Consider the following 230,686-nt stretch of genomic DNA (forward strand, 5'->3'; position numbering starts at 1 on the left):
GTTCCCCGGGGACGAGCAGCGACTGGGCAGACATGTCAACGAGTGTAGCCAGCCCGGATGGGGCAACATGGCCGCTGTGGGCTTCCCGGGACCGGGGAGCCGGACGCCACCCGCCCGCCGCCGCGGACCCGAGGCGACGCGCGGGGGCACCCAGGACGCACAGGACGCAAAGGATTCGACATGGCGCTGTTCAAGAAGCGGGCGGCCGGCAAGCCGGGGGAGTGGTACTACTGCCTCGTCCATCAGAAGGTCGAGGAGGGCCCGGAGTGCCCGGCCAAGGACCGTTTCGGGCCGTACGCGAGCCGTGAGGAGGCCCAGCACGCGATGGACACCGCCCAGGAGCGCAACCAGGAGTGGGAGAACGACCCCCGCTGGCACGACGCGGCGGCGCGCGGCGAGGACGACGACCGCTGACCCCGGGCCGCCGGGCGGGAACGGGGCGGGGGCGGGGGTCCGTCCGGGACGGGGGAAGGCCGGTCGGGAACGGGGGTCAGGCCCCGGCCGACGGTGAGCCCTCGGGAGCCGCTTCGGGGGATTCCGCGGAGGACTCCTTCTCCGCCCGGCGGCGCCGCGCGTCGGGGTCGGTCTCCGCGTCGTAGGCGATCAGTTTCGGCAGGACCGCCGCCAGCAGCGCCACCGAGGCCACACAGGCGAGCCCGCCGGACCAGAACGCGGCCCGGGTGCCGGTCCAGCTCGCCATCGCGCCCGCCCGGACCTGGCCGAGCTGCGGACCCACGCTGTAGGAGAGCACCTCTATACCCGCGAGCCGCCCCCGCAGCCCCTCCGGGATCGTCTGGTTCCAGATGGTGCTCCGGCCCAGTCCGCTGATCATGTCGCCCGCCCCGGCGACCGCCAGACACGCCAGCACGGGCCACACCGAGTCGAACCAGCCCGCCGCCGCGATCGCCAGCCCCCACACGGTGGCGCCCGCGACCACCAGCAGTCCATGGCGCCGGGTCCGCGACAGCCAGCCGCTGGTCAGGCCGATCAGCAGCGAACCGACGGCGCCCGCCGCGTACATCAGCCCGAGCGACCACTCCGCGTCCAGCTCGTCCGCGAGGAACGGGAAGATCGCGTGCGGGAACGCGAAGAACATCGCCGCCAGGTCGATCGCGTACGTCCCGAGCAGCACCGGACGCGACCAGGCGTACCGCGCGCCCTCCGCGAGTCCCCGCAGCGACGGTTTGGGCGCGCCCTCGGACGGCGGCGCCGCTCCGAGTCCCCGGCACATCAGCACGGACACCGCGAACGTCACCACCGTGATCCCGTACGCGGGCGCGCTGCCCGCGAACGCCACCACGACCCCCGCCAGCGACGGGCCCGCGATCTCGCCGGCCTGCCAGCGCAGCGCGTTCAGCGCCGCCGCCGCGGGCAGTTGGTCGTGCGGGACGATCCGGGCCATCAGCGAGTCGAGGGCCGGGCGCTGGAGTCCGGTGAGCGCGGCGACCCCCGCCGCCACCAGGTACAGCGGCCACAACAGCGGTTCCGGCAGCAGCGCGTTGACCAGCAGCACCGCCGCGAGCACCCCGAGGCCCGCCTCCGTCGCGATGATCACCTTGCGCCGGTCCACGGCGTCGGCGAGCGCCCCGCCGTACAGCCCGAAGACGATCAGCGGCACCAGCTCGACGGCGCCCATCGCACCCACCGCGAGCGGCGACCCCGTCAGATCCTTGATCTGCAACGGCAGCGCGATCAGGGCCATCGCGGCCCCGATGTACGTGATCAGGCCCTGGGTCCACAGCAGCCGGAAGTCCCGGGAGGACCGCCAGGGGGAGAGGTCGGGCAGCAGACCGCGCGCTCCGGTGGCACGGGCCGGGGGAGCGGGCTCCCCCCGTTCGATGGGGTCAGCGGTCACGGAAGGGCATTTTCCAGCCGCCCGCACCCCGCTGCCAACCGGTTTTCCCGCTGCCGACCGGTCACCGGGAGGCGGGCCCGGTCGCGGCGGTGGCCGACCGGCTTCCCCGCTGCCCCCGCGCTGCCCACTCCCCACGGCCCGGCCCGGCGCTCTGCCCACCGCTCTGCCCGGCGGCCTGTCGGTGACCGGAGGCGTTCAGCCGTGGTGGCCGGGGCCCGTCACCAGCGGGTGGGCGGCGGGGTGGTGAGGCGGTCGGCGAGCCGGGACAGCCGGTCGCGCAGCCGGTGCGGTGCGCGCGGGGCGGGCAGACTCGCCTCCCCGGCCGCCGCGCTCACCAGATGCTGCACCGTGTCGAGCGACAGCTCCGGATCGGTGGGCGCCGTCAGCCACTCATGGGCCAGCGACGTCAGCTCCGTGTCCCCCGCCGACAGCGCGAGGACCGTCGCCCCGGCCCGCCGGGCCCCGTGCACCCGTTCCAGCAGGCCCTCACCGGGTGCCCCGGGCGCGACGACGAGCAGCGTCTCACCCCGCCGCACCGCCTCGATCCGGGCGAGGCCCACCGCGAGATGCGCCGCCGTGCCCCCGGGCGGTACCCGGTGACGCACCAGCGTCGGGGCCAGCTCCGGGGTCCCCGACCACGCCGCCTCGTCCACCAGGTGCGCCGCCAGATGCCACGGCTCGTACTCCTCCGTCCCCACCAGGAGGAGCCCGCCCCCGCGCGGCACCACGGAGGACCGCAGGGTGCCCGCGAACCGGCGGGTGGCACCCAGCCACTCGGTCCCGGCGAGCACGTCCCGCAACATCGCGACTCGTACGGCGTCCATGGCCTCGCATGATGCCCCAATCCGCCGTACCGGCGGCGGAGGTTCACCCCGATTCGCCGGGGGCGCACGGATGTTCGGGACCGCCCCGGACGCCCGCCCCACGCGCCCCGCCCTGCGCACAGGACCCGCCCGAACGCCACCACCACCCGGGGTGAGGGATGCCACGCCGCGCGAGTGGATCACCGGCGCATAAGGTCGGGGCATGACTTCTTCCGACAACGCGCAGCCCGGTCCGCCGCCCGCGAAGGCCCCCGCCAAGGACCCCTGGGAGCTGCCCGACGTGTCCGGCCTCGTCGTCGGCGTCCTCGGCGGCACGGGCGACCAGGGCCGTGGCCTCGCCTACCGGCTGGCCCGCGCGGGCCAGAAGGTGATCATCGGTTCCCGGGCCGCCGACCGCGCCGCGAGCGCCGCCGCCGAGCTGGGCCTCGGTGTCGAGGGCGCCGACAACGCCGAGTGCGCCCGCCGCAGCGACATCGTGATCATCGCCGTCCCCTGGGACGGCCACGCGGCGACCCTGGAGTCCCTGCGCGACGAACTGCGCGGCAAGATCGTGGTCGACTGCGTCAACCCGCTCGGCTTCGACAAGAAGGGCGCCTACGCCCTCAAGCCCGAGGAGGGCAGCGCCGCCGAGCAGGCCGCCGCGCTGCTCCCCGAGTCCCGCGTCACCGCCGCCTTCCACCATCTGTCGGCCGTGCTCCTCCAGGACGCGTCGATCGAGGAGATCGACACCGATGTGATGGTCCTCGGGGAGGCCCGCGCCGACACCGACACCGTGCAGGCGCTCGCCGCCCGCATCCCCGGGATGCGGGGCGTGTTCGCAGGCCGGCTGCGGGGCGCCCACCAGGTCGAGTCGCTCGTCGCCAACCTGATCTCCGTCAACCGCCGCTACAAGGCCCACGCGGGCCTGCGGGTCACGGACGTCTGAGCCGCAGGCCACGGAAGTCCGGCGCCCGGCGGCAGCGACGTCCGGCGCCGGAGGTCACAGAAGTCCGTTCAGGGGCGGGCCCGACGCGTCCGGCGGGCACCCGGGGCCCTGGAGCAGAGACTTCGGGGACCGCGGAACGGACCTGCCCGGAACCGGCCGGGCGGGCGCCGGGCGGCGGCGGCCATGGGGGACACTGGGACGACCGCGCAGTGTCCCCCGACAGGAGCCGACCCCATGTCCCGCCTCGCCCTCTTCGCCCTTGTGGTGTGCCTGCTGTCCGTCACCGCCGCGGTGGTGTCGTTCGCCAACGGAAGCTGGCTCGGTGTCGTCTGGGTCCTGCTCACGGGGCTGTCGTCCAACATGGCCTGGTACTACTTCCGGCGCGACCGGCTCCGGGCCCGCACCGCGGCGGGGCCCCAGGCCCGCTGACCCGGGACCGCCGCTCCCGGCGCTCCGGAGGACGTGTCACGGACGACGTGACCGGGGTGACGTGACCGGACGCCGGGTCCGGGACGCCGGGGCACCGGGCGCCGCACCCGGCCCGGCCCCGGTTCGCGGCCGGTTCGGGAACACCGTCGCGGCAGGCTCGCGCGCGGGCCGCACAGCCGTCCCGTGCCCAGGGTTCACGGCAGGCCCGGGCCGCCTCACCCGGCCTCGCAGACCGGGTTCGCCTCCCGCCAGAACCGGAACAGGTCGTACCCGCAGTAGCGCTCCAGGTCCCCGACCCCCAGTGAGCCCAGCAGCACGTCGACCATGTCGAAGAAGACGCGGTTCACCTCGGGAATCCACAGCACCGCGAAGACGAACAGCAGCCCGAACGGCGCGAACGGCTCCACCTGCCGCCGCACCTTGTACGACAGCCACGGCTCGATGACGCCGTACCCGTCGAGGCCCGGCACCGGCAGGAAGTTCAGGATCGCCGCGGTGACCTGGAGCAGCGCGAGGAAACCGAGCGCGTACCGGAAGACCGGCGGCACCCCGTCCAGCAGGCCCAGCCAGAACGGGGCCGTGCACACCACCGCGAACAGGACGTTGGTCAGCGGGCCCGCCGCCGAGATCAGACTGTGCTTCCAGCGGCCCTGGATGCGGCCCCGCTCGATGAAGACCGCGCCACCCGGCAGACCGATACCGCCCATGATCACGAAAAGCACCGGCAGCACGATGCTCAGCAGCGCGTGCGTGTACTTGAGCGGGTTCAGCGTCAGATAGCCCTTGGCCCCGACGGAGATGTCACCGCTGTGCAGCGCCGTCCGCGCGTGGGCGTACTCGTGCAGACACAGCGAGACGATCCACGCGCCCGTCACGAACAGGAACACGGCGAGACCCGGCTGCGCGGCGAAGTCCGTCCAGGTCGCCCATCCGGCGACCGCGGTCACGGCGACGATCCCGAGGAACACGGGACTGATCCGGCGGTCCCCGCGAGGAATGCTGGCGGTGGTCATCTCACATGGCTCCTGGGGACGGGGACAGTACGGTCACGACGACAGCGGGCCCGCGGCCCGGCCACCGGCCCGCGGCGCCACCCGCCACCAGCGGCCCGCCGACCGTACCCGCCCACCACGAAAACGTCTCGCGGCGGGGCGGGAGTTCCGGGACGCCGGGTCGTCTACGTCCGGGCCTGCCGCGCCCCCCGGCACACGAGCACCCCGGCCAGGCAAGTGACGCGGAACGCGCCCTCGGCCCGGATCGTCTCCTGGACCCGCTCACGGGCACGCCCCACGGTTTCCAGGAACGGGACGCCCATCCGGTCCGCCCAGGCCTCGTACGAGGCCAGGTGGGCCACCACCGGTTCGGCGTCGGTCACCGCGATCACCCCGGGCAGGAGGATCGTACGGATGTCGCCGAAGACCGCGCCGAGGACCGTCGGCGCGTCCTCCAGGGTGAACCGGGCGGACAGCCGCACCCGGTCCGGCCCTTCCGGAGTACCCAGCACATCACCGGCGGCCCGCTTCCACAGGCTCTCCAGTTCCCGTTTGTCGGTCACGCTGTTGGTGGAGACGATCGCCACGCCGCCGGGCGACAGGACCCGGCCCAGTTCGCGCACGGCCCGGGCCTGGTCGTCGGCGTGGTACAGCATGTGCGGCGCGAGGGCCGCGCCGAGGGCTCCACCGGCGAAGGGAAGCTGCTCGGCGTCCGCGACGACGGCTCCCGGAACGCCCGCGAGGATGCCCTGCGAGATGTCCACGGGAACCAGCGGCAGGTCGGGCCGCTCCTCCCGCACCCGTGCGGTGAACCTCCCGTTGCCGCAGCCCACGTCCGCGACAGGGCCTCCTACGCCGGCCAACTCGCGCACGACGATGCCCGGCAGGTCGTGGCGCGGGGTCTGCCACTGATAGAGGGACTGGCGAGCGGCCAGATGCCGGCCTGTGCCGTACGCCTTGGTGGACAGCAGGCCCCGGTCGGTGACCAGGGCGTCGTCGTTCGCGGGCTGGGTGGTCATCGCGGCTCCGTGGGACGGCTGACGGGAGCGGGACGGTCGGTCATCTCACGGACACGCTCACGAAGACCGATCACCGACCGGGTGTCACGGTACGGTCCGCTGCCCAGGAGCGTGGCCAGATTGCGAAGCCTGATGGTGATGCTGGCGGTGTACTCCTCGGCACCGAGCACCTCGGAGAGTTCCGCGTCGGCTCCTTCCACCTCACCGCTCGCGAGGTAGGCGGTGGCCAGATCCAGATGTGCGGCGTGCAGATCGCCGGAGGAGCGGTCTCCTTCCGGCCCTGCCTGGTACAGCTCCACCGCGCGGTTGGACGCGGTGATCGCCAGCTGAACCTGCTCGCGCCCCCCGACCGTCAGCAGGGTGGTTCCGGCGTAGGTCCATTGCTTCGCCTCGGGAAACGAGAAGACCCCGGCCAATTCATCCCGTTCCGCAGCGCTGCGCGCTTCATGGGCAAGCGCGAGCGAGCGCAACGCCTCGTGCCTGTCGCCCCGGGCCGCCAGGGCCCGTGCCTCCAGGCTCACTCAGTAGCCGGGCCTTGATCGTCCCTGTGCCTGGGCCCCGGCCCTTCTCCCGCCCTGCCCGGGCAAGATCTGCCGCCCTCCCGTGCTCTCCCGCCCAGTAGGCGGCCAGTGACTGGAACGATCGCGCCCAGGACCCCAGCGTCGAGTGTTCTGCGATCTCCGCGCACTGCACCACGGTACGAGCATGGGTGGAAGCCGAGGAGCGGTCGCCGAGATCGAGCGACACATGTGCCGCGAGGCCGCACAACCAGCCCGCGACCACATACAGATGCTGTGTCTGGCCGGGGCGCTGGCGTCCTTCGAGCAGCCGGAACACCTCCGTACGCACCGAGCGGATCTCCGGGATCAGCAAGGACAGCGGCCGACTGACAAAACCCTCTGAGAGTCGTGCCACGTCAGCGTCGAACTGTTCCAGCACAAGAGCGTTGACGTTGGTCTCCGCAGCGTATCGGGCAAGCCGGGAGGACAGCTCCGTGTCGGTGGAGAAACCGCGCACATCGTCTGTGCGCCCCGGTGCGGAAGGCGCGCCCCTCCGCCCGGCAGGCTCCTTTGGGCACAAGCCCAGCTCTACCTCGCCGGATACCTGAAACACCGCGCACAAGGCCGCCCTGTACTCACCGGAGGGCCAGGTGATCGCCCCGCGTTCGAGACGGGAGATCCAGTTCGCGTCAAGGTCCGGGTTCCGTCCCGTGGCTGTTTGGACCTGCGCACAGACGCGCTCCGCGACCTGTGCCTGAGTCCAACGCCGCTCGTGTCTGAGCCTTCGCAGGCTCTCGTTCGCCATCATCCCGCCGTCCGCTGGTCGAGTCGGGGCGCCGGAAAGCCTAGCGGGCATCGAGCCTTGCGAGTGCCTGCGATGTGCCTTGCGATATGCCCTGTTGGGCTTCTGCGCACCGGAGTTGACTGAGGTGCGTTCCCCGATCGGACAGTCCCGGTACCAGGCGGCCTTTGTATGGCGGACACGCTCAAGGCGCTGTCTGGAGGTTGTGGATCAACGCGCCTGGGAGATCGCACCATCACGGCGAGAACAGTGTCGCCCCGTGAGCGAGGAAGGAAAGGAGGTGAAGACGTTATGGCGGTAACCCCCCGGCTCGACACCGAGACGGACGACGAGATCGTGGTCCTGGAGGACGCGACGCTCCTGACAAGGGGCAACACCACCAACAGCGTGGAGAGCAAGCGTTCCCCGTACACCGGCTGACAGCACGGCGGCGGCACCCCACCCTTGAGATGCCGCCGCACCCTTCCCAGGCTCGAAAGCATGGAGATGATCACATGGGCTGGTTCGGTGGAGCTGTCGGCCCACCCGGTACGACCCGCACTCCCGTCGGTGCCCGGTTGATGTGGCCGGACTCCCAAGTCTGGACGGTCGCGACCTCGGTGCGTGCGTCAAGGACAGCGAACGGGCGACGGCTCGCGGTGTTCGGTCCGTGCGCCGCTGCGGACGCGGAACTGAACCGGCTGGTCGAGTCCGTCGGCATGAACGATCTTGACGCCGCGGCGACCGCGTGGCCTGGCGCGTACGCGCTGGTCCTGGATGATGGGAAGGGCACTCTGACCCTGTGGGCCGATCCGGCCGGCGCTTGCCCTCTCTATACCGCCCAGGTGAACGGGACAGCCATGTGGGCGTCCAGTTCGATGGCGCTCGCCTCACTGCTCGGCGGCAAGCCCGACACCGCTTGGCTAGCTGCCCACCTGGCGTCTCCGACCGAGTGGGTTCCCGGCCGCTCGGCCTGGTCCGGCGTCGAACAGGTCCCGCCCGGATGCAGGTGGACAGCAACCACCGAGGGCGTCTCCGCCAGTGCTCCGTACTGGCGGTCACGCACCTGCACCCGGTCCGAGGCTGTGGACCGGTTGCGCGAGGACATCGCGGGCGGTGTCCGCGTCCGAGTGGACGGACGGCCGACGTCCTCGGACCTGTCCGGCGGCCTGGACTCAAGTTCCCTCGCCGCTCATGCCGCCCGGCGCGGCACGGTCACCGGGATCACCTACCACCCGACCGGGAGGGACACCGGCGGCGACGCTGACCACGCCCGTATGGTGGCTCGCGCCTTCCCGTCCATCCGGCACCGTTTCATGCCCCTGGGCCGGGAGCACCTGCCCTTCACGGACCTTGACGCGCTCGTCCTCACGGACGAGCCCGCCCCCTCCACTATCACCATCGCCCAACTCTTTTCCCAATTCGTCATGTTGGTATCCGAGGGTGCCTCAGTTCATCTGACCGGAGACGGCGGTGACACCCTGTTCATGCCGCCCCCGGTCCACTTCGCGGATCTTGCCCGCTCAGGGCGCGTCCTCCGGCTGGCCAGAGACGCTCAGTCATGGGCCCGCCTCAACCGGGCGAGCCCCTGGCCGGCCCTGGCCGCAGCCTGGAGAACGCCCGGACGCCTGAGTGGCACCCTGCCGAAGCCATGGCTGAGCGGTCACACCACCGACATGGCCGAGGCTGTCATCGCGCCCCACCCCCTGCCGGTCCTGGGTCACGCTGACCGCTACCTCCTGGCCGAAGCCCGGTATGTGGGCCGCACAGCCGCGGCGGAGAGCCAGCTGGCCACCGCGTTCGGTATCGAGATGCACAACCCGTACACCGATGCCCGTCTTGTAGAGGGGGTGTTGGCCGCCCCCTCCCTGGACCGATGGTCGGCTCACCGGTACAAGCCTCTGCTGGCCGACGCCGTCAAGGACCTCTTGCCGGAGGAAGTGGTACAGCGTGGTGCCAAGGGCCTGTTCGCGGTGGATCACCACCATGGCCTCCGCGCCAACGAGGCGCGCGTCCTGGACCTCGCAGACGGCCACCTCGGAGATCTCGGGCTCGTCCGCCCTGCGGTCCTGCGTTCGCTCCTCCGCCGCGCCATGCTCGGCGTGGACATCCCGTGGGGATTGATCGAGCCCGTCCTGGGCGCTGAGCTGTGGCTCCGGATCTCTGGAACTGCCACCCGCCACGTTCGATGGGAGGAGACAGCGTGAGGAACCCGGCCCCGGATAAGCACACACGTACCGCGCTCACCGATGAGGCAGGAGTGATCGTCAACTACCGGACCGGCGAAACCGTCGTTCTCACCGGCGATACCCTGACCCGCTGGCTCGCCTCCCTGGAGAACAGCGCAGCACCCGTACCCATCGCCATTCGCGCCTCCGAGGTCTCCTGGGGCACCCATGAGTCACCCGCCCGACTGGAACCCTCACCTGGGTCGTCGTGGCCCTTCCGCGCGGCTGCGCTGGTGCTCCTGGTGATCACCCTCGCCGTCCGGCAGATCGGCCGCACGCGCACAAGGTTTGGCCGTTTGGTCCGCCTCGCTGAAGCAGGCCGGGAACTTCCCCTCCCCACCAGCAACCACGCCCGGCAGGCTGTCCGCTCGGTGCGCTGGGCAGCGCAGGCCCTTCCAGCCCGTATCGCGTGTCTGGAAGAGTCCACCGCCGCTTCGTTGCTGCTCATGCTCGGCGGTCGTGGAGGAGCCTGGCGGCACGGCCTTGCCACCGACCCGATACGCCTGCATGCCTGGATCTGTGACCTTCAAGGCCGTCCGATCGACGAACCCGTCCACACCGACCACTACACGCCCATCAACGCACCAGAGTCCGCATGGAAGAAGAACCGATGACCGCTCCGCATATCCTCCTGCCCGGACAGCGCGTCAGTCTGGCGATGCCCGACCGCGATCACCTGCCCGCCTACCACCGCTGGGAGAACGACCCCGGCACGATTCTCGGATTCGGCACCCAGGTCACTCAGTCGTGGGAGGTCCGGGCCGGAGGCTGGGAAGGCCAGCAGGCCAACCGCGACTATCCGCAGTTCGAGGTGATCACCACGGACGATCACAGGCCGGTCGGGATCACGACTCTTCAGATCGACGGGGCCGTGCGGACGGCGGAGTTCGTGATCCTGCTGGCCCCCGAAGCCCGGGGCCAAGGCCTGGCCCCGGAGGCCACCGCACTGACGCTTCGGTGGGCGTTCGAGTACGCCGCCCTGCGCATGGTCTGGCTTAAGGTCCTTGCGCCGAACGCATCAGGCATCGCGGCCTACCAGAAGGCAGGATTCCAGCCTGCGGGCCGCCTGCGGCAGTCCGGCTACTGGCTGGGCCGCCCCTGCGACGAGCTGCTGATGGACGCGATCGCCGACGACCACCTCGGCACCTCGTGAGTGCGCCCGATCGAGCGTCCTTCCCAGCACCGAACTAACAGATCGTGATCACTTCGTGACTCGACGCGCCGGGTGAGCCGCAATCGTCGGACCCCGCCGGGAATCCGCGAGGCGCGGGTTCCGCTTCGGCGCGCCCACCGCGAAAACGTCTCGCGGCGGGGCGGGAGTTCCGGGGAGGGTGGGGGTGTTGTGGGGTGGGAACCGCCCCGTTCCTCACCTCGTGCCTCAGGCACCGCGACAAGCGGAGACAATGGACCTCGTGCGCTACCGCATTCTCGGCACCACCCAGGCATCGCGCGCCGACGGAACCCCGCTGCCCGTCGGCGGCGCCCGGCTGCGCGCACTGCTGACCGTGCTCGCCCTGCGGGCCGGCCGTACCGTACCGGTGGCCGTGCTGGTGGACGAGGTGTGGGGCGACGAACCGCCCGCCGACGCCACCGCCGCCCTCCAGGCCCTCGTGGGACGGCTGCGACGGGCACTCGGCGCGGACGCCGTCGAGTCGGTGGAGCGCGGCTACCGGCTGCGCGCCGAGCCCGACGACATCGACCTGCACCGCTTCGAATGGCTCACCGGGGAAGGCGCCCGAGCCCTCGCCGACGGCGATCCCGCCAAGGCGGCGGTCGTCCTGAACGACGCCCTGGCCCTGTGGCGGGGCCCCGCCCTCGCCGACCTCCCCGGCCGCAACGGCGCCACCGCCCGGACGGACGCCCTGCGGCTGAGCGCCCGGCGGGACCGGCTCACCGCCGTCGTCGCCCTCGGGGACGCGGACCGCGCCCTGCCGGAGCTGACCGCCCTGTGCGAGGCCCACCCGCTGGACGAACCGCTCCAGGCACTGCGTATCCGCGCCCTGCGCGACACCGGCCGCCCGGCCCAGGCCCTCGCCGCGTACGGCACCGTCCGCGAGACGCTCGTCGAACGGCTCGGCACCGACCCCGGACCGGAACTGCGCGCCCTGCACGACGCACTGCTGCGCCCGCCCGGCGCCCGGACCGCACCCCCGGCCCCGCCCCGGGCCCCGGCAGCCCCGGCCCCGGTACCCCCGGCCCCGGTACCCCTGGGCTCCGCACCACCCGCTGCCGTATCCCCGTCCCCGGAGCCCGCGCCCCCCAGCCCCATACCTCCGGGCCCCACACCTCCGGGCCCCGAATCGCCGGACCCCGTCTCCCCGGACGCCGCGCCCCCGGACCTCATACCTTCGGATTCCGCGTCCCCGGACACCGTGCCCAGGCGCACCATCGCCACGGGCCGGGGCGCCGGCACGTACCTCACCGGACTCACCGGCCGCGCCACCGGCATCGCCCCGGCGGGCCCGCCCACCGCACCTGCCGGGCCGACGGCACCCCGGGACTCCGCCGACCAAGCGCCCACCGGCCCCTCGCCCACCGGCCCGCCCACCGCACCTGCCGGGCCGACCGCACCCCGGGACTGCGCCGCGGCCGGACGGCCGACGGCACCGGGACAACCCGCCGTACCCGCCGCGCCCGGGGACTCCGCCGCGCCCGCCGACTCCCTCGAACCCGCCGCACCCGCCGACTCCGCCGCACCCGGGGACCCCGCCGACTCCGCCGCACCCGGGCGGCCCGCCCCCGTCGGCCCCCCGGCCCAGGGGAATCTGCGGGCGCGGCTCACCTCCTTCGTCGGGCGGGAACGCGACCTCGTGGCGATCCGGGACGATCTCGGCCGGGCGCGGCTCATCACCCTGCTGGGGCCGGGGGGCGCGGGGAAGACGCGGTTGTCGCAGGAGGCCGGGGAGAGCGTCGCGGGCGATGTGCCCGACGGGGTCTGGATAGCCGAACTCGCGCCCGTCGACGACCCCGACGACGTACCGGACGCGGTGCTCACCGCGCTCGGTGCCCGGCAGACCGTGCTGCGCGGGGCCGGTGCCGAGGAGATCCGGGCCGTCACCGAACGGCACCCCGTCGAGCCGCTGGTCCGGCTCGCCGAGCACTGCGCGTCCCGCCGGATGCTGCTGATCCTCGACAACTGCGAGCACGTCGTCGGCGCCGCCGCCCACCTCGCCGAGTACCTGCTGGCCCGCTGTCCGGGGCTGACGGTCCTGGCCACCAGCCGGGAACCGCTCGGGGTGCCGGGGGAGTCGCTGCGGCCGGTGGAGCCCCTGCCGGAACCCTTCGCGATGCGGCTGTTCGCGGACCGGGGGGCCGCCGCGCGGCCCGGGTTCCGGATCGCGGACGACCCGGGCGCCGCCGCCGAGATCTGCCGCCGCCTCGACGGGCTGCCGCTCGCCATCGAACTCGCCGCCGCCCGGCTGCGGATGCTCACCCCCCGGCAGATCGCTGACCGGCTCGACGACCGCTTCCGGCTGCTGACCAGCGGCGCGCGGACCGTGCTGCCCCGGCAGCAGACGCTGCGCGCGGTCGTCGACTGGTCATGGGAACTGCTCGACGGCGACGAACGCACCGTGCTGCGGCGGCTGTCCGTCTTCGCGGGCGGCTGCGATCTGGCCGCCGCCGAGGACGTGTGCGGGCCCGCGGCCCTCGACGCGCTCGGTTCGCTGGTCGACAAGTCCCTCGTGGTCGCCGCGCCCGGACCCGACGGACCCATGCGGTACCGGCTCCTGGAGACCGTCGGGGAGTACGCCGCCGAACAACTCGACCTGGCCGACGACCGGGCCCCCACCGAACGCGCCCATCTCGTCCACTACCGCGAGGTCGCCCGTACCACCGACCCGCTGCTGCGGGGCGGCGGACAACCGGCGGCGATCCGGCTGCTCACCACCGAGTACGAGAACCTGCGGACCGCGCTGCGGCACGCCGTCGCCGCCCGGGACGAGCAGGAGTCGCTGTGCCTGGTGCTGTCCCTGGGCTGGTTCTGGCAGATCCGTGATCTGCGGACCGACGCCCGCAACTGGTCACGGGAGGCGGGCGCGCTCGGCCCCGACCCGTTCGCCCCGCCGGTGACCCCCGCGCTCCCGCTGTACGAGCCCGTCACCGCCGCCCCGCCGCCGATGCGGCCCGAGGTGCTCACCGAGGCCCGGCGCGGGGTCCACCTCATCCAACTGGCCTGCATGGACATGGATCTGGACGCCTGGCAGAACTCGGGGGCCCAGGACCGGCTGCGCAGGGTCGCCGCCACCTACCGGCCGGGGCTGCCGCAGACCTGCCGTACCCCCGGATACCTGTGGTTCTTCGCGGTGCTGCTCACCGGTGACCTGGACCAGCTGCACGAGGTCGTCGACGGGACGGTCCAGACCTGCCGGGACCTCGGCTACGCGTGGGAGCTGGGCCAGGCCCTCCAGATGCGGGCCAACATCCTCGCCAACCGCACCGAGTGGAACGGCGACGCCACCCGGGACGCCGACGAGGCCCTCGGGATCTTCCTGCGGCTCGGTGACGCCTGGGGCGCGGCGGAGTCGCTGTCGGCGCGCGGGGAGGCGTACGAGCGGCGGGGCGACCACGCGCGGGCCGCCGCCGACTTCGGGGCGGCCATCGAGCACTCGCGGAGCCTCGGCGCGCACGCGCAGGTCTCGGTGCTCAGCGCGCGGCTCGCGGGCGTCTGGCTGGAGATCGGGGGCGCGGACGCGCTGCGGGGCGAGGAACTGCTGCGCCAGGTGATCCACGACAACGCGGAGCAGGGCAACAACGGCGCGATGCCGACCTCGCGGCTGTTCCTCGCGATGTATCTGGGCCGGACCGGGCGCCGGGCCGAGGCGCGGGAGCATCTGCGGCTGCTGCGGGAGAAGTTCACCGCGGCCGGGTTCGTCGTCTTCGACGGGTTCATCACCGGGATCGAGGCATGGCTCGACATCCTCGACGGGGAGTTCGACGCGGGTCTCGCGAAGCTGCGGACCGCGCTGGTCGGGGCCGCCGACCCGATGTGCCGGATGATGGCACCGCACCTCGGGGCGCAGCATCTGCTGACCGGCGCCCTCGCGCTCGCCCGACGCGACGGCGGCGCGCGCGCCCGGGACGCGGCGCTGCTGCTGGGCGCGTCCCGGGCGCTGCTGCCCGCGCGGCACTGCGACACGGCCGCGGACCGTGAGACATGGGCCGCGGCCGAGAAGGCGACCCGCGCGGCGCTGGACCCGGAGGTGTTCGACGCGGCGTTCGCGGAGGGCGCCGGACTGACCCTGGAGACCGCGAGCGCGCTGGTGTGACCGGCCCCCCTCACCGGGTTTCCCGGGCTCGCGTTCCCGCCCGGCGGGAACGCGGGCCCGGGGGTACGGCCGTCAGGTCCGGGTGCGGTACTTGTGGATCGCGACCGGGGCCATGACCGCGGTGATCGCGCCCGACCACAGCAGGACCATCAGGACGTCGTGGGCCAGCGGGCCGCCGTTGATCAGGTTGCGGGCGGCGTCCGCGAGGGACGACAGCGGGTTGTAGCCGGTGAACGTCTGGAGCCAGCCGGGCATGGACTCCGTCGGCGCGAAGATGGACGAGCCGAACTGGAGCGGCATCAGGACCAGCATGGCCATGCCCTGGATGGCCTGCGCGTTCTTCATCATCACACCCATGGTGAGGAAGATCCACATCAGGGCGGAGCCGAACACCAGGGACAGTCCGACGGCGGCCAGCAGGCCCGGCACGCTGTCCACGGACAGTCCGATGGCGAAGCCGACGGCGAGCAGGATCGAGGTCGCGACGAGCATCCGGCCGATCTCGACGATGATCTTGGCGATCAGCACCGAGGAGCGGGCTATCGGCAGGGAGCGGAACCGGTCCATGACCCCCGTCTGGAAGTCCTGGTTGAATCCGGTGCCCACCCCCATCGCGATGTTCATGCCCATCATCGCCATCAGGCCCGGGACCACGTAGTTGACGTACGTCTCCTGGTCGCCCGCGATCGCGCCGCCGAAGACGAACACGAACAGCAGGGTCAGGACGATCGGCATCAGTACGACGTCGAACATCGACTCCGGGTCCTGTCTGATCCACAGCAGGTTCCGGCGGACCAGGGCGGTGGTGTGGCGGACATGGGCCCGCGGACCGATCCGGCTCTCGTCCTTGTGGACGGCCGGGGCGGCGGGTGCGTCGGTGGGCGGCTTCAGGGTCGTGGCGCTCATACGGCGGCCTCCTCCAGGGCGGGGGCGGGGGTGTCCTGCCCGGTGGTCGGCCGGTGGCCGGTGAGGGACAGGAACACCTCGTCCAGGCTGGGCAGTTCGGTGGTGATCGAGGCGAGGGTGGTGCCCCGGGAGGAGAGCAGCGTGACGACGGCGGTGAGCTGTTCGTCGCTGAGGATCGGGACGAGGACGGTGCCGGAGTCGGCGTCGACGGTGGCGAGGCCCAGGCCGGTGAGGCCGGAGTCGTCGAGCGCCCTGGCGGTGGGCCACAGCTCCTGCGGGTCGGTGGGGCGCACCCGCAGGGTCCGGCCGCCGACCTTGGCCTTCAGGTCGTGGACCTTGCCGCCCGCGATGACCTTGCCCCGGTCGATGACGGTGAGTTCCCCGGCGAGCTGTTCGGCCTCCTCCATGTACTGGGTGGTGAGCAGGACGGTGACCCCGTCCCCGACCATCCGCTTGACCTCGTCCCACACCTCGTTGCGGGTACGGGGGTCGAGTCCCGTCGTCGGCTCGTCCAGATAGAGGACGGCCGGGTCGCCGATCATGGACGCGGCGAGGTCGAGCCTGCGGCGCATCCCGCCGGAGTACGTCTTCGCGGGTCGCAGCGCGGCCTCCGTGAGGGAGAACCGCTCCAGGAGTTCATCGGCCCGCGTCCGGGCGCCCTTGCGGGTCAGGTCGAGGAGGCGGCCGATGAGGATCAGGTTCTCGCGGCCGGACAGCTTCTCGTCCACGGAGGCGTACTGGCCGGTCAGGCCGATCACCCGGCGCAGCGCGTACGGCTGGCGGACCACGTCGTACCCGGCGACGGTCGCGGTGCCCGAGTCCGGGGTGATCAGGGTGGACAGGCACCGTACGAGGGTGGTCTTGCCGGCGCCGTTGGGACCGAGGACCCCCATCACCGTGCCCTCCGCGACATCGAGGTCGACCCCGTCGAGGGCCTTCGTCGTGCCGTAGTGCTTGTGGAGTCCCCGGACGGATACGGCGATGCCCCCGGCGGAGTTTCGGGTGGTGCGGTCGGATCGGCTCATGCGTCGAGCGTGCCATCCGCCACCGACAGTCCGCCGACACGGAACGGGGTCCCGGCCCGGTCCGGGCGGCGGAGCACCGACAGATCGCCTACAGATCACCGACAGACCGTCCACAGGCCCGCCGAGAGCCCGCCGACAGGTCCGCCGACGGGTCCGCCGACGGGTCCGGGCAAGTTCGCCGACAGGTCCGCCGAGGGGCCGTCGTGGGCGGTTCGGGCGGGGTGCGCCGGTCCGGGTGCGCGCGGGCCCCGGCGCGGGCGGCCCGGGTGGGCGACGGGGAGCGCGGGGGCGGGGCGGACCGCGAGGTGACGGGGGGTGGTGGCTATGTGATAATCCCGTCCGATAGATCACGCAGCCCTCACGGATCGCCCAGGAACCCTCCGCTGCGGCGGGGCCCGCGTCCGGCTCGTGCTTCCCGAGGGAGAGGACCGGGTGTGATGGCCACCGCGAACGGACCGGAGCCTGAGCCGTCGGACGACGCGGACCGGGGGGCCCGGGGCGGCGGCACCGTACAGATCGTGGACCACGCGCTGCTGGTGCTCAAGGCCATCGCCGACGCCGACCGGCCGCGCGGGGTACGGGAGCTGAGCCGCGATCTGCTGATCAGCAAGAGCTCCACCCAGCGCATCCTCGCCTCGCTGGAACGGGTGGGCCTCGCGGTCGCCGACGAGAGCACCCGCAAGTACGTGATCGGCCCCGCCGCGCTCACCCTGGCGTGGAAGCACGCCGCCAACAGCGATCTGGTGGGCGCCGCCGCCGAGGTCACGGCCCGGATCGCGGCCGTGACGGGGGAGACGGCCTGTGTCTCCACCGTCGTGGACGGCCGGCGGGTCACGGTGCACGAGGTGGAGAGCTCCCAGCCGCTGCGTCTGATCACCGGTGTGGGCCGGCCGTACTCGCTGTTCGCGGGCGCCACCGGCCGGATGCTGCTGGCGATGCTGCCCAAGGAGCGGCTGGAGCACCTCGTACGCGAGCACACGGCGGCCGGTTCCGGCTCCGGCCCCGGTGACGACGGCGATGACGCCGCGACGCTGACCCGTCGCGTCGAGGAGACCCGCGCGCGCGGATACGCGTTCAGCCGGGGCGAGTGGATCAACGGCGGCTGCGGGGTCGCCGTACCGATCGGCACCCAGGGGACCGTCAGCGCCGCGCTGAGCATCTACGGGCCCGAGGCGCGGCTCACCGACGACCGGATGACCGAGCTGGTCCCCGTCCTGCGGTCGGCCGCCGCGCAGATCACGCTGCGCTGGCACCAGCCGGGCTGACCGTCCGGCCCGGCTGACCGTCCGGCCCCGCTACCGACCAGCCGGGGTGACCTGTCCGGCCCGGGTAGCTGTCCGGGCCTCGCACCCGCGCCGTACCGCCGCGCCCCGCCCGGCTCTGACCTCCCCGGCCCCGGTAGGCCGTCCCGGCCGTCCCGGCCGAGCACACCCCCGGCCCGTCCCCGTGGCCGTCGTCCCAGCGCCCCGCCCGTGAGGTCCCCTCACCGGCGGGGTCCTTCGTCGTGCCCCGGACCGCCCGTCGCGGTGGTACCCCGGACCGTCCGGCACGCCTTTCACCAGCAGGGCGGTATCCGGCCATCGGTTTCGTCCGATGATCGTCTCCGGTTGACCTCACTACACCCATTGACCTCGCTCGAACGGCGTAGGTACGTTGTCCCAAGCGATCTGGTCCACTGTCCCAGATCGAGGAGGGTGTCAGTTTCCGGCCGATCCCGGAAGGCGCCGGAGGGCATCCGCCCCGCACGGGCTCCACAAGGTTCCGGCCAGGAGCCGCAGGTCCCGCCCGGTACGCGGGGGGTCAGGGCGACCGCGAGAACCGCCCGCGCCGCCGAACGTCGCGTCGCTACGCGAAAACACTCGACAGTTCCGTAGATAACCCGAAAATCAGGAGAAGTGCCATATGCTGCTCGGCTGGCGTGCACGAATCGGACAGATCCGCCCCGCGACCGCGATCGAGGGAGCCGAGGAATGGCGCTCGGTGGCGCCCACCGGTGTCGCCTTCGCGGACGCCCGCACCATCGTTCCCCGGGTCGACGCGGAGGGGCTGCGGGTCATGATGGGCCAGGTGCTCGAAGCGTCCCGGCAGCTCGCCACCGCCAAGGTCGACCTGATCGTCCAGTGCGGCGCCCCCGGCACCTTCATCCCGGGAGTGGGCACCGACCAGAAGGTCACCGACGAGATCACCGCCGAGACCGGTGTCCCCGCGATCACCATGATGCAGGCCACGGTCGACGCCCTGCGCGCCGTCGGCGCCACCTCGGTCGCCGTCGGCAGCATCTACACGGACGAGGTCAACGAGGCCCTGCGGGTCTACCTCACGGCCCTCGGCTTCGAGGTCGCCGCCGTCGAGGGACTCCAGATGACCGACCCGTACGAGGCCAGCGTCCATGACGCCGACAGCGCGTACCGGCTCGGCCGGCGGCTGCACAAGGCCGCCCCCGACGCCGACGCCCTGCTGATCTCCTGCGGCACGTTCCGCACGTTCGAGGTGCTGCCGTACCTGGAGATGGACACCGGCCGTCCCGTCGTCACCAGCAACCAGGCGTCGCTGTGGGCCGCGCTGCGCCACCTCGGACTGCGCGACGAGATCCCCCAGCTCGGCCGCCTCGGCCGGACCGTCTGACCCGGTCCCGCCCCCGAACACCCGCCGCCCGGCCGAACAAAGGAAATGAACGTGCTCGTCGACGCATTGCAGTTCGTGAAGCCCGCCCGGGAACGCTTCGAGGAGTGGCACGCCGCGGGGATCACCGCGGTCCACGCGACCGTCGCGATCTGGGAGGACTCCACCGAGACCATGCGCGAGGTCGGCCGCTGGCAGCGGCTGCTCGCGGAGAACGCCGACCTGCTGTGCGAGGGCCGCTCCGCCGACGACATCCGCGCGGCCGGTGAGCAGGGCCGCACCGCCGTCGTCCTCGGCTTCCAGAACAGCAGCCCCTTCGAGGACGACCTCGACCTCGTCGGCGCCTTCCACCAGGCGGGCGTCCGGATCGCCCAGCTCACCTACAACACCCAGAACTCCGCGGGCGCGGGCTGCTGGGAGGGCGACGACGCGGGACTCTCCCGCACCTACGGCGTCAACCTGGTCCGGGAGATGAACCGGGTCGGCATGCTCATCGACATCTCCCACTGCAACGAGCGCACCTCCCTGGAAGCCCTGGAGACCTCCGAGCGGCCCGTCGCCGTCACCCACTCCAACCCGCGCGGATTCGTCGGCGAGGACGTGGAACTCGCGTTCCGCAACAAGTCCGACACCGTCCTCAAGAAGGCCGCGGAGTCCGGCGGTGTGGTCGGCCTCAGCATGTACCCCCGGATCGCCCCGAGCGGCGTCGACTGCACCGTCGCCCAGTTCTGCGACATGGTCGCCTACACCGTCGAACTCATCGGCGTCGACCATGTCGGCCTCGGCTCCGACTACTACGCCGGACAGGGCGACGAGGAACTCCACTGGTGGCGCCAGGGCCGCTGGAGCCGCAAGCCCATGGTGCCGATCTCCGGGCCCGTCGAGTTCCCCGACTGGTTCGCCGCCGGCCGCGGCTACGCCGACGTCCAGGCGGAACTCCTGCGCCGCGGCTTCACCGACAGCGAGGTGGCGCGGATATCCGGCGGCAACTGGCTGCGCATGTTCGAGTCCGGCTTCGTGGCCGGTCCGGCGAACTGACCCCCGGCCTAGGCCAGGGAAGGAGCCGACCGTCATGAACCGGTACGACGCCGTGATCGTCGGAGGCGGCCACAACGGGCTGGTGGCCGCCGCCTATCTGGGCCGCGCGGGACTGCGGGTCGCCGTCCTCGAAGCCAGGCCGCAGCTCGGCGGGCCCTGCGGCGGCTACGAGTTCCTGCCCGGCCGCAGGCTGTCCTTCACCAACTCGCCCGGCTCGCTCAACCCGGCCGTGGTCACCGAACTCGGGCTCGCCGGGCACGGTCTGCGCTTCGTCCGCGCCGACCCCACCGTCGTCCAGCAGTTCGGCGGACGCAGCTTCCTCGGCTGGCGCGACCCCGCCCGGGTCGACGCCCAGCTCGACGCGTTCGCCCCCGGCGAGGCCGACCGCTACCGGGCGCTGATCAGCGGCCTCGAACGGCTCGGCGCGAGCCTGCGGGTGTCCCTCGACGCGGCGCCGCCCACCCTGGACGTCCTGCGCGAGCGGCTCACCGACCCGGCCGACAAGGCCCTGTTCGCCGAGGTCTTCGACGGCAGCCTCACCGATCTGCTCGACGGACATCTGCGCTCCGACCAGGCCAAGACCCTGCTCGCGATGCTCGCCCTCAACGCGCACCTCGTCCCGCCCTCCGCCCCCGGCACCGCCGTCGGCCTGATGATGCGGCCCTTCGCACTGGCCGCCGCCGGCGCCGGACGGCCCGCCGACGCCGAACGCGTCGCGCTGCGCGGCTCGACCGGACTGCCCGTCGGCTCCATGAGCGCGATCATCGACGCGCTGGCGAGCAGCTGCCGCGCCCACGGCGTGGAGCTGCGGACCAGCGCGCCCGTGGACCGTGTCCTGCACGGACCGGACGGGGTGCGGGGCGTGGTCACCGTGTGCGGCGAGGAGTTCACCGCGCCCCGGGTGATCTCGGCGGTCAACCCCGTCCATCTCTTCCGGGACCTGCTCGACGACACGGCGATGGGCGCCACCGTCCGCGACGAGATCACCGCCACCCCGATGCGCGGCTCCGCGTTCAAGGTGGTCCTGGAGGTCGACTCGCTGCCCGGGTACGCCGGACTGCCCGACGGCACCGACCCCGACCGGGTACGAGCCTGCCAGTTCCGGGTGGGCGCCCCGCTCGACGGGATCGAGGAGTCGGTCACCGCCGCCCTCGCCGGACGGGTCGCGGGCCGCCCCCTGGTGTGGGGACTGGTCCCGACCCTCACCTCACCCGGGCTCACCCCCCGGGGCACCCACCTCATCAGCGTCAACGCCTGGCACGCCCCGCACACCCCGCACGACGGCCCCTGGGACACCACCCGCACCGAGGAGTTCGGCCGCGCCTGCGTCGACACGCTCGCCGCGCTCATGCCGGGCATCGCCGACCGGATCGTGGCCCACCGCTTCATGAACCCCGTCGAGATCGAGAACGAACTCGGCCTCCCCGGAAGCAACATCACCCACGGCGACATGCTGCCCGTGAATCTCTTCGGCGCCCGGCCGCACCCCGCCGTCGCGGGGTACCGCACCCCGCTCACCGGCTTCTACCTCAGCGGGTCGGGGACCTGGCCCGGCGGCTACGTCACCGGGACCCCGGGCCGCAACGCGGCCACCGCGGTCCTGACCGACCTCCACGACGAACAAAGGCGAACACCATGAGGCTTTCGCTCCGCCACGGGCCGCCCCGCCCGCGAAGACCACGCCCGCGAGGAGCACGCCTGCGTGCGGCCGTCGCCACCGCGGCCGTCACCGGGGTCCTCCTCACCGGATGCGGCGCCAACCCGTCCTTCGGACGCGACCCGCACACCCTCGTCATCGGCGCCGAGGGCGAGATACCCGCCCTCGACCCGCACCGCCTCTCGGGAACCGTCGGACTGCGGGTCACCGACGCCCTCTTCGACCCGCTCATCCGCGAGGAACTCGGCACCAGGACCGACCGCGCGCCCGCCCTGCGGCCCTCGCTCGCGAAGTCCTGGACGGTCGCCCCCGACGCCCTCACCGTCACCCTGGCACTGCGCGAAGGCGTCACCTTCACCGACGGGACGCCGTTCGACGCCGCCGCCGTCCGCACCAACTTCGACCGGATCATGGACGAGAAGTCCCCGGTCCACGACCCCACCGCCGCCGGGAACATGAAGTTCCTGACCCGCTGGATCGAACGCGTCGACGTCACCGGCACCCACACCGTCGCCCTCCGGCTCACCCGCCCCTACGCGGGACTGCCCCGGATGCTCACCGACCGCCGGATGTCGATCATCAGCCCCCGGGCGCTGCGCGCCCACCGGCCCGACGACATCGGCCTGCACCCCGTCGGCACCGGCGCCTTCACCCAGGACAAGGCCGACCACGGCAAACGCGTCACCCTCAAGCGCAACGACGACTACTGGGGCGGCGCACCCCGGACCCCCACCATCATCGTGGAGTCCGTCACCGACCCCACCACCCTCGCCATCGCCGCCCAGACCGGCGAGATCGACGCGATCCTCAGCGCCGGGGCCCAGCAGGTCCAGCAGCTCGCCGGACGCGGCACCATGACCGTCCAGTACCCCGAACCCGCCAACCAGTACTTCCTGCGCCTCAACACCCGCACCGCGCCCACCGACAACACCACCTTCCGCCGCGCCCTCAACCACGCCGTCGACCGCGAGGCCGTCGCCACCCTCACCGGCGGCCAGGTCGCCCCCTCCACCGGACCCCTGCCCCGCGGCAACGAGGCCTACCAGGAACCCTCCGCCGGCGCTGCCACCGCCTACGACCACGACCCCGAACTGGCCCGCCGCCTCATCCGGGAGAGCGGGGTGCCCACCCCCGTCCGCCTCAAGCTGCTCGCCCCCGACAGCGGCCCCGGCTTCTCCCAGGCCACCGAGATCATGTCGCTGATCCAGCAGGACCTCAAAGCCGTCGGCGTCCGCCTCGACGTCCAGTACATGGAGTTCGCGTCCCTGGTCGCCGTGGAGGGCAAGGGCTACGAGAACGGCACCCACGGCTCGTTCAACGGCTGGACCACCGGCGCCGACGCCGCCGACTTCCTGGAACGGATGTTCAGCGGCGCGCTCCACCCGCCCGACGGCGTCAACCGCGGCTGGTACCGCGACGCACGCGTCGACACCCTCCTCGACCGGGCCCGCGGCGAACCCGACGAGAACCGCCGGATGTCGCTCTACCGCCAGGCCGCCGACGGGATCGGCGCCGACGCCCCCTGGGTCTTCCTCTACCAGGACCGGCTGCCCCGGCTGCTGAGCCGCAAGATCGACGGAGTCGTCCCCGCCGCCTCCGTCTACGTCGACTACACCACCATCCGCCGCCGGTGAGGGAGAGCACAGCCATGAAGGCCACCGCGGCACCGGCCCCCGCCACCACCCGGGCCCCCGCCACCCGCCGGGCGCGCCTCCCGCGCGCGCTGACCGGCTCCCACGTCACCGCCCTCATCGGCGGCGCCATCCTCGCCGTCACCGTCCTGGTCGCGATCCTCGCCCCGTGGATCGCCCCCCATGACCCGCTCGGCACCAACCCGTCGTCCGTCGGCCTCGGCCCCTTCAGCGGCGGCCATCTCCTCGGCACCGACGAGGTCGGCCGCGACATCCTCAGCCGGCTGATGCACGGCACCCGGCTCGCCCTGCTCGTCGCCGTGCTGCCGACCCTGCTCGCCCTCGCCATCGGCGGCTGCCTCGGACTGCTGTCCGGCTACGTCGGCGGCTGGCTCGACAGCTTCCTGATGCGCGTCTTCGACGTGATGTTCTCCTTCCCCGGCATCCTGCTCGCCCTCGGCATCGGCGTCGCCCTCGGCCCCGGCGTCACCTCCATGGTCATCGCCATGGTCGTCGTCACCGTCCCCGAGTTCGGCCGGATCGTCCGCGGCAACGTCGTCTCGCTGCGCCAGGAGCAGTACGTCGAGGCCGCCGGAGCCCTCGGCTACAGCCATCTGCGGATCGCGTTCCGGCACATCGCGCCCAACCTGCTCGGCGGCCTCGTCGTCTTCGCCACCCTCCAGACCGGCCGCAACGTCATCCTCGGCTCCAGCCTCGCCTTCCTCGGGCTCGGCGCCCAGCCGCCCACCCCCGACTGGGGCCAGATGCTCAGCGGCGGCCGCGCCCTGCTGGTCACCGCCCCGCACGTCGCCACCATCCCCGGACTCGCGATCGTCGTGCTCGCCGTCGGCTTCAACCTGCTCGGCGACGGCGTACGGGACCGGCTCGACCCGCGCAGCCGCCGGTCCGGCAAGACCCGCGGAGCCCGCGCGCTCCTCACCCCCTGGACCCGCCGGAGCCGGACATGAACAGCCCAGGAGCCCCGTCATGCTGACCTTCACCCTGCGCCGCGCGCTCCAGATGATCCCCGTCGTCCTCGGGGTCACCATCGCCACCTTCGGCCTCGGCCAGATCATCCCCGGCGACCAGGCCAGCGCCCTGCTCGGCCCCAGCTCCTCCGAGGAGGACCGCCAGGCGCTGCGCGCCGACCTCGGCCTCGACGAACCCGCCGTCTCCCGCTACTTCACCTACCTCGGCAGCCTCTTCGACGGCGACCTCGGCCGCTCCCTGTCCTTCGGCCGGCCCGTCTCCGAAGTGCTCTCCGAACGGCTGCTGAACACCCTGCTGCTGTCCGGCACCGCGATCGTCGTCGCCGCCGTCGTCGGGGTCGCCATCGGCACCTGGGCCGCGCAGAAGCCCGGCTCCGCCCGCGACCGCGGACTCACCGTCGGGGTGCTGTTCTTCAACTCCGTCCCCTCGTTCTGGTTCGGCCTCGTCCTCATCGTCGTCTTCTCCCTGCAACTGCGGGTGCTCCCCGCGACCGGCATGACCTCCATCGGAGGCGGCGGATCCCTCGACGTCGCCGCGCACATGGTGCTGCCGGTGATCACCCTCGCCGCCTGGTCGCTGGCCGTGATCGCCCGGATGACCCGCTCCGCGGTACTGGAGGTCATCGGCAACGACTACGTCCGCACCGCCCGCTCCCGCGGCGTCGGCGAGTTCCGGGTCGTCGTCCGGCACGTGCTGCCCAACGCGATGCCGTCCGTGATCACCGTCGTCGGACTCCAGGCCGGCTTCCTGCTCAGCGGCGCCGTGCTCACCGAGACCGTCTTCTCCTGGCCCGGCATCGGACTCGCCCTCCACCAGGCCATCTCCACCCGCGACATCCCCCTCGTCCAGGGCGGCATCCTCGTCATCGCCGTCGCGTTCGTCCTGATCAACTTCCTGGTCGACATCCTCCAGGCGTACTTCAACCCCAAGATCAAGCTCGCGTAGGCGGAAGGGAACCACCGTGACCATTCTGGACGTGGAGCACCTCAAGGTCGCCTACCGGCGCCCGGACCAGGGCCACGGACCCGCCCTGGAGACCGTCCGCGACGTGTCGTTCAGCGTCGCCGCCGGTGAATCCCTCGGCGTCGTCGGCGAATCCGGGTGCGGCAAGAGCCAGACCATGCTCGCCGTACTGCGGATGCTCGGCCACGGCGGCGCGGAGATCAGCGGCCGGATCGGCTTCGACGGCCGCGACCTCACCACCCTCGGCCCCAAGGAGATGCGGCGGATACGCGGCTCCGGCATCGGACTCGTCTCCCAGGACGCCCTCTCCGCGCTCAACCCCGCCATGACCATCGGCGCCCAGATGGCCGAACCCCTCATCCACTACGACCGGATGAGCCGCCGCGCCGCCACCGCCCGCTGCGCCGAACTCCTCGACCTGGTCGGCATCCCCGGCGCCCGGGAACGCCTGCGCAGCTATCCGCACGAACTGTCCGGCGGAATGCGCCAGCGCGTCCTCATCGCCATGGCCATCAGCCGCGACCCCAAGGTCCTCATCGCCGACGAACCCACCACCGCCCTCGACGTCACCATCCAGTCCCAGGTGCTCCAGCTCATCGACCGGCTGCGCCGCGAACTGCGGATGGCCCTCGTCCTGATCACCCATGACCTCGGCGTCGTCGCCGGGATCACCGACCGGATCGCCGTGATGTACGCGGGCCGCATCGTCGAACTCGCGCCCACCACAGCCCTGTTCGACGCCCCCGGCCACCCGTACACCCGTGCCCTGATGAACTCCATCCCCCGGATGGACCGCGCCCGCGTCGACCGGCTGCCCGCCATCCCCGGCTTCCCGCCCGACCCCGCCGACCCGCCGCCGGGCTGCGCCTACCAGCCCCGCTGCGCGACGGCCCGCCCCGAGTGCGGCGACTCCGTGCCCCAGCTGCTCACCCTCACCACCGGCGCCCCCGGACACACCGTCCGCTGCCCCTTCACCGCCCCACCCGAGGCCCCGGCCACGGCCGACGCGACGGACCCCGCCGCACCCGAGGCCACCGCATCCGCCGCACCCGAGGCCCCGGACCCCGCGGACACCACCGCCCCGGCACCCCGAGGAGACCGCGCATGACCGCCGCCGCCGAACCCCGGACCCCGGGCGCCACCCGGACCGACGACAACGCCGTCACCGTCGAGGAACTCCGGGTCCACTTCCCCGTCCGCACCGGGGTACTGCGCCGGGTCACCGGCTCCGCGCACGCCGTCGACGGCGTCTCGTTCACCGTGCCCGCCCGCAGCATCGTCACCATCGTCGGGGAGAGCGGCAGCGGCAAGACCACCACCGGACGCGCCCTCGTCGGCCTCTCACCCGTCCACTCCGGAACGGTCACCGTCCACGGCCGCCCGCTGGACGAGATCCGCCGCGACCGCACCCTGCACCGGCTCGCCCAGATCGTCTACCAGGACCCGTACGCCAGCCTCAACCCCCGGATGACCATCAGGGCGATGATCCGCGAGGTCGTCACCGTGCACCGGACCGTCCCCCGCGAGGAGGCCGCCGACCGTGTCGCGGAACTCCTCGCCCAGGTCGGGCTGCGCCCCGAACTCGCCGACCGCTACCCGCACGAACTGTCCGGCGGCCAGCGCCAGCGCGCCGCCATCGCCCGCGCCCTCGCCGCCGAACCCCGCTTCATCGTCTGCGACGAGATCGTCTCCGCCCTGGACGTCAGCATCCAGGGCCAGATCGTCAACCTCCTCAAGGACCTGTGCCGGGACCGCGAGGTGAGCTTCCTGTTCATCTCCCACGACATGAGCGTCGTCCGGCACATCTCCGACCACGTCATCGTCATGTACGGCGGCCGGATCATGGAGAGCGGACCGTGCGACGAGATCTTCTCCGCGCCCCGCCATCCGTACACCCACGCCCTGCTCGGCGCCGTCCCTGTGCCCGACCCCCGCTCCCCGGGACTGCGCGGCGCCGTCCGCACCCGCGCCGAACCGCCCGACCCCACCGATCCGCTGCCGGGCTGCCGCTTCCAGCGCTCCTGCCCGTTCGCCACCGAGGAGTGCCGCGCGGGGGACCCGCCCCCCACCCTGTCCGTCGGCGCCGGCGGCCACACCGTCGCCTGCCATCACGCCGAGACCCCCGCCGTACGGGCCGCCCTCACCTCCGAGGCCCCCGTCCCCGAAAGGACCCCCGCACCATGACCCCCGACACGACCGGTACGACCGGGGAGTACACCTCCCACACCGCGGGCCGGCGGCGCGCCCCCGCGGGCACGGCGGTGCCGCTGACCGACCCCGCGACCGGCGCGGTCTGGGCCCACGCGTACCAGGACCCGGACGCCGTGGACGAGGCGGTGGCCGCCGCCCGCGCCGCGTTCACCGGCCCCGACTGGGCCGGACTCCCGGCGCACGCCCGCGCCGATCTGCTGTACCGGCTCGGTGACGTGCTCGTCGCGCACACCGACGAACTCGCCGCCCTGGAGACCCTCGCCAACGGCAAGCCGCTCGCCGCGACCCGGGGCGAGGTCGGGGCGCTCGCCCGCTGGTACCGCTACTTCGCGGCCGTCGCCGAGACCCTGGAGGACCGCTCCCGGCCGCTCGGCGCCACCGCGCACGCGCGGATCACCCAGGAACCGCTCGGGGTCGTCGCCGCGCTGACCCCCTTCAACGGCGCCCTGTCCCTGGGCTCCTGGAAGCTCGCCCCGGCCCTCGCCGCGGGCAACACCGTGATCCTCAAGCCGCCGCCGCAGGCCCCCGCCTCCTCCGTCCGGCTCGCCGAACTCGCCCTGGAGGCCGGTTTCCCGCCCGGGGTCGTCAGTGTCGTCATCGGCGGCGCCGACGAGGGCAGGCGCCTCACCGACCACCCCGATGTCGCGATGATCACCTTCACCGGCAGCACCGCCGTCGCCCGGACCCTCGGCGCCCGCGCCGCCGAGCGGATGAAGCGCTACGTCTGCGAGGCGGGCGGCAAGTCCGCGCACATCGTCTTCGCCGACGGCGACCTGGACGCCGCCGTGACCGCGGCCCGGCAGGGCGCGTTCTCCGCCGCGGGCCAGACCTGCGTCGCGGGCTCCCGTGTCCTGGTCCAGCGCGAGGTCCACGAGGAGTTCCTGCGCCGCTACGGCGACGCCGTCGGACGGCTGCGGGTGGGCGACCCCCGCGACCCGCGCACCCATGTCGGCCCGCTGGCCTCGGCCGCGGCACTCACCCGCGTAGAGGGCTACGTGGACGAGGCGCTCGCGGGCGGCGCCCGCGCGGTCACCGGCGGCAAGCGGGCGACGGTACCGGAGTCCCTCGACGGCGGCTACTGGTACGAGCCGACCGTCCTCACCGACGCGGGCCCCGACCTCGCGGTCTGCCGCGAGGAGGTGTTCGGCCCGGTCGTCACCGTCCACCCCTTCGACACCGAGGACGACGCGGTCGCCCTCGCCAACTCCGTCGAGTACGGGCTCGCCGCCGGGTTCTGGACCCGGGACGCGGCCCGCGCGCACCGGGTGGCCCGGCGCCTGGAAGCGGGCGTCGTCTGGGTCAACACCTACCGGCTGCTGCACTGGAGCGTGCCGTTCGGCGGCTACAAGCAGTCCGGACTCGGCCGTGAGAACGGTGCGGAGGCCGTCGCCGAGTTCCTCCAGACCAAGTCCGTCATCACCGAACACGGCACCCCCGCCGACCCCTTCGCCCACTGACCGCCCCGCACACCGCAAGGAACCCCATGGAATTCCTCGTCAACATCCAGATCAGCTGGCCGCACGGCATGGACCCCGAGCACAAGGAGTCCGTCTCGCAGGAGGAGCGCCGCAGGGCCGCGGAGCTGGCCGCCTCGGGTCATCTCGTCCGTATGTGGCGCGTGCCCGGCCGCACCGAGAACTGGGGCCTGTGGCAGGCCGCCGACCCCACCGAACTCCACACCATCATCTCGTCCCTCCCGGTCTGGCCCTGGATGACCGTAACGGTCCACTCCCTGGCCACCCACCCGGTCGACCCGACCCCCCGGTAGCCCCCGTACGGGTCGCCTTCGCTCGCGCTCCCGAGGTCTGTCCGGCTGGGCCCACTTGTCCCTGTGCGGGTCGTCCGTGGGTGCGCAGTTCCCCGCGCCCCTGGATGCTGCCCCCTTGCGGTCGCTTCTCGGGTGCGGGTCCGCCCTCGTTTGTGCGCAGTTCCCCGCGCCCCTTCGGGGGCGCCTCCTGGGGCTGTTCTCGGTGAATCCCGACCGGCCCCGACCCGAAGAACAAGTCGGATGCGCCCCAAAGGGGCGCGGGGAACTGCGCACCCCACGAACGACGGCACAGGAACGAAGTACGCCCAACACAAGAGACCCAGAGGCGCCCCCCCGGCAAGGGGTCAGGCGACGACGTTCACGACCGTGCCGACGGGCGCGAACTTCCACATCGCGGCCCCATCGGCAACCTTCTGCCGGACCGCCGCGGTCTGCACCCCGAGATCCGTCTCGGGCCGCGCCCCGTCCACCGCGTTGGAGAACGCCACGGTCAGCCCGGAACTCTTCGCGAAGTAGATGATGTTCGCGACCTTCACCCCGTCGGTCCCCGTCCCGGACGGCAACCGGGAGGACACCTTGTGCGCGCCGACAGGCGGATGCACGGACCCGGGCCACACGGCGAACGTCCGCGACACCTTGTCCCGCGCCTCCACGAGCCACACCCGCCGCTGCTCCAGCGAGTACACGACCCGGTGTCCCTCGCCGGAGGCGGCAGGCACCGCAGGCACCTTCGGCTTCGCGTCCTCGGGCCGCTGCTGAGGCTTCTTCGACGCGGACCCCGCGGGACCCGCGTCGGTCCGGCCCCCGGGCATCGGCTCGGCCCGTACGGCCAGCCCGACCACCACGACCAGCGCGGCGCAGAGCAGCCCGGTGACCCAGGCCCATGAGGGCAGTCGACGCGCAGACACCCGGGAAATCCTCCTCGAACCAGGCGGGGCGGCAGGCCACAGGCCTGAACGCAAGACACCCGCGGTCACGACGGACGGCGGGAGGATGATCCTACCGTCAGCGGGGGAGCTCCCCGCCGGGCACCCGGGAACGGCGACAGCCCGCCGACGGGGGAAGATCGACGGGCTGCCCTGGTGCCGCAGTGGTTCGGACGCGGCCCGGCGCGCGGCCGGGTCGCGGGTACGGCGGGTACCGCTAGTGCACGGAGTGCTCCTCCGCCGGGAAGACCCCGCCGACGACCTCGTCGGCGAACGTGCGCGCGGCGTCACCGATGACGGACCGCAGCTCGGCGTACTGCTTCACGAACCGCGGCATCCGCCCGCCCGTGAGGCCCAGCATGTCGGTCGCGACCAGCACCTGCGCGTCGGTCTCGACCCCCGCGCCGATCCCGACGGTCGGGATGTGCAGCGTCCGGGTCACCTCGGCGGCCAGCTCCGCGGGCACCAGCTCCAGCACGACCGAGAAGGCGCCCGCGTCCTGGACGGCCTTGGCGTCGCGCAGCAGCTGCTGCGCGGCCTCCTCACCGCGGCCCTGCACGCGGTAGCCCATGGTGTTCACGGACTGCGGGGTGAGCCCCACATGCGCCATCACCGGGATACCGGACTCCACGATCAGCTCGATCTGCCGGTGCGAACGCTCGCCGCCCTCCAGCTTCACGGCCCCCACACCCGCGTCCTTGACCAGCCGCATCGCGTTGCGCAGCGCCTGGGTCGGACCCTCCTGGTACGAGCCGAACGGCAGATCACCGACGATCAGGGCCCGCTTGGTGCCCCGGACGACGGCCGCGGACAGCATCGTCATCTCGTCCATGGTGACCGGCACGGTCGTCTCGTAGCCGAGGTGGACGTTGCCCATCGAGTCCCCGACGAGCAGGACGGGTATCCCGGCCTCGTCGAAGACGGACGCGGTCATCGCGTCGTACGCGGTGAGCATGGGCCACTTCTCGCCGCGCTCCTTGGCGACGGTGATGTCACGCACGGTGATGCGGCGGTTCCCCTTGCCGCCGTACAGCGTCTTCACGCTGTCGGACGGGGCGCCGGCCTCCTGGGCGGGCGTACGGGCAGCCGAGAGTTGCGTCATCGCAACGGCTCCTTCATGTCATCTCGAGGCGCCCTTACGGCGTCCCCGGACCGTCTCCATGGTGGCACTTCGTGCGGCCCGGCGAAAGTGCGGTACCGGTCCCGGGGGTCCGAGGGGCCCGGTGGGGGCCGGACACGGTGGTGGTTCCCGGTTCGCGCCCGGCCGACTCCCGGGACCCGGGTGCCGTACGTCACCCGGGTCCCGGCAGCCGCTCCCGTACCGCGCGGGCGCCGGGTCCGGCCCGCCCGGGCCGGAGCGGACCGTAAAGTTCTGGCCAGGAGAACGAGATACGAGACGGTCCCGTATCGGAACATCCCTACGCTCGGGCCATGACCACACCTGCCGACCTCGCGCCGCGGGTCCCTGAGGCCGTGCACCGCAGACGCTGGGCCGTCCTGGGCGTACTGATGCTCAGCCTGATGATCGTCGTCCTCGACAACTCGATCCTCAATGTCGCCGTCAGGACCATCTCCACCCCCGCGCCCACCGGCCTCGGCGCGACCCAGGGGGAGCTGGAATGGGCGATCAACTCCTACACCCTCGTCTTCGCGGGACTGCTCTTCTCCGCGGGGCTCCTCGGTGACCGGCTCGGCCGCCGCAAGGTCCTCGTCGCCGGGATGCTGGTGTTCGGCATCGCCTCGGCGCTCGCCGCGCAGTCGGGCTCACCGGCCGAGCTGATCGCGTTCCGCGCGGTGATGGGGCTCGGCGCCGCGTTCGTGATGCCCGCGACGCTCGCCATCCTGATGAACGTCTTCGAACGCGACGAACAGCCCAAGGCCATCGGTATCTGGGCGGGCGGGGTCGGCCTCGCGATAGCCATCGGCCCGATCACCGGCGGCGTCCTGCTCGACCACTTCTGGTGGGGCTCGGTGTTCCTCGTCAACGTGCCCATCGTGGTCGTCGCCATCGCCCTGCTGCTGTTCCTGGTCCCCGACTCCCGCGATCCGGCGCCCGGCCGGATCGACCCCTTCGGTGTGCTGCTCACCGTGGTCGGTCTGGTGCTGCTGGTGTACGGCATCATCGAGGGCGGCGAACGCGCGGACTTCACCGACCCCGGTGTCCTCGCGACCATCGGCGCGGGGGTCGCGGTGCTCGGCCTCTTCGTCTGGTACGAGATCCGCAGCGACCATCCGGCCATCGACATGCGGTACTTCCGCGACAAGGTGTTCTCGGCCGCGATCACCGCGATAGCGCTGGTCTTCTTCGCGCTGATGGGTGTCACCTTCTTCTCCGTCTTCTACACCCAGAGCGTGCGCGGCTACTCGCCGCTCCAGACCGGGCTGCTCATGCTGCCGCTCGCCCTCGCCCAGCTCTTCTTCGCGGCCCGCGCGCGGCATGTGGTCGACCGGTTCGGCTACCGGGCCGTGACCACGGGCGGGCTGCTGCTGATCGCGGCGACGCTGGCGGCGTTCCTGCTCTTCGACCACGACACCCCCGTCTGGGTGATGGAGGTCGTGTTCTTCCTGATGGGCGCGGGGATGGCCCATGTGATGACACCGACGAGCGTCGTCATCATGCAGACCCTGCCGAGGGAGAAGGCGGGTTCCGCGTCCGCGCTCAGCAATACGTTCCGGCAGGTCGGCGGGGCGCTGGGGATCGCGGTGCTCGGGTCCGTGCTGTCGACCGCGTACCGGTCGGGCATCGAGGACGAGCTCGCCTCCCTGCCGGAGGGTTCGCGGCACGCGGCGGGGTCGTCGATCGAGGCGACGCTGGCCGTCGCGGGGCGGATGGGGGCGGACGGGGGGTCGTCGCTCGCGGGGGCGGCGCGGGACGCGTTTCTGGACGCGATGCATGTCACTGCCGTGTGGGGGGCGGGGATCGCGGCCCTCGGCGCGGTGGTCACCCTCCTCTTCCTCCCCGGCCGCACCCCCACCCGGCGCTGACGCCCCTCGGGTTCCCTGTGCTGGGCGTACTTGTTCCCGCGCGGGTCGCCTTCGCTTGCGCTTGTGAGGTCTGTCCGGGTGGACGCACTTGTCCCGCGCCGTCGCTCGTGGGGTGCGCAGTTCCCCGCAGGTCGCCTTCGCTTGCGCTTCCGGGGTCTGTCCGGGTGGGCGCACCTTTCCTGTGCGGGTCGCTCGTGGGTGCGCAGTTCCCCGCGCCCCTTTGGGGCGCATCCGGTTTGTTCTTCGGGTCGGTGCCGGTCGGATTTCTCCGTCCTCGCTCCAACGCGCTCGGTACGACATCCCTCTTGCCCGACTGAAGAGCATCGGAGTCTGCGGGCAGAGATTCCCGCCCACCCCCTCCCGCAGCCATGCGACTGCACGAGGAGAGGAGTGCCCCTCCAGGGGCGCGGGGAACTGCGCGAAAACGAGGACCGGCCCGCACCCGACGAACAAGCCCGAAGGGGCAGCATCCAGGGGCGCGGGGAACTGCGCGAAAGGTGAGGGCGACCCGCACCGCAGAAGCGACCGCAGGGGGCAGCATCCAGGGGCGCGGGGAACTGCGCACCCACCGAGCGACGGCACAGGAACGGAGTACGCCCAGCCGGACAGACCTGGGAAGCGCAAGCGAAGGCGGCCCGCGGGGAACTGCGCACCCACGGACGTACCCGCACGGGAACAAGCCCGCCCAGCCGGACAGACCCCGGAAGCGCAAGCGAAGGCGACCCGCACGGGGACGGGTACGTTCAGGGCGGGGTACTCGGAGGCGCGAGCGAAGGCGGTGAGGCGAAGGTGGGACGGCCGCGCAGCGAGGCGGTCGAGCGGGCCATCCTGGACGGCGTGGTCGGACTGCTGGAGGAAGGCGTACCGCTCGCGGACATCAGCATCGAACGTGTCGCCCGCACCGCCCGCGTGGGCAAGGCCACGATCTACCGCCGCTGGCCCGGCAGGGAGGAACTCTTCGTCGAGGTCCTGCGCCGCGCCGAGCCCCCGGACCCGCCCCTCACCGGCGGGTCCGTCCGCGAGGACCTGATCACCCTGCTGGAGAGCCTGCGGCTGCGCGGTGTCGCGAACCGCTCGTCCACCCTGCTGTGCAACGTCCACGCCCAGATGAAGAGCCATCCGCGGCTGTGGAGCACGTACCACGCCCTGGTGATCGAACCCCGCCGCCGGATGTCCGTCGAGGTGCTGCGGCGGGGCCAGCGGACCGGTGAGATCCGTACCGATCTGGACCTGGACCTGATGCACGACCTGTTCGTCGGCCCGATGCTCGTCCGTACCGTCGTCCGTCCGGAGGGGGATCTGCCGGAGGAACTCGCCGCTCAGATCGTGGACGTGGTACTGGCGGGTCTGCGTCCGGCGCAGTAGTCTCGCCGCGCCCGGTACGTATGTGCGCGTTTTGTCACAGTGAGCGCATGCCACCCCCGTGCCGGAACTCCCGCCGGGTGCTTCTTCGTCATGGTGCCCGTACAGCCGTCAGGGAGCGGCGGGAACAGCAGCGTTCATCGCCTAGGGTCAATGGTGGCGGTAACGAAGTGCACGGCAGGCAGTGAGGCGACGGAATGGCGCAGCAGGCATACGCGACGGACACGGACAGCCGCGAAGGCGATGCGAGAACCGGCCGTCCTGTGTCCCGACTGCGCCGGCTGTTCTCCGGATGGCGCGGCGACCCCGGGATCTGGCGGCGCGGACTGGTCCTCACGGCGTTCGCCCTGCTGCTCGCGCTGGTGATGGTGCTGCACGCGCAGATCCCCAACTCGCTGGGCAACCTGGGCAGCCTGAACGAGACGTTCCTGCCCTGGGTGGGCGCCCTGCTGCCGCTGTTGATGCTGTGCGGGCTGCTGCGCAAGTCGGCGATCGCGATGATCGCGGTACTTGTTCCGGCCATCGTGTGGCTGAACCTGTTCGGCGGGCTGGTCACCGACAAGACCGGTACCGGCGGTGACCTCACCGTCGTCACGCACAACGTCAACGCGGGCAACCCCGACCCGGAGGGCACCGCGCGTGAGGTGGCCGCCTCGGGCGCGGACGTCGTCGCGCTGGAGGAACTCACCGCGCAGGCCGTCCCCGTGTACGAGCGGGCCCTCGCGAAGACCTTCCGCTACCACGAGGTCGAGGGCACGGTGGGGGTGTGGAGCAAGTACCCGCTGAGCGCGACCGCGCCCGTGGACATCAAGCTCGGCTGGACCCGCGCGATGCGGACCACGGTGGCCACCCCCGAAGGGCCCGTCGCCGTGTACGCCGCGCATCTCCCGTCGGTACGGGTGAAGGTGAACGCCGGTTTCACGGCGAGCCGTCGTGACCAGAGCGCCGACGCGCTCGGGGCGGCCATCGCCGTGGAGCGGGTGGAGCGGGTGATCCTGCTCGGGGACCTCAACGGCACCATGAACGACCGTGCCCTGAAGGCGATCACCGCGCAGATGCGTTCCACCCAGGGCGCGTCGGGCAGCGGGTTCGGGTTCAGCTGGCCCGCCGCGTTCCCGATGGCGCGTATCGACCAGATCCTGGTGAAGGACGTCGAGCCGGTGACGTCCTGGACGCTGCCGCGCACCGCGAGCGACCACCTGCCGGTGGCCGCCCGCGTCGGTCTGTAACGCGCCGTCCGTAAGGGCTTCGGTCCGGGAGGGCGAGGGGCCTACTCGGGTGCCTCGCCCGTCTCGCGCCAGCGGTTGGTGATCGGCAGCCGGCGGTCCTTGCCGAAGCCCTTCGCCGAGATCTTGGTGCCCGGCGGGTACTGCCGCCGCTTGTACTCGGCGGTGTCGGTCATCCGCAGGATGCGGGTCACCAGCTCCGCGTCGAAACCGGCCGCCACGATGCTGTCGGCGCCCTGGTCCCGGTCCACGTACCGCTCCAGCACGGCGTCCAGCACCGGGTAGTCCGGCAGGGAGTCCGTGTCGACCTGGTCCGGGCGCAGTTCCGCGCTCGGCGGCTTGGTGATCGAGTTCTCGGGGATCGGCGGGGTCTGACCGCGCTGCGCGGCGGCCCGGTTGCGCCACTCGGCGAGCCGGAACACCGTCGTCTTGTACACGTCCTTGATGGGCCCGTAAGCGCCCACCGAGTCGCCGTACAGCGTCGAGTACCCCACGGCCAGCTCGGACTTGTTGCCCGGCGCCAGCACGATGTGGCCCTCCTGGTTGGACACCGACATCAGCAGGGTGCCGCGCAGCCGGGACTGGAGGTTCTCCTCGGCGAGCCCGGTCAGCTCCAGCGACGCCATGTACGTGTCGAACATCGGCCCGATCGGCACCGTACGGAAGTTGAGGCCGGTGCGCCGGGCCAGTTCCGCCGCGTCGCCCCTGGAGTGCTCGGAGGAGTACTTCGACGGCATCGACACCCCGTACACGTTCTGCGCGCCGAGCGCGTCGCACGCGATCGCCGCGACCAGCGCCGAGTCGATACCGCCCGAGAGGCCGATGAGCACGGACCGGAAGCCGTTCTTCGCGACATACGCCCGCAGGCCCACCACGAGCGCCGAGTAGATCTCCTCGTCGTCGTCGAGGCGGTCCGCGTAGCCGCCGGTCAGCTCCGCCGGATACGCGGGCAGCGGCTCCTCGGACAGGACCAGCCGGTCGATCCGCAGTCCGTCGTCCACCACACCGGTGACGGGGTCAGCGGCCGCCGCGGGCAGCTCCAGGTCGAGGACGACACAGCCCTCCGCGAACTGCGGGGCCCGCGCGATGACCTCGCCGTCCTTGTCCACGACGATCGAGTCACCGTCGAAGACCAGCTCGTCCTGGCCGCCGATCATCGCCAGGTACGCGGTGGTGCACCCGGCTTCCTGTGCGCGCTTGCGGACCAGTTCGAGCCGGGTGTCGTCCTTGTCGCGCTCGTACGGCGACGCGTTGATCGACAGCAGCAGCCCCGCCCCGGCGGACCGGGTCGCGGGCACCCGGCCGCCGTCCTGCCACAGGTCCTCGCAGATTGCCAGCGCCACGTCCACGCCGTGCACCCGGACCACCGGCAGGGTGTCGCCCGGCACGAAGTACCGGAACTCGTCGAAGACCCCGTAGTTCGGCAGATGGTGCTTGGCGAACACCAGCGCCACCTCACCGCCGTGCAGCACGGCGGCGGCGTTGCGCGGGGCGCCCGCGGGCTGGCCGTACCTCGGCTGCGCCGTCTCGGAACGGTCCAGATAGCCGACGATCACCGGGATGGCGCCGAAGCCTTCCCCGGCGAGCCGCCGCGCGAGGTCCCGCAGCGCGGTACGGGAGGCGTCCACGAAGGACGAGCGCAGGGCCAGGTCCTCGACGGGATACCCCGTCAGGGCCATCTCCGGGAACGCGATGACATGCGCTCCCTGCTCGGCCGAGTGCCGGGTCCAGCGGAGGATCGCCTCCGCGTTCTCGGCGAGGGCACCGACGGTGGAGTCGATCTGGTTCAGGGCGAGACGAAGTTGAGGCACGGGCCCAGTGTAATCGTCACTCCGACGCGATGTGCTGGCCGGATGCCCGGAGCGTCCCCTTCCCCCGTCCGGCACCCGTCCCCACCCCCCGTCCGGCGGCCCTCCCCACCTCCGCCCGGAACCTGCCCCACCCCCGTCCGGCCGGGCCCCGCGCACGCCACGCGGGGGGCGCCGCCGACCGCGCGGGCGGACCCCCGGTACCCCAGGATGAATCCATGCCGATCCGCGCAGCGTCCCGCACCGGCCCCCGTACGACCGCCCTGCTGACCGCCGCCGGAACCCTCGCCTACAGCGCCTGGCTGCTGGAGGCCGTCCTGCCCACCGGGCTGCCGCGCGCCACGGCGTACGTCAGCGAGCTCGCCGCCGAGGGCGAGCCCTTTTCCGCGCTGTTCCGCGCCACGGACCTGCTCGCCGGGCTGCTGCTGCTCACCGCGGCGCTGCTGGGCCTGCTGCGCCCCTCGGCGCGGCTGCCCTGGGCGGAGGGCCGCCCCTGGACCCTCGTCGGCTGGTCGGCCCTCGCGCTGTTCGCCGCGGCGACCGTCGCGGACTCCCGGCTGCCCCTGAGCTGCACGCCCACCATGGACGCGGGCTGCGCGGAGCGCGAGCACAGCGGGCTGGTGCCGCTGACCCATTCGGCCCATCTGGTGACCAGCGCCACGGCGACGGCCGCCGCCCTGCTCACCGCCGTCGCCCTGACGGTGGCGGCCCGCCGCTACGGCATCGGGGGACCGGTGGCCCGCGCGGGCACGGTCCTGGTGGCCGCCCAGCTCGCCGCCACCGGGTGGACCCTGGGCGCGGTGTGGGCGTTCGGCGAGGGCCTCGGCAGCTGGGGCCTCGGCGTGGCCCAGCGGCTCCAGCTCGTCCTGCTGGCGCTGTGGCTCGTCGTGTTCGCCCGTACGCTCGCGCGTGGCCGGGACGAAGGGCGGCCCCGGTGGCCTTCGTGACGGTCGGGGGCACCGCCGTGCACACCGCGGTCGACGGCAGCGGTCCGGTGTGTGTGCTCGCCGCGGGGCTCGGGATGGCCTGGTTCGACTGGGACCCGGTGGTGGAGCTGCTGGCGCCGCACCGCACCGTCGTCCGCTTCGACCGGCCCGGCCTCGGACTGAGCGCCCCCGCGCCCGGCCCGCCGGACCCGGCCGCCGAGGCGGACCGCTTCGGCGGGGTCCTGGACGCGCTGGGCCTCACCGGCCCGGCGACCGTCGTGGGTCACTCGCTGGCGGGCTTCCACGCGGAGTCCTTCACCCGCCGCCACCCCGCGCGGGTGAACGCCCTGGTCCTGCTGGACACCAGCCTGGAGGAACGTCCGGTGCCTCGGCGGCCCTCACCGGTCCCGGACCTCGCCGTCCGCGCGGGTGTCACGGCGCTGTGCCGCGCGGGCGTCCCGTACGCGCTCGGGCCCGCGCTGCGGCGGCTGACGATCCGCGCGGGCCGCCTCGGCGGCGCCCCCGACCCGGCCCCGCCGGAGCTGGTCAGGGCCGTGTACCGGACGAGCCGGACCGCCCGCGCGATCGCCGCCGAGCACCTCACCTACCCCGAGGCGGCCCTGTACCTGGCCGCCCTGCGCCGCACCCACGCCCTGCCCGCCGGCCTCCCGGTGACGGTCCTCGCCGGCGCCCGCGCCACCGCCGGACCGGACCCGTGGCTCACCCGCCAGCGGGCCCTGGCGAAGGCCCTGGCGGCCCGCTTCCGGGTCGCGGCCCCCGCGGGCCACTTCCTGACGCTGGACCGCCCGGCGGACGTGGCCGACACGATCCGCGCCGCCACCGCCCGCTGACACCCGGCACCCGTGCCGTACGGAGCTGCTGACGCCCCGGCACCCGTGCCGTACGGGGCTACAGCACCGGCAGGTTCTTCCTCAGCTCGAACGCCGTCACCTCGGAGCGGTACTCCTCCCACTCCTGCTTCTTGTTGCGCAGGAAGAAGTCGTACACATGCTCGCCGAGCGTCTCGGCGACGAGTTCGCTGCGCTCCATCAGCCAGATCGCCTCGCCCAGGTTCTGCGGCAGCGGCTCGATGCCCATCGCGCGGCGCTCCGCGTCGGACAGCGCCCACACGTCGTCGTCGGCGCCCGGAGGCAGTTCGTAGCCCTCCTCGATGCCCCGCAGACCCGCGCCGAGCAGCACGGCGTACGCCAGGTACGGGTTGGCGCCGGAGTCCAGCGAACGGACCTCCACCCGCGCCGAACCGGTCTTCCCCGGCTTGTACATGGGCACCCGGATCAGCGCCGAACGGTTGTTGTGACCCCAGCAGATGTACGAGGGCGCCTCACCGCCCGCGCCCGCGGTGCGCTCCGAGCCGCCCCAGATCCGCTTGTACGAGTTGACCCACTGGTTGGTGACGGCGGAGATCTCCGCCGCGTGCCGCAGCAGCCCGGCGATGAAGGAACGGCCCACCTTGGACAGCTGGTACTCGGCGCCCGACTCGTAGAAGGCGTTGCGGTCGCCCTCGAACAGCGACAGATGGGTGTGCATCCCGGAACCGGGGTGCTCGGAGAACGGCTTCGGCATGAACGTGGCCTGCACGCCCTGCTCCAGCGCCACCTGCTTCATCACCAGCCGGAACGTCATGATGTTGTCGGCGGTCGACAGCGCGTCGGCGTACCGCAGATCGATCTCCTGCTGGCCGGGGGCGCCCTCGTGATGGCTGAACTCGACGGAGATGCCCATCGACTCCAGCATGGTGATGGCCTGCCGGCGGAAGTCCATACCGACGTTCTGCGGGGTGTGGTCGAAGTAGCCGGAGTTGTCGGCGGGCGTCGGCCGCGAGCCGTCCAGCGGCTTGTCCTTCAGCAGGAAGAACTCGATCTCCGGGTGCGTGTAGAACGTGAACCCGAGGTCGGACGCCTTCGCCAGCGCCCGCTTCAGCACGTACCGCGGGTCGGCGAACGACGGCGAGCCGTCCGGCATCAGGATGTCGCAGAACATCCGGGCCGTGCCCGGCGCCTCCGCGCGCCACGGCAGCACCTGGAACGTCCCCGGGTCCGGCTTGGCGATCATGTCCGACTCGTACACCCGGGCGAAGCCCTCGATGGCCGAGCCGTCGAAACCGATGCCCTCGTCGAACGCCTGCTCCAGCTCCGCGGGGGCGACCGCGACGGACTTCAGGAAGCCCAGCACATCCGTGAACCACAGGCGTACGAAACGGATGTCGCGCTCCTCCAGGGTCCGGAGCACGAATTCCTGCTGCTTGTCCATTGTCGACTTCCACCCATCCTTGCCGGTCAGGCCGCGTGCGCCGGGGCCGCGAGGGCGAGTCCGGGGCACGAGCATCCCACCACACGGTTTCCGGCACGTTGCGGACCTCCGTCGGACGCTCCGCGGCCGGGCCGTGTACCGCGGTCCTGTGCCCATACTGCCTGCTGATCCGGACGTCCGTAACGGCCGGGCCCACCGGCGGGTCCCTACCGGCCACCGCGTGGCCGCCACGCGCGGGTGATGTCCGGCCGATACGCCGACGGCGGACCCCGTCCGCACTACGATCAGCGGGCCCGTACGTCCCCGCAGGCCCCTAAGGACACCTCATGGGTTCCCCCACTCCTCCTCGCCCCGTCGACCCCCGGGCCCACATGGAGCAACTGCGCCGCGCCGAGCACGCCCGGCGGCGCCGCACCCGGGCCCTGCTGGCCGCGGGCGCCGCGGCCCTGGTCCTGACCCTCGGCGTGGGCGGCGCGCTGCTCGCGAACGCCACGGACAGCGGTGGCGGTGGCGACCGGGCCCCGGCGGCCCGCGACGGCGCCGCCCGGGAGGACTCCGGGGACGGGAAGAACCCCGGGGAGGCGCCGCACCCCGCGCACCCGGGCGAGGCGCACCCCGGGGAGACCACACCGGGAGAGGCCGCACCGGGCGGGACGGCGGCACCGGGGGAGGCGGCGAAGCCCCGGCCGCCCGCGGGTGTCCGCTCCTGGGACGCGTCGAAGCTCGGCCGCGACCATGTGAGCGGCAAGGTGTCCTACCCGATGACCCCGCCCGTCGGCGGCAACCACCACGACCGCTGGATGACCTGCGACGGCATCGTCTACGAGCGCCCCGTGCGCGACGAGAACGCGGTGCACTCCCTGGAGCACGGCGCCGTCTGGGTGACGTACTCCAAGAAGGCCCGCAAGGCCGACATCGCCGCGCTCGCCAACAAGGTCGGCAGGACCCCCTACACCCTGATGAGCCCGTACGACGGCCAGCGGGACCCGCTGACACTCACCGCCTGGGGCAAGCAGCTCAGCGTCGACAGCGGCAAGGACCCGGCCGTCGACCGGTTCCTCGCCGCGTACGTCCAGGGCCCGCAGACCCCCGAGAAGGGCGCCACCTGCTCGGGCGGGCTCACCCGGTGAGGCGCCCGGGGCCGTTCGTGTCGGCCGCCCTCGCCGCGGCGGCCGTACTGGCCGCGCTCACCGTGGCCACCGCCGCCTCCTCGGGCCCCGCCCCGGCGCCCGCGCCCGCCGCCACCGCCCCGGCCGACGGGTCCGCCGACGCGGGCTTCGCCCGGGACATGGCCGTCCACCACCAGCAGGCCGTCGAGATGGCGTACCTCGTCCGCGACCGCACCGACGACGAGGACATCCGCGTCCTCGCCTACGACATCGCCCAGACCCAGTCCACCCAGCGGGGCATGCTGCTGGGCTGGCTGGACCTGTGGGAGCTGCCGACGGTGTCCGCCCGGGAACCCATGGCGTGGATGGGCATGACCCCCGACCCGCGCGACGTACGGGACGGGGCGCTGATGCCCGGCATGGCCACCCGCGCCCAGCTCGACGAACTGCGCGCGGCCCGCGGGCGGACCGCCGAAGCGCTGTTCCTGCGGCTCATGACCGACCATCACCGCGGCGGGGTCCATATGGCCGAGGGCTGTGTCCGCTCCTGCGCGGTCCCCGTCGGGAAGCGGCTCGCGCGGGGCATGGTCGACGGCCAGCGGTCCGAGATCGCCCGGATGGACGAACTGCTGCGCGCCCGCGCCGGCGGCTGAACCGCACGGCGGCCCGGCGCGGTCCCGTCAGGCCGTGTCGCGCTGCCGGGCGAGCAGTTCGTGCAGCGGCTCGGCGATCCGGGCCCGGTACTCCTGCACGGCCCAGCCGTTCCCGTCGGGATCGGTGAAGTACAGGAACGTCGCGCCGTCGCTGTCGCCGTACCGCTCCGGCCCGGTGACCTCCAGGCCCCGCCCGGTCAGCTCCGCGCGCGCCGCCTCGATGTCCGTGACGACGAGCTGGAGCCCGTGGTACCCACCGGGCCGCGCCTGCCCGGTGGGGGACGGCACCCCGTCCGTCAGGGCGATGGAGCACCCCGAGCCGGGCGGGGTCAGCTGAACGACCCGTGCGCCCGGCATCACCTCCATGTCCAGATCGACATGGAAGCCGGCCTTGTCCCGGTAGAAGGCCAGCGACCGGTCCACGTCCGTGACGGGCACGGTGATCACTTCCAGCGTCCAGTCCATACCGAGATCCTCATCCTGTCGGGGCGGCCCCGGCGCCCAGGGATCAGCGCAGCCGCCAGCGGGTCTGGCCGGACGGGTCGCCCTTGGCGAAGGCGAAGACGGTACGGGGCGCCACCCCGAACACCCACGCGGCGCCGCCGTCCCCGCTGAACGCCCCGTCCCGTACGTCGAACTTCCAGAACGAACCGTACGTCGCCTCCCAGGCCCCCGCGAGAGCACGCAGCCGGTCCTCGTCGGTGATCCGCACGGCCGTCCCCTCGACCACCACGTCGCAGCCCTCGTCCCAGGCCGCGTCCCCGGTGGTCAGCACGACCTCCGCGTTCCGCGCCAGATTCAGCGCCTTGCGTTCGGCCGGGCCCGTCGCGAAGTGCAGCACGCCGTCGCGCCAGACGGCGATCAGCGGGGTGACATGCGGACGGCCGTCCGGACGCACGGTCGAGATCCAGAAGGTCCGGGGCGCGGACAGCAGTTCCTCCACCCTCGCCCACGAGGTGGGTTCGGCGTCGGGGCTGCTGAAGTCGGTGTTGAGTTCGGCGCGCGGCGCGTCGGCGTTCATGGTGCGGCTCCTCGGTGGGCCCGGGGACTTCGTCCGCCCGGGAGAACCCGGCGGCCCGTCGTGGTCGATGGGAGTCCCCGCACGGTGTGGACCGCGCGCACGGGCGGAACTCATCGGCCAGGACGTAGGCTCGGCGGTGACGACGCCGGACCGGGCCACGGTAACCACCGCGGACCCCGGCCGCGCCCGGAACAGGACACGGTGGCGGAATCACGCCGTGCCACGACCGGGAGCCGCACGGGCGGTGCCCGCGGCGGACGGGACACGAGAGAGGCGGCAGTTATGAGGGCCGGGGAGCCCGCGGGCACGGCGGTCAGGGGGCCGGGCGGATGACGGTGCCGCAAGGACGCCGGAGCAGCACCTTCACCCGGCTGCTGCGGCACGGCTTCACCGACCCCTCCACCGCCGAACGGCTGCTGGACGGCGAGGCGCTGGCCGCGGTACGAGCCGACCCGGTGCTGCTGGACGCGCTCGGCCGAGCCGCCGACCCGGACCTCGCGCTGCTGGGCCTCGTCCGGCTCGCCGAGGCCCAGCCCGACGCGCTCGCCCGCCGGGAACTGCTGGACACCCTGATCGCCGCGAAGCCCCTGCGGGACCGGCTGCTGGGGGTGCTCGGCGCGTCCGAGGCGCTCGCCGACCATCTGGCGCGCCACCCCCGCGACTGGCAGGCCCTCGTCACCTACGAGGCCCAGGACCTCCACCCCGGTGTCGAGGAGTTCACCCGGGGGCTCGCCGGAGCCACCGACCCGGTCTCCCTGCGGGTCGCCTACCGGCGCTGTCTGCTGTCGATCGCCGCCCGCGACGTGTGCGGGACCACCGACATCACCCAGACCGCCGCCGAACTCGCCGACCTCGCCACGGCCACCCTGCGCGCGGCCGTCGCCCTCGCCGCCGCCGCGGCCCCCGAGGACGCCGCCCTGTGCAGGCTCGCGGTCATCGCGATGGGCAAGTGCGGCGGCCATGAGCTGAACTACGTCTCCGACGTGGACGTCATCTTCGTCGCCGAACCCGCCGAACCGGCCGGGGACGACGGCGGAAACGGTCACGGCGACGGTCATGGCGGCGGCGGGGAGGCCGAGGCCCTGCGCGCCGCGACCCGGCTCGCCTCGCACATGATGCGGATCTGCTCCGAGACCACCGTCGAGGGCACCATCTGGCCCGTCGACGCCAACCTCCGCCCCGAGGGCCGCAACGGCCCCCTCGTCCGCACCCTCTCCAGCCATCTCGCCTACTACCAGCGCTGGGCCAAGACCTGGGAGTTCCAGGCCCTGCTGAAGGCCCGTCCGGTCGCCGGTGACCTGGAACTCGGCGCCCGGTACGTGGCCACCATCGCCCCCCTCGTCTGGCAGGCCGCCGAACGCGACAACTTCGTCGCCGACGTACAGAAGATGCGGCGCCGGGTGATCGAGAACATCCCGGCGGGCGAGGTCGACCGGGAACTGAAACTCGGCCCCGGCGGACTGCGCGACGTGGAGTTCGCCGTCCAGCTCCTCCAGCTCGTCCACGGCCGCGCCGACAGCTCCCTGCGCAGCGGCACCACCCTCGACGCGCTCGCCGCCCTCGCCCGCGGCGGCTACGTCGGCCGGGTCGACGCCACCCAGCTCGACGACGCCTACCGCTTCCTGCGCAGCCTCGAACACCGCATCCAGCTCTTCCGGCTGCGCCGCACCCATCTCGTCCCCGAGGACGACGCCGACCGGCGCCGCATCGGCCGCTCGCTGGGCATGCGCACCGAACCCCTCACCGACCTGGACCGGGCCTGGCGGCGCCACACCTCCGTCGTCCGCCGGCTGCACGAGAAGCTGTTCTACCGCCCGCTGCTCGACGCCGTCGCCCAGCTCGCCCCCGGTGAGACCCGGCTCAGCACCGGAGCCGCCCGCGAACGCCTGGTCGCCCTCGGCTACGCCGACCCCGCCGCCGCGCTGCGCCATCTGGAGGCCCTCGCCTCCGGAGTCAGCCGCAAGGCCGCCATCCAGCGCACCCTGCTGCCCGTGCTGCTCGGCTGGTTCGCGGACTCCGCCGACCCGGACGCCGGGCTGCTGAACTTCCGCAAGGTCTCCGACGCGCTCGGCAAGACACCCTGGTACCTGCGGCTGCTGCGCGACGAGGGCGCCGCCGCCGAGAACCTCGCCCGGGTGCTGTCCGCCGGACGGCTCGCCCCCGACCTGCTGATGCGGGCCCCCGAGGCGGTGGCCCTGCTCGGCGACCCGAGCGGGCTGCGCGTCCGGGACCGGGCCCCGCTGGAACAGGAGATGCTCGCCACCGTCCGCCGCGCCGACGGCGGCGAACAGGCCGTCCGCGCCGCCCGCGCCGTACGCCGCCGGGAGCTGTTCCGCACCACCGCCGCCGACATCGTCGCCTCCTACGGCACCGAGGACATGCCCGCCGTCGCCAACCAGGGCGCCCTCGTCGACCTCACCGGCGCCGCCGTGTCCGACCTCACCGCCGCGACCCTCGCGGGCACGCTGCGCGCGGTCGTCCAGGAGGGCTGGGGCGCGGAACTCCCCACCCGGTTCGCGATCATCGGGATGGGCCGTTTCGGCGGCCACGAACTGTCCTACGGGTCCGACGCCGACGTCCTGTTCGTCCACGCGCCCCGCGAGGGCGCGGACGAGCAGGAGGCCGCGAAGGCCGCGAGCGCCGTCGTCGCGGAGATGCGGCGGCTGCTCCAGCTCCCCAGCGCGGACCCGCCCCTGCTCATAGACGCGGACCTCCGTCCGGAGGGGAAGAACGGTCCGGTCGTACGGACCCTCAAGTCGTACGAGGCGTACTACCGCCGGTGGTCACTGGTCTGGGAGGCGCAGGCGCTGCTGCGCGCGGAACCCGTCGCCGGGGACGTGGAACTGGGCCGGGGCTTCATCGAACTCATCGACCCGCTGCGCTACCCCGAAGGGGGGCCCGGGCCGGACGCCGTACGGGAGATCCGGCGGCTCAAGGCCCGGATGGAGTCCGAGCGGATGCCGCGCGGGGCGGACCCCACGCTGCACACCAAGCTGGGGCGCGGCGGGCTGTCCGATGTCGAGTGGACCGTCCAGCTGATGCAGATGCGGCACGGGTGGGAGGTGCCGGCGCTGCGCACCACCCGGACCCGGGCGGGGCTCGCGGCGGCCCACGCGGCGGGGCTGCTGGCCGCGGAGGACGCGGAGGTGCTGGACGAGGCGTGGGTGCTGGCCTCGCGGGTGCGCAACGCGGTGATGCTGGTGCGGGGGCGGGCCGGGGACACGTTTCCGTCCGACGGGCGGGAGCTGGGGGCGGTGGGACGCTATCTCGGGTACGGGCCGGGGCAGGTGGGCGCGATGCTCGACGACTACCGCCGCGTGACCCGACGCGCCCGCGCCGTCGTCGACGCCCTCTTCTACGACTCGTAGAGGCTCGCCCCGCCGGGTTGCCTGTGCGGGGCGTACTTCGTTCCTGTGCCGTCGTTCGTGGGTTCGCGCAGTTCCCCGCGCCCCTTTGGGGCGCGTTCTGCCGGTTCTTCGGGTCGGTGCCGGTCGGGATTCTCCGTCCTCGATCCGACACGCTCGGTAACACGTCCAGTGACCCGACTGAAGAGCATCGGAGTCTGCGAGCAGAGATTCCCGCCCACCCCCTCCCGCAGCAGCGCGAGTGCGCGAGGAGGGTGCCGAAAAGCAACAGCAAGGGGCGGAGGCGCCCCCAAAGGGGCGCGGGGAACTGCGCAAAATCGAGGGCGGACCCGCACCCGAGAAGCGACCGTAAGGGGGCAGCACCTCAGGGGCGCGGGGAACTGCGCACCCCCGGACTACCTGTGCAGGGAAAAGTACGCCCAGCCGGACAGACCCAGGGCCCCCAGCCCGGGGAAACCGCGGGGGGTCAGCGGCGGGCCACCACGGAACCGCCGCCCGCCGGGAGCACCTCGCGGGGAAGGCGCGACGGCCACTCCCCGTACCACGCACGTGCCACCGCGTAGCCGAACGCGAGGCACACCATGCCGCCCACCGCGTCCAGCCAGAAGTGGTTCGCGGTCGCGACGATCACCACGAGCGTCACCACCGGGTACAGCAGCCCCAGCACCTTCGCCCACGGCACCTTCGCCAGGAAGAAGATCGTGAGCCCGCACCACAGCGACCACCCGATGTGCATGGACGGCATCGCGGCGTACTGGTTGGACATGTTCTTGAGGTCGCCGGAGGCCATGGAACCCCAGGTCTCATGGACCAGCACCGTGTCGATGAAGCCGCCCCCGGTCATCAGCCGGGGCGGCGCCAGGGGGTAGAGGTAGTACCCGAGCAGGGCCACCCCGGTCGTCGCGAACAGCACCGTGCGGGTCGCCGCGTACCGCCCGGGATGACTGCGGAACAGCCACACCAGCACACCGAGCGTCACGATGAAATGCAAGGTGGCGTAGTAGTAGTTCATGCCCACGATCAGCCACGTCACCGACTCCACCGCGTGGTTGACGGACTTCTCGAAGGCCAGCCCCATGCTCGCCTGTACGTCCCAGATCCACTCGGCGTTCGCCATGGCCTGGGCCTTCTGCTCCGGTACGGCGTTGCGTACCAGCGAGTAGGTCCAGTAGCTCACGGCGATCAGCAGGATCTCGAACCACAGCCGGGGCCTGCGTGGTGCCCGCATCCGGTCGAGCAGCGCCTGTCGCGAGAACCGTCCCGCCCGCCCGGACCCACCGGTCCGGTCGGATGCCGGGGACCCGTCCGTGAGGGGTGCGCCGCCGTCCCGGGGAACGGACTGCTGACCCCCGCTGGCGGCCCCCTGTCGGCCTTCCAGTTGTGTCACGGTCGTCTCACCCATGAGGGAAGAGTCTGCCAGATGATGTGTCACGTCTGATCATCCCCCGGACGGGTTCCCTCCGCATGCGCTCCCCCTCACGGACTACGACGCGCCCCCGACGCCGTCAGGGGGAATCCGCGCCACCGCCCCGGCGCGCCGACGCGGTGGAGCCCCGGACCACCAGCTCCGGCATGAAGACGTACTCGCCGTACGGCGCGGGCGTCCCCCCGATCTCCTCCAGCAGGGCCCGGACGGCCGCCTGGCCCATCGCGGTCACCGGCTTGCGGACCGTGGTCAGCGGGGGATCGGTGAACGCGATCAGCGGGGAGTCGTCGAACCCGACGACGGACACGTCGTCGGGGACCGCGAGACCGCGCTGCCGGGCGGCCCGCACCGCGCCGAGCGCCATCATGTCGCTGGCGCAGACGATCGCCGTGCAGTCCCGGTCCAGCAGCGCCCCGGCCGCCGCCTGCCCGCCCTCCAGGGTGTACAGGGAGTGCTGGACCAGCCGCGCGGTGATGTCGTCCTCGGCCGTCCCGAGCCGTTCGTGGAGCGCCTGGACGAACCCCTCGGTCTTCCGCTGCACCGGTACGTACCGCCGCGGGCCGAGGGCGAGCCCGATCCGGGTGTGGCCGAGGGCCACCAGATGGGTGACGGCCAGCCGGGTCGCCGCCCGGTCGTCGGGGGAGATGAAGGGCGCCCGCACCTTCGGCGAGAAGCCGTCCACCAGCACGAACGGCACCCCCTGGGCGCGCAGCCGCTCGTAGCGCGCCGGGTCGGCTGTGGTGTCCGCGTGCAGCCCCGAGACATAGATGATCCCGGCGACCCCCTGGTCGACCAGCATCGCGGTCAGCTCGTCCTCGGTGGAGCCGTCGGCGGTGCTGGTGACCAGGACCGGGGTGAGGCCCTGGCGGGTCAGGGCCTGGACGATCACCTGGGCCAGCGCCGGGAAGACCGGGTTGTCCAGCGCCGGGGTGACAAGTCCCACAAGTCCCGTACCGCGCCGGCGCAGCCTTACGGGGCGTTCGTAGCCGAGCACGTCGAGCGTCGCGAGCACGGACCGGCGGGTGGCCGCGGCGACCCCCGGCCGGTCGTTGAGCACCCGGCTGACGGTCGCCTCGCTGACCCCCGCCCGTGCCGCGATGTCGGCGAGCCGCGCGGTCACGGGCGGTGACGGCGCCGTCCGGGGGCGCGGGGGCCCGCCGGCCGGTCCGGGCGCGGGGGCGGCGGTACGCGGCGCGGGGGGCTGCTGGCTCATCGGGCTCCCTGGGAGGTGGGCGGTGCCGTCGCGGGCACGGTGGCCGGCCCGCCCGCCGTACCCGCTCAACGTATACGGGGCGGGCGGCAGTCGCCGCGCCCGGGACGGCAAGTCCTTGCGGATCGGCCAGAGTTCCTTGCGGATTCTTTCTGCAAGCACTTTCGTGGGTATGTCCTCGGGGTGACGCGCGTGTGTCCGGTGGCCCCGGCGGCCCGGTCTGCGGGGCTCCCCGCGGCCGGGGCGCCGACCGGGCCCGCGCGAGCCCCGACGAGCACCCACCTACGACGAGCCCTCGTCCCGACGGCTCCCCTCCACGGCCCGTACCCGCCCACGACGAGAACCCGGGTACGGGCGGACGCCCGCTCCCGGCACCGGCCGCCGGGCCGGACCCCCACCTCCGAGCAGTGAGGACACCATGAGCCAGCACACCGCAGACCAGCCGCGGACCGGTACGGCCGGGCCCGGCTGGTGGACGGAAGCGGTCATCTACCAGGTCTATCCCCGCAGTTTCGGCGACAGCGACGGCGACGGCATGGGCGATCTCGCGGGGGTGCGCGCCCGGCTGCCGTATCTGCGCGACCTCGGGGTCGACGCGGTGTGGCTGAGCCCCTTCTACGCCTCCCCGCAGGCCGACGCCGGGTACGACGTGGCCGACTACCGGGCCGTCGACCCCGTGTTCGGCACCCTCCAGGACGCGGACGAGCTGATCCGCGAGGCGCACGTCCAAGGGCTGCGGATCATCGTGGACCTGGTGCCCAACCACTCCTCCGACCGGCACGACTGGTTCGTCCGCGCACTCGCGGACGGCCCCGGCTCACCGCTGCGCGAGCGCTACCACTTCCGGCCCGGACGCGGCCGGGACAGTGAGCTGCCGCCCAACGACTGGGAGTCCGTGTTCGGCGGCCCCGCGTGGACCCGTACGGAGAATCCCGACGGCACCCCCGGCGACTGGTATCTGCATCTCTTCGCCCCCGAGCAGCCCGACTTCGACTGGGAGCACCCGGCCGTCGCCGACGAGTTCCGCTCCATCCTGCGCTTCTGGCTGGACCGGGGCGTCGACGGCTTCCGGGTCGATGTCGCCCATGGGCTGGTCAAGGCGCCGGGCCTGCCCGACCTCGGCGCGGGGGCCGGACGGGTGGGGCTGCTGGACGACGGTGTCCGGCCGTTCTTCGACCAGGAGGGTGTGCACGCCGTGTACCGCACCTGGCGGGCGCTGATCGAGGAGTACCCGGGCGAGCGGATCTTCGTCGCGGAGGCGTGGACCCCGACCGTGGAGCGCACCGCCCGCTACGTCCGTCCCGACGAGCTGCACCAGGCGTTCAACTTCCAGTACCTCACGACCCCGTGGGACGCGGTCGCGCTGCGGGAGGTCGTGGACCGGTCCCTCGACGCGATGCGGCCCGTCGGCGCCCCGGCCACCTGGGTGCTGTCCAACCACGATGTGACCCGGCACGCGACCCGCTTCGCCAACCCGCCCGGACTCGGCACCCAGCTCCGTACCGCCGGGGACCGCGCGCTCGGGCTGCGCCGGGCCCGCGCGGCGACCCTGCTGATGCTGGCGCTGCCCGGGTCCGCGTATGTCTACCAGGGCGAGGAACTGGGGCTGCCGGACGTGGTCGACCTGCCCGACGAGGTCCGCCAGGACCCGTCGTTCTTCCGGAGCGCCGGACAGGACGGCCTCCGTGACGGCTGCCGGGTGCCGATCCCCTGGACCACCGACGGCCCTTCCCACGGCTTCGGCCCGGCCGGTTCCTGGCTGCCGCAGCCGGGGGAGTGGGGCGCCCTGAGCGTCCAGGCGCAGACCGGGGTCACGGGCTCGACGCTGGAGCTGTACCGCGCGGCCCTCGCGGCCCGGCGCGCCCATCCGGCGCTCGGCGCGGGGGACCGGGTCGAGTGGCTGTCCGCCCCGGACGGTGTGCTGGCCTTCCGCCGGACGGCCGGGGACCGGGTGCTGACCTGCGCGGCCAACATCAGCGGCGCCGCCGTCCCCTACCCGGCCCCGGGCGAGGTGCTCCTGGCCAGCGCGGAACTCCCGGACCCGGGCACGCTGCCCCTCGACACCACGGTCTGGTGGTCGTCCGCGTCCTGACGCCGGGCCGCCCGTCCTGGGTCCCGGGGCGGGCGGACCCTCGTCCGGGTGGCTGGCGGAACGATTCTCCAGACCGGGTGTCCGTCGGACCCTCAGGGAGCCGCGGGCGGGGTGAGCGCGACCAGGCGGCCCACCAGTTCACCGAACGGGCCGTCGGCGGGCTCGTCGGCGAGGATGCGCACCAGGATGCCCGCCATCTCCGCGTCGTACGCGGAGCTGACGGCGGTGAGCGCCGCGAAGTCGTGGACGAGCTGCAACTCCAGCTCATGGCGCGGGATCTGCCGCTTGTCCAGCCAGATCAGCGCCGTCGACTCGGCCAGCGAGATCCATGACCGGATCACCAGCTCCAGCCGGGGCGGCGGGTCCGCCACGTCCATATGCGTGAGGATCTGCTCGTACGCGGCCTGCCGCACCGAGTCGATGAGCGCGTTCGTCGCCGAGAGGGTGTTCACCGGCACCGACTCGCCCATCGAGACGGCCGGTCCGCCGCGCATCAGCGCGGAGAAACCGGGCCCGTGCTCGTCCACGAAGTCGAAGAAGCGGCGCATCACCCGCAGCAACCGGACCCCGAGCGACCCTTCGTGGGGCTCCTGGAACCGGGCCGCGAGATCCTCGGCGGCCCGGGTCAGCGCCGCCTCGTAGAGGCTCAGCTTGCCCGGGAAGTAGTGGTACACCAGCGGGCGGGATATGCCCGCGGCGGCGGCTATCTCGTCGATGGAGACCTCGTCGGGCGAACGGCGGCTGAACAGTTCGAGGGCGACCCCGATCAGCTGCTGCCGCCGTTCCTCGACACCCATCCTGCGGCGCACCCCGGTTGTCATGGGAACACCCTAGCGGCAGCCCCCGGGCCGCCCCGGCCCAGGTGACGCACCATGGCCGGACCCCGCGCGTCCCCGTCGCACCCGCCGCCACAGAAGCCCTCCGGCGCCCCCGGCGCGCGGAGTTCCGCGCAGGTCACAGGTCCAGCGCGAGGCGACCGCCCCGGGCCCGGGAGACGCACAGCAGCATCGATCCGGCGCGTTCGGCGTCGGTGAGCAGGGTGTCCCGGTGGTCGACCCGGCCCTCCAGCACACGTTGCCGGCAGGTCCCGCAGAACCCCTGCTCGCAGGAGTACGGGGTGTCGGGGAGCACCGCGCGGACGGCCGCCAGCGCGGTGGAGTCCGCGGGGACCCGTACGGTCCGCCCGCTGCGCCGCAGCTCCACCTCGAACTCCGTGTCCTCGCCGCCGGGCTCGGCGGACGCGGTGAACCGCTCGCGGTGCGGCGCGCAGCCGGCGGGCAGCGCCCGCGCGACCGCGTCCATCAGCCCGGCCGGACCGCAGACCTGGACGGCGGTGCCCGGCGCGATGTCCCGGAACAGGGCTTCGAGCGGCGGCCGTCCGGGGCCGTCGGACACCGTGACCCGGCCCCGGCCCGCGTCCAGCCGCCCGATCTCGTCCAGGAACGGCATCGACGCCCGGCCGCGCCCCCGGTACAGCAGCCGCCAGGGGGTGCCCGCCGCGTCCAGCGCCCGCAGCATCGGCAGCAGCGGGGTGATCCCGATACCGCCCGCCACCAGGAGGTGTTCCGGGGCGTCGGCGAGCGGGAACCGGTTGCGCGGCCCGCGCACCTCCACCTCGCTGCCCGCGCGCAGCAGTTCATGCGCCTCGCGGGAACCGCCGCGCCCGTCGGCGACGAGCCGTACGGCGACGGTGTACGCGGTGCGGTCGGCGGGGTCCCCGCACAACGAGTACGAGCGGACCCGCCCGGACGGCAGCACCAGGTCCAGATGCGCGCCCGGCTCCCACCCGGGCAGCGCGGCCCCTTCGAGCCGCAGCAGCACCACCCCGTCCGCGATCCGCTCGTGCCGGGTGACCAGCAGCCGCAGCGCCCGGGAGCGGGGCCGCCCGGAGACCGGCTCCTCCAGCGCGGGCAGCGGCCACAGCGGCGAGGCCCCGATCCGGCGGCGCAGCGCGCGGCGGACCAGCAGCGCGGAGCCGGTGGCGGCGAGCGCGGCGAGCGGCAGCCGCGGGCCCGGCATCAGCCCGCGTCCTTTCCCATGGCCGCGTCGGCGGCGCGGGCGGCGGGGGAGGACGCGAGATAGGCGAGGGCCTGTGCGGTGCTGCACTCGTGCGAGGGGTGGTAGTCGCGGCGCAGATAGCCGGGCACCGAACGCAGCAGGGCCCCGGTGCCGGGCAGGAGACCCGCGCGCCCCCGGCGGTGGAAGTCCATGAGGGACGCCTTCGCGGTGCCGCCCGGACCGCGGTCCAGCGTCGGATCGTTGGCCAGGAAGAACCGTATGCCGCGCTGCCACAGGAACATCAGCGCCCCGAACGCCAGCGCCCAGGTGCGGGCCCGCCGCGCGTACGCCCCGTCGATGTGCGCGAACAGGTCGAAGGCGACCGACCGGTGCTCGACCTCCTCGGCGCCGTGCCAGCGCAGCAGGTCCAGCATGGTGGGGTCGGCGCCCGCGCGGTCGAGCGCGTCGGCGTTCAGCACCCAGTCGCCGAGGAACGCGGTGTAGTGCTCGATCGCCGCGATGAGCGCGACCCGCTCCCGCAGCCACCACCAGCGCGGACGGCCCGGCGGCAGGGTCCGGTCCCCGAGCAGCTTCTCGAACATCCAGTCCACCTGCGCGGTGTACGGGGTGGGGTCGAGCCCCTGCTCCCGCAGATGCGGCAGCACCTCGTCATGGGCCTGCGCGTGCATCGCCTCCTGCCCGATGAACCCGATGACGTCCGCCCGCAGCGCGTCGTCATGGATGTACGGCAGCACCTGTTTGTACACATGGACGAACCACCGCTCACCGGCGGGCAGCAGCAGATGCAGCACATTGACGGTATGGGTGGTGAACGGGTCCCCCGGAACCCAGTGCAGGGGGGTGTCCGCCCAGGAGAACGACACCCTGCGGGGCCTCGGCGGGGCGTGCCCGGACTCGACGGGCCCAGGGCGCCGGATCGGCTTGTTGGACATGGTGTCAATGTACTGACGGGTAAATGGGCGGCGCCAGACCCCCGGAGCCGGATTCTCGCCGGACCGCTCCGCGCACCCCCGCCCCATGATGAAGTACTCCCTGTCCCAGGACAGTTGTTCCCGGACAGCGCGTTCCCGGACGCGTCCGACCCCTCACCCCCACGTTCACCCCACCCCCCCACACCCTGGAGTGCGCGAGCAGTGAGCACCTTCCAACTCCATCTGCGCCGGGCGGCGGCCGACGCCGTCGCCCGGTTCCCCGCCACGAGCGTCCCCGAGATATACGTCGTCTCCTTCCATGTCCGCCGCCTCGGGCACGACCCCCGCCGCCCCTGCCTCACCATCGGCTGGAACACCGAGAGCAAGTACCGCGCCGAACTCGCCCGCCGCGGCCCCGAGGAGGCCCGCTGGAACCACGCCCACTGGCTCCAGGACGGCTTCGAGCGCTTCGGCAACACCCCCGACGACCCGGTCGGCGGCGCCCTGTTCGTCGACGAGGCGAAACGCCTCGGGCACTGGTACGAGGACGGTGAGGACATCACCGACGACGAGAAGGACGACTGCGCGGAGGAACTCTGCGGACAGTTCGCCACCGTGTGCGTCGATGTCGCCCGCCACCTCCACACCTCGGGCCTGCTGGCCGGGGTGCTGGGCCGCCCCGTCCCCGTCGCCCTCTACGACCCCGACCTGCCCGGCTGGGACATCGAGGCCACCCGCGCCGCCAACCCCCCGGCCCTGGCCGCCCCCTACCTCGACTCCGCCCCCTGAGCCGAGACCCGGCCGACAGCGTGAGGCGGGTGGGGAGCCCTCCGGCTCCCCACCCGCCTCATCCGTCCCGCCCTGCCGCTGCCCAGGTCAGTGCAGCGCGTCGATCTTCGTACCGTCCTCGCCCCGCCCGGTCAGCGCGGCCTGCGCACCCTCCTGGGCGGGGACCGCCAGCACGTTCCCCGGCGCCTGCCCGGTCACATCGCCGCGCGCCGACAGCTCCGTCACACCCTTGCTCCCGGCGGCCACCAGGTACCAGGACCCGGCCGTCGACTTCCACAGCACCCCGGCCAGCACCCGCGCCTGCCGCGGGGAACACGCGGGCGAGTCCACGGACTGCGCCGCCACCGCCGCGACCGGCTTGCCCGGCGCCAGCACCTGCGCCAGCACCCGGCTCCCGCCGCCCCGCCAGGTGTCGGCCCGGGTGCACAGCCACGACGCCTGGCCGTTGCCCTCCGGCAGCGGCTGACTCGCGTACGTCCAGGAGTTCACCGTACGCACCCCCTGCCCCCGCACCGCCGCCAGCGAACACGCCGCGGGCGCCCACTCGGCCAGCGCCTCGGCACCCGCCGCGTCCCGCGCCGCCCCCGGCCGCCCCGACGTCAGCCGGGCCGGCGTCAGCTCACCCAGATCGCTCATCAGCCGCTTCGGCCCGCCACCGGACACCTGGAGGACGTTCCACGAGGAGCACATCCCCGTCTTCGGGTCCGGCTGCCCGGGACCGGCCATCGGGTCCGTCACCCCGTCCGCCGACCGCCGCAACGCCACCGGTCCGGTACCGGGCGTCCGCAGATCCCGCACCGCCGTACCGCTCACCCAGGGCGCCGTCAGATACCGCACATTGCCGTCCGTGCGGCCGAGCACCAGCGCCACCGCCTCGGCCGCGCCCGCGCCGTCCACCCGGGCGAAGTCGAGCGCCGCCCCCTCCGAGCCCTCCACCGGCTCCGCGTACCGCACGATCCGCAGCCCGTCGTGCAGCAGCACCACCCGCGCGCCGTCCACCTCACCCGCGTACAGCAACTGCGCCGGACCGGGCGCCGCGCCCGATGCGGTACCCGGGGTCGCCGACACCCGCACCGACGTACCCGGCCGCGCCCACACCGCCAACGCCCTTCGCAACAGCGCCCGGTCACCGGTGAGCGCGCCCCGGGCGGGCCACACCGAGAAGTCCGTGCGCGGCGAGGTACGCCACGCGGCGGACCCCGCCTCGGTGAGCAGCGCCGGGTCCAGCGCCGCCTCACCCGCCGGGTTCTTCGCGTACGGAGGCGCCGCCGCGCCGTCCGGGCCCCAGCCCTCGCCGGGCATCCCGAGGAGCGCGCCGCACACCACGGTCGCCGCCGCGGCCACCGCCGCCGCCCGCAGATGCTGACGCCTGCGCACCAGGTCCGTGGGCCGCGCCTGGAGCACACACGGATCGAACTCCGGCGCCTCCAGCAGCGCGTACCGCCGCGCCACCTCGTCCGCCTCGTCCAGCGCGTCGTCCGGATCCTCCGCGCCCGCCGCCGACAGCAGGTTCCGGACCTCGTCGTCCGTCAGCCCCTCCAGACCCCGCAGCACGTACGCGGCCCGGCCCGGCGCGGTCAGCGCCGAAAGGTCCTGGTCCAGCGCGAGTTCGTCGGCGCCGCCGGAACGGGGGAACAGCCGCAGCCCCCACACCTGCGGCAGCCCGGGCCACAGCCGCGCCCGCTTGGGCAGCGCGAACCGCTTCAGCGGCAGATCCGCCTCCAGCGCCGCCCGCAGCACCCGCAGCCGTACGAACGCGTACCCCGGATCGGCGCCCCGGGCGTCACCGGAACGCCGGGCGGCCACCACCCCCGCCGTACCGCTCCCGCCCCGGCCCCGGGGCAGGCCGCGCTGCACCAGCGCGTGGGCCGTCAGTACCCGGCGGTGGCGGCCGAGACGCGGCGGCAGCACCAGATAGGCGAGGCGGGCGAGCCGGGGATAGTGCTCGACGAGCGCGGCTTCGGCCCGCTCCACGTCGGCGGCCGGTCCGGCCGGGCGGTCGGGGCGGGTGACGACATCCTGTGACTGCACGATCAGCGCAACGAACGAGACGGGGGATGGTCACCCGCCCGCCACGGACGGGGGACCGCCCCGCCGCCGGGATCAGGAAGCGGCCGGAGCGTTCAGCCCGCGCGCGTAGTGCCGCAACGACCGCTGATAGCGCGGCAGATGCGGGGCGAGCGCGCCGAGCGCCAGCGCCAGCGCCTCGCGCTCCCGGCCCGTGTCGGCGAGACACAGCCCGAGGAACGCCCGCACCGCGTCGTCCAACTCGTCCGGCTCGGCGTCCAGTTCCGGGGAGAGCAGGGCGACACCCTCCTCGGGGCGGCCCAGGTTCCGCAGCGAACTCGCGAGCTGGATCTTGGCACGGCGGCGCCGGACACCCTCCACCCCGCGCTCCAGCGCCAGCCGGTACAGCGGCACCGCCCGGTCGGGACGCCCCGTCGAGTCGAACGCCCCGGCCCGCTCGAACGCCGCCACCGCGCTGTCCGGCGGGAGTTCGGCGGCCAGCGCGTCGATCAGCGCCCGGAACTGCGGCGCGGGCAGCGCGTCCAGCCGCGACCAGGCGGCGGCCAGCCGCTGCTCCCAGGCGAGACCGGGCTCCTGGTCCGCCGTGCTCCGCCGCACGGTCCCCGTGGCCGCGCCGACGCCGTCCGCGGTGCCGCGGCCCGCGCTCCCGTTCCCGCTCATCGGTCCCCTTCCCTGGTCCACCAGGTCACCTTCGCACACCCGTACCCCGGGGACGTCCGGATTCGGCCCATGATCGTCGAGGCCCTTCCCACATCGGCGGGAGGTGTGTTGAGCACACGGGCGACGCGGTCCGTATCGGAGGTCGGACCCCCGGCCGGGACCGGCCAGGACCGGCGAGCGGTGGGCGGAGAGGCGGGCACGATGAGGCGGCCGACGCGGGACCCGGGGAACGGACGCGGCGGGGACGGTGGCGGGACGGCCGACCGGCCCCGGTGGCGGGCCCGGTCCGCCGCCGTGAGCGCGGTGGCCCTGCTCGCCGCGCTGACCGGCTGCGGCGACGACGGCCCCGGCATCCCCCGGACGGCCACCGGCACCCTGGAGGAGCTCGCCGCCGAGGTGGGCTGCGCGCCCGAGACCCGCGCCGCGACCGACGAACTGCGCCAGGCCGACTGCCGCACCGGCGACGGCCGGTTCGTCCTCGCGACCTTCACCACCGACCGGGGCCAGCGGGAGTGGCTGAACGGCGCCAAGGACTACGGCGGCACCTATCTGGTGGGCCGCCGCTGGGTCGCCGTCGCGGGGCCGGACATGGTCGGCGCGCTGCGCGCCGAACTGGGCGGCGACGTGGAGCGCTCCGCCCACGGCACGGACCCGCAGCACCCGGACCCCGGTGGCACCGGGGCTCCCGGGCACGGCGGGCATTAGACGGGGGCCGGGGGGAAGCCGGTTCGTGCGGCGGGTGGCCGGGGGGCCATCCGCCGTACGGACGGTTCGGCGGACGGCTCAGGAGCAGCGCCGGCCGCGGTTGACGCAGTCCGTCAGCCGGTTCATCAGCCGGTTGTCGAAGACGTTGATGAAGTCCCCGTGGTCGGTCACCGGCTTGTGGAGCTGCTCGGGGAACGAGTCCACGGCGAAGTTGCGTCGCGGCGGGACGTCGTAGACGACGCGCTGGACGAGCTGCGGGATCGCCTTGAAGCCGGACGGGCAGGCGCCCGAGCGCGGATCGGTGAACGCGACATGCGTCCGGTGGTTCGCGCTGTCCGTGTTGCGGCCGTCCCAGCAGCTCTGGAAGCGGAACGTCCGGACGACCTGGCTGCCCTGCGGGCACAGCGGATACTTGTCCCTGAGCTGGCGGTTCTCGAAGCCCGTGCAGCTCCAGGAGGCGTTGGCGTTCGCCGTGCCGTTGGTGAGGGCCTTGGCGTCGCCCGTGATGATCCGCAGGAAGCGCGGCATCGCGACGACCCGTGAGCGCGGGTTGCCCTCGAAGCGCAGGGTCACCTCGCTCGGCGTCCGGATCCGGCCGACGTTGCGGTCCAGGCCGCCGCCGTCCGCGTCCGCGTCCGCCTCGGCCCGCCCGTTCTGCACCCGCAGCACGGGCCAGAAGTACGACGACCTGTCTCCCTGGTCGCGGCAGCTGGTGCGACCGGCCGCGAGCGTCCGGTCATCGGCGAAGGCGTTGTTGGCCTGGTTGCCGACATAGTCGTGCATATGGTGGGCGCCGTTGCTCACCCCGGGTGCCACGATCACGTTGTCCGGATTGAACAACCGGTTCCGGTTGGTGCCGCAGCTCGTGGAGAACGTGCCCCGGGACGCGCCGCGCCCGGACCGGGGCACCTGGACGTTCGGCCGGACGGACCGGATGTCGGCGAAGTCGGCGGCGACGGGCCCGTTGCCCGCCTGCCCGTTGCCGCCGCCGCTTCCCTCGCCCTGGCCGCCGTTCTGCCCACCGCCGGACCGTCCGCCGCGCTGCCCGCCGTCGCGCTCCCGGTCACCGCCCTCGCGCTCGCCCTCACCGCCCCCGTCGCCGTCCGCGGTGGTCCGGTCGCCCTCGGGGGTGCGGCCCGTGCAGGCGGCCAGTGAGTCGAAGCGCCGGGGCGGGGTGCCGCCGTTGCCACGGATACGGGCCTGGATGCGTTCGAGGGCCGCGGCCCGGTCGTTCCCGAGCGGGGTGAGGATGCTGTCCCGTACGAAGCCCGGATCGCGTGCGGCGTCGTCCCGGGAGTCGGCGAGCCGCCGGTAGGACTCGGTGATCTGGCTGTCGAGGGCGGCGAGTTCACCGTCCACCTCCGCGCGGGCCCCGTCCGGTACCTCCGTGAGTTCGTTGCCCACGTCGGGGCAGTCGATGGTCGCGACCAGTTGCCGGAGCTCGCCCCCGTCCCGGGGGACGGTCCCCGACGCCGAGGCGTAGACATTGGCCACGACCAGTCCGCCCGCCCCCATGACCAGCGCGGCAGCCGCCGCCATGGCCCGCTGGGCCTTCGTCGTCCGGCGTTTGCGTGATGTGTGTCCCATGGAACTCCTCTGCTTCCTTGCCGCGCCGTGGTCGTTCGGCAGGGGTGAAGCGGCTCCGTTCCATACGGGGGTGCCGGTACGGATGTTCAGGCCCGGGGGGTGATTCGTAGGAGTCTCCGGGAGCGTTTCGCCCTCAACCGCCGCACAGGGCACGGCCGAGGGCGAACGCCACGGGTGACGCGTGGTCGCAGGTCAGCCGGTCGGTCCGGCCGTACCCGGCGTACCGGCCAGGACCAGGGCCTCCCGGTCCGGGTCCAGGCCCAGCCGGGGGCGGTCGGGACGCTGCGGGGCCCGGCCGTCCAGGGCGCTGAGCCAGGCCCAGGTGTCCGCCACCGTCTCGGCCACCGGCCGGCAGACCAGCCCCGCGCCGAGGGCGCGGGACACATCGATACGGTGCACCCCTTCGTGCTCCTCCGAGCCGGGCGGGGTCCAGATCGGCAGCTCCGTCCAGGGCGAGATCCCCGCGTCGAGGATCGCCCGCGGATCGGTCCAGCGGAACCGGGCGGCGGAGCCGGTCGCCTCGGCACAGGCGTCCAGCAGCTCGCCCATCGTGGTGTGACCCTGCGGACCCACCGTGTTGTACGGGCCGGTCAACCCGGCGGCGATCGCGTCGAGCGCCCAGGCGGCCAGGTCACGTGCGTCGATGTACTGAAGCCGGAGGTCCCGCGGCCCCGGGGCGAGGACATCGCCGCCCCGGGCGACCCGGCTCAGCCACCAGGGCAGCCGGCCGATGTTCTCGTACGGGCCGAGGATCAGACCGGCGCGCAGCAGCAGGCTCCGGTCCGCGCCGAACCCGTCCCGCAGGGCGAGTTCGGCGCCGCGCTTGTCCTGGGCGTAGTCGGTCGCCGCCGCGTCGGGCGAGCCGTCCACCACGGGATGGGACTCGTCATGGTCCGGGCCCGGCGGCCAGGTGTACACCGACGCGCTGGAGATGTACGTGTAGTGGGCGGCCCGGCCGGTCAGCAGCCGTGCGCTGTCCCGTACGGCGGTCGGTGCGGCGGACCAGGTGTCGACGACGGCGTCCCAGGTGCCGTCCGCCAGTGCGGCCAGTCCGTCGGGAGCGGTCCGGTCGCCGATGAGGGAGGTGACCCCGTCCGGGGCGCGGTGCCGGCCCCGGTGGAGGACGGTCACCTCTTCTCCCCGGCGGACCGCCTCCTCCGCGATGGCCCGTCCCACGAATTCGGTGCCGCCCAGAATCAGTAGTTTCATGGGTCGACTGTGCAAGGACCGGTTCCGGAACGGAATGGCGTTCCGCGCAGGGAGAAACGATTCAGCTGGTGGCGGACGCCCGCGGCCGGGCGAGGGACCCCGAACGCGCGGGCGTATACGGGCGGTTGGGGATCAGCCGGTCGGGGGCGCGTACTTGTAGCCGACCCGGCGGACCGTCTGGATCGCCTGACGGTGCTCCGCGCCGAGCTTGCGCCGCAGCCGGGCGATATGGACGTCCACGGTGCGCCCGTCACCGACATGCCCGTAGCCCCACACCGTGGTGACGAGCTGGTCGCGGGTGTGCACCCGGTGCGGATGCGCCACGAGATGCGCCAGCAGCTCGAACTCCAGGTACGTCAGGTCGAGATCACGGCCCCGCACCCGGGCGGTCCGCCGTACCGCGTCCACCTGGACGAGGGTGTCCCCGTCGAGCGGACCGGAGCGGGCCGGGCCGTCCTCGTCGTCCTCCACGGACGGGACGGGCAGCAGCCGCTGCTGATCGGCGGGCACCAGGACGAGGTACCCGATCATCGGCGGCTGGCCGGGCAGGGTGGGCAGGGCGTGCTGGGGCGCGGGCAGCCAGGTGGCGCCCGGCGGGAGGAAGTCCGTCACATCGACGACCTCGTCCCGGTCCACGGCGCGCAGCCCGCGCCGCGCGGCCGGCCCGGCGGTCCCGGGCCGGGGGGCGGGGCCGCCGAGGGGCTTGCCGTAGGACGCGGGGGCCGTGGCCGCGGCGGACGGGCCGGGGGCGCCGGAGGAGTACGCGGTGGCGGCCGGATAGGGGCCGCCCGGATAGGAGGGGGACGAGGGGTTCGCCGGGAAGGAACGGGTGTTCGCCATGAGGGGTCAGCTCTTTCGCGCGAGATGTCGTCGTGGGAGTTCGAGGACGGTGAGCGCGTGGCTCAGGTCGTCGAGGACGTACGTCGTGCGCGCTGGCCGAAGGCCGGGTGAACGGCTTTAGAGGGCCCGCGCGTTCCGTGCGCGGCGACACACCCGATCGAAGTCGTGGTGCTGTCGGGACGGCCAGAAGGGCTCCAGGGTGTACACGTCGGGTTGTCCCGTCGTCGCGTTCCGGTAGCTGGCCATGCCGCCATTGAACCAGACCCATGGGTCCGGCAGGAGCCTCCTCTCAAGGGTCGGACGCCTCCTTGGCGCGATTTTGTCGCTCCCGACCCTCAACCCACCAGGCGTTTACGCCAATCCAGGGGGCTGACCACCAGGGCGGTCCCCGCCGACCCGTCCCACTGGGTGGACAGCCCGGCGGCCGACAGCGCGGCGACCACCTCATGGCCCACCGCGGCCGCCGTCGCCGCGCTGCCGTCGAACCCGCCGTACAGCAGGAACAGCCCGCCGCCCGCCGCGGCGGCCTCCGTCTGCTGCTCATGGAAGAAGACGAACCCCCGCGCGCCGTCCGCCGCTTCGGCCCCGATCTCGGCCAGTCCGCAGCCGCGGCAGCACGTGAAGTCCTCCCGGGCGGTGATCCCCGCGCCCTCCAGCGCCGCGAACGCGCGGGTCAGCCGCTCCGGATCGGTGGTCCCCGTCCACCGCGCCGATTCCGCGACCCGCTCCAGCCACAGCCCGTCCACCAGGACACGGGCCTGCTCGGGGGAGACCGGGCGGTCGTCCTGCGCCGGACCCGCCCGCTCCGCCTCCTCGGAACCCACCAGCCACTCCTCGGCGGCCTCCGCCAGACCCTCCCGGTCGAGATAGCCGCAGCGCAGGAGCTCGCGTATCCGCTCCTCGACCGGCTCGCGCAGCTCGTCGGGGAGCGGGGGCACCTCCTCGGGCGGGTCCACGTCCACCGGTTTCCAGCGCAGGTCCCGGCCCCAGTCCTCGTCACCGCGCGCCCAGCCGAGGACCGCCTCCGCCACCTGCTCAACGCCCTGCGGGGCGATGACCGTACCGAAGAAACGGGAACGGCTCTCGCGGTGCTCCAGGCGGTACTCCCGGCCGGTGACGTGCCACACCTGGACGAACACATCGGGGAGGTCGGGCACCCGCTGGACGACCAGGAAGTGGTCGTCCTGCCCACCGATCCGCCCGACCAGCTCGCGCAGCTGCCCGGGCGACGGCGCCAGAGTCACCGAACCGTCCTCCGACTCGACCTTGACGGGCAGTCCCGCCGCGCCGCCGTCCTCGAACGTCCCGTCCGGCCGTTGCCTGGCCCCGGTCCAGCTTCCGTTCCCCATCGTCTCCCCCTGCCGCGCCCGGCCGCCCGGACCCTGGATCATCCGCCGCGCACCGTCCGCACGGCCGGGCCGGGGCAGCGCCCGACCCGGGTTCCACCCTCGCACGCGCCACTGACAACGCGGCGGCGCCCGTGGGCCACCCACCGGTCGGGGTGGATGCCCCACGGGCGCCGCCGCCGGGGCTCAGACCTGGCCGGCCTTCTCCAGCGCGGCACAGCAGGTGTCCACCATCAGCCGTGTCACCACGTACGGGTCGACGTTGGCGTTCGGGCGGCGGTCCTCGATGTAGCCCTCGCCGTCCTTCTCGACCTGCCACGGGATACGGACCGAGGCGCCGCGGTCCGAGACCCCGTAGGAGTACTCGTTCCAGGGGGCCGTCTCGTGCAGTCCGGTCAGCCGGTCGTCGATGCCCGCGCCGTAGTTCTTGACATGGTCCATCGGCTTGGAACCCTCGCCCAGCGACTCGCAGGCCGTGATGATCGCGTCGTACGCGCCCGCGCCCCCGCGCATGGCACGGGTGGAGAAGTTGGTGTGCGCGCCCGCGCCGTTCCAGTCGCCCTTCACCGGCTTCGGGTCCAGGGTCGCCGACACGTCGTGGTCCTCGGCCGTGCGGTACAGCAGCCAGCGGGCCACCCACAGCTGGTCGGACACCTCCAGCGGGGCCAGCGGGCCGACCTGGAACTCCCACTGACCGGGCATGACCTCGGCGTTGATGCCGGAGATGCCGAGGCCCGCCGTCAGGCAGTTCTCCAGATGCGCCTCGACGACGGGACGGCCGTGGATCTCGTCGGCGCCGACGCCGCAGTAGTAGCCGCCCTGCGGCGCGGGGAACCCGCCGACGGGGAAGCCGAGCGGACGCTCACCGGCGAAGAACGTGTACTCCTGCTCGATGCCGAAGACCGGCTCCTGACCGGCGAAACGCTCCTCGACCTCGGCGAGCAGCGCGCGCGTGTTGGACGAGTGCGGGGTCATGTCCGTGTTCAGCACCTCGCACAGCACCAGGATGTCGTCCCCGCCGCGGATCGGGTCCGGGCAGACGAAGACCGGCCGCAGGACCCGGTCCGACGCGTGCCCCTCGGCCTGGTTGGTGCTGGACCCGTCGAACCCCCACAGCGGCAGCTCCGCGAGACCCGCGGCGGCGCCGGGCAGGATCTTCGTCTTCGAGCGGAGCTTCGCGGTCGGCTCGGTACCGTCGATCCAGATGTACTCAGCCTTGAACGTCACGGGACACATCCTTAGGGGCGTCTGCGCACCGGCGGTGCGGTGGTGCTGCTACGACAGTGTCAAGGCGCGGTTTCCCGGTGATTGCCCGTCGATGAACCCCGTGTTACCCGTCGCTCACCCGCGCGGGGGTCAGGTGCGCTGCCGCACGGCCGCGCGGACGTCCTCCAGGAACTCGCGGAGCGCGGCGAGCTGATGCTCGTCGTACCCCTTCAGCAGTATCGCGGACCGCTCGGCCAGCGGCTCGTGGACGGATCTGCCGAACGGCACGGAGGTCTCCTCCAGGACGACCAGGACCCGGCGGCGGTCGTGCGCGTCGGGGACCCGGCGGACATGTCCGAGCCGCTCCAGCCGGTCGACCAGCGCGGTCGTCCCGGCCGAGTTCAGCCCGAGCCGGGCGCCGAGCCGTCCGGCGGTCAGCGGGACGCCCGTGTCGCGGGCGTCGAGCAGACACGACAGGGCTCGGATGTCGGTGGGGTGCGTGCCGTGGCGCGCGGCGAACCGTGCGGCCAGCGCGCCGAGTCCGTCCGCCACCTCGCGCAGCAGCCGGACGATCTCCTGTCCGGTGTCGTCGTGCCCGTCTCGCTCCATACCGTCCTCCGTCGTCCGGTCGTGTCGCACGGCGGGCCCGCCCCTCCCGCCTCCCGGTCCGCCGGGCCGGTGTGGTGACAGGTACGCACCAAACTCCCCCCCGACTCAACGCCCCGCCTTCGCTTGCGCTTCCGAGGTCCCCTGTGCTGGGCGCACCTGTCCCTGTGCGGGGCGTTCGTGGGTGCGCAGTTCCCCGCAGGTCGCCTTCGCTCGCGCTTCTGAGGTTTGCCCGGGTGGGCGCACTTGTTCCTGTGCCGTCGCTCGTCGGGTGCGCAGTTCCCCGCGCCCCTGGATGCTGCCCCGGTCGGTTGTTCGTCGGGTGCGGGTCGCCCTCGTTTTTTGCGCAGTTCCCCGCGCCCCTTGGGTCGCGCCTCTTGCGGTTCCCGTTCGGGTGCGGATGGTCCTTGGTTGCTCGCGCAGTTCCCCGCGCCCCTGGATGCTGCCCCCTTGCGGTCGCTCTTCGGGTGCGGGTCGCTCCTCGTTTTCGCGCAGTTCCCCGCGCCCCCTTGGGGGCGCCAACCCCGGCCGGGGTTCAAACCCCCCTCCTCGCGCAGTCGCCCGGCCTCCGAAGGGGGTGGGCGGGAATCTCTGCCCGCAGACTCCGATGCTCTTCAGTCGGGTAGGGGGGATGTCCGACCGAGCGCGTTGGAGCGAGGACGGAGAATCCCGACCGGCCCCGCCCCGAAGAATCAGCAGATGGCGCCCCGATAGGGGCGCGGGGAACTGCGCAAAACCACCGAGCGACGGCACAGGAAACAGGTGCGCCCACCCGGACAGACCTCAGAAGCGCAAGCGAAGGCGACCCGCGGGGAACTGCGCACCCCACGAGCGACGGCACAGGAACGGAGTGCGTCCCGCCGGACGGACCTCAGAAGCGCAAGCGAAGGCGATCTGTTCGATTTACTCAAAAGCCCCTGGCCAGGGGCTTTTGTCGGTGGGGGGCGGTAGAATGGGGGCAGTGTTCGAGGGTTCGCGAGGAGCCCCCGGCCACGACAGGAGGAAGCCCGTGCCCGCTGCCGCACTCATGGACCAGACCCTGCCGATCGCCCCGCCGAAGAAGCAGCCGCTGCCCGCCGGACGCCCGCGCGAGTGGTACGTCACGCACAACCGCCGGCTCAAGGCCATGCGCCTGGCCATCACGCTGCTCGACGCCGGCGTCTACCTGCCGAACCAGGCGCACAACCGCACCATCCGCTCCGCCGCCCAGCGCGTGGGCATCCACCCCCCGTCGGACATCACCTGCCATATGGTCCGGGCCTTCATGCGCTACAACCGCTGAGAGGCGGAGCAGCCCACGGCCGCCCGGGGTCCGCTCCAGGAACCCCGGGCGCCACCGGAAGCGTTCACCCGTTCGACGCAACCGGCGGTGCGCCGCGTCGGCCGGTCCCGTTCACTGGGGGGAACCACGCGGCGCACCCCGGAGGCTGCCCATGCCGAGGAACCTCTCGACCGCACCGGAGTCCGCCGGAGCCCGGGGCGCGGGGTGAACACGCCCGTGGGAAGGCCCGCGGACCGTACCCCCGCGGCCCGTGCCGAGCAGGGCCGCCGCGCCCGCAAGCTCGTACCGCGCAGTGCCCACGGCGCGTGGATACCCGCCGCAGGCCGCCCCGACCCGGTCGCCGTACTGGAGCGCCAGGACGCCGACCGGGTACGGCAGTTGCTGCCGATCCGGTACGGCAGGATGGCGCTGTCGCCGTTCGCGTTCCTGCGGGGCGGCGCCGCGGTCATGGCGGCCGATCTCGCCGCCCTGGACGGCAGCGGGCTCACCGTCCAGCTCTGCGGCGACGCCCATCTGCTGAACTTCGGGCTCTTCGCCTCGCCCGAACGCGCCCTCCTCTTCGACCTCAACGACTTCGACGAGACCTTCCCGGGCCCCTTCGAGTGGGACGTCAAACGGCTCGCCGCCAGCGCCACCGTCGCCGCCCGGGAGAACGGCCTGGGCCGTGGCCAGGCCCGTGCCGCCGCCCGGGAGAGCGTCAAGCGCTACCGGCTGACGATGCGCCGTCTCGCCGAGCGCGGCGAACTGGACGTCTGGTACACCCGGCTCGACACCGACGCGCTGCTGGAGCTGATCCGTCCCGGCGGCCGGGCCCAGGCGCGGGCCACCTTCGCGCGGGCCCGCCGCCGCACCAGCCTCCAGGCGCTCGGCAAGCTCACCGAGGTCATCGACGGCCGGCGCCGCATCCGGGACGATCCGCCGCTGGTGGAGCGGCTGGGCGCCCCCGACATGACCGAACTGCGCAAGATGTTCAACGACTACCGCTCGACGCTCTCCGAGGAACGAAGGCTGCTGCTGGACCGGTTCCGCTTCGTGGACGCCGCCCGCAAGGTTGTCGGCGTCGGCAGCGTCGGCACCCGCTGCTTCATCGTGCTGCTCGCCGGCCGGGACGGCGACGACCCGCTGTTCCTCCAGATCAAGGAGGCGGGCCCGTCCGTCCTGGAGGAGCATCTGCCGTCCGGGCCGTTCGATCACCCGGGGCACCGCGTGGTCGCCGGACAGCGGCTGCTCCAGGCGTCCGGCGACATCTTCCTCGGCTGGATGACCGGCCCCCAGGGCCGCGCCTTCTACTGGCGCCAGCTGCGCGACATGAAGGCGACGGCCGACCTCGCCGCGCTGGGCCCCGACCGGCTCGTCCGCTACGCGGGTCTGTGCGGCACGGCCCTGGCCCGCGCCCACGCCCGCTCCGGCGACCGTATCGCCCTCGCCGGATATCTGGGCCGCGGCGACACCTTCGACCGCTCGGTCGCCGACTTCGCCGTGCGCTACGCCGAGCAGAACGCCAAGGACCACACGGCCCTGACGGCGGCGATCGCCGCGGGAGTCGTCAGCGCCGAACCGGGCGTGTGACGCTCCCCGGTCCCGGGCCCCGAAGACCGCGGCCGGACGTGTCCCCTCCGCCCGCCCTCGCGTCCCGCCCGCTCACCCCGTACGGACCCGTTCGATCCGCGGGAGCGTGTACGAGCCGTCGAGGACCGGTTCCCGCGGCAGGTACAGCCGGATCATGGGGCGGAACGCGCCCTCGGGGGCGGGGAGCCAGTTGGCCTCGTCCGGCGGGGGGTCGTGCTGGATGCGGATCGTGAGCGAGCCGTCGGTGCCGCGCACCAGCCCCGGGGTGCGGTCGCCGATCGAGTAGCGGTCCACGGGGTTGGCCACCAGGTGGTACTCGGGGACGTCGTACATGGTCACCGACCAGAACGCGGCCACCGGCGGCGGGGAGTCGAACGTCAGGGTGTACCGGCGGTCGCCGGTGAGCGGTTCACCGTCCGCGTCGCGGAACGTGTACGCGTACACCGCCTCGTACCCGTGGTTGCCCCAGAGCCCGGCACGCGCCGCGACCGCCCGCCGGAGGTACGAAGCGGTACGGTCGGAGGCCTTCCAGCGTGCCTCGTCCAGGGTGCCCACACCGAAGTGGTCGAGGTTGTGGTCGAACAGATGCGGGTCCGACACCCAGGCACCCGGCTCCCCGCCGTCCGCCGCGGGGGCCGTGCTCGCCTCCTCGACCCGCCGCGCGCCCTCCGTCAGCCCCGCCTCCAGCGCCTCCGCGAGCTCCGGACGGGCGGACGCGTACGGCGACGGGCCCTCCTCCAGCAGCCCCAGCGGCTGGAACCGCTCCTGGTACGCCTGGTCCGGCGCGGCGGGCGGGAAGTCGGCCGACCACACCCGCATCCGCTCGAAGAACCGCAGCGCCCCGGGCACCGCCGGATCGGGGGTGGGCAGCCCGGTGGGATGCGGCTCGCCCAGCGGGGTCAGCGTCAGTTCCTGCTGGAGGGCGCGGACCCGGGGCAGATCCGCGGGGCCCGCGCACGCGTTGCGGCCGACGATCGTCACCACCGGGGTCGGCGCGTCGATCACCCCGCGCACCCCGGCCGGTTCGGTGCCGGACCAGCCCGGCGGGACGATCGCCCACGAGCCCTCGCCGGTACCGGTCGCCCGGCTGCCCAGATACGCGAAGTTGGCGCTCCACGCGTCCACGAACTGGAGGACGTGGTACGCGCCGCCGGTGTCCGGGGTGTGCAGCAGCAGCGGGCCGCCGGACAGGTCCAGCTGGGCGATCGAGTACACGGTGTCGTTGTTGACGGAGACGAACCGTGTGTCGGGAGCGGCGAGCCGGGTGGCGTGAGCGAACCGGTTGAACGGGGTCGGCGGCAGCACGCCCATTCCCACCCGGACGAAGCGGTCCATCATCGACAGACCGCTGACCAGCGGGAACCCATAGACGTACGCGTCGGCCGCCAGGGACTCCAACTCGTCGGACATGGCCGCTCCCTCCAGCTCACGGCACCGGGGCCCGTGCCGCCGGCCGCCGTGGGCGGTCCGCCCGGCGTACCGGGCGGACCCGCCGCGGAGCGTGCCGGACACCGCCCGGCCGCCCCGCGGACAACGGGGTGGACGCTAGAGCACCCGCTCCTCGCGGCCCGCCCCGCTGCACAGCGCCCAGATCACGAAGATGCCGATGGCGATGGAGATGAGCGCCCACAGCGGCAGGTACGGCAGCCACATGAAGTTGAGGACGACGCTCAGCGCGGCCAGTCCGACACCCGTGGCACGCGCCCAGTCGGCGCCCTTCAGGATGCCGTAGCCGACGATCGCGACGAGCACGCCCAGCACGATGTGGATCCAGCCCCAGCTGGTCAGGCTGAACCCGAAGACGTAGTCGCCGACCCGCGCGTACACATCGTCCTTGGCGAGCGCCGCGATGCCGTTGAGGACCGACAGCACACCGGAGACGATCATCAGTACCCCGGCGAAGACGGTTCCGCCGGTGATCCAGCTGTCGCGGCGGTGGTCGGGCCGGTCCGTCCGCGGGGTGCCCGCGGGCGGGGGTGTCGTGCTGCTCATGGGGTTCTCCCGTCGGAACGCGGTCCCTCGGTGCTGAGCGGCGGGCCTCGGACCGCCAAGGAACCGGTGCCCCGAGCGTGTGCCGTACGGAGCGCCACGGCGAACCGAGTACGGCCGAACGGGTGAAACTTAGGCTTGCCTAACCTAGGGTGTCCCGCGAGACGTCCGCAGCGACGAAGAGGTGAGCACCGTGCCCGACACGCACCCCGCCTCCCCCTCGGGGGAACCCAAGCACGTCCCGGAACTGGGCGAGATCCAGGAGACCCTGCTGATCCCCCTGTACGCCCGCGCGCTGGAGACGAGGAAACGCCACGGGATGCTCAGCGACCCCAAGGCGGTGGAGATGGTCGAGTCCCTCGACTACGACTTCTCCCGCTTCGACGGCGCCCGCAGCCTCGTCGGCTCCAATCTGCGCACCCTGCTCTTCGACCACTGGGTACGGGCGTTCCTCCAGGAACACCCCGGCGGGACGGTCGTGGAGCTGGGCACCGGCCTCAACACCCGCTTCGAACGCCTCGACACCGGGCACGTCCACTGGTTCGACCTGGACCTGCCCGATGTGACGGCCCTGCGCCGCCGCTACTTCACCGACACCGACCGCCGCCGCACCCTCGCCCTGTCGGTCACCGACCCGGCCTGGACCGACGCGGTGCGGGAGAGCCCCGGCCCGTACTTCCTGGCCGCCGAGGCCGTCCTGATCTATCTGCCCGAGGACCAGGTGCGGGACGTGTTCCGCATGATCGCCGAACGGCTCCCCGGCGCCAGGCTGGCCCTGGAGACCGCGTCCTCCCACATGATCGACGGCCAGGACCGGCACGACGTCCTCAGCAAGGTCGCCGCCCGGATGGTCTGGCGCTGCGACGACCCCGCCGCACCCGCCGCCTGGCACCCCTCGGTCACCCTGGAGGACACCCGCACCTTCGCCCGGCTGCCCGCCGAGGTCCGCCGCGCCGTGCCCCAGCCGACCCGCGCCCTGCTGTCCCTGCTGGCCCGGGTCCGCCGCGCGGACATCGAGGCGTACCGCTTCAACGTGTACGGGTTCGGCGACCGGACCGGGTGACCCCGCGGGACCGTCAGCCGGACGCCCCGCCCGAGTCCCCGCCCGACGGCCCGTCATCGGCCCCGTCGCTTCCGGTGGCTCCGGGTGCTCCAGCCGCCCCGGGCGTTCCGGCAGCCCCGTCGGCCCCGGTGCCCGCGCTGCCCCCGCCCCCGCCCCCGCCCCCGAACACATCGAGAATCCGCTCGGCCGCCAGTGTCGCCGTCAGCTCCCCGTCCCGTACCCGCCGCTCCAGGGAAGGGGCCAGGGCCCGGACCCCCGGATGGGTGCGCAGCCGGTCCAGCAGCTCGTCATGGACCATCGCCCAGGTCCACGACACCTGCTGGTCCCGGCGTCTGGCGGCCAGCCGGCCCGTCGCCTCAAGGCGCGCCCGGTGCTCCTCCACCCGCTCCCACACCGTGTCCAGCCCGGTGCCCTCCCGGGCACTGCAACTCAGCACCGGGGGAGTCCAGGCCGCGTCCGCCGCGTGCATCAGCCGCAGCGCGCCCGCCAGTTCACGGGCCGCCCCGCGGGCGTCCCGCTCATGGGGGCCGTCGGCCTTGTTGACCGCGATGACGTCCGCGAGCTCCAGGACGCCCTTCTTGATGCCCTGCAACTGGTCGCCGGTCCGCGCCAGCGACAGCAGCAGGAACGTGTCGACCATGCCCGCGACCGCCGTCTCCGACTGCCCGACCCCGACCGTCTCCACCAGCACCACGTCGTACCCCGCGGCCTCCATCACCACGATCGACTCCCGGGTGGCCTTGGCGACCCCGCCGAGCGTGCCCGCCGTGGGCGAGGGCCGCACGAACGCCGCCGGGTCCACCGCCAGCCGCTCCATCCGGGTCTTGTCCCCGAGGATCGAACCCCCGGTCCGTGTCGACGAGGGATCGACGGCCAGCACCGCGACCCGGTGCCCGAGCCCCGTCAGCATCGTCCCCAGCGCGTCGATGAACGTCGACTTGCCGACACCCGGCACCCCGCTGACGCCGACCCGCCGGGCGCGGCCCGAGTGCGGCAGCAGCTCGGTCAGCAGCCGCTGCGCCTGCTCCCGGTGGTCGGCGCGCGTGGACTCCACCAGGGTGACGGCCCGCGCGACGAACGCCCGCTTCCCGTCGAGCACGCCCTTCGTGTAGGCGTCGAGATCGATCGTCCTCGCCATGCCCGTCGGCTCACCGCTCCCCGGACTCGTGCCCGAGCCGGTCCGCGAGCCGCACCACCAGGTCGTACGCCGCGTCCGGGATGACCGTGCCGGGCGGGAACACCGCGGTCGCGCCCGCCTCGTGCAGCGCCGCCACGTCCTGCGGGGGGATCACCCCGCCGACCACGATCATGATGTCCTCCCGGCCCTCCTCCGCGAGCTGCTCCCGCAGCGCGGGGACGAGCGTGAGGTGCCCGGCCGCCAGCGACGACACACCCACGATGTGCACATCCGCCTCCACCGCCTGCCGCGCGACCTCCGCCGGGGTCTGGAACAACGGGCCCACGTCCACGTCGAAGCCGAGGTCCGCGAACGCCGTCGCGATCACCTTCTGCCCCCGGTCATGGCCGTCCTGGCCCATCTTCGCGACGAGTATGCGCGGACGGCGGCCCTCGTCCTGCTCGAAGGCGTCCACCAGCGCCCGGGTGCGCTCCACGGACGGCGACTCACCTGCTTCGGTGCGGTACACACCCGAGATCGTACGGATCTGACCCGCGTGCCGCCCGTAGACCTTCTCCAGGGCGTCCGAGATCTCCCCGACCGTCGCCTTGGCCCGGGCCGCGTCCACCGCCAGGGCCAGCAGATTGCCCTCCAGCCCCGGCCCGGGACCGTCCTCGGCGGCCCGGGTCAGCGCGCGCAGCGCGTCCTGGCACACCTGCTCGTCCCGCTCCGCGCGCAGCCGCCGCAGCTTGTCGAGCTGCCGCTCACGCACCGAGGAGTTGTCGACCTTCAGCACATCGATCTGCTCGTCGGTCTCGACCCGGTACTTGTTGATCCCGATCACCGGCTGGCGCCCCGAGTCGATCCGCGCCTGCGTCCGGGCCGCCGCCTCCTCGACCCGCAGCTTCGGGATGCCCGCGTCGATGGCCTGCGCCATCCCGCCCGCCGCCTCGACCTCCTGGATGTGCGCCCAGGCCCGCCGCGCCAGGTCGTACGTCAGCCGCTCCACGTACGCGCTGCCGCCCCATGGGTCGATGACCCGGGTCGTGCCCGACTCCTGCTGGATCAGGAGCTGGGTGTTGCGGGCGATCCGCGCCGAGAAGTCCGTCGGCAGGGCCAGCGCCTCGTCCAGCGCGTTGGTGTGCAGCGACTGGGTGTGCCCCTGCGTCGCCGCCATCGCCTCCACACAGGTCCGCGTCACATTGTTGAACACGTCCTGCGCGGTCAGCGACCAGCCCGAGGTCTGCGAATGCGTCCGCAGCGACAGCGACTTGGGGTTCCCGGGCCCGAACTCCTTGACCAGTCTCGCCCACAGCAGCCGCGCCGCCCGCAGCTTCGCGACCTCCATGAAGAAGTTCATGCCGATCGCCCAGAAGAACGACAGCCGTGGCGCGAACGCGTCCACGTCCAGCCCGGCACCCTGCCCCGCCCGCAGGTACTCCACCCCGTCGGCCAGGGTGTACGCCAGCTCCAGATCGGCCGTCGCCCCCGCCTCCTGGATGTGGTACCCGGAGATGGAGATCGAGTTGTAGCGGGGCATCCGCCGCGAGGTGAACGCGAAGATGTCGGAGATGATCCGCATCGACGGCTTCGGCGGATAGATGTACGTGTTGCGGACCATGAACTCCTTGAGGATGTCGTTCTGGATGGTCCCGGCCAGCTTCTCCGGCGGTACGCCCTGCTCCTCGGCGGCGACGATGTACAGCGCCAGCACCGGAAGCACCGCGCCGTTCATCGTCATCGACACACTCATCCGGTCCAGCGGGATGCCGTCGAACAGTTGCCGCATGTCGTAGATCGAGTCGATCGCGACACCCGCCATGCCCACATCGCCCGTCACCCGGGGATGGTCGCTGTCGTAGCCCCGGTGCGTCGGCAGGTCGAACGCGACCGACAGCCCCTTCTGCCCGGCCGCGAGATTGCGCCGGTAGAACGCGTTGGACTCCTCCGCCGTCGAGAACCCCGCGTACTGCCGGATGGTCCACGGCTGATTGACGTACATCGTCGGATACGGCCCGCGCAGATACGGCGCCACCCCGGGATACGTGTCCAGGAAGTCCAGGCCCTCCAGGTCCCGCCCGGTGTACAGCGGCTTGACGCGGATGCCCTCCGGGGTCTCCCACGACAGCTCGCCGTCGTCCTGGCCGGTGGACTCCTTCAGCGCCGAACGCCACTGCTCCTCGGAGCCCTGGCCGGGGCCGTCGCCCAGCTCCACACCGGTGAAATCGGGGATCGCCATCACGACACTCCCAGGGAGTCGAGTACGGAGGTGAGGGTGGCGACGGCGTCACAGCCCGCGAAGACGTACGTGTCCACGTCCGGGACCTCACCGGGCCTGCCCGCGAGCAGCACCCGTGCGGCGCCCGCCGCCCGCAGCGCGCCGGCCACCGCCGCGCCCTGCTCCGCGTACACGGGGTCGCTGGAGCACAGACACGCGAGCGTGGCACCGCTCGCGGTGAACGCGGCGGCGACCGTAGCGGCGTCCACCGACACCGGGTCATGGACGGTTTCGATCCCCCCGGCCTGGAACAGGTTCGCGGCGAACGAGGCCCGCGCGGTGTGCGCGGCGGCCGGACCGAGCGCCGCGAGGAACACCTTCGGCCGCTCACCCGTCCGCGCCAGATACGCGTCCGACCTGGCCCGCAGCACCTCGTACGCCTCGTCGCGGCGTACCCGGGGCAGTCCGCCGGAGACCGGGGCGGGCGCGGGCTCGCGCTCCACCGGCCGCTCCCCGAGGTTCGGGAACTCGCTGACGCCCGTGATGGGCTCCCGCCGGGTCGCCAGCCGCTTGCCGCGCGCCGCCCAGGTCGCCGCCAGCCGCTCCCCGGTGAACCCGGACCGCAGTGCCGCCGCCGCTCCGCCGGCCCGCTCCACCTCGCGGAAGAACTCCCAGCCCGCGTGGGCGAGCTCGTCGGTCAGCCGCTCCACGTACCAGGACCCGCCCGCCGGGTCCACGACCCGCGCCAGATGCGACTCCTCCACCAGGACCGCCGAGGTGTTCCGGGCGATCCGCCGCGCGAACGCGTCCGGCAGCCCGATCGCGTCGTCGAACGGCAGCACCGTGACCGCGTCGGCGCCGCCGACCCCGGCTCCCAGGGTCGCCAGGGTGGTCCGCAGCATGTTCACATACGGGTCGCGCCGGGTCATCATCACCGACGAGGTCACCGCGTGCTGGCGCTGCGCGCCCGCGCCGCCCCCCGACACCTCGACGACCCGCGCCCACAGCCGCCGGGCGGCCCGCAGTTTCGCGATCGTCAGGAACTGGTCGGCACTCGCCGCGTACCGGAAGTCCAGCTGTCCGACCGCCTCGTCCACGCTCAGCCCCGCGTCGGTGAGCAGCCGCAGGTACGCCACACCGGTGGCCAGGGAGAGCCCGAGCTCCTGCGCGGCCGATCCACCGGCCTCGTGGAACGGCAGCGCGTCCACGGTCAGCGCCCGGACCCCGGGCCATCGGCCGGTGGTGGTCCGCGCCAGGTCCACGGCGTCGGTCCAGTCCGTGGGGCCGGGCTCCCGTCCGGAGCGCGCCGCGTACCCGAGCGGATCGGCCCCGAGGTTGCCGCGCGCCTCGTCGGCCCGCACCCCGCGTTCGCCGTACAACTCCAGCAGCGCGCGTCCGGCGGCCCCGGAGGCGTCACCCGCGTCGAGGACGACCGCCACGAGGTCGAGGTACACGCCGTCCAGCGCCCGCCCGATCCCGTCGACGGGCACGGAGCCGGGACCCACGGTGAGCCACAGCGAGGTGACGCCGTTCTCCAGATCGGCGAGCACGGCCTCGTTGGTCCGCGCGGGATCGCTCCCGGCGTGCCGCTGGCGCACGTCCCAGCCGCCCGGTGTCGCTCCCTCGGGGCGTCCGCCCCGCACGAAGGGGGCGAAGCCGGGGAACCCGGTATCGGCCACCGCGTCCCGCGCGGTGTAAAGCGGCCGGGTGCTGAGCCCGTCCTCAAGCGTCGTGGACAGCGCTTCCTCGGCGTCGTCGCCCGAGACCTCCTTGCCCGACTTGCGCAGTACGCCTTCCACGAGGCGCTGCCACTGCGCATGGGTCGCATCAGGGAACTCGGCGGCCAGCGAAAGCCCGTCGTCAGGCAGGACCGTCATGCTCAGATGCTAGGCCCTCACGCTTGAGGCGCAGCAGAGCTACGCACTGTGACGTTCCACTCGAACGGAAGGTCTTGTATGCGGCGACCTGGGGCTTTCGCCCCCTTTTCCAGGCCGTACGGGTGGTCCGTGCCGCCGCTCAGGGCGCCTTGTCCGCCGACCAGAAGGGGGAACGGACATTGGGCCGGGGGATGGGATCGACATCCTCGTAGGACGGCCCGTTCGGCTCGGCCGTGGGCTCCGCTACCTCGGACTCCTCGACGCAGGGGGTCGATACCTCGAAGAACGCCTGTCCCTTGGCCCCGATGGTCAGGCTGACACCGAAGCCGTCCGCCGTCTTGGCGAACAGGGCCGGGAACTCCTTGTTCTTGTCGACATGGGTGATACGGACCTTCTCCTTCTCCCAGGCCCGCTCGACCACACCGAGGAAGCTGCCCCGCATCTGCTCGGAGATCACGGTCATCACCGTCCGGCGCCGCGACAGATCGCAGCTCCCGGTCGTGGTGTCGCCATGGGCCCACTGCACCGGCGGCCGGATGGCCTTGAACGTCAGGTCGAGCAGGGCGTCCGCCCGTTCCGCCGCCTCTTGCATGTTCATCTCGCTCCTCGCCCTCTCCGAACCGGAGGTCTTCGTCTCCGCGCACCCCGTGACGAGCGCGCAGAGCGCGACCGCCGTCACGGCGTACTTCCCTCGTGCCTTCACCGGTGCCGCTCCACAGAGATCGTCTCGGGCTGTCCAGCGACGATTTTCGCGATGTTGTTCGCCGACACGTGGTCCTTCTCCGGATTGAAGTAGTTCGAGTGCGCGGGGGTCGCGCCCTCCCCGTCGATGATCGGTCGGGGGCCGTCGTCCACCACGAAGCGCTGGGCCCCGAACGCCTCGCTCGCCGGGTCCTTGCCGAACCACAGATCGTCGTCGCCCAGATCGCTCACCTCCCGGAGGATGGCCCCTCCCGGGACGAACCCGCTGAGGGGATACGCGATCGCCTCCTCCTTGGACGGCAGCTTGGACACCGGGTCGTTCTCCGCGGCGCCGACGTACACATTCTCCTTGCCCACGCCCATGTCCTCGGCCCGGTCGACGCCCACCCCCGGGCTGCCGATCAGAATGATGTCGTCCGCGCCGGGAATGCCCCCGTCCAGCTGGGACGCCGCGCCGACCGTCCGTGAACCGTACGAGTGGCCGATCGCCGTGAGGTGCGGATCACCCTTCTCGTTGGTCGTCGCGAGCCCGCTCATGAAGCTGTTGTAGTCGGGAGCGCCCTTCTCGGCCCGCTCCGGACTCATCACGGCCCCGCTGTGCAGCAGATTGTCGTTGTCGGGAAGCTGAGGCGCGTCGTAACCGAGCCATACGATCGACGCACTGGACTCGTCGTACTTCTGCGCCCCGATCGCCGTGTCCCGGGCGCGCTTGAGGTCGTTCTTCGCGAAGTCGGAGTCCAGGGCCGTCCCCAGTCCCGGCACATACGCCGAGACGTTCTTCGACGTGTCCGGGTTGCCGTAGCTGACGATCGCGCGGCCGTTGCCCTCGTCGCCGATGCCGAGCAGCATCATCGGCGGACGGCTGCCCTCCTGGAGCTGACGGTCGATCTCCTTGAGCCCGCCGAGCTGGGACTGGGACTTCTCGTCGCCCTGGCCCTCCAGCTTGGCGATCAGGAGCTGGAGGTTCTCCCGGTTCGCCTCGTCCCGGACGACGGAGGGGATGCCGTCCAGATTGCCGATCACATCCGGGTACACCGCGAGGTACTCCTCGCGCTGCTCCTGGCTGAGCCCCGCCCACCAGCTCTCCCGGGCGGCGGCCGGCTTGTCCAGCGGGACCTCGTCCAGCAGATACGTCCGCGCGGCCGAGCGGACCGTGCCGGCGTCCGCGGCCATGTCCGCCCATGTCTTCGCGTCGACGGTCAGCCCCGGCGCGGCCTTCAGCTCGCCCAGGGCCTTCTGGTACCGGCCGTCGATCTCGCGGGCCTCGCGCAGGGCGTGGGCGATCGAGTCGGCGATCTCCTGCGCCCGCGCCTGGTGCGGGTTCGGTTCGTACACGCCCTTGATCGGCTGCCCGCCGCCGGGCGTCAGCGTGGGACCGCCGCCGAGCCCCGGCCCGTACGGCCCCTGGGTGCCGAGCCGCGGACCGGACAGCCCGCCGTTCGACGCCCCGGGAGGCGCGAGCATGCCGTTGTTGCCGAAGGCCGTCCCGCCGGGGTTCGGCCCACCGGTCATCGCGTTCTTGCCGCCGGAGGGATAGGCGACGCTGCCGTCCTCGTTGACCGTGTACGAGTTGGCCCCCGCGTCGTCCAGCGCCGCCCCGAGCCGCCGCTTGGGGGCGGCCAGCTCCTGGGACAGTCCGTTCACCGCCGAGCGGATCAGTCCGCACTCGGTGCGGAGGTAGTCGAAGTTGCCGCTCAGCCGCTTGAGACGGCCCACGGCCGACTTCGCCGACTCGCTCTCCTGGGACTTGGACAGCGTCCCGGCCATGTCCCCGTCGACCTGGGTGCCCGCGGCGTCCGCCCGGCGGGCGACCGCCGCCCAGCCGTCGGCCGCGTCGTCCAGCTCGGTCAGGGTGAGGTCGCGCAGCTGCTGCCACGTCAGTGCCGAGGTCACTTGGCGCCCTCCGGCGCCCGGACCGCGTCCGCCCGGCCGCCCGCGGCGACATCGGCCCCGGTGAGATCCTTCGCGACCTGCCGCAACTTCGGTTCCAGCGCGTCGCACTCGTCACGGACCGCGCCGATCCGCTTCTCCCAGGAGGCGAGCACCTCCGTGAGCGCGCCCAGACTCGCGAGCCCGGCGGCGCCCGAGGCGACCCCCGTATGCGCGTCGGTCAGTTCCTTCTTCGCGGCGCTCGTGCTCGTCCGCAGCTCACCCGCCGTGTCCGCGGCCTGGTTCCACGGCTTGCCCGCGTGCCGCAGCGTCCCGCCGCCCCCGGTGTCCGTGGCGCCGCCGGGAGCGCCCGGTTCCACAGGCACCTGATTGAGTTGCATCCCCGTGTGGCGCTCTGCCACTTGGGACTTGAGCTGGTCCCACTCGTCCCACCCCATGGCCGCGCCCTTCCCCGTGTCCGCCGGACGCCCCGTGTCCGCCCGGCCCAGCGATCACGTTAGCAACTTCCGCCGCGGGGACAACAACCACCCGGCGGGGCGGGACACGGGGCAACGCCGCTGGTCGGGGGCGTTGCCCGCACCGCCGCACACCCGTCACGACAACCACCCCCCGCGCCCACGAAACCCTCACCGCGTCCCGGCCGATTCGGGCGCCGCGCGGGTACCCGGAACCGCCGGGAACAACGTATGGACGAGGACCGCCCCGAGCACCATCACCCCCGCCGCCACGTACAGCGCGGACGCGTACCCGTCGAGGGCCGCCGCCCCGTGCCCGCCGCCCGGGTCCTGACGTACGGCCAGCGTCACCAGCCCGGCGATACCGATCGCGCCGCCCACCTGCTGCACCGACCCGAGCACCGCCGAGCCCACCCCCGCGTCGTCCTCCGTGGTGCCGCTGACCCCGCCGACCGCGAGGGCCGGGGCGCCGAGACCGGAACCGAGGGCCGCGAGCAGGACGCCGGGCAGCACCCCGACCACATACCCGTCACCCGGCGACACCTGCGCGAGCGTCAACAGGCCCACCGCGCCGACCAGGAACGCCGACACCAGGGTCCGGCGCACCCCGATCCGGACCACCGCCCGCGACGACAGCCACACCCCCGCGAGGATGGCGAGCCCGTACGGTACGAAGGCCAGCCCCGCGCGCAGCGGCCCGTACCCGAGCGCGGTCTGGAGCCGCAGCATCAGCAGGAACGACAGCGCGAAGAACACGGCGGTGAACAGCAGCCCCGTACCGTTGCTGACGGCCCGGACCCGGTCGGCCAGGAACCCCCGGGGGACCATCGGCGCCACCGCACGCCGCTCGACCACCACGAACACCCCCGCGAGCACGGCCGAGAGCAGCAGCGGAACGGTCACCGCCGTGGAGCCCCAGCCCGCGTCCCCGGCCCGGATCAGCCCGTACACCAGAGCGGTGACGGCCCCGGTACCGAGCACCGCGCCCGGGATGTCGAGCCGGGGCGCACGCGGCGCGCGGCTCTCGTCGACGAGCCGGGGCACCAGGAACAGGGTCACCAGGACGACCGGCAGATTCACCAGGAAGATCCACCGCCAGGACGCGAGCCCCGTCAGCGCCCCGGACACCACCAGCCCCGTGGTCCCACCGAGCGCGGCCAGCCCGCCCCACAGCCCGAGGGCCCGCGCCCGTTCCCCGTCCCCGGGGTAGAGCAGGGTCAGCAGGGCCAGGGCGCCAGGCCCGGCCAGCGCGGCGCCCGCGCCCTGCGCGAAGCGTCCGGCCACCAGCTGCCAGGGCTCCTGGGCGAGCCCGCACCCGAGGCTCGCCACCCCGAAGAGCGCCACACCGAGCAGGAACACCCGCCGCCGCCCGTACAGATCCCCGGCCCGCCCGGCGGGCATCAACAGCCCGCCGTACGCGAGGAGATACGCGTTCGCCACCCAGGTCAGCCCACCGGTCCCGAACCCGAGCTCCGCGCGGAGCGTGGGCAGCGCGACACTCACCACGGTGTCGTCGAGCACCAGCATGAAATGCACACCGCACAACACGAGCAGCGGCGCCCTGCGCCGCTTCACGGGGGCCGTCATCGGACGCCTCCGGAGGCGGAGGCGGAGCGGGTGGTGGGACGGCCGCAGTCGGCGGCGGAACGAACGGAATCGGCGGAACGTGCGGAACCGGCGGAACCGGCGGAACCGGCGGGGTCGGCGGAACGAGCCGAATCGGCGGAACTGGCGGAACCGGCGGAACGTGCCGTACCGGAAGGGCGGGCGGAGAAAGGCCCGGGAGCAGGTGGGATGAGCATGTGATCGACGCTAGGAGACGCGCGCTCCGGCCGCGATACGCTACGAGGACGGGTGATAGCGAGCTGAGGACAACCGAGGGCGAAGGACCACGTCATGGCCGGGAACGTGACACGAGCACGGCGGTACATACCCCCCGCAGGCGACGGACTGTGCCCCCCGCCCGCCGCGCCCGGCGCGATCGTGGTGGGCACGTTCCCGCTGGAGTCGGGGGAGTGGATCGCACCCCACGCGCACACCCACCACCAGCTCGCGTGGACCCGGGGCGGCGTCCTCGGTGTGGGTATCGGCGACGCGTACTGGGTGCTTCCGCCGACCCGCGCCCTGTGGATACCGGCGGGGACACGGCACAGCACCGGGGCCACCCGGGGCGCGCTGCTCCACGGCCTCTACTTCCCGCCGGAGCGCTGCGCGATCGACTGGCCGGACCCGACCCCGGTCGTGGTCGACGGCCTGCTGGCCCATCTGATCGCCCATCTGTCCCGCGACGACCTCCCCGAGGACGCCCGGCTGCGCGCCGAAGCGGTCGCCGTGGACCTGCTGCGCCCACTGCCGACCACCCCGATCGACGTCCCGTACCCGGTGGACGACCGGGTACGCGCGGTGGCCGACGCCCTGCTGGCCGACCCCGCCGACCCGCGCGGCCTGGAGGTCCACGCCCGCGCCATCGGGGTCAGCCGCCGTACCCTCACCCGGCTGTTCACCAGCGACACCGGTATGACGTTCGACCACTGGCGCACCCACGCCCGGCTGCGCGCGGCCCTCCCTCTCCTCGCCGAGGGCCACCCGGTCTCCCGCGTCGCGAGAACGGTCGGCTACGCCACCCCGAGCTCCTTCCTCGCCGCCTTCCGCCGCACGGTCGGCACGTCCCCGGGGCGGTACTTGGGGACAACGACGGAGGAGCCGGGGCCGGTGGCATAGGAAATGGACTGTCCCCGTGTATCGCTCATGTTCCTTATGCGGGGAAACCTCCGCCCTCGTGCTGTCCGGGCTTCTAGGCTGTTGCTTCCCGCGCGGTACGGGGCGTGCTGGACGGGCCGGCGCGCGGGAGTGATCCGCGGGGGACCGGCAGTCGGGGGAGCGACCCGGGAGAGCAGGCCGAGTGACGAACCCATCTCCGGACCCGACGCCCCCGGGCCCGGTCCCGCGACCCTCCGGACCCGACGCCCCGCCCGCCGAGCGGCGGACCCCGCCCGACCCGGCTCCCGCTGGGGGCCCTGACGGGGCGCGCGGTCCGACTCCCGCACCCGGCCCGCCTCCGCCCGAGACCCCGCCCACGCAGCCCTCCCCCGTCGCTCCGGCACCCGGCCGGTGGGCGCGAGGCCGGGCCCGCTGGGCGACACTGGGCACCGCCGAGCGGACCGCGATCGCCGTCCCGCTCCTGACGGCCCTGGTCGCGGGTGTGTTCGGTCTCGGCTCGGCGGCGCTGCCCGTGGTCTTCGCCAAGGGGGACAAGAAGGAGGGCGGGAGCGCCGAAGGCGGCAGCTCGGGGAAACCCGCCGACCGGGGCAAGGACAGTGGCCCGTCGCTTACCCCGCCCTTTCTGTCCCCGTCCCCCGAGGACGCCAGGCTGGCGATCGTCGACATCTCCGTGGGCGACCGGGGCAACCCGGCCGAGCTCGATGTGAAGGTGCGCAACAAGGGGCGGGCCGTCAGCTACGTCAAACGCGCGGAGATCAGGGTTCACCGGGCCCGTACCCTGCCGTTCTGCCCGCTGCCGTACGCGGTCCCGGTCTCGTACACCTACCAGGTCGAACTGCCCGCGACCGACACGGATCTCGCCTACTCGAAGCCGCTGGACCTCTCCCAGGCCGTCGAACCTGACAAGGTCGACCGCTTCGTCGTCGAACTCGGGACCAAGGGCCTGGGCAAGTACACACCGGGCGGAGCGCTCTACTACCTCACCGTGCGGCTGGACTACAACGAGGGGACGGCGGGCCGCGTCGAGAGCGAACCGCTCCTTGTGTACGTCGCCTATCCGGTCGAGGTCGCCGGCCTCACGGAGCCGGGGATATCGGAGCCGCGGTTCCGCGCCTGCTGGAAGAAGCGGATCGCGGCCGTCCGCGCGTTCAAGGATCTGGACGCGACCAGACCCGACCATGTTTCCGGCCTGGAGAAGACGACGGACCAGGCAGCCGAAGCGATCAACACCTGGGAGCGCGCGAACACGCCCTCCCCGGAATGACTTCGTGCGGGTGCCGCACAACGGCGTGGGCCGCCGCCCCTGTCCGGGGCGGCGGCCCACGCCGTGCCTGCTGTCGCGGTGGCCGCGAGGTCCGGTTGCCCGGTATCCCTCGGCGGCCCGGCCCGCCTAGAGGTCGAAGTACAGCTCGAACTCGTGGGGGTGCGGGCGGAGCTGGATCGGGGCGATCTCGTGGGTGCGCTTGTAGTCGATCCAGGTCTCGATCAGGTCGGACGTGAAGACGCCGCCGGCCTGGAGGTACTCGTTGTCGTTCTCCAGGGCCTCCAGCACGGCCGAGAGCGAGGTCGGGACCTGCGGGACGCCCGCGTGCTCCTCGGGAGCCAGCTCGTACAGGTCCTTGTCGATCGGCTCGGCCGGCTCGATCTTGTTCTTGACGCCGTCGAGGCCCGCGAGCAGCAGCGCCGAGAAGGCGAGGTACGGGTTCGAGGACGGGTCCGGGGCGCGGAACTCGACGCGCTTGGCCTTCGGGTTCGAGCCCGTGATCGGGATACGCATCGCGGCGGAACGGTTGCGCTGCGAGTAGACCAGGTTGACCGGGGCCTCGAAGCCGGGCACCAGACGGTGGTACGAGTTCACCGTCGGGTTGGTGAACGCCAGCAGCGACGGCGCGTGCTTCAGGATGCCGCCGATGTAGTAGCGGGCCATGTCGGACAGACCCGCGTAACCCTGCTCGTCGTAGAAGAGGGGGACGCCACCGCTCCACAGCGACTGGTGGACGTGCATGCCCGAACCGTTGTCACCGAAGATCGGCTTCGGCATGAACGTCGCGGTTTTGTTGTTGCGCCAGGCGACGTTCTTCACGATGTACTTGAAGAGCATCAGGTCGTCGGCCGCGGCGAGCAGCGTGTTGAACTTGTAGTTGATCTCGGCCTGACCGGCCGTGCCCACCTCGTGGTGCTGACGCTCGACCTGGAGGCCCTGCCGGTCCAGCTCCAGGGAGATCTCGGCACGCAGGTCGGCGAAGTGGTCCACCGGCGGGGCGGGGAAGTAGCCGCCCTTGTAACGGACCTTGTAACCGCGGTTGTTCTCGACCGCACCGGTGTTCCAGGCGCCGGCCTCAGAGTCGATGTGGTAGAAACCCTCGTTCGCCGAGGTGCTGAAGCGCACCGAGTCGAAGACGTAGAACTCCGCCTCCGGACCGAAGTACGCGGTGTCCGCGATACCGGTCGAGGCGAGGTACGCCTCCGCCTTCTTCGCGATGTTCCGCGGGTCACGGCTGTACTGCTCGCCGGTGATCGGGTCGTGGATGAAGAAGTTGATGTTGACGGTCTTGTCACGGCGGAAGGGGTCCAGCCGCGCGGTCGACAGGTCGGCGCGCAGCGCCATGTCGGACTCGTGGATGGCCTGGAAGCCGCGGATGGACGAACCGTCGAACGCGAGCTCCTCGGCCGGGTCGAACACCCTGGCCGGGATCGTGAAGTGCTGCATCACACCCGGCAGGTCGCAGAAGCGGACGTCGATGAACTTGACGTCCTCGTCGGCGATGTACTTCTTGGCCTCGTCGGCGTTCTTGAACATCCAACTCCTCCTACTCCCGACCCGGGAGGGGCGGGGTTGCAGCTCGTACGTGCGCCAGTGCGGTGGCACATGCTCGCCCTGACGATAGGGACGCGGGATTTCTCAAGCGTGACCCATTTGTTTCGCCGAAGTTAACCAGGGCGTCGGCGGTGGTGCCGTCCACCCGGATTCCCCGTGGCGCCACGGCCATGACCGGGAACGGCGGTGAGGAGCGTCACCCGCCCGTGCGCGCCCCGCGCGCACGCCCTCTCCCCGGCGCCCCCGCCCCGGGACCCCAGGAGCGGGACGGCCCGCGCACCCGGTTACCGTGGACGGGTGGACAAGAGGCAAGCAATCGGATCGTGGCTCTCGGGCCCCCGCGAAGCCGCGGAGCAGGCGGGCGTCGACTTCGGATACCGGGGTGAACAGCTCGGCCTGCCCGAGTCCGGGCCCGGCTCGATCGCCCGCCCGGGCCGCAGGTTCGGTGCCCTCGCGGTCGACTGGGGCCTGTGCATGCTGATCGCATACGGCCTTCTCACCGACGGCTACGGCCAGTCCACCGGCAACTGGGCGCTGCTCGTCTTCTTCGTGCTGAACGCCGTCACGGTGGGCACCGTCGGCTTCACCCCCGGCAGGCGGCTCTTCGGTCTGCGGGTGATCGCCGAGGACGGCGGCTACGCCCGCCCGCTGCGGGGCCTGGTACGCAGCGCGCTGCTGTGCCTCGCCGTCCCCGCCCTCGTCTGGGACCGTGACGGCCGCGGTCTCCACGACCGGCTGGCCCGCACGATCCAGGTCCGTATCTGACGTCGTCGCCTATGGTCCGGCCCCGTCGGACGCGGGACCCCGTGCACGGCATCCGTTCCGTCCCTGTACGGGGCACAGCTGCTTGATCCCGAACGGCGGGCGCCACGGACAGCGCAGGCCGACGCGTACCCGGCCCGGGTATGACGAAGGGGCGCCGGAACCCGTCCGGGTTCCGGCGCCCCTTCTCGCTTGGGTGTCGCGGGTCAGCGCGTCTTCGGGCCGCCCTTGGGCATCCGCATGCCCTTCGGCATGGGGCCCTTGGGCAGAGGCATGTTGCTCATCAGGTCGCCCATCGCGCGCAGCCGGTCGTTGGTCGCGGTGACCTGGGGGCCGCTGAGGACGCGCGGATACTTGAGCATCGTCGTGCGGACCTTCTTCAGCGGGACCTGTCCCTCGCCGGTGCCGACGATCAGGTCATGGACGGGGACGTCCGCCACGATCCTGGCCATCTTCCTCTTCTCGGCGGCGAGCAGGGACTTGAGCCGGTTCGGGTTGCCCTCCGCGACCAGGACGATGCCCGCCTTGCCGACCGCGCGGTGCACGACGTCCTGGCTGCGGTTCATCGCGATCGCCGGGGTGGTGGACCAGCCCCGGCCGATGTTGTCGAGGACTGCGGCGGCAGCGCCGGGCTGTCCCTCCATCTGGCCGAACGCGGCCCGCTCGGCCCGGCGCCCGAAGGTGATCGCCGTCGCGAGGAGCGCGATGAGCAGTCCGAGGATGCCCAGATAGACCGGATGCCCGATCCAGAAGCCGAACGCGAGGAAGACACCGAGGGTGCCGATCCCGACCCCCGCGAGCACGAGCCCGATCTTGGAGTCGGCCCTGCGGGTCATCTTGTACGTGAGGGCGATCTGCTTGAGCCGCCCCGGGTTCGCAGCGTCCGCTGCGGATTCCTTCCTCGCCATGTGTGAAGTCTACGTGCCCCGAGTGGCGCCCACGACGCCCGGTGGCCCCTGGATCGCGCGGGAACGGCCTGGGGAGGCGGGCGGCGGGCCCGGGAAGGGTTCCGCGGCGGTCCGGGGCCGGTCACATACGGTCCGCGACCGCCGGGCGGCGGCACCGCTCAGGAGACGCGGCGGAGCCGTTCGGGAGGCCCGGGCGGAGCCGTTCACGGGGGTGTGGGCCGGACGGTTCGGGAGACCCGGGTGGGGCCGTTCAGGGGGTACGGGCCGAATGGTTCAGGGGCCCGGGCGCAGCCGTCCGGGGGTGCGGGCCGGACGGTTCCGGGTCAGGAGGTGCGGGCGGTGTGGGGAGAGTCCTGGAGCGCGAGCTCGGCCTCGCTGCGGTCCTTGGCCCGGCGGCGGTCCTCCAGGACCGAGGTCCAGGCGTTGCGGCGGGCGGTGCGCTGGCCCCCGCTCATCAGCAGCGACTCGACGGCGCGCAGCGCGGTCGTGACGGACGGGCGGGCGGTGGCGCGGACGGGCGGCGCGGCCTGCATGGTGGTTCCCCCTTGGAGCGCGGCGGGCGGTGCGGTCCCGCACGGCGGCGCGGCGGGGCCGGGGGCCGGGCGCGACGGGTTGTGCGGTACTGGTTCGTGCTCCGGTGCCGTACGGCGGTGTACGCGGAGTGGAACCTGGGTCACGGTTCGGTGTTACCAGTGCGTGACCCACCGGTCAAACGGTGATGAACCCCTGACGCGGGTCCGCGCCGGACAGCGGCGCGGCCCCGGCGGTCGTCCCACCTGCGGGGACCGTCGGGGCCGCGTCGACCTGGCTCCTACCGGCGGGTAGGAGCCTGTGCGGAGAGTCACACGGGCCGCCAGGGTCCGCGTGAGGTGGTGCCTCAGACCGCCTGGGAGGCGACGTACGCGCCGCGCTTCTCCACGGCCATCTTGTACAGCCGTCCGGCGCGGTACGAGGACCGGACGAGCGGGCCCGACATCACACCGGAGAAGCCGATCTCCTCGGCCTCCGCCTTCAGCTCCACGAACTCGTGCGGCTTCACCCAGCGCTCGACCGGGTGGTGGCGGACCGTCGGCCGCAGGTACTGGGTGATGGTGATCAGCTCGCAGCCCGCGTCGTGCAGCTCGCGCAGCGCCTCGCTGATCTCCTCACGGGTCTCGCCCATGCCGAGGATCAGGTTCGACTTGGTGACCAGCCCGGCCGCGCGGGCCTCGGAGATCACCTTCAGGGAGCGCTCGTAGCGGAAACCGGGGCGGATGCGCTTGAAGATCCGCGGCACCGTCTCGACGTTGTGCGCGAGCACCTCGGTACGGGTGGAGAACACCTCGGCGAGCGCGTCCGGCTCGGCGTTGAAGTCCGGGATCAGCAGCTCGACCTTGGTGCGGCCCTCGGGGCGCTCCGCGGTCATGGCGTGGATCTGGCGGACGGTCTCCGCGTACAGCCAGGCGCCGCCGTCGGCCAGGTCGTCGCGGGCGACGCCGGTGATCGTGGCGTAGTTCAGGTCCATCGTGACGACGGACTCGCCGACGCGGCGCGGCTCGTCACGGTCGAGGGCCTGGGGCTTACCGGTGTCGATGTTGCAGAAGTCGCAACGCCGGGTGCACTGGTCGCCGCCGATGAGGAACGTCGCCTCGCGGTCCTCCCAGCATTCGTAGATGTTGGGACAACCGGCTTCCTGGCACACCGTGTGCAGTCCCTCGCTTTTGACGAGCTTCTGCATCTTCGTGTACTCGGGGCCCATTTTAGCCCGGGTCTTGATCCACTCGGGCTTGCGCTCGATGGGGGTCTGGCTGTTGCGGACCTCCAGGCGCAGCATCTTGCGTCCGTCGGGTGCGACTGCGGACACATCGGCTCCCTGTGCTTCGATTCATGGGCGTCCACCAGGGTACGCCCGTCAGGTGTACGGCCCTGATGTGAGTCCAACCTCAGATCATCGGGGCCCATTCCCCCGTCCGGGGAACAAGATGTCATCGGCACCGGGTGCCGTCGGCGCCCGGCGCCGCCGGGGTCAGGTCCCGGCGCCCGCGGTGTGCCGCGGCCCGGACGCGACGGCGGGCCGCAGTCCCGTGGCGGGCGCCTCCGGCACCTCGCGGGGCAGCAGCTCGGCGTTCTCCAGGACGTCCGCGAGATGGCGCTCCACGACCGGCAGCACGTCCGCGATGGTGAGAGCGCGCTCCAGCTCGCCCGCCAGCGACGCCACGCCCGCGTCACGGATGCCGCACGGCACGATCCGGTCGAACCAGGTGTTGTCCGGGTTCACGTTCAGCGAGAAGCCGTGCATGGTGACGCCCTTGGCGACCCGGATGCCGATCGCGGCGACCTTGCGGTCCTCGCGGCGCTGGCCCGCGTTCGACGGGGCGTACTCGGGGCCGTTCATCCGGGGGTCGAACTCGTCGTCGGCGAGCCGGGGGTCGAGGTCGAGGGAGAGCCCGCCGAGCGCCGGGCGGCGCTCCACCGGATCACCGAGCACCCACACCCCGCTGCGGCCCTCGATCCGGGTGGTCGTCAGGCCGAACTCCGCACAGGTGCGGATGAGCGCCTCCTCCAGCCTGCGCACATGGGCCACCACGTCCACCGGACGCGGCAGCTTCATGATCGGATAGCCGATGAGCTGCCCCGGGCCGTGCCAGGTGATCTTGCCGCCGCGGTCCACGTCGATCACCGGTGTGCCGTCCAGCGGGCGCTCGCTGTCCTGGGTGCGGCGGCCGGCGGTGTAGACCGGCGGATGCTCCAGGAGCAGGCAGGTGTCCGGCACCTCGTCGGCGAACCGGGCCGCGTGCACCCGGCGCTGCTCGTCCCACGCCGCCCGGTACTCCACCCTGTCCGCGCCGAATCCCAGCCGGACGAACCGAAGCTCACTCACGGCACGTGCCTCCCTGATGACTTTGGGGCGCATATATCCACCCCAGCCACTGTACGACCCGCCGAACTACGTCAGCCGTCGGGCCGATCCTCACACGATCGGATGAATGCGGGGCGAAGGTGGCGTTGCGGACGGCTTCTCCCGCTACATTCACGCCGTTCACAAGGCCATAAGGGCCGCTCAAGGTGTGGCCCGAAAGGCAGGAGACCGCACATCTGATGACGGAACGACCTCCGCAGCGCACACCCAACCGCCAGCTAGCCGCCCTCATCGCGGAGGCGGGGTTCTCCAACGCGGGGCTGGCCCGCCGGGTCGACCAGCTCGGTCTGGAGCATGGGCTCGATCTGCGGTACGACAAGACATCCGTGACCCGCTGGCTGCGCGGACAGCAGCCACGCGGCACCACCCCCGCGCTCATCGCGGAAGTGTTCACCCGCCGCCTCGGGCGCAGACTCACCGCCCAGGACCTCGGGCTCGACGCGTGCGCGCCCGTGTACGCGGGCCTGGAGTTCGCCGCGGGCCCCGAGGAGGCCGTCGACATCGTCAGCGGCCTGTGGCGCAAGGACTCCGGCAGCCACGCCGAACTACGCAAGATCGCCTTCACCCCGGCCGGGCTCGTCGTGCCCAGCCGTGACTGGCTCATCGGTCGCGCCGACGACAAGGTGAGCCGCGGCGACGAACGGGTCCCCGCCGACCGCCGTGACGAGCGCGCCGCGCTCGCCGCCGCACGCGCCGGGCAACTGCCCGAACGGGCCGTCCGGGGCCTGGAGCGGCCCGGCCGTCCCGAGGGTCCCGTCCGGGCCGCCGAACCGGGCGGGGCGCTCCGTATCCCCGCCCAGGGCCGCACGGTCCCGCAACAGAGACAGCGCGGCACCGAACGCGGCCCCGGCCACCGGGTCACCGCCGGGGACATCGCCGCCCTGCGGTCCGTCGCCGAACTCTTCCGCACCCTCGACAACGCCTACGGCGGCGGGCACGCCCGCCAGGCCCTCGTCCGGTACCTGGAGCACGAGGCCGAGCCGATGCTGCGCGGGGTCTACGGCGAGCAGACCGGACGGCGGCTCTTCGGCGCCGCCGCCGAGCTGACCCGGCTCGCGGGCTGGACCTCGTACGACATCGCCGCGCACGGGCTCGCCCAGCGGTACTTCGTCCAGGCCCTGCGGCTGTCGCAGGCCGCCGCGGACCGGGCCTACGGGTCGTACGTGCTGGTCACCATGAGCCGCCAGGCCGTCTACCTCGGCCACGGCCGGGAAGCCGTGCAGCTCGCCCGGGTCGCCCAGCAGGGCATCGGCTCGTCCGCGCCGCACACCGTCCAGTCGCTGCTGCACGCCGCGGAGGCCCGGGGCCACGGCGTGCTCGGTGAGGTACGGGCGTGTACGGCGTCCCTGGTACGGGCCGAGCGGGCACTCGACGCCGCCCGGCCCGGGGACGACGTACCGCACTGGGCCCGGTTCTTCGACCAGGCCCAGCTCGCCGACGAGTTCGGCCACTGCTACCGCGACCTCCAGCAGTACCGGGCCGCGGCGCAGCACGCCGAACGCTCCCTCCAGCTGCGGGCCCCCGGCTTCGCCCGGAGCCGGCTGTTCTGCCGGGTGGTGCTGGCCTGCGCCCGGCTCGGCCTCGGCGAGCTCGACCAGGCGTGCCAGCTGGGCGCCGAGGCCGCGCAGCAGGCGGCCGACATGCGGTCCGTACGGGCCCTGGAGTACGTCCGGGACTTCGAACGCAGACTGGAGCCCTACCGGGACACCGCGCCGGCCCGCGCGTACCGCGACAAGGTCGCGCTGATCTGACGCACCGGTCCGAGGCACCGGCCGGAGGTACTCGGAGTCATCACGTCCGAGGTACCGCGTCCGTGGCATCGCGGCCCGGCCCCGTACCGCCCCCCGGCAGGTACGGGGTCAGGCCGCGAGCCGCTCCGGGGGCCGGGAACGCTCCGGGGCGAGATCCGTGAGGATCGCCGTCGCGGCGCGGTGCCCGGACTGGATGGCGCCACCGAGGGTGCTCGTGTCCCGGTGGTCGCCGCAGACGTACAGCCCGGACAGCACCCGGACCGGCCGCCGTGGATCATGGGGCGCGGGCATCGCGGGCACCGCGTCCGGCACCTGGTGCACGGCCAGCAGCTCCCACCCCCGCGTCGAGGTGCCGTACAGCTCCGCGAGCTGCGCCAGGACCAGCCGTTCCAGACCGGGCGGCGGCGCCCCGAGCACCGTCGACGTGATCAGGGACCGCCCCGCCGGGGCGCGGCTCGGGTCGACCTGGCTGACCACCGCCGTGTGCGCCACCGGACCACGGCGTTCCGTCTCCAGCACCAGCGAGGGCTCGTCCAGCGGCGGCTCCCCGGCCGCGTGATGGATCACCGTCACCGGATGGAAGTCCGGCACCCGAAGCCCCGGCAGCAGTTCGGCGGCCGATCTGGCGTCCGTGGCCAGCAGCACCGCGCGGCAGCGGATCTCACCGTGCTCCTCGGTCCCCACCCGCGTCGTGGACACCGTCCGCGCCCGCACCCCGGTACGCACCGTCCCCGGCGGCAGCGAGGCCGCCAGCCGGTCCGGGAGGGCCTGTGCGCCCCCCTCGGGCAGACACAGCCGCCCCCGGGCGAACGCGTGCAGCGCGAGGTCCGCGCAGCGGCTGGACGTGGTGAGCTCCGGATCGCACAGCAGGGCGGACAGCAGTGGACGCAGGAACCCGTCGACGGTCCGGGGCGCGAACCCCCGTGCCGGGAGGGCCTCGGCGGTCGGCACCTCCGGCCGGGCCAGCAGCCGCTCCACCGGGGTGTCCGCGAGCCGGGCCAGCGCCGACGCGAGCCGCGCCTGGTCCAGCGGCCCCCCGATGGGGCCCGCGACCCGGGGCGACCAGCCCGCCCGGGGGCCCCTGGGGGTGTGCGCCAGGGCTCGCGCCGCCCGCAGCGCACCGCGTGCGCTCCGTGCGCCCCGCGCGCGCCGGACGTTTCTCGGTTCGCCGATCCGGTGGAACCTGTCCTCGCCCCGGATCAGCACCCCCGGCGCGAACGGCCGCAGGACCAGCCCCTCCAGGGCCGGTGTGCGACGGAGTTCGGGATACGCGGTGGACAGCGGGCGGGCGATCCGGTCCAGCCGGAAGCCGTCGACCTCCTCGGTGGACATCCGTCCACCGGGCCGGCCTGCGGCCTCCAGCACCACCGTGGCGATCCCCGCCCTGACCAGGTGCCGGGCGGCCGAGAGTCCGGCGACCCCCGCCCCTACGATGACGACGTCCGCGTTGCGTGCGTGCTCAGGCACGTGCTCCTCCCCGAGGTTGCGCGGCTGCTGCGGGCGTTCCTGCCCCCAACACGGCTCCGGAATACCCGAGTTCCGGTCGAGATTAGGAGACCCACGCGGTTCCGGGAGTCGCGCGTCGCCGTGGCACGGACGCACGGGTCGCCTTCGCTTGCGCCCCCGGGGTCTGTCCGGCTGGACGTACTTCGTTCCTGTGCCGTCGCTCGTGGGGTGCGCAGTTCCCCGCGCCCCTGGATGCTGCCTCCTGGTGTCGCCCTTCGGGTGCGGGCCTGTTCTCGTTTTTGCGCAGTTCCCCGCGCCCCTTTGGGGCGCGTCCGGCCGGTTGTTCGGGTCGGTGCCGGTCGGGATTCTCCGTCCTCGATCCGACGCGCTCGGTCGGACGTACCTGTGGCCCTACTGAAGAGCATCGGAGTCTGCGGGCAGAGATTCCCGCCCACCCCCTCCGGTGAGTCCGGCGACTGCGCGGGGAGGGTGGTCCCGCACCCGAAAGGCCGCCTGAAGGAGCGCCCCAAAGGGGCGCGGGGAACTGCGCACCCCCGGAGTACCCGCACGAGAACAGGTACGCCCAGGTGGGGAACCCCAGGGGCGCGGGGAACTGCGCGAAAGACGAGAACCGGCCCGCACCCGAAGAAGCGACCGTAACAGGGCAGCATCCAGGGGCGCGGGGAACTGCGCACCCCCGGAGTACCCGCACGAGAACAGGTACGCCCAGGTGGGGAACCCCAGGGGCGCGGGGAACTGCGCGAAACCCACGAGCGACGGCACAGGGACAAGTACGCCCAGCCGGACAGACCCAGAGGCGCAAGCGAGGACGACCCGCACCGGAGAACTCGAAGGCGCAAGCGAAGGCGGTCAGTGGAGGGCGGACCGCAGGGTCTCGTCGATGCCGGGGAACGCGAAGGCGAACCCCGAGTCCAGCAGCTTGCGGGGCACCGCCCGGGTGCTGGTCAGCACGTCCGTCGCCATCTCGCCGAGCAGCAACCGCACCGCGGGGGCCGGCGCGGTGAACACCGCCGGACGCCGCAGCACCCGCCCCATCGCCGCCGTGATCTCACGGTTCGTCAGCGGCTCGGGCGCCGTCAGGTTCACCGGGCCCGACAGCTCCTCGGTGTCCAGCAGATACCGCAACGCGGCCACCTCGTCGTGCAGCGAGATGAAGCTCCAGTAGTGCCGCCCGTCCCCGAGCCGCCCCCCGAGCCCCGCCTTGAACAGCGGGAACAACCGCTGCCAGGCCCCGCCCTGCCGGGCCACCACGAGCCCGGTACGGGCGAACACCGTCCGTACCCCCGCCTCCTCGGCGGGCGCCGCGGCCTCCTCCCACTCGATCCCCAGCGACGCGAGGAACCCGGAGCCGGGCGGCGCGCTCTCGTCGACCGCGCGGTCACCGGTGTCGCCGTAGAAACCGATCGCGCTGCCGTTCACGAACACCCGCGGCGGGACGTCCAGCGCCGCGACGGCCTCCGCGAGGGTGACCGTACCGAGCACCCGGCTGTCCCGGATCCGGCGTTTGTACGCCGCCGTCCAGCGGTGGTCGGCCACCCCCGCGCCCGCGAGGTTCACCACGGCGTCGCAGCCCGCGAGACCGGCCGCGTCGATCCGCTGGCGCAGCGGGTCCCAGCGGAGCTCGTCGGGTCCGCGCGGCGCGCGCCGCACCAGCCGGACCACCTGGTGTCCGTCGGCGCCCAGGGAACGTACGAGGGCGGAGCCGATCAGCCCGGAGGCTCCGGCGACCGCGATACGGGATGCCTGCATGACCCCATCCTGCCCATGGAACCCTCGCGCGTCCCCGGCGGGACGCGCTCACCAGCACCGGAAATTTCCCGGCACGCCGTCCCGCCTGCCCCTTAGGGTGACGGGTATGCCCGATCGTCCCGTACCGTCCGTACGTCCCGCGCGCGCCGGGGACGAGGACACGCTCGCCCGTATCGACCGTGACACCTGGTCGACCCTGCACGCGGTCTCCCCCGCGCCGGAGCCCCCGTACCAGCCGTTCTTCGACGAGCGGCACGCTGTCGACGACCATCTGGTGGCCGAACTGGCGGGCGCCGTCGTCGGCTATGTCCGGCTCGGCAGCCCCACCCCGCTCGCGTCCAACGCCCATGTCCGGCAGATCCAGGGCCTCGCCGTCACCGACGGCGCGCGCGGCACCGGGGCGGGCCGCGCCCTGGTGCGGGCCGCCGTCGCGGAGGCCGGGCGGCGGGGCGCGCGGCGGATCACCCTGCGCGTCCTCGGGCACAACGCCCCCGCCCGCGCGCTGTACGAGTCGGAGGGCTTCACCGTCGAGGGCGTCCAGCCGGAGGAGTTCCTCGTCGGCGGGCAGTACGTGGACGACGTGCTGATGGGCCGCTCCCTGTGACCGGCGGGCCCCGGGCGGCTCAGATGTCCGACTGGCCGAAGCGGTCCCACAGCCGGGGGTAGTAGCTCGCGAGGACGGCGTCGTCCTCGAAGTCCAGCGGACTGCCCTCCGGCTCCCGCGGCGGGGGCGGCAGCCCCAGGTCCGGCGCGGCCGAACCGGTCAGCTGCTCGTACGCCTCGTCCGCCGCGTACCCCAGCTCCTCCGCGTCGCCGTCCACCGCCGGGTCGAAGTCGTCCAGCAGCCCGGCCAGGTCGTCGGGGGAGTGCAGGGCGCCCTCGAAGACCTCCCGGCCCTGGCCGATCAGCCAGCAGCGGAAGAAGTCGAACGCGTCGTCGCTGACCCCGTCCAGCAGCACCCACGCGGCGCCCCACAGATCCCAGCGGTACGCCCGGTTGTAGCGGGCCTCGAAATGCCGGGAGAAGTCCAGGACGGACTCGGGGTCCAGCCCCAGCAGCCGCTCGACCAGCGCGTCGGCCTGGTCGTCGGGGTCCGGCCCGGCGGCCTCGCGGGTGCTGTCGATCAGCTCCCAGAACTCCGTCTCGTCCATCACGGGACCAGCATCGGCCTTCGGCCCCCGCGCCGCACGCCGAGTGCGCGTACGTGCACCCGTTGCGGCCGGTCCGGGGAGCCCCGCCGGAAAGGCGACAGAGGATGTCCGGATTGGACGGCACCATCGGGTCCATGACCGACCACACCACTCCGCTTCCCGCCACCGGCACCGCGACCACCCCGCCCGGCGGGCCCCTGACCGGCCGGATCGCCCTGGTCGCCGGGGCCACCCGGGGCGCCGGACGCGCCATCGCCGTGGAACTCGGCCGCGCCGGAGCCACCGTCTACGCCACCGGACGTACCACCCGCGCGCGGGTCAGCGAACTGGGACGCGCCACGGAGACCATCGAGGGCACGGCGGAACTCGTCGACGCGGCGGCGGCCGCCGCGCACTCCGGCGGCGCCGGGATCGCCGTCCCGACCGACCATCTGGAGGCCGACCGGGTACGCGCCCTGCTCGACCGGGTGGAACGCGACCACGGACGGCTCGACATCCTCGTCAACGACATGTGGGGCGGAAACCCGCTCCTCGACTTCGGCACCCGGATGTGGGACGTCGACCTCGACCGGGGCCTGCGGATGCTCGACCTCGGGGTCCGCAGCCACATCATCACCAGCAGTGTCGCGCTGCCCCTGCTGGTACGGCACTCTGGCGCCCTGCTCATCGAGGTCACCGACGGCACCGCCCGCACCAACCAGGTCTCCCGGGAGAACTTCTACTACGACCTCGCCAAGAACGCCCCCATCCGGATGGCCTTCCTGCTCGCCGGGGAACTGGAGGACGTCGGCGGCACCGCCGTCGCCGTCACCCCCGGCTTCCTGCGCTCCGAGGAGATGCTCGACGCCTTCGGCCTGACCGAGGAGACCTGGCGGGACGGCATCGGCGGGCAACAGCACTGGGAACTGTCCGAGTCACCGGCCTACCTCGCCCGGGGGATCGCCGCCCTCGCCGCCGACCCGGACCGGCACCGCTTCACCGGACGGTCCCTCGACAGCGGCGAACTCGCCCACGAGTACGGCGTCACCGACACGGACGGCAGCCGCCCGGACGTCTGGGGCTTCATCCTCAAGGAGCGGGCGGGCGAGCACCCCGATCCGGCGGCCCACCGCCGCTGACCCGCACCCGCGCGGGCCGTGTCTCCCGGCCCGGGGGAGACACGGCCGCCGCCGGTCCGTCAGCGGTAGTGGCGCGCCATCCGCTCCGTCGCGTCCGTGAACCGGCGCCGCAGCGCGGGCGGCGCGAGCACCTCCGCCTCCGGCCCCAGCATCAGCAGCTGGCTGTACGCCACCTCGTCCGACTCCACGGGCACCGTGACCGTCACCCGGCCCCGCGCGTCCGGCTCCCCGGGCTCCGCCAGCGCCTCCCCGGCCGCAGCCGCGCCCACCGCGTGCCGCAGCAGCCGCGCCCCCTCCGCCGACAGCCGGACGACCGCCGACGTACGCAGCAGGGCCCGCGCGAACTGCGCGCCCCGCTCGGCCCAGAACCCCGGCAGATCGAACTCCCCGTCCCGGTCGAACCGCTCCGCCCCGGCCGCCACCGCCGTGAACCGGTCGATCCGGTAGACCCGGTACGCCCCCGTGTCCGCCCGGGCGCACAGGTACCAGACACCCGCCTTCAGGACCAGCCCGTACGGCTCCAGCACCCGCTCCACCTCGGCGGGGCGCGCGTCCTCCCCCTCGCCGCTCCCCGGGGAGACGCCGCCGCCCTGGCGGTAGCGGGCGGTGATCCGGCGGTCGTCCCAGACGGCGTCCGCGACCGCGGGCAGCAGCGCCGGGGCCTTCGGCGCGTGGAACCAGCCCGGGGCGTCCAGATGGAACCGCTGCGCGGCCGTACGGGACGCGCCGCGCAACGACGGCATCAGCGCGGCCGACACCTTCAGCCGGGCCGCCGACGCCGCGTCCTCCAGCCCCATCTCCCGCAGGGCACCCGGCACCCCCGACAGGAACAGCGCCTCCGCCTCGCCCCGGTCCAGGCCCGTCAGCCGGGTGCGGTAGCCGCCCACGAGCCGGTAGCCGCCCACGCGCCCCCGGTCCGCGTACACCGGCACCCCGGCCTCGGAGAGGGCCTGTGCGTCCCGGGTGACGGTCCGCTCGGACACCTCCAGCTCCCGCGCCAGCTCGGCCGCCGTCATCGACGCCCGCGCCTGGAGCAGCAGCACCATCCTGATCAACCGCGCAGCCCGCATCCCCCCATGATGCCGCCCGCCACCCCTGCCCCCGGCCGGCCCGGGGAACGCCGAAGGGCGGGGGCGCGGACGGCCGTCACGGCCACCCGCACCCCCGCCCCTCGGACGGCTGCTCCCGGACCGCTACAGCCCGTAACGCTCGCGCGACTCCTTCACCGCGGCGGCGGGTACCTCACCGCGGCGCGCCAGCTGGGCCAGCGCGGCCACGACGACCGACTCGGCGTCGACACCGAAGTGGCGGCGCGCGGCGTCCCGGGTGTCGGAGAGCCCGAACCCGTCGGCCCCCAGCGAGGTCCAGTCCTGCTCGACCCACTGCGCGATCTGGTCCGGCACCTGCCGCATGTAGTCGCTGACGGCCAGCACGGGCCCCTCGGCCCCGGCGAGCGCCTTGCGCAGGAACGGCGTCCGGTCCTCACCGCGCAGCACCGCCGCGTCCGCCTCCAGCGCGTCGCGCCGCAGCTCGGTCCACGAGGTCGCCGACCATACGTCGGACCCGACGCCCCACTCCTCCGCCAGCATCCGCTGTGCCTTCAGCGCCCAGTGGATCGCCGTACCGGAGCCGAGCAGCTGGATACGCGGCGCGTTCACCGGCAGGGTGAGCCCGGCGGACTCCGCGGTGTTGAAGCGGTACAGCCCCTTGACGATGCCCTCGTCGATCCCGCCCGGCTTCGCGGGCTGCGGCATCGGCTCGTTGTAGACCGTGAGGTAGTAGAAGACGTCCTGGTCCTCACCGGCCACCGGCTCGCCGTACATCCGCCGCAGACCGTCCTTGACGATCGCGGCGACCTCGTACGCGAACGCCGGGTCGTACGACATCGCGGCCGGGTTGGTCGCGGCGATCACCGGCGAGTGCCCGTCGGCGTGCTGGAGGCCCTCACCGGTCAGCGTGGTCCGCCCGGCCGTCGCGCCCACCAGGAAGCCGCGCCCGAGCTGGTCGCCGAGCTGCCACATCTGGTCGGCGGTGCGCTGCCAGCCGAACATCGAGTAGAAGATGTAGAACGGGATCATCGTCTCGCCGTGCGTCGCGTACGACGTGCTCGCGGCGATGAAGTCCGCCATGGACCCGGCCTCGGTGATCCCCTCGTTGAGGATCTGGCCGTCCTGGGCCTCGCGGTAGTACATCAGCTGGTCACGGTCGACCGGCTCGTACGTCTGGCCCTTCGGCGAGTAGATCCCGAGCGACGGGAACAGCGACTCCATACCGAAGGTGCGGGCCTCGTCGGGGACGATCGGCACCCAGCGGCGGCCGGTCTCCTTGTCCCGGATGAGGTCCTTGACCAGCCGGACGAACGCCATCGTCGTGGCGACCGACTGGCTGCCGGAGCCCTTGTCGAACGACGCGAACGCCTTGTCCGCGGGCGCGGGCAGCGGCGCCACCGGGTGCACCCGGCGCGCGGGGGCGGGGCCGCCGAGGGCCGCGCGGCGCTCCTGGAGGTAGCGGACCTCGGGTGAGTCGGCGCCGGGGTGGCCGTAGGGCACCACACCGTCGACGAACGCGCTGTCCGCGATCGGCAGGTCCAGCAGGTCCCGCATGTCCTTGAACTCGTCCGTGGACAGCTTCTTCATCTGGTGGTTCGCGTTCTTCGACGCGAAGCCCCGACCCAGGGTGAAGCCCTTCACGGTCTGCGCGAGGATCACCGTCGGCGCGCCCTTGTGGGAGACCGCGGCACGGTAGGCGGCGTACACCTTGCGCGGCTCGTGGCCACCGCGCGACAGATGGAAGCACTCCAGGATCTTGTCGTCGCTGACGAGCTTCGAGAGCTCCGCCAGCGCCGGGTCCTTGCCGAAGAAGTCCGCGCGGATGTAGGCCGCGTCACGCGTCTGGTACGTCTGTACCTGCGCGTCGGGTACCTCACGCAGCCGCCGTACCAGGGCGCCGGTGGTGTCCAGCTGGAACAGCTCGTCCCAGGCGGTGCCCCACAGCGACTTCACGACATTCCAGCCGGCGCCCCGGAACTGGGCCTCCAGCTCCTGGACGATCTTGAAGTTGGCGCGGACCGGGCCGTCGAGACGCTGGAGGTTGCAGTTGATGACGAAGGTGAGGTTGTCCAGCTCCTCGCGGGCGGCGAGCGCGAGGGCCGCCGTCGACTCGGGCTCGTCCATCTCACCGTCACCGAGGAACGCCCACACATGCGAGGCGGACAGGTCCTTGATGCCGCGGTTGGTCAGATACCGGTTGAACCGGGCCTGGTAGATCGCCGACAGCGGGCCGAGACCCATGGAGACGGTCGGGAACTCCCAGAGCCAGGGCAGCCGCCGCGGGTGCGGGTAGGAGGGCAGTCCGTTGCCGCCCGCCTCCTGGCGGAAGTTGTCCAGGTGCGCCTCGGTGAGCCTGCCGTCGAGGAAGGCACGGGCGTAGATGCCGGGGGAGGCGTGGCCCTGGATGTAGAGCTGGTCGCCGGAGCCCGGCGCGTCCGCCGCCTCCTTGCCCCGGAAGAAGTGGTTGAAGCCGGTCTCGTACAGCCAGGCGGCCGAGGCGAACGTCGCGATATGGCCGCCGACGCCGTGTTTGCTGCCGCGGGTGACCATGGCCGCCGCGTTCCAGCGGTTCCAGCCGGCGATCCGCTGCTCCAGCGCCTCGTCACCCTCGGGCGCGGGCTCGGCGGAGGTCGGGATCGTGTTGACGTAGTCGGTCTCCAGCAGCTTGGGCAGCGCGAGACCGGCGCCCTCGGCGCGCTCCAGCGTGCGCCGCATCAGGTACGCGGCACGGTGGGGACCGGCGGCCTTGGTGACGGCGTCCAGGGAGGCCTGCCATTCGGCGGTCTCCTCGGGGTCACGGTCGGGGAGCTGGTCGAGCTGGCTGGGCTGGATCGCGGTGGGGTCGGTCATTTCGCCGCCTTCCGGTGTCGAAGGGGGTTCCCTCATCGGTAGGGGTCCGGGGGGTGCCCTTGTTCTTGGCAGGACAGGGCGAGGGCTCGGGTAGGAGCCCGACGGTGACTGTAACTCCCTGATCGATGATCGATCAAAGGGTTGATCGGTAAAACCTCTCCGAATCAAGAAAGTCGGCACGGAGTGCCTCTGCGGCAGGCATGGGGTGCCCTGGTTTTCGCAGGTGGGCGGGGGTGCTCCGCACGTTTGAGCGGTTCGCGTCTCCCTTGAACCCCGGGCCGCGGAGGGATGCCCGCCGACGCGGGTCCGGGTCCCCTGTGCGGGCCGCCTTCGCTTGCGCTTCCGAGGTCTGTCCGGCTGGACGTACGTGTTCCTGTGCCGTCACTCGTCGTTTTTGCGCAGTTCCCCGCGCCCCTGGGTGCTGCCCTCTGCGGGTTGTCCGTCGGGTGCGGGCCGGTCCTCGCCTTCGCGCAGTCGCGCCCCTGGGTTTCCTGTGCTGGGGGTACTTGTCCCTGTGCCGTCGCTCGTGGGGTGCGCAGTTCCCCGCGCCCCTTGGGTCGCGCCTCTTGCGGTTCCCGTTCGGGTGCGGGTGGTCCTTGGTTGCTCGCGCAGTTCCTCGCGCCCCTTTGGGGGCGCCCGGCTGGGGCTGTTCTCAGTCTGCGGGTGGCGTCAGGGTGCGGGCTGTCGGCAACCGGGGCCGGGGTTCAAACCCCCCTCCTCGCGGAGTCGCGCTGCTGCGGGAGGGGGTGGGCGGGAATCTCTGCCCGCAGACTCCGATGCTCTTCAGTCGGACCACGGAACGTATTACCGAGCGTGTCGGATCGAGGACGGAGAATCCCGACCGGCACCGACCCGAAGAACCGACAGGATGCGCCCCAAAGGGGCGCGGGGAACTGCGCGAAAACGACGAGCGACGGCACAGGAACGGAGTACGCCCAGCACAAGAAACCCAGGGGCGCGGGGAACTGCGCACCCACGAACGACCCGCACAGGAAAGGTGCGCCCACCCGGACAGACCTCGGAAGCGCAAGCGAAGGCGACCCGTGGGGAACTGCGCGAGAACGACGAGCGACGGCACAGGAACAAGCGCGTCCAGCCGGACAAAGGCGCCGGCGGGAGCTACACCGCTGCGTCGGGCCGCGGCGCGCAGCCGAGTACGTGGGCCTTGACCAGCTCGGCGATAGCCGGATCACGCCGCTTGAACGCCGCGACAAGCGCCTCGTGCTCCTCGGCATAGGACTGCTGAACCGTCCCCAGCCACCGGATGGAGAGCGAGGTGAAGACCTCGATCCCCAGCCCCTCCCACGTATGCAGCAGCACCGCGTTCCGCGCGGCCCGCACCATCTCCCGGTGGAACGCCACGGTATGCCGCACCTGCCCGGTCCCGTCGGCGACCCGGTCCGCCGCGTACAGCGCCTCCACATGCGGCTCCAGCGCCGAGCAGTCCGCCGCGAGCCGCTCCGCCGCGAGCTCCGCGGCGATCGCCTCAAGCCCCGCCCGCACGGGATAGCTCTCCTCCAGGTCCGCCGCGCTGAGGTTGCGCACCCGGACGCCCTTGTTCGGGGCCGACTCGATCAGCCGCAGCGACTCCAGCTCCCGCAGCGCCTCCCGCACGGGAGTCTGGCTGACCTCCAGCTCCGTGGCGATCCGCCGCTCGACGATCCGCTCACCCGGCTTCCAGCGCCCGCTCACGATCCCCTCCACGATGTGCTCGCGGATCTGTTCGCGCAGCGAGTGGACGACGGGCGCGGTCATGACGGGCTCCTTGCTGCCGGGCGTCGTGGGGACCCCCAAGGGCGTTGACCTTTAGACAATACGGCTGCGCCCCCGTCCGGAAGTCATCCGAACGGGGGCGTTGTCCCAGGTGTGGTGAGCCTTACAGGCCGTCCGCACCGTCGAACCGCGTGTCGCGGGCAACCCGGCCGTCACCCGTACGGGGGAACGTACACCTATCCCCGTACGGGCGGCCGGACCGGCTACAGACCGAGCTCGACCTCGAACTCGCCGGCCTCCAGGATCGCCTTGACGGCGCTGAGGTACCGGGCGGCGTCGGCGCCGTCGACCAGACGGTGGTCGTACGACAGCGACAGGTACGTCATGTCCCGGACGCCGATCACGGTGCCGTCGGGGGTCTCGATGACCGCCGGACGCTTGACCGTGGCGCCGATGCCCAGGATGGCGGCCTGGGTGGGCGGCACGATCACCGTGTCGAAGAGCGCGCCGCGCGAGCCGGTGTTGCTCACCGTGAAGGTCGCGCCCGCGAGGTCGTCGGGGCGGATCTTGTTGGTGCGCACGGCACCGGCCAGCTCGGCGGTCTTCTTGGCGATACCGGCGATGTTGAGGTCGCCCGCGCCCTTGATGACCGGGGTCATCAGCCCCTTCTCGGAGTCCACGGCGATGCCGATGTTCTCCGTGTCGAAGTAGGTGATGGTCCCCTCGTCCTCGTTGATCCGGGCGTTGACGATCGGGTGCGCCTTGAGCGCCTGGGCCGCCGCCTTCACGTAGAAGGGCATCGGGGACAGCTTGACGCCCTCACGGGCGGCGAAGGAGTCCTTGGCCTGGGCACGCAGCCGCATCAGCCGGGTCACGTCCACCTCGACGACCGAGGTGAGCTGCGCCTGGCTGTGCAGCGCCTTCATCATGTTGTCGCCGATGAGCTTGCGCATCCGGGTCATCTTGACCGTCTGACCGCGCAGCGGGGACACCTCAAGGGCCGGGGCCTTCTTGGCGGCCGGAGCGGCGGCCGGTGCGGCAGCGGCGGCGGGCGCCGGAGCCGCGGCGGCCTTGGCGGCCTCTCCCGCGGCGATGACGTCCTGCTTGCGGATACGGCCGCCGACACCGGTGCCCTTGACGGACGACAGCGCGACACCGTTCTCGGCGGCGAGCTTGCGCACCAGCGGGGTGACGTAGGCGCCCTCGTCCGTGTCCCGCGCGGCGGCGGGGGCGGGAGCGGAGGGAGCCTGCGGCGCCGCGGGAGCGGCCGGAGCCGGAGCGGCCGGGGCAGCGGCGGCGGGCGCCGGGGCCGGAGCGGCCGGTGCGGGCGCCGGAGCAGCCGGAGCCGCGGCCGGGGCGGGAGCGGCCGGGGCGGGGGCCTCGGCTGCCGGGGCCGGAGCCGCGGCGGGGGCCGGGGCCTCGGGGGCCGGGGCGGCGGCGGGAGCGGCACCCGGGGCACCGATCACCGCGAGCTTGGCGCCGACCTCCGCGGTCTCGTCCTCACCGACGGTGATCTCCAGGAGAACACCGGCGACGGGCGAGGGGATCTCGGTGTCGACCTTGTCGGTGGACACCTCCAGCAGCGGCTCGTCGGCGTCGACGGAGTCACCGACGGCCTTCAGCCAGCGGGTGACGGTGCCCTCGGTGACGCTCTCACCGAGCGCCGGAAGGACCACGTCGGTGCCCTCGGCGGCCCCGCCCGCCGGAGCGGCGGCAGGAGCCTCGGGGGCGGCGGGAGCCTCGGCGGCCGGGGCCTCGGCGACGGGCGCCGGGGTCTCGGCAGGCTGCTCGGCGGGCTGCTCGGGGGCCGGGGCGGGAGCCTCGGCGGCGGCCGGGGCCGGGTCGGCGGCGGGGGCACCGCTGCCGTCGTCGATGACGGCCAGCTCTGCGCCGACCTCCACCGTCTCGTCCTCGGCGACCTTGATGGACGCCAGAATGCCGGCGGCGGGCGAGGGGATCTCGGTGTCGACCTTGTCGGTCGACACCTCCAGCAGCGGCTCGTCGAGTTCGACGCGCTCGCCCTCGGCCTTCAGCCAGCGGGTGACAGTGCCCTCGGTGACGCTCTCACCGAGCGCCGGAAGGGATACGGAAACCGCCATGGTTTCGGTTGCTCCTTACGAAAGTGCGGAAGTCTGTGGTCGTCGCGCCCGGTGACCGGAATCAGTCGTGGGAGTGGAGGGGCTTGCCCGCCAGTGCGAGGTGGGCCTCGCCGAGCGCTTCGTTCTGGGTCGGGTGGGCGTGGATGAGCTGGGCGACCTCGGCCGGCAGCGCTTCCCAGTTGTAGATCAACTGGGCCTCGCCGACCTGCTCGCCCATCCGGTCGCCGACCATATGGACGCCGACCACGGCACCGTCCTTGACCTGGACGAGCTTGATCTCGCCCGCGGTCTTCAGGATCTTGCTCTTGCCGTTGCCCGCCAGGTTGTACTTCAGGGCGACGACCTTGTCCGCGCCGTAGATCTCCTTGGCCTTGGCCTCGGAGATGCCCACGGAGGCGACCTCGGGGTGGCAGTAGGTGACCCGGGGCACACCGTCGTAGTCGATCGGCACGGTCTTCAGACCGGCCAGCCGCTCCGCCACCAGGATGCCCTCCGCGAAGCCGACGTGCGCGAGCTGGAGGGTCGGGACCAGGTCACCGACGGCCGAGACCGTGGGCACATTGGTCTGCATGTACTCGTCGACGAGGACATAGCCGCGGTCCAGCGCGACACCCTGCTCCTCGTACCCGAGGCCCTGGGAGACCGGGCCGCGGCCGATGGCGACGAGCAGCACCTCCGCCTCGAAGACCTTGCCGTCGGCGAGGGTCACCCGGACGCCGTCCTGGGTGTACTCCGCCTTCTCGAAGAAGGTGCCGAGGTTGAACTTGATGCCCCGCTTGCGGAAGGCGCGCTCCAGCAGCTTGGAGCTGTTCTCGTCCTCGGCCGGCACCAGGTGCTTCAGGCCCTCGACGACGGTCACGTCGGTGCCGAAGGACTTCCACGCCGAGGCGAACTCGACGCCGATGACACCGCCGCCGAGGATGATCGCGGACTCGGGCACCCGGTCCAGGGTCAGCGCGTGGTCCGAGGAGATGACGCGGTTGCCGTCGATCTCCAGACCCGGCAGCGACTTCGGCACGGAGCCGGTCGCGAGCAGCACATGGCGGCCCTGCACGCGCTGCCCGTTCACGTCGACCGAGGTCGGCGACGACAGCCGGCCCTCGCCCTCGATGTACGTCACCTTGCGCGAGGCCACCAGGCCCTGGAGGCCCTTGTAGAGGCCCGCGATGACATCGTCCTTGTATTTGTGGACGGCCTTGATGTCGATGCCGTCGAAGGTCGCCCGGACACCGAACTGCTCGGCCTCGCGGGCCTGGTCGGCGATCTCGCCGGCGTGGAGCAGGGCCTTCGTCGGGATGCAGCCGTTGTGCAGGCAGGTACCGCCCAGCTTGTTCTTCTCGATCAGAGCGACGTCCAGACCCAGCTGGGCGCCACGCAGGGCCGCGGCGTAACCGCCGCTACCGCCGCCGAGGATCACTAGGTCGAAAACGGTGCTGGCGTCGTTCGCCACGTCACGTCCTCCATGCATTGCGCCGCGTGCCGGGCCCTGTTTCCGGAGGGTGTCCGGCCGGTCGGCTGGTGTGGCCGCTCTTTCTACGGCCCTGTGGTGGGGGCCCTGTCCTGCCGCTGCCCATCTTCGCACTAGTCGGGGGGTGGAGGGACGCCGGTCCCCTTGGTGGTATCGCTCACACACCGGTACGGCCCCGGGCGGGGAGCCCGGGGCCGTACCTGCGCGGCGCTCGTGCCGCGGTCGTGCGCGGGGGACGTCAGCCCAGGTCACCGGCGGCGGTGCGCTCGGCGAGCCGCACCAGGGTGCGCACGGCGGAGCCGGTGCCGCCCTTGGGGGTGTAGCCGAAGGGGCCGCCGTCGTTGTAGGCGGGGCCCGCGATGTCCAGGTGGGCCCAGGTGATGCCCTCGCCGACGAACTCGCGCAGGAACAGTCCGGCGACCAGCCCGCCGCCCATCCGCTCGCCCATGTTCGCGATGTCGGCGGTGGGGGAGTCCATGCCCTTGCGCAGGTGCTCGGGCAGCGGCATCGGCCACGCCGGCTCGCCGGACTCCTCGGCGGTCTCGTGGATCGCCGTACGGAACGCGTCGTCGTTGGAGAGGACACCGAAGGTGCGGTTGCCGAGCGCGACCATCATCGCGCCGGTCAGGGTCGCCACGTCGACGATGGCGTCCGGCTTCTCCTCGGACGCCTTGGCGAGCACGTCCGCGAGCACCAGACGGCCCTCGGCGTCGGTGTTCAGCACCTCGACCGTCTTGCCCGAGTACATCCGCAGCACGTCGCCGGGGCGGGTCGCGGAGCCCGAGGGCATGTTCTCGGCGAGCGCCAGCCAGCCGGTGACGTTGACGGCGAGCCCGAGCCGCGCGGCGGCGACGACCGCCGCGAACACGGCGGCGGCACCGGCCATGTCGCACTTCATCGTCTCGTTGTGCCCCGCGGGCTTCAGCGAGATGCCGCCCGAGTCGTACGTGATGCCCTTGCCGACGTACGCGAGGTGCTTCTCCGCGTCGGGGTGGGTGTACGTGAGCTTCACCAGCCGGGGGGCGGCGGCGGAACCGGCGCCGACCCCGAGGATGCCGCCGTACCCGCCCTTGGCGAGCGCCTTCTCGTCCAGCACCTGGATCTTGATGCCGTGTTCCTTGGCGGCGGCGGTGGCCACGGCCGCGAACGACTCCGGGTTGAGGTCGTTCGGCGGGGTGTTGACCAGGTCGCGGGCGCGGTTCAGCTCCTCGGTGACCGCGAGCGCGCGGGCGGTGGCCGCCTTGTACGCCTTGTCACGCGGCTTGCCGCCGAGGATCGCGATCTCGGCGAGGGGCGCCTTGCCGTTCTTGGCGTTCTTGCCGCCCCGGCCGTTCGCCTTGTAGGCGTCGAAGGCGTACGCGCCGAGCAGCGCGCCCTCCGCGACGGCACCGGCGGCCTCGGCGTCGGCGAGCGGCAGCGCGAACGCGGCCTTCTTCGCCCCGGCCAGCGCACGGGCGGCACTGCCCGCGGCGATGCGAAGCGTCTCGTCGGTGTAGTCGGCGGAGACGTCGGTGCTGTCGTCCTCGTCGGCCTCCGGGACCGGGCCGAGCCCGACCGCCAGCACCAGCGGCGCCTTGAGCGCGGCGGGGGAGGGGAGCTTGGTCACCTCGCCCTCGCCGCCCGAGGCCCCGAGGGTCTCCAGGGCGGCGGCGAGGGTGCCGTCGAACGCCTGGTCCACGGCCTCGGAGCCGGGTGCGAGCACAAGGCCCTTGGCGCCCTTGGCGACACCGACGACGATGGCGTCGGCGCGCAGTCCGGATGCCGCGGCGGTGCTGAGAGTCAGAGCAGTCACGGTGGTGAGATCTCGCTTCCTAGGAGTTCCATGGCCGAGAGGGGGTGGGCTCGACCGGCCTCGTACCCGTGGGTGGACCGGGCCGGAAGAGTGCCACGGAGAAGCCTACGCTCCGTGACACCGCCGCCGCCCACCGGTGCGGGCGCAAGGGAAGACGCGCGGGGAGCGGGGAACGTTCATCCACCCAGGGTGAGCACGACGAGGGCGCCGGTCGCCGCGGTCTCCGCGACCCCGCCGAACACATCGCCGGTGACCCCGCCGAAGCGCCGGACGCAGTGGCGCAGCAGCAGCTCGGCGGCGCCGCAGCCGACGAGCACCGCGGCGGCCGCGCGGACGGCGTCGGACGGTCCGAGGGCGAGCGCCGCACCGGCCGATGCGGCTGCGGTCGACGCGAGCAGGGCCGCCGCGGCGGGCAGTGGCACGGTCCCCGCGACGGCCGCGCCCAGACCGCCGGGCCGGGCGGGCGGCACCCCGGGGCGCGCGGTGAGCGTCAGCGCGAGGCGCGCGGTGACCGCGGCGACGAGCGCCGCGAGCGCGCCGTGCGCCCAGGAGCGCGCGTACAGCTCGCCGAGCGCCGCGGTCTGTGCGAGCAGCACCAGCAGCAGGGTGATCACCCCGAACGGGCCGATGTCCGACCGCTTCATGATCCGCAGCGCCTCGTCGGCGGGCTTGCCGCTGCCGAGGCCGTCGGCGGTGTCCGCGAGGCCGTCCAGATGCAGCCCCCGGGTCAGCGCCGCGCCCGTGGCCACGGTGGCGACCGCCGCGAGCAGGGGTCCCGCGCCGCCGAGCAGCAGCGCGCCGCCGAGGGCCGCGCCGCACGCCCCGACGACGAGTCCGGTGACGGGCGCCCAGAGCATTCCGGAACGGGCCGCGTCCCGGTCCCAGCGGGTCACCCGGACGGGCAGCGCGGTGAGCGTCCCGAACGCGAAGCGGGGCCCTGCGTGCCGGTCCGGCCCGGGGGTCCGGTGGTCCTCGGGTGTCATGCCGGGCAGGCTATCCGCAGGGGCCCGGGGCGGGCGGGTCCGGGTTCCCGCCGGTCGGCGCACGTGTTCCGGTACGGGTGTCGTGCGGGTGCGCGGTTCCCGTGCCGTCGTCCGGTGGGTGCGCAGTTCCCCGCAGGTCGCCTTCGCTTGCGCTTCCCAGGTCTGTCCGGCTGGACCCGCTTGTTCCCGTGCCGTCGCTCGGAGGGTGCGCAGTTCCCCGCGCCCCTGGGGTCGCGCCTCTTGCGGTTCCCGTTCGGGTGCGGGTGGCCCTTGGTTGCTCGCGCAGTTCCCCGCGCCCCTGGATGCTGCCCTCTTGCGGTCGCTCTTCGGGTGCGGGTCCGCCCTCGTCTTTTGCGCGGTTCCCCGCGCCCCTTGGGGGGCCCTCAGCCTGGTGTGGCTGCTGGGTGGGTGCGGGGTGGTCGTGGGGCGCGGGGTTGCCGGCGTCCGGTCGGGGGCCTTCGCGTGGTGTGGTGGTGAGGCGGGGTGGGCGGGGGTGGTCCGGGAGGCCGGGGACGGTGAGGAAGCCTTCCGCGCGGGCGGCGGCGAGGACGATCCGGGGCAGGTCCGCGCTCTTCTCGAAGAGCAGGAAGCGGGGCTCCCAGACGGGCCGGTACTTGGCGTTGGCCCGGTACAGCGACTCGATCTGCCACCAGCGGGAGAAGAAGCTCAGCAGCGCGCGCCACAGCCGCAGCACCGGTCCCGCGCCGAGCCGTGCGCCGCGTTCGAAGACGGAGCGGAACATCGCGAAGTTCAGCGAGACCTGGGTGATCCCCATCCCCGGTGCCCGCTGGAGCAGTTCGATGACCATGAACTCCATGAGGCCGTTCTCCGTGTCCCGGTCACGTCGCATCAGGTCCAGCGACAGCCCGCGCGGACCCCACGGCACGAACGACAGCAGTGCCCGCAACGTGCCCTCGGCGTCGGTGCATTCGAGCATCACGCACCGCCCGTCCGCCGGGTCGCCCAGTCGGCCGAGCGCCATCGAGAAGCCGCGTTCGGTGGCGCCGTCGCGCCAGTCGTCGGCGCGGGCGACCAGGGCGGCGATCTCGTCCCCGGGGATGTCGGCGTGCCGGCGGACCCGGACCTCGTACCCGGCGCGCCGCACCCGGTTGTACGCCTGGCGGACGGTCCGCATGGCGCGGCCGTCGAGGGTGAAGTCGGCGGTCTCCACGATCGCCTCGTCGCCCAGCTCCAGCGCGTCGAGGCCGTGCCGCGCGTACACCGTCCCGGCCTCCTCGCCCGCGCCCATCACCGCCGGGAGCCAGCCGTGCGCACGGGCCTGCGCGAGCCAGGGCGCGATCGCGCCGGGCCATGCCTCGGGGTCCCCGATCGGGTCGCCGGATGCCAGGGACACCCCGCTGACCAGCCGGAACGTCACGGCGGCCTTGCCGGTCGGGGACCACACCACGCTCTTCTCCCGGCGCAGCGCGAAGTACCCGAGGGAGTCGCGTCCGCCGTGCCGCGCCAGCAGCGCCCGCAGCCGTTCCTCGTCGTCCCCGGTGAGCGGGTCGACGGCCCGCCGGGAGCGGAAGGCGGCGTACAGCACGGCGAGGATCAGCAGGGTGCTGAGGATGTTGATGGTGACGTCGGTCCACCGGGGGGTGGTGATGCCGGGGAACCGCTCGTCGTCGGCGGCGACCGAGACCAGCCGCAGGGTCCCGTAGAGCCAGCGGTCCGGGAACGTCGAGCGGGGCGCGTCGGGGTCGGTGTTGGTACTGGTCACCAGGAACGCGGCGAGCAGGCTGGTGGCCAGCAGCCCGCCGCCCGCGACGAGGGCCGCGAGCCGGGGGTTGGCGCGGTCGCCCTTCGCGTAGAACGCCTCGCGGCCCACCAGGAGGGCCGTGAGGAACGCGGCGGACAGCGCGAAGGACACCCAGTTCTGCGGGTGGACCCGGATCTCCGGGAAGCACAGCGCGAACGCGAACAGCGGCAGGAACAGCCCGCACAGCACCAGGTTCAGGATCCAGGCGGCGCGTTTGCGGCGGCGCGTCGTGACCGCCAGGAACGCGGTGAACACCCCGGAGGCGAACCCGGCCGTCAGCAGGTACGGGGTGAACAGGTCCTCGGTGTTGTGGCGCCGCAGGTCCTGGCCCAGCGACACCCAGCCGGCGCTCAGCAGGTTCACGAACGTGACGGCCCGCAGATACCCCACGCACAGCCGCGCGGCCCGCTCGGCGCGGCGGCTCGGACCGCCCCCGCGCGTCGACCGGTCGTCAGCCATGGAACGGGACTATAGGCCGCGTTCCGTACGGTATCGCCGGTATCGCGGTGGAACGTGGCGGTACGGACCACCCGCCCACCCGTTCCGCCCCCAGGTGGGCGACCCGCCCGCCCCACCCGGTCGCGTACGGGCGGCTCAGTCGAGTACGGGCGGCTCGTCCCGTACCGGCGGCTCGTCCCGCTCGGACGCGTAGGCCCCGCTCAGCCGTATTCGGGCAGCTCAGTCGTGTACGGGCATGTCATCCCGTACCGGCGGCTCGTCCCGTACGGGCAGCTCCGCCGAGAGGGCCGCCGCCGCCTGCACCAGCGGCAGCGCGAGCAGCGCGCCGGTGCCCTCGCCGACCCGGACCCCCTGGGTCAGCAGCGGCTCGATCGCCATCCGGTCCAGCGCCTTGGCCTGCGCCGGTTCCCCCGAGTCGTGCCCGGCCAGCCACCAGTCCGGGGCCCGGAACGCGACCCGCTGCCCGACCAGGGCACAGGCGGCGGACACCACCCCGTCCAGGATCACCGGCGTCCGGCGCACCGCGCACTGCAACAGGAACCCGGTGACCGCCGCGAGATCCGCGCCGCCGACCGTCGCGAGCAGCCGCAACTGGTCCCCGAGCACCGGACGGGCCCGCCGCAGGGAGTCCCGGACCGCCGCGCACTTGCGCATCCACGCCAGGTCGTCGATCGGCCTCCCGCCCCGGCCCGTCACCACCGACGCGTCCGTCCCGCACAGCGCGGCGATCAGCGCCGCCGCCGCGGTGGTCCCCCCGACGCTGAGATCCCCGAGCACCATCAGGTCCGTGCCCGAGTCGACCTCCTGATCGGCCACCGTCATCCCGACCCGGAACGCGGCCTCCGCCTCGTCCGCCGTCAGCGCGTCCTCGATGTCGATCCGCCCGGACCCGCGCCGCACCCGGTGGCGCACCACCTCGTCGGGCAGGGTGTCCGGCTCGCAGTCCAGGGCCACGTCCACCACCCGGACGGGCACCCCGAGCCGCCGCGCGAGGACGGCCACCGGGCGGGAGCCGTCCAGCACGCCCCGGACCAGCGCGTCCGCGCTCCCGGCGGGCCGCGCGGACACCTCCAGTCCGGCCACCCCGTGATCACCCGCGAACAGCACCACCTTGGGCCGCTCGACGGTCCGCACCGGCACGGCCGACTGCGCCGCCGACAGCCAGCCGGCCAGCTCGTCGAGCCGGCCCAGCGCCTCGGGCGGCACGTCCTGCCGTTCCCTGCGTTCCTCGGCGTCGCCGCGCAGCCCGCCGTCGGGGCGCTCGATCAGGTCGCTGAAGTCGTCGAGAGTGAAGGAGCTCATTCGCGGAACAGTACCGGCACCGCCCGGCCCGTCCGCCCGGCACCCGCGCCCCCGCCGGACCCCGCGCGCGGACGCCCCCGCGCCCCGGCCCGGCGGCACGGGACGCACCGGCCGCGCACCGTCGTTGAACCCGCATCGTTGATCCCTTACGTTCCGTTTTGTGCCCCCCACGCAGCAGAGCGCCGCCGAGCCCGCCGACCCCACCGCCGCCGGACCGCGTCCCGGGACGACGGCCGCCCCCGCCGTCCGCCGCACCGACTGCCCCTGGTGCGGCTCCACCCGTCTGCGCACCCTCGTCCTCGACCGCTGCGACGACTGCGCCTACGTCTTCCGCAATCCCCGCCCGGCCCCGGGTGCCCGGCCGTCACCGCCCCCCGCCGACGCACCGGAACCGGCCGCCGCCCGTGACCGCCGCCACCGCGCCGCCGCCCGCGCGCTGCTCCCCTTCGGGGAACCCGAGAGCTGGCTCGACGTCGGGACCGGCGCCGCCCGCTTCCCCGTCACCGCCCGGACGGTCCACCCCTACACGGCGTTCGACGGCCTCGACACCGGGCCCGAGGTCGAACAGGCCCTCGCCGACGGCCGGATCGACGAAGGCCATCGCGGCACTCTCACGGACCTGGCCCCCCGGCTCACCGCCCGCTACGACGTCCTCAGCATGTTCCGCCACCTCGAACACGTCCCCGACCCCCGTGCCGAACTGCGTGCGGCGCACCAGGTGCTGCGTCCCGGCGGCCATCTCGTCGTCGAGGCCACGGAACCCCGCAGCCTCGCCGCCGCGGTGCTCGGCCGCTGGTGGGCCCCCTATCACCGGCCCCGGCTCCTCCAGCTCATCCCGCAGAGCGCCCTGTGCCGGGAGCTGCGCGCCCTCGGCTTCACCGTCGTCCTCATCGACCGCCGCGCCGCGCACCGGTCCGCGGGGCCCGGCGCCGCCGCCACCCTCGCCCTGGCCCGCCTCCTCGCCCGCCCGTCCGCCGCCGACAGCCCGGTGGCCCGCCTCGCCCGCACCGCCCTGTCCCGGTCCGCGGGCCCCCCGCTCGCCCTGGCCCGCGCCCTGGACCGCGCGCTGTCCCCCCTCACGTCCCGCACCCGCTGCGCCAACGCCTACCGCCTCATCGCCCGCCGCGACACCACCCCCGGGTGACCTACGGGTCCCCCTCCCGCTCGCGCTTCCGAGCTCCCCTGCGCTGGGCGCACTTGTCCCCGTACGGGTACGTCCGTGGGTGCGCAGTTCCCCGCGGGCCGCCTTCGCTTGCGCTTCCGGGGTCTGTCCGGGTGGGCGGGCTTGTTCCCTGTGCCGTCGCTCGTCGGGTGCGCAGTTCCCCGCGCCCCTGGATGCTGCCCCCTGCGGTCGCTTCTGCGGTGCGGGTCGCCCTCGCCTTTTGCGCAGTTCCCCGCGCCCCTTTGGGACGCCCACCTGGGGCTGTTCTCAGTCTGCGGGTGCCGTCAGAATGTGGGCTGTCAGCAACTGGGGCCGGGGTTCAAACCCCCCTCCCCGTGCAGTCGCATGGCTGCGGGAGGGGGTGGGCGGGAATCTCTGCCCGCAGACTCCGATGCTCTTCAGTAGGACCAGTGGGACGTCGTACCGAGCGCGTTGGAGCGAGGACGGAGAATCCCGACCGGCCCCGCCCCGAAGAACAAGCAGATGGCGCCCCGATAGGGGCGCGGGGAACTGCGCAAAACCCACCGAGCGACGGCACAGGAACGGAGTACGCCCAGCCCCGAGTACCCAGGGGCGCGGGGAACTGCGCACCCACGAACGACCCGCACAGGAACGAGTGCGCCCAGCCGGACAGACCAAGCGACGCCCTCCGGGGGGACTTCAGCCGCGCAGGACGAGGGGCTGGCCCGCCACCACCAGGAGAACCTGCTCGCACTCCAGGGCGAACGCCGCGTTCAACCGCCCCAGCTCATCCCGGTACCGCCGCCCCGACGCCGTGGCGGGGACGATCCCCGACCCCACCTCGTTGGACACGGCGACAACCGTCCGCCGGGTCGACCGCACCGCGTCCGTCAGCTCCCCGACCCGCCGCCGCAGCGCCCGCTCACCGCCCCCCGCCCACTCCGCGTCGTCCCACGCGTCCACCGCGTCCATCGCGTTAGTGAGCCACAGCGACAGGCAGTCGATCAGCAGCGGCGGCCCCGAAGCGGCCAGCAGCGGCACCAGGTCGCAGGTCTCCTCCGTCCGCCACGACCCCGGCCGCCGCTCCCGGTGCGCACCGACCCGCGCCGCCCACTCCCCGTCCTGCCCGTTCCCCCCGTACGCGGCGCCCGTCGCCACGTACACCACGTCCGGGAAGCTCTCCAGCCGCCGCTCGGCCTCCACCGACTTCCCCGACCGGGCCCCGCCCAGCACCAGCGTCCGGCGCGGTACGTCCGGTACGTCCTCGTAGGCGCCGACCGTGAGCGTCGTCCCGTCGGGGACCGCCCGCGCGCCCGCCGCCGCCAGTCTGCGCGTCAGCTCCCGGCCCGGCGGCACGTCATGGTCCAGGTGGACCGCGACCACGTCCGTCGTCGGCCCCACCGCCCCCGACGCCCGCAGCCGCGCCAGCGCGTCCGGGCGGCCCAGGACATCGGCCACCACCAGGTCGTAGCGGCCGTCGTGCGAACCGAGTCCCGCGGGCGCCGCGCCCGGCGGCAGGTACAGCAGCCGCTCGCCGTCCGGCCCGGTCACCGCGTACCCCGTACCGGGGGCGTCCATCGGCACGGCCCGCACCCGGTGCCCGGTGAGCAGCGCCAGTTCCCGCCCGTCCGGCACACGGCCCGGCTGCGGCAGCCCCGCGGGCACCTCCACCGGCGGACCGTCGTGCGGATGCGACAACAGCACCTGCCGTACGCCCCCCAGGGTGCGCCCGGCGCGCGCGGCGGCGAACACGGCGCCGGGGGTGAGGTCCAGCAGCAGCGTCCCATCCACCAGGGCGGCGGACGCGGCGCGCGCCCCGTCCACGAGGGCCAGGGCGCAGACGGCGCAGGGACAGCCGGGGCGGGGCAGCCCCTCGGGGGCGGCGGTGCCGAGCAGAGTGAGTTCCACGGGAAGATCCTCCCGCGCCGGTGTCCCGGCCGCCCGCCCGGATAGGCTTCACGCTGCACGCACGACCGTGATCGACCTTCGGGAGGCAGGCATGGCGGACTGGACGTGGCGGTTCGAGAAGGCCGACGGTACGGAGGTCGCCCCGGCGGTGGAACCCGAGGAGTTCACCACCCAGGGGGACGCCGAGAGCTGGATCGGCGAGCAGTGGAAGGAGCTTGTCGCGGGCGGCGCCGACCAGGTGTTCCTGCACGAGGACGGCACCCTGATCTACGGCCCGATGAGCCTGCACGCGGAAGAGGCCGAGCCCGAGCCCGTGGCCGAGCCGGTGGCGGAGGCGGACGCCTGAGCCACCGGCGTGTCCGGACGGGCCGGTGCCCCGCACCCGCCCGTCCGTACGGCCGCCGTCAGATCTCCCCGAGCGTCACCTTGGCGGTGTTCTCCGTCCCGTCCCGCTGATACGTGACGTCGATCTTGTCGCCCGGCTCGTCCCCGGCGAGGATCTCGGCGAGCGAGGTGATCGTGGTGACCCGCTGGTCACCCAGACGGGTGATGATGTCGCCGGCCCTGATGCCCGCGTCGTCCGCCGCACCGCCGTTGGACACCGACACCACGGCGACGCCCGCGGGCCGCTGGTCCTGATCCACCACCGTGCGGCCGGTGATCCCCAGTGCCGCCCGGCCCGAGTCGGTGACCCGGCCGTCCCTGATGATCTGGTCCGCCACCGTCCGCACCATCGAGGCGGGGATCGCGAACCCGATGCCCGGCGCCGCGCTGTCCCCGAAGTTCGGGTCCGTCGCGGCGAGCGTGGGAATCCCGATGACCTTGCTGTCCAGGTCCACGAGGGCGCCGCCGCTGTTGCCGGGGTTGATCGACGCGGAGGTCTGGATCATGTTCGCGAGGGTCGCGCCCGTGCCGCCGCCGTCCGCGCTCTCGCTGACGGTGCGGCCCGTGGCCGAGACGATCCCGTCGGTGACGCTGGACGAGAGCCCCAGCGGGGAGCCCATCGCGAGCACGAGCTGTCCCACCCGCACCTTGGTGCTGTCGCCGAACGACGCGGCCCGCAGTCCGTCGGGCACGGTGTCCAGTTTGACCACCGCGAGATCCTGCTCGGGGTACGAGTAGACGAGCTTCGCGGTGAGCGGCTGCTCGTTGTTCGCGGTGGTGACCTGGAAGGTGCGTTCCGTGCCGATCACATGGGCGTTGGTGACGATGTGGCCCTGGTCGTCGTAGACCACACCGGAGCCCAGGTCGTTCCTGCCGCGGATCTGCACGACCGACGGGAGGACATCGGCGATCACCTTCTCGAAGCCGCTCTGGAGGTCGTCCGCGGAGCGGGGGGCCGCGGCGGCCTGTTCGGTGACGGGGGTGGCCCGGGCGGTCCCCGGGGGCTTCCCGCCCGGCCCGGAGCACCCCCCGGCCAGGACGGCCGCACCTATCGCGACACCCACCACCCGGAACCCGGCCCTTCGGGATACGTTCATGCCCGAAGTCTTGCCCGGCCCGTCCGGGCGGGCCTGAGATGACCCCCCGAACGGGTCGCCTTCGCTTGCGCTTCCCAGGTCCGTCCGGCTGGGCGTACTTCGTTCCTGTGCCGTCGCTCGGTGGTTTCGCGCAGTTCCCCGCGCCCCTTTGGGGCGCGTTCTGCCGGTCCTTTGGGTCGGTGCCGGTCGGGATTCTCCGTCCTCGCTCCAACGCGCTCGGTACGACGTACCCGTACCCGACTGAAGAGCATCGGAGTCTGCGGGCAGAGATTCCCGCCCACCCCCTCCCGCAGCAGCGCGACTGCACGAGGAGGAGGGCGAAAAACAACCCCAGGTGGGCGCCCCTTCAGGGGCGCGGGGAACTGCGCAACCACCGGGCGACAGCACAGGAACAAGTGCGGCCAGCCGGACAGACCTAGGAAGCGGTAAGCGAAGGCGACCCGCACAGGGACAAGTACGTCCAGCCGGACAGACCTGGGAAGCGCAAGCGAAGGCGACCCGCAGGGGGAACTACCCCCGCGCCCCGCAAAGGTGAAGGAGGGAGCCGACACCCCGATAGGGGTCGGTACGCCCCGCACGGTCCTCCAGATCGAGGAACAACGCGAGATCCCCGGCGGAGCCGACCGCGTCGTCCCGCACCGCGTCCGCGAACACCCGCACCCCGTACCACGCCCGCAACGGCGCCCCGATCCCCGCGAGCGTCACGGTCAGCGCGGACAGCCGGTCCGCGCGGACCTCCACGCCCCGCCGGTCCCGCGCGCGGGCGGAGTCGAACGCGGCGAGCGCCCCACCCCAGTCCCCGGCCAGCGCGGGCCGCACGGCCAACGCGTCGGCGTTACGGACGAGCAAGGACAGCAGCCCCCCGGCGGCCAGCATCCGTCCGAGCCCCGCGACCAGCGGATCGGGCTCCGCCACATAGGGCAGGACCCCATGGCAGAGCACCACGTCGAACCCGCCGGGAAGGAAGTGCACCCCGGTGTCCCGGCCGTCACCCTCGATGAACCGGACGCGCCCCCGGATGCCCTCGGGCTCCGCGGCGAGCGACGCGCGGGCCGCCGCGATCAGCCCGGCGTCCCGTTCGAGCCCGGTCACCTCGTGCCCGGCCCGCGCCAGCCGCAGTGCCTGCGTACCGCGGCCGGTGCCCACGTCGAGCACCCGCAGCCGCTTGCCGACCCGGAACCGGGCGGCTATCTGCTCGTCGAGCTGTCTGGCGACCAGCTCCCGCCGGACGACATCCGGCAGACCTCCGGGTGAAGAGGAGGTGGTCAGGGCCGTTCCCCGCGCTTGACCTGGGGCTTGGGCAGCCGGAGCCGACGCATCTGGAGGGTCCGCATCAGGGCGTAGGCCACGGCGCCGCGCTTGGGCTCGTCCGCGAACCGCGTCCGCAGCTCCTTCTTGAGCCGGAACACGAGAACGATCGAGTCCACCACGATCATCACGATCACGAACAGCCACAGCAGCAGCGAGACGTTCTGGAGCGCCGGGACCCGGACCATGCTCAGGACGAGGATGACCACGGCCATCGGCAGGAAGAATTCCGCGATGTGGAAACGCGAGTCGACGTAGTTACGGGCGAACCGGCGGACCGGGCCCTTGTCGCGCGCGGGCAGATACCGCTCGTCACCGCTGGCGAGAGCCTGGCGCTGCCGCTCAAGGGCGGTACGCCGCTCCTCGCGGGAGCGCTTGCTGGCTTCCTTGCGCGTCGTCGGCGTATTGGCGACGCTGCGGCGCTGCGACTGCGCCACGCTGCGCTTCGGCGTCGGGCGGCCCTTGGGGGCCTGCGGGTCACGGGACTGGGGGGAGGAGGCGGTCACCGGCGTCTGGTCGGCGGCGGCCTTCTCTGTCTTGGCACGGCTACGGAACACAAAACCCAAGGGTACGGGGTGCCCGCGCATGGACCGCGGCCGGGCGGGGAACGATCCGGCAACACCGGTCGTCCCACATAGGGAACGGAAGAGGACATCCGGGAGCGGGCGCCCACCGGCCCGTACGGACCGCGGGCAGCGGGCCGATCCCGGGGACCACCTACTCCTTACGCCGGAGCGGAAGCGCACGCAGTCGTCCTTGGGGATGAGCGCATCCGGCGCCGAACAGTGCGGTAATAGAAGCAGGCCCCTTACTGTGGGACCTGTTGCAGAGCTTGAGCCGGAGTCCGTCAGAAGGGGGCGCGCGAAGCCCATGAGCGGTGTCATGAAGCGTATGGGGATGATCTTCCGCGCGAAGGCGAACAAGGCCCTTGACCGGGCCGAGGACCCGCGCGAGACCCTCGACTACTCGTACCAGAAGCAGCTCGAACTGCTGCAGAAGGTCCGCCGCGGGGTCGCCGACGTCGCGACGTCCCGCAAGCGCCTGGAGCTTCAGCTCAACCAGCTCCAGAGCCAGTCCAGCAAGCTGGAGGACCAGGGCCGCAAGGCCCTCGCGCTCGGCCGGGAGGACCTCGCCCGTGAGGCCCTGTCCCGTCGCGCCGCCCTTCAGCAGCAGGTCACCGACCTGGAGGCCCAGCACCGGACGCTCCAGGGCGAGGAGGAGAAGCTGACGCTGGCCTCGCAGCGCCTCCAGGCCAAGGTCGACGCCTTCCGTACCAAGAAGGAGACCATCAAGGCCACGTACACGGCCGCCCAGGCGCAGACCCGGATCGGCGAGGCGTTCACCGGCATCTCCGAGGAGATGGGCGACGTCGGCCTCGCGATCCAGCGCGCCGAGGACAAGACCGCGCAGCTCCAGGCCCGCGCGGGCGCGATCGACGAGCTGCTGGCCTCCGGCGCCCTCGACGACCCCACGGGCACCGCCAAGGACGACATCGCCGCCGAGCTGGACCGCATCTCCGGTGGTACTGATGTGGAGCTGGAACTCCAGCGGATGAAGGCCGAGCTGGCCGGGGGATCGTCCTCGCAGCAGGCCATCGAAGGCGGACAGAACGCCGCCGGGACCCAGCAGCCGCAGCGGGACACCCCGCGCTTCGACAAGCAGTAGGCCCCGGCCGAGGGCCGCGCCGAGGAGGGCGTCATGATCGTACGGATCATGGGGGAGGGCCAGGTGAAGCTGGCGGACAGCCACTTCACCGAGCTGAACGCGTTGGACGACGAGCTGCTCGCCGAGCTGGAGCGCGGGGACACCCCCGGGTTCCGGCGCACCCTCGGCGCGCTGCTCGACCGGGTCCGTGAGCTGGGCACCCCCCTGCCCGACGACTCGCTCGAACCGTCGGAGCTGATCCTGCCGTCCTCCGACGCCACCCTGGACCAGGTCCGCGACCTGCTGACGGACGACGGTCTGATCCCCGGCTGAGGCCACCGGCCGATCCGGGGGCCGTCCTTCTCCCGGCCGGGCCTCAGGGGCACCCCTAGGGGTCCCGTGACGGGCGTCCGGGCCCGGCGGGGCCATGGTTCCTCACGGGAGCGCACACCGCCCGGGAGTGTCACCCGTACGGGGCGCTACCGTTCACCGGGTGACCCCCCTGGAGCGCGTCAAGCGTCTGCGTGGCTGGCTGATCGCCCATCCCACCGCGACGGACAGTGCCCTCGCGGTGGCCGTCCTCGCGGCAATGCTCCTCGGCTCGGTGCTGGACCCGAACGGCCCAGCGGGCAAGCACGGACCCACCAGCTGGGACACCCGCACCCCGACCGTCCTCGGCCTGGTGCTGATGCCGCTCGCCGCGGGCACCCTGGCGCTGCGCCGCCGCGCGCCCCTCCCGGTCCTCTGCGTCACCACCGCGATATCCCTGCTGGAACTGATCCTCAGCGACCCGAGGGCCCCCGTCGCGATGAGCGCCGTCGTCGCGCTGTACACCGTCGCCGCGCACACCGACCGGCCCACGACCTGGCGCGTCGGACTGCTGACCATGACCGCCCTCACCGGCGCCGCCATGCTGTCCGGCCCCATGCCCTGGTACGCGCAGGAGAACCTCGGCGTCTTCGCGTGGACGGGGATGGCCGCCGCCGCGGGGGACGCGGTCCGCAGCCGCCGGGCCTTCGTGGACGCCATCCGGGAACGCGCCGAGCGGGCCGAACGCACCCGCGACGAGGAGGCCCGCCGCCGGGTCGCCGAGGAGCGGCTGCGGATCGCCCGGGATCTGCACGACGTGGTGGCGCACCACATCGCACTGGTCAACGTCCAGGCCGGGGTCGCCGCCCACCTCATGGACAAACGCCCCGACCAGGCGAAGGCCGCCCTGGCCCATGTCCGGGAGGCAAGCCGCTCCGCCCTCGGGGAACTGCGCGCCACGGTCGGACTGCTCCGGCAGACCGGCGACCCCGAGGCCCCCACCGAACCGGCACCGGGCCTGGACCGGCTGGAGGAACTCGCCGACACGTTCCGGCACGCCGGGCTGCCCGTCGAGGTGGCCCGCGGCGACCAGGGCAGCAAACTCCCCGCGGCCGTGGACCTCGCCTCGTACCGGATCATCCAGGAGGCGCTCACCAATGTGCAGAAGCACGCGGGGGAACGCGCCCGGGCCGAGGTCAGCGTCGTCCGGGTCGGACCCCATGTGGAGATCACCGTCCTGGACGACGGCTCCCGCGACAGCCGCCGTCCGCCCGCCGCGGACACCGCCCGGCCGCCCGCCGATCCCCCGCAGGCCGGTGGGCACGGACTGCTCGGGATGCGCGAGCGGGTCACCGCGCTCGGCGGCGCCCTCACCGCGGGCCCCCGCTACGGCGGCGGCTTCCGCGTCCATGCGATCCTGCCCGTCAAAGCACGTGCCGGGCGGAGCACGGCACAGACGGGGGACACGCCATGACGATCCGGGTACTGCTCGCCGACGACCAGGCACTGCTGCGCAGCGCCTTCCGGGTACTGGTCGACTCCGAGCCCGACATGGAGGTCGTCGGTGAGGCGTCCGACGGCGCCGAGGCCGTCCGCGTCACCGCCGAGACGATGCCCGACGTCGTCCTCATGGACATCCGGATGCCCGGCACCGACGGTCTCGCCGCCACCCGCCGGATCTGCGACGACCCCGCCCTGTCCGCCGTCCGCGTGGTGATGCTGACGACGTTCGAGGTGGACGAGTACGTCGTCCAGTCGCTGCGCGCCGGGGCGTCCGGCTTCCTCGGCAAGGGCTCCGAGCCGGAGGAACTCCTCGGCGCGATCCGGGTCGCCGCCGCGGGCGAGGCGCTGCTGTCCCCGGTGGCGACCAAGGGCCTCATCGCCCGGTTCCTCGCCCAGGGCGAGGGCCCCGGGATCGACGGCGCCCGGTCGACGCGTCTGGACGTGCTGACCGGCCGGGAACGCGAGGTGCTCGTCCTGGTCGGGGGCGGTCACTCCAACGACGAGATCGCGGACCGGCTCGATGTCTCCCCGCTCACCGTCAAGACCCATGTGAACCGGGCGATGGCCAAGCTCGGCGCCCGGGACCGCGCCCAACTCGTCGTCATCGCCTATGAGTCGGGACTGGTCCGGCCCCGCCCGCACTGACCCCGGGCACCCCGCCGCCGGCGGCCCGGGAAAGGACCCGGACTCACTCACAGGGACTACCGCGCCTACTACACCCGCAGTATGCGCGGCATAAGGAAAGCGACCTGCGAGCGAGGAATCCGGGCCCCCGGATGGGCCAAGGTGAGGACAGGGGGGTAAGACGTGCCTCCTCCTGCCGCGCCAAGCCACAGAAGAGAGACCGCCACCCATGTCCTGGCTGTCAAGATTCAGCCTTGCTCAGCGGGCCCTGATCGGGCTGATTTCGATCATCGCGCTGGTCTTCGGTGCCATCGCGATACCCCAGCTCAAGCAGCAGCTCCTGCCCTCCATCGAACTTCCGATGGTGTCCGTCCTGGCCCCCTACCCGGGCGCGTCCCCCGATGTCGTCGAGAAGCAGGTCGTCGAACCGCTTGAGGACAGCATCGAAGCGGTCGACGGCATCACCGGCGTCATCGCCACCGCCAGCGAGGGCAACGCCGTCCTCAGGGCCCAGTTCGACTACGGCGACGGCTCGAAGCAGATCATCGCGGACGTCCAGCAGGCCGTGAACCGGGCTCGCGCCCAGCTCCCCACCGAGGTCGACCCGCAGGTCATCGCCGGTTCCACCGACGACATCCCGACCGTGGTCCTCGCCGTCACCTCCGACAAGGACCAGCAGGCGCTCAAGGAGCAGCTCGACCGCACGGTCGTGCCCGAGCTGACGGACATCGACGGGGTCGCCCAGGTCACCGTCGACGGCGTCCGTGACCTCCAGGTCACCGTCACCCCCGACGACCGTAGGATGGCGGCGGCAGGCGTCACCCCGCCCGTGCTCGGCCAGGCCGTCCAGGCGGGCGGCGCGACCGTCCCGGCCGGTTCCTTCGAGGAGGACGGCAGCAACCGCACCGTCCAGGTCGGCGGCGGCTTCACCTCCCTGGAGCAGATCCAGGAACTGATGATCACGGGCCAGGGCGTCAAGAAGCCCGTCCGGCTCGCCGATGTCGCCTCCGTGAAGCAGGAGCCGGCCAAGGCGGACTCCCTCACCCGCACCAACGGCGAACCCAGCCTCGCGGTCCTCGTCACCATGGACCAGGACGGCAGCGCGGTCGCCATCTCCGAAGCGGTCGAGAAGGCCCTGCCCGGCCTGCGCACCGACCTCGGCTCCGGCGCCGAACTCACCGTCGTCAGCGACCAGGGCCCCGCCGTCTCCAAGGCGATCGCCGGTCTCACCACCGAGGGCGCCCTCGGACTGATCTTCGCGGTCCTCGTGATCCTGGTGTTCCTGGCGTCGATCCGCTCGACCCTGGTCACCGCGGTCTCCATCCCGCTCTCCGTCGTCCTCGCGCTGATCGTGCTGTGGACCCGGGACCTCTCGCTCAACATGCTCACCCTCGGCGCCCTGACCATCGCCATCGGCCGGGTCGTCGACGACTCGATCGTGGTCCTGGAGAACATCAAGCGCCACCTCGGCTACGGCGAGGAACGCAGTGAGGCCATCCTCACCGCCGTCAAGGAGGTCGCGGGCGCGGTCACCGCCTCGACGCTCACCACGGTGGCCGTGTTCCTGCCGGTCGGTCTGACCGGCGGCATGGTCGGCGCGCTGTTCGGTTCCTTCAGCCTCACCGTGACGGCCGCGCTGCTCGCGTCGCTGCTGGTGTCGCTCACCGTCGTCCCGGTCCTGTCGTTCTGGTTCCTGCGGCCCCCGAAGGCCGTCCGCGGCGTCGACCCGGAGGTGGCCCGCCGCCAGGCCGAGGAGAAGGAGGCCCGCAGCCGCCTCCAGCGCATGTACGTCCCCGTGCTGAGGTTCGCCACCCGCCGCCGGCTCGTCAGCCTCGGCATCGCGGCCGCCGTCCTGATCGGCACCTTCGGCATGGTGCCGCTGCTGAAGACCAACTTCTTCGACCAGGGCGAGCAGGAGATCCTCTCCATCAAGCAGGAGCTCAAGCCCGGCACCGGACTCTCCGCGACCGACGCCGCCTCCGCCAAGATCGAGAAGATGCTCGACGGCGTCGAAGGCGTCAAGGACCACCAGGTCACCATCGGCTCCTCCGGCTTCATGGCGGCGTTCGGCGGCGGCACCGACACCAACCAGGCGTCGTTCCAGGTCACCCTGGACGACGACGCGTCCTTCGAGGACACCCAGGACCGCATCGAGACCGGACTGGGCAAGCTGGACGGGATCGGCGAGACCACCCTCGCGGCCGGCGACGGCTTCGGCAGCCAGGACCTCAGCGTGGTCGTCAAGGCCGCCGACGCCGCGACCCTGCGCGAGGCGGCCGAGCGGGTACGTGACGAGGTCGCCGAACTGGACGACGTCACCGACGTCCAGAGCAACCTCTCCCAGTCGGTCCCGCGGATCTCCGTGAAGGCCACCGACAAGGCCGCCCGCGCCGGGTTCAGCGACGCCACCCTCGGCGCCGCCGTCACCCAGGCCGTACGCGGCACCACCACGGGCAAGGCCGTCCTCGACGACACCGAACGCGACATCGTGATCCGCTCGGCGAAGCCTGCCGGGACGATGGACGAACTGCGGGCGCTGCGCCTCGGCCCGGTGAAGCTCGGCGACATCGCCACGGTCGAACTGGTCGACGGCCCGGTCTCCATGACCCGGATCGACGGCCAGCGCTCCGCCAACGTCACCGCCCGCCCCACCGGCGACAACACCGGCGCGGTCAGCACCGAACTCCAGACGAAGGTCAACGCGCTGGACCTGCCCGAGGGGGCCACCGCCTCCATCGGCGGGGTCTCCGAGGACCAGGACGACGCGTTCGCCTCCCTCGGGCTCGCCATGCTCGCGGCCATCGCCATCGTGTTCATGCTGCTCGTCGCGGCCTTCAGGTCGCTCGTCCAGCCGCTGATCCTGCTGGTGTCCGTCCCGTTCGCGGCGACCGGCGCGATCGGCCTGCTGATCCTCACGGGCACCCCGATGGGCGTCCCCGCGATGATCGGCATGCTGATGCTCATCGGCATCGTGGTGACCAACGCGATCGTCCTGATCGACCTCATCAACCAGTACCGCGCCAAGGGGTACGGGGTCGTGGAAGCGGTCGTCGAGGGTGGCCGCCACCGGCTGCGCCCGATCCTGATGACGGCCCTCGCGACGATCTTCGCGCTGCTGCCGATGGCCCTCGGGGTCACCGGCGAGGGCGGTTTCATCGCCCAGCCCCTCGCGGTCGTCGTCATCGGCGGTCTGATCACCTCGACGCTGCTGACGCTGCTCCTGGTGCCGACCCTCTACGCGATGGTCGAGCTCCGCAAGGAGCGCAGGCGCGCCAAGCGCGAGGCGAAGAGGTCCGCCGCACCGGCCGGTACGGAGACCCCGGAGCTGGCCAAGACCTGACCTCCGGGCCCCGTGGCCGGGGCCCGGAACGCGGTACGCGGATGCCCGCACCCCCGAAGGACCTGGGGGTGCGGGCACCCGTGCGAACGCCTGCGAAGGGCCGGGCAGGGTGCGCTGCGGCAGGGCGCGCTGCGGCGGTGCGCGCTACGGCAGGGCGAGCATCTGCTCCAGGGCCAGCTTGGCGAAACGTTCCGTCTCGGGGTCGACCGTGATCTGGTTGACCAGCTTGCCGTCCGCGAGCGACTCCAGCGTCCACACCAGATGCGGCAGGTCGATCCGGTTCATCGTGGAGCAGAAGCACACCGTCCGGTCGAGGAAGGTGATCTCCTTGCCCTCCGGGGCGAAACGGTTCGCCAAGCGCTGCACCAGGTTCAGCTCCGTACCGATCGCCCACTTGGAACCGGCGGGCGCGGCCTCCAGCGTCCGGATGATGTACTCCGTCGACCCGACCTGGTCGGCCGCCGCCACCACCTCGTTCTTGCACTCGGGGTGCACCAGCACATTGACCCCGGGTATCCGGGCCCGTACGTCCTCCACGGACTCCAGCGAGAAGCGCCCGTGCACGGAGCAGTGCCCGCGCCACAGGATCATCTTCGCGGCCCGCAGCTCCTCGGTGGTCAGCCCGCCGCCGGGCTTGTGCGGGTTGTAGACGACGCAGTCGTCCAGGGACATCCCGAGGTCCCGGACCGCCGTGTTGCGCCCGAGATGCTGGTCGGGGAGGAAGAGCACCTGCTCGCCCTGCCCGAACGCCCACTCCAGCGCCCGCTCGGCGTTGGAGGAGGTGCAGATGGTGCCCCCGTGGCGGCCGGTGAACGCCTTGATGTCCGCCGACGAGTTCATGTACGAGACGGGCACGACCCGGTCGGCGATGCCCGCGTCGGTGAGCACGTCCCAGCACTCGGCGACCTGCTCGGCGGTGGCCATGTCGGCCATGGAGCACCCCGCCGCGAGGTCCGGCAGGACGACCTTCTGGGCATCGCCGGTGAGGATGTCCGCGGACTCCGCCATGAAGTGCACACCGCAGAAGACGATGTACTCGGCCGCGGGCCGCGCGGCGGCGTCCCGGGCCAGCTTGAACGAGTCGCCCGTGACATCCGCGAACTGGATGACCTCGTCGCGCTGGTAGTGGTGCCCGAGGACGAACACCTTGTCCCCGAGCCTCTCCTTGGCCGCACGCGCCCGCGCCACCAGGTCCGGGTCGGACGGGGAGGGCAGGTCTCCCGGACACTCCACCCCGCGCTCGCTGCGCGGGTCGGCCTCCCGGCCGAGCAGCAGCAGTGCCAGCGGGGTCGGGGTTACGTCCAGGGGCTGGGCGGTGGTCACGATCACGCACCCTTTCTCTCGGAGCTCTCGCCCCGGCGGCTCACGGGCGCTGTCGGACCTGGTCCCCAGGCGCCTTTTCGTCGTTCTGACGTTATCTATCATAACTGCTTCACGTCAGTTTGACGATGCCCATCGTGTCGATGTGACGCATACCCCGTGGGCCCCCAGCGGGCCCCGGACCAGGGCTTGTTCCCGGCCCCTTGGGACCCGTCCGGCTCGACCGTGTCGCCGCCCGGCCCCATGTGCGAGCATGGAAGCGCACGGCACGCAGACACGAAGGCACTGCCGAGGACGGACGCGGGCCCGGAATGAATCCGCCGCCCCGACGGTTGTCACGTCGGCAAGCAGTCTCCGTACAACCCGGGAGAGATGTAGATGTCCGTATCGGACGAGACCAAGACCGCCACCGACGGCATCATCCTGTCCGACGCCGCCGCGGCCAAGGTCAAGGGCCTGCTCGACCAGGAAGGCCGCGAGGACCTGGCCCTGCGGGTCGCCGTTCAGCCCGGCGGCTGCTCCGGCCTGCGCTACCAGCTCTTCTTCGACGAGCGCTCCCTCGACGGCGATGTCGTCAAGGACTTCGACGGGGTCAAGGTCGTCACCGACCGGATGAGCGCCCCCTACCTCGGTGGTGCCTCCATCGACTTCGTCGACACCATCGAGAAGCAGGGCTTCACCATCGACAACCCGAACGCCTCGGGCTCCTGCGCCTGCGGCGACTCCTTCAGCTAGTCGCGCCACCGGCCGCCCGCGCGGGCCGGTATCCGCACGACGGAGGCGGTACCCCGGACGGGGGTACCGCCTCCGCGCGTTCCGCCACCTCCCGTGACCGCCTGCCGAGCCACGGCTCCGACGCGTCCCGTACCGCCTACGGTGTGACGGCTCCGGTGCGTCCCGTACAGCCTGCCGCGCTCCCGTACCGCCTACCGCGTGACGGTTCCGCCGCCGCCCTTCACCGCTCCGTCGCCGTCCGGCCCGCCCTCCGGGAACGGCCAGTTCTTCGGCGCCCGGTCCGCTACGGGCCGCCCCTTCCCGTCCACCACCGCACGGTCCCCGAGCGGCTCGGCCAGCCGCGCGGTCAGCTCATGCCGCTTCAGCATGAGCACACACGCCTTCTTCTCGTTCACGCTCTCCGTCACCCGGACCACCACCGCGCCCGCGCGCGGCTCGGCACCGGCCGTGAGATCGCCGCACACCCCGGCGAGGACGTGCAGGACCAGTTCCCGGCCGTCCTTCCGGGTCTCGTACCACGCGACCTCCTTGTCCACCGTGGTCCTGGCACCGTCCGGCTTCTCCTCGCCGCCGCTCTTCCCCGGGTCCGCCAGATGCCTCGGGTCGACCGCCGGATACGTCACCGTGTACGGCTCCCCGGACCCCTTCGGCCGCACCTCGAACAGCCATGACGGGACGAGCGCGGGACGGCTGTCCGCGAGCCGCACCGCCAGCCCGAACTCCGCGCCCGTCACCGTCAGTGAGTCACGGGCCTTCGCCGCCCCGCCGTCCCCGCACGCCACCGACGGGTCGTCCTGGTGCGGCACGGGCTCCGCGCAGCCGCCGATACCGACCCGTCCGCCACCCTGCTGGTTCAGCAGTTCGAGCGCCTTCCGGGCGCTGATCACCGGGTAGCGGTCACCCGCGCGCGGCTCCCCGAGATGACCGCTCGCCCGGACGACCTCCCCCGTGGGGCCGACCTGGACCCCCGTGGACCAGCCGAACGTGGGCAGCCCGCCGACCCGGGGAGCCGCGTTCACCACCCGGGCCGAACCCATGACCTGGCGTGCGTCGAGCTTCGCGTCGTCCTGGCCGAGTGCCTTGAGGACCGGGGCGGCGGCGCTCTTCGCGGCCCGCTCACCGATCGGCGCGGTGTCCCCCGACATACGGTCCGCGCCGCCGTCCGCGCACTTGGCGGTGGCGCCGCAGCCGTCCGGCCCGGCCGCGTACCGCTGGAACGTCCAGGTGCCCCCGCCGTCCCGCGCCGCCTGGAGCGACGGACCCGAACCGTCCTTCGGGGTGCCCACCCGCCAGGTCTCCCCGCTGAGCCGGGGCGTGCCCGGCACCCCCAGCGCCTCGGCGAGCCGCCGTACCTCGCCCGCGGTCACCTCCGCGTCCGGCCGGTGCACCGCCGCCGTGCCCGGACCCCGCGGCAGCTCACCGCGCGCCCGGTACAGCGGTCCGCCCGGGTCGGGCTCACCCGGGGCGATCCCCGGGTCACCGCCCGGGTCGCCGCCCGGCCCGTCGAGCGCGAGCGGTGGGGGAGCGGCGTCGTCACCGGGGGCCGTGACCCCCTCCCCGCGGTCCCGCTGCGCGTCCCCGGACGCGGCCACCGCGAGATACGTGCCACCGCCCCCGGCCAGCAGCACCGCGGCCGTCACGGACACCACCACGGGTGAACGGCGCCACGCGCCCCGGGGCGCGGCGCCCCGGTCCGTGCCGCCGGGTCCGTCGGGGTCGACCGGATTGGTGGTCACCGCATCGCTCCTCAGTCCGCGCCGCGCCCGTGTCCCGGCCGCGGCGGTACGTCGTCCAACTCCCCCTCGCGGGGACAGCGGTGGGACGTGGGGAGGGCGCGTACGGTTCCCTCCGGGACGGTGTTCACCCGGGAGGGTGAGCGGAACGGGAAGGGGGCGGGCCCACGCCCGGGGTCAGTCCCCGTACTCCTGTGTCGCGTCCAGCAGCCGGGCCGATGCGGGCGGGACGACCACCCCGTGGATCAGCGACGGGGACACCGGCACGGCCCCGGCCCGCCGGTCCGCCGGCCAGTGCGGGATCATCCGGGCGCAGTCCCCGCGCAGCGCGGCGAGACCGCCTTCCCTGTCGTACGGAGCGGTGCGACCGATCTGGAGGTTGGTCATACCGGCACCGTAGACGCCCCGAGTCCGGTGAAAAAAGCCCTACTATCCGGTAGTTTCCACCCCTCCGTACAGTTCGGACCGTTGCGATGACCCGGTAGCGTGAAGTGTTCAGTCCTGCCGGGCTCCGGGGCGGCATGCCCTGTGCCAGGCCCACCCAGCCGCCCCCAGTTCCCACAGGAGCGCTTCGCCGTGCGTATCGCAGTCACCGGCTCCATCGCCACCGACCATCTGATGACCTTCCCCGGACGGTTCGCCGACCAGCTCGTCGCAGATCAACTGCACACGGTCTCCCTTTCCTTCCTTGTCGACACCCTCGACGTACGGCGCGGCGGGGTCGGGGCGAACATCGCCTTCGGCATGGGCCAGCTCGGCGCCACCCCTGTCCTGGTCGGCGCCGCCGGTTCGGACTTCGACGAGTACCGCGCGTGGCTCGACCGGCACGGGGTCGACACCGCCTCCGTACGGATCTCCGAGGTGCTGCACACCGCGCGGTTCGTCGTCACCACCGACGCCGACCACAACCAGATCGGCTCCTTCTACACGGGCGCGATGAGCGAGGCCCGGCTGATCGAGCTGAAGGCCGTCGCCGACCGGGTCGGGGGCCTCGACCTCGTCCTCATCGGCGCGGACGACCCCGAGGGGATGCTCCGGCACACCGAGGAGTGCCGCACCCGGGCTATCCCGTTCGCCGCGGACTTCTCCCAGCAGATCGCCCGGATGGACGGCGACGAGATCCGCATACTGCTGGACGGCGCCGCGTTCCTCTTCTCCAACGAGTACGAGAAGGGGCTCATCGAGGCGAAGACCGGCTGGACCGACGAGGAGATCCTCGCGCGGGTCGGGCACCGGGTCACCACGCTGGGCGCGCGGGGCGTGCGGATCGAGCGGGTCGGGCACGACCCCATCGAGGTCGGGGTGCCCGAGGAGAAGGCGAAGGTCGACCCGACGGGGGTCGGCGACGCGTTCCGGGCCGGGTTCCTGTCCGGGCTCGCCTGGGGGGTCGGGCTTGAGCGGGCCGCGCAGGTCGGCTGCATGCTCGCGACGCTGGTCATCGAGACGCTGGGCACGCAGGAGTACGAGCTGAGCCGGGTCCACTTCATGGACCGCTTCACGAAGGCGTATGGCCACGAGGCCGCGCAGGAGGTCGTCCGCCACCTGGCGTAGCCGTCCGGCGGGTGGTCCGGGGGCGCGGTTGCCCGCGCCCCGGGATGCTTCCCCGATCCGTTCCTCGTCGGGTGCCGGCCGTCCTCGCGCAGTTCCCCGCGCCCCTGGGTTCCTGCTTCGTCCCGTCGGGGTCGGGTGCGGGCGGTTCGTGGGTGCGCAGTTCCCCGCGCCCCTGGATGCTGCCCCTGTTCGTCGTCCGTCGGGTGCGGGCCGGTCCTCGTTCTCGCGCAGTTCCCCGCGCCCCTGAGATGTGCCGCTTGCCCCATCCGGCCGGGTGCGGGCGACCCGCACCCGACGCGCGCACGGGACGGGGCGGCCTCCTCAGGGGCGCGGGGAACTGCGCACCCCCGTCCGTACCCGCGCGGGAACAGGTGCGGCCAGGTGGGGAACCCTAGGGGCGCGGGGAACTGCGCAAAACCACGGGCGACCCGCACGCCACTGGAAAGGGTGAGTCCCGAGGGCCTGGGCCCCACGGGCGACCCGCACACGACGCGCGCACGGGACGGGGCGGAAACCCAGGGGCGCGGGGAACTGCGCACCCCCGTCCGTACCCGCGCGGGAACAGGTACGCCCAGGTGGGGAACCCCAGGGGCGCGGGGAACTGCGCAAAACCACGGGCGACCCGCACGCCACCGGGAAGGGTGAGTCCCGAGGACCTGGGCCCCACGGGCGACCCGCAGTCGACCGCGCACGGGACGGGGCGGAAACCCAGGGGCGCGGGGCAGGGTCAGGCGAGGCGGATCACCTCGTAGGCGGAACCCCGTGCCGCCGGGGTCTCACCCACATAGCGCTGACCCCGCATCTCGCACCACGCGGGAATGTCCAACCGCGCCGCCTCGTCGTCCGCGAGCACGACGACCGTCCCCCCGACCGGGACCCGCCCGATCACCTTCGCCAGCTCGATCACCGGCAACGGACACCGCTTCCCGAGCGCGTCGACCACCAGCGGCCCGGCCTCCCGGGCGACCTCCGCCGAACCCGTCGCGGCGACCTCCGCCGCAGCCTCCTCGGAGCCACCCGCACGGGAACCCGCATTGGTGTGCGCACCCAACTTCGCGCGGACCTCCGCCACCACCCCGGGCAGCACGCCGAGGAACCGTTCGACCTCCTCGGCCGTGGTCCCGACGGGCAGCGACACCCGTACGTTGCCCTCGCTGAGCACCCCCATCGCCTTGAGCACATGGCTCGGCGTCAGTGTGCTGCTGGTGCACGACGAGCCGGACGACACGGAGAACCCGGCCCGGTCCAGCTCGGACAGCACGCTCTCGCCGTCCACGTAAAGAGAGGAGAAGGTGACGAGGTGCGGCAGCCGGCGTACCGGATCGCCCACCACCTCCGTGTCCGGCACCAGCAGCGGCACCCGCTCCCGCAGCCGGTCGGTCAGTGCCCGCAGCCGGACGGCCTCCTCGGCCGCCGCGCCCTGGACCGCCCGCAGCGACGCCGCCGCCGCGACGATCGCCGGGATGTTCTCGAACCCGGGCGCCCGCCCGGACTCCCGCTCGTCCACCGGCCCGCGCACCGCGAACCGCGCCCCCTTGCGCACCACCAGCAGCCCCACTCCGGCCGGACCGCCCCACTTGTGCGCGCTGCCGGTCAGCAGGGACCATCCGCCGGGCACCGGCCCCCAGCCGAGGGACTGCGCCGCGTCCACCAGCAGCGGCACCCCGGCCGCCCGGCAGCTCTCCGCGACCTCCGCCACCGGCTGCTCCGTGCCCACCTCGTGGTTCGCCGACTGGAGACAGGCCAGCGCGGTGTCCGTACGCAGGGCCGTCCCGTAGGTGTCCGCGTCGACCGCGCCCGTCCGGCCGACCGGGACCCGGCTCACGGAACCGCCGGCCGCCTCGTGCGCCTCGGCCGCGTGCAGTACGGAGGAGTGCTCGACCGCCGACACCACCAGATGGCCCCCGACACGGCGGCGCCCGGCGAGGGCCCCGGCGACACCCGAATGCACGGCCCGGGTGCCCGAGGAGGTGAACACCAGCTCGTCCGGACGGCAGCCCACCGCCTGGGCCGCCGCCTCACGGGCGGCGTCCAGCAGCATCCGGGCCCGCCGCCCCTCGCGGTAGAGCCGGGCGGGGTCGGCCCATCCCTCGTCCAGGGAGGCCTGGAGCGCCTGCCGGGCGACGGGATGCAGCGGAGCGGAGGACGCGGCGTCGAAGTAGGACACGCCCGTACGGTAACCCTTCCGGCACCCCCCGAACGGCTGCCGGAGGGGCCGTCAGAAGCGCCGCCACGCACGCCGATCCACCGCCCCCGCAGGGTCCCGGAACCCCCGGCTCCGTTCGTCGGGCGGCCCCCCGACCAGCGGTGCACCACCCCTTCGGGGAGTCGGGCGGCGCGTTGGGCACCCTCCCCGCGCGACCCCAAATTGCGTCCAGTAGGGTTTGGTCCGCATAAACATCCAAACCCCTGCCCGTCGCAGGGCGGCGACCGACCTGCGAGAAGGCCGCAGCCGACGCACGGGCGAGACTCCCGGGAAGGCGCTACGTGAGTCCCAACGGCTCCGACCGCTCGCCGCGGCGCCCGATGCGGCGGAAGCTGCTGCAGGCACTGACTGCGGGCCTGGTCCTGGCAACCGCCACCGGTTGCACATACAAGGACTTCCCCCGCCTTGGTATGCCCACTCCGACCACGGAAGAGGGTCCCCGCATCCTCTCCCTGTGGCAGGGCTCGTGGGCCGCCGCGCTCGCCGTCGGCGTATTGGTGTGGGGCCTGATCCTGTGGAGTGTCTTCTTCCACCGGCGCAGCCGCTCCAAGGTCGAAGTTCCCCCGCAGACCCGGTACAACATGCCCCTTGAGGCGTTGTACACCGTGGTTCCGATCCTCATCGTCTCGGTGTTCTTCTACTTCACCGCCCGCGACGAGTCGAAGCTGCTCGAACTCCAGGACAAGCCTCCCCACATCGTGAACGTGGTCGGCTTCCAGTGGAGCTGGGCCTTCAACTACATCGAGCAGGTTCCGGGCTCGACGGGTGACGCGAAGACCGACAAGAACCTGAAGGCGATCCCCGACCGCTTCGTGGAGGACTTCCCGGAGAACGCGGGCGGCGTCTACGACGTCGGCGTTCCCGGTACCCGTAACCCCCAGACGGGCAACCCCGGCCCGACCCTCGTGCTCCCCAAGGGAGAGCGGGTCCGCTTCGTCCTGACCTCTCGTGACGTCATCCACTCCTTCTGGGCGGTGCCGTTCCTGATGAAGATGGACGTCGTCCCGGGCCACACCAACGCCTTCGAGGTGACCCCCAGCAGGGAGGGCACCATGATGGGCAAGTGCGCCGAGCTGTGCGGCACGGACCACTCCCGCATGCTCTTCAACGTCAAGATCGTCTCTCCCGAGCGCTATCAGGAGCACCTGAAGGAGCTCGCCGAGAAGGGGCAGACCGGTTACGTCCCGGCCGGCATCGAGCAGACGAAGCACGAGAAGAACCGGGAGACGAACAACCTGTGAGCATCCTCAATGAACCTCAGGGTGCCGCCACGGCCGACGACTCGTACGAGAACGAGCTACCGGTCCGGCGCAAGCAGCCCGGCAACGTCGTGATCAAGTGGCTCACCACCACCGACCACAAGACCATCGGTACGCTCTACCTGGTCACCTCGTTCGTCTTCTTCTGCGTCGGCGGCGTCATGGCGCTGTTCATGCGCGCCGAGCTCGCCCGTCCCGGCACGCAGATCATGTCGAACGAGCAGTTCAACCAGGCGTTCACGATGCACGGCACGATCATGCTGCTGATGTTCGCGACGCCGCTGTTCGCGGGCTTCGCGAACTGGATCATGCCGCTCCAGATCGGTGCCCCCGACGTCGCGTTCCCGCGGCTGAACATGTTCGCCTACTGGCTGTACCTGTTCGGCTCGCTCATCGCGGTCGCGGGCTTCCTGACCCCGAACGGCGCGGCCGACTTCGGCTGGTTCGCCTACTCGCCGCTGTCCGACTCGGTCCGCTCGCCGGGCGTCGGCGCGGACATGTGGATCATGGGTCTGGCCTTCTCCGGCTTCGGCACGATCCTCGGCTCGGTCAACTTCATCACCACCATCATCTGCATGCGCGCTCCCGGCATGACGATGTTCCGGATGCCGATCTTCACGTGGAACGTGCTGCTGACCGGTGTGCTGGTCCTGCTCGCCTTCCCCGTGCTCGCCGCCGCGCTGTTCGCGCTGGAGGCCGACCGGAAATTCGGTGCGCAGATCTTCGATCCCGCGAATGGCGGGGCGCTGCTGTGGCAACACCTCTTCTGGTTCTTCGGCCATCCCGAGGTGTACATCATCGCTCTGCCGTTCTTCGGCATCATTTCCGAAGTACTGCCCGTATTCAGCCGTAAGCCGATGTTCGGCTATTCCGGTCTGATCGGCGCGACCATTGCCATTGCCGGTCTTTCGGTCACGGTGTGGGCGCACCACATGTATGTCACCGGTGGCGTACTCCTGCCGTTCTTCTCCTTCATGACGTTCCTCATCGCCGTTCCGACCGGTGTGAAGTTCTTCAACTGGATCGGCACGATGTGGAAGGGCTCGCTGTCCTTCGAGACACCGATGCTCTGGGCGATCGGCTTCCTGATCACCTTCACCTTCGGTGGTCTGACGGGCGTCATCCTGGCCTCGCCGCCGCTGGACTTCCACGTCTCCGACTCGTACTTCGTCGTCGCGCACTTCCACTACGTCATCTTCGGCACCGTGGTCTTCGCGATGTTCGCCGGCTTCCACTTCTGGTGGCCGAAGTTCACCGGAAAGATGCTGGACGAGCGGCTCGGCAAGATCACCTTCTGGACGCTGTTCATCGGCTTCCACGGCACCTTCCTGGTCCAGCACTGGCTGGGCGCCGAGGGCATGGCACGCCGCTACGCGGACTACCTGGACGCGGACGGCTTCACCGCCCTGAACACGATCTCCACGATCAGCTCGTTCCTGCTCGGTCTGTCGATGCTGCCGTTCTTCTACAACGTGTGGAAGACCGCCAAGTACGGCAAGAAGGTCGAGGTCGACGACCCGTGGGGTTACGGCCGCTCCCTGGAGTGGGCGACGTCCTGCCCGCCGCCCCGGCACAACTTCCTCACCCTGCCGCGTATTCGTTCCGAATCCCCGGCGTTCGATCTGCATCACCCGGAGATCGCCGCGCTCGACCAGCTGGAGAACGCGGGCGGGCACCTCGGCCCCGGTTCCGGTGAGGCGCTGGCCGGCGGCAAGGAGGCCGGCAAGTGAAGATCCAGGGCAAGATGTTCATCTGGCTGAGCGTCTTCGTGCTCGTCATGGCGATCGTCTATGGCGTGTGGTCGAAGGAGCCGGCCGGTACCACGGCGCTCTTCCTGACCTTCGGCCTGTGCATCATGATCGGCTACTACCTGGCCTTCACGGCCAAGCGGGTCGACGTGGGCGCGCAGGACAACAAGGAGGCCGACGTCGCGGACGACGCCGGTGACGTGGGCTTCTTCAGCCCGCACAGCTGGCAGCCGCTCGCTCTCGCCGTCGGTGGCGCGTTCGCGTTCTGCGGAGTCATCTTCGGCTGGTGGCTGCTGTACTTCTCGCTGCCGATCCTGCTGATCGGTCTGTGGGGCTGGGTCTTCGAGTACTACCAGGGCGAGAACCAGAACCAGTAGCACGCGGCCTGGGCCGTAAGGGACCCGGACACTCCTCGCGGAGGGTCCGGGTCCTTCTCCTTGCCCCGGACGCAGTAGCGGACGCCCCCCGGACGGCCCACCCACCGCGCCCGCGAGGTGAGTCGTTCCTAGGCTCGGCCCATGAGCAACTCACCGCGAACCCGCACGGTTCTGAGCTGCACGCTGGTGGCCGCCCTCGGCGCGGGCGCCACCGCTTGCGGCGGTCGCCCGGACCACCCGCTGTCGGCCGCGCCGTACGACGCGGCGAGCCAGGTGGTCTTCAACAACTCCTCGGGCACCGGCAAGGTGGACCCGGACCAGCCGCTGGAGATCATCTCCAAGGGCGGCAAACAGGGCCGCATCACCGATGTGACGGCCACCGACGCCGCCGGCCGCTTCGTCGCCGGCCGGCTCGCCGCCGACGGCACCCGCTGGCACACCACCACCCCCCTGGCCGCCGGGGAGCATTACACCGTACGGGTGAGCACCGAGAACACCGACGGCTCACCCGGCCGCAAGGTCCTGGCCTTCGACACCGGGGTGCCCAGCAAGAAGCGCGAACTGGAGGTCACGTTCGGCCCCGAGGAGGGCAAGTACGGCGTGGGCCAGCCCATCATCGCGGAGCTGAGCGAGGAGGTCACCGACAAGGCGACCCGCGTCACCATCGAGCGCGGTCTGCGGGTGGAATCCCAGCCCTCCGTCGAGGGCTCCTGGTACTGGGTCGACGACCAGACCCTGCACTACCGGCCCAAGGAGTACTGGCCCGTCAACGCCTCCGTACGGGCCCACAGCAACCTCAAGGGCATCAAGCTCGGCGAGCGGCTCTGGGGCGGCAACAGCGCGGATCTGAAGATCACCACGGGCGACCGGATCGTCGCCGTCACCGACGCCTCCGCGCACACGATGACGGTCTACCGCAACGGTGAGGAGATCAACACGATCCCCGTCACCACCGGCAAGCCCGGCTTCGAGACCCGCAACGGCATCAAGGTGGTGCTCGGCAAGGAGTACTTCGTACGGATGCGCGGGACCAGCGTCGGCATCGCCGAAGGCACCTCCGAGTCGTACAACCTGCCCGTGTACTACGCCACCCGCGTCACCTGGAGCGGGGAGTACGTCCACGCGGCGCCCTGGTCGGTGAGCTCCCACGGCTCCGCCAACGTCAGCCACGGATGCACCGGGATGAGTACCGGCAACGCCGCCTGGTTCTACGAGACCATCAGCCAGGGCGACCTCGTCAAGGTCGTCAACAGCTACGGCGACGACATGAACGCCTTCGGCAACGGCTACGGGGACTGGAACCTCGACTGGGACGAATGGCAGGAGGGCAGCGCCGCCATCGGCAACCCCGCGAAGCGGACCCCGCCGGCCACCCAGCTCGCCCGGCTGCGCCCGCAGGTCTGATCCGGCGGCGGCGCGTACCGTCCGGCCTCCGACACGCCCGGGGGCCGGACCGGCACGAAGGGGCGACGGGCAAGCGGGTGACGGGCGAACGGGCGAACGGGTCCGTGGAGTCCGTGCGCGGCCCGTGGAGGGCCTGGCGCGGGCCGGGAGGCGCTACGGCCGCGCCGCGGCCTCCCGTGCCCCTGGCGGGCTATGCCTGGACGGCGAGCCGGGTGCGCAGCAGCCCCGCCAGGGCGTGGGCGAACTCCACCGGCTCCACCGGCAGGGTCACGGCCGCCTCCGCGCGGCTCCAGGTCGCGAGCCACGCGTCCTGCGGGCGCCCGATCAGCAGCAGCACCGGCGGGCACCGGAAGATCTCGTCCTTGATCTGCCGGCAGACACCCATACCGCCCGCCGGGACGGCCTCACCGTCGAGCACACACACGTCGACGCCCCCGCGGTCCAGCTCCTTCAGCACCGCGGGCAGCGTCGCGCACTCGATGAACTGCACCTCGGGCACATCGGTCGCCGGACGGCGCCCCGTCGCCAACCGGACCTGCTCGCGGGTGCCCGCGTCATCGCTGTAGACCAGCACCGTGGCGGTCGGCTGCATTGTTCCTCCGAGTGCTTTGAGGGCCCTGGAGCCTGCCGGGCCCTTGGGGGCGTTGATGCCTGGGACGGGAACCGCTGCCGCGGATGCTACTCCCTCGAACACCTCGTCAACACCGGTTCGGACACCGCCGCGATGGGCCATCCGGGCCGCGTCACGCCCATGGACACACCGAACGGCACCCCCCGGAGTGAGGGCGAGATAAGCGACCGACATAATGTCGGTCGTGGCGACAGCAACGACAGTAGATACCGGGCACGCGCACCCGTCGGTCAATCGGCCGAACCTCACCAGTGTCGGAACCATCATTTGGCTGAGTTCCGAGCTGATGTTCTTCGCGGCCCTCTTCGCGATGTACTTCACCCTGCGATCGGTGACCGGTCCCGACTTCTGGAAGGAACAGGCATCAACCCTGAACCTTCCGTTCTCGGCGACGAACACCACGATCCTGGTGCTCTCCTCCTTCACCTGTCAGCTCGGCGTTTTCGCCGCCGAGCGCGGGGACGTGAAGAAGCTCCGGATGTGGTTCATCGTGACCTTCATGATGGGTGCCATCTTCATCGGTGGTCAGATCTTCGAGTACACGGAGCTGGTCAAGGAGTACGGCCTGACGCTGTCCTCCGACCCGTACGGCTCGGTGTTCTACCTGACCACCGGCTTCCACGGACTGCATGTGACAGGCGGACTGATCGCCTTCCTGCTGGTCCTGGGTCGCACGTACGCGGCCAGAAGGTTCACCCACGAGCAGGCGACCGCCGCGATCGTCGTGTCCTACTACTGGCACTTCGTCGATGTCGTGTGGATCGGCCTCTTCGCCACGATCTACTTGATCAAGTAATCGGGCCGCGCCCACCGAGGGGCGCGTACCGACAACCAGAAGCATCGACGCAGAAGATCCTGACACCGGGGTAATCCGTGAAAAAGCTCTCCGCACGACGACGCCACCCGCTGGCGGCTGTCGTCGTCCTACTCCTCGCGTTGGCGGCCACCGGGGGGCTGTACGCCGCGTTCGCGCCGGCGGACAAGGCGCAGGCCGATGAAACCTCCCAGTCCCTCGCCATCGAGGAGGGCAAGAAGCTGTACGCCGTAGGCTGCGCGAGCTGCCACGGCACCGGCGGTCAGGGCAGTACCGACGGTCCGCCCCTGGCGGGTGTCGGTGCCGCCGCTGTCGACTTCCAGGTCGGTACCGGCCGGATGCCGATGGTGGCGCAGGGTGTCCAGGCGCCTAAGAAGAAGGTCGTCTACACCCAGGCGCAGATCGACCAGCTGGCCGCGTTCGTCAGCTCGCTCGGTGCCGGTCCGAGCATCCCCACCAAGGACCAGTACAGCCCCGAGGGTGCGGACATCGGCAACGGTGGTGAACTGTTCCGCAACAACTGCGCGCAGTGCCACAACTTCACCGGCCAGGGCGGCGCCCTGACCGACGGGAAGTACGCGCCGAAGCTTCAGGGCGTCAGCCAGAAGCACCTCTACGAGGCGATGACCACCGGGCCGCAGAACATGCCCTCCTTCCCCGACACGACCATGCCGGAGAAGGACAAGAAGGACATCATCGCCTACATCAACGCGGTCAACGGTGACAAGACGGTCAACAACGGCGGTCTGACCCTGGGCGGCCTCGGGCCGGTCAGTGAGGGTCTGTTCGCCTGGATCTTCGGTCTCGGCGCCCTGATCGTCGTCGCCATCTGGGTCGCCGCTCGGACCGCAAAGGCCAAGAAGTCATGAGTAGCCAAGACATTCCAGAAGAGAACCTGCCCTCCGCGCAGGACCACGCCCACGGCTCCGTAGCCCTGGCCGACACGGACAATCCCTTCGCGGACCCGGGTCTGCCGCCGCACGAACACCGTGTCCAGGACATCGACGAGCGGGCCGCCAAGCGGTCCGAGCGCACGGTCGCCCTGATGTTCACGCTGTCGATGCTGGGCACGATCGGCTTCATCGTCGCCTATGTGGCGATCCCGGTGGACAAGTCGATCTTCGTCTGGCCGATCGGGCACACCAATGCCCTGAACTTCACCCTCGGCCTCACGCTCGGTGTCTCGCTCTTCCTCATCGGCGCGGGGGCGGTCCACTGGGCCCGCACCCTGATGTCCGATGTCGAGGTCGTCGACGAGCGCCACCCGATCGCCGCGACCCCCGAGGTCAAGGCGAAGGTCATGGCGGACTTCCGGCTGGGTGCCCAGGAGTCGGCGCTGGGCCGCCGCAAGCTGATCCGCAACACGATGTTCGGCGCGCTGGCCCTGTTCCCGCTGTCGGGTGTCGTCCTGCTCGGCGGGCTCGGCCCGGCCCCGGGCACCAAGCTGCGGCACACGCTGTGGTCCAAGGGCAAGCTCCTGGTCAACATGAACACCAATGAGCCGCTGCGTCCCGAGGACGTGACCGTGGGCTCGCTGACGTTCGTGAAGCCCGAGGGTCTTGAGGAGCACGACCACGAGTTCCTGACCGAGATCGCCAAGGCCGCGGTGATGATCATCCGCCTCCAGCCCGGCGACATCAAGGACAAGCAGGAGCTGGCCTGGTCGCACGACGGCATCGTCGCGTACTCCAAGGTCTGCACCCACGTCGGCTGCCCGATCAGCCTGTACGAGCAGCAGACGCATCACGCGCTGTGCCCGTGTCACCAGTCCACCTTCGACCTCGCCGACGGCGCCCGGGTCATCTTCGGCCCCGCCGGTCACGCCCTTCCGCAGCTGCGGATCGGTGTGAACTCGGAGGGCTACCTTGAGGCGCTCAGCGACTTCGACGAGCCTGTCGGTCCGTCCTTCTGGGAGCGCGGATGAGTACCACCACGACGAACGAGAACGAGACCGACCGCAGGGGCAAGGCGCCCGCGGGTGAGCGGGTCGCGGACTGGGCGGACGGCCGGGTGGGGATCTACTCCCTCGCCAAGGCCAACATGCGCAAGGTCTTCCCCGACCACTGGTCGTTCATGCTGGGCGAGGTCTGCCTCTACAGCTTCATCATCATCATCCTCACGGGTGTGTATCTGACGCTGTTCTTCCACCCGTCGATGAACGAGGTGGAGTACCACGGCCCCTACGTCCCGCTCCAGGGACAGCTGGTGTCCGAGGCGTTCAACTCGACGATGAAGATCTCCTTCGAGGTCCGCGGCGGTCTGCTGATCCGGCAGATCCACCACTGGGCCGCGCTGATCTTCCTGGCCGGCATGTTCGTGCACATGATGCGCGTGTTCTTCACGGGCGCGTTCCGCAAGCCCCGTGAGGTCAACTGGGTCTTCGGCTTCCTGCTGTTCGTCCTCGGGATGTTCACCGGCTTCACCGGCTACTCGCTCCCGGACGACCTGCTGTCGGGCACCGGTGTCCGCTTCATGGAGGGCGCGGTCCTGTCCGTGCCCATCGTGGGTACCTATCTGTCGTTCTTCCTGTTCGGCGGGGAGTTCCCCGGCGTCGACTTCGTGGCCCGGTTCTACTCGGCGCACGTCCTGCTGCTGCCAGGCATCATGCTGGGTCTGATCGTGGCCCACCTGATCCTCGTCGTGTACCACAAGCACACCCAGTTCGCGGGCCCCGGCCGCACCGAGAAGAACGTCGTCGGCATGCCGCTGATGCCGGTCTACATGGCCAAGGCGGGCGGCTACTTCTTCCTCGTCTTCGGTGTCATCTCGGTCATCGCCGCGCTCGTCAGCCTCAACCCGATCTGGGTGCTCGGCCCCTACCGGCCGGACATGGTCTCCACCGGAGCCCAGCCGGACTGGTACATGGGCTTCTCCGAGGGCCTGATCCGGGTGATGCCCGGCTGGGAGATCAACTTCGCCGGACACACGCTCGCCCTGGGCGTGTTCATCCCGCTGATGGTCTTCCCGCTGGTCCTGGTCGCGATCGCGGTCTACCCGTTCATCGAGTCCTGGGTCACCGGCGACAAGCGCGAGCACCACATCCTGGACCGCCCGCGCAACGCCCCGACCCGTACCGGTGTCGGTGTCGCCTGGATCACCTGGTACGTGATCATGCTGATCGGCGGTGGCAACGACCTCGTCGCCACGCACTTCCATCTGTCGATCAACTCGATCACCTGGTTCGTCCGTATCGCGTTCTTCGTGGGACCGGTCCTCGCCTTCATCATCACCAAGCGGATCTGTCTCGGCCTCCAGCGCCGCGACCGGGACAAGGTGCTGCACGGCCGCGAGACCGGCATCATCAAGCGCCTGCCGCACGGTGAGTTCATCGAGGTCCACGAGCCCCTCAACCAGGAGGCGCTCCACACCCTCACGGCGCACGAGCAGTACAAGCCCGCGGAGATCGGCCCGCTCGTCGACGAGAACGGCGTCAAGCGCAAGGTCTCCCCGGTGGAGAAGCTGCGCGCGAAGCTCTCGAAGGGCTACTACGGGGAGCAGGGGCAGATCGAGAAGCCCTCCGTGGAGGAGTACAAGGAGATCAGCGAGGGCCACGGCCACCACTGATCCCCACGGCCCGGGGCCCCGCGCGGGGGTCCCGGTGGTCGCCACCCGAGGAGTCCCGTCCATTGCCCGGACGGGGCTCTTCGCCGTTCCCGGGGCTGGATAGGGTGGAGGGTGACCGGCACGGCCGGTCACCGTACGCGGACGCGCAGGCGCGTCCGCCCGCCGACTCGGCCCGGCGGGCGCCCCCGGCGTCCGCGCGGCCAGGAACCCAGGAGCGACCATGAGCGCTGTGCCCCCCGTTGGAGGCGACACCACGGCGGGCCGTTCCTGGCCCCAGGTGCTGAACGCGCTGCTGTCCGGTGAGGACCAGGCCGCCGACGCGACCTCCTGGGCCATGGACCGCATCCTGCGCGGTGAGGCCAGCGACGCCCAGATCGCGGGCTTCGCGGTCGCGCTGCGGGCCAAGGGCGAGACCGTGGAGGAGCTGACCGGGCTCGTCCGCACGATGTACGAGCACGCCCGGCTGATCGACGTGCCCGGCCCGAGCGTCGACATCGTCGGCACCGGCGGGGACGGCGCCCGGACGGTGAACATCTCCACGATGTCCGCGATCGTCGTCGCCGGCACGGGGGCGAAGGTCGTCAAGCACGGGAGCCGGGCCGCGTCGTCCGCGAGCGGCGCCTCGGACGTGCTGGAGAAGCTGGGCGTCAATCTGGAGCTGTCGCCCGAGCGGGTCGTCGAGGTCGCCGAGGAGGCGGGCATCACCTTCTGCTTCGCGGTGAAGTTCCACCCCGCGCTGCGCAATGTCGCCCTCGCCCGCCGGGACCTCGGCATCCGTACGGTCTTCAACTTCCTGGGGCCGCTGACCAACCCGGCGCGGGTCATGGCGCAGGCGACCGGCGTCGCGGACGCCCGGATGGCGCCGATCATGGCCGGGGTGCTCGCCGAGCGGGGTTCGTCCGCGCTGGTGTTCCGCGGGGACGACGGGCTGGACGAGCTGACCACCACCGCCACCTCGAAGGTATGGGTGGTACGCGGCGGGGCGGTCGCGGAGCACGCGTTCGACCCCCGGGACGTGGGGCTCGACCTGGTGCCGGTCGAGGCGCTGCGGGGCGCGGACGCGTCGTACAACGCGGATGTCGCGCGGCGGTTGCTGGCGGGGGAGACCGGGCCGGTGCGGGACGCGGTCCTGCTGAACTCCGCGGCGGCGCTGGTGGCGTTGGCGCCGGGTGCGGGGGCGCTGGAGGAGCAGCTCCGGGCGGGGATCGCGCGGGCCGCGGAGGCGGTTGATTCCGGGGCGGCGCGGCGTGTGCTTGAGCGATGGGTCGCCGCGAGCCAGTAGCCCCGGCCGTCCCCCGCAGGTCGCCTTCGCTCGCGCCCCTGGGTTGCCTGTGCTGGGCGTACTTGTTCCTGCGGCGTCGCTCGTGGGTGCGCAGTTCCCCGCGCCCCTGGGTACTCGGGGCTGGGCGCGCTTGTTCCTGTGCTGTCGCTCGGTGGTTTCGCGCAGTTCCCCGCGCCCCTGGGGTTCCACACCTGGGCGTACTTGTTCCTGTGCGGGTCGGACGGGGGTGCGCAGTTCCCCGCGCCCCTTTCGGCGGTGGGGCCTGCGGGCGGCGGGCTGCCGTGAGGGGCGCGATCAAGGGGCGCGGGGAACTGCGCAACACCCCGGAGTGCCCGCGCAGGAACAAGTGCGCCGGGCCGGACGGACCCGGGGGCGCGAGGAACCGCGCACCCCTGTCGGTACCTGTACGGGGAACAAGTACGCGCAGGTGGGGGTACCTGGGGGCGCGGGGAACTGCGCGAAGGCAGGGGGAGGCCGAACGGGGACAGGGGCCCGAGGGGGTGGGACCTCGGAAGCGCGAGCGAAGGCGACCCGTTTACGGCGCGGCGATCTTCTGGCATGATTCTGCGCAGGTCATGAGTGACAGCGCATCGGCCCCGGCTTGCTGTCCGGCAACCCTCCGTCCGTGGCGGGGTGCCCCGGGTGAAGACCAGGTCGTAGGCAGCGAGGTCTACGGCAAGCGCGGACCCCTCGCGTCTCCAGGGGTCCTGGTCGTCGAGGGAGCGGTCTCGTGAGCAAGCGAATGCGATAGGGCGCAGCGCCCCACCCCCGGGCACGCCCGCACCGGTGTGCACTTCTCCTTTCCCACGCCGTCCCGTACACGGGACACCCGTACCGCCATGCCCTCCCGCGAGGGCGTCCGTACCGGTTCCCGTTCCACCGCCCGTCCGTGCGCGGTGTCCTCGGCGTGGTCCCCCGCATCTGCCGCATCAGGGAGTTCGTCATGTCCGCAGCCGTCACCCCGACCACCACCGCTGCTGTCACCGACCCGTCCGACCCGGCCTGCCTGGCCCCGCTGCCCGTCCTCGGGCGGGAGGTGAGCGTCCCGCTGGTGACCGGCGGCGAGGTCACCTACGCGGCCCTCGACTACGCGGCGAGCGCCCCCGCGCTCCAGCGGGTGTGGGACGACGTCGCCGCCTACGCCCCGTACTACGGCAGTGTGCACCGGGGCGCCGGCTACCTCTCGCAGCTCTCGACCGACCTGTTCGAGAACGCGCGGGAGACCGTCGCCTCGTTCCTCGGCTGCCGTGCGGGTGACCAGGTCGTCTTCACCCGCTCCACCACCGACTCGCTCAATCTGCTCGCCGCCGCCCTGCCCGCCGGGTGCGAGGTCTTCGTGTTCGAGACGGAGCACCACGCGTCGCTGCTGCCCTGGCGCGACGCCCGGGTCACCTACCTCGACGCGCCGCGCACCCCCGCCGACGCCGTGACGACCCTGGAGCGGGCGCTCGCCGACCGGGACCCGTACGGCCCGGCCCTGGTGTGTGTGACGGGTGCGTCGAACGTGACCGGTGAGCTGTGGCCCGTCCGGGAGCTGGCCGCCGCCGCGCACGCGCACGGCGCGCGGATCGTGCTGGACGCCGCGCAGCTCGCGCCCCATCACCCGGTGTCGGTGGCCGAACTCGACGTCGACTGGATCGCGTTCTCCGGGCACAAGCTGTACGCGCCGTTCGGATCCGGGGTGCTGGCGGGACGCGCCGACTGGCTGCGCGAGGCGGAGCCGTACCTGGCGGGCGGCGGTGCCTCGCGGAAGGTGTCGCGCCGCGCGGACGGGGGAGTGGACGTCGAGTGGCACGACAGCGCCGCGCGCCACGAGGCGGGATCGCCCAATGTGATCGGGGTGTACGCGATCGCCTCCGCGTGCAAGGCGCTCACCGAGGCCGGGTTCGACGATCTGGTGGCCCGTGAGCGGTATCTGATCGGACTGGTGCGCGCCGGGCTCGCCCAGGTGCCCGAGGTGCGGGTGCTGTCGCTGTTCGGGGACGACGCGCCCCGGGTCGGGGTGATCTCATTCGTGGTGGACGGCTGGAACAGCTCGCACTTCGCGGCGGCCCTGTCCGCCGAGTACGGCATCGGGGTGCGCGACGGACTGTTCTGCGCCCATCCGCTGGTGCGGACCCTGCTGGGCACCGACCCGCAGGACCCGGGCGAGTGCGGTGCCCCGGAGGCCGCGCCGGGCGAACGGTCCCTGAACGCCATCCGGGTCAGCTTCGGCGCGGGCACCCCCGACGAGCATGTGGAGCGGTTCGTACGCGCCGTCAAGGAGCTGGTCGCGGACGGCGCGCGCTGGAACTACCGGACCGAGGACGGGCGCTGCGTACCGGACACGACCGCGTCCGCGTGAGTCCGGCCGCCGCTCAGCCGGGTGCCGATCTGGATCATGCGCAGGGCCCGCTCGGTGGCGTCGGTGAGGAACTCGCCGCCCCGGCCCAGCGCTTCGGTGAGGCTGACCGGCGCGGGCATGATCGAGCCGTACGCGTCGACCCCGATGGCCCGGACCTGGTGGGCGCCCTCGCCGAGGGTGCCGGCGAGCGCGAGGACGGGACGTCCGTACAGCTTGGCGCGGCGGGCGACCTCGGCGGGGACCTTGCCGCGCGGGGTCTGGTGGTCCAGGGCGCCCTCGGCGGTGACGACGAGATCGGCGCGGGCGAGCCGTTCGTCCAGGCCGAGGTGGTCGAGGAGGACATCGAAGCGGGGCAGCAACCGCGCGCCCAGCGCGGCGAGTCCGGCGCCGAGCCCGCCCGAGGCGCCGGTGCCGGTGCCGTGGAACAGGTCGGTGGTGACGGCGAGATCGCGGGTGAGGACCGTCGCCCAGTGCTCCAGGGCGGCGGCGAGCAGTTCGACCTGCTCGGGGGTCGCGCCCTTCTGCGGGCCGAAGACCCGGGCCACCCCGCGCTCGCCGCACAGTACGTTGAAGGGGTTGCAGGCGACCCGGATCTCGGTGTCGGCCAGCCGGGGGTCGAGGCCGCTGGTGTCGATACGGGCGAGCCGGATCAACGCGGTGCCGCCGGCGGGCAGTTCGCGTCCGTCCGCGTCGAGCAGCCGGGCGCCGAGCGCCTGGAGGGCGCCCGCGCCGCCGTCGGAGGTCCCCGAGTCGCCGCAGCCGACGAGGATACGACGTGCCCCGGTGTCCAGGGCGGCCCCGATCAGCTCCCCGACACCGTAGGTGGTGGTGACGCCCGGGTCCCGCAGATCACGCGGGACGAGCGACAGTCCGGCGACGGCGGCCATCTCCACCACGGCGGTGCCGCCGGTGTCCCCGAGGAGCGCGAAGTGCGTTCCGATCCGTTCCCCCGTGGGGCCGGTGGCCCGCAGCCGCACCAGCTGGCCGCCGGACGCGGTGGCGAGGGCGAGCGCGGTGCCCTCCCCGCCGTCGACGAGCGGTATCAGGTCGATCTCCGCCTCGGGGACGACCCTGCGGACGCCCTCCGCGATGGCCTCGGCTGCGGACTGGGCGGACAGGGACTCCTTGAAACCGCTGGGTGCCACGGCGAATCGGGTCAGCATGGTGGGACTCCTGTGACGGGTGAGGGTGAGGTGCGGGGCCGCGCGGAGCGCGGAGGGTGACCCGGTATCAGGTCAGGGGAACGCCGAGCAGGGGCCAGACCGCGACGGTGAACAGCAGCACGAGCAGCGCGGTCATGGGGGCGAGGACGGCGGACATCCGCAGCAGATCGCGCGGGGTGTAGGTCGGGATGCCGGGAATCTCGGCGTAGAGGGTGACGGGTTTCGCCGAGGCGGGCAGAGTGTGGCAGAAACCCGCGGCGGCGGTGGAGGCGAGGGCGGCGGCGACCGGGTTCACCCCGGCGCCGACCGCCGCCGCGACGACCAGCGGCACCAGGACGGAGGACCGCGCGGAGCGGGACTGGAGGACCAGGTGCGCCGCGGTGGACACCCCGATCACCACCGCGAGGAACAGCCACGGCGGCAGATCCAGCGGTATCCCGCCGACCAGGTACTTCGCGGCGCCCGAGTCGGACAGGGCGAGGCCCATCGCCATGGTCGCGGCCATGAACAGCAGCAGCGACCACGGGACGGTCTTCAGCGCGTCCTTCAGCCGTACGGTGCCGAGCGCCGGGGACGCGGCGACTATCGCGCCGATCAGGGCGACCACCGCGGGCGGCACCCGGTGCAGGGGTTCGCTGCACCACAGGGCGACGACGGTGGCCAGCAGCAGCGCGCAGCGGCTCTCAGCCGCGCTCCAGGGCCCGGTGACGGGCTGTTCGCTGTGTTCCTGGATCTGTTCGGCGGTGATGTGGACGGGGCCCTTGCGGTCGGCGCGCTTGGTCGTGGTGAACAGGACCACCTCCGCGGCGAGATGCGAGGACACTACGGCGAGCGGGAGCCCGACGAGCAGCCAGTCGGTGAAGCCGACACGTTCCCCCGCGGCCTCCCACAGCACCGACACGGTGATGAGGTGGGCGCCCGCGCCGATCAGGGTGGCCACCGCCGACAGCAGGATCACCGTGGGGAACAGCAGCGCGAGCATCACGACCAGCCGGGTGCGGCCGGCGAGGACCTTGGCGAGCGCGAGGAACACGGGCATGGCGAGCGCGGCGCGGCCCGAGGTCGCGGGCACCGCGAACGCGGTGACCACCAGGGCGGCGGTCGTCAGATGGGTGAGCTGGCGGACATTGCGGGCGCCGCCGACCAGGAACGCGGCGGCCCGCCCCGCGAGGCCCGTCCGGGCGACGGCGGCGGCGAGCACGAAGGCGCAGATCAGCAGCCACACCGTGTCGTCACCGAGGGTGCCGAACAGGGCGTCGCTGCTGATCACGCCGGTCGCGGTCAGGGCGAGGCCCGCGCCGAGCGCGATGTACGTGTCGTCGATCGGCGTTCCGATCCAGGCGCAGGTCGCCAGGGCGAAGATGGCGAGGGTGATCCGCGCGTCGCCGCTGAGGCCCGGGAAGTTGCCCGGGACCACGAGGAGTGCGCAGATGCTCAGCGCCACGCACAGGGTCGCCATTTGCCGGATGTTCACTGTCACATGAGAGAGCTTTCACCTCGGCGGTGAGGGCTCCATGAGTTGTTGATGAAAGGAACTTCACGCGGCGCCTTCGCTGTGCGCTTCCCGGTTCACCTCAGCGTGGCTGTTCCTGTGCGGGGTGTCTTCGGTTGCCCCCGCCTGGTTTCTTGTGCTGGGCGCGGTTGTTCCTGTGCCGTCGTTCGTGGGGTGCGCGGTTCCTCGCGCCCCTGGGTTTCCTGTGCTGGGCGTACTTGTTCCTGTGCGGGTCGTTCGTGGGTGCGCAGTTCTCCGCGCCCCTTCGGGGGCGTTCCCTGGCGTGGTTCGTCGGGTGCGGGTTGTTCGTGGGGCGCGGTTCCCCGCGCCCCTGGGTCTCCTCGGCCTGGCGTACTTGTTCCGGTGCCGTCGCTCGGTGGTTTCGCGCGGTACCCCGCGCCCCCTTGGGGCGCCCGTCGGCTGTCCGGGGTTACTCCGGGAGGCGGTAGCCCATTCCTCTTACTGTTTCGACTCGGTCGGCGCCGAGCTTCTTGCGCAGGGCGCGGACGTAGACGTCGACGATGTTGGAGCCGGGGTCGAAGTCGTAGCCCCATACGTGGGACAGGATCTGCTCGCGGGACAGGACCTGGCCGGGGTGGCGCAGGAACAGTTCCAGCAGGACGAACTCGCGGGCGGTCAGGTCGACGGTGCGCTCGCCGGAGCGGGCGCGGCGGGTGCGCAGGTCGAGGGTCAGTTCCCCGCTGCGCAGCACGGTGACCTCGGGGGCGCGGGCGGCGGTGCGCAGCCGGAGCCGGACCCGGGCCAGCAGTTCCTCGAAGCGGAACGGCTTGGTCATCCAGTCGTCGGCGCCGCCTTCGAGACCGGCGACGGTGTCCCGTACGGAGTCCCGTGCGGTGAGCACGATCACCGGGACGGAGATCCGGGCCTCGCGCAGCTGCCGCAGGACGGTGAAGCCGTCCTTGCCGGGCAGTCCGATGTCGAGGACTATCAGGTCGAATCCGCCGGTGACGGCGTAGTCGTAGGCCGCTTCGCCGTCGCCGACGACGGTGGTGGTGAAGCCGTTGGAGCGCAGCCCCTTCTGCACGAAGGAGGCGATGCGTTCCTCGTCCTCCACGATGAGTATCCGGTTCACAGTGCCGCTTCCTTGGTGGGCTCTTCCAGTGCGGGCATGAGGACGGTCGTCCCGTCGGGGTCGTCGAGGACGAGGACGAAGGTGGCGCCGCCGCCCTCGGTGGGCCGCAGCTCCACCCGGCCGCCGTGACCCTCGGCGATGGCCTTCACGATCGCGAGGCCGAGGCCCGCGCCGGTGCCGCGGGCGCCGCGCCGGGCGGTGCCCCGCCGGAACCGTTCGAAGATCACCCCCGCGTCCTGCGGCTGGACCCCGGGGCCGCTGTCCGCGACGTACAGCTCGACGCGGCCCTCCTGGACCCGGGAGCCGATGGCGACCTGCTGGCCGGGGACGGTGTGCTGCACGGCGTTCTGCGCGAGCTGCACCATGGCCTGGGTGATCCGCTGGGCGTCCAGGTGCACCTCGGCGTCCGCGAGTCCGGCCAGGGACCAGTCCCGGTCCCCGAGTGCCCGGGCCTTCACGAACACGTCGGCGGTCAGTTCCCCGAGCTGGACGGGTTCGGGGCTGACGAAGTCGGGGCGTTCGGACTTGGCGAGCAGCAGCAGGTCCTCCACGATCCTGCTCATCCGCTCCAGTTCCTCCAGGACGATCCGGACGGTCTCCTCGCGTTCGGCGGGGTCGTCGCCCATCAGTTCCAGATGGCCCCGGACGATGGTGATCGGGGTGCGCAGCTCATGGCCGGCGTCGTCGACGAACTCCCGCTGGGCGGCGAACGCGCGCTCCAGCCGGTCGAGCATGGCGTTGAAGGTGTCGGCGAGGGCGGCGATGTCGTCGCGGCCCTGGACGGGGATACGGCGGGTGAGGTCCTGTTCGGTGAGCTGGGCGGCGGTCGAGCGGATGATCCGTACGGGCCGCAGGATGCGTCCGGCGACCGCCCAGCCGATGCCGGTCGTCATCAGAAGGGCCACCCCGGAGATGGCGATCAGCATGGTGAACACATCGTTCGCCTTGGCCTGTTCACCGGCCGGGTGGAAGGCGACGACGAACGCGGCGGGGGGATGCCCGGGGCTGGACGCGATCGTCACCTTCGCCCAGCGCACCTCGCCCTGCGGGCGGTGCAGTGTCCCGGTGGCGTGCCGTGACTCGAACACCTTCTTCAGGGCGGGCTTGTCCGCGGCCAGCGGGTGGTCGACCCGGGTCTCCCGCGGCTGCACCTTGGTCACCGGGTCCTGCCCGGGGACGTCGGTCAGCCCCAGGAGTTCCTCGTCGGGGTCGGCGTACTGACGCATCAGGAACAGCCGCAGCAGCGCGTCGGGGTCGGTGAAGGGGTCGCCGGTGTTCGGGTCGACGCCGCGGTCGGCCAGATTGGCGAACTCCTTGGCCTCCTGGGCCAGCAGGCCGTTGATGCGGTGGTCGGCGTCGCGCAGCAAAACGGAGCGGGTGGCGAAGGCCACCGCGCCGAGCGCCACCGCCATCACCAGCAGCAGCCACAGGAGGATGCGCAGCCGTGCGGAGAGCCGGCGGCGCACCGGATCAGCCGTCGTCACCGAAGTCGTCGCCGCCAGGTCCGTCGTCGTCCCCGCCGGGGCCGTCGTCGTTGTTGTCGTCGCCGGCCGGGGGCTTGCTCGTCGGCTTCTTCGTGGGCTTGTCGGTGGGCTTGTCCGGGGCGGTGCTCCTGCCGCCGTCGGGGGTGGTGCCGGAGGGCGTCCCGTCCATGGAGGGCGGTGCGACCGTCTCGTCGCTGGGCGTCGGACGGGGCGAGCCCGCGGAGCCGGAGGGGGAGCCGCTCTCCAGCTCCACCTTCTGCGGAACCTTGCGGTCGTCGGGACTGTCGGTGAGGGCGTAGCTGGTCACCGCGATACCCAGCGGTATCGCGACGACCGCGGCGAGTGCCGCTATGCGATGAGTGAAGACCATGGTTCCGATGGTGACGAGGCCAACCGCGCCCCAGGATGAGACGCGGATGAGGAAGTCTTCATCTTCGGCCCGGGGAGGTGCCCCGGCTGACGCGGTACGGGGCGGGGCGTCGGCGGCGGACGCGGTGGCGGTACGGGCCGGCCGGGGGACGGCCGGGCGGGGGCGGACGGGTCAGGAGTCGAGCCCGATGGCGAACGCCGCTTCGAGGTCGTGCTGCGAGTAGGTGCGGAACGCCACATGGGTGTCGGTGCCCTCGACGCCCGGGATCTTGCTGATCCGGCCGGGGATGACCTCGGCGAGATCGTCGTGGGAGCGGACCCGGACCATGGCGATCAGGTCGTACGTCCCGGTCACGGAGAAGACCTCGCTGACGCTTTCCAGCGCGGCGATCGCCTCGGCGATCTCCGGGATGCGGTCCACACTGGTCTTGATGAGCACGATCGCGGTGATCACGGCTGGCTGTCTCCCTCGGTGGCCGCTGCTGGTGGATTCACTCTAGCCCGCCCCTGTCCGGCTCCTCCCGGATCGTGGCGGGGCTCCTGGGGAGACCCGGCCGCAGGCGGCCGTACCCGGCCCAGCAGCCCAGGAACCCGAGCCCGAAGCCGATCAGATGCGCCAGGTACGCCACCCCCGGCCCCTGGCCGTCCCGGCTCGCCGCCAGCCACTGGAGCGCCACCCAGAACGGCAGCACCATCCAGGCCGGAAAGCGCAGCGGCAGGAAGAACAGGAACGGGAACAGACTGGTGACCCGTGCCGTGGGGAAGAGGTACAGGAATGCCCCCAGGACCGCCGAGATCGCCCCCGACGCCCCCACCAGGGTCTGACCCCCGTCCGGCTGCCCCGCGTGCGCCGTCGCGTACCCGGTCAGCGCGAGCGCGCCGCACACCACGTACAGGACGAGGTAGCGCAGCCGTCCCAGGCGCTCCTCGGCCATCGTCCCGAAGACGTGGAGGAAGAGCATGTTGCCGAGCAGATGCAGCCAGCTCCCGTGCACGAACAGGGCGGTGACGGGGGTGAGCAGGGCCCGGGGCGCCCCGGAGAACAGTTCGGCGGGGATCACTCCCCAGCGGGCGAAATAGGACCTTTGTGCGGCGAGCAACCCGTCCCCCGTGCCGTACCCCGGGTTCAGGCCCGGGACCGGTCCGAGCAGGAAGATCAGCGCGCATGCCGCGATCAGCGCGTACGTCACCGGCGCCGAGCGGCCGCGCGCCGCCCCGCCCGGCCGGGCCGTCCGGTCACCACCCCAGGAGCCGATCATGGACAGATCATGACGGAACGGGACCGAAGCCGTACGGTTGCCCCGCCGTTGCCAGGACCCGAGCGGGCTGCCCCTTACAGGTCGTAGGGTTACGGCGACACGCGCCCGCGCGACGGGCGCGCCATGGACGTGACGGGTGTGCCGCGGCGCACCCCAGGCCCTAAGGAAGCGACGCCCACGATGACGGTTCCCCTGCCGACCGAACGGACGCGGTGGCGCTGCACGCTCTGCGGCAACCTCACCCGCTTCGATGTGACGCGCTCCTCGAAGGTGGTCGAGTACGTCCACCTCGACCTCGCCGGAGAGCCCAAGGTGGAGGAACGCGACGTCGTCAGTGAGACCATCGACACGGTGCGCTGCCGCTGGTGCAACGCGAACGACTCGGTGGAACTCGTGGACAGGCCGGGTGCCGACTCCTGACGGAGCCGGCCCCGCACAGCTAGTGGGGTGACGGACGGATGACGGAGAGCGGAGGCGGGGAGCCGGACGACGGCACCGCCGAGGTGCTCGACCGCCCGCTGCCCGAAGGCGTGCGCCGCCGGGTCGTCCAGATCGTGTCGGACGGCTTCGGCGGGCTCACCGTGTCGGAGCTGCCGTCCGCCCTGCGGCAGTACGCGCGCTTCACCCCCAGCCGCCGCGCCAAGTTCGCGGGCAACGCGATGGCCGCCGCGCTGGAGAGCGACCCCCTGTTCCGCCAGCGCATCGCGGAACATCTGCGTGAGAACCAGGGGGAGCTGGCCGGGGCGCTCGACTCGGGTTCCCCGCCGCCCGCCGCCGACCCCCTCGACGTGGCCGCCGCCGCGTACGTCCTGCGGCCCGCCGGCTGGGTCAAGCTCGTCGCCGCGGCCGGTGAGGAGGCCCAGCGCGCCGACGCCGAACGCGCCGACGAGGAGGCCCGCGCCGAACTCGACCGGCTGCGGGTGGAGCTCGCCGAGGCCCGCCACCACACCCGCGCCGAGACCGAGCGGCTGCGCGCCGACCTGGACGCCGCCCGCCGCGAGGCCGAGTCCCTGCACCGCAAACTGCGCGCCGCCCTCAGCGATGTGAAGCGCGGCGAGGCCGCCCTGCGCAAGGCGCACGGCGAGATCGACGCCGTCCGCACCGAGACCCATGTCCAGCGCTCCGCCGCCGACAGCGAGGCCCGCAGGCTCAAGTCCCGCCTCGGGGAGGCCGAGGCCGCGCTGGAGGCCAGCCGCCGGGCCGCCCGTGAGGGCCGCAGCGTCGAGGACATGCGGGTCCGGCTGCTGCTCGACACCCTCCTGGAGTCCGCTCAGGGGCTGCGCCGGGAACTCGCCCTGCCGCCCGTGTCGGTGCGGCCCGCCGAGACCGTCGAAGCCGTCGAACCGGGCCGGATGACCCCCAAGGACATCGCCGCGCGCGCCCTGTCCGAGCACGACCCCGCGATCCTCGACCAGCTCCTCGCGCTGCCCCAGGCCCATCTCCTGGTCGACGGGTACAACGTCACCAAGACCGGCTATCCGCAGATGCCCCTGGAGAAACAGCGGCTGCGGCTGCTCGGCCAGCTCTCGCTGCTCGCCGCGCAGACCGGCGCCGAGATCACCTGTGTCTTCGACGGCGCCGAACTCGCCGCCCCCGTCCTGCTCGCGCCCCCGCGCGGGGTGCGGGTGCTGTTCTCCAAACCGAAGGTCACCGCCGACGAGCTGATCCGTCAGCTCGTGCGCGCCGAACCGCCCGGCCGGCCGGTCATCGTGGCGTCCACCGACCGTGAGGTGGCCGACGGGGTCGCCAAGGCGGGCGCGCGCCCGGTCGCCTCCGTGATGCTCCTCAAGCGGCTGTCCCGCGGCTGACCGCGAGCGGCTGTCGCGGCCGGTCCGGCGAGCGGCTGTTCCGTGGCCGAACCGCGAGCGGCTGTCCCGTGGTTGAACCGCCCCGGCCCGCACTCCGCCGTCACTCACCTGACCGTCGCGTACCTGTTGTCGCGAACCCGCCCGTCTCGAACCCGGGCCCACCCGTACCCGGACAACCGGCGCACACGCCGCACGATGTACCACCGGCGGCTCCGCGTAACCGAACAAAGCGCTCCGCCGAAGCGCGCACGAGGGCCACTTCGCGCCATCTGTCCTGTAACTGACCTCTGGGGCGGTTGTCCGGATTGGCCCCGGGTTCACGCAACGTAGCGTCAGTCACGCGTCACGGCAGGTGAGTTGTATGTAAAGAATGCGGGTACGACCGAGATTTTTCCGGTGAGGATTTGAACTGATCACAAGAGGGTCACTAAGGTCAGGCGTCGAACCTCCGCTCGGGTGATCGCTCAACGGGAGCGACGGCGGAGGGGCACCGCCCGCCGGCGTACTCGGTAGGCGGCTGAGGGATGAAGGAGCTCGCCCCCGTGGCGTCCCACCGTCGACCGAAGCAGCCGAGCCGCGCCCGTGTGACCGTGCTCACCGTGACCGCCGCAGCGGCCGTCGCTCTCACCTCGCAGTCCGCGCAGGCCGCGCCGAGCGAGAAGCCCACCAAGGACGAGGTCAAGTCCAAGGTCGACAAGCTCTACCAGGACGCGGAGAAGGCCACCGAGAAGTACAACGGGGCCAAGGAGAAGCAGGAGAAGCTCGACAAGGAGATCGACACCCTCCAGGACAAGGTCGCCCGCGGCCAGGACGACGTCAACGAGCTCCGCTCGGGCCTCGGTTCGCTCGCCAGCGCCCAGTACCGCAGTGGTGGGATCGACCCCGCTCTCCAGCTCTTCCTCTCCTCCGACCCGGAGACCTATCTCGACAAGGCGTCCACGCTGGAGCAGCTCAGCGGCCAGCAGGTCGAGTCGCTGCGCAAGATCCAGGAGAAGCAGCGCTCCCTCGGCCAGCAGCGCCAGGAAGCCTCCGACAAGCTCAAGGACCTCGCCGAGACCCGTACCGAGCTCGGCGGCAAGAAGAAAGAGGTCCAGGGCAAGCTCGCCGAGGCGCAGCGGCTCCTCAACACCCTGACCGCCGCGGAGAAGGCGGCCCTCGCCGAGGAGGAGCAGCGCGCCACCCGCAACAGCGAGCGCGCCGCCCTGAAGGCCACCGAGAGCACCAAGACCAAGTCCGACTCCGGGAAGGCCAAGACCGGCGGGCAGAGCGCGGGCGGCCAGGGCGGTTCCGAGGCGCCCGTGTCGGGCCGTGCCTCCTCCGCCTACGCCGCGGCCCAGAGCAAGGTCGGCGTCCCGTACGTGTACGGGGCCAGCGGGCCCAGCTCCTTCGACTGCTCGGGCCTCACCTCCTGGTCCTTCGCGCAGGTCAACCAGTCCATCCCGCGCACCTCGCAGGCCCAGGCGAACATCGGCACCCGGATCAACTCCCAGAGTGCCCTCCAGGTCGGCGACCTGGTGTTCTTCTACTCCGACCTGCACCACGTCGGCTTCTACGCGGGCAACGGCCAGGTGCTGCACGCCCCGCGCACCGGCGCCAATGTGCGCTACGAGTCGATCAACAACATGCCGTACATGTTCGGCGTCCGGGTCTGATCCGTCCCGCCCGCACTCCGTTCCCCCGCCCGCGTATCCCACCGGTACGCGGGCGGCGGCGTTCCCCGCCCCGGGAAAGTGCCCGCGACACCCCCCGAACGGGCGAAATCCGTGTTCCGCCGCTGACCCCGCGCCCCGCCGGTGACCTGCGTACCAGGCGAGGTGTCACCGTCCGTGTGCGAGGCGGTCTTTGGCCGGAGCGTGGTCGCCCGGCTACTGTCTGGCGCGCATTCCCCCGCCGAAGCAAGGGGGTCCGTCAGCGGAAGGAGCGGCTGCCCGTGGGGTCCCATCGCCGCCCAGTACCCGGCCTCGACCGCAGTGCCCGAGTCACCGCCCTGACCGCCGTCGCGGCCACCGCGGCGGCGGCCCTCGTCGCGGGTCCCGCCGCCGCCGCGCCCGGCGACACCCCCGCCGCCACCCGGGCCGAGGTCGACCGGCTCCACACCCAGGCGGAGAAGGCCACCGAGGCGTTCAACAAGGCCGACGAACGCGCCGACCGGCTCCGCGCGCGGGTCGCGGACATCCAGGACCGGGTGGCCCAGGGCCAGGAGCGCATCAACACCATGCGGGGCGCGCTCGGCGCGCTCGCCGGGGCGCAGTACCGCTCCGGCGGCGTCGACCCCGCGCTGGAACTGATCCTGTCCTCCGACCCCGACGCCTATCTGGACCGGGCCGCGACACTCGCCCGGATCGGCTCCCGGCAGACCGGGGACCTGCGGCGGCTGAACGGCGCCCAGCGCGCCCTCGACCAGGAGCGCGCCGAGGCCGGCCGCACCCTCGGCGAACTGGAGCGCAGCCGCGCGGACGTGGCCCGCCACAAACGCGCCGTCGAGGGCAGGCTCGGTGAGGCGCGGCGGCTGCTCAACTCCCTGACCCGGGCGCAGCGCGACGCCTACGAGCGGGCGTCCCGTTCCCGCCATCAGCGCACCACGCTCGACGCGGGGTCCGCCGGGAGCACCGGCGCCCCCTCGGGCCGGGCCGCCACCGCGCTGGCCGCCGCCCGCTCGGCCGTCGGCCGCCCCTATGTGTGGGGCGCCAACGGCCCCACCGGCTTCGACTGCTCGGGGCTGATGCAGTGGTCGTACGCGCAGGCCGGGGTCGGGCTGCCGCGCACCTCGCAGGCCCAGCGGTTCGCCGGCCGCAGGGTGCCGCTGTCCCAGGCGCGCCCCGGTGACCTGGTGGCCTACCGGGGGGACGCCAGCCATATCGGGATGTACGTCGGGGGCGGCCAGGTCGTGCACGCCCCCTACCCGGGCGCCCCGGTGCGCTACGACCCGGTCGGGATGATGCCCGTGTCGTCGGTGACCCGCGTCTGAGCCTCCCCCGGCCATCGGGCCGTCCGGCGGTGCGGTGACCGGCCCGGCGCCCCGTACGCTCTGAGCGTGGCGGAGCGCGGGCGGGGCGGGCGGGTCGGACGGACGGCGGCGGGGTACCGGTCCCCGGCCGCCGCGCTGCTGGTCGTGGTGGCCGTACTGGCGGGACTCGCGGGCTGCGGCGCCCCGGTCCGCGCGGATCCCGTGCTCGCCGACGCGCAACGTGTCCTGGACCGGCGGGCGGCGGCCGTGCTCGCCCGGGACACCACCGGGTACCGGGCCACCCTCGACCCCGGCCCGCGCGGCGGTACACCGCCCGCCGACCCGCTCTACGACCGGCTCGCCCGGGTACCGCTGCACTCGTGGTCGTACACGGTCAAGGACGCGGACCGCTCGGGCGACCGGGCCACCGTCCGCGCGGAACTCGGCTACCGGATCGCCGGGTACGACCGCGCTCCCGTCGTCGCGGACCGCGCCGTGGAACTGCGCGAGCGCGACGGCCGCTGGTACGTGGCCGGGGACCGGCCCGCCCGGGACGCGCCCCGCCAGCTGTGGGAACAGGGCCCGGTCGACACGGTCCGCGGTACGCACAGCCTGATCCTCGGCGTCGGTCACGACCGGGCCCGGCTCAAGGAGTTCGCCGGGCTGGCCGACCGCGCGGTGCCGCAGGTGAGCGGGGTCTGGGGGAACGGCTGGGCCCGCCGGGTGGTGGTCCTGGTGCCCCGGTCGCTGGAGGCCATGGCCGAGCTGCTGGGGGCGCCCGCCTCCGGCTACCGGGGCATCGCCGCCGTCACCACCGGCGAGACCGGCGGCTCGGGACCGACGCCCGCCGACCGGATCATCGTCAACCCGGACGCGTACGACGTCCTCGGCGACTTCGGCGCACAGGTCGTGCTCACCCATGAGGCCACCCATGTGGCGACCCGCCGCCAGACCTCGGAGGCGACCCCGCTGTGGCTCTCCGAGGGGTACGCGGACTGGGTGGGCTACCACGGCACGGGCCGTGCCGCGCGGCAGGCGGCGCCCGAGCTGGAGCGGGCCGTCCGCGACGGCCGGGTCCCCGGACGGCTGCCCGAGGACGCCGACTTCGGGTTCAGCGGGGACGCCGACCGGCTGGCGCGCGCGTACGAGAGCGGCTGGCTGGCCTGCCGGATGATCGAGGAACGCTGGGGCGGCGCGGAGCTGACCGCGTTCTACCGGGCCGTCGGCGCCCACGGGCAGCGGTCGGGCGCGGTCGACACGGCGCTGCGGGACGTCCTCGGGCTGTCGGAGGACGACTTCACGGCGCGCTGGCGGACGTATCTGAGGCGCGAGCTGGGCTGACCGCGGCGGGCCGCCCGCCGTACGCCTTCCGCGACCGCCGTACGCCCGGTGTCCCGGCGCCGGGCACCGTCGCCCGCCACAGCCGCCCGGCGGCCAGCAGGGCCGCCGCGACGAGCAGTCCGTTGCGTACGAACAGCAGCCCCACACCCAGCGGTTCGCCGGCCACGACCTCCGCGAAGTACACCGGGAACTCCAGCACCGTCACGAACGCCGCCGTGGCCACCAGCCACCCGGGGACGGCCATCCGGCTGTCCCGGAACGTCAGACACACCGCCGCGAGCCCGATCAGCCACACCACGTACTGCGGGCTGATGACCCGGCTGGTGACCGTGAACAGCAGGACCGCCACGAAGGCGGCGTCCGCCGGGGTCCCCGGTGACCAGGTCCGGGCCCGCACCCGCCACACCATCAGCCAGCCCAGCGCCAGCACCGACAGCGCCTGGGCGGCCGTGCTCACCACCGGCACGTACGGGCCGAGGAACTCCAGCGACCCGTAGTGCAGCCGCACCTCGCCCGGCCAGCCGAACCAGCGCGCCAGATGCAGTACCAGCGCGCCCACAGACTCGACCTCGGTGCCCCGGTCCCGCTGGGCGGTGAGGAAGCCGAACGCGCCGGGCATCGTCACGGCGAACACCAGCAGGACCAGCGACCCGGCCACCGCCGCCGCCGTCCACGCGCGACGGGTCGCCCGGCCCGGGGCGGTACCGGCGAGGACCAGCGCGGGCCACACCTTCAGCAGCGCCCCGAACGCCGCGAGGACCCCCGCCGCGCGCGGATGACGGACCCCGGCGACCAGCGCGGCCACCGCGACCGCCGTCACCATCAGGTCGTAGCGGGCGTACACGGTGGGCCCCAGCAGCGGCACCCCGCACACCCACAGCCACACACCCCGCTCACTGCCGCCGGGCCGGGTGCCCGCGTACTGGAGCAGCAGCAGGACCACCGCGTCGGCCGCCAGCACGAGCACCGTGAACGCGGCCGGGTAGTCCAGGAACGGCAGCAGCCCCGGCGACAGGACCGGCAGCGCGGCGGCGGGCGGGTACTGCCAGGTGACGTCGTCCAGCGGGAACGTGCCGGTGCGCAGCACGTCGTACCAGCCCTGGTAGATCACCGAGACGTCCACGGTCACATCGGGGCCCGGCAGGACGAACACCTTCAGGACGAACAGCAGGAGCAGCGCCCGGGTCAGCATCCACACCGTCGGCATGAGGGCCGCGCGGTACCAGGGGAGCGGGGCGGCGCGCGGGGGAGTGCCCGGTCCGGCCCCGGTGCGCGGGCGCGGGGCCGGTGCGGTCGCCGGTGTCCCCGGAGCCGACCCGGGAGCCACGTCCGGAGTGTCCGTCATACCCTTCCCACCCTGTTCGCCGATGGCCAAGGGGAGTCATCATGCCTGGCCGGACGGGGGCCGGGCCATCAGGCGGGGCCGGGCCGGACCGACCGCGGCACGGGGTTCGCCACCGGGCGGGCCGATCGGACCGGGGCCCGGGGGCGTGCGCGCCGGGCGTGTGGGCGGCGGCTCGGGCCGGGGGGCCGGTGGCGGTGACGGTTCGGTACTGTCGACGCCGATGCACAAGACCCTGATCGTCACGAACGACTTCCCGCCCCGGCCCGGTGGAATCCAGGCGTTCCTGCACAACATGGCGCTCCGCCTCGACCCGGACCGGATCGTCGTCTACGCCTCCACCTGGAACCGCAGCCGCGAAGGCGTCGAGGCCACCGCCGCGTTCGACGCCGAGCAGCCCTTCACCGTCGTCCGCGACCGGACGACCATGCTGCTGCCGACCCCCCGGGTCACCCGGCGGGCCACCGCGCTGCTGCGCGAGCACGGCTGCGCCTCGGTGTGGTTCGGCGCCGCCGCCCCGCTCGGGCTGATGGCGCCCGCGCTGCGCTCGGCGGGCGCCACCCGGCTGGTGGCGACCACCCACGGCCATGAGGCGGGCTGGGCGCAGCTCCCGGCCGCCCGGGGGCTGCTGCGCCGGATCGGCGGGTCCACCGACACCCTCACCTATCTCGGTGAGTACACCCGGTCCCGGATCGCCGGAGCCCTCGCCCCGGCCGACGCCGCCCGGATGGTCCAGCTCCCGCCCGGGGTCGACGAGAAGACCTTCCACCCCGGCTCGGGCGGCGACCTGGTGCGCGCCCGCCTCGGGCTCGCCGACCGGCCCGTCGTGGTGTGCGTCTCACGGCTGGTGCCGCGCAAGGGCCAGGACACCCTGATCGGGTCGATGCCCCGGATCCTCGCCGCCGTCCCGGACGCGGTGCTGCTGATCGTGGGCGGCGGCCCGTACGAGAACGATCTGCGACGGCTCGCGGAGACGACGGGCGTCGCGGACTCGGTGCGGTTCACCGGCGCCGTGCCCTGGTCGGAGCTGCCCGCGCACTACGGCGCGGGGGACGTGTTCGCGATGCCGTGCCGCACCCGCCGGGGCGGACTCGACGTCGAGGGGCTCGGCATCGTGTACCTGGAGGCGTCGGCGACGGGACTGCCTGTGGTGGCCGGGGACTCCGGGGGCGCCCCCGACGCCGTCCTGGACGGGGAGACCGGCTGGGTGGTGCGCGGCGGCCGGCCCGACGAGGCGGCCGACCGGATCGTGACGCTGCTCGGTGACCCGGAACTGCGGCAGCGGATGGGGGAGCGGGGCCGGGCCTGGGTCGAGGAGAGATGGCGCTGGGACCTGCTGGCGGAACGGCTCAAGGAACTGCTGTGACCCGGTGTGCCGCGGTGCGACGTGCGGTGCGGCGCGCGATCCGGCGCGGCGGCGTACGGACGCTGTCCGGGGCCCGCCCCACCTGAGCGCGCGCCCTGCCCCGGACGGCCCCCGCCCGGCTCGGCCCGTGTTCCAGGACGGCCCCTGCCCGACTCGGCCCGTGCCCCGGTCGCCCCGTGCCCCGGTCGGCCCGTGGCGCGGGCCGTCCGGAACGCGGGCCGGGAACGGGACACCGCGGTACGGCGGACCGTCAGACGGCGTCCTTGCGGCGCAGGGTGAGGTATCCCGCGCCGAGCGCCGCGGCGGTCCAGGCCGCCAGGATCGCGGTACCCGTCCACGGGCCGTAGTCCCGTGCGAACACCGGATCCTCCGGCGGCCCGGCCAGATGCATGATGAACGTGCCCGCCTGGTCCGGCAGGTACTGCGCCCACCCCCGGATCGCGGGGATGTTCCCGGCGCCCTGCGAGCCGAGCAGCAGCAGCGGCAGCAGCGCCCCCATCGCCCGCGCCGGACCGCGCAGCAGCGCCGTCAGCCCGAGCGCCAGCAGCGGCACCAGGACCAGATACAGCCAGCTCCCGGCGATCGCCCGCGGCACGCCCGGAGCGCCCCAGCCGACGCTGTCCGGGCCGAGCCCCCACTGGCCCGCCGCGAACGCCACCAGCACCGCCAGCAGCGACACGACGGCCAGTACCGCGGTCACCGCGAGCAGCTTGCCCGCGAAGAACGCGCCCCGGTGCGGGGTCGCCGCCAGCGACAGCCGGATGGTGCCGGTCGAGTACTCGCTCCCCATCACCAGGATCGCGAACACCACCAGCGCCAACTGGGCCAGCGTCAGCCCGTAGAAGCTCGCGAACAGCGGATCGGCGTCCGGCTGCCCGGCGCTCCCGGGATCCTCGCGCCAGCCGCGGAAGCTGCGCCCGATCAGCGCGGCGACGACACCGGCGACGGCCACGGCCGCGGCGAGGCACCACGCCGTCGAGCGCACCGTACGGATCTTCGTCAGTTCGGCCAGGAAGACGTTCACCGCTGCCCCTCCCGCTCGCCCCGGTACTCCAGGGACGCGTCCGTGAGCCGCAGGAAGGCGTCCTCCAGCGCGGCGGCCTCCCCCTCCCCGCCCATGCCGGTGGCGGCGAACTCGGCGACCGGCACATCCGCCAGCAGCCGCCCGCGCCCGATCACCACGAGCTGATCGGCGGTGCGTGCCGTCTCGGTCATCAGATGACTGGAGACCAGCACCGTACGGCCCTCCGCCGCGAGGTCCCGCAGCAGGTTCCGCAGCCAGCGGATGCCCTCGGGGTCGAGCCCGTTGACCGGCTCGTCCAGCATCAGCACCGGCGGATCGCCCAGCAGCGCGGCGGCGATCCCGAGCCGCTGGGTCATCCCCAGCGAGAACCCCCTGGTGCGCCGGGACGCGACATCCGCCAGCCCCACCAGCTCCAGCACCTCGCCCACCCGGCGCCGCGCTATCCCGTTGCTCCGCGCCAGCCACCGCAGATGGTCCCCGGCCCGTCGTCCGCCGTGCAGGGCCGAGGCGTCCAGCAGCGCACCGGCGTGGCACAGCGGCCGTGCCAGCTCCTGGTAGGGGCGGCCGTCGATCAGGGCGCGGCCCCGGGTGGGGCGGTCCAGGCCCAGGATCATGCGCAGCGTGGTGGACTTGCCCGCGCCGTTGGGCCCGAGCAATCCGGTCACCCGTCCCGGCCGGACGGTGAACGACAGGTCGTCCACCACGGTCCGGCCGCCGTATCTCTTGCCGAGGTTCCGTACTTCGATCATGCCGGGGACGCTAGGCGCCGGACCGGCCCGCGCTCCGCCCCCGAAAGTGGGCGCCACCGGTCCGCCTTCGTTGCCTGGCCGGGCCGTCGGCGTCCGGCATACGCTGCCCCACATGATCGCGCCCCTGCTCGCCGCGTTCGCCGTGATCACGACGGACACCGCCGTGCTGGCGGCCCGGCTCCCCGGCGACCCGCCGTCGTGGGCCGGGCTCCTGGGCACCTCGGTGCTCCTGACCGGCGTCGTCCTGCTCAGCCGCCGCAGTCCGGTCGGGGCGTTCGTCACCGCGCTGCTGCTGTTCTCGCTGCTGCCCGCGGTGTTCGCGCTGCTGCTGTGGACCGGGTACGCCGCCGGACGGGCCCTCGTCACCCGCGGCGGTACGGCGGTGACCGCGGGCGCGGCCTGCGGCGGTCTCGCCGTACAGCTCCTGGCCGCGCCCGACGACGCCGGGATCACCCAACTCGTCACCGCCTACCTGGTGTTCGTCGCGATGCCGCTGCTCGTCGGCCGCCATCAGGCACAGCACGACCAGCTGGTCGACGCGCTGTCCCAGCGCAACGAGGAACTGCTGCGCCGCCAGGAACTCCTCGCCGAGCGGGAACGCCTCGCCGAACGGCTGCGGATCGCCCGGGACATGCACGACTCGCTCGGCCAGCGGCTCAGCCTCGTCTCCGTCCAGGCCGCCGCCCTGGAGGTCACCGACCTGCCGCCCGACCGGCGCGACGGGGTGCGCCAACTGGCCCGTACCACCCGCGCCGCGATGGACGAGTTGCATGAACTGGTCGGCGCGCTGCGCGGGACGGAGGACCCCGGCCGCCCGGCCCCGGGCCCGGCCGGGATCGAGCGGCTGGTGGCCGACTTCCGGACCGCCGGGCTGCCCGTGGAACTCTCCCGCACCGGCCGTCCGGTGCCGCTGCCCGACGCGACCTGGCGGACCGCGTACCGGGTGGTGCAGGAGGGGCTGACCAACGCGGCCAAGCACGCCGGGGGCCGGCCCGCCGAGGTGGCCCTGGTCTGGGAACGGGACGCGCTGCTGCTCACCGTGGTGACACCGGAGGGACCGGGGGCCGCCGCGACGGCGGTACGGCCCAGCGGACCGGGCCACGGGCTCGTCGGGCTGGGCGAGCGGGTACGGCAGGCGGGCGGGCTGCTGGACCACGGCCCGCACGGCGGCGGCTTCCGGCTGCTGGCGATGCTGCCCGCCGGGGAGGGCCCGCCGCCCGGGTCCGACCGCCAGGACGCGCCGTACGGCCCCGCCGGGGAGGGCGTGGGCGGCGGGCGGACCCGGGAGCGGGGCTTCCCGTACGGGCCGGGCGGGGACGGCCGGGAGAGCACCGCCCGGGTCGCCGTGCGCGGGGTCGCCGCCGCCGTACTGGTCCTCGTCGTGCTGCCCGCCGGATTCCTGCTGGGGGTGCGCTGATGATCAGGGTGCTGGTCGCGGACGACGAGCCGCTCATCACGGCGGGCATCCGCACCGTCCTCGCCTCCGCGCCGGACATCGAGGTCGTCGCCGAAGCGGGTGACGGACGGACCGCGGTCGAACGCGCGGTCAGCCATCGCGCGGACGTCGCCCTGCTCGACATCGTCATGCCCGTCCTCGACGGGCTGGGCGCGGTGGACGAACTGCGCCGCCGGGCCCCGGCCGTCCGCTGTGTGCTGCTCACGGCGTTCGGCGCCGAGTCCCATGTGCTGCGGGCCCTGGAGTACGGCGCGGCGGGCTTCGTGCTCAAGAACTGCGAACCGGGGGAACTCATCCGCGCGGTCCGCGCGGCCCACCAGGGGGACGCCTTCCTCTCCCCGCAGGTGACCCGGCTGCTGCTCGGCACCATCGGCGCGGGGCGGGTGGGCCGACGGCAGGAGGCCGCGGGGCGGCTGGCCCGGCTCACCGCCCGCGAGCGCGAGGTGCTGGGGCTCGTCGCCGAGGGCCTGTCCAACGCGCAGATCGCCCGGCGGCTCCATATGACGGAGATGACGATCAAGACGTATGTGAGCCGCGTCCTCGCCAAACTCGACTGCGCCAACCGCGTCCAGGCCGCCCTGCTGAGCCGCGACGCGGGCCCGCACCCCTGACCGGCCCGGACCCCGGCCGGTCCGGACCCCGGCCGGTCCGGACCCCGGCCGGTCCGGACCCCGGCCGGTCCGGACCGCGAACGGTCCGCCGGGTGGACGACCCGCCGTGCGGACGGGCCTACTTGGCCTGGTAGATGGCCTCGATCTCGTCCGCGAAGTCCTTCGCGACGACATTGCGCTTCAGCTTCATCGACGGGGTCAGATGCCCCGAGTCCTCGGTGAACTGCGTCGGCAGCACCCGGAAGCGCCGTACCGACTCCGCCTTGGACACCGCCGCGTTGCCGTCGTCGACCGCGCCCTGCACCGCCGCCAGCAGATCGGGGTCGTCCCGCAGGGACGCGGCCGTGGCACCGGACGGCTTGCCGTGCTCGGACGCCCAGCGGCCCAGGAACTCCTCGTCGAGGGTGATCAGCGCGCCGACGAACGGCCTGCCGTCACCGACGACCATGCACTCCGCGACCAGCGCGTGCGCCCGGATACGGTCCTCGATCACCGCGGGCGCCACGTTCTTGCCGCCCGCCGTGACGATGATCTCCTTCTTGCGGCCGGTGATCCGCAGATAGCCGTCCTCGTCCAGGGTGCCGAGGTCCCCGGTGTGGAACCAGCCGTCGCGCAGCGCCTCGGCGGTCGCGGCCTCGTTGTTCCAGTACCCGGCGAACAGGTGCTCGCCGTGCAGCAGCACCTCGCCGTCGTCGGCGATCCGCACCACGGAACCGGGCAGCGGCTGACCGACCGTCCCGATCTTCTGCCGGTCCCACGGGTTGAACGTGGTCGCCGCACAGGTCTCGGTGAGGCCGTAGCCCTCCAGCACGGTGAAGCCGATGCCCCGGAAGAAGTGCCCGAGCCGCTCGCCGAGCGGGGCGCCGCCGGAGATCGCGTACTCGCCGTTCCCGCCGAGCACCGCGCGCAGCTTGCCGTACACCAGCTTGTCGAACAGCTTGTGCTTGAGCCGCAGACCGAGCCCGGGGCCCGACGGGGTGTCCAGGGACCTGCTGTACGCGATGGCGGTGTCCGCCGCCCGGTCGAAGATCTTCCCCTTGCCGTCCGCCTGCGCCTTGGCCCGCGCCCCGTTGTAGACCTTCTCGAAGACACGCGGCACACCGAGCACCAGCGTCGGCCGGAACGAGGCGAGCTCGTCCGTCAGCTGCCGGACGTCCGGTACGCAGCCCAGTTTGATCGGCGCCATCATCGGGGCGATCTGCACCATCCGCCCGAAGACGTGCGCGAGCGGCAGGAACAGCAGCACCGAGCACTCACCGGTACGGAACAGCGGGCGCAGCCGTTCCACGACGTTGCCGCACTCCGCGAGGAAGCTGCGGTGGGTCAGCACACAGCCCTTGGGACGGCCCGTGGTGCCCGAGGTGTAGATGATCGTGGCCGGGTCGTCGGCCTTCGCCAGCGAGCCCCGCTCGGTGACCTCCGCGTCGGTGACGTCCGCGCCGAGCCGCCGCAGCTCCTCGACCCCGCCCGCGTCGATCTGCCACACCTGCGCCAGCGACGGCAGCCGGCCTCGTACGGACTCCACCGACGCCGCGTGGGTGTCCAGCTCCACCACGCACGCCACCGCGCCGGCGTCGGACAGGATCCACTCCACCTGCTCCGGTGAGCTCGTCTCGTACACCGGGACCGTCACCCCGCCCGCGCTCCAGATCGCGAAGTCCAGCAGGGTCCACTCGTAGCGGGTACGCGACATCAGGGCGACCCGGTCGCCGGGCCCGACCCCGGCGGCGATCAGCCCCTTCGCCGCGGCTTCCACGTCCGCCAGGAACGCCCGCGCCGGCACATCACGCCAGGCACCGTCCACCTTGCGGGCGATGACGGCCACATCGGGGTGCCGTGTGGCGTTTCTGCGCACGATGTCGGTCAGGTTGCCGTCCGTCGGGACCTCGTACAGGGCCGGAAGGCTGAACTCGCGCAAGACTGCTGCTCCTCATAGGGCGCCGGCGCCACGACGGTGTGTCGCTGCGGCGGTCCGGGTACACGGCTCGGCGGTGCTCGGGGCTCCGGACCCCGCGGCCAGGGGTGCGGCACGGCGCCGGGCCTCGGAGCACGACGGACGGGCCGGACGTTACCGACCGGTACGACTCTTCGAAAGAGGGTTCCGGCCAGATGTTCGCTGCGTCACATGTCAAGGCGTTCCTTCGCGCACAGTAGTCCACCCCGTTCCCGACTGGGAAGTAACCGCAGGTCCGCCCGCCTCTACCCGGCTTTGCCCGCCCGCCCTAGGGTGATCGTCATGCCTGCCACCCCGCCCCGAACCCGCCACCACCGCGTCCATGTGGTGAGCGATGTGCACGGGAACGCCCGCGACCTGGCCCGTGCCGGGGAGGGCGCGGACGCCCTCGTCTGCCTCGGTGACCTGGTGCTGTTCCTCGACTACGCCGATCACACACGCGGGATCTTCCCCGAACTCTTCGGGGCCGAGAACGCCGGCCGTATCGTCGCGCTGCGCACCGCCCGCCGCTTCGAGGAGGCCCGTGCGTTCGGGGCGCGGCTGTGGGCGGGGATCGACCGGGAGGCTGCCGTCGAGCGGGCCGTGCGGGGGCAGTACGCCGAACTCTTCGCGGCGTTCCCGACCCCTACCTACGCCACCTACGGCAATGTCGACATCCCCGCGCTGTGGCCGGAGTACGCCCGCCCCGGGACCACCGTCCTCGACGGGCAGACCGCCGAGATCGGGGGCCTGACCTTCGGTTTCGTCGGCGGCGGACTGCGCAGCCCGATGCGCACGCCCTACGAGATCGGCGACGAGGAGTACGCCGCGAAGATCGAGGCCCTCGGCGAGGTCGACGTGCTGTGCACCCATATCCCGCCGGACGTCCCCGAACTCCTCTACGACACCGTGCCCCGCCGTTTCGAGCGCGGCAGCCGCGCGCTGCTCGACGCGATCCGGCGGACCCGGCCCCGGTACGCCCTCTTCGGCCACGTCCATCAGCCCCTGGCGCGGCGGATGCGGATCGGGTCGACGGAGTGCGTGAACGTGGGGCACTTCGCCAGTACGGGGAAACCGTGGGCGTTGGAGTGGTGACCGGGCCGCGGCCCCCGTCCCCTGTTCCCTGTTCCCTGTTCCCGCCCGTCCGCCCGTCCGCCCGTCCGTCCGCCCGTGCCCGCGCGGTGCCGGGCGGCGGTACGTGGCGCGGTGCGCGGTAGCCTTCATCTCCTTACCCGCGCGTAACGCGCGGCCTCACCCACCGGAACCGCATCTGGAGGAGCCACGGCGATGGCGGAGTACACCAGTTCGAGCATCAGGATCGAGGCCGACCCGGCCGACGTCATGGCCGTGATCGCCGACTTCGCCCGCTATCCCGACTGGACCGGCGAGGTCAAGGAGGCGGAGGTCCTCGCGACGGACGCCGCCGGGCGGGCGGAGCAGGTGCGCCTCGTCATGGACGCGGGCGCGATCAAGGACGACCAGACGCTGGCGTACACCTGGGGCGGTGGGCACGAGGTCAGCTGGACGCTGGTGAAGTCGCAGATGCTCCGGTCGCTGGACGGGTCGTACGTGCTGAAGTCCGTCGGGGACGCCGCGACGGAGGTCACGTACCAGCTCACCGTGGACGTCAAGATCCCCATGCTGGGGATGATCAAGCGGAAGGCCGAGAAGGTCATCATCGACCGGGCGTTGGCGGGGCTCAAGAAGCGGGTCGAATCCCCTTGAGGGAACGCCTCCGCACCTGAGCCCGGGGTGCCCGCGCGCTCCGTCCCCGGGGGGCCCGGTTCCCCGCGCCCCGGGGTCGCCTGTGCTGAGCGCACTTGCCCCGGTGCGGGTCGTTCGTGGGGTGCGCAGTTCCCCGCGGGTCGCCTTCGCTTGCGCTTCCCAGGTCCGTCCCGGTGGGCGCACCTGTTTCCTGTGCCGTCGCTCGGTGGTTTTGCGCAGTTCCCCGCGCCCCTTTGGGGCGCTCCCGGCTTGTTCTTCGGGTCGGTGCCGGTCGGGATTCTCCGTCCTCGCTCCAACGCGCTCGGTCGGACGTTCATGTGGTCCGACTGAAGAGCATCGGAGTCTGCGGGCAGAGATTCCCGCCCACCCCCTCCGGTGAGTCCGGCGACTGCGCGAGGAGGGTGGTTGAACCCCGTCCCGGGCTGATGGACAGCCGACAACCCCAGGCGGGCTGGGCGCCCCCAAAGGGGCGCGGGGAACGGCGCAAACACGACGAGCGACGGCACAGCAGCAAGTCCGTCGACCCCTGGAACCCCAGGGGCGCGGGGAACTGCGCACCCACCGGGCGACGGCACAGGAACAACTCCGTCCACCCGGGCGTACCTCAGGGGCGCGGGGAACTGCGCACCCCCCGAGCGACGGCACGGGAACAACTCCGTCCACCCGGGCGTACCTCAGGGGCGCGGGGAACTGCGCACCCCCCGAGCGACGGCACGGGAACAACTCCGTCCACCCGGGCGTACCTCAGGGGCGCGGGGAACTGCGCACCCACCGGGCGACGGCACAGGAACGAAGTGCGCCCAGCACAGGAACCCTAGGGGCGCGGGGAACTGCGCACCCACGAACGACCCGTACGGGGACAAGTGCGCCGACCCGGGCGTACCTCAGGGGCGCGGGGAACTGCGCACCCACGAACGACCCGTACGGGGACAAGTTCGCTGACCCGGGCGTACCCAGGGGCGCGGGGAACTGCGCACCCCGCGAGCGACGGCACAGGGGCAACTCCGTCCACCCGGGCGTACCTCAGGGGTGCGGGGAACGGGGCAACCTGTGGGGGACCGTACGGGGGGCGAGTGGGGGCACCCATGGGCCGCCCGTGCGGGGGCGAGTGCGCTGAGCCGGGGAGTGGGGGCTCGGGCCTCCCCGGACGGGGTTAGCGTGCGGGGATGCGAACCATCCTCGTGACAGGCCCCGGCGGAGCCGGCAGAACCACCGTCGCGGCCGCGACCGCCCTGACCGCCGCCCGCACGGGCAACCGCACGCTGCTCCTGTCGACCGACCCCGAGGACACCCTGGGCGCGGCCCTCGGCACCCCCACCGGCCCCACCCCCCGGGAGGCCGCCCCGGGACTCACCGCCTGGCGCCCGGCCGCCGCCGCCCGCTTCGGCGAGGACCTGCTGCGGCTCCAGGACTGGGCCGCCCCCGCACTGGACCTCGCGGGCGCGGCCCGGCTGGAGGGCGAGGAGCTCACCCCGCTGCCCGGCGCGGAGGAGGCCGCCGCGTTCCGCGCGCTGCGGGAGGCCGTCCGGGCCTCCCACGACGTGGTGGTCGTCGACCTCCCCCCGCTCACCCGCGCCCTCGCCCTCCTCGCCCTGCCCGAACAGCTCCGCCGCTATCTGCGCAGGCTGCTGCCCCCCGAGCGGCAGGCGGCCCGCGCCCTGCGCCCCGTACTCGGCAGGCTCGCCGGGGTCCCGATGCCGACGGCCGGGCTGTACGAGACCGCCGAACGCTGGGACCGCGAGCTCGCCGCCGTCCAGGAGGTGATCGCCCACCCGGCCACCACCGTCCGGCTGGTCGCGGAACCGGGCCGCACCGCGACCGACGCGCTGCGCACCGCCACCACCGCGCTCGCCCTGCACGCCCTGCGGGTGGACACCCTGCTCGCCAACCGGGTGCTCCCCGAGGACGCCGACGGCACCTGGCTCGCGGGCCCCGTCGCCCAGCAGGGCAAGATCCTCGCGGACTGGGGGTCCGCCGCCGGTCCCGGTTACCCCTTGGGACGCATACCGCACCTCGGCCGGGAACCGCACGGCGTCGACGACCTCGGGGCGCTCGCCGTCCCCTACGACCCGGCCCCGCCCGAGCCCGTGCGCTGGCCGGTCACCGACCCGCCCGGCGACGAGGGGGTGCTGCTCTGGACGGTCCCGCTGCCCGGGGCCGTACGGGAGGACCTGGATCTGCTGCGGCGCGGCGACGAACTCGTCATCACCGCCGGACGGTTCCGCAGAATCGTTCCGCTGCCGTCCGCGCTGCGCCGTTGCACCGTCGCCGGGGCGGGTCTGCGCGACGGTGAGCTGCGGGTCCGGTTCACGCCCGATCCGGGGCTCTGGCCGCGCACGTGAAAGGTGTACCGCTGTTCGGGTACCGTCGAAGGGACGAACCGTCGTCTTCCGCAGGAGTCACCCGCCATGAGCGATGCCGAGCGCCCCGAATCCCGTCCCGGCGGTGAGAGCGGTTCCGACGGTGAGCGGGACGCCCCCACGGCCGGTCCCGCCGACTCCGACGCCTGGTCCACGGCCTGTGCCGAGGACCTGGCCGAGGAGAAGGCCCGCCGCCGTGCCGAGCACGGGCCGCAGCCCGGCTCCGCGGCCGAGGAACTGCGCCGGCTGATGGACGCGGTCACCGAGAAGCTGTCCGGGCTCCAGTCGCCGCTGCTCGGCTCCGTCGCGTCGGGCGCCGCCGAGCAGGCCGTCCGGCAGGCGGTACGGCAGGCCCGTGCGGCCGTCGAGCCCGTCATCGAGCGCAACCCGCAGGTCTTCGACCACCTCGCCGCCGCGGGCGGCGAACTCCTCGCCGCGTACCGCTCGGCCGTCCAGGCCCAGGAGAGCCGCTGGACCCGGGGCCCCGGGGCGGACGGCGCCGAGGGGGACCGGCCCGCGGCGGACGGCCGCCCCGAGGGCGATCCCAGCGACCCGCGTGACCAGGCCGGTCCCGGGGACGACGGAGCCGCCGGGGGCGGACGCATCGATCTCGACTGACCCCCGCTCGGGTACGGTTGACGCTGCGGGCCACGATCGAACTGAGGGACATATGGGACTGACCATCGGCGTCGACATCGGTGGGACGAAGATCGCGGCCGGGGTGGTCGACGAAGAGGGCGCGATCCTGGAGACACACACCGTGCCCACCCCGTCGACCCCCGACGGCATCGTCGACGCGATCTGCGCGGCGGTCGGCGCCGCGGGCCGCGGCCACGACATCGACGCGGTCGGCGTCGGGGCCGCCGGTTACGTGGACGAGAAGCGCGCCACGGTCCTGTTCGCCCCCAACATCGACTGGCGCCACGAACCGCTCAAGGACAAGGTCGAGCAGCGGACCGGCCTGCCGGTCGTCGTGGAGAACGACGCCAACGCCGCCGCCTGGGGCGAGTACCGCTTCGGCGCGGGCCAGGGCCACGACGACGTCATCTGCATCACCCTCGGCACCGGCCTCGGCGGCGGGGTCATCATCGGCAACAAGCTGCGGCGCGGCCGGTTCGGGGTCGCCGCGGAGTTCGGCCACATCCGTGTCGTGCCCGACGGACTGCTGTGCGGCTGCGGCAGCCAGGGCTGCTGGGAGCAGTACGCCTCCGGCCGCGCGCTGGTGCGCTACGCCAGGCAGCGCGCCAGGGCCACCCCCGAGCGGGCGGGCGTACTGCTCGGACTCGGGGACGGCACCGTCGACGGTATCGAGGGCAAGCACATCAGCGCCGCCGCGCGCGCCGGGGACCCGGTCGCCGTCGACTCGTTCCGTGAGCTCGCGCGCTGGGCCGGGGCCGGACTCGCCGACCTCGCCTCGCTCTTCGACCCGTCCGCCTTCATCGTCGGCGGCGGTGTCTCCGACGAGGGCGATCTGGTGCTCGACCCGATCCGCAAGTCGTTCCGGCGCTGGCTCGTCGGCTCGCACTGGCGGCCCCACGCCCAGGTGCTGGCCGCCCGCCTCGGCAACAAGGCCGGACTCGTCGGCGCGGCCGACCTCGCCCGCCAGGGCTGACCGGCCGCCCCTGAACAGGGCGACACCCACCCGGCCAGGCGCCGGGGGCGCCGCGCGACACCGTACGTTGGGGATCATGTCTTCCAACTCCGTTGCCGAACCGGACGGTTCGGCCGTGATCCGGGTGCTGAGCTACAACGTACGGTCGATGCGTGACGACACCGGCGCCCTGGCCCGGGTGATCCGGGCCTGCGCCCCGGACATCGTCCTGATCCAGGAGGCGCCGCGCTTCTTCCGCTGGCGCAAGAAGCTCGCGAGACTCGCGGCGGCGAGCGGTCTCTACACGCTCTCCGGGGGCGCCACCGCCGCGGGCCCCGCCCTGCTGTGCTCCCTGCGGGCCACCGTCGAGCACACCGAGGACACCCTGCTGCCGCTCACCCCCGGCCTGCACCGCCGGGGCTTCGCCACCGCGGTGCTCCGCTTCGGCGCGGCCCGGGTCGCCGTACTGAGCTGCCATCTCTCGCTCCAGAAGGCCGAGCGGCATATCCAGTCCGGGCTGCTGCTGGAGCGCCTCGCGGAGCTCGGCGCCCCGCACGCCGTCGCGGGCGGCGACATCAACGAACGCCCCGACGGCCCGGCCTTCCGCCGGCTCGCCGGGTCCCTCCAGGACGGCTGGGCCACCAAGCCCTGGGGCGCCGAGTACACCTCGCCCGCCGACCGGCCGCGCCAGCGGATCGACGCGGTGTTCGCGACCCCCGGGATCGAGGTCCTGAGCTGCGGGGTCCCCACCGGACTCCCCGGGATCACCGACGCGGACCTGAGGGCGGCCACCGACCATCTGCCGGTCCTGGCCACCCTCCGCGTCCCTGTGTCCGGCACCCCGTAGGGCGCCGCGCGGAGATCACACCACCGCGCCGCGCCCCGGGTCCTCCTCGTCCTCGTCGTCGGGCTTCATCCGGGCCACCAGCGTCGCGAAGCCGCCGAGGAAACCGCCGATGGTGGCCAGCGACAGCCACCAGGTCATCTCCCAGCCCAGCAGCACCGCCAGCAACAGCAGCAGCGGGCCGCCGATCAGCCCGAGCCACGCGAACTTCGCCGTCGCGTCGGCGTCGGGCAGCGGCGGCGGCTCCGGGGGGACGAAGTGCCCCTCGTCGCCCGCCTCGAAGTCGTCGTCCGAGGGCTCCGCCAGACTGTGGTCCCGGGGCCCGCCGACCCCCGGGGCGAACGTCACGGAGCCCCCGAGCGGGGTGCCGGGACCGCCCGCCGCAGAGTCGTCGCCCTTCCCGGACGCCTCGTCGCCGCCGGTCTGCGTACCGCCGCTCTCCGTGCTGTTGGTCTCCGCCTCCAGGAGCGCCAGGTCCTCCACCGACTTGAAGGGCTTCGCCCCGGGCGGGTCCGGCGGCTCCTCCCCGTACCCCGCCACGATCGCCTCCCAGGCGGCCGACTGCGCCGCCTCGTCCAGCGGCGCGGCCTCATCCGGCCCCTGCTCCCCGGCCGCCGCGCGGTCCTCGGGCTCGCGGCCGTCCTCGCGGTCCGCGTCGTGCTCAGCCACCGGTGGCCGTCCCTTCCTTGCCGACACTGGGTGCGAGCCGGCCGATGAACGCGAGGCTCTCCTCGAAGATCCGGTCCGCGTCGTGGTCCAACGTCGCGACGTGGTAGCTCTGTTCCAGCAGGATCTCGGTGACATCCGTGGACGACACCCGGCCCAGCACCCGCGCCGAGTCCGACGGCGGCACCACATGGTCCTCCGGGCTGTGCAGCAGCACCAGCGGCTGGGTCACCTGCGGCAGGTCCGCGTCCACGACCTTGAACAGATGCCCCAGCGAGTACGCCGCGCGCAGCGGCACCCGCTCGTACCCGACCTCGAACGCGCCCTCCTTCGCGATGTCCCCCACCAGCCCCTTCGTCGTCCGGACCAGATGCCGGGCCACCGGCAGCGCCTTCGACGCCGCTCCGTGCAGGGCGATCGCCGGGTTGACGACGACGATCCCGCTCACCGCGTCACCGTGCTGCGCCGCGAGCCGCAGGGCCAGCGCGCCGCCCATCGACAGCCCGAGGACGAACACCCGCGCACACCGGTCCCGCAGCGCGTGCAGCTCCCGGTCGACTTCCGCGTACCAGTCCTGCCAGCCGGTGGACTCCATGTCCTGCCACCGGGTGCCGTGGCCGGGGAGCAGGGGCAGGGACACCGTCAGTCCCCGCGCGGCGAGGAAGTCCGCCCAGGGGCGCAGTGACTGGGGGGAACCGGTGAATCCGTGACAGAGAAGGACACCGGTCCCCCCGCCGTCATGACGGAAGGGCTCGGCACCGGGGAGGACCGTCACGTTCGGTCTCCTGTTCGTGTGAAGGGTCGGAAAACGGACCGGGTGCGTCCGGCCGGGGTCCAGGGGTCCGGCCGGGGGGCTGAGGGGCTCGGGAAGGCTCTGCGCACTGGGCCGGGGCTTCGCAAGGGGTACTTCACCGTACGCGACGGTGCTGACACCGGCCAGGGCCGTCGGGCCTGTCCGCCGCGCCGCGGGTTATGGTCTGACCGACAGAAACAGGAGGCAGTCGGTTGATCTACGGCGCGATGAAGTTTTCCATCGGGGGGCCGCTGAAGCTTGCCTTCAGGCCCTGGGTGGAGGGCATCGAGCACATTCCCGCCGAGGGTCCCGCCATCCTCGCGAGCAATCATCTGTCCTTCTCGGACTCCTTCTTCCTCCCCGCGGTCCTCGACCGCAAGGTCACCTTCATCGCGAAGGCCGAATACTTCACCACCCCCGGCGTCAAGGGACGGATGACCGCCGCCTTCTTCAAGGGCGTCGGACAGCTCCCGGTCGACCGCTCCGGGGCGCGGGGCGCGGGCGAGGCGGCGATCCGCAGCGGGATCGAGGTACTGGAACGCGGCGAGCTGTTCGGGATCTACCCCGAGGGCACCCGCTCACCCGACGGCCGTCTCTACCGCGGCAAGCCCGGCGGACTCGCCCGGGTGGCGCTGGCCACCGGCGCCCCGGTGATCCCCGTCGCGATGATCGACACCGAGAAGATCCAGCCCCCGGGCAAGGTCGTCCCCAAGCTGATGCGGCCCGGCATCCGGATCGGCGAGCCCCTCGACTTCCGCCGCTACCAGGGCATGGAGCACGACCGCTTCGTGCTGCGCGCGGTGACCGACGAGGTCATGTACGAGATCATGAAGCTGTCCGGCCAGGAGTACGTGGACATCTACGCGACCGCCGCCAAGCGGCAGATCGCGGAGGCCGCGAAGGCCGAGCGGGAGGCCCTCAAGGCCGAGAAGGCCGCGGACCGGCAGGCCGCGAAGAGCGTCGCCGCCGCGCCGGAGCCGACGGAGCGGGACGCCTCCGGTTCCTGACCGGGGCGGGCGGCCCACCGGAACCGGAACCGGTACGGGGACCGTCAGCGGTAGCGACGACGTACGGGTACCGGCCGCGGTACCGATGGGGCGGGTGGGGGAGCGGTGGGCGGAACGACCAAGCGGGAACGCGTCATGCGGATGTCCGTCGAGCAGCCTCTGTGGAGCGCCCTCACCGGCTACCGCGTGCTCACCATGCTGTACGCGATCGGCGTGTTCCTGTCGATGTACGGCACGGTCGTCCGCCCCTGGGTCGCCATCGCGTACTACGTCGTCCTGGCCGGCTGGACCCTCGCCACCCTGGGGAAGGTCTCCGGCGCGGCCCGCTGCACCAAGCGCTTCCTGGTCGCCGATCTGACCATCGCCCTGACCGGCATCCTGCTCACCCCGGTCGTCGTCCCCTATGAACGCATCGTCGACGGCGCGCCCACCCTGCCGTCGATATGGACCGCGGGCGCCGTGCTCGCCTTCGCCCTCAAGGGCGGCTGGCGCTGGGCGGCCGTGGCCTCCGCGCTCGTCGGCGCCGCCAACATCGTCCAGCGCGGCGGCGTGAGCCGGGACACCGTCCACAACGTGATGCTGGTGTGGGTCGCCTCCATCGCCATCGGGTACGTGGTCGAGGTCGCCCGCGCCTCGGAGCTGACGCTCGCGCGGGCCCTGGAGATCGAGGCGGCCACCCGGGAACGCGAACGGCTCGCCCGGGACATCCACGACGGCGTCCTCCAGGTCCTCGCCATGGTGCAGCGGCGGGGCAACGCCCTGGGCGGCGAGGCGGCGGAGCTGGGCCGGATGGCCGGTGAGCAGGAGGTCGCCCTGCGGACCCTGGTCACCGGCGGGCTCGCACCGCCCTCCCGCGCCTCGGAGGACGCCTCCCGCGGCGCGCTGGTACGGGCCGTCGAGGTCCCCGACGACGATCCGCCGGACAGCGGCGGCCCGCACGACCTGCGCCCGCTGCTCACCCCCCACGCGGGGTCCCGGGTCACCCTCTCGGAGCCGGGCGCCCCGGTACTGCTGGCGCCGGGCACGGCCCGTGAGCTGGCGGCGGCCGTCAGCGCCGCGATGGACAATGTGCGGCGGCACGCGGGTGAGGACGCCCGGGCCTGGATCCTCGTCGAGGACGAGCCCGACGCGGTGATCGTGACGGTCCGCGACGACGGCCCCGGGATCCCCGAGGGACGGCTGGAGCGGGCGGAGGGCGAGGGCCGGATGGGAGTGGCCCTGTCGATCCGCGGCAGGCTGCGCGACATCGGCGGCACGGCCGAACTGTTCTCCGTACCCGGGCAGGGCACAGAGGTGGAATTGAGGGTTCCGCGCGACGGGACCCGGAAGACGGCGACACGGTGACACGGGGGGAGACCCAGCACATGGACACGGCGGCGGAGCACAGGGACACGGCGGCACAGGGCGACGGGGGCGGCACGGAGGCGTCCCGTCCGGTCAGGGTCATGGTGGTGGACGACCACCCGATGTGGCGGGACGCCGTCGCCCGGGACCTCGCCGAGGCGGGGTTCGACGTGGTCGCCACGGCCGGGGACGGCGAGCAGGCGGTGCGCAGGGCGCGGGCCGCCGGGCCCGATGTGGTCGTCCTCGACCTCAACCTCCCCGCGAAGCCCGGTGTCCAGGTGTGCAAGGAGATCGTCGGCGCGAACCCCGCGCTGCGGGTCCTCGTCCTGTCCGCGAGCGGTGAGCACGCGGATGTCCTGGAGGCCGTGAAGTCGGGGGCCACCGGCTATCTCCTGAAGTCGGCGTCCACCGAGGAGCTGATCGGGGCGGTCCGCCGGACCGCCGTCGGGGACGCGGTGTTCACCCCGGGCCTCGCGGGCCTCGTCCTCGGCGAGTACCGGCGGCTGGCCTCCGAGCCCGCGCCGGCCACCGCCGACGAGCCGGGGGCGCCCCGGCTCACCGACCGCGAGACCGAGGTCCTGCGGCTGGTCGCCAAGGGCCTCAGCTACAAGCAGATCGCGGAACGCCTGGTCATATCGCACCGGACCGTGCAGAACCATGTGCAGAACACCCTCGGCAAACTCCAGCTGCACAACCGGGTGGAGCTCGTCCGGTACGCGATAGAACGCGGTCTCGACGACGCCTGACCCGACCAGGCCGACAACTCCCATGATTCATTGAGGAATTGGCCATTCGCTCCATATCGGAGTGACCTGGATCACTACTACCGTGAACAGGTCGGCTTCATCCCGAGCGAAGGGACACTTCCATGCGGGTCGGAGTACTGACCGGGGGCGGCGACTGCCCCGGACTCAACGCGGTCATCCGTGCCATCGTCCGCAAGGGCACACAGAGCTACGGCCATGAGTTCATCGGCTACCGGGACGGCTGGCGGGGTCCGCTGGAGGGCGACCACGTCCCCCTCGGCATCCCGGCCGTCCGCGGCATCCTGCCGCGCGGCGGCACCATCCTCGGCTCCTCCCGCACCAATCCCCTCAAGACCGCGGACGGCGTCGGCCGCATCAGGGCCTCCCTCGCCGAACAGGAGGTCGGGGCGCTCGTCGTCATCGGCGGCGAGGACACCCTGGGCATCGCCGCCCGCCTCAGTGACGAGTACGGGGTGCCCTGCGTCGGCGTCCCGAAGACCATCGACAACGACCTCTCCGCCACCGACTACACCTTCGGCTTCGACACCGCCGTGGGGATCGCCACCGAGGCGATCGACCGGCTGCACACCACCGCCGAGTCCCATATGCGGGTGCTCGTCGTGGAGGTCATGGGACGCCACGCCGGCTGGATCGCCCTGCACTCCGGCCTCGCCGGCGGGGCCAACGCGATCCTGATCCCCGAACGCCGCTTCGACGTGGACCAGGTCTGCGCGTGGGTCGCCTCGCGGTTCAGGGCGTCGTACGCGCCGATCGTCGTCATCGCGGAGGGCGCCATGCCCAAGGACGGCGACCTGGTCCTCAAGGACGGCTCCCTCGACTCCTTCGGCCATGTCCGGCTCTCCGGGGTCGGTGAATGGCTCGCCAAGGAGATCGAGTCCCGCACGGGCAAGGAGGCGCGGACCACGGTTCTCGGACATGTCCAGCGGGGTGGTACGCCCAGCGCGTTCGACCGGTGGCTCGCCACGAGGTTCGGGTTGCACGCGATCGACGCGGTCCACGAGGGGGACTTCGGGAAGATGGTCGCGCTGCGGGGCACCGCGATCGTCCGCGTCCCCATCGCCGAGGCCACGTCCCGCCTCAAAACGGTCGACCCCACCCTCTACGAGGAAGCCGCCACCTTCTTCGGCTGACCCCGGATCCCCCGTACGGGCCGCCTTCGCTCGCGCTTCCGGGTTCGTCCCGGTGGGCCCACTTGTCCCGGTGCGGGTCGCCCGTGGGTGCGCAGTTCCCCGCGGGCCGCCTTCGCTTGCGCTTCCGAGGTCTGTCCGGCGGGACGTACTTCGTTCCTGTGCCGTCGCTCGGTGGTTTCGCGCAGTTCCCCGCGCCCCTTTGGGGCACCCCCCGGCTGCTGTGTCCGCTGGAGGGCCCCGACAGGGGGCGCGGGGAACTGCGCAGAACCACGGGCGCACCGGTACCCGCCGGACAACCGCACCAGGCAGAGGCCCCGATCAGGGGCGCGGGGAACTGCGCGAAAAACGGGCGACCCGCACCCGCAAAGCAGCGGCACCAGGCAGGGGTGCCCCGACAGGGGGCGCGGGGAACTGCGCAGAACCGAGGGCGCACCGGTCCCGCCGGACAATCGCACCAGGCAGAGGCCCCGATCAGGGGCGCGGGGAACTGCGCGAAAAACGGGCGACCCGCACCCGCAAAGCAGCGGTACCAAGCGGGGGTGCCCCGACAGGGGCGCGGGGAACTGCGCGAACCCACCGAGCGACGGCACAGGGAGAAGTGCGCCCGGCACCGAGTACCCGCAAGCGCCAGCGAAGGCGGCCCGCGGGGAACTGCGCACCCCACGAGCGACCCGCACGGGGACAGGTGCGCGCACCGGCACGCCCCCGGGGCCCGCCCTGGGGGAACCCGTATATTCCGGGTTACGGCACCAGAAACCGCCCACCACCCCGGAGGGACTCCGTGGAGATCCTCGCCCTCGGCGTACAGGCCGACGAGAAACCCCTGATCGAAGCCGCCTTCGGCGCCCCGCACGGAGTCCGCTGCCTCGACGTGTTCCTCACCGAGGACACCGCCCCGATCGCCGCCGGCTACGAGATCATCTCCACCAGTGTCAACGCCGACCTCGGCAACCGCGTCCTCCAGACGCTCGCCGCCGGCGGCACCCAGATGATCGCCCAGCGCTCCACCGGCTTCAACAACATCGACCTCCAGGTGGCCGAACGCCTCGGGATGACGGTCGCCCGGGTCTCGTACTACTCCCCGTACTCGGTCGCGGAGTTCGCCTGGACGCTCGGGATGGCGGTCAACCGCCGGATCGTCCGCGCCAGCAACCGCACCCGGGACTTCGACTTCCGCCTCGACGGTCTGATGGGCCGTGACATGCGGGGCCGCACCGCCGGTGTCCTCGGTACCGGCAAGATCGGCGAGGCGTTCGCACGGATCGCCCACGGCTTCGGGATGCGGCTGCTCGGCTGGGACGTCGCACCGAACCCCGAATGCGTGGCCCTCGGTATGGAGTACACCGACAAGGAACGGCTCCTCGCCGAGTCCGACCTGGTCAGCCTGCACGTACCCCTGCTGCCCGCGACCCAGCACCTGATCGACGCCACCGCGCTGCGGACGATGAAGGACGACGCGATCCTCGTCAACTCCAGCCGCGGCGGCCTCGTCGACACCCAGGCCCTGGTCACCGAGCTGCGCGCGGGCCGCTTCACCGGGGTCGGGCTGGACGTCTACGAGGCCGAGGCGGGCCTGTTCTTCCTGGACAAGTCCCTGGAGGCCGTCCCGGACGACGTACTGGCCCGCCTCGTCACCTTCCCCAATGTCGTGGTCACCTCGCACCAGGCGTACTACACCGTGGACGCGGTCACCCAGATCGTGGACACCACCGCGCAGAACGTCCTCGACTACCTCGCCGGCCGCCGCACCGGCAACGTGCTCGTCCCCGCGCCCCCGAGCAGCTGACCGAGCAGGTCCCGCACGATCGACGCCCCCCGCAGGGTCAGCACCGACTCGGGATGGAACTGGACCCCCGCGAACCCGGGACCGCGCAGCGCGTGCACCTCGTCGCTCGCCGGGTCCCGGCTCACCTCCACCCCGTGCGCCGCGAGCTCCAGCGCGGTGTCCGGGGCGCAGCGGGCCACGAAGCTGTTGTAGAAACCGACGGTCTCCGTCCGCCCGAACAGCTCGACGCGGCTCTGCGCCCCCTGGTACGGGACCTCCTTGCGGACGATGTCGAGCCCCAGCTCGGCGGCGATCAGCTCATGGCCGAGGCACACCCCGAGCACCCCGTGCGGCCGGGCCGCCCGGATCAGCTCCGCGGCCAGCGCCCGCAGCAGCCGCATCTTCGGGTCCGCCGCGTCGGACGGGTCGCCCGGTCCGGGGCCCAGCACCACCGGCCCGGGATGGGCGAGCACCGCCGCGCGCAGCCCCGGCTCGTCGTAGCGGCGGACGGTCACCTCCAGACCCGAGGACCGCAGCACATGGCCGAGCATCGCGGTGAAGGTGTCCTCGCCGTCCACGACCAGGGCGTGCCCGCGCAGCTCGTCCCCGCGTTCCTGCATCCGCAGCCAGAACGGCGCGAGCCCGGCCCGCCGCCGGTCGAGCGCGGCCACCACCCGGGGGTCGTCGGCCAGCACGGGCCGCGGCTCACCGGCCCGCTCCCGGCCGGGGCGCACCCCGAGCGCGGCGAGCACCCCGGCGGCCTTGGCGTGGGTCTCCGCCACCTCGCTCCACGGGTCGGACCCGCGTACCAGGGTCGCGCCGACGGCCACCTTCAGCCCGCCCGACGCGTCGATGTCGGCGGTACGGATCAGGATCGGTGAGTCCAGGGTCTGCGCGCCCCCCGCGTCCCGTCCGACCAGGGCCAGCGCACCCGCGTAGTACCCCCGGCCGCCGCCGCCCGGCCCGGCCGGTTCGTACCGCTCGATGACCCGGCACGCGTTCTGCACGGGCGAGCCGGTCACCGTCGCGGCGAACATCGTCTCCCGCAGCACCTCCCGCACCCCGAGGGACGACCGGCCGCGCAGCTCGTACTCGGTGTGCGCGAGGTGCGCCATCTCGCGCAGCCGGGGACCGATGACGACCCCTCCCCGGTCGCCGACGGTGCACATCATCTTCAGTTCCTCGTCGACCACCATCGACAGTTCCTCGATCTCCTTGCCGTCCGCGAGGAAGTCGAGCAGCCCCTCGGCGCTCGGACCGCTCGCCGGGTAGCGGTACGTCCCGCTGATCGGGTTCATCACGACGGTGCCGCCGCTCATCCGGACATGCACCTCGGGGCTCGCCCCGACCAGGGTCCGCTCCCCGGTGTGCACCACGAACGTCCAGTACGCGCCGCTCTCCCCGACCAGCAGCCGCCGGAACAGCGCCAGCGCGTCCGCCCGGCCGAAGCCGGGGAGCCGGCCGGTGTAGGTCCGCCGGATCACGAAGTTCGCGCCCTCGCCGCGCCCGATCTCCTCGCGGAGCACCTGCTCCACGATCCCCGCGTACGCCTCGTCGGTCACGTCGAAGCCGCCGTCCACCACCCGCACCGGCTCCTCGGGCAGCTGCGCCAGGGCCTCGGCGAGCGGGAGCTCGCAGGTCTCCTCCGGGGTGAGCACCATCAGCGGGGTGCCGTCGTCGCGGACGTCGAAACCGCGCTCGCGGATCTGCCGGAAGGGCACGAGCGCGAGCCCGTCGGGGATGTCGGCCAGCCGTTCGTACGTACCGACCGGGCCGGTCAGCACCTCGACGGTGTCGTGGTCACGGCCGGGTGTGCGGCGGCGCAGCAGGGCGAAGGGCGGGCAGTCGTCGTCGAGCAGTCGGCTGAGGTCCATGGGGCGGTCGGTCCTTCCTGCGGCCGCCGGGCGCACAGGGCCCGGCGGGGGTCTGGAGGAGGAACGGCCCCGTGAACGCGGGAAGGCCGCCCCTCGGGCGGCCTTCGCGTGTTTCGGGTACGCGCAGTCAGTGGGCCGCCGGATGAGCGGTCCACCACCAGTTACGGGTCGAGTGCGCGAACATGCGGCGCACCCTACCCGATGCGGGTCCCGCAGGGCATCCGACACCCCCCGCCGGTACCGCCACGGGGCCGGGCACACCGCGCTCACCTGCGAGGTGCGTCTCAAAAGATGAGCGTTCGAATGGACAGCGGGCCGGACCCCGTAAGGTTGTCGAGGTGACCGTGAACGCTGAATCCCAGTCCGTCGCCGCCGGTCAGACCTGGCGCGACCTTCCCGCGGCGCAGCAGCCCGAGTACCCGGATGCCGAGGCTCTGCGCGATGTGATCGCCGACCTCGAAAGCTATCCCCCGCTCGTCTTCGCCGGTGAGTGCGACGCGCTGCGCACCAGGTTGGGTGCCGTCGCCAAGGGCGAGGCGTTCCTGCTCCAGGGCGGCGACTGTGCCGAGTCGTTCGAGGCCGTGGGCGCCGACCAGATCCGGGGCAAGCTGAAGACCCTGCTCCAGATGGGCGCCGTCCTCACCTACGCCGCCTCGGTGCCGGTGGTGAAGGTCGGCCGGATCGCGGGCCAGTACTCCAAGCCGCGCTCGAAGCCGACCGAGACCCGTGACGGTGTCACCCTGGCGACCTACCGGGGCGACTCCGTGAACGGCTTCGCCTTCACCGAGAAGTCCCGGGTGCCGGACCCCGAGCGGCTGAAGCGGATGTACCACGCGTCCGCGTCCACGCTGAATCTGGTGCGCGCCTTCACCACGGGCGGCTACGCCGATCTGCGCCAGGTGCACGCCTGGAACCAGGACTTCGTGAAGTCGTCCCCGTCGGGCCAGCGCTACGAGCAGCTCGCCCGGGAGATCGACAACGCGCTGCACTTCATGCGGGCGTGCGGCACGGACCCGGAGGAGTTCAAGACCGTCGAGTTCTTCGCCTCCCACGAGGCGCTGCTGCTCGACTACGAGGGCGCCCTGACCCGGACCGACTCGCGGACCGGCAAGCTGTACGACACCTCCGGCCACATGGTGTGGATCGGTGAGCGCACCCGCCAGCTCGACGGCGCGCACATCGAGTTCGCGTCCCGGATCAGCAACCCGATCGGCATCAAGCTGGGCCCGACGACCAGCGTCGACGAGGCACTGACCTACATCGACCGGCTCGACCCCGACCGGGAGCCGGGCCGGCTGACGTTCATCGTCCGGATGGGCGCCGACAAGGTCCGCGACAAGCTGCCGAACCTGGTCGAGAAGGTCACCGCCTCCGGTGCCACCGTCGCCTGGGTCACCGACCCGATGCACGGCAACACCTTCGAGGCGGCCTCGGGCCACAAGACCCGCCGGTTCGACGACGTGCTGGACGAGGTCAAGGGCTTCTTCGAGGTCCACAAGGGCCTGGGCACCCACCCGGGCGGTATCCATGTGGAGCTGACCGGTGACGATGTCACCGAGTGCGTCGGCGGCGGCGACGAGATCTTCGTCGACGATCTGCACCAGCGCTACGAGACGGCCTGCGACCCCCGGCTCAACCGCAGCCAGTCCCTGGACCTGGCCTTCCTGGTCGCCGAGATGTACCGCGACCAGTAGCACCACCGCGCCGGAACCGGCGCACCGATGGGGCACGGATCTGTGATCCGTGCCCCATCGTCGTATCCGGGGCTTTTGCGCCGGTGGAGTGGCGGGTAAGGTTAGGTTAGCCTCACCGAAGATCGGGACGGCGTCCATGACCGGCGACCGCCGGTCCCGAGCGAATCCACCGGGGAGGTGACCGCGTGTACGTCTGCAACTGCTTCGGCGTCACCGAGGCGCAGGTGAGGAAGCACGCGGCGGACGGGGCGTGCACACCCCGGCAGATCGCCTCCGCCTCCAAGGCGGGTACGGACTGCGGTTCCTGTGTCCGGCACATCCAGGCCCTGCTCGGCCGGGGCGCCTGCCCCCGCCGTGACCTGGTGGACCAGGGCAGGCCGGCGCTCGCGGAGAGCGCTTCGCTGATGTCGCGTCCGGGCGCCCCGCTGGAGGAAGCCGCCTGACCGGTCGGGTCCGCGGCCACCGGGGCACGGCGGTACGTCAGCCCTCGGGCTGCTCGATCTGCTGGGCCAGGTACAGCGCCTCGCCGAGCTGCTCGATGAGGTCGAGCTGGGTGTCCAGATAGTCGATGTGGTGCTCCTCGTCCTCCAGGATGTCCTCGAAGATCCTGGCCGAGGTCACATCGCCCTTGGCCCGCATCACGTCGATCCCGCGCTTCAGCCGGTCGATGGCCTCCACCTCGACCTGCCGGTCCGCCTGGAACATCTCGGTGACGGTCTGCCCGACCCGGACGTGGAAGAGCCGCTGGTAGTTCGGCAGCGCGTCGAGGAAGAGGATGCGCTCCGTGAGCCGGTCCGCGTGCTTCATCTCGTCGATGGACTCGGCCCGGGTGTACTTCGCGAGCTTGGTCCAGCCGTTGTTGTCCTGAATGCGATAGTGCAGCCAGTACTGATTGATGGCGGTGAGTTCGCCCGTGAGCTGTTCATTGAGGAACTCGATGACCTCGGGGTCGCCCTGCATCGCAGAGGCTCCTTCCGTAAGGGGTGCGGCTGGTGGCCGCATCCTCGCACCGGTCTTCGGAGGCCGTCCAGTAAGTGCATGCTTAGTAGGAGTTGCACCGATCGGCGCCCGCCTGGTCATGGACACCGCGCCGGGTCTGTCAGGATGGAGGCATGGGTCATCCGGTCGGTCGCGAGTCTTCGCCAGCAGCGCAGCCGGACCTTCCACCTGGTCAGCGGCTTCAGCGGGGCTGGCCGGTCACCCATTACGGTCCGGTGCCGCGGTTCCGTCCGGAGCGCTGGGAATTCCGTGTCTTCGGTGCCACGGCGGACGGCGACAAGCGGTGCTGGAATCACGAGGAATTCTCGGAACTCCCCTATTCCACGGTTGTCGCGGATCTCCACTGCGTCACCAAATTCAGCATGCTCGGCGCCGAATGGGGCGGTGTCCCGGCCCGTACGCTGCTCGATCTCGCACCTCCGGCACCGAACGTCACCCATGTGATGGTATGGGCGGAATACGGCTTCAGTTCGAATCTGCGGCTCGCCGACTTCACCTCCGAGCGAACGATTTTCGCCACCCACAAGGACGGTGAGCCGCTCACCGCGGAACACGGCTTCCCGCTGCGGCTGATCGTGCCGGGCCTGTACGCCTGGAAAGGCCCCAAATGGGTCCGGGGCGTCGAGTACATGACGGCCGACCGCCGGGGTTTCTGGGAGGAGCGCGGCTACCACAACATCGGGAACCCCTGGCGTGAGCAGCGGTACTCCTACCAGGAGGAACCGGGCGACGGCCCCGAGCTCTGAGCCGTCCGCCTGCCTTGTGCGGCCGGGGACCCTTGCCCGCGGCCGGGGGACCTCCGGTCAGCGGGACCTCCGGTCAGCCCCGCAGCTTCTTCAGCAGCGCCACATCGTCCATATGCCCCTGCTTGCCCCCCGGGGTCTCGATGACCAGGGGCACGTCCGCGGTCGCGGGGTGCGCCAGCAGGGCGCGGAACGGCTCCTCGCCGATATGCCCGGCGCCGATGTTCGCGTGCCGGTCCTTGAAGGCCCCGACACCCTCCTTCGAATCGTTGGCATGGATCAGTTTCAGCCGCCCCTCACCGACCGTCGCGACCAGCTCGTCGAGCGTCCGACGGGCTCCGCCGGGCCCGGCCAGATCGTGTCCCGCCGCGAAGATGTGACAGGTGTCCAGACAGACACCCAGCTTCGGATGGGAGTCCAGGGCCGCGAAGTACGGCCCGAAATCCTCCGCCCGCGAGCACAGCGAGGACCCCTGCCCGGCCGTCGACTCCAGCAGCAGGAACGGGTCGTCGTCGTGCGTCAGCTCGTCCAGCAGCGGCAGCATCCGCTCCCGTACCTGCGCCAGCGCCACCGATCGGTTCCGGCCACCGGTCGCGGACCCCGTGTGCACCACGACCCCCACCGCGCCGATCGCCCGCGCCCGGCGCAGCGAGTGCCGCATCGAGTCCACGGAACGGTCCACGGTCGCCTCGGTGTGGGAACCGAAGTTGATCAGATACGGGGCGTGCACATACGCCGGGACGCCCCGCTCCGCGCAGTACGTACGGAACTCCTCGTCCTGGCGGGGGTCACCGGCCGGGGTGGCCCAGCCGCGCGGGTTGGCCACGAAGACCTGCACGGTCTCGGCGTCCAGCTCACGCGCGTACGCGAGACCGACGGAGGCGAGACCTCCGGCCACCGGGACGTGGCTGCCGACAGGGTTGCGGGGGAGGGTGCGTGTCACCCGGCCAGGGTTTCACGGCTCTCGGCGGCCCCGGTCGGCGGATGCCCGGCGTGAATCCGCTCGGGCGGGACGGAGCCCCCGGAGCCCCCGGGTCAGCGGATGCTCAGCTTGATCCTGGAGCCCTCCGGGGCCTTCTCCCCGGCCTCGACCGACTGACCGCGGACCGTGTCACCGAAGATCCCGAGGATGCCCCGGTCCTCCTCGACCTCGAACCCGGCCGCCTCCAGCGTCTGGCGCGCGTCGTCCACCCGGTCACCGACCACGTCCGGGACCTCGATCATCTCCGGCCCCTTGGACAGCGTCAGGGTGATCGTGTCGCCTTCGGCCGCCTCGGTACGGGCCCGCGGGAACTGCCGGGCGACCTCTCCGGCCGGGACCTTCGCGGTGACGCGTTCCGCCGCGACCTCGGTGCGCAGCCCCAGTTCCTCCAGCGCGGCCGTCGCCTCGTCCAGCGGCTGATCGCGGACGTCCGGTACGTCCACCGGGGCGCCCCTGCTGACCGTGATCGCGACCGCGCTGCCCGCCCGGCGCCCGGTGCCCGCCGCCGGTTCGGTGCTGATCACCTCGCCCTTGGGGACGGTCGTGTCGAACTCGTCCGTGACCATCCCGGGCTCCAGACCCGCCGACGTGATCTCCTCACGCGCCACGGCGAGCGTGCGGTCGGTGACGTCCGGTACCCGTACCGTCTGCGGTCCCAGCGAGATCGTCAGCCCCACGCTGCCGTTGTCCCGGATACGTTCCCCGGCCGCCGGATCGGTGGCGACGACGGTGCCGCGCCGGTCCGTGTCGCTGTACTGGCGGCGGATGTCGCCCACGTCCAGACCGGCGTCCGTCAGACGCTGCCTGGCGTCCGTCTCGGACCGGGTCAGCAGCGCGGGCACCTTGGTGAACTGCCCGGAGTTGATGTACCAGACGCCCAGCCCGGCCAGCAGGGTCAGCAGCAGGGCCCCGGCGGCCACGAGCACCGACCGCGGCGGTCCGCCGAACCGCCCGAACCGTCCGGTCCGCGCCCGAGCGGGGGCCGGGGCGCGGGTCAGCACACTGGTCCGCTGGACGTCGTCCGGCTCGTTCACCGGCAGCGGCGCCGGTATGCCGAGCGCCCGGGGGATCACGCTGGTGCGGTCGTCCGCGTTGTCGTGCGCGGCGGTGCGGGCCTGCGGGGGTACGGCGTCGAGCTGCTCGTCCGTGAGCGCGGAGCGCGCCGCGCGGACCGCCGCGAGCAGGGCCACCGCGTCGTGCGGCCGTACCGCGGGGGTACGGGCCGCCGCCGACACCACGAGGTCGTCCAGCTCCACCGACAGGCCCGGTACGGCGGCCGACGGCGGGGGGACGTCCTCGTTGACATGGCTGAAGATCACCTGGGCCGCGGTGTCGCCGGTGTGCGGCTTGCGGCCGGTCAGCATCTCGTACAGGACCACACCGCAGGCGTACACATCGGCGCGGGGGTCGGCCGCGCCCTCCTCGATCTGCTCCGGCGCGAGATACGCCACCGTGCCGAGGACGGTGCCCGTGGTGCCGGTGCCCGAGTCCACGGCCCGCACCAGGCCGAAGTCCGCGACCTTGACCCGGCCGTCGTCGCCGATCAGGACGTTCTCGGGCTTCATGTCCCGGTGGACGAAACCGGCGCGGTGGGCCGCGCCCAGGGCGGCGAGGACGGGTTCCAGGATGTCGAGCGCGGCGCGGGGCTGGAGCGCGCCGCGTTCACGCAGGACGTCCCGGAGGGTGCAGCCGGAGACGTACTCCATCGCCAGGTACACATAGGCGCCCTGGGCGCCCTGGTCGAAGACGCCCACGACGTTCGGGTGCGAGAGCCTGGCCACGGATTTCGCCTCGCGGATGAAGCGCTCCACGAAGGTCGCGTCGACCGCGAGGGCGGGGTGCATCACCTTCAGGGCGACGACGCGGTCGAGGCGGGTGTCCAGGGCCCGGTAGACCGTGGCCATGCCGCCCGTCGCGATGTGGGCGTCCACGCGGTAGCGGGCGTCGAGAACCTGGCCGACCAGGGGGTCCTGAAGCGTATGCACCCACCGAGTCTACGTTTCCCCGCATGCCCCCACGGGTCGCCTTCGCTTGCGCTTCCGAGGTCTCCCTGTGCTGAGCGCACTTCGTTCCTGTGCCGTCGCTCGGTGGTTGCGCAGTTCCCCGCGCCCCTGGGTTTCCTGTGCCAGCCGCACTCCGTTCCTGTGCGGGTATCCCGTGGTTTCGCGCAGTTCCCCGCGCCCCTTTCGGGGCACCCCTGCGTGGTGCCGATGTCCGGCGGGTGCGGGTCGTCCGTCTTTCGCGCAGTTCCCCGCGCCCCTGAAGGGGCACCGTCCTCCTCGTGCAGTCGCGCTGCTGCGGGAGGGGGTGGGCGGGAATCTCTGCTCGCAGACTCCGATCCTCGTCAGTCGGACCACATGAACGTCGTACCGAGCGTGTCGGATCGAGGACGGAGAATCCCGACCGGCACCGACCCGAAGAACAAGCAGATGGCGCCCCAAAGGGGCGCGGGGAACTGCGCGAAGACGAGAACCGGCCCGCACCCGACGAACAATCCCGAAGGGGCAGCATCCAGGGGCGCGGGGAACTGCGCACCCACCGAGCGACGGCACAGGAACAAGTGCGGCCACCCGGACAGACCTCACAAGCGCAAGCGGAGGCGACCCGTGCGGGAACGAGTGCGCCCAGCCGGGAGGACCCCCGCCGGGTCAGAACGCCGGGCGTTCGGGATCCAGCTCCGCACGCCCCGCGTGCGGACTGCTCGCCCGGGCGAACCACCGCCGCGGAATGCGCCCCGCGCGATACGCCAACCGCCCGCCCTCGGCAGCATGCCGCACCGCCTCGGCCATCAGCACCGGCACCCGCGCCCGCGTCACCGCGGAGGCCAGCATCACCCCCGCGCATCCCAGCTCCATCGCCAGCGCCACATCGGACGCCGTCCCGGCCCCCGCGTCCAGCACGACCGGCACCCGCGCCCGCTCCACGATCAGCTCGAAGTTGTGCGGGTTGCGGATACCGAGCCCGGACCCGATCGGCGACCCGAGCGGCATGACCGCCGCGCACCCCACGTCCTCCAGCTTCCGGGCGAGCACCGGGTCGTCGTTGGTGTAGGGCAGGACCGTGAACCCGTCGTCCACCAGGGTCTCGGCCGCGTCCAGCAGCTCCACGGGGTCGGGCAGCAGCGTGCGCTCGTCGGCGATGACCTCCAGCTTCACGAGATCGGTGCCCAGCGCCTCCCGCGCCAGCCGCGCGGTCAGCACCGCCTCCCCGGCGGTGAAACACCCCGCGGTGTTGGGCAGCACCTGGATGCCGAGCCGCTCCAGGACGGACAGCACGGAACCCCGGGTGGTGGGGTCGACCCGCCGCATCGCCACGGTCGTCAGCTCCGTACCGGACGCGACCAGCGCGCGTTCCAGCACATCGAGGCTGGGCGCGCCGCCCGTCCCCATGATCAGCCGTGAGCCGTAGGTCGTACCACCGAGGACGAAGGGGTCGTCGGCCATGGGTCAGCCTCCCTGGACGGCGGTGAGGACCTCGACCCGGTCACCCGTGGTCAGGACGGTGGACGTCCACCCCGCGCGCGGGACGACGGTCTCGTTGAGCGCGGCGGCGACCCCGCCCGGCGCGGTGGTGAGCGTGGCGACGAGCGCGCCGAGGGTGGTTCCCGGCGGCACCTCGCGGGCCTCGCCGTTGAGGGTGACGGTCATACGGACTGCTCCTGGGGGAGGGCGTGGACCGGGGTCCGGAAGCGCAGCGGGCTGAAGGGCCGGGCGGTCCCGGGCAGTTCGCCGTTCACCAGCGCGTGCGCGAGCACGTCCCCGGTGACGGGCGTGAGCAGCACACCGTTGCGGTAGTGGCCGGTGGCGAGCAGCAGACCGTCCAGGGCGGTCGGCCCGAGCAGCGGCGCGTTGTCGGGGGAGCCGGGCCGCAGCCCCGCGCGGGTCTCGGTGAGCGGCAGCTCGGTGATGCCGGGCACCAGCTCATGGGCGTCGCGCAGCAGCTCGTACACGCCGCCCGCGGTGACGGTGGTGTCCCAGCCCAGCTCCTCGCTGGTCGCGCCGACGACGAGTTCGCCGTTCTCCCGGGGGACGAGATACACCTGGCTGCCCCGGACGACGGCCCGGACCGTCCGGTTCAGGAACGGGGCGTACCGCGGCGGCACGGTCAGCCGCAGCACCTGGCCCTTGACCGGCCGGACCGGCGGCAGCACGTCGTCCGGTACCCCGGCGAGCCGGCCGCTGAGGCTGCCCGCGGCGAGGACGACCTGCCCGGCGGCGAGCCGGGTGCCGTCCTCCAGCGCGACGCCCACGGCCCGCTCACGGGCCACCAGAAGGCTCTCGGCCCGGTGGAGGTGGAAGTCCACCCCGGCCGAGCGGCAGGCCGCCACAAGGGCCGCGGCGAGCCTTCTGGGGTCGATCTGGTGGTCGTCGTCGACCCGCAGTCCGCCGCGTACCCCGGGCGCCAGCATCGGCTCCAGCCGCCGGCACTCCCGTCCGTTCAGCCACCGGGAGCTGAGTCCCGCACCGGTCTGGAGTGTGTGCAGATCCCGCAGATGGGCCCGGTCGTCGGCGTCGAGCGCCACCGCGAGCGTGCCGCAGCGCCGGTAGCCGAGGTCGAGCCCGGTGACCCCGGTGAGCTCCGCGACGAACGCGGGATACCGCTGTGCCGAGGCCAGGTTGAGGGCGAGCAGGGTCTCCTCGCCGTGGTGCAGTTCGGTGACGGCCGCGAGCATGCCCGCCGCGACCTGTGCCGCCCCGCCACCGGGCCCGGGGTCCACGACCACCGTGGCCAGTCCGCGCTGCGCCGCCCGCCAGGCGGTCACCAGGCCGATGATCCCGCCCCCCACGACCAGCACGTCCGCTGTACGCGACATGGGTGTCCAGCCCCTCCCTTCGCCGGCATGACCCGGATCAGGTTCGTACGGTCGGAGGCCGGTCAGCCTCCCTCTCAGCCCGGTGCGTCCGGGCTCCCGCGAGTGCTCTACGTTGGCCACCCTAACCCGTCCTCGTACGCCTCAGTAAGGGAGCCGTCACCCGTGACAGCCCAGGACACGGCGCCCCGCGCCCCCTCGCTCGACGGCCGGACCCTCGCCCCGGTGGCCGACCAGGCGCCCGGTCAGGTCGGCACCGGGACCCGGTTCGCCTACCACGAGCGGGACGGGGTGGTCTGGGCCGACTACGCGGGCGGTGACGTGGCGCGCGGACATCTCGTCGGCACGCGCGCGGGGGACCGCCTCGACTTCCGCTACGTCCAGTTGCGCACCGACGGCACCACCGCGTCCGGCCACTGCGTCTCCGAGGTGACGGCCCTGCCGGACGGCCGGCTGCGGCTGACGGAGACCTGGGAGTGGGAATCGGGTCCGGGTCGGGGCACGAGCGTGGTGGAGGAGCTCACGACCGGGGGACGACGCTGACCCGAGGTCGTCTGTCTATGGTGGCGGGGTGAGTGAGCGGACCGGGCCCCCCGCAGCGGTGGCCGCACAGGCAGCGTCAGAAGCACCGGCCGACCTGGCACCGGCGACCGGCGGCACGCCGGACCTCCCGCGCGCGGGTGAGCGGGTCGTCGTCGCGGGCGCGGGCATGGCCGGGGTGCAGACCGCCGTGGCCCTGCGCGAACAGGGCTTCACCGGGTCCGTGGTGCTGATCGGCGCCGAACCCCACCAGCCCTACGACCGGCCGCCGCTGTCCAAGGCCGTCCTGCTCGGCAACGCCGAGGGCTCCGCCTTCGACATCGACTTCGAAGCCCTCGGCGTCGAACTGCGGCTCGGCCTGGAGGTCACCGGCGTCCGCCCCGGCGACCACGCGCTCGACACCGAGGACGGCCCCGTCCCGTACGACACGCTCGTGATCGCGACCGGCGCCCAACCGGTCCGGCTGCCCGGCTCCGAGGGTGTGCCCGGGGTGCATCTGCTGCGCACCCTGGACGACGCGCAGCGGCTGCGCCCGGTGCTCGCCGACCGGCACGACATCGTGGTGGTCGGCGCCGGATGGATCGGCGCCGAGTTCGCCACCGCGGCCCGCGAGGCGGGCTGCGCGGTGACCGTGGTCGAGGCCGCCGACCGGCCGCTGGCGGGCGCGCTGCCCGCGGACGTGGCCGCGCCGATGACCGGCTGGTACGCCGAGGCGGGCGTGAACTTGCGCACCCACGCGCGCGTGGCGCGTGTCGAACCGGGCCTGGTGGTCCTCGACGACGGCACCGCGCTGCCCGCCGGGGCCGTCGTCGTCGGGATCGGCGCCCGCCCCGCCACCGGCTGGCTCACGGGCTCGGGGATCACCCTGGGGGACCACCGGGAGATCGTCGCCGACGACCGGCTGCGGACCTCGGCGCCCGATGTGTACGCCGTCGGCGACTGCGCCTCCTTCCCCTCCGCGCGCTACGGCGAACGCCTCCTGGTGCACCACTGGGACAACGCCCTCCAGGGCCCCCGTACGGTCGCCGCGGGCATCGTCGGCGGACCGGCCGCGCCCTACGACCCGGTGCCGTACTTCTGGTCGGAGCAGTTCGGCCGCTTCGTCCAGTACGCGGGCCACCATCCGCACGCCGACACGACGGTCCGGCGCGGGGACCCCGCCGGGGCGGCCTGGTCGGTGTGCTGGCTGCGCGAGGACCGGCTGGTGGCCCTGCTGGCCGTGGGCCGGCCGCGTGACCTCGCCCAGGGCCGGAAGCTGATCGAGGCCGGTGCGCCGCTGGACGCGGAGGCGCTGACGGACCCGGCCCGGCCGCTGAAGTCCGCCGTCCGCTGAGCGGCCGGGACCGGCCGGGAGGGGTTCTTCGGGGGCTTGTACCACCCGGCGCGGCGGGACGCGCGCAGCGGGCCGCTTTTCCGTTGCCGGAGTGAAGTGGCACGCTTGGGTACGTGACCGAGATTGACGTAAAGATCGATGCGCTCGTCCCCGCCTGGCTCACCCTCCCCGACATCGCCGAGCAGTTCGGCGAGGTGGTGACCCGTGTCCGGCAGCTCGTCAGGGACGGGCAGCTCATCGCGGTACGCCGGGGCGAGAACAGGGCGCTGCACGTACCCGCCGCCTTCATCGACGGCGACAAGGTCGTCAAGGGCCTCAGCGGCACCCTGACGCTCCTGCGGGACGACGGCTTCAACGACGAAGAGATCCTGGAATGGCTCTTCACGCCCGACCCCACCCTGCCGGGCACGCCCGCGCAGGCCCTGAGCGAGAATCGCGGTACGGAGGTGAAGCGCCGAGCGCAGGCGCTCGCCGTCTGAGCGATCCAGCATCCGCCGCCCGAGCGGCGGCACCGCCGGTGTGCGGGCACGGGCCGCCCGTGCCCGCACACCACCGTCCGCACCATCACCAAGGGCCGCCCGCACCACCACGGCCCACGCTTTGCCACGGCCCACTCATCACCACGAAGCACGCATCACCACGGGGGGACACCGCGTCATGCCCAGCTCCACGCGCCGCGCCCGGCTCGCCGACGCCCGCCTCTACCTCTGCACGGACGCCCGTACCCGGCAGGGCGACCTGCCGGAGTTCCTGGACAGCGTCCTCGCGGGCGGTGTCGACATCGTGCAGCTGCGCGACAAGGGCATGGAGGCGGCCGAGGAGCTGGAGCATCTGCGGGTCGTCGCCGACGCGTGCCGCCGGCACGGCGCGCTGCTCGCGGTGAACGACCGCGCCGACATCGCCCACGCCGCGGGCGCCGACGTGCTGCATCTGGGCCAGGGCGACCTGCCCGTCCCGGCGGCCCGCGCGATCGTCGGTGACGACGTCCTGATCGGCCGTTCCACCCACGCCCTCCCGGAGGCGCGGGACGCGGCCGTCCAGCAGGGCGCCGACTACTTCTGCACGGGCCCCTGCTGGCCCACCCCCACCAAGCCGGGCCGTAATGCCCCGGGGCTCGACCTGGTCCGGCACACGGCCGCGCTGGGCACCGACCGGCCGTGGTTCGCGATCGGGGGGATCGACCTCGGCAACCTCGACCAGGTCGTCGAGGCGGGCGCCCGGCGCGTCGTCGTCGTCCGCGCCCTGACCGAGGCCCCGGACCCGGGAGCGGCGGCCCGTGAGTTCGCGGAGCGGCTCCGGGAGCGGTAGCGGGTGCGGTGGCCGGGCCGTGGGCTGCGGCCCGCTCGCGGTCCGTGTTCCGTGATCCGGGTCCGGCCCGAGAGCCACGCGCCGGGGTCCGCGGTCCGCGGTGGTGTCCGTATCGTGGACAAAACCGGTCGGCCCGGTGCGTGTCGGCGCACGGAACAGGCCATGCGTTGTCCGAAGCGTGGACAGCGGCACGTTATTCGTCCGTAATGTCCGTCGCCCGGTTGGGGGACGGCCACGGGCTGGCTAACCTGCCCGTATGGCCCTAGGCACTGCTTCCACCAGGACGGACCGCGCACGCACGGTGCGTGACATGCTCGCGTCGGGCAAAGCGACGTACTCGTTCGAGTTCTGGGCGCCGAAAACGCCCAAGGGCGAGCGGAACCTGTGGAACGCGCTGCGCCGGGTCGAGGCGGTCGCCCCGAGCTTCGTCTCGGTGACCTACGGCGCGGGGGGCTCCACCCGCGCGGGCACCGTCAAGGCCACCGAGAGCATCGTCGCGGACTCGACCCTGACCCCCGTCGCGCACCTCACGGCCGTCAACCACTCCATCGCGGAACTGCGCAACATCATCGGCCAGTACGCCGACGCGGGCATCCGCAACATGCTCGCCGTCCGCGGCGACCCGCCCGGTGACCCCATGGGCGCGTGGGTCCCGCACCCCGAGGGCCTCGCCTACGCGGCCGAACTGGTGCGGCTCATCAAGGAGTCCGGGGACTTCTGCGTCGGCGTCGCCGCCTTCCCGGAGATGCACCCCCGTTCCGAGGGCTGGGACCAGGACGTCCGGCACTTCGTCGACAAGTGCCGCGCGGGCGCCGACTACGCCATCACCCAGATGTTCTTCGACCCGGAGTCCTATCTGCGGCTGCGCGAACGGGTGTCCGCGGCCGGATGCGACACGCCGATCATCCCCGAGGTCATGCCCGTCACCAGCGTGAAACAGCTCGAACGGCTGGGTCAGCTGAGCAACGCGGCGTTCCCGGACGAGCTGAAAGAACGCATCCTCGCGGCGAAGGACGATCCGGCGGCTGTACGCTCCTTGGGAATCGAGTTCGCGACGGAGTTCTGCGCGAGACTGCTGGACGAGGGCGTCCCGGGGCTGCACTTCATCACGCTCAACAACTCGACGGCGACGCTGGAGATCTACGAGAATCTGGGCCTGCACCACACGCGGGCCTAGACCGGCCGTGCGCGGAGGGGCGCAGGCCGCACGAGAGGGGCGTACATGGGCTGGGCGGTCCTCTACATCGCGTTCGGCATCGTCGCGCTGTGGCTGCTGGGTGAAGTGCTGTTGCAGTACAAGGCGAGGCTGCGCTGGCGGCTGCTGGCCTTCAGCGGCTTCCTCGCCGTGGTCATCGGTGTGCTGCTGCCGTCGGTGATCGTGATCGGAATCGGCGCGATGGCGTTCGCCGTCGGGCAGACGTACGTGACGATGTCGTTCCGCCGGGGCTTCTCCACCGGCTGGGCCATCGGCGGCCGGCCGGGCGCCAGCAAGCGCCGCCGGGGCGGCGGACATCAGGAACCCGCGCTCCAGGTCTCCGGACTGGAAGCGGACGACAACCCGTACGCGGCGGGCGACTTCGGCGCCGCACCGCACCCGGGGAACGACGGCTTCCCCTACGAGGCCGCCGGACCGGAGCCGGTCACCATGGTCCACGCACCGGTCCACGCGCCGGAGCCGATGCCCGACGACACCGGCGGCTACGGCGTCTACAGCGAGTCCCCGCAGCCCCCCGCGTCCCCCGGCCAGGACTTCGGCTACGACACCTACTCCGGCTACGACCAGGGCCACGGCTACGACCAGGGCGGGCAGCGCTACGCCGCCTACTCCGACCCGTACATCGGCACCCAGACCTATGACGGCGTCGGCGCCTCCTACGACCCCTACGGCCGCCAGGGCCATGAGCAGGCCCCGCAGCACGACCCGTACGCCCCGGGCGGCGGCTACCAGGAGACCCCGCCGGGCGGCGTCTGGGTCCCGCAGCAGCGCGGCACCCCCGAGGGCGCCCCGTACTCCGGCGAGCCCGCGCCCGACCAGCAGCACTACCCGTATCCCCCGCAGGGCGACGGCTACCGCTCCGACCAGGACACCGGCTACGACGAGCGGCAGCCCTACCACTACTGAGCCCGCGCCCGCCGCCGGTGCGCGGCGGGCGTGCCTCACTGGGAGCCGCGGAACTCCGGCCCCTCCACGATCAGTCCGGCCACCAGCGCCCCTGACATACCCGCGTGCGGCAGCCCGCCGCCGGGGTGCGACCAGCCGCCGACGGTGTACAGCCCGGGGACCCGGGTGGTGTTCGACGGGCTCAGCAGCCGCCCTCCGGCCGCCGCGAGCGCCGGGGCGGGCACCGCCCCGCCCGGCGCGCCCGTCGCCTCCTCGATGTCCGCCGGGGTGCGCACCTCGTGCCACAGCAGCCGCTCCCGCAGCCTCGGCACCGCGCGCCCGGCCGTGTCGATCATCCGCTCGGCCAGCCCCAGCACCTCGTCCCGCCGGTCGCCCGCTCCCGCGCCCGCCGCGACCGTCGCCGTGAGCGTCACCGCCTCGTGCTCCGCGTCGGGCACGCCCGCGGGGTCACCGGTGCTCAGCACGGCCACCGTGGGCCGCTCCGGCAGCCCCGGTACGGCACCGGACAGGGCGTCCAACTCGCCGTCACGGTCGGTCGTGTGGACCACCGTGCGGTACGCGGTGCCCTCGGGGCGGGCGCCCCGCAGCGCCAGCATCACCGTGAGCCGACTGGCGGTCCCCGGGCGGGCCGGGACGGCCTCCGGCGCGCGCGGCTCCGTGCCCGGGAGCATCCCCGCCAGCACGGCGGGCGCCACCCCGGCGACCACATGGTCCGCCTCGGTCACGGAGCCGTCGGCCAGCTCGACGCCGACCGCTCGGCCGTCCTTCTCCACGATCCGGGTCACCGCCGTGCCGAAGCGGAACTCCACCCGGCGCGCCAGACACCGCTCATGGACGGCCCGCGCCAGCTCGCGCATACCGCCGCCCACCGACCACACCCCGAACGTCTGCTCCAGGTACGCCAGCACCGACGCGCCCGCCGGGGCCGTCCTCGGGTCGAGCCCCCACTCCAGCGGATAGCTCTCCAGCAGGGCGCGCAGCCGTGGCTCGCCCGCCAGCTCCAGCTCGGCGATCCCGCTCACGGTCGTCGCCACCAGGTCGCGGCGCAGCAGCCGCTTGCGGGGCAGCGCCGGGTACGGCTCACGCTCCGCCAGCACCTCCCAGTTCGGCCACAGGGGCTCCTCCAGGAGCGGGCGGCGGGCCCGGTCCCAGGCGTCCCGGGCGCGGTTGACGAACGCCGCCCACAGCGCGCCCGCGTCCCCGCCGAGCGCGGTGTCCAGCGCCTCGGCGACGCCCGCGCGCGACGCGTGGGGCAGGAACACCTCCGTGCCGTCCGCGAAGACATGGCGGGACGCGGGCTCCACCTGCGACAGCTCGACGCACCGCTCCAGCGGCTCCTTGCCGGTCTTGACGAACAGATCGCGCTGCACGGCGGGCAGCAGCAGCAGACCGGGGCCCGTGTCGAACGTGAATCCGTCCCGCGCGAAGGAGCCCACGGCACCGCCGTAGGTGTCCCCGCGCTCAAGGACCACCACGCTGTGGCCCGCGATGGCCAGCCGCGCGGCGGCCGCCATGGCGCCCATGCCCGCGCCGATCACCGCAATCCGTCCCATGCGGCGACTTTATCGGCCACCACCGACAGCGCCGCCGGGAGGCCGCCGACAGGCCCCGCACGGGGTCCGTGGCGGCTCCGGCGACGGCCCCGACGAGGACGGCGGGCCCGGACAAGAGGACGCGGGCCCAGACCTGAGTACCGGTACCTAGCGGCGGAGATGAGTACCCGCGCGGATGGGCCGCCACCCGGGGAAACGGGAGAGTGGAGGCACGGAGGAGGACGCCGGAACGGTACCGCCGACACGGGGCGGCGGAACGGAATGGCGCTCCTTGACCGTGGCTCCCCCTGACCAGGGGAGCGGTGACCGAGGAGCCGGGGGGTGTCCAGGGCTCCACGGGCACAGGATCGCCGTGGCGACACGGAGGACCGCGAAAAATGGGGGACACGGGGGAACGCGCCGCTGCGGCGAGGGCTCAGGGGGATGAGCTTCGCTGGAGCGGCGCGTTCGTCCGCCGTGGGTCAGCGGTCGGTCCACCGCCCGCCCGCCGTACCGCCGTCTGCCGTCCCCGCGTCCGCCGCGCGTGTCAGGCGCCGCCGCCGACGCGTCCCTGGAGCAGCCGGGACAGTGCCGCGTGGACGTCGTCCAGTGAGCGTTCGGGCTGGAAGGAACGCCAGTCCAGCGCGGCCACCAGGACCATGCCGACCAGCGCCGCCGAGGTCAGCGGGACGTCGATGTCCCCGCTCAGCTCCCCGCGCTCGACACCCGTCCGCAGCACACCCTCGACCACCGCGACGGTCTCCTGGCGGACCGCCATCAGGGTCGAGTTCCACGACCGGTTGGTACGCCACAGCTCCGCGACGTAGAGCTGGGTGAAGGACGGGTACCGCTCGATGAAGACGAGCCCCGCGCGGACCAGCGCGTCCAGCGCGTCCGCACTCCCGCCACCCGCGCGCGTGGTGCTCTCCGCCGCGTCGCGCAGGGACGCGGTCAGCAACTCCACGCCGTGCCGCAGCAACTCCTCGAACAGGACGGACTTGCTGGCGAAGTTGTAGTACACCGTCCCCTTGGCCACTCCGGCCCGTTCGGCGATCTCGTCCACGGTCGTCGCCGAGAAGCCCTGCTCGGCGATGAGGGTCACAGCGGCCTCGTACAGCTTCTGCCGGGTCGCCTGACGTCGGGTGCTGCTGCTGTCCATGGCTCCGATTCTCACAGGGCCGGCCATGCCCCCGGTGCGCCGGTCACGGTCGGACCTCCCGTGGCCGGGGATCGTCCCGCCGCCCTTGGGCGGTCCGCCCGTGAGATCCCCGGAGCCCTCGTACAGCGGGTGCGCCCCGCCGTCCGGATCGCCCGCTCCGGCCCCAGGAGGCCCACCCCCGCTCCCACCCCCGGTCCAGGGGCGGCGGGCCCGTCCGGGCGCCCCTGAGGCCTTGTGGAGCCCCTCGGCGCCGTCCGCGGCCTTCGTGGCGCCCTTGTCGGGCGCGTGGACCTCCGCGACGCGCTCACGCGACCGGCCGCCGCGGTCCACCGCCGGGGACGGACACCACGACCACCGTCAGCCCCCGACGGCCGGCGCCGGCCGACCCGGACCGCCCGGCACCGCGGGCGGGACGAAAGACGGTGTTCACAAGGCGATAGGGGAGGCAATGTCCACGAGGCAATAGGGTGGGGCGGACCTGAAGCCTCACCGGTCGGCACGGCCCCGAGCCCATCCGCCCGGGAGGCCCACCCGATCGCTACCGCCGCAGGACGGGCGGTGCCGTGCCGAGGAGTCAGTTGCAGTGTCGGACCCGATGCGCCCCCGCGCTTCCCTCCGAACCGCCGTGGTCTGGGACGTGCTGAAGGACGCCCTCGACCAGCGGGTCAAGACCACGGGACGCGACGTGCTCGACGTCCTCGACACGGGCGGCGGCAGCGGCAACTTCGCCGTGCCCGCCGCCCACCTCGGCCACCGGGTCACCGTGGTCGACCCCAGCCCCGACGCCCTGTTCGCCCTGGAGCGCCGCGCCGCCGAAGCGGGCGTCGAGGACCGGGTCAAGGGCGTCCAAGGCGACGCACACGGCCTCTTCGACGTCGCCGAGCGCGACAGCTTCGACGTGGTCCTGTGCCACGGCGTCCTGGAGTACGTCGACGACCCCGCCGTGGGCGTCCGCAACGCCATCGGCGCGCTGCGCCCCTCCGGGGTCCTCAGCCTGCTCGCCGCGGGTCTCGGCGGCGCCGTCCTCGCCCGTGCCCTCGCCGGTCACTTCACCGAGGCCCGGCGCGCCCTCGGTGACCCGGCCGGCCGCTGGGGCGACTCCGACCCGGTGCCCCGGCGCTTCACCGCCGACCAGCTCACCGGGCTGGTCACCGCCGCCGGTCTGCGGGTGGACGCCGTGCACGGGGTGCGGATCTTCGCGGACCTGGTGCCCGGGGTCCTCGTGGACACCGAGCCCGGCGCCCTGGAGGCCCTTCTGAAGCTGGAGGCCGCCGCCGCCGAGCAGCCGGCGTTCCACTCGGTGGCGACCCAGTTGCACGTGCTGGGCACCCGGCAGGATGCCGCGTAACCCTGACGGACCATGGTCAAACGCCGCTGATCAGGTCCGCAGTGGCACATGGAGTACGCCACACGCCACCCGATCGGGCGCCACTCGCCGTATGATCGGGGGAGACGGTCCGGCATGACGGACGGGTCGCCGGGGAATGGACGCCTCAGCGGGCCGGAGCGCCATGACGGGTTCTGACTGGCGAATTGGCGTAGAGGGGCGGGTTTCACGGGGGCGATTCCCTGCCTATCCTGAAGGGAACCCCCCGGTCGCCCCGGCGACTGCACGATGAGGAGGACTCCGTGCCGCTCTCGGAGCACGAGCAGCGAATGCTCGAGCAAATGGAGCGAGCGCTGTACGCCGAAGATCCCAAGTTCGCGACAGCGCTTGAGGGAAGCGGGCTGCGTACGTACACCCGGCGACGGGTGTATCAGGCGGTCGCAGGCTTTCTGGTGGGTATCGCGCTCCTCATGGCCGGTATGGTCGCCCAGCAGATCTGGATCAGCGTGGTGGGCTTCCTCGTCATGCTGGGGTGCGCGGTGCTCGCCGTGACCGGATGGCGTAAAGCGCCGAAACCAGGTGAGCAGCAGGCGGCGGGTCAGCCTGCGGCGCGACAGCAAGGGCGCCAGCGGCGGTCCGTGATGGACCGCATCGAGCAGCGGTGGCAGCGCCGCCGCGACGAGCAGGACGGCTCCCGCTAGGGCGCCCGCCTCTCGGCGGTCCGGCCACCGGAGGATGTCCCTGGCGGGACGGCCTCCGCGCACTTTCCGCTTCCCGCCCCCAGGTCCTCGACCTGGGGGTCTCTCACGTGCCCTGTTGCCCGTACGCCCGGCGATGCCCTGGGTGGTCCCGGCCATCCGCGTCTTGTCCCTGTACAGGTCGTCCGTGGGTGCGCGGTTCCCCGTGCCCCTGGGTTTCCTGTGCTGAGCCCACTTGTTCCTGTGCGGGTACCCGGTGGTTCCGCGCAGTTCCCCGCGCCCCTTCGGGCGCACTTCCGGCCCGGGCCTTTCGGGTGCGGGCGGTCTCGCCGGGGGCGTTCGGCCGGGCCTACGTGTTCCTGTGCGGGTACTCGGTGGGTGCGCAGTTCCCCGCGCCCCTTCGGGACGCGTATCCTCCGTAGCCCGCCGGGTGCGGACAGCGACCCGCCCACACCCAGGGCGACAACCCAGGGGCGCGAGGAACCGCGCACCCCCGTCCGGCCCGCACCGGGACATGTACGCCCGGCCGGACGGACCTAGGGGCGCGGGGAACTGCGCACCCCCGTCCGGCCCGCACGGGGACACGTACGCCCAGGTGGACGGACCCAGGGGCGCGGGGAACTGCGCACCCCCGTCCGGCCCGCACGGGGACACGTACGCCCAGGTGGACGGACCCAGGGGCGCGGGGAACTGCGCACCCCCGAACGGCCCGCACGGGGACACGTACGCCCACGTGGACGTACCCAGGGGCGCGGGGAACTGCGCACCCCCGTCCGGCCCGCACGGGGACACGTACGTTCAGGTGGACGTACTCAGGGGCGCGAGGAACTGCGCACCCCCGTCCGGCCCGCGCAGGGACACGTACGCCCAGGTGGACGGACCTAGGGGCGCGGGGAACTGCGCACCCCCGTCCGGCCTGTACGGGGACACGTACGCCCAGGTGGACGGACCCAGGGGCGGCGGGCGAAGGCCACCCGCACGCAACCCGGCACCCCCGGACCCTCGGGACCTCGGCACCGCCCGGACCCCGGAATCCACGAACCCCCGGTCCGCGGGCCGTCGGGTCCGCGAACCGGGGGAGCGAATCATGGCGCGGGGGTCCGGGGGAACCGGTCCGGGCCGGTCAGGGTGCTTCCGCGCCGCCCCGGACGGGGAACCGTGCGCGGAGCCGGGCCAAGCCGTCGCCCGCGCGGCCCCGCAGGGCCTGCCAGCGGTCCGACAGGGCCCACACCACCCGTACCGCCGACCGGGGCGCCAGCAGGGCCCGCAGCCCGGCCCAGCGCCCCATGGACGCCCGCAGGGCACCCCGTACCGCGCGTACCTCGTCGGCGAGGCCCGCGGCCGCCCGGGGGGCGGGCGCGTACAGCACCTGCTCCACCGCCTCCGCGACCTTCCGCAGGGACTCCGCGGCCCCCGTGTCCAGCCGGGCGACCCGCGCGATCCGGGCCGCCGTCGTACGGGGTGTCTCGGAGGCGTCCGGGGCGATCCCGTGGTCCCACGCGGTGTCCAGGAGTTCCCGCCACACCAGGAGGACCCGTGTCGCCGCGTCCGAGTCGGTCCGGCCGCCCGAGGCGCCGAGCCGCACGGCCCGCTTCCGCAGCCGCCACAGCATCGGCAGGAACGGCACCGTGAGCGCGGCCACCACCCCCAGCGTGATCAGCAGGATGGTGCCGACCGGCGGGCCACCGCCCGACGAACCGGCGGTCACCGCCGGCGCCGCCGTCCCGCAGCCGCCGTCCAGCCGCTTCTGCTCGACCGAGCAGCTCTCGGAGGCCGACGGCGCGGCCGACGGCGCGCTCGACGCGGTCTCCGAGGGCGTCCCCGCCGGGGTGCTGGGCGAGCCCGCGGGGGTGTCCGGCTGGGTGTAGTCCGGAGTCGAACCGCGCGCGGGCGTCGGCTCGAACCGGGTCCAGCCCGCGCCCTCGAAGTAGAGCTCGGGCCACGCGTGCGCGTCCCTGAGCCCCACCGACATCTTCCCGTCGGACTGCGGGGTCCCCGGGGTGAAGCCGACCGCGACCCGCGCCGGGATGCCCAGCGTGCGGGCCATCGCCGCCATCGAGAACGAGAAGTGCACACAGAAGCCCTGCTTCTGCTGGAGGAAACGCGCGATCGCGGCACTCCCGCTGCCCGCGGCCACCTCCGTGTCGTACGTGAAGCCGCCGTCCACCGCGAACCAGTCCTGGAGCTTCACGGCCCGCTCGTAGTCGTTCGAGGCGCCCACGGTCACTCGCCGGGCCGTCTCCTCGACCACGTCCGGCAGCGAACCCGGTATCCGGGTGAACTCCTGCTTGAACTCGGGCGGCGGCGCCGGAGCCCCGGCGAGCTGGGCCGCCGTCGGCTGCACTATCAGGCTTCTGACCTGGTAGTCCGCGCCCTTGGTGGTCTGCCCGTGGTCACCGACCAGGGTCCGGCCCACCGGCTCGTACCGCCAGCGGCCGTCGATCTCGACCCCGCTCGCCGGGAACGGCATCGGCAGCCAGTCCTGCGCGTACCAGCCGGCCGCCTCGATCCGGGTGGTGACCTCGGAACGCTTGACCTCGGGGCTGAGCCCGGCGGGATCGGGGAACGTCGACGGGACATCGCCGATGTCCCGGACCGAGGGCTTCCACGCGCTGCCGTCGAAGGAGTCCAGGGCGACGATCCGCAGATACATCTCCTGGGTGTCGGGGGTGTTCGTGGTGTACCGCATCACCTCCCTGTCCTCGGGCTGGTTGAGGCTGTTCTGGAGCGACACCAGCGGATTGACGGCGGAGATCGTGCCGCCCTCCGCGTCGCCCGTGCCCCTGCCGCGTCCCGTCTCGCCCAGCAGGCCCCCGTCCAGCGCGGGCAGCGCCAGCGGGACGACCAGGGCGATCCCGAGCGTGAGCGCGCCGATCCGGCGGCCGGTGCGCACCGGGCGGGCGGACCCGCCGCCGCTCTCCAGCCCGCCGAGCACCCGGCCCCGGGTGGACGGCGGTCCGCCGAAGACCCGGCCCCACTGCGAGAGCCGGTCGCGGCCCTCGGCGAGCAGGAGCAGCAGATAGCCGGCCGCCGCCAGCAGGAACCACACCCAGCCGGCCTCGCCGCCGCCGATTCCCGCGGCCACCGAGTACAGCGCGAGCAGCGGCAGCCCCGCCGGGGCCGCGCTGCGGCAGGTCACCGCGAGGACGTCCACCGCCAGCCCGATCAGCAGGACCCCGCTGATCAGCACCAGCCGGACGCCGTCCGTCAGCGGCGCCGGTATCGCGTACCGGCCGATGTCGTCGCCGCCCGTGCGGACCAGCTCCGCGAACGCGGTGACGGTGTCGGGGCCGGGCAGGAACCCCGCGACGGCCCGGTCACCGACGAACAGCGCGGTCAGCAGCAGCACCGACGTCGCGAGCTGCGCGAGGACGGTCACCGGCCGGGGCGTCGGGACCCGCCGGGCGACGATGCCGACGGCCGTCTGGCAGCCGATCAGCACGGCCGCCTGGACCAGCCAGGTGGGCGTCTCCATCAGCGGGACCAGCGAGGTCGCCGCCAGCAGTGTGGCGAGCGCGGCGCACAGCGCCAGTCGAGTACGGCCGCTCATGACCAACCCCCCGTTCCCCCCGTGAGCCCGGTGCCGACGCGCTCGCGGTCCGCCTGGCGCCACATGTCCGTGACACTCGATCCGGGTGCCACGGCGACAGCCGTCCAACCGGCCTCGCCCAGCATCCTCAGCCGTTCCCGGCAGTGCCTGCCGGGTTCGGCGCCCGCGCCCCGGCCCCACTGGTCGCTGTCCAGCACGAAGGCCACGGCCACCCCGCTGCGCTGCCGCATCCGGGCGACGGCCACGGCCTGTTCCTCGTCCATGTCGCCGAGGAACGCCACCAGCAGCCCCTCGCCGCCGCCTTGCAGCGCGTCGTACGCGCGGGACAGGCCCTCGCTGTCGGAGTGCTCGACGACGGCCAGGGTGTCCAGCATCAGTCCTGAGGTGTCCGCCGAGTCATGACCGGCGCCGGTGAACCCGTCGGACCCCTCACCGGGCACCGAGGTCCCGGTGTCCGTCAGCAGCCGTACCGAGAATCCCCGTTCGATCATGTGCACCAGCGCGGACGCGGTGCCGGAGACGGCCCACTCGAACGCCGAGTCGGGCCCGGAACCGTCGTAGGCGATGTACCGGGTGTCCAGGAGCACCGTGCAGCGGGCGCGCTGCGGCTGCTCCTCGCGGCGCACCATCAGCTCGCCGTAGCGGGCGGTGGAACGCCAGTGCACCCGGCGCAGATCGTCGCCGTAGCGGTACCCGCGCGGGATCAGGTCGTCCTCACCGGCGAGGGCGAGCGAGCGCTGCCGCCCGTCGCCGTGCCCCGTCGACGAACCGCTGAGCCGCACCGCGGGCAGCGGCTCGACCCGCGGGACGACGGTGAGGGTGTCGTACGTGGCGAAGGACCGGGTGAGTTCGCACATCCCGAACGGGTCGTTCAGCCGCAGCTGGAGCGGCCCCAGCGGGTACCGTCCGCGCAGATCGGAACGGACCCGGTACGACACCTCGCGGCGCCCGCCCGCCTCGACCCGGTCGAGGACGAAACGGGGCCGCGGACCGAGGACGTAGGGCACCCGGTCCTGGAGCATCAGCAGGCCGGTGGGCATCCGCGACACGTTCTCCACCCGCAGATGGACCCGCGCCTCCGACCCCGCCGGGACCCGCCCGGGGGAGAGCCTGCGGCTGCCCGCCACCCGGTAACGCGTGCGGTACAGCACCAGCGCGCACACCAGTGGCAGCACCGCCAGCAGCAGCCCCACCCGCAGCAGATCGCTCTGCCCGAGCACATAGGCGCACACCGCGGCGGCCACCCCCGCGGCGAGGAAGGACCGGCCGCGGGTGGTGAGCCCGGCGAGGGCGGTGCGCACGCCGCCCCGGCCGTCCTCCGGATACGGACCGGACGGATCACCGGGGACCGTCATCACAGCCTCCGTACGCCGGGCGGACGCTCCCCGAAGGTCGCGGCATGCCCGGGATGCCCGTTGGCGTGCGGCTGCGCGACCGGGACCGGGGTGCGCTGGATGATGTCCTGGACGACCTGCTCGGCCGTCCGGCGGTTCAGCTGGGCCTGGGCCGTCGGCAGCAGCCGGTGCGCGAGCACCGGGGCGGCGAGCGCCTGCACGTCGTCCGGCAGGGCGTACTCGCGGCCCGCGAGCGCGGCGGCGGCCTTCGAGGCGCGCAGCAGATGCAGCGACGCGCGCGGCGACGCCCCGAGCCGCAGATCGGGATGGCTGCGGGTCGCGGAGACCAGGTCCACCACATAGCGGCGGACGGTGTCCGCGACATGGACCGAGCGGACCGCGTCGATCAGCTTGACGATGTCGGCGGCGTGCGTCACCGGCTGGAGGTCGTCGAGCGGTGAGGCACCGCCGTGCACCCCGAGCATCTCCAACTCGGCGTCCGCGCTCGGGTAGCCGATCGACACCCGGGCCATGAAGCGGTCGCGCTGCGCCTCGGGCAGCGGATAGGTGCCCTCCATCTCGACCGGGTTCTGCGTCGCCACCACCATGAACGGGCTGGGCAGTTCGTAGCTGTTGCCGTCGATGGTGACCTGCCGCTCCTCCATGGACTCCAGGAGGGCGGACTGGGTCTTCGGCGAGGCCCGGTTGATCTCGTCGCCGATCACGATCTGCGCGAAGATCGCGCCCGGTTTGAACTCGAAGTCCCGCTGCTGCTGATCCCAGATGGACACCCCGGTGATGTCCGAGGGCAGCAGATCGGGTGTGAACTGGATACGGCGCACCGAGCAGTCGATGGACCGCGCCAGTGCCTTGGCGAGCATGGTCTTCCCCACGCCCGGTACATCTTCGATCAGCAGGTGCCCCTCGGCGAGGAGCACGGTCAGCGAAAGCCGTACGACCTCCGGCTTGCCCTCGATCACACCCTCCACCGACCTGCGGACCTGCTCCGCTGTGGTGGTCAGATCTGTGAGGCTCGCTCGATCGTCATAGGTCGTCACCCGGCCCTCCTCGGCCCTTCCCCTGGCCCCTCGCGGAGCCGGGCATTCCCCAACTTCCGGACCGGCGCGCGTTGCTGCGGCCCGGCCCACCCCGGAACACGGGCACCACTCGGCGGGCGTTCAGCGCGGTGCCATGTACGCGCATTGTTGTCGCCGTGACCGGTTCGTGTCACTCGGCTGTGGACAACTGGCCGCCGGGTGACCGGCTTCGTGGTGCACCGGAGCGCCCCAGCCTAGGCCGTCCGGGGCGGTGTCGTGGCACGTGGTCGGGTCGGCGGGGCACCGGGACCGCCGGTCAGGCACCCGGAAGGGGGGTGGGGGGAGGGGCCATGAGGGGGGTGCCCGCGGGGTGGGAGGCGGCGGACGGCCCCGGCTCCGTACCGGAAGGGGCCGCCCGCCGGGCGGCTCACGCCGGGTCGATCTCCCGCAGCAGACCGGTACGGACGTCGAAGACGAAGCCGCGCACATCCCCGGTCTCCACCAGGAACGGCGAGGTCCGCACCCGCTGCATCGACTGCCGGACGTCCTGCTCGACATCCCGGAAGGCCTCCACCGCCCACGCGGGACGCTGGCCGACCTCCATCTCCAGCTCGTGGCGGAAGTCCTCGGTGAGGCTCTCCAGACCGCAGCCGGTGTGATGGATCAGGACCACGCTGCGGGTGCCCAGCGCGCGCTGGCTGATGGTGAGGGAACGGATCACGTCGTCGGTGACCACACCCCCCGCGTTGCGGATGGTGTGGCAGTCGCCCAGTTCCAGACCGAGCGCGGCGTGCAGGTCGAGACGGGCGTCCATGCACGCCACGACGGCGACCTTGAGAACGGGACGGGCGTCCATCCCCGGATCGGAGAAGGCGGCCGCGTACCTGCTGTTCGCGCCGACGAGCCGGTCGGTGACGGTGGAACCGGCACTCATGGCGGCTTCGGTGCCTGACGGGAGGGGAGCGGAAGTCGTCATGACACCGACGGTAGTGCGCGCGGGGCCGCCCAGCAGGGCAGGAGAGGGGACAAAGAACGTCAATGAGGCTTGTTGTGAGGTAACCCACAAGCGTGAACCCGGCACCGCCGAACGGGTGGCTCCGGCGGTTTCGCGGCTTTGTGCGAACCATGCCCCCGACGCGCAGGCGCGTTGATTGACCGGGCGACACCGTGGACTAAAGTGACGCGAAGCGGGAGGCCGCGAGCCCTCCCCGCTGGACTGGCAGTCACCGGAGATCCGCACGATCTCCCCGCGCGCGCGAAGCGCCACGTACGGCTCGGCCTCCTCCCGCTCCGGTCGGCCGGCGCCCCCGGTGACCGGGACGGCGCCGGTGGTCCACCCTTCACGAGCGGGCGGGGCCCTGGCGGTACGTGCGCCGCGCCCGGATCCTTGAGAGGGCACATGCACGGGCGCGAAGGGGACATCCCCGATCCCGACCAGGCCACCCGGGAGCGGCCCCCGCACCCGGACGGCGACCCGCCCCCCGCCGCCGAGGACGGGCCACCGCCCCCCGGCACCCGGCACGTCCCCGTGATGCTGCGGCGCTGTCTGGACCTGCTGGCCCCGGCCCTGGAACCGTCCGGCGCCACGCCCCCGGTCGTCGTCGACTGCACCCTCGGTCTCGGCGGCCACAGCGAGGCGCTGCTCACCCGCTTCCCCGGCGTCCGGCTCATCGGCCTCGACCGCGACAAGGAGGCCCTGCGGCTGTCCGGGGAGCGCCTGGCCCGCTTCGGCGACCGGGCCACCCTGGTGCACGCCGTGTACGACGAGCTGCCCGACGTCCTCGACCGGCTCGGGATCCCCGCGGCCACGGGCGTGCTGTTCGACCTCGGTGTCTCGTCCATGCAGCTCGACGAGGCGGACCGCGGCTTCGCGTACGCCCAGGACGCGCCGCTCGACATGCGGATGGACCAGACGACCGGGATCAGCGCGGCGGAGGTTCTCAACACCTATCCGCCGGGCGAACTCGTCCGGGTGCTGCGCGCCTACGGCGAGGAGAAGCAGGCCAAGCGGATCGTCTCCGCCGTGGTCCGCGAACGCGCGAGGGAACCCTTCACCAACAGCGCCCGGCTCGTCGAGCTGATCCGCGCCGCGCTGCCGCAGGCCGTCAAGCGCACCGGCGGCAACCCCGCCAAGCGCACCTTCCAGGCACTGCGGATCGAGGTCAACGGCGAGCTGTCGGTGCTGGAGCGGGCCGTCCCGGCCGCGGTCGCGTCCCTCGCCGTCGGCGGCCGGATCGCCGTGCTGTCGTACCACTCGCTGGAGGACCGCCTGGTCAAGCAGGTGTTCGCGGCGGGCGCCGCGAACACCGCGCCCCCCGGGCTGCCCGTCGTCCCGGAGCGCTACCAGCCGCGGCTGCGACTGCTCACGCGGGGCGCCGAGCTGCCCACCGAGGAGGAGATCGCCGAGAACCGCCGGGCCGCGCCCGCGCGGCTGCGCGGCGTCGAACGCGTCCGCGCGGACGAGGCGGGATGACGCGCCGACCCCGGACGACGGACCGGGCGGGCGGACCGCCGGCGCGCACCGGGAGGGACACATGAGCCGCACCGGGAGGGACACATGAGCCAGGGACCGAAGCTGCGCGGCCGGGCCGCGCGGCTGGCGCGGCTGCTGCCCGCCGGACCGAGCCGGGCGGCCCGCACCCCCTTCGTCCTGCTGATGGTGCTGCTGCTCGGCGGCGGACTGATCACCCTGCTGATGCTGAACTCGTCCCTGAACGAGGGCTCCTTCCGGCTGCGTGAGCTGAAGCTGGAGACCACCGAGCTGACCGATGAGGAACAGGCCCTCCAGCGGGACGTGGACGCCCACGCCGCGCCGGACGCCCTCCAGCGCCGGGCCCGGGAGCTCGGCATGGTCCCCGGCGGCGACCCCGCCTTCCTCGACCCGGACGGCACCGTACGGGGCGTCCCCGGCGCCGCCTCGCCCACCGCGCTGAGCGCCCCCGCGACCCCGCGCCCGGGGCTCGCCGCGCCCCCGGCGCCCACCACCGCACCGCCGTCCCCGTCCGCCGCCGCGCCGTCCCCCGGCGCCTCACCCACCGCGTCCCCCACCCCGTCCGCCGGCCCCGGCGGGAGCCCGTCCGCCGGTACCCCGGGGCCGTCCCCGTCCGGCAGCCCGTCGGGCACCCCGTCCGGCGCGGGGGCCACCGGGACGGTGTCCGGCGCCGACCCCCGGGCCGCCGCCCCGCAGAACCCGCCCGCAGCCCCCGCACCGACCTACCTCCGGCAGGTGACGCCGTGACCGACAGGGAACCCCCCAAGCGCCGGGTGCCACGCCCCGCCCGCCCGGACCGCCGTCCGCGCGCGGACCGCGGTGAACGCCTCTCGCACGACCCGGACCGCGCCCCGCGCGCCGACCGCCAGGACCGCGCCGACCGCCTCTCGCACGACCCGGACCGCGCCCCGCGCGCCGACCGCCAGGACCGCGCCGACCGCCTCTCCCACAGCGACCCCCGGGACCGCGGCCCGCGCCCCGACCGCGCCGAACGACCCGACCGCACGGACCGCACGGACCGGAGCGGCGGCCGTACCGGCCGCGGCGAGCCCACCGACCGGGACCGGGACGAGCGGCAGGACCGCGCCGACCGCGCCGACCGCGCCGACCGCGCCGACCAGGGCCGCGCCGACCGGTCCGGGCGGTCCGACCGCGGTGACCGCGCCGTCCGGGTCGGCCGTCCCGCCCGCCGCTCCGGGACCGGCGGCTCCGCCGTCCGGCCGCCCCGCCGCCCCGGGTCCGCGCGGCCCGGGGTGGGCCGGCGCTCCGCCCGGCCACCCCACGGCCCCAAGCCGCTGCGGCTCGGCAGCCCGAGGCCCCGGCTGCGGATGATCAGCGTGGCGATGACCCTGGTCATGCTCGCGTTCGTGGTCCGGCTGCTCCAGGTGCAGGCCGTCGACGCAGGCGAGTACTCCGCCAAGGCCGAGGCCAACCGCTATCTGACCCGGGTGGTGGCCGCCGACCGCGGCGGTATCACCGACCGCTCCGGGATCGCCCTCGCCACCAGCGTCGACGCGTACGACATCACCGCCGACCCGATGATGTTCACCCCGGACGAGACCAAGCTCCCCGACGCGCCCGCGCAGGCCGCTGCCCTTCTCGCCCCGATCCTCGACCAGGACACCGCCGAGCTGACCCGCAAGCTCAGCACCCCCGAGACGCGGTACGTGGTGCTGGCACGCCGTCAGACCCCGCAGGTGTGGAACCAGATCAAGGACCTGCGGACCACCCTCGGCGACAAGGCCGGGGCCGACCGGCTGGCGGGTGACAAGGACGCCGTCAACATCCTCGGGGGCGTCTTCCAGGAACCCACCAGCAAACGCGTCTACCCCAACGGCGACCTCGCCGCCGGACTCCTCGGCTGGGTCAACGCCGACGGCAAGGGCGGCGGCGGCATCGAGCAGCAACTGGACAAGCGGCTCGCGGGCCGCGACGGCGAGGTCACCTACGCCCAGGCGGGCGGCCGTCAGGTGCCGACCGCCGGCGGCACCGAGACACCCGCCCTGCCCGGCTCCGACATCGAGCTGACCATCGACCGGGACATCCAGTGGGCGGCGCAGAACGCCATCGCGGAGCAGGTCAAGAAGTCCAAGGCCGACCGCGGTTACGTCATAGTGCAGGACACCCGCACCGGCGAGATCCTCGCGATGGCCAACGCCCCCGGCTTCGACCCCGGCGACCTCTCCCGCGCGGGCTCCGCCTCGCTCGGCAACGCCGCGCTCCAGGACGCCTTCGAGCCCGGGTCCACCGCCAAGGTCATGTCGATGGCCGCCGTCCTGGAGGAGAACGCGGCGACCCCGTCGACCAAGGTCACCGTCCCCAACCGGCTGCACCGCGGGGACCGGCTGTTCCAGGACGACATCGACCACCCCACCTGGTACCTCACGCTGAACGGCGTCCTCGCCAAGTCCAGCAACATCGGCACCATCCTCGCCACCGGCCAGCTGGGGAGGACCCAGCCCGAGGCCAACCGCGTCCTGCACTCGTACCTGCGCAAGTTCGGCATCGGCAGCCCCACCGGGCTCGGGTTCCCCGGGGAGACCCCCGGCATCCTCGCGCGGCCCGGCAAATGGTCCACCTCGCAGCAGTACACGATCCCCTTCGGGCAGGGCGTCTCCATCAACGCGATGCAGGCGGCCTCCGTCTACTCGACCATCGCCAACGGCGGGGTACGGGTCGAGCCCACCCTGGTCCGCGGCTCCCGCGGCCCTGACGACCGGTTCACCCCCGCGCCGAAGCCGAAGGAGACCCGGGTCGTCAGCGACCGGACCGCGCGGACCCTGTCCCGGATGCTGGAGTCGGTCGTGGACGACGAGGCGGGCACCGGCAGCAAAGCCCGTATCCCCGGCTACCGGGTCGCGGGCAAGACCGGCACCGCCAACCGCGTCGACCCGGTCTCCGGCAAGTACCGCGGCTACACCTCGTCGTTCGCCGGGTTCGCCCCCGTCGACAAGCCCCGGATCACCGTCTACTGCGCGATCCAGAACGCCACCAAGGGCAGCTACTTCGGCGGCCAGATCTGCGGCCCCGTCCACAAGGAGGTCATGCAGTTCGCCCTGAAGAGCCTTCAGGTCCCGCCGACCGGCACCGCGCCCGCCCGGCTGCCCGTCACCTTCACCCCCTGACCGCGGCGGTGGCCCGGCCCGCGGGCCGGGCCGCGCCACCCCCGCGCACCACCCGAGCCACCAGGAACCGCCCGTGACAACGATCACCCCCCGGCCGGGGAACCGATCGGGGAACCGACCGGACCGCGAAGGCCCCGCGCCCCTCCCCGAGGACCCCTCGCCGCAGGGTGACCGGCACCCGCGGACCGGACCCGCCGAGGAGCCGTCCGCGACCGCGGGCGAACCGCCCGCGTCCGGTGCCGCCGCGCGGAACGGGTCATTTGGTCCCGGGGCCGGTACGCCCGGTACGCTCACCGCCGTGTCACACGCTGATCAGTCGCAAACCACCCAGAAGGGCGTTTCCGTGACCTACCCGGGACCGCCTCGACCGGTTCATGTCTCCCCGACCCCGCTCGCGGAACTGGCCGATCAGCTCGGCCTCCCCACCGGGGGCGCCGCCGGCCAGGTCACCGGCATCACCCATGACTCCCGGGCGGTCCGCCCCGGTGATCTGTACGCCGCGCTGCCGGGCGCCCGTTTCCACGGCGCCGACTTCGCCCCGCAGGCCGCCGACCTCGGCGCCGCGGCGGTGCTGACCGATCCCACGGGACTCGACCGCGCCGCCGCCACCGGACTGCCCGTCCTGGTCGTCGACGACCCGCGCGCCCGGATGGGCGCCCTCGCGGCCACCGTCTACGGCCACCCCGGCCAGGGCCTGCTCCAGATCGGCATCACCGGCACCTCCGGCAAGACCACCACCGCGTACCTCGTCCAGGGCGGACTCGACGCGGCGACCGACGGGGTCACCGGACTCATCGGCACCGTCGAGACACGCATCGGCGACGAACGCCTCAAGTCCGAACGCACCACCCCCGAGGCCACCGACCTCCAGGCCCTGTTCGCCGTGATGCGCGAACGGGGCGTGGACGCCGTCGCGATGGAGGTCTCCAGCCACGCGCTGGTCCTCGGCCGGGTCGACGGCTGCGTCTTCGACGTCGCGGTGTTCAACAACCTCAGCCCGGAGCACATGGAGTTCCACTCCGGCATGGAGGACTACTTCCAGGCCAAGGCCCAGCTCTTCACCCCCGGGCGCAGCAGGCTCGGCGTCGTCAACCTCGACGACGAGTACGGCCGCAGGCTGGTCAAGGAGGCGTCCGTACCGGTCGTCACCTTCTCCGCCGAGGGCCACCCGGACGCCGACTGGCGCGCCGACGACGTCGTGGTCGGCCCGATGGACTCCACCTTCACCGTGCGCGGCCCGGACGGCGAGCGGCTCAGCGCCCGCGCCCCGCTGCCCGGCCCCTTCAACGTCGCCAACACCCTCGCCGCGATCGTCACCCTGACCGTCGCCGGGCTCGACCCGCACCCCGTCGCCGAGGGCGTCGGCGCCGTCCCCGGGGTCCCGGGACGGCTGGAGCGGGTCGACGCCGGACAGCCGTACCTCGCCGTCGTGGACTACGCCCACAAGACGGACGCCGTCGAATCGGTGCTGCGCGCGCTGCGCAAGGTCACCGAGGGCAGGCTGCACATCGTCCTCGGCTGCGGCGGCGACCGCGACACCACCAAACGCGGCCCGATGGGCGCCGCCGCGGCCCGGCTCGCCGACACGGCCGTCCTCACCTCCGACAACCCCCGCTCCGAGGACCCGCTGGCGATCCTCGCGGCCATGCTCGCGGGCGCCGCCGAGGTGCCCGCCCATGAACGCGGCGAGGTGCAGGTCTTCGAGGACCGCGCCGCCGCCGTCGCCGCGGCCGTCGCGCGCGCCGAACCGGGGGACGCCGTGCTCGTCGCGGGCAAGGGGCACGAGCAGGGCCAGGACATCCACGGGGTGATCCGCCCCTTCGACGACCGGCAGGTACTGCGCGAGGCCATCGAGGCATCCCGCGCGGCCCGGCCCGCCGGTGACGGCGCGCCACCCGGCGCCACCGGCCCCGGCGCCCCGCGCACCGGCACCGCACAGACCAGCGAAGCGACCCAGCAGACCCAGGGATGAACTTGTGATCGCCCTCTCCCTCGCCGAGATCGCCTCCCTCGTCGGCGGGCGGCCCCACGACATACCGGACCCGTCCGTGCGGGTCACCGGCCCCGTCGTCCGGGACTCCCGCGAAGCGGGACCCGGCAGCCTCTTCGTCGCCTTCGCGGGCGAACGCGCCGACGGCCACGACTTCGCCGCCCAGGTGGTCGGCGCGGGCGCCGTGGCCGTACTGGCCGCCCGCCCCGTCGGGGTCCCGGCGATCGTCGTCGACGACGTCCAGCGGGCGCTCGGCGCCCTCGCACGGGCCGTCGTGGAACGCCTCGGCGCCACCGTCGTCGCCCTCACCGGCTCCGCGGGCAAGACCAGCACCAAGGACCTCATCGCCCAGGTCCTCGGCGCGCACGGGCCGACCGTCTGGACACCCGGCTCCCTCAACAACGAGATCGGACTGCCGCTCACCGCGCTCAGCGCCACCGACGAGACGCGGTACCTCGTCCTGGAGATGGGCGCCCGCGGTGTCGGTCACATCCGCTACCTCGCCGGACTCACCCCGCCGCGCGTCGGACTCGTCCTGAACGTCGGCACGGCCCACATCGGCGAGTTCGGCGGCCGGGAGCAGATCGCCGAGGCCAAGGGCGAACTCGTGGAGGCCCTTCCGGCCGCCGCCGAGGGCGGGATCGCGATCCTCAACGCCGACGATCCGCTCGTGCGCGCGATGTCCGCGCGCACGAAGGCGCGCGTGGTGCTGTTCGGGGAATCCGGCGAAGCGGACGTACGGGCCGAGAACGTCCGGCTCACCGCCTCCGGACAGCCTTCCTTCAGGCTTCACACACCCTCCGGGTACGAAGACGTGACCTTGCGCCTGTACGGTGAGCACCACGTGTCGAACGCGCTCGCCGCGGCGGCCGTCGCCCATGAGCTGGGCATGTCCGTGGACGAGATCGCGCACGCGCTCTCCGGAGCGGGCACACTCTCCCGCTGGCGGATGGAGGTCACCGAACGCCCTGACGGCGTAACGGTGGTCAACGACGCCTACAACGCGAACCCCGAGTCCATGAGGGCCGCCCTGCGCGCGCTTGCCGCGATGGGTAGCGGCGCTCGGGCCGAGGGGGGCCGTACCTGGGCGGTGCTCGGCGCGATGGCCGAGCTCGGTGACGAGGCACTCGCCGAGCACGACGCGATCGGACGGCTAGCCGTCCGGCTCAACGTGAGCAAGCTCGTCGCAGTCGGGGGCAGGGAAGCGGCCTGGCTGCGCATGGGCGCCTATAACGAGGGTTCGTGGGGTGAGGAGTCGGTGCACGTGTCCGACGCACAGGCGGCGATCGACCTATTGCGCGGTGAACTGCGTCCGGGGGACGTCGTACTCGTGAAGGCATCCAGGTCCATCGGCCTGGAGAGGGTGGCCATGGCGCTGCTGGAGCAGAACGCGAGCGGCGAGGGCGAGGCCTGCGCCCGATGATGAATCAGATCCTGTTCGCGGGTGTCATCGGCCTCTTCCTGACCCTCGTGGGAACGCCGCTGCTGATCAAGCTGCTGGCCCGCAAGGGCTACGGCCAGTACATCCGGGACGACGGCCCGCGCGAGCACCACGCCAAGCGCGGTACGCCCACGATGGGCGGTATCGCCTTCATCCTGGCGACCCTCATCGCGTACTTCCTGAGCAAGGTCATCACCGGCGCGCCGATCACGGTCTCCGGGCTGCTGGTGCTCGGGCTGATGGCGGGGATGGGCCTCGTCGGCTTCCTCGACGACTACATCAAGATCGTCAAGCGCCGTTCGCTCGGTCTGCGGGCCAAGGCGAAGATGGCCGGACAGCTCACCGTCGGCATCGCCTTCGCGGTCCTGTCGCTCCAGTTCGAGGACCAGCGGGAACTGACCCCCGCGTCCACGAAGCTCTCCTTCATCATGGACTTCGGCTGGACCATCGGCCCCGTCCTGTTCGTGGTGTGGGCGCTGTTCATGATCCTCGCCATGTCCAACGGCGTGAACCTCACCGACGGCCTCGACGGCCTCGCCACCGGCGCCTCCGTGATGGTCTTCGGCGCGTACACCTTCATCGGTGTCTGGCAGTACCAGGAGTCCTGCGCCGACGCGAACACCCTCATCAACCCGGAGGCGTGTTTCGAGGTACGGGACCCCCTGGACCTCGCGGTCGTCGCCGCCGCCCTGATGGGCGCCTGCTTCGGGTTCCTGTGGTGGAACACCTCACCCGCGAAGATCTTCATGGGTGACACCGGCTCGCTGGCCCTCGGCGGCGCCCTCGCCGGACTCGCCATCTGCTCGCGCACCGAGCTGCTGCTCGCGCTGCTCGGCGGACTGTTCGTCCTCATCACCATGTCGGTCGTCATCCAGGTCGGCTCCTTCCGGCTCACCGGCAAGCGCGTCTTCCGCATGGCACCGCTCCAGCACCACTTCGAACTCAAAGGCTGGTCCGAGGTCCTTGTCGTGGTCCGCTTCTGGATCATCCAGGGCATGTGCGTGATCGTCGGACTCGGTCTCTTCTACGCCGGATGGGCAGCGGAAAAGTGACCCCCCAGCAGGACACCGACCCCGCGGAGCGGTTCGCGGGCCGGCACATCACCGTCGCCGGCCTCGGCGTGAGCGGCCTCAGCGCCGCCCGCGCCCTGGCCGGCCTCGGCGCGCGCGTCACCGTCGTCGACGGCGGCGACAGCGACACCCACCGGCACAAGGCCGCCGCGCTCGACGCGGAGGGCCTCACCGGGGTCACCGTGCGCCTCGGCGACGCCGTCACCCTCCCCGAGGGCACCGACCTCGTCGTCACCTCGCCGGGCTGGCCGCCCACCGCGCCGCTGTTCGCGGCGGCGGCGGACGCCGGGGTCGACGTGGTCGGCGACGTCGAGATCGCCTGGCTGCTGCGCGGACCCGGCGCCGCCCCCTGGCTCGCGGTCACCGGCACCAACGGCAAGACCACCACCACCCGGATGCTCGCGGCCATCCTGCGCGCCGCCGGACTGCGCACCGCCGAGGTCGGCAACATCGGCACCCCCATCGTGGACGTCGTCCTCGGCCAGGGACACGACGACGCCACCACCTACGACGTGCTCGCCGTCGAACTCTCCAGCTACCAGCTGCACTGGGCCCCCTCGGTCCGCGCGCACTCCGCCACCGTCCTCAACCTCGCCCCCGACCACCTCGACTGGCACGGCTCCATGGCCGCCTACGCCGAGGACAAGGGCCGCGTCTACCACGGCAACCAGGTGGCGTGCGTCTACAACACCGCCGACCCGGCCACCGAGGACCTGGTACGGGCCGCCGACGTCGAGGAGGGCTGCCGCGCGATCGGCTTCACCCTCGGCGCGCCAGGCCCCTCGCAACTCGGGGTGGTCGACGGGCTGCTGGTCGACCGCGCGTTCGTCGCCGACCGGCAGCAGCGGGCGCAGGAACTCGCCCAGGTCTCCGACGTCGAGCCCCCGGCCCCGCACAACATCGCCAACGCGCTGGCCGCCGCGGCCCTCGCCCGGGCCTTCGGGGTCCCCGCCAGCGCCGTCCGGGACGGGCTGCGGGCCTTCCGCCCGGACCCGCACCGCATCGAGCACGTGGCCGACGTGGACGGCGTCGTGTACATCGACGACTCCAAGGCCACCAACACCCACGCCGCCGAGGCGTCCCTGGCCGCGTACGCACCCGTCGTATGGATCGCCGGCGGCCTCGCCAAGGGCGCCGACTTCGGCGAACTCGTGGCCACGGCCGCGAAGCGGCTGCGGGGCGTGGTCCTGCTGGGCGCCGACCGCGCCCTGATCCGGGAAGCCCTGCGGCGACACGCGCCCGAGGTACCCGTGGTCGACGTGGAGCGGACCGACACTGGGGCGATGTCCGAGGTGGTCAGGGCCGCCCAGGGGCTCGCCCGGCCGGGGGACACCGTACTGCTGGCCCCCGCCTGTGCCTCCATGGACATGTACACCAACTACAACATGCGCGGGGACGCGTTCGCGGAGGCGGTCCGTGAGCTCGGCCCCGGTGGCGCCTGAGCCGGTCGCGATGACCGCCCGGGGCGCCCGGCAGGTCTGGGAGGGTCGCATGAGTGCGCCGTGGCTGAGGCTGTCCGGCGGCCGGGACCGCGCGTGCTGAGCGGCGGCGGGCGGGCCCCCGCGGCCACCCCGCGCACCCCCGCGCCCCCGCCGCCGCGCCCCGCGCGCGGACCGGGGGCTCCGCTGCGACGGCTGCGGACGCAGGCGAGACGCGCCTGGGACCGGCCGTTGACGGCCTACTATCTGATCTTCGGCAGCGCCTTCCTCATCACCCTGCTCGGGCTGGTGATGGTCTACTCGGCCTCCATCATCCGCGCGTTGCAGCTCTCGCTGCCCGGTTCGTACTTCTTCCGCAAGCAGTTGCTCGCCGCCGCGCTCGGCACCGCGCTGCTGCTGCTCGCCTCCCGGATGCCGGTCAAGCTCCACCGGGCGCTGGCCTACCCGATGCTGGCGGGCTCCGTGGTCCTGATGGCCCTGGTCCAGGTGCCGGGGATAGGGAAGGCGGTCAACGGCAACCAGAACTGGATCGAGCTGGGCGCCTTCCAGCTCCAGCCGAGCGAGATCGGGAAACTGGCGCTGGTGCTGTGGGGCGCCGACCTGCTCGCCCGCAAACAGGACAAACGGCTGCTGAACCAGTGGAAGCACATGCTGGTGCCGCTGGTCCCGGTCGCGTTCATGGTGCTCGGCCTGATCATGCTCGGCGGCGACATGGGGACGGCGATCATCCTGACCGCCATCCTCTTCGGGCTGCTGTGGCTCGCCGGGGCACCCACCCGGCTCTTCGCCGGGGTCCTCGGCGCCGCCGTCGTCGTGGGCGCCGTCCTCATCAGGACCAGCCCCAACCGGATGTCCCGGCTCCAGTGCATCGGCGCCTCCGAGCTGGGCGGCCCGACCGATCCGTGCTGGCAGGCCGTACACGGGATCTACGCACTGGCCTCCGGCGGACTCTTCGGTTCCGGACTGGGCGCCAGTGTGGAAAAATGGGGCCAACTTCCGGAAGCGCACACGGACTTCATCTTCGCGATCACCGGGGAGGAACTGGGTCTGGCGGGGACACTGTCCGTCCTCGGGCTGTTCGCGGCTCTAGGCTATGCGGGTATCCGCGTGGCCGGACGCACGGAGGACCCCTTCGTGAGGTACGCCGCGGGTGGCGTGACCACCTGGATCATGGCGCAGGCCATGATCAACATCGGTGCGGTGCTCGGCCTGCTGCCGATCGCCGGTGTCCCGCTCCCGCTGTTCTCATACGGGGGGTCGGCCCTGCTTCCGACCATGTTCGCCATCGGACTGCTGATCGCCTTCGCACGCGACGACCCCGCCGCACGCGCGGCGCTCGCCGTGCGACAGTCGGTCCTGACCGGACGGCGGACCGCGGCAAGAGGGCCCGGAACCGGCCGGGCGTCTCGGAGTTGGAACACGATGCGACGGCGCGTCAGGACGCGCCCGTCCGGAGAGCGGTGAATTTCGGTGCATGTCGTACTCGCCGGCGGAGGTACCGCCGGACACATCGAGCCCGCGCTCGCCCTGGCGGACGCCCTGCGCAGGCGGGACCCGTCCGTCGGTATCACGGCACTGGGCACCGAGCGCGGCCTGGAGACCCGGCTGGTCCCCGAGCGGGGGTACGAGCTCGCCCTGATCCCGGCCGTGCCGCTGCCCCGTAAGCCCACCCCGGAGCTGATCACCGTCCCCGGACGGCTGCGCGGCACCATCAAGGCGGCCGAGCAGATCCTCGAACGCACCCGTGCCGACGCCGTGGTCGGTTTCGGCGGCTACGTGGCGCTGCCCGGGTATCTCGCGGCCAAACGCCGCGGCGTCCCGATCGTGATCCACGAGGCCAACGTCCGGCCCGGTCTCGCCAACAAGATCGGTTCCCGGTACGCGGCCCAGGTCGCGGTCTCCACCCCGGACAGCAAGCTGCGGGGCGCCCGCTACATCGGCATCCCGCTGCGCCGCTCCATCGCCACCCTGGACCGCGCGGCCGTGCGCCCCGAGGCGCGCGCCGCCTTCGGGCTCGACCCGCATCTGCCGACGCTCCTGGTGTCCGGCGGCTCGCAGGGCGCCCGGCGGCTCAACGAGGTCGTCCAGCAGGCCGCGCCGTACCTCCAGCAGGCCGGTATCCAGATCCTGCACGCGGTCGGCCCGAAGAACGAACTGCCGTACATCGAGAACATGCCCGGGATGCCGCCGTATGTCCCGGTACCGTATGTGGACCGGATGGACCTCGCGTACGCCGCGGCCGACATGATGCTGTGCCGCGCGGGCGCGATGACCGTCGCCGAGCTCTCCGCCGTCGGGCTGCCGGCCGCGTACGTCCCGCTGCCCATCGGCAACGGCGAGCAGCGGCTCAACGCCCAGCCGCTGGTCAAGGCGGGCGGGGGACTGCTCGTCGACGACGCCGAGCTGACCCCGCAGTGGGTGCAGGGCAACGTCGTCCCGGTGCTGGCCGACCCGCACCGGCTCTACGAGATGTCCCGCGCCGCGTCGGAGTTCGGCCGCCGGGACGCCGACGACCTCCTCGTCGGCATGGTGTACGAAGCGATCGCGTCACGCGCCAGGGCGTGACGGACGGCGTGTCGCGCCCCCGGGTGTGACAGAAGGCAGGGAGCGTGTCCGGACCCACGACCGCCGAGGGCGGCGAACCGCAGGAACCGGGTTCCGGCCGGTCCCGGCTGCCGCGCCTGCCCCGGCTGCCCGCCGCGCTGTCCGCCCCCCGGACCCGCACCCTGATCCTGGCCGCCGCGGCCCTGCTCGCCGTCACCGGCGGCGGGCTGTGGGCGCTGTACGGGTCGTCCTGGCTGCGGGTCGAGAAGGTCACCGCCGCCGGTACGGACGTGCTGAGCCCCGAAGAGGTCCGCGCGGCGGCGGGCATCGCCTCCGGCACCCCGCTCGTCTCCGTCGACACGGACGCCGTCGAGAACCGGCTGCGCGGTGAACTGCCCAGGATCGACGAGGTCGACGTGGTTCGTTCCTGGCCGGACGGAATCAGGTTGAAAGTCACCGAACGTGAACCGGTCCTGATTGTCGAAAAGGGCGGAAAGTTCATCGAAGTGGACGACGACGCGATCCGTTACGCCACCGTCGCCCGGGCACCCCAAGGGGTACCCGTACTCGAATTGACGCCGCGTCGGACCCCCGGCCCCCAGCGGTTCGGCACCGGGGAGCTGACCCGGGCGGCCGTGGAGGTCATGACCGCCGTCCCGGCCCGGGTGGCCCGGGAAACCCGTAGGCTCAAGGTCCGCTCGTACGACTCCATCACGCTGGAGTTGAGCGGGGGCCGTACGGTCGACTGGGGCAGTGCGGAGGACGGCGGTGCGAAGAACGTCACGCTCGCCGCACTGATGAAAGCCGCTCCGAAGGCCGGGCACTTCGATGTGAGTGTTCCCACCGCCCCCGCGTCAGCGGCGAGTTGACGCGTATTCGTGCAGGCCAGCACCCTGAGTGGGCAGCGCTATGGCTGATCACATAGGGTGAAAAGAAAAACGGGAGGTTCGGCGTGTTCGTTGAACGGGCGCCGCTTGTCGACTTAGTGTCCTGTTCGGAAGAGTCCGAGGAACAGACACACTGGTAACCCTAAACTTCAGCGTTAGGGTTCGGGTCGGCGTTCGGACCGTCCCATTTCGGCATCAGCCGTCGCGGCGCGATACAGCGAGCGGCGGCACGTAATCGAGGCGAGAGGCTCTCGACGTGGCAGCACCGCAGAACTACCTCGCAGTCATCAAGGTCATCGGTGTCGGCGGCGGTGGTGTCAATGCCATCAACCGGATGATCGAGGTCGGCCTCAAGGGTGTCGAGTTCATCGCGATCAACACCGACGCGCAAGCGCTGTTGATGAGCGACGCCGACGTCAAGCTCGACGTCGGCCGCGAACTCACCCGGGGCCTCGGCGCCGGGGCCAACCCGGCCGTCGGCCGCAAGGCCGCCGAGGACCACCGTGAGGAGATCGAGGAGGTCCTCAAGGGGGCCGACATGGTCTTCGTCACCGCCGGCGAAGGCGGCGGCACCGGCACCGGCGGCGCACCCGTCGTCGCCAACATCGCCCGCTCGCTCGGCGCCCTCACCATCGGTGTGGTCACCCGGCCCTTCACCTTCGAAGGCCGCCGCCGCGCCAACCAGGCCGAGGACGGCATCGCGGAACTCCGCGAAGAGGTCGACACCCTCATCGTCATCCCCAACGACCGGCTGCTGTCCATCTCGGACCGGCAGGTGAGCGTTCTCGACGCCTTCAAGTCCGCCGACCAGGTCCTCCTGTCCGGTGTTCAGGGCATCACCGATCTGATCACCACCCCGGGTCTGATCAACCTGGACTTCGCCGACGTCAAGTCCGTGATGTCCGAAGCCGGTTCCGCGCTCATGGGCATCGGCTCGGCCCGCGGCGACGACCGCGCGGTGGCCGCCGCCGAGATGGCGATCTCCTCGCCGCTGCTCGAAGCGTCCATCGACGGCGCCCGCGGGGTGCTGCTCTCCATCTCCGGCGGGTCCGACCTCGGTCTCTTCGAGATCAACGAGGCCGCCCAGCTGGTCAGCGAGGCCGCCCACCCCGAGGCCAACATCATCTTCGGCGCCGTCATCGACGACGCCCTCGGTGACGAGGTACGGGTGACCGTGATCGCCGCCGGGTTCGACGGCGGACAGCCGCCGCCCAAGCAGAGCGGTGCCCTCACCGCGGGCAAGCGTGAGGAGCCGGCCCAGCGCTCGGACTCCCGGCTCGCCTTCGGCGGCCTCGGCGCGGTGACCCCGCGTGAGGAGTCCTCGAAGCCCGCCCCGGTGGAGAAGGACCCGGCCCCGGTCTCCAAGGCGTCCGACTCCTACCCGTCCAGCACCCCGCAGGTCCCGCCCGCCCGTTACGACAGCGGTGTCGAGGAGCTGGACGTGCCGGACTTCCTCAAGTGATAGGCCGAACCGGAGCGGTGGTCCCCGACCGGACCACCACCAGCGGCGCCCACTTCGCCTTCACCGACCGGTGGGGCGGGGTGAGCGCCGTTCCGTACGAGGAGCTCAATCTCGGCGGGGCCGTCGGGGACGACCCCGGCTCGGTCCTCGCCAACCGGGGCACCGTCGCCCGGCGGCTCGGGTTCGACCCGGCAGCCGTCGTCTGGATGAACCAGGTCCACGGCAAGGACGTCGCCGTGGTCGACGGCCCCTGGGACCCGTCCGCCGGGATCCCGCGGGCCGACGCCGTCGTCACCGCCCGGCCCGGGGTCCCGCTCGCGGTGCTCACCGCCGACTGCGTCCCCGTGCTGCTGGCCGACCCGGTCGCCAAGGTCGTCGCCGCGGCCCACGCCGGACGGCCCGGGATGGTCGCCGGAGTGGTCCCCGCCGCCGTCGCCGCCATGGCCGAACTCGGCGCGGAGCCCGCCCGGATCATCGCCCGTACCGGCCCCGCCGTGTGCGGCGGCTGCTACGAGGTCCCCGCGGCGATGCGCGCCGAGGTCGCCGCCGTCGAACCCGCCGCGTACGCCGAGACCACCTGGGGCACCCCCTCCGTCGATGTGACCGCCGGGGTGCACGCCCAGCTCGAACGGCTCGGGGTGCGCGACCGGGAGCGTTCCGCGGTGTGCACGCGGGAGTCGCACGACCACTTCTCGTACCGCCGCGACCGCGTCACCGGGCGGCTCGCCGGCTATGTCTGGCTGGACTGATAAGGCATGACGGACCGCAGGGAAGAACTCGCGCGCAATCTGGCGCGCGTCGAGGAGCGCATCACGGCGGCCTGTACCGCCGCCGGCCGCGAGCGCGCGGAGGTGACCCTGGTCGTGGTCACCAAGACCTACCCCGCCGACGATGTCCTCATCCTCGGCGAACTCGGCGTCCGGCAGGTCGCGGAGAACCGCGACCAGGAGGCCGCCCCCAAGGCGGCGGCCACCACCGCCGCCCCGCTGACCTGGCACTTCGTCGGTCAGCTCCAGACCAACAAGGTACGTTCGGTACTGGGTTACGCCTCCGTGGTCCAGTCCGTGGACCGCGGACGGCTCGTCACCGCGCTGTCCAGGGAGGCGGTCCGGACCGGACAGGAGGTCACCTGTCTGATCCAGGTGGCGCTGGACGCCGACGAGTCCGGACGCGGAGCGCGCGGAGGCGTCGGCCCGCAGGGCGTGCCCGAGTTGGCCGACCTGCTCGCGGACGCCGAAGGGCTGCGGCTCGGTGGCCTGATGACGGTGGCTCCGCTGACCGGACCGTACGCCGGACGGCAACGCGAGGCGTTCGGGCGGTTGATGGATTTGTCGACTGCCCTGCGCGCGGACCATCCTGCTGCGAACATGGTGTCAGCAGGGATGAGTGGGGACCTCGAAGAGGCCGTCGCGGCCGGGGCGACACATGTGCGCGTCGGCAGTGCGGTACTCGGAGTCCGTCCCCGGCTCGGGTAACGTCACCAAGAAGTCGGACCACAGCAGAAAATATGGTCATTCCCGCTGATCCGCGGGGTGGACCACGTGGATCGCGGAAACTTGGTTGGCGTCAGCCGATCCACCACGCCGATCCACCACAGAGCGGAGGACTCAGAGAATGGCCGGCGCGATGCGCAAGATGGCGGTCTACCTCGGCCTCGTGGAGGACGATGGGTACGACGGCCGGGGCTTCGACCCCGACGACGACTTCGAACCCGAACTGGACCCGGAGCCGGAACGGGATCACCGGCGGCACGAGCCGCCCCACCAAGCTCACCAGTCCCACTCCTCCCAACGGGACGAATCGGTACGAGTGGTGCAACCTCCGGCGCAACGCGACCCGGTGCCCCAGTCCGCCGCACTCGCGGCGGAATCGGTCCGCCCCGCCCGCATCGCACCCGTGGCATCCATCACACCTGAACGTCAGAGCCTGGAGAAGAACGCACCGGTGATCATGCCCAAGGTCGTGTCCGAGCGGGAGCCGTACAGGATCACCACGCTTCACCCGCGGACCTACAACGAAGCCCGTACCATCGGGGAACACTTCCGTGAGGGCACTCCGGTGATCATGAATCTGACCGAGATGGACGACACCGACGCGAAGCGACTTGTCGACTTTGCCGCTGGCCTCGTCTTCGGTCTGCACGGCAGTATTGAGCGGGTGACCCAGAAGGTGTTCCTGTTGTCTCCTGCTAACGTCGATGTCACGGCGGAGGACAAGGCTCGCATCGCAGAGGGCGGGTTCTTCAACCAGAGCTGAGACGCAGGACCGGCAACTGGCCGATAATCCGGTACGAAGCAGGCACGGAACAGGGGAGAGGGACAGCACGAGATGCGCGTGTTCATCGAAGTGATTCATTACGCGCTGTTGTGCTACCTCATCGTGCTCATCTTCCGGTTGGTCATGGACTACGTCTTCCAGTTCGCCCGCTCGTGGCAACCCGGCAAGGCGATGGTGGTCGTTCTGGAGGCCACCTACACTGTCACTGATCCACCGCTCAAGCTGCTGCGGCGGTTCATCCCACCGCTGCGTCTCGGGGGCGTGGCGCTCGACCTGTCCTTCTTCGTTCTGATGATCATCGTCTACATCTTGATCTCCGTCGTGAGCCGACTGTGAACGATGACGGTCCCCGCTGACGCGGGGGTTGATCCCGCCGACGACTACGTTGAGGTAAAGAGATGCCATTGACCCCCGAGGACGTGCGGAACAAGCAGTTCACGACCGTCCGCCTTCGAGAAGGCTATGACGAGGACGAGGTCGATGCCTTCCTCGACGAGGTCGAAGCCGAACTGACGCGACTGCTCCGCGAGAACGAGGACCTGCGCGCGAAGCTCGCCGCAGCGACCCGTGCCGCCGCGCAGAACCAGCAGCAGGCAGGCATGCGCAAGCCGCCCGAGCCGCAGGACCGTCCGGGTCCGGTGCCCGCCGCCATATCAGGACCGCAGCCCGTGCCGCCCCAGCAGCAGATGGGCGGTCCCATGGGTGGTCCCCCCCAGCTCCCGAGCGGCGCGCCGCAGTTGCCCGCCGGTCCCGGCGGCCACGGCCCCGGCCAGATGCAGCAGCAGGGTCCCGGCCAGATGCAGCAGGGCCCGGGGCAGATGCAGCAGGGCCCCGGTCCGATGGGCCAGGGTCAGATGGGCCAGGGCCCCATGGGCCAGGGTCAGATGCAGCAGCAGGGCCAGATGCAGCAGCAGGGTCAGATGGGCCCCGGTCCGATGCAGCAGATGGGCGGCCCGATGGGCGGTCCCATGGGCGGCCACGGTCCGCAGATGCCGCAGCCCGGTCAGGGTCCCGGCGGTGACAGCGCCGCACGTGTGCTGTCCCTCGCCCAGCAGACCGCCGACCAGGCCATCGCGGAGGCCCGTTCCGAGGCCAACAAGATCGTCGGCGAGGCCCGCAGCCGCGCCGAGGGTCTGGAGCGGGACGCCCGTGCCAAGGCCGACGCCCTGGAGCGGGACGCGCAGGAGAAGCACCGCGTCGCGATGGGCTCCCTGGAGTCCGCCCGCGCCACGCTGGAGCGCAAGGTCGAGGACCTGCGCGGCTTCGAACGCGAGTACCGTACGCGCCTGAAGTCGTACCTGGAGTCCCAGCTCCGTCAGCTGGAGACCCAGGCCGACGACTCGCTGGCGCCGCCGCGTACCCCGGCCGCCGCGTCCCTTCCGCCGGCCCCGACGCCTTCCATGGCTCCGGCCGGTGCGGGCGCGCCCTCCTACGGTGGTCAGTCCATGGGCGGTGCCCCCTCCCAGGGCGGTCCCTCCTACGGTGGTCAGCAGCAGATGTCCCCCGCGATGACGCAGCCGATGGCTCCGGTCCGCCCGCAGGCGCCGCAGCCGATGCAGCAGGCTCCGTCGCCGATGCGCGGTTTCCTCATCGACGAGGACGACAACTGACGGGTACACCACCCGAAACAGGGCGGGGCCCCCGGAATCTTCCGGGGGCCCCGCCCTTTTCCCGGTACGGGGGCAACCGCGCGAGAACGAGAGCCGACCCGCAGTCGAGGGCAGGCAGCAACGAACAGCGAGCCCTCAAAGGGCGCGGGCAACTGCGCAAGAACGAGGACCGAACCGGCACCCGACGGACCGACAGCAGCGAGCAGCGCCCCTTCAGGGGCGCGGGGAACCGCGCGAAGGACGAGAACCGTCCCGCACCCGGGAACCGGCCGGAGCCACGCAGCACCTCACCCCCACTCCGGCGCACACGCAAAAGCACCCCGCGGGGAAAGTCCCCACGGGGTGCCCGTGCGCTCGCGCGCGTACGACCCGTACGAGCGGCCGGAGGTCAGACCTTACGAAGGCTGAACTCCAACGACAGCCCGGCATCGGAGAAGGAGGGAGCACCGGGCTCCGCCCGGACGAACTCCGTGGCGAGCACCTCGTCCGAGATCAGCCCGGAGTGCTCGGTCAGCGCCCGCACCACGCCCTCGTCCGCCGCGTCCCACCGCAACGCGATCCGGTCCGCCACATCGAGCCCACTGTTCTTGCGGGCCTCCTGGATCAGCCGGATGGCGTCCCGCGCCAGCCCGGCCCGCCGCAGTTCGTCGGTGATCTCCAGGTCCAGCGCGACCGTCGCACCGGAGTCGGAGGCCACGGACCATCCCTCGCGCGGGGTCTCCGTGATGATCACCTCGTCGGGCGCCAGGGAGACCTTCTCACCGTCGACCT

194 protein-coding genes, 1 pseudogene and 2 riboswitches (2 of these 197 cut by a window edge) are annotated in these 230,686 nt (G+C 72.8%); of the genes and pseudogenes, 104 read left to right on the forward strand and 91 right to left on the reverse strand.

The annotated features are described in order from the left end of the window. Positions 1-34, reverse strand: partial view of a type I methionyl aminopeptidase gene (gene map / locus OG711_RS28380; RefSeq protein ID WP_266514716.1) — the 5' portion only. Its footprint begins 824 nt before the window's first position; only the first 34 of its 858 coding nucleotides appear in the window; the start codon lies at positions 32-34; its stop codon lies beyond the left edge, outside the window. Positions 35-180: 146 nt separating this feature from the next. Between map and OG711_RS28385 the strand changes: the two genes are divergently transcribed. Further along, entirely contained in the window at positions 181-414 is a 234-nt protein-coding gene (locus OG711_RS28385; protein WP_073791519.1) for a hypothetical protein, read from the forward strand. Positions 415-490: 76 nt separating this feature from the next. On the opposite strand, the gene OG711_RS28390 is transcribed toward OG711_RS28385, so the two are convergent. Beyond that, positions 491-1,840: an MFS transporter gene (locus OG711_RS28390; protein WP_329564102.1), complete on the reverse strand. Its 1,350-nt coding sequence runs from the start codon at positions 1,838-1,840 to the stop codon at positions 491-493. A gap of 233 nt (positions 1,841-2,073) precedes the next feature. Continuing rightward, positions 2,074-2,679: a hypothetical protein gene (locus OG711_RS28395; RefSeq protein WP_073791516.1), complete on the reverse strand. Its 606-nt coding sequence runs from the start codon at positions 2,677-2,679 to the stop codon at positions 2,074-2,076. A gap of 202 nt (positions 2,680-2,881) precedes the next feature. Between OG711_RS28395 and npdG the strand changes: the two genes are divergently transcribed. Both npdG and OG711_RS28405 read left to right on the forward strand, forming a co-directional pair. Further along, positions 2,882-3,604, forward strand: coding sequence for an NADPH-dependent F420 reductase (gene npdG, locus OG711_RS28400; protein WP_073791515.1), 723 nt, complete (start codon positions 2,882-2,884; stop codon positions 3,602-3,604). 234 nt (positions 3,605-3,838) lie between these two features. Continuing rightward, positions 3,839-4,033: a hypothetical protein gene (locus OG711_RS28405; RefSeq protein ID WP_399502481.1), complete on the forward strand. Its 195-nt coding sequence runs from the start codon at positions 3,839-3,841 to the stop codon at positions 4,031-4,033. 215 nt (positions 4,034-4,248) lie between these two features. Here OG711_RS28405 and OG711_RS28410 read toward each other — a convergent pair whose 3' ends face one another. From OG711_RS28410 to OG711_RS28425, 4 genes are all read right to left on the reverse strand, one after another. Further along, positions 4,249-5,046 (reverse strand): site-2 protease family protein, encoded by a 798-nt coding sequence (locus OG711_RS28410; protein ID WP_073791509.1) that lies wholly within the window; start codon positions 5,044-5,046, stop codon positions 4,249-4,251. A gap of 164 nt (positions 5,047-5,210) precedes the next feature. Further along, a complete protein-coding gene (locus OG711_RS28415; RefSeq protein ID WP_329561285.1) occupies positions 5,211-6,044 on the reverse strand; it encodes a class I SAM-dependent methyltransferase in 834 nt (277 codons plus the stop codon). Then, positions 6,041-6,565, reverse strand: coding sequence for a hypothetical protein (locus tag OG711_RS28420; protein WP_329561287.1), 525 nt, complete (start codon positions 6,563-6,565; stop codon positions 6,041-6,043). The genes OG711_RS28415 and OG711_RS28420 overlap by 4 nt, the downstream gene beginning before the upstream one ends. Next, on the reverse strand, positions 6,489-7,400 hold the full coding sequence (locus OG711_RS28425; protein WP_329561289.1) for a helix-turn-helix transcriptional regulator: 912 nt from the start codon (positions 7,398-7,400) through the stop codon (positions 6,489-6,491). The genes OG711_RS28420 and OG711_RS28425 overlap by 77 nt, the downstream gene beginning before the upstream one ends. A gap of 237 nt (positions 7,401-7,637) precedes the next feature. Between OG711_RS28425 and OG711_RS28430 the strand changes: the two genes are divergently transcribed. The 5 genes from OG711_RS28430 (at position 7,638) to OG711_RS28450 (ending at position 14,820) form a co-directional block, all read left to right on the forward strand. Further along, the gene (locus OG711_RS28430) at positions 7,638-7,766 is read left to right on the forward strand and encodes a hypothetical protein (protein ID WP_329561291.1); all 129 of its coding nucleotides are present in this window, start codon (positions 7,638-7,640) and stop codon (positions 7,764-7,766) included. A gap of 74 nt (positions 7,767-7,840) precedes the next feature. Then, positions 7,841-9,532: an albusnodin/ikarugamycin family macrolactam cyclase gene (locus tag OG711_RS28435; RefSeq protein ID WP_329564105.1), complete on the forward strand. Its 1,692-nt coding sequence runs from the start codon at positions 7,841-7,843 to the stop codon at positions 9,530-9,532. A gap of 53 nt (positions 9,533-9,585) precedes the next feature. Then, positions 9,586-10,167, forward strand: a complete 582-nt coding sequence (locus tag OG711_RS28440; RefSeq protein WP_329561293.1) for a lasso peptide biosynthesis B2 protein — start codon at positions 9,586-9,588, stop codon at positions 10,165-10,167. Then, positions 10,164-10,706, forward strand: coding sequence for a GNAT family N-acetyltransferase (locus OG711_RS28445; RefSeq protein WP_329561295.1), 543 nt, complete (start codon positions 10,164-10,166; stop codon positions 10,704-10,706). The genes OG711_RS28440 and OG711_RS28445 overlap by 4 nt, the downstream gene beginning before the upstream one ends. A gap of 250 nt (positions 10,707-10,956) precedes the next feature. Next, complete coding sequence (locus OG711_RS28450; RefSeq protein ID WP_329561297.1) at positions 10,957-14,820, forward strand: AfsR/SARP family transcriptional regulator; 3,864 nt, start codon at positions 10,957-10,959, stop codon at positions 14,818-14,820. A gap of 72 nt (positions 14,821-14,892) precedes the next feature. Here the strand turns inward: OG711_RS28450 and OG711_RS28455 are convergent, their stop codons facing one another. Together OG711_RS28455 and OG711_RS28460 are read right to left on the reverse strand one after the other, a co-directional pair. Then, positions 14,893-15,726: an ABC transporter permease gene (locus OG711_RS28455; protein WP_329561299.1), complete on the reverse strand. Its 834-nt coding sequence runs from the start codon at positions 15,724-15,726 to the stop codon at positions 14,893-14,895. Further along, the gene (locus tag OG711_RS28460) at positions 15,723-16,751 is read right to left on the reverse strand and encodes an ATP-binding cassette domain-containing protein (RefSeq protein WP_329561301.1); all 1,029 of its coding nucleotides are present in this window, start codon (positions 16,749-16,751) and stop codon (positions 15,723-15,725) included. The genes OG711_RS28455 and OG711_RS28460 overlap by 4 nt, the downstream gene beginning before the upstream one ends. Before the next feature lie 437 nt (positions 16,752-17,188). On the opposite strand from OG711_RS28460, the gene OG711_RS28465 reads away from it, so the two are divergent. The 11 genes from OG711_RS28465 (at position 17,189) to OG711_RS28515 (ending at position 29,631) form a co-directional block, all read left to right on the forward strand. Next, positions 17,189-18,016, forward strand: a complete 828-nt coding sequence (locus OG711_RS28465; protein WP_329561303.1) for an IclR family transcriptional regulator — start codon at positions 17,189-17,191, stop codon at positions 18,014-18,016. Positions 18,017-18,653: 637 nt separating this feature from the next. Then, on the forward strand, positions 18,654-19,376 hold the full coding sequence (locus OG711_RS28470) for a maleate cis-trans isomerase family protein (protein WP_073791496.1): 723 nt from the start codon (positions 18,654-18,656) through the stop codon (positions 19,374-19,376). Positions 19,377-19,427: 51 nt separating this feature from the next. Beyond that, positions 19,428-20,411: a membrane dipeptidase gene (locus tag OG711_RS28475; RefSeq protein ID WP_073791738.1), complete on the forward strand. Its 984-nt coding sequence runs from the start codon at positions 19,428-19,430 to the stop codon at positions 20,409-20,411. 34 nt (positions 20,412-20,445) lie between these two features. Then, complete coding sequence (locus OG711_RS28480; RefSeq protein WP_329561306.1) at positions 20,446-22,050, forward strand: phytoene desaturase family protein; 1,605 nt, start codon at positions 20,446-20,448, stop codon at positions 22,048-22,050. After that, entirely contained in the window at positions 22,047-23,702 is a 1,656-nt protein-coding gene (locus OG711_RS28485; protein ID WP_073791491.1) for an ABC transporter substrate-binding protein, read from the forward strand. The genes OG711_RS28480 and OG711_RS28485 overlap by 4 nt, the downstream gene beginning before the upstream one ends. Before the next feature lie 14 nt (positions 23,703-23,716). Further along, the gene (locus OG711_RS28490) at positions 23,717-24,667 is read left to right on the forward strand and encodes an ABC transporter permease (RefSeq protein ID WP_073791488.1); all 951 of its coding nucleotides are present in this window, start codon (positions 23,717-23,719) and stop codon (positions 24,665-24,667) included. 19 nt (positions 24,668-24,686) lie between these two features. After that, a complete protein-coding gene (locus OG711_RS28495; RefSeq protein WP_073791485.1) occupies positions 24,687-25,634 on the forward strand; it encodes an ABC transporter permease in 948 nt (315 codons plus the stop codon). A gap of 16 nt (positions 25,635-25,650) precedes the next feature. Continuing rightward, positions 25,651-26,760: an ABC transporter ATP-binding protein gene (locus OG711_RS28500; RefSeq protein WP_329561309.1), complete on the forward strand. Its 1,110-nt coding sequence runs from the start codon at positions 25,651-25,653 to the stop codon at positions 26,758-26,760. Beyond that, positions 26,757-27,836, forward strand: a complete 1,080-nt coding sequence (locus tag OG711_RS28505; protein WP_073791483.1) for an oligopeptide/dipeptide ABC transporter ATP-binding protein — start codon at positions 26,757-26,759, stop codon at positions 27,834-27,836. The genes OG711_RS28500 and OG711_RS28505 overlap by 4 nt, the downstream gene beginning before the upstream one ends. Further along, a complete protein-coding gene (locus OG711_RS28510; RefSeq protein ID WP_266514676.1) occupies positions 27,833-29,320 on the forward strand; it encodes an aldehyde dehydrogenase family protein in 1,488 nt (495 codons plus the stop codon). The genes OG711_RS28505 and OG711_RS28510 overlap by 4 nt, the downstream gene beginning before the upstream one ends. A 26-nt stretch (positions 29,321-29,346) precedes the next feature. Then, complete coding sequence (locus OG711_RS28515; protein WP_073791478.1) at positions 29,347-29,631, forward strand: muconolactone Delta-isomerase; 285 nt, start codon at positions 29,347-29,349, stop codon at positions 29,629-29,631. 344 nt (positions 29,632-29,975) lie between these two features. Here OG711_RS28515 and OG711_RS28520 read toward each other — a convergent pair whose 3' ends face one another. Together OG711_RS28520 and panB are read right to left on the reverse strand one after the other, a co-directional pair. After that, on the reverse strand, positions 29,976-30,539 hold the full coding sequence (locus OG711_RS28520; protein WP_266514673.1) for a hypothetical protein: 564 nt from the start codon (positions 30,537-30,539) through the stop codon (positions 29,976-29,978). A gap of 235 nt (positions 30,540-30,774) precedes the next feature. After that, a complete protein-coding gene (panB, locus tag OG711_RS28525) occupies positions 30,775-31,659 on the reverse strand; it encodes a 3-methyl-2-oxobutanoate hydroxymethyltransferase (RefSeq protein WP_099284022.1) in 885 nt (294 codons plus the stop codon). A 329-nt stretch (positions 31,660-31,988) separates the two neighbouring features. On the opposite strand from panB, the gene OG711_RS28530 reads away from it, so the two are divergent. The 3 genes and pseudogenes from OG711_RS28530 (at position 31,989) to OG711_RS28540 (ending at position 36,133) form a co-directional block, all read left to right on the forward strand. Next, positions 31,989-33,542, forward strand: coding sequence for an MFS transporter (locus tag OG711_RS28530; protein WP_073791472.1), 1,554 nt, complete (start codon positions 31,989-31,991; stop codon positions 33,540-33,542). Between the two features lie 789 nt (positions 33,543-34,331). After that, entirely contained in the window at positions 34,332-34,907 is a 576-nt protein-coding gene (locus OG711_RS28535; RefSeq protein WP_266514666.1) for a TetR/AcrR family transcriptional regulator, read from the forward strand. Between the two features lie 289 nt (positions 34,908-35,196). After that, positions 35,197-36,133 (forward strand): annotated as a pseudogene (locus OG711_RS28540) (endonuclease/exonuclease/phosphatase family protein). 41 nt (positions 36,134-36,174) lie between these two features. On the opposite strand, the gene OG711_RS28545 reads toward OG711_RS28540, so the two are convergent. Continuing rightward, positions 36,175-37,941 (reverse strand): NAD+ synthase, encoded by a 1,767-nt coding sequence (locus tag OG711_RS28545; protein WP_329561318.1) that lies wholly within the window; start codon positions 37,939-37,941, stop codon positions 36,175-36,177. A 215-nt stretch (positions 37,942-38,156) separates the two neighbouring features. Between OG711_RS28545 and OG711_RS28550 the strand changes: the two genes are divergently transcribed. Both OG711_RS28550 and OG711_RS28555 read left to right on the forward strand, forming a co-directional pair. Beyond that, entirely contained in the window at positions 38,157-38,885 is a 729-nt protein-coding gene (locus OG711_RS28550; protein ID WP_329561320.1) for a DUF998 domain-containing protein, read from the forward strand. Beyond that, positions 38,873-39,715 (forward strand): alpha/beta fold hydrolase, encoded by an 843-nt coding sequence (locus tag OG711_RS28555; RefSeq protein ID WP_329561322.1) that lies wholly within the window; start codon positions 38,873-38,875, stop codon positions 39,713-39,715. Before OG711_RS28550 ends, OG711_RS28555 begins: the two co-directional genes overlap by 13 nt. A 58-nt stretch (positions 39,716-39,773) precedes the next feature. Here the strand turns inward: OG711_RS28555 and OG711_RS28560 are convergent, their stop codons facing one another. Then, a complete protein-coding gene (locus tag OG711_RS28560; protein WP_073791459.1) occupies positions 39,774-41,135 on the reverse strand; it encodes a glutamine synthetase family protein in 1,362 nt (453 codons plus the stop codon). A gap of 326 nt (positions 41,136-41,461) precedes the next feature. Between OG711_RS28560 and OG711_RS28565 the strand changes: the two genes are divergently transcribed. After that, entirely contained in the window at positions 41,462-42,265 is an 804-nt protein-coding gene (locus OG711_RS28565) for a DUF3105 domain-containing protein (protein ID WP_329561324.1), read from the forward strand. Continuing rightward, positions 42,262-42,897, forward strand: coding sequence for a DUF305 domain-containing protein (locus OG711_RS28570; RefSeq protein WP_073791453.1), 636 nt, complete (start codon positions 42,262-42,264; stop codon positions 42,895-42,897). The genes OG711_RS28565 and OG711_RS28570 overlap by 4 nt, the downstream gene beginning before the upstream one ends. Positions 42,898-42,924: 27 nt before the next feature. On the opposite strand, the gene OG711_RS28575 is transcribed toward OG711_RS28570, so the two are convergent. Together OG711_RS28575 and OG711_RS28580 are read right to left on the reverse strand one after the other, a co-directional pair. Continuing rightward, positions 42,925-43,362: a VOC family protein gene (locus tag OG711_RS28575; RefSeq protein ID WP_266514652.1), complete on the reverse strand. Its 438-nt coding sequence runs from the start codon at positions 43,360-43,362 to the stop codon at positions 42,925-42,927. Between the two features lie 43 nt (positions 43,363-43,405). Continuing rightward, positions 43,406-43,918, reverse strand: a complete 513-nt coding sequence (locus OG711_RS28580) for a pyridoxamine 5'-phosphate oxidase family protein (protein WP_073791447.1) — start codon at positions 43,916-43,918, stop codon at positions 43,406-43,408. Positions 43,919-44,247: 329 nt separating this feature from the next. On the opposite strand from OG711_RS28580, the gene OG711_RS28585 reads away from it, so the two are divergent. Continuing rightward, positions 44,248-47,286 (forward strand): bifunctional [glutamine synthetase] adenylyltransferase/[glutamine synthetase]-adenylyl-L-tyrosine phosphorylase, encoded by a 3,039-nt coding sequence (locus OG711_RS28585; RefSeq protein ID WP_099284014.1) that lies wholly within the window; start codon positions 44,248-44,250, stop codon positions 47,284-47,286. A 463-nt stretch (positions 47,287-47,749) separates the two neighbouring features. On the opposite strand, the gene OG711_RS28590 is transcribed toward OG711_RS28585, so the two are convergent. Both OG711_RS28590 and OG711_RS28595 read right to left on the reverse strand, forming a co-directional pair. Further along, positions 47,750-48,685 carry a phosphatase PAP2 family protein gene (locus OG711_RS28590; RefSeq protein ID WP_329561329.1) on the reverse strand — a complete coding sequence of 312 codons (936 nt, stop codon included), beginning with the start codon at positions 48,683-48,685 and terminating at the stop codon, positions 47,750-47,752. A 103-nt stretch (positions 48,686-48,788) separates the two neighbouring features. Next, a complete protein-coding gene (locus OG711_RS28595; protein ID WP_266518125.1) occupies positions 48,789-49,829 on the reverse strand; it encodes a LacI family DNA-binding transcriptional regulator in 1,041 nt (346 codons plus the stop codon). Positions 49,830-50,337: 508 nt separating this feature from the next. Here OG711_RS28595 and OG711_RS28600 point away from each other — a divergent pair. Then, on the forward strand, positions 50,338-52,011 hold the full coding sequence (locus OG711_RS28600; RefSeq protein ID WP_329561331.1) for a glycoside hydrolase family 13 protein: 1,674 nt from the start codon (positions 50,338-50,340) through the stop codon (positions 52,009-52,011). A 92-nt stretch (positions 52,012-52,103) separates the two neighbouring features. On the opposite strand, the gene OG711_RS28605 is transcribed toward OG711_RS28600, so the two are convergent. The 3 genes from OG711_RS28605 to OG711_RS28615 form a co-directional block, all read right to left on the reverse strand. Then, positions 52,104-52,832 (reverse strand): TetR/AcrR family transcriptional regulator, encoded by a 729-nt coding sequence (locus tag OG711_RS28605; RefSeq protein ID WP_329561333.1) that lies wholly within the window; start codon positions 52,830-52,832, stop codon positions 52,104-52,106. A 133-nt stretch (positions 52,833-52,965) separates the two neighbouring features. After that, a complete protein-coding gene (locus OG711_RS28610; RefSeq protein ID WP_329561335.1) occupies positions 52,966-54,030 on the reverse strand; it encodes a PDR/VanB family oxidoreductase in 1,065 nt (354 codons plus the stop codon). After that, positions 54,030-54,962 carry a metal-dependent hydrolase gene (locus tag OG711_RS28615; RefSeq protein WP_266514636.1) on the reverse strand — a complete coding sequence of 311 codons (933 nt, stop codon included), beginning with the start codon at positions 54,960-54,962 and terminating at the stop codon, positions 54,030-54,032. The genes OG711_RS28610 and OG711_RS28615 overlap by 1 nt, the downstream gene beginning before the upstream one ends. A 201-nt stretch (positions 54,963-55,163) precedes the next feature. Here OG711_RS28615 and OG711_RS28620 point away from each other — a divergent pair, with 201 nt between their 5' ends. Continuing rightward, positions 55,164-55,730, forward strand: a complete 567-nt coding sequence (locus OG711_RS28620; RefSeq protein ID WP_329561338.1) for a hypothetical protein — start codon at positions 55,164-55,166, stop codon at positions 55,728-55,730. Positions 55,731-55,817: 87 nt separating this feature from the next. Here OG711_RS28620 and OG711_RS28625 read toward each other — a convergent pair whose 3' ends face one another. Beyond that, complete coding sequence (locus OG711_RS28625) at positions 55,818-57,761, reverse strand: hypothetical protein (RefSeq protein WP_329561340.1); 1,944 nt, start codon at positions 57,759-57,761, stop codon at positions 55,818-55,820. A gap of 72 nt (positions 57,762-57,833) precedes the next feature. Further along, positions 57,834-58,418: a tetratricopeptide repeat protein gene (locus OG711_RS28630; protein ID WP_329561342.1), complete on the reverse strand. Its 585-nt coding sequence runs from the start codon at positions 58,416-58,418 to the stop codon at positions 57,834-57,836. Positions 58,419-58,619: 201 nt separating this feature from the next. Here OG711_RS28630 and OG711_RS28635 point away from each other — a divergent pair, with 201 nt between their 5' ends. Further along, entirely contained in the window at positions 58,620-59,123 is a 504-nt protein-coding gene (locus tag OG711_RS28635) for a hypothetical protein (RefSeq protein WP_329561344.1), read from the forward strand. Positions 59,124-59,201: 78 nt separating this feature from the next. Here OG711_RS28635 and OG711_RS28640 read toward each other — a convergent pair whose 3' ends face one another. From OG711_RS28640 to OG711_RS28665, 6 genes are all read right to left on the reverse strand, one after another. Further along, complete coding sequence (locus OG711_RS28640) at positions 59,202-60,710, reverse strand: DUF1996 domain-containing protein (protein WP_329561346.1); 1,509 nt, start codon at positions 60,708-60,710, stop codon at positions 59,202-59,204. Between the two features lie 192 nt (positions 60,711-60,902). Further along, positions 60,903-61,919 (reverse strand): NAD-dependent epimerase/dehydratase family protein, encoded by a 1,017-nt coding sequence (locus OG711_RS28645; RefSeq protein ID WP_073791423.1) that lies wholly within the window; start codon positions 61,917-61,919, stop codon positions 60,903-60,905. A gap of 132 nt (positions 61,920-62,051) precedes the next feature. Further along, complete coding sequence (locus OG711_RS28650; RefSeq protein ID WP_329561348.1) at positions 62,052-62,759, reverse strand: winged helix-turn-helix domain-containing protein; 708 nt, start codon at positions 62,757-62,759, stop codon at positions 62,052-62,054. Positions 62,760-63,094: 335 nt separating this feature from the next. Continuing rightward, positions 63,095-64,108: a DUF6891 domain-containing protein gene (locus OG711_RS28655; protein WP_245876868.1), complete on the reverse strand. Its 1,014-nt coding sequence runs from the start codon at positions 64,106-64,108 to the stop codon at positions 63,095-63,097. A gap of 183 nt (positions 64,109-64,291) precedes the next feature. Continuing rightward, positions 64,292-65,332 (reverse strand): glutamine synthetase, encoded by a 1,041-nt coding sequence (glnII, locus tag OG711_RS28660; RefSeq protein WP_266514610.1) that lies wholly within the window; start codon positions 65,330-65,332, stop codon positions 64,292-64,294. Between the two features lie 129 nt (positions 65,333-65,461). Next, on the reverse strand, positions 65,462-65,920 hold the full coding sequence (locus OG711_RS28665) for a MarR family winged helix-turn-helix transcriptional regulator (RefSeq protein ID WP_099284004.1): 459 nt from the start codon (positions 65,918-65,920) through the stop codon (positions 65,462-65,464). A gap of 1,024 nt (positions 65,921-66,944) precedes the next feature. Here OG711_RS28665 and OG711_RS28670 point away from each other — a divergent pair. Both OG711_RS28670 and OG711_RS28675 read left to right on the forward strand, forming a co-directional pair. Next, positions 66,945-67,199 (forward strand): hypothetical protein, encoded by a 255-nt coding sequence (locus OG711_RS28670; protein WP_073791414.1) that lies wholly within the window; start codon positions 66,945-66,947, stop codon positions 67,197-67,199. A gap of 216 nt (positions 67,200-67,415) precedes the next feature. Continuing rightward, complete coding sequence (locus tag OG711_RS28675) at positions 67,416-68,768, forward strand: DUF2252 domain-containing protein (protein ID WP_266514605.1); 1,353 nt, start codon at positions 67,416-67,418, stop codon at positions 68,766-68,768. Between the two features lie 72 nt (positions 68,769-68,840). On the opposite strand, the gene OG711_RS28680 is transcribed toward OG711_RS28675, so the two are convergent. Further along, positions 68,841-70,178, reverse strand: coding sequence for a DUF1254 domain-containing protein (locus tag OG711_RS28680; protein WP_329561354.1), 1,338 nt, complete (start codon positions 70,176-70,178; stop codon positions 68,841-68,843). 135 nt (positions 70,179-70,313) lie between these two features. Next, positions 70,314-70,760, reverse strand: coding sequence for a DUF7144 family membrane protein (locus OG711_RS28685; protein ID WP_073791409.1), 447 nt, complete (start codon positions 70,758-70,760; stop codon positions 70,314-70,316). A 190-nt stretch (positions 70,761-70,950) separates the two neighbouring features. On the opposite strand from OG711_RS28685, the gene OG711_RS28690 reads away from it, so the two are divergent. Then, complete coding sequence (locus OG711_RS28690) at positions 70,951-71,820, forward strand: class I SAM-dependent methyltransferase (RefSeq protein WP_329561356.1); 870 nt, start codon at positions 70,951-70,953, stop codon at positions 71,818-71,820. 13 nt (positions 71,821-71,833) lie between these two features. On the opposite strand, the gene meaB is transcribed toward OG711_RS28690, so the two are convergent. The 7 genes from meaB to OG711_RS28725 all read right to left on the reverse strand — a co-directional run bounded on the left by meaB (position 71,834) and on the right by OG711_RS28725 (position 81,666). Beyond that, entirely contained in the window at positions 71,834-72,958 is a 1,125-nt protein-coding gene (gene meaB / locus OG711_RS28695) for a methylmalonyl Co-A mutase-associated GTPase MeaB (protein WP_329561358.1), read from the reverse strand. A gap of 10 nt (positions 72,959-72,968) precedes the next feature. Continuing rightward, on the reverse strand, positions 72,969-75,176 hold the full coding sequence (gene scpA / locus OG711_RS28700) for a methylmalonyl-CoA mutase (protein WP_329561360.1): 2,208 nt from the start codon (positions 75,174-75,176) through the stop codon (positions 72,969-72,971). Next, entirely contained in the window at positions 75,176-77,032 is a 1,857-nt protein-coding gene (mutA, locus tag OG711_RS28705) for a methylmalonyl-CoA mutase small subunit (protein WP_329561362.1), read from the reverse strand. The genes scpA and mutA overlap by 1 nt, the downstream gene beginning before the upstream one ends. A 139-nt stretch (positions 77,033-77,171) precedes the next feature. Beyond that, positions 77,172-77,735, reverse strand: a complete 564-nt coding sequence (locus OG711_RS28710; protein WP_329561364.1) for a hypothetical protein — start codon at positions 77,733-77,735, stop codon at positions 77,172-77,174. Then, positions 77,732-79,627, reverse strand: a complete 1,896-nt coding sequence (locus OG711_RS28715) for an alpha/beta hydrolase (protein WP_329561366.1) — start codon at positions 79,625-79,627, stop codon at positions 77,732-77,734. Before OG711_RS28715 ends, OG711_RS28710 begins: the two co-directional genes overlap by 4 nt. Further along, positions 79,624-80,061, reverse strand: coding sequence for a hypothetical protein (locus tag OG711_RS28720; RefSeq protein WP_073791398.1), 438 nt, complete (start codon positions 80,059-80,061; stop codon positions 79,624-79,626). The genes OG711_RS28715 and OG711_RS28720 overlap by 4 nt, the downstream gene beginning before the upstream one ends. Before the next feature lie 189 nt (positions 80,062-80,250). Next, positions 80,251-81,666 carry an MFS transporter gene (locus tag OG711_RS28725; RefSeq protein ID WP_329561368.1) on the reverse strand — a complete coding sequence of 472 codons (1,416 nt, stop codon included), beginning with the start codon at positions 81,664-81,666 and terminating at the stop codon, positions 80,251-80,253. A 309-nt stretch (positions 81,667-81,975) separates the two neighbouring features. Here OG711_RS28725 and OG711_RS28730 point away from each other — a divergent pair, with 309 nt between their 5' ends. Then, complete coding sequence (locus OG711_RS28730) at positions 81,976-82,800, forward strand: helix-turn-helix transcriptional regulator (RefSeq protein ID WP_329561370.1); 825 nt, start codon at positions 81,976-81,978, stop codon at positions 82,798-82,800. A 181-nt stretch (positions 82,801-82,981) separates the two neighbouring features. Next, positions 82,982-84,064, forward strand: a complete 1,083-nt coding sequence (locus OG711_RS28735) for a hypothetical protein (protein WP_329561372.1) — start codon at positions 82,982-82,984, stop codon at positions 84,062-84,064. Positions 84,065-84,190: 126 nt separating this feature from the next. Here OG711_RS28735 and glnA read toward each other — a convergent pair whose 3' ends face one another. Beyond that, entirely contained in the window at positions 84,191-85,600 is a 1,410-nt protein-coding gene (gene glnA, locus OG711_RS28740; protein WP_329561374.1) for a type I glutamate--ammonia ligase, read from the reverse strand. Positions 85,601-85,915: 315 nt separating this feature from the next. Between glnA and OG711_RS28745 the strand changes: the two genes are divergently transcribed. Then, positions 85,916-86,383, forward strand: coding sequence for an RDD family protein (locus OG711_RS28745; protein WP_073791372.1), 468 nt, complete (start codon positions 85,916-85,918; stop codon positions 86,381-86,383). A 203-nt stretch (positions 86,384-86,586) separates the two neighbouring features. Here OG711_RS28745 and OG711_RS28750 read toward each other — a convergent pair whose 3' ends face one another. From OG711_RS28750 to lipB, 4 genes are all read right to left on the reverse strand, one after another. After that, positions 86,587-87,288 carry a DUF4191 domain-containing protein gene (locus tag OG711_RS28750; RefSeq protein ID WP_073791369.1) on the reverse strand — a complete coding sequence of 234 codons (702 nt, stop codon included), beginning with the start codon at positions 87,286-87,288 and terminating at the stop codon, positions 86,587-86,589. Positions 87,289-87,611: 323 nt separating this feature from the next. Then, positions 87,612-87,821 (reverse strand): SCO2195 family GlnR-regulated protein, encoded by a 210-nt coding sequence (locus OG711_RS28755; RefSeq protein WP_073791366.1) that lies wholly within the window; start codon positions 87,819-87,821, stop codon positions 87,612-87,614. Between the two features lie 344 nt (positions 87,822-88,165). Beyond that, on the reverse strand, positions 88,166-89,131 hold the full coding sequence (gene lipA, locus OG711_RS28760; protein WP_073791363.1) for a lipoyl synthase: 966 nt from the start codon (positions 89,129-89,131) through the stop codon (positions 88,166-88,168). Between the two features lie 162 nt (positions 89,132-89,293). Beyond that, entirely contained in the window at positions 89,294-90,148 is an 855-nt protein-coding gene (gene lipB, locus OG711_RS28765; protein WP_329561379.1) for a lipoyl(octanoyl) transferase LipB, read from the reverse strand. A 218-nt stretch (positions 90,149-90,366) separates the two neighbouring features. Here lipB and OG711_RS28770 point away from each other — a divergent pair, with 218 nt between their 5' ends. After that, complete coding sequence (locus OG711_RS28770) at positions 90,367-91,938, forward strand: regulator (protein WP_073791358.1); 1,572 nt, start codon at positions 90,367-90,369, stop codon at positions 91,936-91,938. Between the two features lie 108 nt (positions 91,939-92,046). On the opposite strand, the gene OG711_RS28775 is transcribed toward OG711_RS28770, so the two are convergent. Then, a complete protein-coding gene (locus OG711_RS28775; RefSeq protein ID WP_266514552.1) occupies positions 92,047-93,405 on the reverse strand; it encodes an NAD(P)/FAD-dependent oxidoreductase in 1,359 nt (452 codons plus the stop codon). A gap of 849 nt (positions 93,406-94,254) precedes the next feature. After that, complete coding sequence (locus OG711_RS28780) at positions 94,255-95,154, reverse strand: TIGR01777 family oxidoreductase (RefSeq protein WP_073791353.1); 900 nt, start codon at positions 95,152-95,154, stop codon at positions 94,255-94,257. Positions 95,155-95,260: 106 nt separating this feature from the next. Here OG711_RS28780 and OG711_RS28785 point away from each other — a divergent pair, with 106 nt between their 5' ends. Beyond that, positions 95,261-95,758 carry a GNAT family N-acetyltransferase gene (locus tag OG711_RS28785; RefSeq protein WP_073791350.1) on the forward strand — a complete coding sequence of 166 codons (498 nt, stop codon included), beginning with the start codon at positions 95,261-95,263 and terminating at the stop codon, positions 95,756-95,758. Between the two features lie 19 nt (positions 95,759-95,777). Here the strand turns inward: OG711_RS28785 and OG711_RS28790 are convergent, their stop codons facing one another. Beyond that, positions 95,778-96,305 carry a DUF4240 domain-containing protein gene (locus OG711_RS28790; protein WP_073791335.1) on the reverse strand — a complete coding sequence of 176 codons (528 nt, stop codon included), beginning with the start codon at positions 96,303-96,305 and terminating at the stop codon, positions 95,778-95,780. 134 nt (positions 96,306-96,439) lie between these two features. On the opposite strand from OG711_RS28790, the gene OG711_RS28795 reads away from it, so the two are divergent. Continuing rightward, positions 96,440-97,423, forward strand: a complete 984-nt coding sequence (locus OG711_RS28795) for an SDR family oxidoreductase (RefSeq protein WP_329561385.1) — start codon at positions 96,440-96,442, stop codon at positions 97,421-97,423. 59 nt (positions 97,424-97,482) lie between these two features. On the opposite strand, the gene OG711_RS28800 is transcribed toward OG711_RS28795, so the two are convergent. From OG711_RS28800 to cobT, 9 genes are all read right to left on the reverse strand, one after another. Continuing rightward, complete coding sequence (locus OG711_RS28800; RefSeq protein WP_266514436.1) at positions 97,483-98,493, reverse strand: helix-turn-helix transcriptional regulator; 1,011 nt, start codon at positions 98,491-98,493, stop codon at positions 97,483-97,485. A 123-nt stretch (positions 98,494-98,616) separates the two neighbouring features. Continuing rightward, on the reverse strand, positions 98,617-101,322 hold the full coding sequence (aceE, locus tag OG711_RS28805) for a pyruvate dehydrogenase (acetyl-transferring), homodimeric type (RefSeq protein ID WP_073791329.1): 2,706 nt from the start codon (positions 101,320-101,322) through the stop codon (positions 98,617-98,619). Between the two features lie 1,119 nt (positions 101,323-102,441). Beyond that, complete coding sequence (locus OG711_RS28810; RefSeq protein ID WP_329561390.1) at positions 102,442-103,077, reverse strand: GntR family transcriptional regulator; 636 nt, start codon at positions 103,075-103,077, stop codon at positions 102,442-102,444. 221 nt (positions 103,078-103,298) lie between these two features. After that, a complete protein-coding gene (gene sucB, locus OG711_RS28815) occupies positions 103,299-105,134 on the reverse strand; it encodes a 2-oxoglutarate dehydrogenase, E2 component, dihydrolipoamide succinyltransferase (RefSeq protein ID WP_329561392.1) in 1,836 nt (611 codons plus the stop codon). Between the two features lie 61 nt (positions 105,135-105,195). Continuing rightward, positions 105,196-106,584 (reverse strand): dihydrolipoyl dehydrogenase, encoded by a 1,389-nt coding sequence (lpdA, locus tag OG711_RS28820; protein WP_073791320.1) that lies wholly within the window; start codon positions 106,582-106,584, stop codon positions 105,196-105,198. Between the two features lie 256 nt (positions 106,585-106,840). Further along, positions 106,841-108,394: a leucyl aminopeptidase gene (locus OG711_RS28825; RefSeq protein WP_073791317.1), complete on the reverse strand. Its 1,554-nt coding sequence runs from the start codon at positions 108,392-108,394 to the stop codon at positions 106,841-106,843. A 176-nt stretch (positions 108,395-108,570) separates the two neighbouring features. Then, positions 108,571-109,377, reverse strand: coding sequence for an adenosylcobinamide-GDP ribazoletransferase (locus tag OG711_RS28830; RefSeq protein ID WP_073791314.1), 807 nt, complete (start codon positions 109,375-109,377; stop codon positions 108,571-108,573). 10 nt (positions 109,378-109,387) lie between these two features. Further along, positions 109,388-111,598 carry a phosphatidylglycerol lysyltransferase domain-containing protein gene (locus OG711_RS28835; protein ID WP_405674149.1) on the reverse strand — a complete coding sequence of 737 codons (2,211 nt, stop codon included), beginning with the start codon at positions 111,596-111,598 and terminating at the stop codon, positions 109,388-109,390. 219 nt (positions 111,599-111,817) lie between these two features. Next, on the reverse strand, positions 111,818-112,900 hold the full coding sequence (gene cobT, locus OG711_RS28840; protein ID WP_329561395.1) for a nicotinate-nucleotide--dimethylbenzimidazole phosphoribosyltransferase: 1,083 nt from the start codon (positions 112,898-112,900) through the stop codon (positions 111,818-111,820). A gap of 160 nt (positions 112,901-113,060) precedes the next feature. On the opposite strand from cobT, the gene OG711_RS28845 reads away from it, so the two are divergent. After that, positions 113,061-114,044, forward strand: coding sequence for a class I SAM-dependent methyltransferase (locus OG711_RS28845; RefSeq protein ID WP_266514422.1), 984 nt, complete (start codon positions 113,061-113,063; stop codon positions 114,042-114,044). Between the two features lie 678 nt (positions 114,045-114,722). Here OG711_RS28845 and OG711_RS28850 read toward each other — a convergent pair. Next, positions 114,723-115,931, reverse strand: a complete 1,209-nt coding sequence (locus OG711_RS28850; RefSeq protein WP_266514420.1) for a bifunctional adenosylcobinamide kinase/adenosylcobinamide-phosphate guanylyltransferase — start codon at positions 115,929-115,931, stop codon at positions 114,723-114,725. A 91-nt stretch (positions 115,932-116,022) separates the two neighbouring features. Between OG711_RS28850 and OG711_RS28855 the strand changes: the two genes are divergently transcribed. Continuing rightward, on the forward strand, positions 116,023-116,277 hold the full coding sequence (locus tag OG711_RS28855) for a hypothetical protein (RefSeq protein ID WP_329561398.1): 255 nt from the start codon (positions 116,023-116,025) through the stop codon (positions 116,275-116,277). A gap of 58 nt (positions 116,278-116,335) precedes the next feature. On the opposite strand, the gene OG711_RS28860 is transcribed toward OG711_RS28855, so the two are convergent. From OG711_RS28860 to OG711_RS28870, 3 genes are all read right to left on the reverse strand, one after another. Continuing rightward, positions 116,336-117,412, reverse strand: coding sequence for a S1C family serine protease (locus OG711_RS28860; protein WP_073791294.1), 1,077 nt, complete (start codon positions 117,410-117,412; stop codon positions 116,336-116,338). 510 nt (positions 117,413-117,922) lie between these two features. Continuing rightward, positions 117,923-118,654 carry a class I SAM-dependent methyltransferase gene (locus tag OG711_RS28865; RefSeq protein WP_079184853.1) on the reverse strand — a complete coding sequence of 244 codons (732 nt, stop codon included), beginning with the start codon at positions 118,652-118,654 and terminating at the stop codon, positions 117,923-117,925. A 23-nt stretch (positions 118,655-118,677) separates the two neighbouring features. Next, positions 118,678-119,307, reverse strand: coding sequence for a DUF3043 domain-containing protein (locus OG711_RS28870; protein ID WP_073791293.1), 630 nt, complete (start codon positions 119,305-119,307; stop codon positions 118,678-118,680). 283 nt (positions 119,308-119,590) lie between these two features. On the opposite strand from OG711_RS28870, the gene OG711_RS28875 reads away from it, so the two are divergent. The 5 genes from OG711_RS28875 (at position 119,591) to OG711_RS28895 (ending at position 126,140) form a co-directional block, all read left to right on the forward strand. Then, on the forward strand, positions 119,591-120,385 hold the full coding sequence (locus tag OG711_RS28875) for a PspA/IM30 family protein (protein ID WP_073791292.1): 795 nt from the start codon (positions 119,591-119,593) through the stop codon (positions 120,383-120,385). Positions 120,386-120,418: 33 nt separating this feature from the next. Continuing rightward, on the forward strand, positions 120,419-120,697 hold the full coding sequence (pspAA, locus tag OG711_RS28880; protein WP_073791291.1) for a PspA-associated protein PspAA: 279 nt from the start codon (positions 120,419-120,421) through the stop codon (positions 120,695-120,697). A gap of 169 nt (positions 120,698-120,866) precedes the next feature. Further along, positions 120,867-122,147 (forward strand): sensor histidine kinase, encoded by a 1,281-nt coding sequence (locus OG711_RS28885; protein ID WP_329564109.1) that lies wholly within the window; start codon positions 120,867-120,869, stop codon positions 122,145-122,147. Next, complete coding sequence (locus tag OG711_RS28890) at positions 122,144-122,821, forward strand: response regulator transcription factor (protein WP_329561401.1); 678 nt, start codon at positions 122,144-122,146, stop codon at positions 122,819-122,821. Before OG711_RS28885 ends, OG711_RS28890 begins: the two co-directional genes overlap by 4 nt. A 208-nt stretch (positions 122,822-123,029) precedes the next feature. After that, entirely contained in the window at positions 123,030-126,140 is a 3,111-nt protein-coding gene (locus OG711_RS28895; protein WP_329561403.1) for an efflux RND transporter permease subunit, read from the forward strand. Positions 126,141-126,284: 144 nt separating this feature from the next. Here the strand turns inward: OG711_RS28895 and nadA are convergent, their stop codons facing one another. Beyond that, complete coding sequence (gene nadA, locus OG711_RS28900; RefSeq protein WP_073791709.1) at positions 126,285-127,463, reverse strand: quinolinate synthase NadA; 1,179 nt, start codon at positions 127,461-127,463, stop codon at positions 126,285-126,287. A gap of 375 nt (positions 127,464-127,838) precedes the next feature. Here nadA and OG711_RS28905 point away from each other — a divergent pair, with 375 nt between their 5' ends. Beyond that, positions 127,839-128,195, forward strand: a complete 357-nt coding sequence (locus OG711_RS28905) for a HesB/IscA family protein (protein WP_073791288.1) — start codon at positions 127,839-127,841, stop codon at positions 128,193-128,195. 191 nt (positions 128,196-128,386) lie between these two features. Here the strand turns inward: OG711_RS28905 and OG711_RS28910 are convergent, their stop codons facing one another. Both OG711_RS28910 and OG711_RS28915 read right to left on the reverse strand, forming a co-directional pair. Continuing rightward, complete coding sequence (locus OG711_RS28910; protein WP_329561406.1) at positions 128,387-129,931, reverse strand: hypothetical protein; 1,545 nt, start codon at positions 129,929-129,931, stop codon at positions 128,387-128,389. A gap of 174 nt (positions 129,932-130,105) precedes the next feature. After that, positions 130,106-130,315, reverse strand: a complete 210-nt coding sequence (locus OG711_RS28915) for a hypothetical protein (RefSeq protein ID WP_073791284.1) — start codon at positions 130,313-130,315, stop codon at positions 130,106-130,108. Between the two features lie 189 nt (positions 130,316-130,504). Here OG711_RS28915 and OG711_RS28920 point away from each other — a divergent pair, with 189 nt between their 5' ends. After that, entirely contained in the window at positions 130,505-131,479 is a 975-nt protein-coding gene (locus tag OG711_RS28920) for a carbohydrate kinase family protein (protein WP_073791281.1), read from the forward strand. Positions 131,480-132,206: 727 nt separating this feature from the next. Here the strand turns inward: OG711_RS28920 and OG711_RS28925 are convergent. Beyond that, on the reverse strand, positions 132,207-133,646 hold the full coding sequence (locus tag OG711_RS28925) for a cysteine desulfurase/sulfurtransferase TusA family protein (protein ID WP_329561408.1): 1,440 nt from the start codon (positions 133,644-133,646) through the stop codon (positions 132,207-132,209). Between the two features lie 320 nt (positions 133,647-133,966). Here OG711_RS28925 and ctaC point away from each other — a divergent pair, with 320 nt between their 5' ends. The 4 genes from ctaC to OG711_RS28945 all read left to right on the forward strand — a co-directional run bounded on the left by ctaC (position 133,967) and on the right by OG711_RS28945 (position 138,473). Further along, positions 133,967-134,926, forward strand: coding sequence for an aa3-type cytochrome oxidase subunit II (gene ctaC / locus OG711_RS28930; protein ID WP_329561410.1), 960 nt, complete (start codon positions 133,967-133,969; stop codon positions 134,924-134,926). After that, on the forward strand, positions 134,923-136,674 hold the full coding sequence (ctaD, locus tag OG711_RS28935; RefSeq protein WP_073791274.1) for an aa3-type cytochrome oxidase subunit I: 1,752 nt from the start codon (positions 134,923-134,925) through the stop codon (positions 136,672-136,674). Before ctaC ends, ctaD begins: the two co-directional genes overlap by 4 nt. Beyond that, complete coding sequence (locus OG711_RS28940) at positions 136,671-137,069, forward strand: cytochrome c oxidase subunit 4 (protein WP_329561414.1); 399 nt, start codon at positions 136,671-136,673, stop codon at positions 137,067-137,069. Before ctaD ends, OG711_RS28940 begins: the two co-directional genes overlap by 4 nt. A gap of 141 nt (positions 137,070-137,210) precedes the next feature. Continuing rightward, on the forward strand, positions 137,211-138,473 hold the full coding sequence (locus OG711_RS28945; protein ID WP_073791269.1) for a L,D-transpeptidase: 1,263 nt from the start codon (positions 137,211-137,213) through the stop codon (positions 138,471-138,473). Between the two features lie 190 nt (positions 138,474-138,663). Here the strand turns inward: OG711_RS28945 and OG711_RS28950 are convergent, their stop codons facing one another. Continuing rightward, positions 138,664-139,065, reverse strand: coding sequence for a DNA-binding transcriptional response regulator (locus OG711_RS28950; RefSeq protein WP_073791266.1), 402 nt, complete (start codon positions 139,063-139,065; stop codon positions 138,664-138,666). 214 nt (positions 139,066-139,279) lie between these two features. On the opposite strand from OG711_RS28950, the gene ctaE reads away from it, so the two are divergent. From ctaE to OG711_RS28980, 6 genes are all read left to right on the forward strand, one after another. Further along, complete coding sequence (gene ctaE, locus OG711_RS28955; RefSeq protein ID WP_073791263.1) at positions 139,280-139,900, forward strand: aa3-type cytochrome oxidase subunit III; 621 nt, start codon at positions 139,280-139,282, stop codon at positions 139,898-139,900. Positions 139,901-139,977: 77 nt separating this feature from the next. Further along, positions 139,978-140,787 carry a cytochrome bc1 complex diheme cytochrome c subunit gene (qcrC, locus tag OG711_RS28960; RefSeq protein ID WP_073791260.1) on the forward strand — a complete coding sequence of 270 codons (810 nt, stop codon included), beginning with the start codon at positions 139,978-139,980 and terminating at the stop codon, positions 140,785-140,787. After that, positions 140,784-141,842, forward strand: a complete 1,059-nt coding sequence (gene qcrA / locus OG711_RS28965; protein WP_073791257.1) for a cytochrome bc1 complex Rieske iron-sulfur subunit — start codon at positions 140,784-140,786, stop codon at positions 141,840-141,842. Before qcrC ends, qcrA begins: the two co-directional genes overlap by 4 nt. Next, a complete protein-coding gene (qcrB, locus tag OG711_RS28970) occupies positions 141,839-143,482 on the forward strand; it encodes a cytochrome bc1 complex cytochrome b subunit (protein ID WP_073791254.1) in 1,644 nt (547 codons plus the stop codon). The genes qcrA and qcrB overlap by 4 nt, the downstream gene beginning before the upstream one ends. 220 nt (positions 143,483-143,702) lie before the next feature. Then, positions 143,703-144,764 carry an anthranilate phosphoribosyltransferase gene (trpD, locus tag OG711_RS28975; RefSeq protein ID WP_073791251.1) on the forward strand — a complete coding sequence of 354 codons (1,062 nt, stop codon included), beginning with the start codon at positions 143,703-143,705 and terminating at the stop codon, positions 144,762-144,764. Between the two features lie 571 nt (positions 144,765-145,335). Beyond that, positions 145,336-145,452, forward strand: a riboswitch (SAM riboswitch). A 255-nt stretch (positions 145,453-145,707) separates the two neighbouring features. Further along, the gene (locus tag OG711_RS28980; RefSeq protein WP_073791248.1) at positions 145,708-147,108 is read left to right on the forward strand and encodes an aminotransferase class V-fold PLP-dependent enzyme; all 1,401 of its coding nucleotides are present in this window, start codon (positions 145,708-145,710) and stop codon (positions 147,106-147,108) included. Here the strand turns inward: OG711_RS28980 and OG711_RS28985 are convergent. From OG711_RS28985 to OG711_RS29015, 7 genes are all read right to left on the reverse strand, one after another. After that, the gene (locus tag OG711_RS28985; RefSeq protein WP_073791245.1) at positions 147,057-148,271 is read right to left on the reverse strand and encodes a glycerate kinase family protein; all 1,215 of its coding nucleotides are present in this window, start codon (positions 148,269-148,271) and stop codon (positions 147,057-147,059) included. The two genes, OG711_RS28980 and OG711_RS28985, sit on opposite strands and share 52 nt — an antisense overlap. Before the next feature lie 67 nt (positions 148,272-148,338). Then, complete coding sequence (locus OG711_RS28990; RefSeq protein ID WP_399546541.1) at positions 148,339-149,730, reverse strand: SLC13 family permease; 1,392 nt, start codon at positions 149,728-149,730, stop codon at positions 148,339-148,341. A gap of 463 nt (positions 149,731-150,193) precedes the next feature. After that, a complete protein-coding gene (locus OG711_RS28995; protein WP_073791240.1) occupies positions 150,194-150,856 on the reverse strand; it encodes a response regulator transcription factor in 663 nt (220 codons plus the stop codon). Next, complete coding sequence (locus OG711_RS29000; protein ID WP_073791237.1) at positions 150,853-152,340, reverse strand: sensor histidine kinase; 1,488 nt, start codon at positions 152,338-152,340, stop codon at positions 150,853-150,855. Before OG711_RS29000 ends, OG711_RS28995 begins: the two co-directional genes overlap by 4 nt. After that, positions 152,327-152,710: a hypothetical protein gene (locus OG711_RS29005; RefSeq protein ID WP_329561427.1), complete on the reverse strand. Its 384-nt coding sequence runs from the start codon at positions 152,708-152,710 to the stop codon at positions 152,327-152,329. The genes OG711_RS29000 and OG711_RS29005 overlap by 14 nt, the downstream gene beginning before the upstream one ends. Positions 152,711-152,881: 171 nt before the next feature. Continuing rightward, positions 152,882-153,163 carry an Lrp/AsnC family transcriptional regulator gene (locus tag OG711_RS29010; protein ID WP_073791232.1) on the reverse strand — a complete coding sequence of 94 codons (282 nt, stop codon included), beginning with the start codon at positions 153,161-153,163 and terminating at the stop codon, positions 152,882-152,884. Between the two features lie 37 nt (positions 153,164-153,200). Further along, complete coding sequence (locus tag OG711_RS29015; protein ID WP_107499308.1) at positions 153,201-153,968, reverse strand: rhomboid family intramembrane serine protease; 768 nt, start codon at positions 153,966-153,968, stop codon at positions 153,201-153,203. Positions 153,969-154,148: 180 nt separating this feature from the next. On the opposite strand from OG711_RS29015, the gene OG711_RS29020 reads away from it, so the two are divergent. The 5 genes from OG711_RS29020 to OG711_RS29040 all read left to right on the forward strand — a co-directional run bounded on the left by OG711_RS29020 (position 154,149) and on the right by OG711_RS29040 (position 160,064). After that, positions 154,149-154,388, forward strand: coding sequence for a hypothetical protein (locus OG711_RS29020; RefSeq protein WP_073791229.1), 240 nt, complete (start codon positions 154,149-154,151; stop codon positions 154,386-154,388). A 38-nt stretch (positions 154,389-154,426) separates the two neighbouring features. Then, complete coding sequence (locus OG711_RS29025; RefSeq protein WP_329561430.1) at positions 154,427-155,776, forward strand: NYN domain-containing protein; 1,350 nt, start codon at positions 154,427-154,429, stop codon at positions 155,774-155,776. A gap of 542 nt (positions 155,777-156,318) precedes the next feature. Beyond that, positions 156,319-157,428 (forward strand): C40 family peptidase, encoded by a 1,110-nt coding sequence (locus tag OG711_RS29030; RefSeq protein ID WP_329561432.1) that lies wholly within the window; start codon positions 156,319-156,321, stop codon positions 157,426-157,428. Positions 157,429-157,706: 278 nt separating this feature from the next. Next, the gene (locus tag OG711_RS29035; RefSeq protein WP_073791223.1) at positions 157,707-158,744 is read left to right on the forward strand and encodes a C40 family peptidase; all 1,038 of its coding nucleotides are present in this window, start codon (positions 157,707-157,709) and stop codon (positions 158,742-158,744) included. A 66-nt stretch (positions 158,745-158,810) separates the two neighbouring features. Further along, positions 158,811-160,064, forward strand: a complete 1,254-nt coding sequence (locus OG711_RS29040; protein WP_405674158.1) for a hypothetical protein — start codon at positions 158,811-158,813, stop codon at positions 160,062-160,064. Here OG711_RS29040 and OG711_RS29045 read toward each other — a convergent pair. Then, entirely contained in the window at positions 160,021-161,409 is a 1,389-nt protein-coding gene (locus tag OG711_RS29045; protein WP_405674159.1) for a glycosyltransferase 87 family protein, read from the reverse strand. The genes OG711_RS29040 and OG711_RS29045 overlap by 44 nt on opposite strands. A gap of 220 nt (positions 161,410-161,629) precedes the next feature. On the opposite strand from OG711_RS29045, the gene OG711_RS29050 reads away from it, so the two are divergent. After that, positions 161,630-162,772 carry a glycosyltransferase family 4 protein gene (locus tag OG711_RS29050; protein WP_099284093.1) on the forward strand — a complete coding sequence of 381 codons (1,143 nt, stop codon included), beginning with the start codon at positions 161,630-161,632 and terminating at the stop codon, positions 162,770-162,772. Between the two features lie 250 nt (positions 162,773-163,022). Here OG711_RS29050 and OG711_RS29055 read toward each other — a convergent pair whose 3' ends face one another. Continuing rightward, positions 163,023-163,796 carry an ABC transporter permease gene (locus OG711_RS29055; RefSeq protein ID WP_079184831.1) on the reverse strand — a complete coding sequence of 258 codons (774 nt, stop codon included), beginning with the start codon at positions 163,794-163,796 and terminating at the stop codon, positions 163,023-163,025. Then, positions 163,793-164,545 (reverse strand): ABC transporter ATP-binding protein, encoded by a 753-nt coding sequence (locus tag OG711_RS29060; RefSeq protein ID WP_329561435.1) that lies wholly within the window; start codon positions 164,543-164,545, stop codon positions 163,793-163,795. Before OG711_RS29060 ends, OG711_RS29055 begins: the two co-directional genes overlap by 4 nt. Before the next feature lie 112 nt (positions 164,546-164,657). On the opposite strand from OG711_RS29060, the gene OG711_RS29065 reads away from it, so the two are divergent. Continuing rightward, positions 164,658-165,962, forward strand: a complete 1,305-nt coding sequence (locus tag OG711_RS29065) for a sensor histidine kinase (protein ID WP_329561437.1) — start codon at positions 164,658-164,660, stop codon at positions 165,960-165,962. After that, positions 165,962-166,612 (forward strand): response regulator transcription factor, encoded by a 651-nt coding sequence (locus OG711_RS29070; RefSeq protein ID WP_329561439.1) that lies wholly within the window; start codon positions 165,962-165,964, stop codon positions 166,610-166,612. Before OG711_RS29065 ends, OG711_RS29070 begins: the two co-directional genes overlap by 1 nt. Before the next feature lie 118 nt (positions 166,613-166,730). Here the strand turns inward: OG711_RS29070 and OG711_RS29075 are convergent, their stop codons facing one another. Then, the gene (locus tag OG711_RS29075; protein WP_266514354.1) at positions 166,731-168,530 is read right to left on the reverse strand and encodes an AMP-dependent synthetase/ligase; all 1,800 of its coding nucleotides are present in this window, start codon (positions 168,528-168,530) and stop codon (positions 166,731-166,733) included. A 318-nt stretch (positions 168,531-168,848) separates the two neighbouring features. On the opposite strand from OG711_RS29075, the gene OG711_RS29080 reads away from it, so the two are divergent. From OG711_RS29080 to OG711_RS29105, 6 genes are all read left to right on the forward strand, one after another. Continuing rightward, positions 168,849-169,640 carry a metallophosphoesterase family protein gene (locus OG711_RS29080; RefSeq protein ID WP_073791206.1) on the forward strand — a complete coding sequence of 264 codons (792 nt, stop codon included), beginning with the start codon at positions 168,849-168,851 and terminating at the stop codon, positions 169,638-169,640. Between the two features lie 192 nt (positions 169,641-169,832). Next, entirely contained in the window at positions 169,833-170,270 is a 438-nt protein-coding gene (locus OG711_RS29085) for an SRPBCC family protein (RefSeq protein ID WP_073791204.1), read from the forward strand. A 1,166-nt stretch (positions 170,271-171,436) separates the two neighbouring features. Continuing rightward, positions 171,437-172,612 (forward strand): ArsA family ATPase, encoded by a 1,176-nt coding sequence (locus tag OG711_RS29090; RefSeq protein WP_266514349.1) that lies wholly within the window; start codon positions 171,437-171,439, stop codon positions 172,610-172,612. Between the two features lie 66 nt (positions 172,613-172,678). Beyond that, positions 172,679-173,248 (forward strand): DUF5304 domain-containing protein, encoded by a 570-nt coding sequence (locus tag OG711_RS29095; RefSeq protein WP_073791199.1) that lies wholly within the window; start codon positions 172,679-172,681, stop codon positions 173,246-173,248. A 52-nt stretch (positions 173,249-173,300) separates the two neighbouring features. Continuing rightward, positions 173,301-174,242 carry an ROK family glucokinase gene (locus tag OG711_RS29100; protein WP_073791196.1) on the forward strand — a complete coding sequence of 314 codons (942 nt, stop codon included), beginning with the start codon at positions 173,301-173,303 and terminating at the stop codon, positions 174,240-174,242. A gap of 76 nt (positions 174,243-174,318) precedes the next feature. Continuing rightward, the gene (locus OG711_RS29105) at positions 174,319-175,068 is read left to right on the forward strand and encodes an endonuclease/exonuclease/phosphatase family protein (RefSeq protein WP_329561444.1); all 750 of its coding nucleotides are present in this window, start codon (positions 174,319-174,321) and stop codon (positions 175,066-175,068) included. Positions 175,069-175,083: 15 nt separating this feature from the next. On the opposite strand, the gene OG711_RS29110 is transcribed toward OG711_RS29105, so the two are convergent. Together OG711_RS29110 and OG711_RS29115 are read right to left on the reverse strand one after the other, a co-directional pair. Beyond that, positions 175,084-175,734 carry a hypothetical protein gene (locus OG711_RS29110; RefSeq protein ID WP_073791191.1) on the reverse strand — a complete coding sequence of 217 codons (651 nt, stop codon included), beginning with the start codon at positions 175,732-175,734 and terminating at the stop codon, positions 175,084-175,086. Next, complete coding sequence (locus OG711_RS29115; protein WP_073791188.1) at positions 175,727-176,506, reverse strand: alpha/beta hydrolase; 780 nt, start codon at positions 176,504-176,506, stop codon at positions 175,727-175,729. Before OG711_RS29115 ends, OG711_RS29110 begins: the two co-directional genes overlap by 8 nt. Before the next feature lie 245 nt (positions 176,507-176,751). Between OG711_RS29115 and OG711_RS29120 the strand changes: the two genes are divergently transcribed. From OG711_RS29120 to OG711_RS29140, 5 genes are all read left to right on the forward strand, one after another. Further along, complete coding sequence (locus OG711_RS29120; protein ID WP_178391085.1) at positions 176,752-177,531, forward strand: lysophospholipid acyltransferase family protein; 780 nt, start codon at positions 176,752-176,754, stop codon at positions 177,529-177,531. Positions 177,532-177,666: 135 nt separating this feature from the next. After that, entirely contained in the window at positions 177,667-178,875 is a 1,209-nt protein-coding gene (gene macS / locus OG711_RS29125) for a MacS family sensor histidine kinase (RefSeq protein WP_329564115.1), read from the forward strand. Between the two features lie 101 nt (positions 178,876-178,976). Further along, positions 178,977-179,621, forward strand: a complete 645-nt coding sequence (locus tag OG711_RS29130) for a response regulator (protein WP_073791702.1) — start codon at positions 178,977-178,979, stop codon at positions 179,619-179,621. Between the two features lie 122 nt (positions 179,622-179,743). After that, positions 179,744-180,772: a 6-phosphofructokinase gene (locus OG711_RS29135; RefSeq protein WP_329561449.1), complete on the forward strand. Its 1,029-nt coding sequence runs from the start codon at positions 179,744-179,746 to the stop codon at positions 180,770-180,772. Positions 180,773-181,553: 781 nt separating this feature from the next. Then, the gene (locus OG711_RS29140) at positions 181,554-182,558 is read left to right on the forward strand and encodes a 2-hydroxyacid dehydrogenase (RefSeq protein WP_073791183.1); all 1,005 of its coding nucleotides are present in this window, start codon (positions 181,554-181,556) and stop codon (positions 182,556-182,558) included. Here the strand turns inward: OG711_RS29140 and OG711_RS29145 are convergent. Together OG711_RS29145 and OG711_RS39195 are read right to left on the reverse strand one after the other, a co-directional pair. Then, positions 182,501-184,411, reverse strand: coding sequence for an anthranilate synthase family protein (locus OG711_RS29145; protein WP_329561452.1), 1,911 nt, complete (start codon positions 184,409-184,411; stop codon positions 182,501-182,503). The genes OG711_RS29140 and OG711_RS29145 overlap by 58 nt on opposite strands. 127 nt (positions 184,412-184,538) lie before the next feature. Next, entirely contained in the window at positions 184,539-184,595 is a 57-nt protein-coding gene (locus OG711_RS39195; RefSeq protein ID WP_073735655.1) for a trp operon leader peptide, read from the reverse strand. A 154-nt stretch (positions 184,596-184,749) separates the two neighbouring features. Here OG711_RS39195 and OG711_RS29150 point away from each other — a divergent pair, with 154 nt between their 5' ends. After that, the gene (locus tag OG711_RS29150; RefSeq protein WP_107499306.1) at positions 184,750-186,105 is read left to right on the forward strand and encodes a class II 3-deoxy-7-phosphoheptulonate synthase; all 1,356 of its coding nucleotides are present in this window, start codon (positions 184,750-184,752) and stop codon (positions 186,103-186,105) included. Positions 186,106-186,290: 185 nt separating this feature from the next. After that, positions 186,291-186,548 (forward strand): (2Fe-2S)-binding protein, encoded by a 258-nt coding sequence (locus tag OG711_RS29155; RefSeq protein WP_178391084.1) that lies wholly within the window; start codon positions 186,291-186,293, stop codon positions 186,546-186,548. 37 nt (positions 186,549-186,585) lie between these two features. On the opposite strand, the gene bfr is transcribed toward OG711_RS29155, so the two are convergent. Then, positions 186,586-187,065, reverse strand: a complete 480-nt coding sequence (gene bfr, locus OG711_RS29160; RefSeq protein WP_073791174.1) for a bacterioferritin — start codon at positions 187,063-187,065, stop codon at positions 186,586-186,588. Between the two features lie 152 nt (positions 187,066-187,217). On the opposite strand from bfr, the gene OG711_RS29165 reads away from it, so the two are divergent. Next, the gene (locus OG711_RS29165) at positions 187,218-187,850 is read left to right on the forward strand and encodes a sulfite oxidase-like oxidoreductase (protein WP_073791171.1); all 633 of its coding nucleotides are present in this window, start codon (positions 187,218-187,220) and stop codon (positions 187,848-187,850) included. A gap of 73 nt (positions 187,851-187,923) precedes the next feature. Here the strand turns inward: OG711_RS29165 and OG711_RS29170 are convergent, their stop codons facing one another. The 5 genes from OG711_RS29170 to thiO form a co-directional block, all read right to left on the reverse strand. Continuing rightward, a complete protein-coding gene (locus OG711_RS29170) occupies positions 187,924-188,790 on the reverse strand; it encodes a deoxyribonuclease IV (protein ID WP_329561455.1) in 867 nt (288 codons plus the stop codon). Between the two features lie 92 nt (positions 188,791-188,882). Then, a complete protein-coding gene (gene pknB, locus OG711_RS29175) occupies positions 188,883-190,814 on the reverse strand; it encodes a Stk1 family PASTA domain-containing Ser/Thr kinase (protein ID WP_329561457.1) in 1,932 nt (643 codons plus the stop codon). Between the two features lie 663 nt (positions 190,815-191,477). Then, positions 191,478-192,272: a thiazole synthase gene (locus OG711_RS29180; protein WP_266514317.1), complete on the reverse strand. Its 795-nt coding sequence runs from the start codon at positions 192,270-192,272 to the stop codon at positions 191,478-191,480. Between the two features lie 3 nt (positions 192,273-192,275). Next, a complete protein-coding gene (gene thiS, locus OG711_RS29185; RefSeq protein WP_073791160.1) occupies positions 192,276-192,476 on the reverse strand; it encodes a sulfur carrier protein ThiS in 201 nt (66 codons plus the stop codon). Continuing rightward, positions 192,473-193,642, reverse strand: a complete 1,170-nt coding sequence (thiO, locus tag OG711_RS29190) for a glycine oxidase ThiO (RefSeq protein WP_073791157.1) — start codon at positions 193,640-193,642, stop codon at positions 192,473-192,475. Before thiO ends, thiS begins: the two co-directional genes overlap by 4 nt. After that, positions 193,640-193,752: riboswitch (TPP riboswitch) on the reverse strand. It overlaps the preceding gene by 3 nt. Before the next feature lie 52 nt (positions 193,753-193,804). Between thiO and OG711_RS29195 the strand changes: the two genes are divergently transcribed. The 6 genes from OG711_RS29195 (at position 193,805) to OG711_RS29220 (ending at position 198,942) form a co-directional block, all read left to right on the forward strand. Next, positions 193,805-194,182 (forward strand): hypothetical protein, encoded by a 378-nt coding sequence (locus tag OG711_RS29195; RefSeq protein WP_073791155.1) that lies wholly within the window; start codon positions 193,805-193,807, stop codon positions 194,180-194,182. A gap of 166 nt (positions 194,183-194,348) precedes the next feature. Then, positions 194,349-195,512, forward strand: coding sequence for an NAD(P)/FAD-dependent oxidoreductase (locus OG711_RS29200; RefSeq protein ID WP_329564117.1), 1,164 nt, complete (start codon positions 194,349-194,351; stop codon positions 195,510-195,512). A gap of 113 nt (positions 195,513-195,625) precedes the next feature. Further along, positions 195,626-195,991, forward strand: coding sequence for an Rv2175c family DNA-binding protein (locus OG711_RS29205; RefSeq protein ID WP_073791152.1), 366 nt, complete (start codon positions 195,626-195,628; stop codon positions 195,989-195,991). Between the two features lie 178 nt (positions 195,992-196,169). Then, positions 196,170-196,820, forward strand: a complete 651-nt coding sequence (thiE, locus tag OG711_RS29210) for a thiamine phosphate synthase (protein WP_329561461.1) — start codon at positions 196,170-196,172, stop codon at positions 196,818-196,820. A gap of 256 nt (positions 196,821-197,076) precedes the next feature. Further along, positions 197,077-197,997 carry a methylenetetrahydrofolate reductase [NAD(P)H] gene (gene metF / locus OG711_RS29215; protein WP_266514306.1) on the forward strand — a complete coding sequence of 307 codons (921 nt, stop codon included), beginning with the start codon at positions 197,077-197,079 and terminating at the stop codon, positions 197,995-197,997. Positions 197,998-198,042: 45 nt separating this feature from the next. After that, positions 198,043-198,942: a hypothetical protein gene (locus OG711_RS29220; protein WP_329561464.1), complete on the forward strand. Its 900-nt coding sequence runs from the start codon at positions 198,043-198,045 to the stop codon at positions 198,940-198,942. A gap of 35 nt (positions 198,943-198,977) precedes the next feature. On the opposite strand, the gene OG711_RS29225 is transcribed toward OG711_RS29220, so the two are convergent. Both OG711_RS29225 and OG711_RS29230 read right to left on the reverse strand, forming a co-directional pair. Beyond that, a complete protein-coding gene (locus tag OG711_RS29225) occupies positions 198,978-200,495 on the reverse strand; it encodes a phytoene desaturase family protein (RefSeq protein WP_329561465.1) in 1,518 nt (505 codons plus the stop codon). A 526-nt stretch (positions 200,496-201,021) separates the two neighbouring features. After that, the gene (locus tag OG711_RS29230; protein WP_329561467.1) at positions 201,022-201,633 is read right to left on the reverse strand and encodes a TetR/AcrR family transcriptional regulator; all 612 of its coding nucleotides are present in this window, start codon (positions 201,631-201,633) and stop codon (positions 201,022-201,024) included. A gap of 583 nt (positions 201,634-202,216) precedes the next feature. Between OG711_RS29230 and OG711_RS29235 the strand changes: the two genes are divergently transcribed. Together OG711_RS29235 and OG711_RS29240 are read left to right on the forward strand one after the other, a co-directional pair. After that, positions 202,217-202,981, forward strand: a complete 765-nt coding sequence (locus OG711_RS29235; protein ID WP_073791138.1) for a class I SAM-dependent methyltransferase — start codon at positions 202,217-202,219, stop codon at positions 202,979-202,981. A 281-nt stretch (positions 202,982-203,262) separates the two neighbouring features. After that, on the forward strand, positions 203,263-203,661 hold the full coding sequence (locus tag OG711_RS29240; protein ID WP_073791135.1) for a DUF3040 domain-containing protein: 399 nt from the start codon (positions 203,263-203,265) through the stop codon (positions 203,659-203,661). Between the two features lie 1,120 nt (positions 203,662-204,781). On the opposite strand, the gene OG711_RS29245 is transcribed toward OG711_RS29240, so the two are convergent. The 4 genes from OG711_RS29245 to OG711_RS29260 form a co-directional block, all read right to left on the reverse strand. Then, positions 204,782-207,208: a transglutaminase TgpA family protein gene (locus OG711_RS29245; RefSeq protein ID WP_329561469.1), complete on the reverse strand. Its 2,427-nt coding sequence runs from the start codon at positions 207,206-207,208 to the stop codon at positions 204,782-204,784. Then, complete coding sequence (locus OG711_RS29250; protein ID WP_266514291.1) at positions 207,205-208,563, reverse strand: DUF58 domain-containing protein; 1,359 nt, start codon at positions 208,561-208,563, stop codon at positions 207,205-207,207. The genes OG711_RS29245 and OG711_RS29250 overlap by 4 nt, the downstream gene beginning before the upstream one ends. Then, positions 208,563-209,600, reverse strand: coding sequence for an AAA family ATPase (locus OG711_RS29255; RefSeq protein ID WP_073791126.1), 1,038 nt, complete (start codon positions 209,598-209,600; stop codon positions 208,563-208,565). The genes OG711_RS29250 and OG711_RS29255 overlap by 1 nt, the downstream gene beginning before the upstream one ends. 406 nt (positions 209,601-210,006) lie before the next feature. Beyond that, positions 210,007-210,555 (reverse strand): beta-class carbonic anhydrase, encoded by a 549-nt coding sequence (locus OG711_RS29260; protein WP_073791123.1) that lies wholly within the window; start codon positions 210,553-210,555, stop codon positions 210,007-210,009. 552 nt (positions 210,556-211,107) lie between these two features. Here OG711_RS29260 and rsmH point away from each other — a divergent pair. The 16 genes from rsmH to OG711_RS29340 all read left to right on the forward strand — a co-directional run bounded on the left by rsmH (position 211,108) and on the right by OG711_RS29340 (position 229,915). Then, entirely contained in the window at positions 211,108-212,052 is a 945-nt protein-coding gene (gene rsmH / locus OG711_RS29265) for a 16S rRNA (cytosine(1402)-N(4))-methyltransferase RsmH (RefSeq protein WP_385923146.1), read from the forward strand. An 84-nt stretch (positions 212,053-212,136) separates the two neighbouring features. Next, positions 212,137-212,817, forward strand: coding sequence for a hypothetical protein (locus tag OG711_RS29270; RefSeq protein WP_073791121.1), 681 nt, complete (start codon positions 212,137-212,139; stop codon positions 212,815-212,817). After that, positions 212,814-215,195 (forward strand): peptidoglycan D,D-transpeptidase FtsI family protein, encoded by a 2,382-nt coding sequence (locus tag OG711_RS29275; RefSeq protein ID WP_405674167.1) that lies wholly within the window; start codon positions 212,814-212,816, stop codon positions 215,193-215,195. Before OG711_RS29270 ends, OG711_RS29275 begins: the two co-directional genes overlap by 4 nt. Before the next feature lie 298 nt (positions 215,196-215,493). Beyond that, positions 215,494-217,167, forward strand: coding sequence for a UDP-N-acetylmuramoyl-L-alanyl-D-glutamate--2,6-diaminopimelate ligase (locus OG711_RS29280; RefSeq protein ID WP_323181469.1), 1,674 nt, complete (start codon positions 215,494-215,496; stop codon positions 217,165-217,167). Between the two features lie 4 nt (positions 217,168-217,171). Beyond that, entirely contained in the window at positions 217,172-218,608 is a 1,437-nt protein-coding gene (locus OG711_RS29285; RefSeq protein ID WP_329561477.1) for a UDP-N-acetylmuramoyl-tripeptide--D-alanyl-D-alanine ligase, read from the forward strand. Next, positions 218,605-219,678: a phospho-N-acetylmuramoyl-pentapeptide-transferase gene (mraY, locus tag OG711_RS29290; protein ID WP_073791117.1), complete on the forward strand. Its 1,074-nt coding sequence runs from the start codon at positions 218,605-218,607 to the stop codon at positions 219,676-219,678. Before OG711_RS29285 ends, mraY begins: the two co-directional genes overlap by 4 nt. Then, positions 219,660-221,138: a UDP-N-acetylmuramoyl-L-alanine--D-glutamate ligase gene (gene murD / locus OG711_RS29295; protein ID WP_073791114.1), complete on the forward strand. Its 1,479-nt coding sequence runs from the start codon at positions 219,660-219,662 to the stop codon at positions 221,136-221,138. The genes mraY and murD overlap by 19 nt, the downstream gene beginning before the upstream one ends. A 93-nt stretch (positions 221,139-221,231) precedes the next feature. Next, on the forward strand, positions 221,232-222,599 hold the full coding sequence (ftsW, locus tag OG711_RS29300) for a putative lipid II flippase FtsW (protein WP_405675020.1): 1,368 nt from the start codon (positions 221,232-221,234) through the stop codon (positions 222,597-222,599). A 6-nt stretch (positions 222,600-222,605) separates the two neighbouring features. Continuing rightward, positions 222,606-223,700, forward strand: coding sequence for an undecaprenyldiphospho-muramoylpentapeptide beta-N-acetylglucosaminyltransferase (murG, locus tag OG711_RS29305; RefSeq protein ID WP_073791108.1), 1,095 nt, complete (start codon positions 222,606-222,608; stop codon positions 223,698-223,700). Positions 223,701-223,744: 44 nt separating this feature from the next. Continuing rightward, on the forward strand, positions 223,745-224,548 hold the full coding sequence (locus tag OG711_RS29310) for a cell division protein FtsQ/DivIB (protein ID WP_073791105.1): 804 nt from the start codon (positions 223,745-223,747) through the stop codon (positions 224,546-224,548). Between the two features lie 274 nt (positions 224,549-224,822). After that, positions 224,823-226,028, forward strand: coding sequence for a cell division protein FtsZ (gene ftsZ, locus OG711_RS29315; RefSeq protein WP_073791102.1), 1,206 nt, complete (start codon positions 224,823-224,825; stop codon positions 226,026-226,028). Further along, entirely contained in the window at positions 226,028-226,777 is a 750-nt protein-coding gene (gene pgeF, locus OG711_RS29320; protein WP_405675023.1) for a peptidoglycan editing factor PgeF, read from the forward strand. The genes ftsZ and pgeF overlap by 1 nt, the downstream gene beginning before the upstream one ends. 6 nt (positions 226,778-226,783) lie before the next feature. Continuing rightward, positions 226,784-227,503, forward strand: a complete 720-nt coding sequence (locus OG711_RS29325; RefSeq protein WP_073791096.1) for a YggS family pyridoxal phosphate-dependent enzyme — start codon at positions 226,784-226,786, stop codon at positions 227,501-227,503. Between the two features lie 139 nt (positions 227,504-227,642). Then, positions 227,643-228,284: a cell division protein SepF gene (locus tag OG711_RS29330; RefSeq protein WP_073791093.1), complete on the forward strand. Its 642-nt coding sequence runs from the start codon at positions 227,643-227,645 to the stop codon at positions 228,282-228,284. A gap of 72 nt (positions 228,285-228,356) precedes the next feature. Next, a complete protein-coding gene (locus OG711_RS29335; RefSeq protein ID WP_073791090.1) occupies positions 228,357-228,641 on the forward strand; it encodes a YggT family protein in 285 nt (94 codons plus the stop codon). 62 nt (positions 228,642-228,703) lie between these two features. After that, the gene (locus tag OG711_RS29340; RefSeq protein ID WP_073791088.1) at positions 228,704-229,915 is read left to right on the forward strand and encodes a DivIVA domain-containing protein; all 1,212 of its coding nucleotides are present in this window, start codon (positions 228,704-228,706) and stop codon (positions 229,913-229,915) included. A gap of 388 nt (positions 229,916-230,303) precedes the next feature. Here OG711_RS29340 and ileS read toward each other — a convergent pair whose 3' ends face one another. Further along, positions 230,304-230,686, reverse strand: partial view of an isoleucine--tRNA ligase gene (gene ileS / locus OG711_RS29345; protein ID WP_266518086.1) — the 3' end only. 2,731 nt of this gene lie beyond the right edge of the window; the window shows 383 of its 3,114 coding nt (coding positions 2,732-3,114); the start codon falls outside the window, past its right edge — the gene reads right to left on this strand; its stop codon occupies positions 230,304-230,306.

Source organism: Streptomyces uncialis, from assembly GCF_036250755.1.
GTDB lineage: Bacteria > Actinomycetota > Actinomycetes > Streptomycetales > Streptomycetaceae > Streptomyces > Streptomyces uncialis.

Bases quoted from the DNA above. Each gene is read 5' to 3' on its own strand.
- OG711_RS28780 (WP_073791353.1), bottom strand. From the start codon at position 95,154: ATGCAGGCATCCCGTATCGCGGTCGCCGGAGCCTCCGGGCTGATCGGC.
- OG711_RS28490 (WP_073791488.1), top strand. From the start codon at position 23,717: ATGAAGGCCACCGCGGCACCGGCCCCCGCCACCACCCGGGCCCCCGCC.
- trpD (WP_073791251.1), top strand. From the start codon at position 143,703: ATGAGCGCTGTGCCCCCCGTTGGAGGCGACACCACGGCGGGCCGTTCC.
- OG711_RS28450 (WP_329561297.1), top strand. From the start codon at position 10,957: ATGGACCTCGTGCGCTACCGCATTCTCGGCACCACCCAGGCATCGCGC.
- OG711_RS28785 (WP_073791350.1), top strand. From the start codon at position 95,261: ATGCCCGATCGTCCCGTACCGTCCGTACGTCCCGCGCGCGCCGGGGAC.
- ctaE (WP_073791263.1), top strand. From the start codon at position 139,280: ATGTCGGTCGTGGCGACAGCAACGACAGTAGATACCGGGCACGCGCAC.
- OG711_RS28395 (WP_073791516.1), bottom strand. From the start codon at position 2,679: ATGGACGCCGTACGAGTCGCGATGTTGCGGGACGTGCTCGCCGGGACC.
- OG711_RS28685 (WP_073791409.1), bottom strand. From the start codon at position 70,760: ATGAGCAGCACGACACCCCCGCCCGCGGGCACCCCGCGGACGGACCGG.
- OG711_RS29130 (WP_073791702.1), top strand. From the start codon at position 178,977: ATGGTGGTGGACGACCACCCGATGTGGCGGGACGCCGTCGCCCGGGAC.
- OG711_RS29065 (WP_329561437.1), top strand. From the start codon at position 164,658: ATGATCGCGCCCCTGCTCGCCGCGTTCGCCGTGATCACGACGGACACC.
- OG711_RS28580 (WP_073791447.1), bottom strand. From the start codon at position 43,918: ATGAACGCCGACGCGCCGCGCGCCGAACTCAACACCGACTTCAGCAGC.
- OG711_RS28640 (WP_329561346.1), bottom strand. From the start codon at position 60,710: ATGGGACACACATCACGCAAACGCCGGACGACGAAGGCCCAGCGGGCC.
- OG711_RS28755 (WP_073791366.1), bottom strand. From the start codon at position 87,821: ATGCAGGCCGCGCCGCCCGTCCGCGCCACCGCCCGCCCGTCCGTCACG.
- OG711_RS28455 (WP_329561299.1), bottom strand. From the start codon at position 15,726: ATGAGCGCCACGACCCTGAAGCCGCCCACCGACGCACCCGCCGCCCCG.
- OG711_RS28915 (WP_073791284.1), bottom strand. From the start codon at position 130,315: ATGACCAACCTCCAGATCGGTCGCACCGCTCCGTACGACAGGGAAGGC.
- OG711_RS29050 (WP_099284093.1), top strand. From the start codon at position 161,630: ATGCACAAGACCCTGATCGTCACGAACGACTTCCCGCCCCGGCCCGGT.
- OG711_RS29220 (WP_329561464.1), top strand. From the start codon at position 198,043: ATGGGCTGGGCGGTCCTCTACATCGCGTTCGGCATCGTCGCGCTGTGG.
- OG711_RS28860 (WP_073791294.1), bottom strand. From the start codon at position 117,412: ATGAACGTATCCCGAAGGGCCGGGTTCCGGGTGGTGGGTGTCGCGATA.
- OG711_RS29005 (WP_329561427.1), bottom strand. From the start codon at position 152,710: ATGGTCTTCACTCATCGCATAGCGGCACTCGCCGCGGTCGTCGCGATA.
- pspAA (WP_073791291.1), top strand. From the start codon at position 120,419: ATGATCGTACGGATCATGGGGGAGGGCCAGGTGAAGCTGGCGGACAGC.
- OG711_RS28650 (WP_329561348.1), bottom strand. From the start codon at position 62,759: ATGGCGAACACCCGTTCCTTCCCGGCGAACCCCTCGTCCCCCTCCTAT.
- OG711_RS28575 (WP_266514652.1), bottom strand. From the start codon at position 43,362: ATGGACTGGACGCTGGAAGTGATCACCGTGCCCGTCACGGACGTGGAC.
- OG711_RS29180 (WP_266514317.1), bottom strand. From the start codon at position 192,272: ATGGCCGACGACCCCTTCGTCCTCGGTGGTACGACCTACGGCTCACGG.
- OG711_RS28635 (WP_329561344.1), top strand. From the start codon at position 58,620: ATGAGGCGGCCGACGCGGGACCCGGGGAACGGACGCGGCGGGGACGGT.
- OG711_RS29080 (WP_073791206.1), top strand. From the start codon at position 168,849: ATGCCTGCCACCCCGCCCCGAACCCGCCACCACCGCGTCCATGTGGTG.
- OG711_RS28465 (WP_329561303.1), top strand. From the start codon at position 17,189: ATGGCCACCGCGAACGGACCGGAGCCTGAGCCGTCGGACGACGCGGAC.
- OG711_RS29120 (WP_178391085.1), top strand. From the start codon at position 176,752: ATGAAGTTTTCCATCGGGGGGCCGCTGAAGCTTGCCTTCAGGCCCTGG.
- OG711_RS28565 (WP_329561324.1), top strand. From the start codon at position 41,462: ATGGGTTCCCCCACTCCTCCTCGCCCCGTCGACCCCCGGGCCCACATG.
- macS (WP_329564115.1), top strand. From the start codon at position 177,667: ATGCGGATGTCCGTCGAGCAGCCTCTGTGGAGCGCCCTCACCGGCTAC.
- OG711_RS28810 (WP_329561390.1), bottom strand. From the start codon at position 103,077: ATGACCGCGCCCGTCGTCCACTCGCTGCGCGAACAGATCCGCGAGCAC.
- OG711_RS28725 (WP_329561368.1), bottom strand. From the start codon at position 81,666: ATGACGGCCCCCGTGAAGCGGCGCAGGGCGCCGCTGCTCGTGTTGTGC.
- OG711_RS29100 (WP_073791196.1), top strand. From the start codon at position 173,301: ATGGGACTGACCATCGGCGTCGACATCGGTGGGACGAAGATCGCGGCC.
- OG711_RS28435 (WP_329564105.1), top strand. From the start codon at position 7,841: ATGGGCTGGTTCGGTGGAGCTGTCGGCCCACCCGGTACGACCCGCACT.
- OG711_RS28730 (WP_329561370.1), top strand. From the start codon at position 81,976: ATGGCCGGGAACGTGACACGAGCACGGCGGTACATACCCCCCGCAGGC.
- OG711_RS29330 (WP_073791093.1), top strand. From the start codon at position 227,643: ATGGCCGGCGCGATGCGCAAGATGGCGGTCTACCTCGGCCTCGTGGAG.
- OG711_RS29145 (WP_329561452.1), bottom strand. From the start codon at position 184,411: ATGGACCTCAGCCGACTGCTCGACGACGACTGCCCGCCCTTCGCCCTG.
- OG711_RS28945 (WP_073791269.1), top strand. From the start codon at position 137,211: ATGAGCAACTCACCGCGAACCCGCACGGTTCTGAGCTGCACGCTGGTG.
- OG711_RS28670 (WP_073791414.1), top strand. From the start codon at position 66,945: ATGGACCAGACCCTGCCGATCGCCCCGCCGAAGAAGCAGCCGCTGCCC.
- OG711_RS28750 (WP_073791369.1), bottom strand. From the start codon at position 87,288: ATGGCGAGGAAGGAATCCGCAGCGGACGCTGCGAACCCGGGGCGGCTC.
- OG711_RS28510 (WP_266514676.1), top strand. From the start codon at position 27,833: ATGACCCCCGACACGACCGGTACGACCGGGGAGTACACCTCCCACACC.
- OG711_RS28470 (WP_073791496.1), top strand. From the start codon at position 18,654: ATGCTGCTCGGCTGGCGTGCACGAATCGGACAGATCCGCCCCGCGACC.
- OG711_RS28645 (WP_073791423.1), bottom strand. From the start codon at position 61,919: ATGAAACTACTGATTCTGGGCGGCACCGAATTCGTGGGACGGGCCATC.
- OG711_RS28385 (WP_073791519.1), top strand. From the start codon at position 181: ATGGCGCTGTTCAAGAAGCGGGCGGCCGGCAAGCCGGGGGAGTGGTAC.
- npdG (WP_073791515.1), top strand. From the start codon at position 2,882: ATGACTTCTTCCGACAACGCGCAGCCCGGTCCGCCGCCCGCGAAGGCC.
- OG711_RS28530 (WP_073791472.1), top strand. From the start codon at position 31,989: ATGACCACACCTGCCGACCTCGCGCCGCGGGTCCCTGAGGCCGTGCAC.
- OG711_RS28905 (WP_073791288.1), top strand. From the start codon at position 127,839: ATGTCCGTATCGGACGAGACCAAGACCGCCACCGACGGCATCATCCTG.
- OG711_RS28515 (WP_073791478.1), top strand. From the start codon at position 29,347: ATGGAATTCCTCGTCAACATCCAGATCAGCTGGCCGCACGGCATGGAC.
- OG711_RS29225 (WP_329561465.1), bottom strand. From the start codon at position 200,495: ATGGGACGGATTGCGGTGATCGGCGCGGGCATGGGCGCCATGGCGGCC.
- OG711_RS29020 (WP_073791229.1), top strand. From the start codon at position 154,149: ATGACGGTTCCCCTGCCGACCGAACGGACGCGGTGGCGCTGCACGCTC.
- OG711_RS29060 (WP_329561435.1), bottom strand. From the start codon at position 164,545: ATGATCGAAGTACGGAACCTCGGCAAGAGATACGGCGGCCGGACCGTG.
- OG711_RS29200 (WP_329564117.1), top strand. From the start codon at position 194,349: ATGGCCGGGGTGCAGACCGCCGTGGCCCTGCGCGAACAGGGCTTCACC.
- OG711_RS29025 (WP_329561430.1), top strand. From the start codon at position 154,427: ATGACGGAGAGCGGAGGCGGGGAGCCGGACGACGGCACCGCCGAGGTG.
- OG711_RS28895 (WP_329561403.1), top strand. From the start codon at position 123,030: ATGTCCTGGCTGTCAAGATTCAGCCTTGCTCAGCGGGCCCTGATCGGG.
- metF (WP_266514306.1), top strand. From the start codon at position 197,077: ATGGCCCTAGGCACTGCTTCCACCAGGACGGACCGCGCACGCACGGTG.
- OG711_RS29095 (WP_073791199.1), top strand. From the start codon at position 172,679: ATGAGCGATGCCGAGCGCCCCGAATCCCGTCCCGGCGGTGAGAGCGGT.
- OG711_RS28485 (WP_073791491.1), top strand. From the start codon at position 22,047: ATGAGGCTTTCGCTCCGCCACGGGCCGCCCCGCCCGCGAAGACCACGC.
- OG711_RS28835 (WP_405674149.1), bottom strand. From the start codon at position 111,598: ATGGCTGACGACCGGTCGACGCGCGGGGGCGGTCCGAGCCGCCGCGCC.
- aceE (WP_073791329.1), bottom strand. From the start codon at position 101,322: ATGACCGACCCCACCGCGATCCAGCCCAGCCAGCTCGACCAGCTCCCC.
- OG711_RS29015 (WP_107499308.1), bottom strand. From the start codon at position 153,968: ATGATCGGCTCCTGGGGTGGTGACCGGACGGCCCGGCCGGGCGGGGCG.
- OG711_RS28720 (WP_073791398.1), bottom strand. From the start codon at position 80,061: ATGGGGTGGGACGAGTGGGACCAGCTCAAGTCCCAAGTGGCAGAGCGC.
- OG711_RS29135 (WP_329561449.1), top strand. From the start codon at position 179,744: ATGCGGGTCGGAGTACTGACCGGGGGCGGCGACTGCCCCGGACTCAAC.
- OG711_RS28410 (WP_073791509.1), bottom strand. From the start codon at position 5,046: ATGACCACCGCCAGCATTCCTCGCGGGGACCGCCGGATCAGTCCCGTG.
- OG711_RS29230 (WP_329561467.1), bottom strand. From the start codon at position 201,633: ATGGACAGCAGCAGCACCCGACGTCAGGCGACCCGGCAGAAGCTGTAC.
- OG711_RS28405 (WP_399502481.1), top strand. From the start codon at position 3,839: ATGTCCCGCCTCGCCCTCTTCGCCCTTGTGGTGTGCCTGCTGTCCGTC.
- OG711_RS28585 (WP_099284014.1), top strand. From the start codon at position 44,248: ATGACGGTGCCGCAAGGACGCCGGAGCAGCACCTTCACCCGGCTGCTG.
- meaB (WP_329561358.1), bottom strand. From the start codon at position 72,958: ATGGCGAGGACGATCGATCTCGACGCCTACACGAAGGGCGTGCTCGAC.
- OG711_RS28630 (WP_329561342.1), bottom strand. From the start codon at position 58,418: ATGAGCGGGAACGGGAGCGCGGGCCGCGGCACCGCGGACGGCGTCGGC.
- OG711_RS28605 (WP_329561333.1), bottom strand. From the start codon at position 52,832: ATGACAACCGGGGTGCGCCGCAGGATGGGTGTCGAGGAACGGCGGCAG.
- OG711_RS29260 (WP_073791123.1), bottom strand. From the start codon at position 210,555: ATGACGACTTCCGCTCCCCTCCCGTCAGGCACCGAAGCCGCCATGAGT.
- OG711_RS29105 (WP_329561444.1), top strand. From the start codon at position 174,319: ATGTCTTCCAACTCCGTTGCCGAACCGGACGGTTCGGCCGTGATCCGG.
- OG711_RS28855 (WP_329561398.1), top strand. From the start codon at position 116,023: ATGGCGGACTGGACGTGGCGGTTCGAGAAGGCCGACGGTACGGAGGTC.
- OG711_RS29325 (WP_073791096.1), top strand. From the start codon at position 226,784: ATGACGGACCGCAGGGAAGAACTCGCGCGCAATCTGGCGCGCGTCGAG.
- OG711_RS28550 (WP_329561320.1), top strand. From the start codon at position 38,157: ATGCCGATCCGCGCAGCGTCCCGCACCGGCCCCCGTACGACCGCCCTG.
- OG711_RS28480 (WP_329561306.1), top strand. From the start codon at position 20,446: ATGAACCGGTACGACGCCGTGATCGTCGGAGGCGGCCACAACGGGCTG.
- glnA (WP_329561374.1), bottom strand. From the start codon at position 85,600: ATGTTCAAGAACGCCGACGAGGCCAAGAAGTACATCGCCGACGAGGAC.
- OG711_RS28560 (WP_073791459.1), bottom strand. From the start codon at position 41,135: ATGGACAAGCAGCAGGAATTCGTGCTCCGGACCCTGGAGGAGCGCGAC.
- OG711_RS28980 (WP_073791248.1), top strand. From the start codon at position 145,708: ATGTCCGCAGCCGTCACCCCGACCACCACCGCTGCTGTCACCGACCCG.
- OG711_RS28505 (WP_073791483.1), top strand. From the start codon at position 26,757: ATGACCGCCGCCGCCGAACCCCGGACCCCGGGCGCCACCCGGACCGAC.
- mraY (WP_073791117.1), top strand. From the start codon at position 218,605: ATGATGAATCAGATCCTGTTCGCGGGTGTCATCGGCCTCTTCCTGACC.
- OG711_RS29270 (WP_073791121.1), top strand. From the start codon at position 212,137: ATGAGCCAGGGACCGAAGCTGCGCGGCCGGGCCGCGCGGCTGGCGCGG.
- OG711_RS29090 (WP_266514349.1), top strand. From the start codon at position 171,437: ATGCGAACCATCCTCGTGACAGGCCCCGGCGGAGCCGGCAGAACCACC.
- qcrA (WP_073791257.1), top strand. From the start codon at position 140,784: ATGAGTAGCCAAGACATTCCAGAAGAGAACCTGCCCTCCGCGCAGGAC.
- OG711_RS29340 (WP_073791088.1), top strand. From the start codon at position 228,704: ATGCCATTGACCCCCGAGGACGTGCGGAACAAGCAGTTCACGACCGTC.
- OG711_RS28610 (WP_329561335.1), bottom strand. From the start codon at position 54,030: ATGCCGGGCCCGCGGCTGCCGCTCGCCGCGCTCGCCGCCACCGGCTCC.
- qcrB (WP_073791254.1), top strand. From the start codon at position 141,839: ATGAGTACCACCACGACGAACGAGAACGAGACCGACCGCAGGGGCAAG.
- murD (WP_073791114.1), top strand. From the start codon at position 219,660: ATGGGCAGCGGAAAAGTGACCCCCCAGCAGGACACCGACCCCGCGGAG.
- OG711_RS28990 (WP_399546541.1), bottom strand. From the start codon at position 149,730: ATGGCGACCCTGTGCGTGGCGCTGAGCATCTGCGCACTCCTCGTGGTC.
- OG711_RS28950 (WP_073791266.1), bottom strand. From the start codon at position 139,065: ATGCAGCCGACCGCCACGGTGCTGGTCTACAGCGATGACGCGGGCACC.
- OG711_RS29085 (WP_073791204.1), top strand. From the start codon at position 169,833: ATGGCGGAGTACACCAGTTCGAGCATCAGGATCGAGGCCGACCCGGCC.
- OG711_RS28870 (WP_073791293.1), bottom strand. From the start codon at position 119,307: ATGCGCGGGCACCCCGTACCCTTGGGTTTTGTGTTCCGTAGCCGTGCC.
- OG711_RS28890 (WP_329561401.1), top strand. From the start codon at position 122,144: ATGACGATCCGGGTACTGCTCGCCGACGACCAGGCACTGCTGCGCAGC.
- OG711_RS28655 (WP_245876868.1), bottom strand. From the start codon at position 64,108: ATGGGGAACGGAAGCTGGACCGGGGCCAGGCAACGGCCGGACGGGACG.
- OG711_RS28415 (WP_329561285.1), bottom strand. From the start codon at position 6,044: ATGACCACCCAGCCCGCGAACGACGACGCCCTGGTCACCGACCGGGGC.
- OG711_RS28460 (WP_329561301.1), bottom strand. From the start codon at position 16,751: ATGAGCCGATCCGACCGCACCACCCGAAACTCCGCCGGGGGCATCGCC.
- sucB (WP_329561392.1), bottom strand. From the start codon at position 105,134: ATGGCGGTTTCCGTATCCCTTCCGGCGCTCGGTGAGAGCGTCACCGAG.
- OG711_RS28615 (WP_266514636.1), bottom strand. From the start codon at position 54,962: ATGTCCAACAAGCCGATCCGGCGCCCTGGGCCCGTCGAGTCCGGGCAC.
- OG711_RS28665 (WP_099284004.1), bottom strand. From the start codon at position 65,920: ATGGAGCGAGACGGGCACGACGACACCGGACAGGAGATCGTCCGGCTG.
- cobT (WP_329561395.1), bottom strand. From the start codon at position 112,900: ATGAGCTCCTTCACTCTCGACGACTTCAGCGACCTGATCGAGCGCCCC.
- OG711_RS28495 (WP_073791485.1), top strand. From the start codon at position 24,687: ATGCTGACCTTCACCCTGCGCCGCGCGCTCCAGATGATCCCCGTCGTC.
- OG711_RS28770 (WP_073791358.1), top strand. From the start codon at position 90,367: ATGACGGAACGACCTCCGCAGCGCACACCCAACCGCCAGCTAGCCGCC.
- OG711_RS28985 (WP_073791245.1), bottom strand. From the start codon at position 148,271: ATGCTGACCCGATTCGCCGTGGCACCCAGCGGTTTCAAGGAGTCCCTG.
- thiE (WP_329561461.1), top strand. From the start codon at position 196,170: ATGCCCAGCTCCACGCGCCGCGCCCGGCTCGCCGACGCCCGCCTCTAC.
- bfr (WP_073791174.1), bottom strand. From the start codon at position 187,065: ATGCAGGGCGACCCCGAGGTCATCGAGTTCCTCAATGAACAGCTCACG.
- OG711_RS28795 (WP_329561385.1), top strand. From the start codon at position 96,440: ATGACCGACCACACCACTCCGCTTCCCGCCACCGGCACCGCGACCACC.
- thiO (WP_073791157.1), bottom strand. From the start codon at position 193,642: ATGTCGCGTACAGCGGACGTGCTGGTCGTGGGGGGCGGGATCATCGGC.
- scpA (WP_329561360.1), bottom strand. From the start codon at position 75,176: ATGGCGATCCCCGATTTCACCGGTGTGGAGCTGGGCGACGGCCCCGGC.
- OG711_RS28445 (WP_329561295.1), top strand. From the start codon at position 10,164: ATGACCGCTCCGCATATCCTCCTGCCCGGACAGCGCGTCAGTCTGGCG.
- OG711_RS28680 (WP_329561354.1), bottom strand. From the start codon at position 70,178: ATGTCCGACGAGTTGGAGTCCCTGGCGGCCGACGCGTACGTCTATGGG.
- thiS (WP_073791160.1), bottom strand. From the start codon at position 192,476: ATGACCGTCACCCTCAACGGCGAGGCCCGCGAGGTGCCGCCGGGAACC.
- OG711_RS28830 (WP_073791314.1), bottom strand. From the start codon at position 109,377: ATGACACCCGAGGACCACCGGACCCCCGGGCCGGACCGGCACGCAGGG.
- OG711_RS28790 (WP_073791335.1), bottom strand. From the start codon at position 96,305: ATGGACGAGACGGAGTTCTGGGAGCTGATCGACAGCACCCGCGAGGCC.
- OG711_RS28875 (WP_073791292.1), top strand. From the start codon at position 119,591: ATGAGCGGTGTCATGAAGCGTATGGGGATGATCTTCCGCGCGAAGGCG.
- OG711_RS28600 (WP_329561331.1), top strand. From the start codon at position 50,338: ATGAGCCAGCACACCGCAGACCAGCCGCGGACCGGTACGGCCGGGCCC.
- mutA (WP_329561362.1), bottom strand. From the start codon at position 77,032: ATGACGGTCCTGCCTGACGACGGGCTTTCGCTGGCCGCCGAGTTCCCT.
- OG711_RS28590 (WP_329561329.1), bottom strand. From the start codon at position 48,685: ATGGGTGAGACGACCGTGACACAACTGGAAGGCCGACAGGGGGCCGCC.
- OG711_RS29165 (WP_073791171.1), top strand. From the start codon at position 187,218: ATGGGTCATCCGGTCGGTCGCGAGTCTTCGCCAGCAGCGCAGCCGGAC.
- OG711_RS29250 (WP_266514291.1), bottom strand. From the start codon at position 208,563: ATGACGGTCCCCGGTGATCCGTCCGGTCCGTATCCGGAGGACGGCCGG.
- OG711_RS29045 (WP_405674159.1), bottom strand. From the start codon at position 161,409: ATGACGGACACTCCGGACGTGGCTCCCGGGTCGGCTCCGGGGACACCG.
- OG711_RS28800 (WP_266514436.1), bottom strand. From the start codon at position 98,493: ATGCGGGCTGCGCGGTTGATCAGGATGGTGCTGCTGCTCCAGGCGCGG.
- OG711_RS28425 (WP_329561289.1), bottom strand. From the start codon at position 7,400: ATGCCCGCTAGGCTTTCCGGCGCCCCGACTCGACCAGCGGACGGCGGG.
- OG711_RS28430 (WP_329561291.1), top strand. From the start codon at position 7,638: ATGGCGGTAACCCCCCGGCTCGACACCGAGACGGACGACGAGATCGTG.
- OG711_RS29070 (WP_329561439.1), top strand. From the start codon at position 165,962: ATGATCAGGGTGCTGGTCGCGGACGACGAGCCGCTCATCACGGCGGGC.
- OG711_RS29245 (WP_329561469.1), bottom strand. From the start codon at position 207,208: ATGAGCGGCCGTACTCGACTGGCGCTGTGCGCCGCGCTCGCCACACTG.
- panB (WP_099284022.1), bottom strand. From the start codon at position 31,659: ATGACGCAACTCTCGGCTGCCCGTACGCCCGCCCAGGAGGCCGGCGCC.
- OG711_RS29335 (WP_073791090.1), top strand. From the start codon at position 228,357: ATGCGCGTGTTCATCGAAGTGATTCATTACGCGCTGTTGTGCTACCTC.